184 protein-coding genes, 1 tRNA gene and 7 pseudogenes (2 of these 192 only partly in view) are annotated in these 230,686 nt (G+C 63.7%); 111 read left to right on the top strand and 81 right to left on the bottom strand.

Annotated features, from left to right (window positions below; translation table 11 throughout):
- The 7 genes from ACV22Z_RS01455 to ACV22Z_RS01425 all read left to right on the top strand — a co-directional run.
- Window positions 1–107: the final stretch of an SDR family oxidoreductase gene (locus tag ACV22Z_RS01455; protein ID WP_448074541.1), read on the top strand. The gene continues 691 nt to the left of window position 1, outside the view; only the last 107 of its 798 coding nucleotides appear in the window; its start codon lies off the left edge, out of view; the stop codon is at window positions 105–107.
- Window positions 100–1,767: a thiamine pyrophosphate-binding protein gene (locus ACV22Z_RS01450; protein WP_448074540.1), complete on the top strand. Its 1,668-nt coding sequence runs from the start codon at window positions 100–102 to the stop codon at window positions 1,765–1,767. Before ACV22Z_RS01455 ends, ACV22Z_RS01450 begins: the two co-directional genes overlap by 8 nt.
- On the top strand, window positions 1,760–2,599 hold the full coding sequence (locus ACV22Z_RS01445) for an aspartate dehydrogenase (protein WP_448074539.1): 840 nt from the start codon (window positions 1,760–1,762) through the stop codon (window positions 2,597–2,599). The genes ACV22Z_RS01450 and ACV22Z_RS01445 overlap by 8 nt, the downstream gene beginning before the upstream one ends.
- An 80-nt stretch (window positions 2,600–2,679) precedes the next feature.
- Window positions 2,680–4,170 carry an aldehyde dehydrogenase gene (locus tag ACV22Z_RS01440; protein WP_448074538.1) on the top strand — a complete coding sequence of 497 codons (1,491 nt, stop codon included), beginning with the start codon at window positions 2,680–2,682 and terminating at the stop codon, window positions 4,168–4,170.
- A gap of 18 nt (window positions 4,171–4,188) precedes the next feature.
- Entirely contained in the window at window positions 4,189–5,154 is a 966-nt protein-coding gene (locus ACV22Z_RS01435) for a VOC family protein (protein ID WP_448074537.1), read from the top strand.
- Window positions 5,147–6,391: an NAD(P)/FAD-dependent oxidoreductase gene (locus ACV22Z_RS01430; RefSeq protein WP_448074536.1), complete on the top strand. Its 1,245-nt coding sequence runs from the start codon at window positions 5,147–5,149 to the stop codon at window positions 6,389–6,391. Before ACV22Z_RS01435 ends, ACV22Z_RS01430 begins: the two co-directional genes overlap by 8 nt.
- A 34-nt stretch (window positions 6,392–6,425) precedes the next feature.
- On the top strand, window positions 6,426–7,826 hold the full coding sequence (locus tag ACV22Z_RS01425; protein WP_448074535.1) for an MFS transporter: 1,401 nt from the start codon (window positions 6,426–6,428) through the stop codon (window positions 7,824–7,826).
- Window positions 7,827–8,059: 233 nt separating this feature from the next.
- On the opposite strand, the gene ACV22Z_RS01420 is transcribed toward ACV22Z_RS01425, so the two are convergent.
- Complete coding sequence (locus ACV22Z_RS01420; RefSeq protein WP_448075137.1) at window positions 8,060–8,536, bottom strand: OsmC family protein; 477 nt, start codon at window positions 8,534–8,536, stop codon at window positions 8,060–8,062.
- Window positions 8,537–8,682: 146 nt separating this feature from the next.
- Here ACV22Z_RS01420 and ACV22Z_RS01415 point away from each other — a divergent pair, with 146 nt between their 5' ends.
- Window positions 8,683–9,324 carry a GntR family transcriptional regulator gene (locus ACV22Z_RS01415; RefSeq protein WP_448074534.1) on the top strand — a complete coding sequence of 214 codons (642 nt, stop codon included), beginning with the start codon at window positions 8,683–8,685 and terminating at the stop codon, window positions 9,322–9,324.
- 55 nt (window positions 9,325–9,379) lie between these two features.
- Here ACV22Z_RS01415 and ACV22Z_RS01410 read toward each other — a convergent pair whose 3' ends face one another.
- Window positions 9,380–9,814, bottom strand: a complete 435-nt coding sequence (locus ACV22Z_RS01410; protein WP_448074533.1) for a universal stress protein — start codon at window positions 9,812–9,814, stop codon at window positions 9,380–9,382.
- Window positions 9,815–10,208: 394 nt separating this feature from the next.
- Between ACV22Z_RS01410 and ACV22Z_RS01405 the strand changes: the two genes are divergently transcribed.
- The 5 genes from ACV22Z_RS01405 (at window position 10,209) to ACV22Z_RS01385 (ending at window position 15,275) form a co-directional block, all read left to right on the top strand.
- Entirely contained in the window at window positions 10,209–11,693 is a 1,485-nt protein-coding gene (locus tag ACV22Z_RS01405) for an amidase (protein WP_448074532.1), read from the top strand.
- Between the two features lie 272 nt (window positions 11,694–11,965).
- The gene (locus tag ACV22Z_RS01400; RefSeq protein WP_448074531.1) at window positions 11,966–12,652 is read left to right on the top strand and encodes a hypothetical protein; all 687 of its coding nucleotides are present in this window, start codon (window positions 11,966–11,968) and stop codon (window positions 12,650–12,652) included.
- A 102-nt stretch (window positions 12,653–12,754) separates the two neighbouring features.
- On the top strand, window positions 12,755–13,615 hold the full coding sequence (locus tag ACV22Z_RS01395) for an arylamine N-acetyltransferase family protein (protein ID WP_448074530.1): 861 nt from the start codon (window positions 12,755–12,757) through the stop codon (window positions 13,613–13,615).
- A gap of 246 nt (window positions 13,616–13,861) precedes the next feature.
- Window positions 13,862–13,946, top strand: a tRNA-Leu gene (locus ACV22Z_RS01390).
- Window positions 13,947–14,231: 285 nt separating this feature from the next.
- A complete protein-coding gene (locus ACV22Z_RS01385; protein ID WP_448074529.1) occupies window positions 14,232–15,275 on the top strand; it encodes a Vgb family protein in 1,044 nt (347 codons plus the stop codon).
- A 136-nt stretch (window positions 15,276–15,411) separates the two neighbouring features.
- Here ACV22Z_RS01385 and ACV22Z_RS01380 read toward each other — a convergent pair whose 3' ends face one another.
- The 5 genes from ACV22Z_RS01380 to ACV22Z_RS01360 form a co-directional block, all read right to left on the bottom strand.
- A complete protein-coding gene (locus ACV22Z_RS01380) occupies window positions 15,412–16,674 on the bottom strand; it encodes a multidrug effflux MFS transporter (RefSeq protein WP_448074528.1) in 1,263 nt (420 codons plus the stop codon).
- Between the two features lie 255 nt (window positions 16,675–16,929).
- Window positions 16,930–21,786, bottom strand: coding sequence for an NAD-glutamate dehydrogenase (locus ACV22Z_RS01375; protein ID WP_448074527.1), 4,857 nt, complete (start codon window positions 21,784–21,786; stop codon window positions 16,930–16,932).
- A 195-nt stretch (window positions 21,787–21,981) separates the two neighbouring features.
- On the bottom strand, window positions 21,982–22,170 hold the full coding sequence (locus tag ACV22Z_RS01370; RefSeq protein ID WP_448074526.1) for a 4-oxalocrotonate tautomerase: 189 nt from the start codon (window positions 22,168–22,170) through the stop codon (window positions 21,982–21,984).
- Window positions 22,171–22,208: 38 nt separating this feature from the next.
- Entirely contained in the window at window positions 22,209–22,985 is a 777-nt protein-coding gene (locus ACV22Z_RS01365) for a class II aldolase/adducin family protein (protein ID WP_448074525.1), read from the bottom strand.
- Window positions 22,960–23,865, bottom strand: coding sequence for an urea transporter (locus ACV22Z_RS01360; protein WP_448074524.1), 906 nt, complete (start codon window positions 23,863–23,865; stop codon window positions 22,960–22,962). Before ACV22Z_RS01360 ends, ACV22Z_RS01365 begins: the two co-directional genes overlap by 26 nt.
- Before the next feature lie 127 nt (window positions 23,866–23,992).
- Here ACV22Z_RS01360 and ACV22Z_RS01355 point away from each other — a divergent pair, with 127 nt between their 5' ends.
- Window positions 23,993–24,547: a putative glycolipid-binding domain-containing protein gene (locus tag ACV22Z_RS01355; protein ID WP_448074523.1), complete on the top strand. Its 555-nt coding sequence runs from the start codon at window positions 23,993–23,995 to the stop codon at window positions 24,545–24,547.
- A gap of 8 nt (window positions 24,548–24,555) precedes the next feature.
- Here the strand turns inward: ACV22Z_RS01355 and ACV22Z_RS01350 are convergent.
- The 5 genes and pseudogenes from ACV22Z_RS01350 to ACV22Z_RS01330 all read right to left on the bottom strand — a co-directional run.
- Window positions 24,556–24,795 (bottom strand): annotated as a pseudogene (locus tag ACV22Z_RS01350) (alpha/beta fold hydrolase); the annotation flags it as partial.
- A gap of 4 nt (window positions 24,796–24,799) precedes the next feature.
- Complete coding sequence (locus tag ACV22Z_RS01345; RefSeq protein ID WP_448074522.1) at window positions 24,800–25,705, bottom strand: metal-dependent hydrolase; 906 nt, start codon at window positions 25,703–25,705, stop codon at window positions 24,800–24,802.
- Window positions 25,702–26,637, bottom strand: a complete 936-nt coding sequence (locus ACV22Z_RS01340) for an SDR family NAD(P)-dependent oxidoreductase (protein WP_448074521.1) — start codon at window positions 26,635–26,637, stop codon at window positions 25,702–25,704. Before ACV22Z_RS01340 ends, ACV22Z_RS01345 begins: the two co-directional genes overlap by 4 nt.
- Before the next feature lie 23 nt (window positions 26,638–26,660).
- A complete protein-coding gene (locus ACV22Z_RS01335) occupies window positions 26,661–28,238 on the bottom strand; it encodes a flavin-containing monooxygenase (protein WP_448074520.1) in 1,578 nt (525 codons plus the stop codon).
- Window positions 28,239–28,485: 247 nt separating this feature from the next.
- Window positions 28,486–29,157: a lysoplasmalogenase gene (locus ACV22Z_RS01330; RefSeq protein WP_448075136.1), complete on the bottom strand. Its 672-nt coding sequence runs from the start codon at window positions 29,155–29,157 to the stop codon at window positions 28,486–28,488.
- A 493-nt stretch (window positions 29,158–29,650) separates the two neighbouring features.
- Between ACV22Z_RS01330 and speB the strand changes: the two genes are divergently transcribed.
- A complete protein-coding gene (gene speB, locus ACV22Z_RS01325; RefSeq protein ID WP_448074519.1) occupies window positions 29,651–30,619 on the top strand; it encodes an agmatinase in 969 nt (322 codons plus the stop codon).
- 86 nt (window positions 30,620–30,705) lie between these two features.
- On the opposite strand, the gene ACV22Z_RS01320 is transcribed toward speB, so the two are convergent.
- The 4 genes from ACV22Z_RS01320 to ACV22Z_RS01305 all read right to left on the bottom strand — a co-directional run bounded on the left by ACV22Z_RS01320 (window position 30,706) and on the right by ACV22Z_RS01305 (window position 34,331).
- Window positions 30,706–31,686, bottom strand: coding sequence for a sulfonate ABC transporter substrate-binding protein (locus ACV22Z_RS01320; RefSeq protein ID WP_448074518.1), 981 nt, complete (start codon window positions 31,684–31,686; stop codon window positions 30,706–30,708).
- Between the two features lie 124 nt (window positions 31,687–31,810).
- The gene (locus ACV22Z_RS01315; RefSeq protein ID WP_448074517.1) at window positions 31,811–32,644 is read right to left on the bottom strand and encodes a MerR family transcriptional regulator; all 834 of its coding nucleotides are present in this window, start codon (window positions 32,642–32,644) and stop codon (window positions 31,811–31,813) included.
- A gap of 9 nt (window positions 32,645–32,653) precedes the next feature.
- Complete coding sequence (locus tag ACV22Z_RS01310; RefSeq protein ID WP_448074516.1) at window positions 32,654–33,217, bottom strand: N-acetyltransferase family protein; 564 nt, start codon at window positions 33,215–33,217, stop codon at window positions 32,654–32,656.
- Between the two features lie 97 nt (window positions 33,218–33,314).
- The gene (locus ACV22Z_RS01305; RefSeq protein WP_448074515.1) at window positions 33,315–34,331 is read right to left on the bottom strand and encodes an AraC family transcriptional regulator; all 1,017 of its coding nucleotides are present in this window, start codon (window positions 34,329–34,331) and stop codon (window positions 33,315–33,317) included.
- A 475-nt stretch (window positions 34,332–34,806) separates the two neighbouring features.
- On the opposite strand from ACV22Z_RS01305, the gene ACV22Z_RS01300 reads away from it, so the two are divergent.
- Window positions 34,807–36,171: an MFS transporter gene (locus tag ACV22Z_RS01300; RefSeq protein ID WP_448074514.1), complete on the top strand. Its 1,365-nt coding sequence runs from the start codon at window positions 34,807–34,809 to the stop codon at window positions 36,169–36,171.
- A gap of 88 nt (window positions 36,172–36,259) precedes the next feature.
- Window positions 36,260–37,381 (top strand): porin, encoded by a 1,122-nt coding sequence (locus ACV22Z_RS01295; RefSeq protein ID WP_448074513.1) that lies wholly within the window; start codon window positions 36,260–36,262, stop codon window positions 37,379–37,381.
- Window positions 37,382–37,427: 46 nt separating this feature from the next.
- Here the strand turns inward: ACV22Z_RS01295 and ACV22Z_RS01290 are convergent, their stop codons facing one another.
- Window positions 37,428–38,942, bottom strand: a complete 1,515-nt coding sequence (locus tag ACV22Z_RS01290) for an MDR family MFS transporter (RefSeq protein WP_448074512.1) — start codon at window positions 38,940–38,942, stop codon at window positions 37,428–37,430.
- A 274-nt stretch (window positions 38,943–39,216) separates the two neighbouring features.
- Here ACV22Z_RS01290 and ACV22Z_RS01285 point away from each other — a divergent pair, with 274 nt between their 5' ends.
- Window positions 39,217–40,776, top strand: coding sequence for a methyl-accepting chemotaxis protein (locus ACV22Z_RS01285; protein WP_448074511.1), 1,560 nt, complete (start codon window positions 39,217–39,219; stop codon window positions 40,774–40,776).
- Window positions 40,777–40,891: 115 nt separating this feature from the next.
- Here ACV22Z_RS01285 and ACV22Z_RS01280 read toward each other — a convergent pair whose 3' ends face one another.
- Both ACV22Z_RS01280 and ACV22Z_RS01275 read right to left on the bottom strand, forming a co-directional pair.
- Window positions 40,892–42,583 (bottom strand): ATP-binding domain-containing protein, encoded by a 1,692-nt coding sequence (locus ACV22Z_RS01280; protein WP_448074510.1) that lies wholly within the window; start codon window positions 42,581–42,583, stop codon window positions 40,892–40,894.
- A 291-nt stretch (window positions 42,584–42,874) separates the two neighbouring features.
- Entirely contained in the window at window positions 42,875–43,729 is an 855-nt protein-coding gene (locus ACV22Z_RS01275; RefSeq protein WP_448074509.1) for a helix-turn-helix domain-containing protein, read from the bottom strand.
- A gap of 232 nt (window positions 43,730–43,961) precedes the next feature.
- Between ACV22Z_RS01275 and ACV22Z_RS01270 the strand changes: the two genes are divergently transcribed.
- The 3 genes from ACV22Z_RS01270 to ACV22Z_RS01260 all read left to right on the top strand — a co-directional run bounded on the left by ACV22Z_RS01270 (window position 43,962) and on the right by ACV22Z_RS01260 (window position 48,475).
- Window positions 43,962–45,290 (top strand): NAD(P)/FAD-dependent oxidoreductase, encoded by a 1,329-nt coding sequence (locus ACV22Z_RS01270; protein WP_448074508.1) that lies wholly within the window; start codon window positions 43,962–43,964, stop codon window positions 45,288–45,290.
- Window positions 45,291–45,421: 131 nt separating this feature from the next.
- Window positions 45,422–46,516: a potassium channel family protein gene (locus ACV22Z_RS01265; protein ID WP_448074507.1), complete on the top strand. Its 1,095-nt coding sequence runs from the start codon at window positions 45,422–45,424 to the stop codon at window positions 46,514–46,516.
- 261 nt (window positions 46,517–46,777) lie between these two features.
- Window positions 46,778–48,475: an adenylate/guanylate cyclase domain-containing protein gene (locus ACV22Z_RS01260; RefSeq protein WP_448074506.1), complete on the top strand. Its 1,698-nt coding sequence runs from the start codon at window positions 46,778–46,780 to the stop codon at window positions 48,473–48,475.
- Between the two features lie 89 nt (window positions 48,476–48,564).
- Here ACV22Z_RS01260 and ACV22Z_RS01255 read toward each other — a convergent pair whose 3' ends face one another.
- Together ACV22Z_RS01255 and ACV22Z_RS01250 are read right to left on the bottom strand one after the other, a co-directional pair.
- On the bottom strand, window positions 48,565–48,900 hold the full coding sequence (locus ACV22Z_RS01255; RefSeq protein WP_448074505.1) for a DUF4148 domain-containing protein: 336 nt from the start codon (window positions 48,898–48,900) through the stop codon (window positions 48,565–48,567).
- Between the two features lie 67 nt (window positions 48,901–48,967).
- Entirely contained in the window at window positions 48,968–49,309 is a 342-nt protein-coding gene (locus tag ACV22Z_RS01250; RefSeq protein ID WP_448074504.1) for a DUF4148 domain-containing protein, read from the bottom strand.
- A gap of 319 nt (window positions 49,310–49,628) precedes the next feature.
- On the opposite strand from ACV22Z_RS01250, the gene ACV22Z_RS01245 reads away from it, so the two are divergent.
- The gene (locus ACV22Z_RS01245) at window positions 49,629–50,588 is read left to right on the top strand and encodes a hypothetical protein (RefSeq protein ID WP_448074503.1); all 960 of its coding nucleotides are present in this window, start codon (window positions 49,629–49,631) and stop codon (window positions 50,586–50,588) included.
- Between the two features lie 143 nt (window positions 50,589–50,731).
- On the opposite strand, the gene ACV22Z_RS01240 is transcribed toward ACV22Z_RS01245, so the two are convergent.
- The 3 genes from ACV22Z_RS01240 to ACV22Z_RS01230 form a co-directional block, all read right to left on the bottom strand.
- Window positions 50,732–52,210 (bottom strand): aminotransferase class V-fold PLP-dependent enzyme, encoded by a 1,479-nt coding sequence (locus ACV22Z_RS01240; RefSeq protein ID WP_448074502.1) that lies wholly within the window; start codon window positions 52,208–52,210, stop codon window positions 50,732–50,734.
- 229 nt (window positions 52,211–52,439) lie between these two features.
- Complete coding sequence (locus tag ACV22Z_RS01235; RefSeq protein ID WP_448074501.1) at window positions 52,440–53,321, bottom strand: alpha/beta hydrolase; 882 nt, start codon at window positions 53,319–53,321, stop codon at window positions 52,440–52,442.
- A gap of 64 nt (window positions 53,322–53,385) precedes the next feature.
- The gene (locus ACV22Z_RS01230) at window positions 53,386–54,489 is read right to left on the bottom strand and encodes an OpgC domain-containing protein (protein ID WP_448074500.1); all 1,104 of its coding nucleotides are present in this window, start codon (window positions 54,487–54,489) and stop codon (window positions 53,386–53,388) included.
- A gap of 397 nt (window positions 54,490–54,886) precedes the next feature.
- Between ACV22Z_RS01230 and ACV22Z_RS01225 the strand changes: the two genes are divergently transcribed.
- Entirely contained in the window at window positions 54,887–56,041 is a 1,155-nt protein-coding gene (locus ACV22Z_RS01225; RefSeq protein WP_448074499.1) for a porin, read from the top strand.
- Window positions 56,042–56,302: 261 nt separating this feature from the next.
- Here ACV22Z_RS01225 and ACV22Z_RS01220 read toward each other — a convergent pair whose 3' ends face one another.
- Window positions 56,303–57,214, bottom strand: a complete 912-nt coding sequence (locus tag ACV22Z_RS01220) for a LysR substrate-binding domain-containing protein (RefSeq protein WP_448074498.1) — start codon at window positions 57,212–57,214, stop codon at window positions 56,303–56,305.
- A gap of 142 nt (window positions 57,215–57,356) precedes the next feature.
- Here ACV22Z_RS01220 and ACV22Z_RS01215 point away from each other — a divergent pair, with 142 nt between their 5' ends.
- Window positions 57,357–58,385: an aldo/keto reductase gene (locus ACV22Z_RS01215; RefSeq protein ID WP_448074497.1), complete on the top strand. Its 1,029-nt coding sequence runs from the start codon at window positions 57,357–57,359 to the stop codon at window positions 58,383–58,385.
- Window positions 58,386–58,563: 178 nt separating this feature from the next.
- Here the strand turns inward: ACV22Z_RS01215 and ACV22Z_RS01210 are convergent, their stop codons facing one another.
- The gene (locus ACV22Z_RS01210; protein ID WP_448074496.1) at window positions 58,564–59,754 is read right to left on the bottom strand and encodes a M20 aminoacylase family protein; all 1,191 of its coding nucleotides are present in this window, start codon (window positions 59,752–59,754) and stop codon (window positions 58,564–58,566) included.
- A gap of 25 nt (window positions 59,755–59,779) precedes the next feature.
- Entirely contained in the window at window positions 59,780–61,216 is a 1,437-nt protein-coding gene (locus tag ACV22Z_RS01205; protein WP_448074495.1) for a YfcC family protein, read from the bottom strand.
- Between the two features lie 169 nt (window positions 61,217–61,385).
- On the opposite strand from ACV22Z_RS01205, the gene ACV22Z_RS01200 reads away from it, so the two are divergent.
- Window positions 61,386–62,300, top strand: coding sequence for a LysR family transcriptional regulator (locus tag ACV22Z_RS01200; protein ID WP_448074494.1), 915 nt, complete (start codon window positions 61,386–61,388; stop codon window positions 62,298–62,300).
- Between the two features lie 64 nt (window positions 62,301–62,364).
- On the opposite strand, the gene ACV22Z_RS01195 is transcribed toward ACV22Z_RS01200, so the two are convergent.
- On the bottom strand, window positions 62,365–63,264 hold the full coding sequence (locus ACV22Z_RS01195; RefSeq protein ID WP_448074493.1) for a LysR family transcriptional regulator: 900 nt from the start codon (window positions 63,262–63,264) through the stop codon (window positions 62,365–62,367).
- A gap of 130 nt (window positions 63,265–63,394) precedes the next feature.
- Between ACV22Z_RS01195 and ACV22Z_RS01190 the strand changes: the two genes are divergently transcribed.
- Entirely contained in the window at window positions 63,395–64,378 is a 984-nt protein-coding gene (locus ACV22Z_RS01190) for an aldo/keto reductase (protein WP_448074492.1), read from the top strand.
- Window positions 64,379–64,567: 189 nt separating this feature from the next.
- Here the strand turns inward: ACV22Z_RS01190 and ACV22Z_RS01185 are convergent, their stop codons facing one another.
- Window positions 64,568–65,464 carry a LysR substrate-binding domain-containing protein gene (locus ACV22Z_RS01185; protein ID WP_448074491.1) on the bottom strand — a complete coding sequence of 299 codons (897 nt, stop codon included), beginning with the start codon at window positions 65,462–65,464 and terminating at the stop codon, window positions 64,568–64,570.
- Between the two features lie 552 nt (window positions 65,465–66,016).
- Here ACV22Z_RS01185 and ACV22Z_RS01180 point away from each other — a divergent pair.
- The 3 genes from ACV22Z_RS01180 to ACV22Z_RS01170 all read left to right on the top strand — a co-directional run bounded on the left by ACV22Z_RS01180 (window position 66,017) and on the right by ACV22Z_RS01170 (window position 69,048).
- Complete coding sequence (locus ACV22Z_RS01180) at window positions 66,017–66,862, top strand: peptidoglycan DD-metalloendopeptidase family protein (RefSeq protein WP_448074490.1); 846 nt, start codon at window positions 66,017–66,019, stop codon at window positions 66,860–66,862.
- Between the two features lie 218 nt (window positions 66,863–67,080).
- Window positions 67,081–67,989 (top strand): class A beta-lactamase, encoded by a 909-nt coding sequence (gene bla / locus ACV22Z_RS01175; protein WP_448074489.1) that lies wholly within the window; start codon window positions 67,081–67,083, stop codon window positions 67,987–67,989.
- A gap of 186 nt (window positions 67,990–68,175) precedes the next feature.
- A complete protein-coding gene (locus ACV22Z_RS01170) occupies window positions 68,176–69,048 on the top strand; it encodes a LysR substrate-binding domain-containing protein (protein WP_448074488.1) in 873 nt (290 codons plus the stop codon).
- Between the two features lie 58 nt (window positions 69,049–69,106).
- On the opposite strand, the gene ACV22Z_RS01165 is transcribed toward ACV22Z_RS01170, so the two are convergent.
- Window positions 69,107–69,442, bottom strand: coding sequence for a type 1 fimbrial protein (locus tag ACV22Z_RS01165; RefSeq protein WP_448074487.1), 336 nt, complete (start codon window positions 69,440–69,442; stop codon window positions 69,107–69,109).
- 92 nt (window positions 69,443–69,534) lie between these two features.
- Here ACV22Z_RS01165 and ACV22Z_RS01160 point away from each other — a divergent pair, with 92 nt between their 5' ends.
- Window positions 69,535–70,587 carry an RNA-guided endonuclease InsQ/TnpB family protein gene (locus ACV22Z_RS01160; RefSeq protein WP_448074486.1) on the top strand — a complete coding sequence of 351 codons (1,053 nt, stop codon included), beginning with the start codon at window positions 69,535–69,537 and terminating at the stop codon, window positions 70,585–70,587.
- A gap of 330 nt (window positions 70,588–70,917) precedes the next feature.
- On the opposite strand, the gene ACV22Z_RS01155 is transcribed toward ACV22Z_RS01160, so the two are convergent.
- From ACV22Z_RS01155 to ACV22Z_RS01130, 6 genes are all read right to left on the bottom strand, one after another.
- On the bottom strand, window positions 70,918–71,172 hold the full coding sequence (locus ACV22Z_RS01155; protein WP_448074485.1) for a GlsB/YeaQ/YmgE family stress response membrane protein: 255 nt from the start codon (window positions 71,170–71,172) through the stop codon (window positions 70,918–70,920).
- Between the two features lie 250 nt (window positions 71,173–71,422).
- On the bottom strand, window positions 71,423–72,199 hold the full coding sequence (locus ACV22Z_RS01150) for an ABC transporter ATP-binding protein (protein ID WP_448074484.1): 777 nt from the start codon (window positions 72,197–72,199) through the stop codon (window positions 71,423–71,425).
- Window positions 72,196–73,104, bottom strand: a complete 909-nt coding sequence (locus tag ACV22Z_RS01145; protein ID WP_448074483.1) for an ABC transporter ATP-binding protein — start codon at window positions 73,102–73,104, stop codon at window positions 72,196–72,198. Before ACV22Z_RS01145 ends, ACV22Z_RS01150 begins: the two co-directional genes overlap by 4 nt.
- Window positions 73,094–74,008 carry a nickel transporter permease gene (gene nikC / locus ACV22Z_RS01140; protein ID WP_448074482.1) on the bottom strand — a complete coding sequence of 305 codons (915 nt, stop codon included), beginning with the start codon at window positions 74,006–74,008 and terminating at the stop codon, window positions 73,094–73,096. The genes ACV22Z_RS01145 and nikC overlap by 11 nt, the downstream gene beginning before the upstream one ends.
- 84 nt (window positions 74,009–74,092) lie before the next feature.
- Window positions 74,093–75,163 carry an ABC transporter permease gene (locus ACV22Z_RS01135; protein WP_448074481.1) on the bottom strand — a complete coding sequence of 357 codons (1,071 nt, stop codon included), beginning with the start codon at window positions 75,161–75,163 and terminating at the stop codon, window positions 74,093–74,095.
- A 10-nt stretch (window positions 75,164–75,173) separates the two neighbouring features.
- Window positions 75,174–76,799, bottom strand: coding sequence for an ABC transporter substrate-binding protein (locus ACV22Z_RS01130; RefSeq protein ID WP_448074480.1), 1,626 nt, complete (start codon window positions 76,797–76,799; stop codon window positions 75,174–75,176).
- A 610-nt stretch (window positions 76,800–77,409) separates the two neighbouring features.
- Between ACV22Z_RS01130 and ACV22Z_RS01125 the strand changes: the two genes are divergently transcribed.
- Window positions 77,410–77,658, top strand: coding sequence for a helix-turn-helix domain-containing protein (locus ACV22Z_RS01125; RefSeq protein WP_448075135.1), 249 nt, complete (start codon window positions 77,410–77,412; stop codon window positions 77,656–77,658).
- Window positions 77,659–77,660: 2 nt separating this feature from the next.
- Window positions 77,661–78,998, top strand: a complete 1,338-nt coding sequence (locus ACV22Z_RS01120) for a type II toxin-antitoxin system HipA family toxin (protein WP_448074479.1) — start codon at window positions 77,661–77,663, stop codon at window positions 78,996–78,998.
- A gap of 55 nt (window positions 78,999–79,053) precedes the next feature.
- Here ACV22Z_RS01120 and ACV22Z_RS01115 read toward each other — a convergent pair whose 3' ends face one another.
- The 5 genes from ACV22Z_RS01115 to ACV22Z_RS01095 form a co-directional block, all read right to left on the bottom strand.
- Complete coding sequence (locus ACV22Z_RS01115) at window positions 79,054–80,661, bottom strand: ABC transporter substrate-binding protein (protein ID WP_448074478.1); 1,608 nt, start codon at window positions 80,659–80,661, stop codon at window positions 79,054–79,056.
- A 154-nt stretch (window positions 80,662–80,815) separates the two neighbouring features.
- On the bottom strand, window positions 80,816–81,157 hold the full coding sequence (locus ACV22Z_RS01110; protein ID WP_448074477.1) for a sugar ABC transporter ATPase: 342 nt from the start codon (window positions 81,155–81,157) through the stop codon (window positions 80,816–80,818).
- A 309-nt stretch (window positions 81,158–81,466) separates the two neighbouring features.
- Window positions 81,467–81,796, bottom strand: a complete 330-nt coding sequence (locus tag ACV22Z_RS01105; RefSeq protein ID WP_448074476.1) for a hypothetical protein — start codon at window positions 81,794–81,796, stop codon at window positions 81,467–81,469.
- A 171-nt stretch (window positions 81,797–81,967) separates the two neighbouring features.
- Window positions 81,968–82,885 (bottom strand): bestrophin family protein, encoded by a 918-nt coding sequence (locus ACV22Z_RS01100; RefSeq protein ID WP_448074475.1) that lies wholly within the window; start codon window positions 82,883–82,885, stop codon window positions 81,968–81,970.
- Between the two features lie 12 nt (window positions 82,886–82,897).
- The gene (locus ACV22Z_RS01095; protein WP_448074474.1) at window positions 82,898–85,222 is read right to left on the bottom strand and encodes an FdhF/YdeP family oxidoreductase; all 2,325 of its coding nucleotides are present in this window, start codon (window positions 85,220–85,222) and stop codon (window positions 82,898–82,900) included.
- Between the two features lie 164 nt (window positions 85,223–85,386).
- Here ACV22Z_RS01095 and ACV22Z_RS01090 point away from each other — a divergent pair, with 164 nt between their 5' ends.
- Complete coding sequence (locus tag ACV22Z_RS01090; RefSeq protein WP_448075134.1) at window positions 85,387–86,808, top strand: aminotransferase-like domain-containing protein; 1,422 nt, start codon at window positions 85,387–85,389, stop codon at window positions 86,806–86,808.
- Here ACV22Z_RS01090 and ACV22Z_RS01085 read toward each other — a convergent pair.
- The gene (locus ACV22Z_RS01085) at window positions 86,714–88,021 is read right to left on the bottom strand and encodes a mechanosensitive ion channel family protein (protein ID WP_448074473.1); all 1,308 of its coding nucleotides are present in this window, start codon (window positions 88,019–88,021) and stop codon (window positions 86,714–86,716) included. The genes ACV22Z_RS01090 and ACV22Z_RS01085 overlap by 95 nt on opposite strands.
- Window positions 88,022–88,246: 225 nt before the next feature.
- Here ACV22Z_RS01085 and ACV22Z_RS01080 point away from each other — a divergent pair, with 225 nt between their 5' ends.
- Window positions 88,247–89,965: a SulP family inorganic anion transporter gene (locus tag ACV22Z_RS01080; protein ID WP_448074472.1), complete on the top strand. Its 1,719-nt coding sequence runs from the start codon at window positions 88,247–88,249 to the stop codon at window positions 89,963–89,965.
- A gap of 52 nt (window positions 89,966–90,017) precedes the next feature.
- The gene (locus tag ACV22Z_RS01075; protein ID WP_448074471.1) at window positions 90,018–90,374 is read left to right on the top strand and encodes a hypothetical protein; all 357 of its coding nucleotides are present in this window, start codon (window positions 90,018–90,020) and stop codon (window positions 90,372–90,374) included.
- Between the two features lie 115 nt (window positions 90,375–90,489).
- On the opposite strand, the gene ACV22Z_RS01070 is transcribed toward ACV22Z_RS01075, so the two are convergent.
- The 5 genes from ACV22Z_RS01070 to ACV22Z_RS01050 form a co-directional block, all read right to left on the bottom strand.
- Entirely contained in the window at window positions 90,490–91,053 is a 564-nt protein-coding gene (locus tag ACV22Z_RS01070) for an isochorismatase family protein (RefSeq protein ID WP_448074470.1), read from the bottom strand.
- 72 nt (window positions 91,054–91,125) lie between these two features.
- A complete protein-coding gene (locus tag ACV22Z_RS01065) occupies window positions 91,126–91,569 on the bottom strand; it encodes a MarR family winged helix-turn-helix transcriptional regulator (protein ID WP_448074469.1) in 444 nt (147 codons plus the stop codon).
- A gap of 207 nt (window positions 91,570–91,776) precedes the next feature.
- Window positions 91,777–92,013: a DUF7661 family protein gene (locus ACV22Z_RS01060; RefSeq protein WP_448074468.1), complete on the bottom strand. Its 237-nt coding sequence runs from the start codon at window positions 92,011–92,013 to the stop codon at window positions 91,777–91,779.
- Window positions 92,014–92,146: 133 nt separating this feature from the next.
- Window positions 92,147–93,478: a leucine-rich repeat-containing protein kinase family protein gene (locus ACV22Z_RS01055; RefSeq protein ID WP_448074467.1), complete on the bottom strand. Its 1,332-nt coding sequence runs from the start codon at window positions 93,476–93,478 to the stop codon at window positions 92,147–92,149.
- A gap of 206 nt (window positions 93,479–93,684) precedes the next feature.
- The gene (locus ACV22Z_RS01050; RefSeq protein ID WP_448074466.1) at window positions 93,685–94,053 is read right to left on the bottom strand and encodes a DUF2784 domain-containing protein; all 369 of its coding nucleotides are present in this window, start codon (window positions 94,051–94,053) and stop codon (window positions 93,685–93,687) included.
- A gap of 237 nt (window positions 94,054–94,290) precedes the next feature.
- On the opposite strand from ACV22Z_RS01050, the gene ACV22Z_RS01045 reads away from it, so the two are divergent.
- From ACV22Z_RS01045 to ACV22Z_RS01035, 3 genes are all read left to right on the top strand, one after another.
- Window positions 94,291–95,097 carry an alpha/beta hydrolase gene (locus ACV22Z_RS01045; protein WP_448074465.1) on the top strand — a complete coding sequence of 269 codons (807 nt, stop codon included), beginning with the start codon at window positions 94,291–94,293 and terminating at the stop codon, window positions 95,095–95,097.
- A 3-nt stretch (window positions 95,098–95,100) separates the two neighbouring features.
- The gene (locus tag ACV22Z_RS01040; protein WP_448074464.1) at window positions 95,101–95,442 is read left to right on the top strand and encodes a hypothetical protein; all 342 of its coding nucleotides are present in this window, start codon (window positions 95,101–95,103) and stop codon (window positions 95,440–95,442) included.
- A 131-nt stretch (window positions 95,443–95,573) separates the two neighbouring features.
- Window positions 95,574–96,746: a 4-hydroxybenzoate 3-monooxygenase gene (locus ACV22Z_RS01035; protein ID WP_448074463.1), complete on the top strand. Its 1,173-nt coding sequence runs from the start codon at window positions 95,574–95,576 to the stop codon at window positions 96,744–96,746.
- 154 nt (window positions 96,747–96,900) lie between these two features.
- Here ACV22Z_RS01035 and ACV22Z_RS01030 read toward each other — a convergent pair whose 3' ends face one another.
- A complete protein-coding gene (locus ACV22Z_RS01030; RefSeq protein WP_448075133.1) occupies window positions 96,901–97,797 on the bottom strand; it encodes a helix-turn-helix domain-containing protein in 897 nt (298 codons plus the stop codon).
- Between the two features lie 189 nt (window positions 97,798–97,986).
- Here ACV22Z_RS01030 and ACV22Z_RS01025 point away from each other — a divergent pair, with 189 nt between their 5' ends.
- The 7 genes from ACV22Z_RS01025 to ACV22Z_RS00995 all read left to right on the top strand — a co-directional run bounded on the left by ACV22Z_RS01025 (window position 97,987) and on the right by ACV22Z_RS00995 (window position 104,336).
- Window positions 97,987–98,817 (top strand): SDR family NAD(P)-dependent oxidoreductase, encoded by an 831-nt coding sequence (locus ACV22Z_RS01025; protein WP_448074462.1) that lies wholly within the window; start codon window positions 97,987–97,989, stop codon window positions 98,815–98,817.
- A gap of 110 nt (window positions 98,818–98,927) precedes the next feature.
- Window positions 98,928–100,691 (top strand): FAD-dependent oxidoreductase, encoded by a 1,764-nt coding sequence (locus tag ACV22Z_RS01020; RefSeq protein WP_448074461.1) that lies wholly within the window; start codon window positions 98,928–98,930, stop codon window positions 100,689–100,691.
- A 13-nt stretch (window positions 100,692–100,704) separates the two neighbouring features.
- Window positions 100,705–101,046: an NIPSNAP family protein gene (locus ACV22Z_RS01015; RefSeq protein WP_448074460.1), complete on the top strand. Its 342-nt coding sequence runs from the start codon at window positions 100,705–100,707 to the stop codon at window positions 101,044–101,046.
- 27 nt (window positions 101,047–101,073) lie between these two features.
- Window positions 101,074–101,199 carry a hypothetical protein gene (locus ACV22Z_RS01010; RefSeq protein WP_448074459.1) on the top strand — a complete coding sequence of 42 codons (126 nt, stop codon included), beginning with the start codon at window positions 101,074–101,076 and terminating at the stop codon, window positions 101,197–101,199.
- Between the two features lie 99 nt (window positions 101,200–101,298).
- Entirely contained in the window at window positions 101,299–102,675 is a 1,377-nt protein-coding gene (locus tag ACV22Z_RS01005) for an MFS transporter (RefSeq protein ID WP_448074458.1), read from the top strand.
- A 53-nt stretch (window positions 102,676–102,728) separates the two neighbouring features.
- On the top strand, window positions 102,729–103,907 hold the full coding sequence (locus ACV22Z_RS01000; protein WP_448074457.1) for a porin: 1,179 nt from the start codon (window positions 102,729–102,731) through the stop codon (window positions 103,905–103,907).
- 153 nt (window positions 103,908–104,060) lie between these two features.
- Entirely contained in the window at window positions 104,061–104,336 is a 276-nt protein-coding gene (locus ACV22Z_RS00995; protein WP_448074456.1) for a transcriptional regulator, read from the top strand.
- A 52-nt stretch (window positions 104,337–104,388) separates the two neighbouring features.
- Here the strand turns inward: ACV22Z_RS00995 and ACV22Z_RS00990 are convergent, their stop codons facing one another.
- The 3 genes from ACV22Z_RS00990 to ACV22Z_RS00980 form a co-directional block, all read right to left on the bottom strand.
- Entirely contained in the window at window positions 104,389–105,132 is a 744-nt protein-coding gene (locus tag ACV22Z_RS00990) for a transporter (protein WP_448074455.1), read from the bottom strand.
- A gap of 86 nt (window positions 105,133–105,218) precedes the next feature.
- Window positions 105,219–107,999, bottom strand: a complete 2,781-nt coding sequence (gene mgtA, locus ACV22Z_RS00985; RefSeq protein ID WP_448074454.1) for a magnesium-translocating P-type ATPase — start codon at window positions 107,997–107,999, stop codon at window positions 105,219–105,221.
- A gap of 725 nt (window positions 108,000–108,724) precedes the next feature.
- Window positions 108,725–110,371, bottom strand: coding sequence for a S8 family peptidase (locus ACV22Z_RS00980; protein ID WP_448074453.1), 1,647 nt, complete (start codon window positions 110,369–110,371; stop codon window positions 108,725–108,727).
- 440 nt (window positions 110,372–110,811) lie between these two features.
- Here ACV22Z_RS00980 and ACV22Z_RS00975 point away from each other — a divergent pair, with 440 nt between their 5' ends.
- Window positions 110,812–111,708, top strand: coding sequence for a glutamate/aspartate ABC transporter substrate-binding protein (locus tag ACV22Z_RS00975; RefSeq protein ID WP_448074452.1), 897 nt, complete (start codon window positions 110,812–110,814; stop codon window positions 111,706–111,708).
- Between the two features lie 866 nt (window positions 111,709–112,574).
- On the opposite strand, the gene ACV22Z_RS00970 is transcribed toward ACV22Z_RS00975, so the two are convergent.
- Window positions 112,575–112,703, bottom strand: coding sequence for a hypothetical protein (locus ACV22Z_RS00970; protein WP_448074451.1), 129 nt, complete (start codon window positions 112,701–112,703; stop codon window positions 112,575–112,577).
- A 139-nt stretch (window positions 112,704–112,842) separates the two neighbouring features.
- Here ACV22Z_RS00970 and ACV22Z_RS00965 point away from each other — a divergent pair.
- The 6 genes and pseudogenes from ACV22Z_RS00965 to ACV22Z_RS00940 form a co-directional block, all read left to right on the top strand.
- Window positions 112,843–113,520: pseudogene (locus ACV22Z_RS00965) on the top strand (methyl-accepting chemotaxis protein); the annotation flags it as partial.
- Window positions 113,521–114,246: 726 nt separating this feature from the next.
- A complete protein-coding gene (locus ACV22Z_RS00960; protein ID WP_448074450.1) occupies window positions 114,247–115,899 on the top strand; it encodes a hypothetical protein in 1,653 nt (550 codons plus the stop codon).
- A gap of 77 nt (window positions 115,900–115,976) precedes the next feature.
- The gene (locus ACV22Z_RS00955) at window positions 115,977–116,381 is read left to right on the top strand and encodes a response regulator transcription factor (RefSeq protein ID WP_448074449.1); all 405 of its coding nucleotides are present in this window, start codon (window positions 115,977–115,979) and stop codon (window positions 116,379–116,381) included.
- Window positions 116,381–117,733 (top strand): YaiO family outer membrane beta-barrel protein, encoded by a 1,353-nt coding sequence (locus ACV22Z_RS00950; protein ID WP_448074448.1) that lies wholly within the window; start codon window positions 116,381–116,383, stop codon window positions 117,731–117,733. The genes ACV22Z_RS00955 and ACV22Z_RS00950 overlap by 1 nt, the downstream gene beginning before the upstream one ends.
- A 12-nt stretch (window positions 117,734–117,745) precedes the next feature.
- Complete coding sequence (locus ACV22Z_RS00945; protein WP_448074447.1) at window positions 117,746–118,792, top strand: HEAT repeat domain-containing protein; 1,047 nt, start codon at window positions 117,746–117,748, stop codon at window positions 118,790–118,792.
- Window positions 118,789–120,204 carry a glycosyltransferase family 2 protein gene (locus ACV22Z_RS00940; RefSeq protein WP_448074446.1) on the top strand — a complete coding sequence of 472 codons (1,416 nt, stop codon included), beginning with the start codon at window positions 118,789–118,791 and terminating at the stop codon, window positions 120,202–120,204. Before ACV22Z_RS00945 ends, ACV22Z_RS00940 begins: the two co-directional genes overlap by 4 nt.
- A gap of 86 nt (window positions 120,205–120,290) precedes the next feature.
- On the opposite strand, the gene acnB is transcribed toward ACV22Z_RS00940, so the two are convergent.
- On the bottom strand, window positions 120,291–122,876 hold the full coding sequence (gene acnB, locus ACV22Z_RS00935; protein WP_448074445.1) for a bifunctional aconitate hydratase 2/2-methylisocitrate dehydratase: 2,586 nt from the start codon (window positions 122,874–122,876) through the stop codon (window positions 120,291–120,293).
- Window positions 122,877–123,092: 216 nt separating this feature from the next.
- Here acnB and ACV22Z_RS00930 point away from each other — a divergent pair, with 216 nt between their 5' ends.
- From ACV22Z_RS00930 to ACV22Z_RS00920, 3 genes are all read left to right on the top strand, one after another.
- Window positions 123,093–123,482 (top strand): hypothetical protein, encoded by a 390-nt coding sequence (locus ACV22Z_RS00930; protein ID WP_448074444.1) that lies wholly within the window; start codon window positions 123,093–123,095, stop codon window positions 123,480–123,482.
- 143 nt (window positions 123,483–123,625) lie between these two features.
- On the top strand, window positions 123,626–125,689 hold the full coding sequence (locus ACV22Z_RS00925; RefSeq protein WP_448075132.1) for a WD40 repeat domain-containing protein: 2,064 nt from the start codon (window positions 123,626–123,628) through the stop codon (window positions 125,687–125,689).
- Window positions 125,690–125,877: 188 nt separating this feature from the next.
- Window positions 125,878–126,225 (top strand): MTH938/NDUFAF3 family protein, encoded by a 348-nt coding sequence (locus tag ACV22Z_RS00920; RefSeq protein WP_448074443.1) that lies wholly within the window; start codon window positions 125,878–125,880, stop codon window positions 126,223–126,225.
- A 494-nt stretch (window positions 126,226–126,719) separates the two neighbouring features.
- On the opposite strand, the gene ACV22Z_RS00915 is transcribed toward ACV22Z_RS00920, so the two are convergent.
- The gene (locus ACV22Z_RS00915; RefSeq protein WP_448074442.1) at window positions 126,720–126,956 is read right to left on the bottom strand and encodes a hypothetical protein; all 237 of its coding nucleotides are present in this window, start codon (window positions 126,954–126,956) and stop codon (window positions 126,720–126,722) included.
- A gap of 171 nt (window positions 126,957–127,127) precedes the next feature.
- Here ACV22Z_RS00915 and ACV22Z_RS00910 point away from each other — a divergent pair, with 171 nt between their 5' ends.
- Window positions 127,128–127,376 (top strand): adhesin, encoded by a 249-nt coding sequence (locus tag ACV22Z_RS00910; protein ID WP_448074441.1) that lies wholly within the window; start codon window positions 127,128–127,130, stop codon window positions 127,374–127,376.
- A gap of 57 nt (window positions 127,377–127,433) precedes the next feature.
- On the opposite strand, the gene ACV22Z_RS00905 is transcribed toward ACV22Z_RS00910, so the two are convergent.
- From ACV22Z_RS00905 to ACV22Z_RS00895, 3 genes are all read right to left on the bottom strand, one after another.
- A complete protein-coding gene (locus ACV22Z_RS00905; RefSeq protein WP_448074440.1) occupies window positions 127,434–127,682 on the bottom strand; it encodes a hypothetical protein in 249 nt (82 codons plus the stop codon).
- Between the two features lie 442 nt (window positions 127,683–128,124).
- On the bottom strand, window positions 128,125–130,401 hold the full coding sequence (gene pbpC, locus ACV22Z_RS00900) for a penicillin-binding protein 1C (RefSeq protein ID WP_448074439.1): 2,277 nt from the start codon (window positions 130,399–130,401) through the stop codon (window positions 128,125–128,127).
- A gap of 7 nt (window positions 130,402–130,408) precedes the next feature.
- Window positions 130,409–136,471 (bottom strand): alpha-2-macroglobulin family protein, encoded by a 6,063-nt coding sequence (locus ACV22Z_RS00895; RefSeq protein WP_448074438.1) that lies wholly within the window; start codon window positions 136,469–136,471, stop codon window positions 130,409–130,411.
- Window positions 136,472–136,776: 305 nt separating this feature from the next.
- Between ACV22Z_RS00895 and ACV22Z_RS00890 the strand changes: the two genes are divergently transcribed.
- From ACV22Z_RS00890 to ACV22Z_RS00870, 5 genes are all read left to right on the top strand, one after another.
- Window positions 136,777–137,280 carry a sugar dehydrogenase complex small subunit gene (locus ACV22Z_RS00890; RefSeq protein WP_448074437.1) on the top strand — a complete coding sequence of 168 codons (504 nt, stop codon included), beginning with the start codon at window positions 136,777–136,779 and terminating at the stop codon, window positions 137,278–137,280.
- Window positions 137,280–138,893, top strand: coding sequence for a GMC family oxidoreductase (locus ACV22Z_RS00885; protein WP_448074436.1), 1,614 nt, complete (start codon window positions 137,280–137,282; stop codon window positions 138,891–138,893). The genes ACV22Z_RS00890 and ACV22Z_RS00885 overlap by 1 nt, the downstream gene beginning before the upstream one ends.
- A gap of 2 nt (window positions 138,894–138,895) precedes the next feature.
- Window positions 138,896–140,185, top strand: a complete 1,290-nt coding sequence (locus tag ACV22Z_RS00880; protein WP_448074435.1) for a c-type cytochrome — start codon at window positions 138,896–138,898, stop codon at window positions 140,183–140,185.
- A 174-nt stretch (window positions 140,186–140,359) separates the two neighbouring features.
- Window positions 140,360–140,779, top strand: a complete 420-nt coding sequence (locus ACV22Z_RS00875) for a DoxX family protein (protein ID WP_448074434.1) — start codon at window positions 140,360–140,362, stop codon at window positions 140,777–140,779.
- 56 nt (window positions 140,780–140,835) lie between these two features.
- Window positions 140,836–141,939 (top strand): porin, encoded by a 1,104-nt coding sequence (locus ACV22Z_RS00870; protein ID WP_448074433.1) that lies wholly within the window; start codon window positions 140,836–140,838, stop codon window positions 141,937–141,939.
- Window positions 141,940–142,068: 129 nt separating this feature from the next.
- On the opposite strand, the gene ACV22Z_RS00865 is transcribed toward ACV22Z_RS00870, so the two are convergent.
- Both ACV22Z_RS00865 and ACV22Z_RS00860 read right to left on the bottom strand, forming a co-directional pair.
- Window positions 142,069–143,388 carry an MFS transporter gene (locus ACV22Z_RS00865; protein WP_448074432.1) on the bottom strand — a complete coding sequence of 440 codons (1,320 nt, stop codon included), beginning with the start codon at window positions 143,386–143,388 and terminating at the stop codon, window positions 142,069–142,071.
- A 40-nt stretch (window positions 143,389–143,428) separates the two neighbouring features.
- Window positions 143,429–144,613: a M20 aminoacylase family protein gene (locus tag ACV22Z_RS00860; RefSeq protein ID WP_448074431.1), complete on the bottom strand. Its 1,185-nt coding sequence runs from the start codon at window positions 144,611–144,613 to the stop codon at window positions 143,429–143,431.
- A gap of 181 nt (window positions 144,614–144,794) precedes the next feature.
- Here ACV22Z_RS00860 and ACV22Z_RS00855 point away from each other — a divergent pair, with 181 nt between their 5' ends.
- Window positions 144,795–145,697: a LysR substrate-binding domain-containing protein gene (locus ACV22Z_RS00855; protein WP_448074430.1), complete on the top strand. Its 903-nt coding sequence runs from the start codon at window positions 144,795–144,797 to the stop codon at window positions 145,695–145,697.
- Window positions 145,698–145,983: 286 nt separating this feature from the next.
- Entirely contained in the window at window positions 145,984–146,304 is a 321-nt protein-coding gene (gene ppnP, locus ACV22Z_RS00850; protein ID WP_448074429.1) for a pyrimidine/purine nucleoside phosphorylase, read from the top strand.
- 156 nt (window positions 146,305–146,460) lie between these two features.
- Here ppnP and ACV22Z_RS00845 read toward each other — a convergent pair whose 3' ends face one another.
- A complete protein-coding gene (locus tag ACV22Z_RS00845; protein ID WP_448075131.1) occupies window positions 146,461–146,796 on the bottom strand; it encodes a hypothetical protein in 336 nt (111 codons plus the stop codon).
- Window positions 146,797–147,289: 493 nt separating this feature from the next.
- Window positions 147,290–148,645 (bottom strand): annotated as a pseudogene (locus tag ACV22Z_RS00840) (chloride channel protein); the annotation flags it as partial.
- Window positions 148,646–149,538: 893 nt separating this feature from the next.
- On the opposite strand from ACV22Z_RS00840, the gene ACV22Z_RS00835 reads away from it, so the two are divergent.
- From ACV22Z_RS00835 to ACV22Z_RS00820, 4 genes and pseudogenes are all read left to right on the top strand, one after another.
- Window positions 149,539–152,370 carry an integrase catalytic domain-containing protein gene (locus ACV22Z_RS00835; protein WP_448074428.1) on the top strand — a complete coding sequence of 944 codons (2,832 nt, stop codon included), beginning with the start codon at window positions 149,539–149,541 and terminating at the stop codon, window positions 152,368–152,370.
- Between the two features lie 23 nt (window positions 152,371–152,393).
- Window positions 152,394–153,617 carry an AAA family ATPase gene (locus ACV22Z_RS00830; RefSeq protein ID WP_448074427.1) on the top strand — a complete coding sequence of 408 codons (1,224 nt, stop codon included), beginning with the start codon at window positions 152,394–152,396 and terminating at the stop codon, window positions 153,615–153,617.
- Window positions 153,614–154,021, top strand: a pseudogene (locus ACV22Z_RS00825) (TniQ family protein); the annotation flags it as partial. The gene ACV22Z_RS00830 and the pseudogene ACV22Z_RS00825, both read left to right, overlap by 4 nt.
- Window positions 154,022–154,171: 150 nt before the next feature.
- A complete protein-coding gene (locus ACV22Z_RS00820; protein WP_448075173.1) occupies window positions 154,172–154,918 on the top strand; it encodes a hypothetical protein in 747 nt (248 codons plus the stop codon).
- Window positions 154,919–154,920: 2 nt separating this feature from the next.
- Here the strand turns inward: ACV22Z_RS00820 and ACV22Z_RS00815 are convergent, their stop codons facing one another.
- A complete protein-coding gene (locus ACV22Z_RS00815) occupies window positions 154,921–155,697 on the bottom strand; it encodes a metallophosphoesterase (protein WP_448074426.1) in 777 nt (258 codons plus the stop codon).
- 112 nt (window positions 155,698–155,809) lie between these two features.
- On the opposite strand from ACV22Z_RS00815, the gene ACV22Z_RS00810 reads away from it, so the two are divergent.
- The 5 genes and pseudogenes from ACV22Z_RS00810 (at window position 155,810) to ACV22Z_RS00790 (ending at window position 160,994) form a co-directional block, all read left to right on the top strand.
- Window positions 155,810–157,054: a TniQ family protein gene (locus ACV22Z_RS00810; protein WP_448074425.1), complete on the top strand. Its 1,245-nt coding sequence runs from the start codon at window positions 155,810–155,812 to the stop codon at window positions 157,052–157,054.
- A gap of 746 nt (window positions 157,055–157,800) precedes the next feature.
- Window positions 157,801–158,220 (top strand): annotated as a pseudogene (locus tag ACV22Z_RS00805) (TniQ family protein); the annotation flags it as partial.
- Window positions 158,221–158,337: 117 nt separating this feature from the next.
- A complete protein-coding gene (locus ACV22Z_RS00800; protein WP_448075172.1) occupies window positions 158,338–159,072 on the top strand; it encodes a hypothetical protein in 735 nt (244 codons plus the stop codon).
- Between the two features lie 1,143 nt (window positions 159,073–160,215).
- Window positions 160,216–160,506: a hypothetical protein gene (locus ACV22Z_RS00795; protein WP_448074424.1), complete on the top strand. Its 291-nt coding sequence runs from the start codon at window positions 160,216–160,218 to the stop codon at window positions 160,504–160,506.
- Between the two features lie 284 nt (window positions 160,507–160,790).
- Window positions 160,791–160,994, top strand: a complete 204-nt coding sequence (locus tag ACV22Z_RS00790) for a BPSL0761 family protein (protein WP_448074423.1) — start codon at window positions 160,791–160,793, stop codon at window positions 160,992–160,994.
- Window positions 160,995–162,105: 1,111 nt separating this feature from the next.
- Here the strand turns inward: ACV22Z_RS00790 and ACV22Z_RS00785 are convergent.
- On the bottom strand, window positions 162,106–162,600 hold the full coding sequence (locus tag ACV22Z_RS00785; RefSeq protein ID WP_448074422.1) for a DUF4357 domain-containing protein: 495 nt from the start codon (window positions 162,598–162,600) through the stop codon (window positions 162,106–162,108).
- Between ACV22Z_RS00785 and ACV22Z_RS00780 the strand changes: the two genes are divergently transcribed.
- The 3 genes from ACV22Z_RS00780 (at window position 162,599) to ACV22Z_RS00770 (ending at window position 164,817) form a co-directional block, all read left to right on the top strand.
- Window positions 162,599–163,282, top strand: a complete 684-nt coding sequence (locus ACV22Z_RS00780; RefSeq protein WP_448074421.1) for a hypothetical protein — start codon at window positions 162,599–162,601, stop codon at window positions 163,280–163,282. The two genes, ACV22Z_RS00785 and ACV22Z_RS00780, sit on opposite strands and share 2 nt — an antisense overlap.
- A gap of 141 nt (window positions 163,283–163,423) precedes the next feature.
- A complete protein-coding gene (locus ACV22Z_RS00775) occupies window positions 163,424–163,759 on the top strand; it encodes an H-NS histone family protein (protein WP_448074420.1) in 336 nt (111 codons plus the stop codon).
- 2 nt (window positions 163,760–163,761) lie between these two features.
- Window positions 163,762–164,817 (top strand): hypothetical protein, encoded by a 1,056-nt coding sequence (locus ACV22Z_RS00770; RefSeq protein WP_448074419.1) that lies wholly within the window; start codon window positions 163,762–163,764, stop codon window positions 164,815–164,817.
- Window positions 164,818–164,928: 111 nt separating this feature from the next.
- On the opposite strand, the gene ACV22Z_RS00765 is transcribed toward ACV22Z_RS00770, so the two are convergent.
- The 5 genes from ACV22Z_RS00765 to dcm form a co-directional block, all read right to left on the bottom strand.
- A complete protein-coding gene (locus ACV22Z_RS00765) occupies window positions 164,929–165,684 on the bottom strand; it encodes a hypothetical protein (RefSeq protein WP_448074418.1) in 756 nt (251 codons plus the stop codon).
- Between the two features lie 174 nt (window positions 165,685–165,858).
- Window positions 165,859–166,446: a TIR domain-containing protein gene (locus ACV22Z_RS00760; RefSeq protein ID WP_448074417.1), complete on the bottom strand. Its 588-nt coding sequence runs from the start codon at window positions 166,444–166,446 to the stop codon at window positions 165,859–165,861.
- A 42-nt stretch (window positions 166,447–166,488) separates the two neighbouring features.
- Window positions 166,489–168,147 (bottom strand): CBASS cGAMP-activated phospholipase, encoded by a 1,659-nt coding sequence (locus ACV22Z_RS00755; RefSeq protein ID WP_448074416.1) that lies wholly within the window; start codon window positions 168,145–168,147, stop codon window positions 166,489–166,491.
- Window positions 168,148–169,127: 980 nt separating this feature from the next.
- Window positions 169,128–169,718 (bottom strand): hypothetical protein, encoded by a 591-nt coding sequence (locus ACV22Z_RS00750; RefSeq protein ID WP_448074415.1) that lies wholly within the window; start codon window positions 169,716–169,718, stop codon window positions 169,128–169,130.
- 1,004 nt (window positions 169,719–170,722) lie between these two features.
- Window positions 170,723–172,063: a DNA (cytosine-5-)-methyltransferase gene (gene dcm, locus ACV22Z_RS00745; RefSeq protein WP_448074414.1), complete on the bottom strand. Its 1,341-nt coding sequence runs from the start codon at window positions 172,061–172,063 to the stop codon at window positions 170,723–170,725.
- Window positions 172,064–172,701: 638 nt separating this feature from the next.
- Between dcm and ACV22Z_RS00740 the strand changes: the two genes are divergently transcribed.
- Window positions 172,702–173,466 carry a hypothetical protein gene (locus ACV22Z_RS00740; RefSeq protein WP_448074413.1) on the top strand — a complete coding sequence of 255 codons (765 nt, stop codon included), beginning with the start codon at window positions 172,702–172,704 and terminating at the stop codon, window positions 173,464–173,466.
- Between the two features lie 130 nt (window positions 173,467–173,596).
- Here the strand turns inward: ACV22Z_RS00740 and ACV22Z_RS00735 are convergent, their stop codons facing one another.
- Both ACV22Z_RS00735 and ACV22Z_RS00730 read right to left on the bottom strand, forming a co-directional pair.
- On the bottom strand, window positions 173,597–174,208 hold the full coding sequence (locus ACV22Z_RS00735; RefSeq protein WP_448074412.1) for a TIR domain-containing protein: 612 nt from the start codon (window positions 174,206–174,208) through the stop codon (window positions 173,597–173,599).
- A 212-nt stretch (window positions 174,209–174,420) separates the two neighbouring features.
- On the bottom strand, window positions 174,421–175,602 hold the full coding sequence (locus ACV22Z_RS00730) for a hypothetical protein (RefSeq protein WP_448074411.1): 1,182 nt from the start codon (window positions 175,600–175,602) through the stop codon (window positions 174,421–174,423).
- Between the two features lie 642 nt (window positions 175,603–176,244).
- Here ACV22Z_RS00730 and ACV22Z_RS00725 point away from each other — a divergent pair.
- The 3 genes from ACV22Z_RS00725 (at window position 176,245) to ACV22Z_RS00715 (ending at window position 179,383) form a co-directional block, all read left to right on the top strand.
- On the top strand, window positions 176,245–176,979 hold the full coding sequence (locus ACV22Z_RS00725) for a hypothetical protein (RefSeq protein ID WP_448074410.1): 735 nt from the start codon (window positions 176,245–176,247) through the stop codon (window positions 176,977–176,979).
- Between the two features lie 524 nt (window positions 176,980–177,503).
- Window positions 177,504–178,934 (top strand): SIR2 family protein, encoded by a 1,431-nt coding sequence (locus tag ACV22Z_RS00720; protein ID WP_448074409.1) that lies wholly within the window; start codon window positions 177,504–177,506, stop codon window positions 178,932–178,934.
- 20 nt (window positions 178,935–178,954) lie between these two features.
- Complete coding sequence (locus tag ACV22Z_RS00715) at window positions 178,955–179,383, top strand: TIR domain-containing protein (RefSeq protein WP_448074408.1); 429 nt, start codon at window positions 178,955–178,957, stop codon at window positions 179,381–179,383.
- A gap of 440 nt (window positions 179,384–179,823) precedes the next feature.
- On the opposite strand, the gene ACV22Z_RS00710 is transcribed toward ACV22Z_RS00715, so the two are convergent.
- Together ACV22Z_RS00710 and tnpB are read right to left on the bottom strand one after the other, a co-directional pair.
- Window positions 179,824–180,123 carry an H-NS histone family protein gene (locus ACV22Z_RS00710; RefSeq protein ID WP_448074407.1) on the bottom strand — a complete coding sequence of 100 codons (300 nt, stop codon included), beginning with the start codon at window positions 180,121–180,123 and terminating at the stop codon, window positions 179,824–179,826.
- A 93-nt stretch (window positions 180,124–180,216) separates the two neighbouring features.
- Window positions 180,217–180,444: an IS66 family insertion sequence element accessory protein TnpB gene (gene tnpB, locus ACV22Z_RS00705; RefSeq protein WP_448074406.1), complete on the bottom strand. Its 228-nt coding sequence runs from the start codon at window positions 180,442–180,444 to the stop codon at window positions 180,217–180,219.
- 436 nt (window positions 180,445–180,880) lie between these two features.
- Between tnpB and ACV22Z_RS00700 the strand changes: the two genes are divergently transcribed.
- Window positions 180,881–181,180 carry a DUF2442 domain-containing protein gene (locus tag ACV22Z_RS00700; RefSeq protein ID WP_448074405.1) on the top strand — a complete coding sequence of 100 codons (300 nt, stop codon included), beginning with the start codon at window positions 180,881–180,883 and terminating at the stop codon, window positions 181,178–181,180.
- Between the two features lie 373 nt (window positions 181,181–181,553).
- Here ACV22Z_RS00700 and ACV22Z_RS00695 read toward each other — a convergent pair whose 3' ends face one another.
- Both ACV22Z_RS00695 and ACV22Z_RS00690 read right to left on the bottom strand, forming a co-directional pair.
- Entirely contained in the window at window positions 181,554–182,450 is an 897-nt protein-coding gene (locus tag ACV22Z_RS00695) for a GIY-YIG nuclease family protein (protein ID WP_448074404.1), read from the bottom strand.
- 102 nt (window positions 182,451–182,552) lie between these two features.
- Complete coding sequence (locus ACV22Z_RS00690) at window positions 182,553–183,191, bottom strand: hypothetical protein (protein WP_448074403.1); 639 nt, start codon at window positions 183,189–183,191, stop codon at window positions 182,553–182,555.
- 362 nt (window positions 183,192–183,553) lie between these two features.
- On the opposite strand from ACV22Z_RS00690, the gene ACV22Z_RS00685 reads away from it, so the two are divergent.
- Window positions 183,554–184,732 (top strand): DNA cytosine methyltransferase, encoded by a 1,179-nt coding sequence (locus ACV22Z_RS00685; protein WP_448074402.1) that lies wholly within the window; start codon window positions 183,554–183,556, stop codon window positions 184,730–184,732.
- A 573-nt stretch (window positions 184,733–185,305) separates the two neighbouring features.
- Here ACV22Z_RS00685 and ACV22Z_RS00680 read toward each other — a convergent pair.
- The gene (locus tag ACV22Z_RS00680; RefSeq protein ID WP_448074401.1) at window positions 185,306–185,431 is read right to left on the bottom strand and encodes a helix-turn-helix domain-containing protein; all 126 of its coding nucleotides are present in this window, start codon (window positions 185,429–185,431) and stop codon (window positions 185,306–185,308) included.
- 161 nt (window positions 185,432–185,592) lie between these two features.
- Window positions 185,593–186,162 (bottom strand): hypothetical protein, encoded by a 570-nt coding sequence (locus tag ACV22Z_RS00675; protein ID WP_448074400.1) that lies wholly within the window; start codon window positions 186,160–186,162, stop codon window positions 185,593–185,595.
- Between the two features lie 695 nt (window positions 186,163–186,857).
- On the opposite strand from ACV22Z_RS00675, the gene ACV22Z_RS00670 reads away from it, so the two are divergent.
- The 8 genes from ACV22Z_RS00670 (at window position 186,858) to ACV22Z_RS00635 (ending at window position 198,845) form a co-directional block, all read left to right on the top strand.
- Window positions 186,858–188,561, top strand: coding sequence for a DUF1302 domain-containing protein (locus ACV22Z_RS00670; protein WP_448074399.1), 1,704 nt, complete (start codon window positions 186,858–186,860; stop codon window positions 188,559–188,561).
- Between the two features lie 220 nt (window positions 188,562–188,781).
- Window positions 188,782–189,633, top strand: a complete 852-nt coding sequence (locus ACV22Z_RS00665; protein ID WP_448074398.1) for a pirin family protein — start codon at window positions 188,782–188,784, stop codon at window positions 189,631–189,633.
- A 98-nt stretch (window positions 189,634–189,731) separates the two neighbouring features.
- Window positions 189,732–190,808, top strand: a complete 1,077-nt coding sequence (locus tag ACV22Z_RS00660; RefSeq protein ID WP_448074397.1) for a mandelate racemase/muconate lactonizing enzyme family protein — start codon at window positions 189,732–189,734, stop codon at window positions 190,806–190,808.
- 101 nt (window positions 190,809–190,909) lie between these two features.
- Complete coding sequence (locus tag ACV22Z_RS00655) at window positions 190,910–192,472, top strand: fatty acid--CoA ligase (RefSeq protein WP_448074396.1); 1,563 nt, start codon at window positions 190,910–190,912, stop codon at window positions 192,470–192,472.
- Between the two features lie 95 nt (window positions 192,473–192,567).
- Window positions 192,568–193,455, top strand: coding sequence for a VOC family protein (locus tag ACV22Z_RS00650; protein ID WP_448074395.1), 888 nt, complete (start codon window positions 192,568–192,570; stop codon window positions 193,453–193,455).
- A gap of 428 nt (window positions 193,456–193,883) precedes the next feature.
- Window positions 193,884–195,242: a DUF1329 domain-containing protein gene (locus ACV22Z_RS00645; RefSeq protein ID WP_448074394.1), complete on the top strand. Its 1,359-nt coding sequence runs from the start codon at window positions 193,884–193,886 to the stop codon at window positions 195,240–195,242.
- Window positions 195,243–195,316: 74 nt separating this feature from the next.
- The gene (locus ACV22Z_RS00640; RefSeq protein WP_448074393.1) at window positions 195,317–196,363 is read left to right on the top strand and encodes a YCF48-related protein; all 1,047 of its coding nucleotides are present in this window, start codon (window positions 195,317–195,319) and stop codon (window positions 196,361–196,363) included.
- Between the two features lie 10 nt (window positions 196,364–196,373).
- Entirely contained in the window at window positions 196,374–198,845 is a 2,472-nt protein-coding gene (locus ACV22Z_RS00635; protein WP_448074392.1) for an efflux RND transporter permease subunit, read from the top strand.
- A 261-nt stretch (window positions 198,846–199,106) separates the two neighbouring features.
- Here ACV22Z_RS00635 and ACV22Z_RS00630 read toward each other — a convergent pair.
- From ACV22Z_RS00630 to ACV22Z_RS00615, 4 genes and pseudogenes are all read right to left on the bottom strand, one after another.
- Window positions 199,107–200,240, bottom strand: a pseudogene (locus tag ACV22Z_RS00630) (IS3 family transposase).
- 491 nt (window positions 200,241–200,731) lie between these two features.
- Window positions 200,732–201,892, bottom strand: a complete 1,161-nt coding sequence (locus ACV22Z_RS00625; RefSeq protein ID WP_448074391.1) for an acyl-CoA dehydrogenase family protein — start codon at window positions 201,890–201,892, stop codon at window positions 200,732–200,734.
- Window positions 201,893–201,947: 55 nt separating this feature from the next.
- Window positions 201,948–203,177 carry an acyl-CoA dehydrogenase family protein gene (locus ACV22Z_RS00620; RefSeq protein ID WP_448075130.1) on the bottom strand — a complete coding sequence of 410 codons (1,230 nt, stop codon included), beginning with the start codon at window positions 203,175–203,177 and terminating at the stop codon, window positions 201,948–201,950.
- 121 nt (window positions 203,178–203,298) lie between these two features.
- Window positions 203,299–204,048 carry an SDR family NAD(P)-dependent oxidoreductase gene (locus tag ACV22Z_RS00615; protein ID WP_448074390.1) on the bottom strand — a complete coding sequence of 250 codons (750 nt, stop codon included), beginning with the start codon at window positions 204,046–204,048 and terminating at the stop codon, window positions 203,299–203,301.
- Window positions 204,049–204,369: 321 nt separating this feature from the next.
- Here ACV22Z_RS00615 and ACV22Z_RS00610 point away from each other — a divergent pair, with 321 nt between their 5' ends.
- From ACV22Z_RS00610 to ACV22Z_RS00525, 18 genes are all read left to right on the top strand, one after another.
- Window positions 204,370–206,184, top strand: a complete 1,815-nt coding sequence (locus tag ACV22Z_RS00610) for a flavin-containing monooxygenase (RefSeq protein ID WP_448074389.1) — start codon at window positions 204,370–204,372, stop codon at window positions 206,182–206,184.
- Window positions 206,185–206,199: 15 nt separating this feature from the next.
- A complete protein-coding gene (locus tag ACV22Z_RS00605) occupies window positions 206,200–206,637 on the top strand; it encodes a nuclear transport factor 2 family protein (RefSeq protein WP_448074388.1) in 438 nt (145 codons plus the stop codon).
- Window positions 206,638–206,734: 97 nt separating this feature from the next.
- Window positions 206,735–207,598: a fumarylacetoacetate hydrolase family protein gene (locus tag ACV22Z_RS00600; protein ID WP_448074387.1), complete on the top strand. Its 864-nt coding sequence runs from the start codon at window positions 206,735–206,737 to the stop codon at window positions 207,596–207,598.
- Between the two features lie 53 nt (window positions 207,599–207,651).
- Window positions 207,652–208,515: an HpcH/HpaI aldolase/citrate lyase family protein gene (locus tag ACV22Z_RS00595; RefSeq protein ID WP_448075129.1), complete on the top strand. Its 864-nt coding sequence runs from the start codon at window positions 207,652–207,654 to the stop codon at window positions 208,513–208,515.
- Between the two features lie 67 nt (window positions 208,516–208,582).
- The gene (locus tag ACV22Z_RS00590) at window positions 208,583–209,362 is read left to right on the top strand and encodes an SDR family NAD(P)-dependent oxidoreductase (RefSeq protein WP_448074386.1); all 780 of its coding nucleotides are present in this window, start codon (window positions 208,583–208,585) and stop codon (window positions 209,360–209,362) included.
- 127 nt (window positions 209,363–209,489) lie between these two features.
- On the top strand, window positions 209,490–210,650 hold the full coding sequence (locus ACV22Z_RS00585; RefSeq protein WP_448074385.1) for a serine hydrolase domain-containing protein: 1,161 nt from the start codon (window positions 209,490–209,492) through the stop codon (window positions 210,648–210,650).
- Window positions 210,651–210,684: 34 nt separating this feature from the next.
- Complete coding sequence (locus ACV22Z_RS00580; RefSeq protein ID WP_448074384.1) at window positions 210,685–211,452, top strand: enoyl-CoA hydratase/isomerase family protein; 768 nt, start codon at window positions 210,685–210,687, stop codon at window positions 211,450–211,452.
- Window positions 211,453–211,551: 99 nt separating this feature from the next.
- Entirely contained in the window at window positions 211,552–212,532 is a 981-nt protein-coding gene (locus tag ACV22Z_RS00575) for a phosphotransferase family protein (protein WP_448075128.1), read from the top strand.
- 251 nt (window positions 212,533–212,783) lie between these two features.
- Window positions 212,784–213,989 (top strand): acetyl-CoA C-acetyltransferase, encoded by a 1,206-nt coding sequence (locus ACV22Z_RS00570; RefSeq protein WP_448074383.1) that lies wholly within the window; start codon window positions 212,784–212,786, stop codon window positions 213,987–213,989.
- Between the two features lie 13 nt (window positions 213,990–214,002).
- A complete protein-coding gene (locus ACV22Z_RS00565) occupies window positions 214,003–216,174 on the top strand; it encodes a 3-hydroxyacyl-CoA dehydrogenase NAD-binding domain-containing protein (protein WP_448074382.1) in 2,172 nt (723 codons plus the stop codon).
- 2 nt (window positions 216,175–216,176) lie between these two features.
- Window positions 216,177–217,337, top strand: a complete 1,161-nt coding sequence (locus tag ACV22Z_RS00560; RefSeq protein WP_448074381.1) for an acyl-CoA dehydrogenase family protein — start codon at window positions 216,177–216,179, stop codon at window positions 217,335–217,337.
- Window positions 217,334–218,353 (top strand): NAD(P)H-dependent flavin oxidoreductase, encoded by a 1,020-nt coding sequence (locus ACV22Z_RS00555; protein WP_448074380.1) that lies wholly within the window; start codon window positions 217,334–217,336, stop codon window positions 218,351–218,353. Before ACV22Z_RS00560 ends, ACV22Z_RS00555 begins: the two co-directional genes overlap by 4 nt.
- Entirely contained in the window at window positions 218,350–219,516 is a 1,167-nt protein-coding gene (locus tag ACV22Z_RS00550; protein ID WP_448074379.1) for an acyl-CoA dehydrogenase family protein, read from the top strand. The genes ACV22Z_RS00555 and ACV22Z_RS00550 overlap by 4 nt, the downstream gene beginning before the upstream one ends.
- 19 nt (window positions 219,517–219,535) lie before the next feature.
- Window positions 219,536–221,695: a fatty acid oxidation complex subunit alpha FadB gene (gene fadB / locus ACV22Z_RS00545; protein WP_448074378.1), complete on the top strand. Its 2,160-nt coding sequence runs from the start codon at window positions 219,536–219,538 to the stop codon at window positions 221,693–221,695.
- Window positions 221,685–222,464, top strand: coding sequence for an SDR family NAD(P)-dependent oxidoreductase (locus ACV22Z_RS00540; RefSeq protein WP_448074377.1), 780 nt, complete (start codon window positions 221,685–221,687; stop codon window positions 222,462–222,464). The genes fadB and ACV22Z_RS00540 overlap by 11 nt, the downstream gene beginning before the upstream one ends.
- A 328-nt stretch (window positions 222,465–222,792) precedes the next feature.
- Window positions 222,793–223,200: a DoxX family protein gene (locus ACV22Z_RS00535; protein WP_448074376.1), complete on the top strand. Its 408-nt coding sequence runs from the start codon at window positions 222,793–222,795 to the stop codon at window positions 223,198–223,200.
- A 200-nt stretch (window positions 223,201–223,400) separates the two neighbouring features.
- Window positions 223,401–224,321, top strand: a complete 921-nt coding sequence (locus tag ACV22Z_RS00530) for a LysR family transcriptional regulator (protein ID WP_448074375.1) — start codon at window positions 223,401–223,403, stop codon at window positions 224,319–224,321.
- A 189-nt stretch (window positions 224,322–224,510) separates the two neighbouring features.
- The gene (locus ACV22Z_RS00525; RefSeq protein ID WP_448074374.1) at window positions 224,511–225,692 is read left to right on the top strand and encodes an acetyl-CoA C-acetyltransferase; all 1,182 of its coding nucleotides are present in this window, start codon (window positions 224,511–224,513) and stop codon (window positions 225,690–225,692) included.
- 99 nt (window positions 225,693–225,791) lie between these two features.
- Here ACV22Z_RS00525 and ACV22Z_RS00520 read toward each other — a convergent pair whose 3' ends face one another.
- Complete coding sequence (locus ACV22Z_RS00520; protein WP_448074373.1) at window positions 225,792–228,509, bottom strand: LuxR C-terminal-related transcriptional regulator; 2,718 nt, start codon at window positions 228,507–228,509, stop codon at window positions 225,792–225,794.
- Window positions 228,510–228,892: 383 nt separating this feature from the next.
- On the opposite strand from ACV22Z_RS00520, the gene ACV22Z_RS00515 reads away from it, so the two are divergent.
- The 4 genes and pseudogenes from ACV22Z_RS00515 to ACV22Z_RS00500 form a co-directional block, all read left to right on the top strand.
- The gene (locus ACV22Z_RS00515) at window positions 228,893–229,507 is read left to right on the top strand and encodes an FMN-dependent NADH-azoreductase (RefSeq protein ID WP_448074372.1); all 615 of its coding nucleotides are present in this window, start codon (window positions 228,893–228,895) and stop codon (window positions 229,505–229,507) included.
- 386 nt (window positions 229,508–229,893) lie between these two features.
- The gene (locus tag ACV22Z_RS00510) at window positions 229,894–230,181 is read left to right on the top strand and encodes a hypothetical protein (RefSeq protein WP_448074371.1); all 288 of its coding nucleotides are present in this window, start codon (window positions 229,894–229,896) and stop codon (window positions 230,179–230,181) included.
- Window positions 230,175–230,642, top strand: a complete 468-nt coding sequence (locus ACV22Z_RS00505; RefSeq protein ID WP_448074370.1) for a hypothetical protein — start codon at window positions 230,175–230,177, stop codon at window positions 230,640–230,642. The genes ACV22Z_RS00510 and ACV22Z_RS00505 overlap by 7 nt, the downstream gene beginning before the upstream one ends.
- Window positions 230,597–230,686, top strand: a pseudogene (locus ACV22Z_RS00500) (NAD(P)(+) transhydrogenase (Re/Si-specific) subunit beta) (its annotated part continues 471 nt past the right edge of the window); the annotation flags it as partial. The gene ACV22Z_RS00505 and the pseudogene ACV22Z_RS00500, both read left to right, overlap by 46 nt.

Raw genomic sequence — 230,686 nt, 5'->3', positions numbered from 1 at the left:
GGCCCGACGAGGCCGCCTGGGCGCTCTTTTATCTCGCAACGCATCTGTCGTCCTACACGACGGGCAGCCATATCGACGTTTCTGGAGGCTTTGCACGCCATGTCTAACAAAACCACGGTTGGCGAGCTGATTGCCGCCTTTCTCGAGCAGTGCGGCGTGAAGACCGCTTTCGGGGTCATCTCGATCCACAACATGCCGATCCTCGACGCGATCAACTCGCGCGGCAACATCCGCTACGTCGGCGCGCGCGGTGAAGCGGGTGCGGTCAACATGGCCGACGGCCTCGCCCGCGTGTCGGGCGGCCTCGGCGTCGCGTTCACGAGCACCGGCACGGCGGCAGGCAACGCGGCTGGCGCGATGGTCGAGGCGCTGACCGCCGGCACGGCGCTCTTGCACATCACCGGCCAGATCGAGACGCCGTACCTTGACCAGGATCTCGCATACATCCACGAGGCGCCGGACCAATTGACGATGCTGAATGCGATCTCGAAGGCCGCGTTTCGCGTGCGCACGGTCGAGACCGTGCTGCCGACGATCCGCGAAGCGGTACGCGTTGCGCAGACCGCGCCGTCGGGCCCCGTGTCGGTCGAGATTCCGATCGACATCCAGGCAGCGGAAATCGACTGGCCGGAAGACCTCGCGCCCGCGCACGTCGCGGTTCGCGAACACGACAGCGCGCGCATCGCGAAGCTCGCGGACGCACTCGCGAACAAGCGCCGCCCGCTGCTGTGGCTCGGCGGCGGCGCGCGTCATGCGCGGGCGGAAGTCGAACGCCTCGTGAAGCTCGGCTTCGGCGTCGTGACGAGCGTGCAGGGCCGCGGCGTGCTGCCCGAAGACCACCCGGCGACGCTCGGCGCATTCAACGTGCATGCTGCGGTGGAAGCGTTCTACAAGACCTGCGATGCGCTCGTCGTCGTCGGCTCGCGCCTGCGCGGCAACGAAACGCTGAAGTACAAGCTCGCGCTGCCGCAACCGCTGTTCCGCGTCGATGCCGACGCGCTCGCCGACAACCGCGGCTATCGCAACGAGCTGTTCATCCACGGCGATTCGAAGCGCGTGCTGGCCGAACTGGCCGACCGCCTCGAAGGGCGCCTCGCCGTCGATCCGCAGTTCGCGGCCGATCTTGCCGTCGCGCGCGAGCAGGCCGTCGCCGACGTGTCGAAGGGCCTCGGCCCGTACAAGCAGCTTGTCGACACGCTGCAGGCTGCCGTCGGCCGCGACTATAACTGGGTGCGCGACGTGACGATCTCGAACAGCACGTGGGGCAACCGCCTGCTGCAGATCTTCGAACCGCGCGCGGGCGTGCATGCGCTCGGCGGCGGCATCGGCCAGGGGATGCAGATGGGCATCGGCGCGGCGCTCGCGGGCGCGGCGGCGAAGACGGTCTGCCTCGTCGGCGACGGCGGCCTGATGGTCAACGTCGGTGAGCTCGTGACCGCCGTGCAGGAAAACGCGAACGTGATGATCGTGCTGATGAACGACCAGTGCTACGGCGTGATCCGCAACATCCAGGATGCGCACTACGGCGGCCGCCGCTGCTTCGTCGAACTGCACCAGCCCGATTTCGCGCAGTTCTGCGCGAGCTTCGGCCTCACGCACTACCGGATCACGTCGCTCGACCAGGCCGAAGGGATCGTGCGCGAAGGTCTCGCGAAGCAGGGCCCGGTGCTCGTCGAAGTCGACATGCTGTCGGTCGGCTCGTTCACGTCGGCGTTCGCGGGCCCGCCCGTCAAGAAAGAAGCGCCCGAGGAGCGCCAGTATGCTTAACACGCACAGTCAGGCGCACGCACACGCGCATGCGCCAGTCGACGTCGCAATGATCGGCTTCGGCGCGATCGGCGCGGCCGTGTACCACGCGGTCGAGCACGACGCGTCGCTGCGCGTCGCGCACGTGATCGTCCCCGAGCATCAGCGCGCCGCCGTGCAGGGTGCGCTCGGCGGCGCGGTGGAGGTCGTGTCGTCGGTCGACGCGCTGGCCCGCCGCCCCGAGTTCGCACTCGAATGTGCGGGCCACAGCGCGCTCGTCGATCACGTCGTGCCGCTGCTGAAGGCCGGCACCGACTGCGCGGTCGCGTCGATCGGCGCGCTGTCCGATCTCGCGCTGCTCGACGCGCTGTCGCAGGCCGCCGACGAGGGCCACGCGACGCTCACGCTGCTGTCCGGCGCGATCGGCGGTATCGATGCGCTGGCTTCCGCGAAGCAGGGCGGCCTCGACGAAGTGCTGTACGTCGGCCGCAAGCCGCCGCTCGGCTGGCTTGGCACGCCCGCGGAGGCATTGTGCGACCTGCGTGCGATGACCGAAGAGAAGGTGATCTTCGAAGGCACCGCGCGCGACGCGGCGCGCCTGTACCCGAAGAACGCGAACGTCGCGGCGACCGTTGCGCTCGCGGGCCTCGGGCTCGATGAAACACGCGTGCGCCTGATCGCCGATCCGGCGGTCGCGCGCAACGTGCACCGCATCACCGCGCGCGGCGCATTCGGCGAGATGTCGCTCGAGATGAGCGGCAAGCCGCTGCCCGACAACCCGAAGACCTCCGCACTGACGGCCTTCAGCGCAATCCGCGCGCTGCGCAACCGCGCGGCCCGCTGCGTGATCTGAGCGGGCGGCCGGGCCACTGAAAGACCCGCCCGCGCCGCGGCGAGGGTAGGGCGAAGAGACAGACTTGTGGAACTTGTGAAATGACTCCATTCGATTCGAGCCTCGTACCCAACGGCGACATCCTGATCGGCGGCGAGTGGCGGCGCGGCCGTGGCGCACCCTATGCGAGCCTTTACCCGGCCGACCAGTCGCTGAACATGGAAGTGTCGACCGCGAACGCGGAAGACGCGGCCGAAGCTGTCGAGGCCGCGGACGCCGCGTGGCGCCGCGCCGACTGGGCCGGGCTCAAGCCGCATCAGCGCGCGCAGGTGCTGTATCGCATCGCGGATCTGATCATGCAGCGTCACGAGGCGCTGGCGAACCTGCAGCGTCGCGACAACGGCAAGCCGATCGGCGAGACCCGCGTGCTGGTGGCGAGCGCGGCGAACACGTTCCGCTATTTCGCGGCCTGCCTCGAGACGCTCGACGAAGAACTGACACCGTCGCGTGGCGACTACCTGACGATGAGCGTGTACGAACCGATCGGCGTGATCGCGGCGATCACGCCGTGGAACTCGCCGATCGCATCCGATGCGCAGAAGCTCGCGCCGGCGCTCGCCGGCGGCAACGCGGTGGTGCTGAAGCCCGCCGAAGTCACGCCGCTCGTGTCGCTCGCGCTCGCGCGCATCTGCGAGGAAGCCGGCGTGCCGAAGGGCGTGCTGAGCGTGCTGCCGGGCAAGGGTTCCGTGATCGGCGACGTGCTGGTGCGCCATCCGCTCGTGAAGAAGGTGTCGTTTACGGGCGGCACCGAAGTGGGCCGCGGCATCGCGCGCATCGCGGCGGAGAAGCTGATGCCGGTGTCGCTCGAACTCGGCGGCAAGTCGCCGACGATCGTGTTCGACGACGCCGATCTTGATCACGCGGTGAACGGCGTGCTGTACGGCATCTTCAGCTCGTCGGGCGAGGCGTGCATCGCGGGTTCGCGCCTGTTCGTGCAGCGGTCGATCTACGACGCGTTCATGCAGCGCCTGGTGGACTGCGCGCGCAAGCTGCGCGTGGGCGACCCGACGCGGCCCGACACGCAGATGGGGCCGCTCATCACGGCGAAGCATCGCGAGTCGGTCGAACGCTACGTGGCGCTTGGCCTCGAGGAAGGCGGACGTCTGCTGTGCGGCGGCGAGCGGCCGTCGGGCGACGGGCGCGAAGGCGGTTTCTACTATCAGCCGACGATACTCGAAGGCTTGCCGAACAGCGCGCGCATCTGCCAGGAAGAAATCTTCGGTCCGGTGCTCGTCGCGATGCCGTTCGACGACGAGGCCACGCTGATCGAGCAGGCAAACGACAGCGTATTCGGTCTCGCCGCGGGCATCTGGACGCGCGACTACAAGCGCGCGTGGCGCACCGCGCGCGCGCTCGAAACGGGCACCGTGTGGATCAATACGTACAAGCTGTTCTCGATCTCCACGCCGTTTTCGGGCTGGAAGGACAGCGGGATGGGCCGCGAGAAAGGGCGCCTCGGCATCCGCGAGTACATGCAGCAGAAGAGCCTGTACTGGGGCTTGAACGACGCGCCGCTGCCGTGGGCGAACTGAGCGAAGGGGAATGACGCAATGAGCATTTTGGGTATCGAGCAGATCACGTACGGCGTCGACGACCTCGCGACGTGCCGGCGTTTCTTTGCCGACTGGGGGCTGAAGGAAGTCGCGCACGACGAGACGCGCGCGCGCTTCGAGACGATGAACGGCTGCACCGTGCTGGTCGTCAAGGCCGACGATCCGGCGTTGCCGCCCGCGTTCGAGCCAGGCCCGACGCTGCGGGAAGTGACGTGGGGCGTCGCGACGACCGCGGAACTTGACGCACTGCGCGGCAAGCTCGCGGATCAGCCCGGCTATTACACGCAGGACGATGCGGTCGGCTGCATCGATCCGAACGGGATGGCAATCCGCATCGAAGTGACGCGCAAGCGCGCGCTCGACGTGAAGGGCTCGCTGTCGAACGTGTGGGGCGAGACGCTGCGCGTCGACACGCCGAGCACGATTTATGAACGTGCGGAGCCGGTCGAAGTCGGCCACGTCGTGTTCTTCACGAACGCGCTCGACGCACAGGAAAAGTTCTACCACGTGCTGCTGGGCTTCGAGACGTCGGACCGCTATCCGGGCCGCGGCGCGTTCATGCGCTGCGCGCCGCACGGCGGGCACCACGACCTGTTCCTGCTCGCGCTGCCTACGGGCAAGCGCGGCCTGAACCACGTCGCGTTCACGGTGCGCGACATTCATGAAGTGTTCGGCGGCGGGATGCACATCGACCGCTGCGGCTGGCAGACCCAGCTCGGGCCGGGCCGGCATCCGGTGTCGTCCGCGTACTTCTGGTATTTCCAGAATCCGGCGGGCGGCCTGATCGAGTACTACGCGGACGAAGACATGCTGACGCCCGAGTGGCAGCCGCGTGAATTCGAACCAGGCCCGACCGTGTTCGCCGAATGGGCGGTCGACGGCGGCCTCGACGGCAACACGCGTCGCCAGAAGAACGCGAAGGCGCCGGAAGGCAAGTTCATGACGGAGCGCAAACATGACTGACGCCACTGTGCAGGACACCGCCGCGATCGGCACCGTCGTCGTGATCGGCGGCGGCCAGGCCGCCGGCTGGGTGCTGAAGACGCTGCGCGCGGAAGGCTTCGCGGGCCGGCTCGTGATGATCGCCGACGAACCGCATCTGCCGTACGAGCGTCCGCCGCTGTCGAAGGCGGTGCTCGCGGGCGACGCGCACATCGAGACCGTGCGCGTCGTGCATCCGGACGAGTTCGAATCGCTGAACATCGAAGCGTGGCAGCCGGAGCGTGCGGCGTCGATCGACCGCGCGCGCCGCATCGTGCGCACCGAGAGCGGCCGCGAGGTCGAATACGACCGCCTCGTGATCGCGACCGGCGGCACGTCGCGCCGTTTGCCGGATTCGCTCGTGAGGACTGCACACCTGCATTACCTGCGCACGCTCGACGAAGCGGCCGCGCTCGGCGAGAAACTGCGCGCGAGCCGGCGCGTGCTCGTGGTCGGCGGCGGCTGGATCGGCCTCGAAGTGGCGGCGACCGCGCGCAAGCTCGGCGTCGATGCGGTGGTCGTCGAAGGCGCGCCGCGCCTGTGCGGGCGTTCGGTGCCGCAGCTCGTGTCCGATTTCCTGCTCGACCTGCATCGCTCGAACGGCGTCGACGTGCGCGTTGGCGCATCGCTCGTGTCGCTCGACGCGCAGCCCGATGATGCATCGAAGGTGCGCGCGACGCTGGCGGACGGCACGACGATCGACGCCGACTTCGCGGTGGCGGGGATCGGCCTCGCGCTGAATGCGTCGCTCGCGTCCGATGCGGGGCTGGCGGTCGACGACGGTATCGTCGTCGATGAATTCGGGATGACGAGCGATCCGGCGGTGTTCGCGTGCGGCGACGTCGCGAACCACCACAACGGCTGGCTCAAGCGCCGCGTGCGGCTCGAATCGTGGGCGAACGCGCAGAACCAGGCGATTGCGGCCGCGAAGGCGGTGCTCGGCGTGCGCGCGCCGTACGCGGAGATCCCGTGGTTCTGGTCCGATCAGTACGACGTGAACCTGCAGATCCTCGGCGATTTGCCGGCCGATGCGCAGCTCGTCGTGCGCGGCGATCTCGCCGCGCGGCGCGCAACGCTGTTTTTCGTGGGCGACGGGCATGTGAGAGGTGTCATCGCCGTCAACAATGCGCGCGAACTGAAACTCGCGCGCAAGTGGATGAACCAGGGCCGGGCAGTGGACATGGACGCCCTGGCAGACACGACCAGAGCGCTTGCCTGAGCGGGCAACGAGACAGACTACGGAGACACCCCGCATGAGCACTTTCGACAACGTCATGGCCGGTCGGGCCACGACGGAAGCTGCCGCCTCCACGCCCGGCGCGATCATCGCGCGGCTCGAGCGGCTTCCCGCCAACGCGATGCAGATCCGCGCGCGCGTGCTGATCGGCACCGCGACGTTCTTCGACGGCTTCGACGTGATCACGATCGCCGCGACGCTGCCGCTGCTGATTCACAAGTGGGGCCTGTCGCCGAACCAGGTCGGCCTGCTGATTGCGTCGGGCGCGATCGGCCAGCTGGTCGGTGCATTCCTGTTTCCCGCGCTCGCGGAGAAGCATGGCCGCGTGAAGGCGATCGCATGGAGCTCGGCCGTGATCGGCATCACGAGTATCGCGTGCGGGTTCGCGCCGACGTTCGAAGTGTTCGTGCTGCTGCGCATCCTGCAGGGTCTCGGGCTCGGCGGCGAGCTGCCCGTCGCCGCGACGTACATCAACGAAATCACCCGCGCGCACGGCCGCGGCCGCTTCGTGCTGCTGTACGAGATCGTGTTCCCGATCGGCCTGCTGGTGTCGATGGCGCTCGGCGCGTGGCTCGTGCCGCGCTTCGGCTGGGAGATCATGTATTTCGTCGGGGGCCTGCCGCTGCTGCTCGCGCTCGTGCTCACGCACATCGTGCCGGAATCGCCGCGCTGGCTCGCATCGCGCGGGCGGCTGTCGGAAGCAGGGCGCGCCGTCGGCATGTTCGAGGCATCCGTGAAGGGCGAGCTGCCGCCCGCCACACGGGCGGCGGAATTCGACGACATGGTGCGCCAGCACCCGAAGCGCCGGATGTCCGACCTGTTCAGCGCCGCGTACCGCAAGCGCACGATCGCCATCGCGACGCTGTGGGCGACCTGCGGCTTCATCCAGTACGGGCTGTCGACGTGGCTGCCGACGATCTACAAGAACTTCTATCATGCGCCGCTGCAGCTCGCGCTGAACCTCGCGGTGATCGGCTCGGTGATGGGCGTGCTCGGTTCGCTCGCGTCCGCGCTGCTCGTCGACAAGCTCGGCCGCAAGCCGGTGATCGTCTGGTCGTTCGTGCTGTGCGCGCTGTCGATGGCGCTCGCGGGCGTCTATCACGCGTCGTCGGTGTACGTCGTCGCGACGTTCTGCTCGTTGTCGCTCGGGCTGATGGCTTCGGGTTTCATCACGGCTTACGTGTACACGCCGGAGCAGTATCCGACGAGCATCCGCGCGTCGGGCTGCGGCCTCGGCAGCGCGTGGCTGAAGATCGCGTCGTTCGTCGCGCCGATGGTCGTGCCGCACGCGATCGTCGGCGGCGACCTGAGCCCCGCGTTCTATCTGCTGGGCGCAGTGCCGCTGATCGCCGCCGTCACCGTGCACTTCGTCGGCATCGAGACGAAAGGGAAGGTGCTCGAGGCGCTCGAGGCATAAGCGCTGCGCTTGTGACGCGTTTGAAGGAAGCGGCCCGGACGATGTCCGGGCCGTTTTTTTTCGGGCGTCGCGAATGCGACGACGGAGCTGCGGTATGGATGCGGTTCGGCGCGATTGCCGAGTGCCGATTGCCGATTGCCGATTGCCGATTGCCGAGCTTGGCCGGCTTCCGTCATCGGCGATCCGGGCTGGGGGCGCGACGACAAGCAAGGGGGCGCTGCTTCGATCGCCTGTCAGCTGCTGGCAAATTCGATCGTCGGTTCGCAGCGGATCGGAAAGTTGACGGAGTTCGCCACGTAGCATTTTTCGTGAGCGGTGTGGTGCAGCGCTGCGGCCCGCTCACGATCGTCGCCAGCGCGAATGACGACCTTCGGACGCAGGACGATTTCCGTGAATCTGCCTTGTTCGGGGCTGTCGAGCATCGTTCCTTCCGCGTCGTCGACGTAGGACACGACGCAGATACCGGCGTCGGCGCACAGGTGCAGGTACCAGAGCTTGTGACAGGCCGATGTCGAGGCCAGCAGCAGGTCTTCCGGATTCCAGCGCGACGAGTCGCCGAGGAACGCGGCGTCGGACGAGCCCGGAATGTCCGGCTTGGCGCCCGCGCGAATCACGTGGTCGCGGCTGTAAGCGCGATATCCCGACGTGCCGGTCCCATTGTTGCCCGTCCATTCCACCGAAACCCGGTACTTGTGCTCACCGTATGCCATCGTGCTCTCCTTCGATAACGAAACGTTGAATGTCGACAGAGGGCCAGCGGAGCCGAACCTCACGCGTCGAACCGACTTGCCGGCGACATTGTCGCACCGGATCCTGGTTTGGTATACCATTATTCCAAATCATGACGGGCTCGACCATGGAAACGAAACTCGACTCCACCGCGGACGCGGTGGCCGCATCGCTGCGGGACATGATCGTCAACGGCGAACTGGCGGGGGGCGAACGGCTGGTCGAGCGCGATCTGGCCGACCGGTTCGGCATCAGCCGGATTCCGCTGCGCGAGGCGATTCAACGGCTGGAGCGCGAGGGTCTGGTGGATCTCTTCAGAAACCGCGGCGCTGTCGTGCGGATGCTGAGCGCGGCGGACGTGAAGGAGATCTACGACCTGCGGGCGCTGCTCGAAGGCGATGCAATCCAGCGGAGTGTGAAGCAGTTCGACGACGAGACGCTCGCGCGTGCGGAACTCGTTCATCGTCTGCTTGGCGATGCAGGGGCGGCGGCGAGGCAGGGGGCGCTCAACCGGGAATTCCACGAGCTGCTGTATTCGCGTTGCGGGAATGAACGTCAGCTCAAGGCAATTGCGGAACTGCGCGGCCAGGTCGAACGCTACGAGCGCTTGCAGAGTACGTTGCTCGCGGATACCCCATCGTTCCAGATCGAGCACGAGGCCATCCTGCAGGCCTGCAGGGAACGCAATGCACGGGGTGCCCGTGCGATGACGATCGCGCATCTCGATTCGGCGAGAGACATCGTGATGCGGCTCGTCGAACGCGGGTGAGCGTGACGAGCCGTTACCTGATACCCGTGCGCGACAACCTGATCATCAGCGCCGCTCACTGAACGGCCGTAACCGGAATGCTGGAGATTCGCACGAGGCGGTCGAGCACGCTGCGACGGAACAGCGACAGCAGCGAGTGGACCGGGTCGTGACGCGGCGCGACGACGACGATTTCATCGCAGCCATTCTCGGCCGCCGCGGCGGCGATCGTGTCGACAACCGGGCCGACCTTCATCACGACGCTGTAGGTGACGCCGGCGTCCTTCAGGATCCGCTCGGCCTTCGCCAGTTCGCCTTCGGAGAAGTGCTGCTCGATCTCGCGCAGCCGCGATAGCGGATGGTAGGCCTCGAGACGGGTCGATTCCAGCGGCGGCTGGACATTGATCAGGACGATTTCCGACGCGCACTGTTCCCGGAACAGAAACGTCGCATGGCGAACGGCCTGCAACGAGCGGGGCGAGTGGCCGACCGGAACCAGCAGCTTGAGCATGACGATGTCCGACGAATGTGATGCTTTCAGCGTAGCGCGCAGCCGGCCGCATTGTTCTAAAGAGATCGGGCGCCCGCATAAAAATGTTGTTAACCCGGCCGTACGGCTGCGTATCGCTTACTAGAAATATAAGAAATCTAAGTTTATGCGCATAAACGTTTTCACCCGGCGCATCCCGTTCGCCGGGCGCGCGAGCCGATCGATCACACGAATGCGGCGGCGTGTCGTCGCGATTCAGTCGAAACCGCAATGAATCCGCGCGGAAAATATCGGAAGTGGGCGGTGCCGTGTCGCGTAGAGTAGAGCGTCAACGGCGGCGCGGCGCATTCCCCACGGGCTTCGCGCGTGGTTGCTGCGATGTCCGCCATCCCATCCGCTTTCCAGGAGACCCCGCATGCCGCACGGTGCCCCGTCGCTTCTCGCACCCGCTTCCATCACCGTCGATCCGATCGTGCGCCTGTCGGCGGGCGAACTCGCGTCGGCGATCCGCCGCAAGGATGTTTCGTGCGTCGAGACGATGAACGCGTACCTCGACCACATCGAGCGCGTGAACGGCGCGGTCAACGCGATCGTCGCGCTGCGCGACCGCGATGCGCTCGTCGCCGAGGCCGCGCAGAAGGATGCCGAGCTTGCGCGCGGCGCGTATCGCGGCTGGCTGCACGGCATCCCGCAGGCGCCGAAGGATCTCGCGATGACGAACGGAATCGTGACGACATTCGGCTCGCCGATCTTCCGGCAGAACGTGCCGCAGGCCGATTCCGTCGGCGTCGCGCGGATGCGCGCCGCGGGCGCGGTCTTCATCGGCAAGACCAATACGCCGGAATTCGGCCTCGGGTCGCACACGTTCAACGAAGTCTACGGCGCGACGCGCAATCCGTACGACCTGACGAAGAGCGCCGGCGGCAGCAGCGGTGGCACGGCGGCCGCGCTCGCGTCGCGGATGCTGCCAGTTGCAGACGGCAGCGATTTCGGCGGCTCGCTGCGCAATCCGGCCGCGTTCTGCAACATCGTCGGCTTCAGGCCGTCGCAAGGCCGCGTGCCGCGCTGGCCGGGCGTCGACGTGTTTGTCCAGCAGCTCGGGATCGAAGGGCCGATGGGGCGGACTGTCGGCGACGTCGCGAACCTGCTGGCGATCCAGGCCGGCCACGATCCGCACGATCCGCTGTCGCTCGCCGAGGATCCGGCCGTGTTCGCGCAGCCACTCGACACGGACCTGCGCGGCAAGCGCATCGCGTGGGTCGGCGACTGGAACGGCTATCTGGCGACCGAGCCGGGCGTGCTTGCCCAGTGCGAGACGGGGCTCGCGACGCTGCGCGAGCTCGGCTGCGACGTCGATGCCGCGCTGCCGGCGTTCTCGCCGGAACGGATCTGGCGGATCTGGCTCGCACACCGACACTTCCTGTCCGGCGGCGGCCTGCTCGCGCACTACCGCGATCCCGCACGTCGTGCGCTGCTGAAGCCGGAGGCGATCTTCGAGGTCGAGGGCTTGCTCGCGTTGTCCGCTCAGGCGATCTTCGACGCGAGCGTCGAGCGCACCGCGTGGTACCAGACGCTGCTCGGCTTCTTCGACCGCTACGATTTCATCGCCGCGCCAACCGCGCAGGTGTTCCCGTTCGACGTCGACGCGCGGTGGCCGCAACAGATCGCGGGCCGCACGATGGACACCTATCACCGCTGGATGGAAACGGTCGTGCCGTGGACGCTTGCGGGCTGCCCGGTGATCAACGTGCCGGTCGGCTTCAACGCGGCCGGGCTGCCGATGGGGATGCAGCTGATCGGCCGGCCGCGCGCGGATCTGGCGGTGCTGCAGCTCGCGCACGGTTATGAACAGGCGGCCGACTGGGTCGGCAAGCGGCAGCCGGCGTGGATGGCCGCGTAAGCAGCCATTGTCGGGCGCGGTGTGCCGGTACGCATGTCGGCCACGCATCGGGCGGTGTGCGACACGCACCCGCAACATCGATCAGAACGTCACGTACGACAGCAGCGCAGGCAGGCGGCACAGCGGACGCGACGCGCGTCAGTCCCGCTTCACGACGGAATTTCAAGCCGGCGGCCAACGCGATTTCGTTTCGATGTGTATCAATCGTTGCGACACCGTGCGGCGCGCTTCGACAATATCCGCCTCATCATTTCCGGCACGGAGAACAGGACATGAACACGATTCGCGCGACGGGCAAGCGGCTGGCGTGGGCGGGCATCGTCTGCGGCGCGCTGCTGAGCGGTGCCGCACACGCGCAGCTCGATCTTCAATCGCTGGGCGCGTCGCTGCTCGGCGGCGGACAGCAGCCGGCGGCGCCGGTGCAGGGCGGCATGGGGCAATTGCTGCAGGCCTATGTCGGCGCGAATCAGCAGGTGCTGACGGGGCAGTCGTCGCTCGCGTCGGCGATGGGGCTCACCGGCGCGGCCGGCCAGGCCCAGCAGGCCGCGGGCCTGCTGGGCGGCGGCAATGCGCTGACGCCGGCCGCGCTGTCGCAGATGGGTGGCGCGCAGCAGTCGGTGGCGCAGGCGCTGGGGCAGGCGTTCGCGAACGGCGGCGCGTCGCACGGCCCGATCGACAAGCAGGCGTTCAGCAACGGCCTCGCGTCGCTCGGCCAGGGCCTCACGCAGTACTCGCAGCTTCAGTCGGGGCTCGGCAGCCTCGGTTCGGCGAATGCGGCGTCGCTGCTGCAATCGGGCATGAATCCGCAAAACATGCAGGCCGCGTCGTACATCGCGCAAAGCGCGCCCGGCCAGTTGCAATCGCTCGCATCGACGCTGAGCCAGGCCGTGCAGTTCGCGACGAGCCAGGGTATCTCGGTGCCGTCGGTCGCGGCGTCGGCGCTCAAGCTGCTGCCGTAACGACGACCGTCACGCGCAAGGCCGTCGCTTACGATGACCTTGCGTTGCAAGGGGATTTCGGCCGGTGCTATCGTGTGGCGTCCCCGCTACCCGTGCCGGCTCATGACTGACTCGTTCGACCTCTCCCGCTATTTCGCGCGCATCGGCTACGACGGCTCCGTCGCGCCAACCTTCGATGTGCTGCGCCGCATCCACCTGCTGCACCCGCAGGCCATTCCGTTCGAAAACCTCAACCCGCTGACCGGCGCGCGCGTCGCGCTCGACGTGCCGTCGGTCGTCGCGAAGCTCGTCGCGCGGCGGCGCGGCGGCTACTGCTTCGAGCTGAACAAGCTGTTCCATACGGCACTCACGACGATCGGCTTTCGCGTGACGCCGCTGATCGCGCGCGTGCGCTGGATGCGTGCGCCGGAAGACGTGACCGCGCAAACGCACATGCTGCTGCGCGTCGATCTCGATGACGACGTGTGGTTCGCGGACATCGGCTTCGGCACGGCAACGCTGACGGCGCCGTTGCGTTACGCGCCGGGCGAACGGCAACTGACGCCGCACGGCGCGTTCCGCGTCGTCGACGCGCCGGTGGACGGCGAGCTCGACATGCAATGCGAGACGCCGGACGGCTGGCAGACGACGTATCGCTTTTCGCTGAAGCGCGCCGAGTGGATCGATTACGAGGCCGCGAACTGGTTCACGTCGACGTATCCGGATTCGTTGTTCGTGCACGACCTGATCGCATGCCGCGTGCTGCCCGACGGCCGCGCGACGCTGTTCAATACGGCGCTGACGTTGCGCGATGCGGCGGGGGCGGGGAAGACGCGGATATTCGAAGACGCGGCCGCGTGGGGCGCATGCCTGCGCGACACGATCGGGATCGATACGACGGGATTCGATGTCGATGCGCTGTTTGCGCGGGTGGCGGAGCGGGGGACGGTGCTTGGCGCGCGGGCTCGGGCCGCGGAGCGGTGACGAAGGGGCGCCGTTGCAGAAAGTCCGGACAGCCGTGAACGGGCGCGCACATTGCGGATGGTTTGACTCGGTCCGTCGAGGGGCGATGCTTCATTGTGGTTGCGAGCGCACCGGGCAAGGACATCTCGAAACAAAAAACTAAAGTCCCGTCGTTTGCCTGTTGAACAATTCTGGAAATCAGGATAGAATTCGCTTTTTTGAGGCGACTCACGGGGAACGGCAGTAGCGACCCGGGTTGCACGCAGTGCCGACGTGGTGAAATTGGTAGACACGCTATCTTGAGGGGGTAGTGGCGAAAGCTGTGCGAGTTCGAGTCTCGCCGTCGGCACCAAAGATATTGAATGCCAGCCGCGCTTAGCGCGGCTGGCATTTTTCATTTCAGGGGCACGCTTGCGGTTGATTGACGATCGCAAGTCGATCGAAACGATTCAACTCATTCCATCCGTCGTCGCTCGATGACATCTTGACCACCGCAATGCATTTTCGCTGTCGGTCATCTTCCGTTCTCCATCACCCGAACGACCGCTGCCCACCGAGCCACGTACCGGCACCGGGATCAGTGCAACAATCAAAACGTTGTCTACTTTGAAACTCGTTCCGGAACATGGAGGCGGCCATGCTGGAAATCGCGAAAGGCAAGGTGGCCACGGCAGCGCGCGGGATGCGCGGATTCGGGCTGATTCTGGCGCTTCCGTCGCTGTTGATGAGCACCGTGCTCACGACAGGCTTTGCCTACGCACAGTCGCCGCCGTTCGACAGCTTCGCCGTCCCTGACGGCAGCGCGCCGCACGACGTCGCCCCGGCACCCGACGGCCGCGTGTGGTACACCGCGCAGGCGAAGGGCGAGGCCGGTCGGCTGGACCCGCGCAGCGGCAGGATCGATCATGTGCCGCTCGGCAACGGATCGGCGCCGCACGGCGTGATCGTCGGCCCGGACGGGGCGGCATGGATCACGGACGGCGGCCAGAACGCGATCGTGCGTGTGGATCCGAAGACGCTTGCCGTCAAGCTTTTCCCGTTGCCGAGGGAGCGGCCCGACGCCAACCTGAACACCGCGGTCTTCGACAAGCGCGGGCATTTGTGGTTTACCGGGCAAAGCGGTGTCTATGGCGAACTCGACCCGGCGAGCGCGAAGATGCGCGTGTTCGACGCGCCGCGCGGGCCGGGGGCCTACGGCATCTGCGTGACGCCTGACGGCAGCCTGTACTTCGCGTCGCTCGCCGGCAGCTATCTCGGCCGCATCGATCCCGCGAGCGGCGCCGCGCAGGTCATCGATCCGCCGACACCGAAACAGGGCGCACGCCGCGTGTGGGCCGATTCGAAAGGGCGGGTCTGGATCAGCGAGTGGAACGCCGGGAAAGTCGGCATGTTCGACCCGGCGACGCATCGGTGGCGCGAATGGCCGCTGCCCGGCCATGATCCGCATGCGTACGCGATTTTCGTCGACGACCGGGACATCGTCTGGCTCAGCGAATGGAGCGCCAACGCGCTCGTGCGCTTCGATCCGCAATCCGGGAAGTTCGACGTGCTGACGCTGCCGCGCCCGCATGCGAATGTCCGCCAGATGATGGGGCGCCAGGGAGACGTGTGGCTGTCCGAATCGGGCACCGATCATTTGCTGCGCTACCGGTCACGGGCAGCCGACGCGGGCAGCGACTGACGGTATGGGGCAGTGACGCGGTTCACCGAACTGCAACGCCACGTGCCGTCAGTAAACGGGGTGGATTTCAGCGCGTGTCGTGCCGATCGGCAAGCAATGAAATGGGGCGCGTTGTCGAATTGCCGGCGCCAGCCGTTTACGCTGCCTCGCCGCTGCCGCTCGCGACAGCCTCGGGCTGCATCTGCGCCAGATGGCGCAGCAGCTTCGTCACCATCGCGACGACGGTGAGCGCGAGGATCACGAAGAATGCCGCGAGCGGCGTCAGCACCTGCACCGACACGAAGCCCGCGAGCCCCATCATCGCCGACGACACGAGCAGCAGCGCACACCCAAGGATCGCGCTCGTCAGCCCCGCGATGTGCGGGAACAGCGAATTGCCCTTCGCCATCAGCGTCGGATACATCGCGCCCGCGCAGAATCCCATCACGAGCACGGGCGTCGCGAGCGTCCAGACCTGCAGGCCGACCGTCAGCGCGAGCACCAGCATCGCGATCGACGCGCCAGCCATCACGCGCGCGCCGATCTGCAGCCGGCGCTCGGCGCTCGGCAGGCCCGCGCCGTGCACGCGGTTCGACAGGCCGCCGAGGAAGTACATCATCCCGATCCCCAGCGCGAGGTAGCCGAAATAGGTCGGCGGCTTGTGCAGCGTGGTCTGCACCATGAACGGGCCGACGATGTTGAACACGAGCAGGATGCTGTAGCACAGCCCCTGCGCGAGGAAGCAGCTCTGGAACACGGGGCTCGACAGCACCTTGCCCGCGTTCGTCATCAGCGTGCGCGGCTGCAGGTGCACGGGCTTCGGCAACGTCTCGCGGTAGCGCCACAGCAGCGCCCACATCGCGAGCGAATAGACGAGCAGGAACACGAGGCACGCCTGCCAGCCGAACCACGTCTGCAGGTGCGCGCCGATCACCGGCGCAACGATCGGCGCGAGCCCCCACGCGATCGACATGTAGGTGAAGGCGTGCATCAGCGCCTGTCCGCGGAACGAATCAGTGACGATTGCCTTCGCGAGCAGGTTCGTCGTGGCAATGCCAAAGCCCTGCAGGCAGCGGGCCAGCACAAACGTTTCCAGATTGGACGCAGTGAGCGCCAGCACGCAGCCGATCGTGTAGATGACGAGCCCGAAGGCCAGCACGCGCTTGCGCCCGTAGGCGTCGGCGACGGGCCCGAAGACGAGCTGGCCGAACGCGTAGGCGGCCATGTAGCCGGACACGCTCGACTGGATCGCCTGCGGCGACGTCGCGAAGTAGCGCGCCATCGCGGGCAGCGCGGGCACGTAAATGTCGATCGCGAGTTGTCCGGCGGATGCGAACAGGCAGATCAGGAGCAGCAGGAAGCGCGGCGAATTCGGAGCGCGCGCGGGCGTGGCCGCGCGGTCGGAGGGCGTTTGGGTCATGACGGCAATGAGGGATCGGATTTCGGCGACGCATCGTTGCGCGGTTCGAATGTCGAACACGCGTACGGCGGCGCCATTGCCGCGTATTGTGCCTGTTGTCGCGCCGTTCGACCGGATTCCCATGGCGGGCGCGAGGTTGACTGACGATGGCGATCGCCAAACGCCAAACGCCAAACGCCAAACGCCAAACGCCAAACGCCAAACGCCAAACGCCAAACGCCGGCCGATGCAGCCGCCGCTACCGCACCGCTCCCGTCAAGCCCGCTCCAGCACCGCCATCTCCCGCGCGATCACGAGCAGCACCGACAGGCTGGCCCCACCCGTCGCGCGCAGATCCGCGAGCAGCTGCGCATAACGCTCGAGCGCCGCTTCCCGCCGCCCGCGCCACGCGTCGACGATCGCATCCGGCGCCGCCGATTCCCCGGCTTCCGCGAGCGCGCTCGTGGTCAGCGTGCGCTTGAGGCGTGCGATCTCCGCGAGCGCCGCCGCGCGCGCCATCATGTCCCAGTGCGTCGGCGTCGGCAGTGCCGCCGCGCGTTCGCTGATCCAGCCATAGTTGAGCTGCGTGCCGAGCGCGAAGTACACACCTGCGACGAGTTCGAGGCTGAGGTTGCAGGTCGCGGCCACCTCGGCGATGTCGAGCAGTGCCGCCGAGATGTCGCCGCTCGCGACGCGCGCCGCGAGCGCGCTGTCGACGCCCGCGTCGACCAGCACGCGCTGCCGCTCGGACAGCGCGTCGAGATCGGCGGCGTGCAGCAGCGACGGCAGCCGCGGCGCGAGCCGCTCTGCGGCATCGCGGCAGCGCGCGAGCAGTTCGCCGACACCGCCGTCGCCGATCGCGCCGGCCTGCAGATGCCGCAGGAACCACAGCGCCGCGCGTTCGAGCAGCCGCGCGACGTCGACGAACATGCGCGCCTGCACGTCGTCGGCGACGCGGTTGTCGAGCGCGTCGATGTCGCGCCACACCGCATCGAGGTCGAACACGTCGCGCGCCATGATGCATGCGCGCACGATGTCGCCCGGCTTCGCGTCGGTCTCTTCCATCAGCCGGTGCACGAACGCGCAGCCGACGCGGTTGACGAGCGCGTTCGTCAGGTGCGTCGCGAGAATCTCGCGGCGCAGCGGATGGCGGCGCATCGGCTCGCTGAAGCGCTGCTGCAGCGGCTTCGGAAAATAGTCGACCAGCATCCCGGCGACGAGCGGATCTTCCGGCACGTCGGATTCGAGCAGCGCGTCGTACAGCCACATCTTGCTGTACGCGAGCAGCACCGCGCGCTCCGGCGACGTGAGGCCGAGCTTCGCGGCCTGGCGCTCGGCGATCTCGTCGTCGGTCGGCAGGAACTCGATCACGCGGTTGAGGCGGCCCGCGCGTTCGAGCCAGCGCATCAGCCGCGCTTCCGCATCGAGCAGTTCGACCGTGTAGCGGCCGGCGATCGACAACGCCTGGGTCTGGTAGTAGTTGTCGCGCAGCACGAGCAGCCCGACCTCGTCCGTCATCTCCGCGAGCAGCGCGTTGCGCTGCTTCTCGGTCATCTCGCCGTCGGCCAGCACGAGCCCGAGCAGGATCTTGATGTTGACTTCGTGATCCGAACAGTCGACGCCGGCCGAGTTGTCGATCGCGTCGGTGTTGATGCGTCCGCCACGTTGCGCGAACTCGATGCGGCCGAATTGCGTGAAGCCGAGGTTGCCGCCTTCGCCGATGACCTTGCAGCGCAGGTCCGAGCCGTTCACGCGCACCGCGTCGTTCGCGCGGTCGCCGACCTGCAGGTGGGTCTCGCGGGCCGCCTTCACGTAGGTGCCGATGCCGCCGTTGTACAGCAGGTCGACGTTCGCCTGCAGGATCGCGCGGATCAGCTCGCTCGGCGTGAGCGCGGACGCATCGATGCCGAGCGCGGCCTGGACCGCGGGCGACAGCGGGATCGTCTTCGCGCTGCGCGGATAGACGCCGCCGCCCGCCGAGATCGCGGCCGTGTCGTAGTCGGCCCAGCTCGACCGTTCGAGCGCGAAGAGCCGCGCGCGCTCGGCAAAGCTCACGGCCGGATCGGGGTTCGGATCGAGGAACACGTGCCGGTGATCGAACGCCGCGACGAGCCGGATGTGCGGCGACAGCAGCATCCCGTTGCCGAACACGTCGCCCGACATGTCGCCGATGCCGACCACGGTGAAATCGGTCGTCTGCGTGTCGATGCCCATCTCGCGGAAATGCCGCTTCACCGATTCCCAAGCGCCGCGCGCGGTGATCGCCATCTTCTTGTGGTCATAGCCGACCGAGCCGCCGGACGCGAACGCGTCGTCGAGCCAGAAGCCGTATTCGTGCGAGATCCCGTTCGCGTAGTCGGAGAAGGTGGCGGTGCCCTTGTCGGCCGCGACGACGAGATACGGATCGTCGGGGTCGTGCCGCACGATGTCCGGCGGCGGCACGATCGCATTGCCGGCGAGGTTGTCGGTGAGGTCGAGCAGGCCGCGCAGGAACGTCTGGTAGCACGCGACGCCTTCGCGCATCCACGCCTCGCGGTCGCTCGGCGGCGGCGGGTTCTTCACGACGAAGCCGCCTTTCGAGCCGACCGGCACGATCACGACGTTCTTCACCATCTGCGCCTTCATCAGGCCGAGCACTTCAGTGCGGAAATCCTCGCGGCGGTCGGACCAGCGCAGGCCGCCGCGCGCGACGCGCCCGCCGCGCAGGTGCACGCCCTCGACGCGCGGCGAGTACACCCAGATCTCGAACATCGGCTTCGGCTCGGGCAGGCCGGGCACCTTCGCGGGATTGAACTTGAACGACAGGTAGGGCTTCGCGTCGCCGTTCGCGTCGTGCCGGAAATAGTTCGTGCGCTCCGTCGCGTTGATCACGCCGAGGAACTGGCGCAGGATCCGGTCCTCGTCGAGATTGGGCACCTGGTCGAGCGCGGTCTCGATCGCCTTCAGCAGCTGTTCGGCCTGCCTGTCGTGCGTACCGTCGGTGCGCGTGCCGCCGGTGCGCGGATCGAAGCGCACGACGAACAGCTCGACGAGCTGCCGCGCGATCGCCGGATTGCCGGTCAGCGCACGCTCGATGTACGCGTCGCTGAACGTCGAGCCGACCTGCCGCAGGTATTTCGCATACGCACGCAGGATCGTGACCTCGCGCGCGCTCAGATGCGCGCGCAGCACGAGCCGGTTGAAATCGTCGTTCTCGATCCGGCCGCTCCAGATCTGGTCGAACGCGTCTTCGAACAGTCCCTTCACGCGCTCGATGTCGAATTCGGTATCGTCCGCGAGTTCGAGGCCGAAGTCGTGCACCCACGCGGGCGCCGCATCCTGCGTCTGGATCCGGTACGGCCGCTCCTCGTCGACGCGCACGCCGAGATGCTCGAGCATCGGCAGGCTGCGCGACAGCGCGATCGGGTCGCCTGAGCGATACACCTTGAAGCGGAACGCGCGCGCTTCTGCCTCGATCGGCCGGTACAGGTTCATCGCGAGGCGCTCGGTGCCTTTCACTCGCTCGATCAGCTCGATGTCGCGCACCGCGGTGCGCGCTGGATAGTCGTCGCGGTAGCCGGCCGGGAACGAGTCGGCATAGCGCTGCAGCAGGCGGTTGCCTTGCTCTTCGCCGAATGCGTCGAGCAGCGCGTCGGACACGTCGTCCTGCCAGCGGCGCGTGACCTGTATGAGCCGCGTCTCGAGTTCACGGGTATCGACGTCGGGCATCGTGCCCGGATCCGCATGCACGACGAAATGAATCCGCGCGATCGCCGATTCCGACAGCAGCGGCGTGAATTCGACGTGGACGCCTTTGAATGCATCGACGAGCAGGCGCGCGACGCGCCGCCGCAGGTCGGTGTTGTACTTGTCGCGCGGCACGTACACGAGGCACGACACGAAGCGGTCGAAGCGGTCGCGCCGCACGAACAGGCGCGTGCGCTGGTGCTCCTGCAGGCGCAGCACGCCGAGCGCGATGTCGTGCAGCTGGTCTTCGTCGGCCTGGAACAGCTCGTCGCGCGGATAGGTTTCAAGCACGGTCACGAGCGACTTGCCGAGATGCCCCTTCGGCAGGAAGCCTGCGCGGCGCACGATGTTCGCGCACTTGCGGCGCACGATCGGGATTTCCGCGCAGGAAACGAAGTAGGCGGTCGACGTGTAGAGCCCGATGAAGCGCCGCTCGCCGCAGACCTTGCCGTCGGGGCCGACCAGCTTCACGCCGACGTAGTCGAGATAGCCGGGCCGGTGCACGGTCGCGCGCGAATTCGCCTTGGTCAGGAAGATTGGCCAGGTGCCGTGAATGATTTCCGCCGCGGCGGGCGGCAGTGGCGTTTCGTCCGGTGTGCCGGGCGCGCGCAGCGCTTCGCGCAGGATCCCGAACCCCGAGCCTTCGATGCCGCGCAGCGCGAAGCCGGCACCGCTCGACACGAGCGCGTAGTCGCGCTGCCCGAGGAACGTGAAGTGGTCGGCCACCATCCACTCGAGGAACGCGCGCGCCTCGATGTCTTCGGCGCTCGTCTCGCGCCCCTTCATTTCCTTGATCGTATTGCGGGCGATGTCGACGATCTTCGGCCAGTCCTCGACCGACGCGCGCACGTCGCCGAGCACGCGCGCGAGATCGTTGCGCAGCGTGTTGAGCATTGCTGCGTCGCCGCATCGATCGACTTCGAAGTGGATGAACGACGCGAGCTGCGAATGCCCGTCGTCGGGGGTGGCGCCGCCCACGTCGACCCGCTCGATGCCGCCGTTCTTGCCGCGCCAGATCCGGAACACGGGGTGCATCGCCGAGTGCATCGCGAGCCCGAGGCGGTTGACGGCCATCGACACCGAATCGACGAGGAACGGCATGTCGTCGTTGACGATCTCGATGACCGTGTGGTCCGAGTGCCAGCCGTGCTGTTCGAGGATCGGGTTGTACACGCGCAGCCGCTCGCTGCCGGGTACGAATTTCTGCGCGGTCTGCCAGTGCGCCATCGCGGCGCCGTAGAGATCGGCGATGCCGCGGCTTTGCAGGTCGTCGGCGTCGACAAAGTCGTAGTAATGGCAGAGGAAGGGTTCGACGATCCGGAATGTCGCTTCGGGCAGCCGCTCGCGCGCGAATTCGACGACATCGGAGAGCAGGTGTGCGACGACTTCTTCGTTCTTCGCTTCCATGGCACGTTCTCCTGATCGGGTGGCCATCGACTGCTTCGTCAGTGCGCCATTATGCTCCGAATGCGTGACAAAGCCATGTGCGGGCGCACATTGCGCGCAGTGCGACTCAACCGGCGCAACCTTCAGACATTACCGCGGCGCGAACGCGTACCGCCCGCGCCAGGTTCCTCCTGCGCGGGCGGAAGCCGGGTCGGCTCAGCGCTCGTCGCTCCACAGCTTGCCGGCCGTCGCCCAGTTCTCCTTCTTCACGTCGGTGAGAATGATGTCGACCGAGCCCGGCTCGCAGCCGAGCGTTTCGCACGTGACGCGCGTGATGGCTTCGACGAATTGGCGCTTCTGTTCGACGGTGCGGCCTTCAAACAGCTGGATATTGAAAGTCGGCATGCGGGTTTCTCCTGTCAGGTCAGAACAATTCAATCAACTCAATTGCGATACGACGGATCGATGCGGTCGAGGCGGCGCAGCAGTGCAGGCCATTCAAGCTCGCCTTCGATCGCGCCGCCGTCGCGCAGCTGCTCGGCTGTACGCGCGGCCACGGCTGCATCGGGCAGCACGAGCGGCCCGCCGCCCGCCTGCGCTCGCACCTGGATGTCGCACGCCTTGATCAGCGTATCCATCAGCACGTAGGCCTCGGCGACCGTGCGGCCGATCGTCAGCGTGCCGTGATTGCGCAGCAGCATCGCGGATTTTGCGCCGAGGCTCGCGGTCAGCCGCGCGCCTTCGGCGGGCGAGAACGCGAGCGCCTCGTAGTCGTGATACGCGAGATCGCCGTAGAAGCGCAGCGCATGCTGCGACGCGGGCAGCAGCCCGTCGCGCTGGATCGACACCGCGATGCCGGGCGTATTGTGCAGATGCATCACGCACACCGCATCGGGTCGCGCCGCATGCACGGCCGCGTGCAGCGCGAAGCCGGTCACGTTGACCGCATGTTCGCTATCGCCGATCCGGTTCCCGGCCAGGTCGATCTTCACGAGGTTCGACGCGCACACTTCGTCGAACGTGAGCCCGAACGGGTTGATCAGGAAATGGCCGGGCTCGCCGGGCACGGTTGCGGACAAGTGCGTGTAGATCAGGTCGTCCCAGCCGTTCAGCGCGACAAGGCGGTATGCGGCGGCGAGATCGACGCGCTGCCGGCGTTCGGCGTCCGAGATCGGGCCGCCGGGCTTGACGGCATCAGGACGGTGAGCGAATGACGACATCGGCATCTCCCAGAGTGAAGCGGCGCGTGAGCATGACGACGAGCCACGACGCGAGCACGAACGGTGCAGTGAGGACGGCGACGTCCGCGCGCATCGCGAGCCACTGCAGCAGCGCGGCGAGCACCGCGCCCGCGACGGCGGCGCGCGTGCCGCGCGGCATCAGCGCGAGCGCGGTCAGTGCGCCGTTGAAGCCGAGCAGGCCATCGGCGCATGTTGAGGCGTTCGCGCCGAGCGCGAGCAGCAACGCGGTCGACACGAGCGCACCGCCGAGCGCGAACGCGGCCGCGCGGCGCGATGCGGCAGCCAGCCCGGCGACGAGCAGCGCGCCCGCCCACGCGCCTTGCGCGAACGTGGTCTGCGCGATGCCCGCGAGCAGCGCGGGCCCGAACGCGGCGAGCGAGAGCGGCACATGCGGCGGCACCTCGGCGGCGCCCGTGCCGGCATGCTGCAACGCGACAAACGGCAGCCACAGCGCGGTGACGGCGAGGCACGGGCTCGAATACGGACACTGGCGCCATTTCTCGAGCGGCCGGCGCATCGCGCGCTGCACGAGGGCCGCGCCGATTGCGGCGAGCGGGGCGAGCGCGACGGCCGCGAACGGCTGCGGCGCGAACGTGACGGCCGCCAGCGCGGCGAGCACGCCGTTGAAGCCGTGCAACCCGAGCTCGACGTCGCGACGCACGGCACCCGTCAGCACGGCGGTCATGTTGGCGGCCGCTGCGCCGAGCAGCGCCGCGCACGCGAGGCGCACGTCGGTCACTGCGAGCGCGGCGAGCAGCAGCGTACCCGTCAGCGCGTTCGCCTGCAGCACGATCTGGCCGATGCTGCGCAGCAGGACGCGCAGGTCGATCGTGGGCGAGGCGGACGGGGTGGCAGACATGACGGCGGAGGAGCAGGGCGAGCCGCGAGCATAGGGCAGATCGGCGTGCACCGGAATAGGGAATTCTGGATACCGGGAATTTGTGCGAGGATGCGTCGCATCCGGGATCGGACGAGGAGGCGGGACGATGCGTGAAGTGCGTTGGGCGTCGCTCGAAGGCGACGGGATCGAACATCTGGCGTTCGACCGCAGCGACGGCGGCATCGTCGTGGAAAGCGCCGTGGTCGGCCAGCGGTATGGCCGTGCTTACGGGCTCGCCTACCGGCTCGTCTGCGATGCGCAGTGGCGCGCGACCTACGCGGCGCTCAAGGTAATGGGCGGCGGCACGCTCGAGCTGCACGGCGACGGCCACGGCCATTGGCGCGACGCGTCGGGGCGGGCGCTGCCGGACCTCGACGGCTGCATCGACATCGACATCGCGGCCACGCCGTTCACGAACGCGCTGCCGATCGGCCGCCTCGGGCTCGCGCGCGGCGAGCGTCAGCCGATCGACGTCGTCTATGTGTCGACGCCCGACCTGACGGCCACCGCGGTCAAGCAGGCCTACATATGCATCGAGCCGGGCCGGCGCTACCGGTACGAAGGGATCTTCCGGAACTTCACCGCCGAGATGGACATCGACGACGACGGCCTCGTGATCGACTACGAGACGCTGTTCAGGCGCTTGCCGGCGCTCCGCTGAGCGGTCCGCCGCGCGAGTGTGTAATCCGCGCGGCGGCGCGGCGCATCGGATGCGCCCGCGCCGCGCACGTCGTACGCGATCACGCGGTAGCGTTTCGCGAGCCGCGCGCGGACCGGCGCCCAGACCGTCGCCGAATCCGGGTAGCCGTGCACGAGGATCACGGGCGGCGCGCGGCGTGAGCCGCTCACATAGACGGCGAGCTTCACGTCGCCGGATTTGACGGTCAGCATCTCGTTTGCGCGCGCCATCGCGTCATGCCTGCGGGACCGGATGCAGCGGCACGCGGCGCGGCGCGGCCTGTGCGGCGTAGCGCGCGTTGGTCGCGTCGATGTTCGCGAGCAGCGTGTCGAGCCCTTGCAGGTACTGGTGGTTGTCGTGGTCCCACGGATGGAAGCCCGGCCGGAAATAGTCGAGCCATTCTCTCGCGATGCTCGGGAACACGCCATGCTTTGGGCTGTACAGGTATTTCACGAGACGCCACATGCCGCCGAATTTGCCATGACGGCGCCGGTGCGCGGACATCAGACGCAGGTGGAAGTCGAACACGATCGCCCAGAACAGCACGGTCGTCGTCAGCATCGTGCCGGTGCGCAGCAGGTAGCTGCCGAGGCCCGGCTTCATCACGGCGTTCCACACGTCGTAGGACACCGCCTTGTGCTCGGTCTCTTCCATCGCGTGCCACATCCACATCTGCTGATAGCCTTCGACCGAGCCGTCGATCCGGTGCTCGTGGCCCGACAGCAGCTGGTTCGCGAGGATCGCCGTGTAGTGCTCGAGCGCGATCGTGATCGCGAGCTGCATCGAATGCGGCAGCACCTTCTTGAACCAGCCGAGGATCGTCCACAGGCGCTTGTCGAGCTTGTGCGCCGGCAGGCCCGATGCCTGCAGCAGGTCGTTGTACTCGATATGCTCGCGCGTGTGCATCGCCTCCTGGCCGATGAAGCCCATCACCTGCTTCTTCAGCTCGGGATCCTCGATCCGGTCGCGGTAGTTCCGCACCGAATCCATGAAGAAGCGCTCGCCGGCCGGGAACAGCAGCGACAGCGCGTTCATGAAGTGCGTGACCGGCACGCCCTGCACGTGCCAGTCGCGTGCGTGTTCAGGGGGCAGCGCGAAACGGATGTCGCGCCGCACGGGCATCATCTGCGGTGTCGTCATGATTGTTCTCCTCCCTGGTTGCCTGCATGGTTGTACGTTGCATGGACCGGCGCGGGCGCGGGCGCGTTGCGCGCCGCGCGGCGGCGTGCCTTCGCGGCCTCGTGTTTCGTTGCGAGCACAACCAGCGCCTGGTAGGCGGCGGGCAGGATCCGCGCGAGCCAGTCGGCGCCGCGCGCATCGCGGCCGATCAGCACGCGGCGCTTGTTCTTGCGCACACCCGCGAGGATCGTGCGCGCGGCATCCTCGGCGGTCGTGATGAAGAACTTCTCGAACGTGTCCTTGCCTTGCTGCTCGCTCTCGACCATGAAGCCGACCATGTTCTTCGACACGCGGCTCGACTGCGCGATGTTCGTGCGGATGCCGCCCGGGTGCACGCAGGTTGCCGACACGCCGCACTTCATCATGTCGAGTTCCTGGCGCAGCGATTCGGTGAAGCCGCGCACCGCGTACTTGGTCGCGTTGTAGCCGCTCATGCCCGGCTGCGCGAAGATCCCGAAGATGCTCGACGTGTTGATCACGTGCCCGTCGCCGGACGCCTTCAGGTGCGGCAGGAACGCCTTCGTGCCGTGCACGACGCCCCAGAAGTTGATGTTCACGATCCACTCGAGATCGCTGTATTCCATCCCTTCGATCGTGCTCGACAGCGCGACGCCCGCGTTGTTGAAGATCAGGTTGACCTTGCCGTGTTCCTTCGCGGTGTCGTCGGCCCACGCGAACATCGCGTCGCGGTCGCCGACGTCCAGCACCCGCGTCGTCACGCGCACGTTCGGCGCGATCGCGCGCACGATGCGCTCGGTTTCCGCGAGGCCGACCGCGTTCTTGTCGGCGAGCGACACATGACAGCCGGCCTGCGCGAGCTGCAGCGCGAGCGAGCGGCCCATGCCCGAGCCTGCGCCGGTGATCGCGGCGACCTTGTTGGCGAAATCTCTCATGTCGGTTGGCTCCTGTTCGGGTCTCAGGCCGCTTCGGCGGAAGCGGCGGGGGAGGGCGCGGCGATCGGCCGCGCGGCCGTGTGGTGTTGCGGCGCGCGATACGCGTGATAGTCGGCCATCGAGAAACGGGCCGTCGCCTGCCGGAAGCGCCACGTGAAGCCCGGCCACAGCGTCGTGTTCTTGCCGGTGCGCGGGTCGAGATACCAGCTCTTGCAGCCGCCGGTCGACCAGATCGCCTTCTTGAGCCGGCCCTGCAAGTCGTGGTTGAACTGCGCCTCGACGAGCGGACGCACCTCGATCGCATCGGCGCGCTCGCGGTGCATCACCTGCAATGCGCCCAGGATGTATTCGATCTGCGACTCGATCATGAACACCATCGAGTTGTGGCCGAGCCCTGTGTTCGGGCCGACGATCATGAAGAAGTTCGGGTAGCCGGGCAGTGTCGTGCCGAGATACGCGTGCGCGCCGTCGCGCCATGCATCGACGATGTCGAGGCCGCCGCGGCCGATGATCGCGCCACGCGGATACGGATCGGCGACCTGGAAGCCCGTGCCGTAGATCAGGCAGTCGACTTCGTGGCGCTTGCCGTCGGACGTGACGACCGCGTTTCCGTCGATGCGCTCGATGCCGGTCGTGACCACGTCGACGTTCTTGCGCGACAGCGCCGGGTAGTAGTCGTTCGAGATCAGCACGCGCTTGCAGCCGAGCGTGTAGTTTGGCGTCACTGCCGCGCGCAGCTCCGGATCGGGAACCTGCTTGCGGATGTGGCGCAGCGCGAGCTTCTGCACGTTCTTCATCAGCGACGGATGGATCGCGAAGCCGAGCACGCGCGATTCGAGCATCCAGTAGATCCCGCTTCTCACGAGCTTCTGCGTGAACGGCAGCGCGCGGAACAGCCACTGCTCGAGCTTCGTCAGGTTGCGGTCCGGCTTCGGCATGATCCACGGCGGCGTGCGCTGGAACAGCGCGAGCTGCTTCACACGCGGCGCGATCTGCGGGACGAACTGGATCGCGCTTGCGCCGGTGCCGATCACCGCGACGCGCTTGCCGTCGAGCGGATAGTCGTGGTCCCACTGCTGCGAGTGGAACGCGCGGCCCGTGAAGGTTTCGACGCCCGGAATCGATGGCAGCGCCGCGCGCGACAACCCGCCCATCCCTGACACCAGCACGCGCGCGGCGAGCCGCTTGCCGTTCGCGAACGTCAGGCGCCAGCGCTGCGCGGCCTCGTCGTACTCGGCGCGCTGGAGTTCGTGGTTCAGGCGCAGGTGCGAGCCGATCCCGAAGCGCTGCACGCAGTCTTCCAGATACGCGCGGATTTCCGGCTGCGGCGCGAACATGCGCGTCCAGCGCGGGTTCGGCGCGAACGAGAACGAGTAGACGTGCGATTGCACGTCGCATGCGCACCCGGGGTAATGATTGTCGCGCCACGTGCCGCCGACCGACGCCGCCTTCTCGATGACGACAAAGTCGGTCACGCCGGTCTGCCGCAGGCGAATGGCCATGCCGAGGCCGGCGAAGCCGGTGCCGATGATGGCGATGTCGATCGATTCGTCCGGGCCGTCGTAACCAGGGGGGCCGAAAGGCAAGGTGCGAGCATTCATCCGGGTGTCTCCGTTATGGCTCATTTTTTAATGTTACATTGTGTGATGTAACGATAGTGGGTGAGCCGGGAAACCGCAAGAGGCTAGACGGGGGACTCTAAGGGCCGGAAGCCTTGTGGGAAATGGCGTAGAGGGGTTTGGAACGGGAGGGCGGCAGGGCGGCCGCCGGGCGGGCGAGGCCCGGCGAACGTGGGTCTGCGGGTGGTGCGGCCGACCGCCGACGCGCGGCGGTCTGTTTGAAACGGAATCAGGGGCGGATCGATCGGGCAGCCGTCTCATGGAAAACCCCGGCCACGATCGTGACCTGCGCGAGCGCGTAGAGGCCCCAGATCAGGTAGTCGATGCCCGGAAAACCGCCGAGGAACCGGCCGACGCCGATCAGCGTATCGGAGCCGACGAAGATCAGGCTGCCGACGGCCACCAGCGGGCCGTGTGTGCGGGCGGCGAGCGCGAAGCTCGCCATCGCGCACAGGACGAGCATGTAGACGGCGACCGGCGCCAGCAGCTCGCCGAGGTGCGGCAGGAAGGCCAGGTAGAACGCAGGCGCGGCGATCCACAGCCCGACCAGCGCGACGATGCGCCAGCCGTGCGGCCGTGCGCGCCAGCGCAGGAAGATCGCGCAGTAGCACAGGTGCGTGAGCAGGAACGCGCCGAGGCCGCCGACGAACGACAGCGGCCAGCCGGGCAGCGCGAGCAGCACGTCGCCGAGCACGGCGGTCATGAGCGCCGCGCACAGCCACGCGCGTTCGCGCGCCGCGCCGCACGCGCTGCCCACGGCGAGCAGCAGCACGCCCATCGAGGCTTTCGCGGCGGCCTGGCCCGGATAGGGGGCGGCGGCGAGCGACAGGCCGTACAGCAGCGCGGCGGCGACGGCGAGCGGCCAGAGCCGGCGGTAGGTGGCGGGAAGCATGGCGGGCATTGTGGCGGTCATGGCGGGCGTCTCCGGAAGATTGTTGTCGGCGGCGCGCCTGCGGGGGCGCGGCTGCCGGCCATTATCCGGAAGAACGCTGCGGCGAAAACCGGCGAATCCTTCTAGGAAATGCGGCGGTGCGCTGCGTCGCGATCGGCTCGTTCCCGTGTGCTGTACCGGCGGTCCGGAGCAACCGCGCGTTTATGCATGCATTGCTCGGATGTCGCGCAGTTGCCCGCTGACGGCGCGCCGCGTGATCCGTACCGGGTCGTCGTCTCTTTGCGCTTTGCCCCGGCTGAACCGGGGCATACGCTGAAATTCGGCTTGCTATCATCGGCGCGGGACACGTTTTCCCGCCCGGCTGCGCTACAGGATTCGCCAGCCGGCGCGACGGTCACGACCGCCGGTCGCGCCGCCCGTCCGAAATGAATCCGTGCCGTTCCGATCCGCCGATGACCGACCGCAGGCATGGCGAGACCGGCTCTCAGAAAACAGGTTCGACATGACCGAACTTCTCCACGGCGACGGTGCGATCCGTCGCACGTCCCCGTACGGCGCCTCGATCGAAAACACCTATGCAGGCGTGCTGTCGTTCATGCGGCGCAATTACACGCGCGCGCTCGACGGCGTCGATGTCGCGATCTCGGGCGTGCCGCTCGATCTCGCGACGACCTACCGTTCGGGCGCGCGGCTCGGCCCGGCGGCGATCCGCGCGGCGAGCGTGCAGCTCGCGGAGCTCAATCCGTATCCGTGGGGCTTCAATCCGTTCGACGAGCTGGCGGCGATCGACTACGGCGACTGCTGGTTCGACGCGCACAACCCGCTGACGATCAAGCCGGCGATCGTCGAGCATGCGCGCACGATCCTGCGCTCGGGCGCGAAGATGCTGACGCTCGGCGGCGATCACTACATCACGTACCCGCTGCTCGTCGCGCACGCGGAGCGCTATGGCAGGCCGCTGTCGCTGATCCATTTCGACGCGCACTGCGATACGTGGGCCGACGACGAGCCGGACAGCCTCAATCACGGCACGATGTTCTACAAGGCGGTGAAGGAAGGGCTGATCGATCCCGCGACGTCGGTGCAGGTCGGCATCCGCACGTGGAACGATGATTTTCTCGGGATCGAGCGGCTCGATGCCGCATGGGTGCACGAGCATGGCCCGCGCGCGGCGGTCGAGCGGATCGTCGACATCGTCGGCGCGCGGCCCGCGTACCTGACGTTCGATATCGATTGCCTCGATCCGGCGTTCGCACCCGGTACGGGCACACCGGTCGCGGGCGGGCTGTCGTCCGCGCAGGCGCTCGTGATCGTGCGCGCGCTCGGTGCGGTGAACTTGGTCGGCGCGGATGTCGTCGAGGTCGCGCCGGCTTACGATCATGCGGACATTACCGCGATCGCGGCCGCGCATGTTGCGTGCGATCTGCTGTGTTTGTGGCGGCAGAAGAAGGTGGCGGGGGCGTTGAAGTAGGCGGGCGCGCACGGCTACGCAACGCAACGGGCCGACAGGCGGGTGCCCGTCAGCCTTTCTCGAATGAATGCGTGCTGCGTCGCGCGTTACTTCGCCGCGAGCGCGCTCGCCACGCGCTTATCGATCCATGCGTTGTCGGCAACACTCAGCTTCTGCGGAATCAGCTTCGCCCCGTAGAACGCATCGGCGACGCCTTGCTGAACCGCGACGATCTTCTCGTCGATCGGCACCGCGCCGAACGGCACGCGCTTGATCCACGTCTCGACGAGCGGCAGCGGCAGGCCGACCTTCGGCGCGAGCAGCGCGGCAGTTTCGGCCGGATGCCCGTTGACCCACAGGCCTGTCTCGCGCGCCTGCTTCAGGATCGCGCCGACCACGTCGGCATGTTGCTCCGTGAAATCCCGCGTCGCCTCGTAGAAGTTGTTCGCGGGCGTGAGGCCCGTGTAGTCGGACAGCGTGCGGATCTTCAGCGAATTCTGCGCGGCCGCGTAGTACGGGTCCCACACGGCCCATGCGTCGACGCTGCCGCTCTCGAACGCGGCGCGCGCGTCGGCGGGCGGCAGGTACACGGGGCGGATCTCGTCGTAGCGCACGCCGGCCTTCTTCAGCGCTTCCAGCAACAAGTAGTTCGCGCTGGAGCCCTTCTGCAGCGCGACCTTCTTGCCGCGCAGGTCGGCGAGCGAGCGGATCGGCGAGTCGCCCTTCACGAACACGGCTTCGTTGTGCGGCGACGGCGGTTCCGCGCCGACGTACACGAAACGGACGCCGGCCGCCTGCGCGAACACGGGGGGCGGTGCGCCTGTATAGCCGAAGTCGATGCTGTTTGCGTTCAGCGCTTCGAGCAGTTGCGGGCCGGCCGGAAATTCGAACCACTGCACACCGTAGCCAAGCGGCTTGAGCCGCGCCTCGAGCGAGCCTTGCGCCTTGATGATCGACAGCAGGCCGGCCTTCTGGTAGCCGATGCGCACGACCTTGTCGGCGTCGCCTTGCGCGAAGGCCGACGCGGCGGACAGCGCGACGAGCGTGACGGCGGCGGTGCGGGTGATCCAGCGGGTGAAACGAATCATCGAACGGGCTCCATGCGAAACGTCTTCGGGCGAGCGGTGTTCGCCGCTCGGTTGGAAGAATCGTCGCATGGGCATGCGCGCCCGCAAACGAAGCAATGCCGATATGAATATGACGGCGCCGGGCCTATGCTTTGTCGCCGGGCGCGTCCGGCGCACCGCTCTGGCGCGCGGCTTCGTCGCTGAGTTTCTTGTCGAGGATCGTCGCGACACGGCCGCCGAGGTACGCGCTTGCCGCGGCTTCGAGTGCACGGTTCGTCTCGCCTTCGACGAACACGGCCGCGAGCGGACGCAGGCGCCAGATCGCGTCGACGAGCGCGGGCACGTCGGTCGGCGGCGGCAGCGTGCCTTCGTCGTAACGGTCGAGCCGCTTCACGACGAGGTCGACGAGCAGCCGCGCGATCGCGTCGAAGTGCGGGCGCGCGAGGCTGATCACGTCGAGCAGCTCGCGCGGCGGAATGCCTTCCTTCGTCATCGCGGCCGCCGCCTCGAGCAGCGCGGGGCTCTTCGCGACGAACGACAGGCCGCGCCGCTCGAGCAGGCCGAGCTCGGTCACGCGCGACAGCTGCGTGGCCGTCTGCGGGCCGAACATCTGCGCGAGCTGGGCGAGCGAATAGGTCTTCGGCAGTTCGTGCGACCAGCGGCCGCCGATCGCGTTTTCGAGGCCGAGGATCGAGCGCAGGTCGTGGCCTTCGTCGATCGCCTTGATCAGGTCCTGGATGTTCGACAGCGTGTAGCCGCGCGCGAGCAGGTGATTGATGAGTTTCAGGCGGGCGACGTGCGTGTCGTCGTAGATGCCGACGCGGCCGCGTTTCTCGGGCGGCGCGAGCAGCCCGCGGTCCTGGTACGCGCGGACGTTGCGCACGGTCGTGTCGGACACGCGCGCGAGCTCGTCGACCGTGTACTCATTGCGGCTGTCCGCAGCGGCCTCGTCGGGTGTGGAGTGAGTCTGTTTTGGCATGCGGCCATTCTAGCGCGACGCGGCGGGCGCGGGCGAGGCGGGGAGTGTGCGTGCGCCGTCGCCGAGCGGGCGCTGCAGCAGCGCGGTGTCGATCCAGCGGCCGTGCTTGTAGCCGACCGCTTTCAGGATGCCGATCGGCTCGAAGCCGAACGCGCGATGCAGCGACGTCGAACCGCCCGTGCCGCCGTCTGCGATCACCGCGATCATCTGCCGCCACGGGCCGGACTCGCAGCGCGCGATCAGGGCCGCGAGCAGCGCGCGGCCGGTCCCGCGCCCGCGTTGCGCGTCGTCGATATAGATCGAGTCCTCGACCGTGTGGCGGTACGCGCTGCGCGTACGGTACGGCGTCGCGTACGCGTAGCCGGCGACGCGGCCGTCGCATTCCGCGACCAGATACGGCAGCCCGTCGCGCAGCACGGCGGCGCGGCGCGCGCGCAGTTCGGCGACGTCGGGCGGCGTTTCCTCGAACGACGCGACGCTGTGGCGGACGTGATGCGCGTAGATCGCGTGGATGGCGTCGAGGTCGGCGTCGGTCGAGTCGCGGACGATGCAGGCGGCTGGCGTGGCGGACATGGTGACGGGCGCAAGGGTGGCGATTCAGGGGAACCGCTACTATGCGGGCGATTGCCGGGCCCGTAAAGCGGCGGCCGCGCGTCGGGCGTCGCGGCGTTCAGTTCGGCGGCCGTTTCTTCTGCGTGTCGCGCGGCAACTCGTTGAAGCGGGCGAAATAGTAGGCGGAAAAGCGGCCGTGGTGCCCGAAGCCGAACGTCAGCGCCGTATCGGTGATGCTGGCTCTCGGGTCGGTCAGCAATTGCACGCGGGCGGCGTCCAGCCGGATGTTGCGCAGCAGCTCCATCGGGGTCGCGCCGTGGTAGCGGCGACACAGCACGTTCAGCGTCCGAAAGCTGACGCCGGCCGCCCTGGCGAGATCTTCGAGCGAGATCGGCGCACAGAGCCGCGCGTCGATGAATTCGAGCAGCGCGTCCATCTGCCTGATGCCGCCCCGCGCGCCGGATTCCGCCGGCGCGCCGCGCGAGTCCGCCGCCGGGCCCGCCTGCGCCGCGGTGAGCGATGGGCGATGCACGAGCAGGAACAGCGCGAGGCTTCGTTCGAAATGGTCGCGCCACTCGGCCCGTATGCCGCCTTCGTCGGCAACGGCGAGGACGTTCAGCAGCGACTGCGCGATCAGATCCCATTGCGACGCCAGCGCCCCCGGCAGCAGGAATCCCGGCGCGAGGCCGGGCGCCGCGTCGTCGGGCGGCCGGCCGGAGACCAGGCGTATCAGCGAATCGGGCACCTTGACGATCAGTTGCCGGGTGCCGGGCCGCCAGCGGAGGCGGACGTGCGCCTTGGGCGCCAGCACGGCGGTGCGTCCTTCGGACACGCCCATCACGTGCCCGTCGCACTCTATTTCGGCGCCGCCCGCGAGCGACGTGTGGACGAGCGAAAAGCCGTCGAACGGGCGCGGCGTGACCTCGACTTCGGCGCCGTACTGCAATGCGTAGATGGTCAGGTGATTCAGCTGCGCCTTGAAGAGCGCCGCGTCGGGCACGCCCCGCTTCCAGCGCAGCGCATGCTCGGCCAGCTCCGCGGACACCTGCTCGTGCGCATCCATGCGCAAGCCGGATCGGAACAGGCAATTCCGATACAGCGCGGACAGCACTTCCGCATTGGGGGTGAGGGGCATGGCGTCTCCTGTGTGGCGTATCCGTGCTGCGCATCCGGCTGGCCGCGGATGTGCGTCGTGCCACATCGGTTTCTCTTGTGTCTGGATCTCCTGAACGGATGATATTGATCTTTGTCAGGCTTGTGTAAAGTATCGCAAGAACCGGATAGTCGTCGTTCCCGCCAATGCAAAATCCGGATAGCGCGCGGAAAAGCGGATCAAATTCGCGAGCCGCGTGCAAATTCCGGATAGTGAAAAACATTGTGGCTTCCTACACTGCGCCGGTATCTGGACGGAAACCGTTTGGCGACAACGCTTCGTACAACTACTAAATAAATGCGCCGAACGTTCGCTGACGCCGCACGTTGAAACGGCGCGACCGACGGGCGGTGTCACGCCGCTCGGCGGTGAGCGGCGGATGCCTGCTGCTTCGCACGGACATCGTGAGACGGTTGCCTCCGGCCCCGAACCCCATCTGAAAAAGGAAGGAACCCACATGCGTCAAATCAACCTGCAGGCGCTTTCGGACGACGCGCGGCTGGGCCCGCTGCACGGCGTCGTGCTGTTCTGGTGCGCGCTGATCATCGTGTTCGACGGCTACGACCTGGCGGTGGCCGGCATCGCGCTGCCGGCGATCATGAAGGAGATGGGCGTCAATCCCGCGCAGGCCGGCTTCATGGTCAGCTCGGCGCTGTTCGGCATGATGTTCGGCAACATCGTGTTCGGGACCGTCGCCGAGCGGATCGGGCGTCGCTGGGCCATCGCGGCCTGCCTGACGCTGTTCAGCGTGTTTACCGCGGCGGCCGGACTGGCGCCGACGCCCGCGCTGTTCGGCGCCGCCCGCTTCCTGGCGGGCATCGGCATCGGCGGCGTGATGCCGAACGTGATCGCCCAGATGACCGAGTACGCGCCGCGGCGCGTGCGCAGCACGCTGGTGACACTGATGTTCAGCGGCTATTCGGTCGGCGGCATGCTGGCGGCCGTGATGGGCAAGGGGATGATCGAGGCGTACGGATGGCAGTCCGTGTTCGTCGCCGCGGGTGCGCCGGTGCTGCTCGTCCCGCTGCTCGTGAAATGGATGCCGGAATCGCTGCCGTTCCTGATCAGGCGCGGCCGGACGGACGAACTCGCGCGCATCGCGCGCCGGCTCGATCCGGCGTACCGGCCGCAAGCGGGCGACTGTTATGTCGTCCCGCGCGAGGACAAGGCGGGCAACGCACCGGTTCGCCAGTTGTTCGACGACGGTCGCGGCTTCAGCACGGTCATGTTCTGGATCGCCTGCTTCATGTGCCTGTTCATGGTGTATGCGCTCAGCTCGTGGCTGACCCGGCTGATGGCGGGCGCGGGCTACAGCCTCGGCTCCGCGTTGACGTTCGTGCTGGTGCTGAACGCCGGTGCGATGGTCGGCGCGATCGGCGGCGGCTGGCTGGCCGACCGCTTTCCGATCAAGACGGTGCTGGTGTCGATGTATCTGCTCGCCGCGGTGTCGATCACGCTGCTCGGCTACAAGATGCCGACCGCGCTGCTGTTCGTGCTGGTCGGCCTGGCCGGCGCGTCGACCATCGGCACGCAGATCGTCAACTGCGCGTATGCGGGGCAGTTCTATCCGATGGCGATCCGTTCGACCGGCATCGGCTGGACGCTGGGCGTCGGCCGCAGCGGCGCGATCCTGGCGCCGATCGTCATCGGCGCGCTGGTGGGCATCGATCTGCCGCTGGAACAGAACTTCATGGCGATCGGGCTGCCTGCGCTGGTGGCGGCCGTTGCGGTCGGACTGATCGATCATCGGCGCTCGGCTTCGCATCACGGCCGCCAGGAGTCCGGCGGCGAGCGGCAGGTGTCGCATGCGCAACAGTCCTGAGCGGCAGATGGCGGGGCGCCGGCGCGAGGCCGGCGGCCGATCGCGCGCGGCAACGCCGCGTCGTTCGTCTCATGGGAACAAGTCAGTCATGCATATCGATTCGGGGGCGTTGAAGGCGATGGTGAAAGGGAATGCGCTTGCAATGGCGCTGATGGCGGCAGCTGGCCTCGCGCATGCGCAAGGCAGTGTGACGCTGTACGGCATCGTCGATACCGGCGTTTCGTACTACAACCATGCGGCGAAGGGCGGATCGGCGGTGGGCATGCCGCATCTGACCGGCGAAATGCCGTCGCGGTGGGGCGTGAGAGGCGCCGAAGACGTTGGCGGCGGCTACCGGGTGTTCTTCGTGCTGGAAAACGGCTTCCAGCCCGGCACGGGCGGGTTCAATTACGGCGGGCGGCTGTTCGGCCGGCAGGCGAACATGGGCCTGAGCAGCGATCACGGAACGCTCACGCTCGGCAGGCAAATGAACATGACGGCCTATGCGCTCGCCAACGCCGACGTGATCGGGCCGTCGATTCATTCGCCGAGCAACTTCGACGCGTATCTGCCGAATGCGCGCAGCGACAATGCGATCGGCTACCTGGGCAAGTTCCGGGGATTCAGGATCGGCGGCACGTACAGCTTCGGCCGCGACGCCGCCGGGCCGGCCGGGCCCTCTGCCACCGGCTGCGCGGGGCAGGTGCCGGGCAATCCGCTCGCGTGCCGGCAATATACGGTGCTGGTCGGATACGACGCGACGCGCTTCGGCGTCGCGGCGTCCTACGACGTGAAGCGCGGCGGGGCGGGCGCATCGGCGCCGCTCGACAGCAGCGCGCATACGAGCACGCACAGCGTCGTCGGCGGATACGCGGTGATGGGGCGTGCGAAACTCGGCGCGGGATGGATACGGAACAACGTCGCGGCCGCCACTCATTTGCAGACCGACATCTTCTTCGCCGGGACCACCTATACGCTGACGCCGACGGTGTCGTTCGACGCGCAAGGCACGCGCTACCTGCAACGCGGGCCGGCGCGCAACGCGGCTGCGAACGCGACCTTGCTGGTCGGGCGCGCGAACCATCTTCTGTCCAAGCGGACGCGCGTCTACACGTCGGTCGGATACATGCTGAACGGCGCGACGGCCGCCAAGGCGGTCGCTGCCGGCGGAACGGTCGACATGGGGCGGAACCAGTTCGGGATCATGGCCGGTCTGCAGCAGCGGTTCTGACCGGGCCGCGGCGCCAGAGCCTCCCGTCCGCCGCACGCCGGTGCCATCATGCGCGCTTGCGCAGCGGTGCATCCTCGACGAACCACGCGAGCACGAATGCGATCGCGATCACCGTCGCCGCGGAGAGATACACGACGTGCAGCGACCCCGCGAACGCATGCAGATATGCATCGCGCACCGCGTCCGGCAAATGGCGCACGGTGGCCGGGCCGAGCGACGGCGGCAGTTCGGTGCCGGCCGGCAGCGTGCTCGCGAGCCGCGACTGCAGCCCGTTCGAGAACAGCGCGCCGAATGCGGCGACGCCGAGCGAGCCGCCGATCGAGCGGAACAGCGTGACGCCCGATGTCGCGACGCCCATGTGGCGGAAGTCGATCGTGTTCTGCACCGCGAGCACGAGCACCGGCATCACCATCCCGAGCCCGATGCCGAGCAGCGCCATGTAGCCGTATATCGTGTTGAGCGGCGTGTCGAGCGACAACGTCGACAGCAGCGCCATCGCGATACCGCCGACCAGCGTCCCCGCGATCGGGAACAGTCGATACTTGCCGAGCCGCGAGATCAGGCGGCCGCTCACGACCGACATCACGAGCATCCCGCCCATCATCGGCAACAGCTGCATGCCGGCCTGCGATGGCGTCGAGCCCTTCACGACCTGCAGATACAGCGGAATGAACGTGACCGAGCCGAACAGCGCGATGCCGACGACGAAGCCGATCAGGCTGCACAGCACGAACGTGCGGTGGCGGAACAGGTCGAGCGGCATGATCGGCTCCGCGGCGAGCCGCTCCTCGTAGAGGAAGCCGCCGATCGCGACGAGGCCGAGCACGAGCGTCATCCAGAGCTGCGGCGACGACCACGGCAGCAGCGAGCCGCCTTCGCTCGTGAACAGGACGATGCAGGTGAGGGCGGTCGCGAGGAACGCGGCGCCCATGTAGTCGATCCGGTGCTTCACGTGCGCGGTGTGCGGCTTGAACGCGACGCCGATCACCGCGAGCGCGACGAAGCCGAGCGGCAGGTTGATGTAGAAGATCCAGTGCCACGACAGGTGCTCGACCAGGAAGCCGCCGAGCAGCGGCCCGATGATCGTCGCGAGGCCGTACACGCCGCCGAACATGCCTTGGTAGCGGCCGCGCTCGTCGGGCGGGATCAGGTCGCCGATCGCGGCCATCGTGACGACCATCAGGCCGCCGCCGCCAAGCCCCTGCAACGCACGCAGCAGGATCAGTTGGGTCATGTCCTGCGCGACGCCGCAGAGCACCGAACCGGCGAGGAACAGCACGATCGCCGCCTGCAGCACGACCTTGCGGCCGTACAGGTCGCCGAGCTTGCCGTAGAGCGGCAGCACGACGGTGGACGACAGCAGGTAGGCGGTTACGACCCATGAAAGCTGGTCGAGCCCGCCGAGCTCGCCGACGATCGTCGGCAGCGCGGTGGACACGATCGTCTGGTCGAGCGCGGACAGCAGCATCACGAGCAGCAGCGCGGCGATGATCAGCCCGACAGGGGCGTCGCGGCGTGCGGTGCCGGCGGTTGGCGGGTGCGGAAGGATCTCGGTTGACATGGCTGATATCTGCCGTGGCAGTGAATTGTTCGAGAATATAGAGCGATAAAGTTGCCTGGTCAATTTCTGCCGCACCTCAAATTGTTGCAACCGTAACAGGGCGTTGGATTCACCAGTCCGGTCGCCCGTCGTCGGACTCATCAGTCAGACGGGCCGGAAATTGACCTGCATCAGGAAAGAAAATGGCGCCGGACTCAAGTTTCCTGCAGGCAAACCGTAATCCCGGATGCCGTGTGCCGATCGCCGCGGCGTTTCTTACCGCACATGTGCCGTCATGAACCTGAATGCCCTGTTCTCCCGTTTCTCGATCCGGACCCGGATCTTTTCCACGCTCGGCCTTGTCGCGGCCCTGCTCGTCGTATCTGGGCTGATCGGCCTCGCGGGCATGCAGAGTTCGAACCGCGCGCTCGAACAGGCCTATAAGCGGCAACTGGCCGCCCAGACCGCGCTCTCCGCGACGGGGCTGAACCTGACGATCGTGCGCACGACGCTCGACCGCGCAGTGCTGCATCCCGAGTCGTCCGACGTCGCGGATGTCGTAACGAAGGCCGATGGCTACCTCGCGAAGGCGGACGCCGCGTGGCGTGTCTACGCGGCGATGCCGCACGACGGCGACGAGAGTGCACTCGCCGACCGGATGGACGCCGCGCGCCAGGCGCTGATCGGGCAGGCGCTGAAACCGATGATCGACGCCGTCCGCGCCGGCCGCCACGACGACGCCGACCGCCTGCTGATGACGGTCGCACCGCCGCTGTCGATCGCGCTCACGCAGGCGACCAATGCGCTCGATGAATTCCAGGTGGCGCGCGGCAAGGACGTCTACGACACCGCGCAGACCTATTACAGCTGGCTGCGCGTGGGCGCGGTGGCCGGCATCGCGTTCGGCCTCGCCGCGTGCCTCGGCTGCGCGATCGGCTTGCACTTCGCGATCACGCAGCCGCTCGCGCGGCTGCTCACGCATTTCCGGCGGCTGTCCGACGGCGACCTGACGTCCGAGGTACGGTGGTCGTCGCGCGACGAAATGGCCGAACTGGTCAATGGCGTGACGGGGATGCAGCGTAGCCTTGCCGACACCGTGCGCCAGGTCACGAACGGCTCGGAGGCGATCGTCACCGCGACACACCAGATCGCGGCCGGCAACACCGACCTGTCACAGCGCACCGAGGAGCAGGCGGCGGCGCTCCAGCAGACGGCCGCGAGCATGGAGCAGCTCACCGCGACGGTGAAGCAGAACGCCGATCACGCGCTCGAGGCGCAGGCCTGCGCGGACAGCGCGTCCGACATCGCGACGAAGGGGGCGACGGTCGTCGGCGAGGTGATCGGCACGATGAACGAGATCGACCAGAGTTCGCAGAAGGTCGCCGACATCATCGGCACGATCGAGGGCATCGCGTTCCAGACCAACATCCTCGCGCTGAACGCGGCGGTCGAGGCGGCGCGCGCCGGGGAGCAGGGGCGCGGCTTCGCGGTGGTCGCGGGCGAGGTGCGGACGCTGGCGCAGCGCTCGGCATCGGCGGCGAAGGAGATCCGCACGCTGATCGGCGAATCGGTCGAGCGTGTCGCGAATGGCTCGCGGCTCGTCGGTGTCGCCGGCACGACGATGCAGGACATCCAGCAGGCGATCGCGCGCGTGACGAGCATCATGACCGAGATCGCGGCGGCGTCGAACGAGCAGCGCGACGGCATCGAGCAGGTGAACCGCGCGGTGTCGCAGATGGATCAGGTGTCGCAGCAGAACGCGGCGCTCGTCGAAGAAGCGGCGGCCGCGGCCGCGTCGCTCGAGGAGCAGGCCGACGGGCTGCGCCGCGCAGTGGGCGCGTTCCGCGTCGCGTGACGCGGGCGCAGACGCAGGCCCAGACCCAGACCCAGACCCGGACCCGGACCCAGACCCAGACCCAGGAAGCGGCAAGTACCGACCGGCGCAGCCGGACCTGACCGGCCGCAGGCCGTTACGGTCGACCGGAGCCTGCGCCCGAGGCGGCCGTCAACTGCGCAGCCGCGCGCGCCGATGCGACGAGCAGCAGTTTCATCGTCGCGCGCGTCGCGCCGACGAACAGCTTGCGCGCCGCACGCGCGTCGAGCGTGTCGAAATCGATCTCGGTGAGGATCACGCACGGCGCCGACTGGCCCTTGAAGCGGTAGATCGAATCGAGCAGCACGTCGCCGTCGCGATACTCGGGATTGCCGAACAGGTCGTACTTGCCGGTGAAGCTCTTGACGCGGTGCGGGCCGAGGTGGTCGAGCGGTGCGAGCACCGAGCCTTCGCGGCCGCGATACGACAGCACCGCGATGTCCTGCTTGCGGAAGCCGAGCGACAGCGCGTGCGTGATCGCGCGCTTGGTGGCGTCGACGCACGCATCGGTCAGCGCGGCGCCCGACGCGCCATCTTCGCCGTAGGCCGACACCGCGGGATCCGACCCGTCGAACGGGCTGCCCGAGCGCAGCTCGGCGGCAAGCGGCTCGACGCGGCCGACGACGTCGCGCACGAAGTCGAGCAGGTCGCGCGGGCTGCGGTAGTTGGTGAGCGCCTTCAGCGTGACCCAGCCCGGCAGCGCGACGCTCTCGCGCATGTACAGGTTCTGCAGCGGATCCTCGAGCCACCACCACGCGCCGTCCGGCGCGAGCAGCCGTTCGAGCGCCGCGGCCCACGGCGCGTGGAAATCCTGTCCTTCGTCGACGATCAGCACGTCGAACCGCCAGCGGTCCGGCACCGGCGTTTGCGCGAAGCGCGCCTCGAGCCGTTCGAACGCATCGGGCGCATCGAAGTCCGGCAGGTAGCCGCCGTCGCGCGCCACCCAGTCGCACAGCTGGTGATAGTTCGCGATCTTCGCGCCGGGCGGCGCGATGCGCGCGATGTAGTCGGCGAGCGGCCGATTGAAGCAGACATAGAGCACGCGCCGGCCCGCGGCGATCGCGTCGCGCATCGCCTGCACCGCGAGCTGCGTCTTGCCCGAGCCCGCGGTGCCGGTGACGCGCAGCCGGAACGGCGCGAACTCGAGCTGGCGCGCCCACGTGGCGAGGCCGCCGGACAGCCGCGTGACGAGCGTGCCGGCCTGTCCGACGAGCGCGCTCGTATCGGGCGTCAGCGCGAGTTCGTCGGCGAGGAAATGATGGATCTTCGGCGCGTTCGCGGCGCGCGGCTCGTCGGCGGGCAGCAGTTGCAGGATGACCTGCGCGAGCTGCGCCTTGCGCGTCGCGTCGACGATGCGGTCGGCCGCAACGCCGGCGATCGCGGCCTGGCGGATCGTGTAGTCGGGACAGTAGAGGAGTGCGTCGACGCCGTAGACGCCCGCGCCGAGCGCGGCAGTCAGGCGCCGATGCAGCGTTTCCTGCGTGCGCGCGAGCTGGATCGACACGTTGCGCTCGGTCTGCAGGTAGACCTTCACGAGCCCCTTCGGCGTCTCGCGCAGGAAGCCGGCCTTCTGCTCGACCAGCAGGATGCGGCCGGCCGGGCTGACGACGACGAACGCGGCTTCGCCGAACACGGAGAAGCCCTGCTCGGCACGCGTCCAGTGGACGCCGTGGTAGACGGTGTAGTCGTCCGGCAGCGCATGTTCGAGCGCCGCGAGCGTTTCGCGTTCGCGTTCCGCCGCACCGGTGGCGGCGAGGCTTTTCCAGTCGTCGGGAATGAGGCGGGCCATGTCGTCTCGCGGCGGATGCCGGGTGGGCGTGAACAGGTGCGGCTATTGTATAGAGTCTGTTTTCATCTGGAACGCATGTGCGGTCCAGATGAAAACAGATCCTGTGAACCTGTTCGCGGCCATGGTGCCGCGCATGTGTCGGTCATCCGACCGATGGGGCCAATGCGGCCAATGGGGCCGATGGGGCCGATGGGGCCAATGGGGCCAATGCGGCCGATGGGGCCAATGCGGCCAATGCGGCCAATGCGGCCGATGGGGCCAACGCGACCAACGCGGCCGGCCCAACGACGTTCAGCCGCGGGCGAGGCGTTTCGCGAGATCCGCGCTGAGGATCGCCATGCGCGCGGGTTTTTCGTAGCAGACGACGTCGAACGCGCGGATCACTTCGCTGATGTCGGCTTCGCTCGCGCGGCCGGTGAGCAGGTCGCCCGTCAGCACGAAGATCGGCGCGCCCGGATTGTCGGACGTGCGCACCGCCTTGATCGCGGTGGCGGCCGTGCAGTCGTCGAACAGCCACTCGGTGACGACCGCGTCGAACGCCTGGCCCTGCAGCGCGTCGACGAACGCGGTCATGCCGTCGAAAGCCGCCGTCGAGAAGCCCTGGCGTTCCAGATAGCGGCACAGTTCGGTCGAGCTGACGCGATCGGGATCGATCACCGCGACGACCAGCTTGTCGCTCTCCGCGCGGCGCGGATAGATCTCGATCTTGTGCACGTCGTACGCGTTCTGGTACAGCACGCCCGTATGGCGCAGCACGCGCCAGCGGCCGTTCTGTTCATACGCGACGAATTCGGGCCGCGCGCCGGCCTCGAGCGGCGCGCCGATCCACACGGTGCATGGAATCTCGGCGACGCCCGCGTACAGCACGGCTTCCTGCGAATACGCGCCGACCATGCCGGGGTCGAGCGTCTGCGCGCCGAACAGTTGCGCGGCGGGCTCGCCGTACGCTTCGGCGACTTTCTTGATCTGTGCGAGCGTCCACGGGCTGCTGCCGCGCAGCTTGCGGTGGCCCTGCGAAAAACTGAGATCGAGGATTCGGCACAGCTCGGTGGTCTGCTGGCGCTTGCCGATGCCGTTGCGGGTCATCAGTTCGCGCACGCGCTCGGCGACCGCGAGGGAGTCCGTGGTGATTGCTTCAATGGTCATGCTACGGGAGCGGATCGGGTCGAATGACGTTCAGAACGACGCCTTGCGGCGTAATCGGCGGACAATCTCGATGACGTCCAGCGGCGAGCCGACCGGCCACGCGCGGAAAAGATAACTTTACCGCAAAATGGCATCGGTTCCCCGTAGTGAAACATGCGATTGTGTGAAAGGTGTTTCGCAACGTAACCATGTATCGGCGCATATTTCGCGCATTGCTGACCAATAAGAAATAATGACGACAACCTATCCTCTTCACGACACGCTGACCGATGCCGATGCGACATTTCCGGCTGAAGCCGACGTCGTGATCGCGGGCGCCGGCATCATGGGCTGCGCGGCCGCGTACTACCTGGGCCTGCGCGGCCTGAAGGCCGTCGTGCTCGACAAGTCGCGGCTCGCCGGGCAGCAGTCCACGCGCGCATGGGGCTTTGTGCGCCAGCAAGGGCGCGAGTCACCGGAAGTGCCGTTGATGATGGCCGGCATGCGGATCTGGGAAGGGTTAGAGGAAGCCCTCGGTTTTGATCTCGAATGGCGTCAGGGCGGCTGCCTCTATATTGCGGACAACGAAACGGACTGGGCGTCGTTCCAGGCGTGGCTCGATGTCGCACGTGCACACGGGCTCGACACGCGCACGCTGACGCGCGCGCAGATCGACGCGCACGTCAGCGGCCTTGCCGCGCCGGCGCTCGGCGGTCTCTATACGCCGAGCGACGGGCAGGCCGAGCCGCGGCGCGTCGCCGCCGCATTTGCGGCGCGTGCGACGGAAGCGGGCGCGCGCTTTTTCGAAGGCTGCGGCGTGACCGCGATCGAGACGGCGGGCGGCGTGGTCGTCGGCGTCGCAACCGAGCGCGGCACGATCCGGACGTCGCGCGTGATCTGCGCGGCCGGCGCGACGAGCAGCCGGCTGCTCGACGGCGTCGGCATCCGGCTGCCGCAGCAGGCCGTGCGCGGCACCTGCATGCGCACCAACGTGCTGCCGCCCGTCTCCGCGTCGACGATCTGGGGCCATGGCCTCGGGATCCGCCAGCGCAGGAGCGGCGCGATCAATCTCGCCGACGACATGCAGGCCGACATCGACCTGACGCTCGGCCATCTGCGCGGGCTGAGCCTGTTCTGGCCGGAGTTCTGGTCGCAGCGCGAGAAATTCCGGCTCCACCTGAACGGCGCCGCGTGGCGCGATGCGATTGCGCGTCTGAACGGCGGGCCCGGGCCGATCGAGCCGCGCGATCCGCAGCCGCAGGCGAATTGCGCGCACGCGCCGCGCGCGCTCGCGAAGCTGAAGGCGATCTTTCCCGCGCTGAAGGATGCGCAGATCGTCGAGGCGTGGGCGGGGCTGATCGACGTGCTGCCCGACGGCATCCCGGTGATCGACGCGCCCGGCCCGCCGTCGGGGCTCGCGATCGCGACGGGCTTCTGCGGTCACGGCTTCGCGATGGGGCCGATCGTCGGCCGGCTGCTCGCCGAATGGATCGATACCGGCGCGCCGTCGCTCGACCTGTCGGCGTTCCGGGCGGCGCGTTTTACCGACGGGACGATGGTGCGTCCGCGCAGCATGCTGTGACGTCGCGATGCGGCAGGCGCCGCATCGGCTAACGCATCCGCTGCACGTGTCCGTGCCACGGGCCTGTTACACGCGTCCGTTGCACGCGGCCATCGTAGAATCCACCCAGCATCCTTCAGGAGAATCCCCCGTTGGCCTCGCCATCCGCTCAACGCCGGTCATTGCGTTCCCGCCTGCGGCGCGTCGGCAATCCGTGGCAGGCGCCGCGCAGGCGCACGCTGTTCACGCGTCCCGCCACGTCGCCGCGGCGCACGCTGCTCGTCCGTCTGTGCCTCGTCGTGTTCCTGTGCGCGCTCGCGTTCTTCGTGCTGTATCTCGATCGCGACGGACTCCGCGATTCGACGAAGAGCACGCCGATGAACATCGCCGACCTCGTCTATTTCACGATGGTCACGGTCGCGACGGTCGGCTACGGCGACATCGTGCCCGTCACCGCGCGGGCACGCCTGATCGATGCGTTCTTCATCGTGCCGATCCGCATCGGCATCTGGTTCATTTTCCTGGGCACGGCGTATCAGTTCGTGATCCAGCGTGTTGTCGAGGAATTCCGCATGAAACGCCTGCAAAAGCAACTGACCGATCACATCGTCGTGTGCGGCTACGGCCTGTCCGGTTCGATCGCCGTGCGCGAGCTGCTCGAGAGCGGCGTCGATCCGGCGACGGTGATCGTGATCGACGCGCAGCAGCAGGCACTCGAGGCGGCGACCGCGCTCGGCGTGACGGGGCTGCTCGGCGATCCCGCGCACGAGGATCTGCTGCAGCAGGCGCAGGTGCGCGCCGCGAAGGCGGTGATCATCTCGGTGACCGACGATCCGACCGCGATCCTGCTGACGCTGTCGGTGCGCAGCATCGCGCCCGACACGAAGATCGTCGTGCGCATCCAGGAGAACCTGTATCAGCGGCAATTGCGGCAGGCGGGCGCGGACGTGATCGTGTCGTCGACGAAGATCGGCGCGTTGCTGCTCGCAGACGCGGTTCATAGCCGCTACATCGTGCCGTTCGTCAACGACATGCTGTCGACCCGCGGACGCGCGACGCTGCTCGAGCGGCCGGCGATGAAGCACGAGATCGGCTGCATGACGAACGTCGTGCCGGGCGCGATCGTCGTCGGGCTCGATCGCTGCGGCAAGATCCATTCGTTCTATGAGGATCCGCCGTGCCGGATCGAGGCCGGCGACACGCTCGTCGTGATCCAGTCGGCGCGGATTCCCGATCCGGACGCGTGAGAATCGACTCCGCGCAGGGTCATGCTATTGCGACCCCGACGCACGTGAAGAGCCGGTAAGCTTGCGACAGGGGGTTTGCGCGTACCGTGTTCATCCGCCGACAGCGATCGGTTGTTGCGTCGCGATGGATTTTGACTGAGCGCAATCGTGCCCTCAGGTCGCTGCGTTGACTGACGAAAGTGAAGTGTTCCGTCAGTCTGGCCCGCGGGCGGACAAGAACGGACAGAACGGGCGCCGATCAACACGCGTGGAGCGTCGAGCATGTCACGCTTTCCCTATCGTGAACGGTTGCGGCAGGTAGGCATTCGATCGATCCGGCTGACCACCGGCCTGGTCGTGTTCACCTACGTCGGCACGCACCTCGTGAATCACGCGCTGGGGAATGTCTCGCTCGCCTGGATGGAGCGTGATCTGCTCGTACAAAAGTTCGTCTGGCAGGGATGGCTCGGTACGACCGTGCTGTACAGCGCGCTGGTGACGCATTTCTTCCTCGGCCTGTGGGCGCTGTATGAGCGGCGCTCGTTGCACTGGACGCCGGCTGAGCTGTCGCAACTCGTGCTTGGCCTGTGCATCCCGCCGCTGCTGGCCAACCATCTTGTGAATACGCGAATCGCCTTTGCCGAGTTCGGTCTGAACAAAGGTTATGCACAGCTGCTTTACTCGTTCTCGAACGATTCGCCGTTCTTCAGCCGTGTGCAGTTGACGTTGTTGGTGGTCGCGTGGCTGCATGGATGCTACGGCGTCTGGTTCTGGCTGCGCTTGAAGCCCTGGTTCGCGGCATGGCGCAGCGTGCTGCTGAGCGCTGCCGTTCTGCTCCCGGTGCTCGCGCTGCTCGGCTTCCTGCAGGGCGGACGGGAAGTCGCCGTGCTCGCGCGAGATCCCGTCTGGCGTGCGGCGGCGACCGAACCGGCGAAGGTCGGCACCGGATCGCAGAATCGATGGCTCGCCGGGCTGCGCAACGACTTCTTGATCTTCGATGGCGGGGCGCTGTTGCTGGTGCTTGGCGCACGGCTGTCGCGCGCGATCCGCGAACGCCGCGGCGGGCGGCTTCGCATCCGGTACCCGGATGGGCGACAGGTATTTGTACCGCTCGGGTTCTCGGTGCTCGAGGCGAGCCGCATGGCTGGCGTTCCCCATGCCAGCAGTTGCGGCGGGCGCGCCCGATGTACGTTGTGCCGGGTGCGCGTACTCAGCGATCTGCCGCTGCCCGAGCCTGGCGAGGCCGAGCGCCGCGTGCTGGAACGACTCGGCGCCGACTTGCAGACCGTACGCCTCGCGTGCCAGTTGCGGCCGACCCACGATCTGTCGGTGTGGCCGCTGGTGCCGCCGGCCGCATCCGCCGCGTTCCTGCAGCGGCGGCAGCGGGACGTCATGCCGCAGGAGCGCTTCGCGGCGTTCATGTTCGTGGACATGCGGGATTCCACGAACCTTGCGGCGGCGCAGCTGCCATTCGACAGCCTGTTCGTGGTCAGCCGCTTCCTGAGTGCGGTCAGCTCCGCGGTGGTCCAGGCCGGCGGTCTGCCGAACCAGTTCGTGGGGGACGCAGTGCTCGCGATCTTCGGCCTGAACAGCGAGCCGGCCGCCGCCTGCCGCCAGGCGCTCGATGCGGTGCCGCTGGTGGCGGCCAATATCGACGCGCTGAACACCGCGCTCGAGCAGCAGCTGAAAGCGAAGATCCGGTTCGGCATCGGATTGCATTGCGGCCGCGCGGTCATGGGCGAGATCGGGTTTCGCGACCATGTCACCTTCACCGCAATCGGCGACCCGTTGAACGTGGCGTCGCGACTCGAGCAATTGACCAAGGAGGTTGCCTGCGAGGCGATCGTTTCGGACCTGGTCTTCGAGCATGCCGGCGTTTCGGCCGCCGGCCTGCCGCAGCTGGCCGCACGCGTGAGAGGCCGCGATGATCCGGTACCCGTGCGCGTGCTGTCCAGCGCGGCGCAAATGCCTCGAGACTGAGTCCGCTCGCGACGCCGTCCTGCCGGGTAGCGTCGCTGACGCGCCCGAGCCGGAAATCCATTGGCCCGCCCATCCACGGCCAGATGAACTCAATGTCCGGAATAGATCGAGCGAGCGGGCCCGCTCGCCATGGGTTTCCCGGCTTCAGACGCGCCGTGCTCCGGCGTTCCGCCCATCGAGGTGGCTGCCACTTGCGGGTCGCCGCCGGCAGCGTCTTGAGCTGCCACTTTTGCCTCTGCGGCCTGGATGTCGTCAGGATAGGTCACATCGTTGCTGGCCGCCGGATTGTAGCCGGCTCGTTCGAGCCGGATGAGATCGGCGCGTACCTGTGCCCGGGTGAGCGGCGCGGACACGGACTGCGCAAGAGTCGATGTGGAAACGGCGATGGCACCGAGCGTCAGTGCCAACAGGGCGATCTTTTTCATGGTTTGTACTCCTTTCAACAGGAAACCCGGTCTTCCGGGGAACTGCGACACACAGTGACGCGGAGGCTCAAGAGCCGGAATAGACGTTGCAGAAGCTGACCGGCCCGACGCAGGCCGTCGGATCCGACGGAGACGTTTGTCGCTTGGCGCGACCGGTATCGCTGGTGCCCGTCATGGCGGCTCCCACGCCGCTGTCGCTGCTTTTCTGCTTGAGCGTGGCGACTTGCTGCTCGAAGATCGGCGCAACGACGGGATACGATGTGTCTGTTATGAAGTTCAGGCCGTTGCGCTGAGCTTCGACCAGTTCCTGGCGCACCTGCGCCCGGGTCTTTTCCTGAGCTGGCGCGCTGATGGCAATGCCCGCTCCGGCGAACAGAATAAGGGAAGCAATCATGGTTCGCTTGTTCACTTTGGACTCCGATATAAATAACGAGAAGGTGATCATTCTGAAACGAGTGGCGCGCGGAAAACCCGACCGAACTCCATCGGATTGCACGCGTCGGCGTGAGGGAACCGAAACGCTGCAGTCGTCATCCGGCGTGCTCACACGGCGGTATACCCGGAACGGACGTCACTTATTCCCGCTGCTTCCATGAGGTTGGACAAAACAGGTGCGACGAACGTCGTCGGGCGCGAAAGTCTTGCGCAGGACGTCGCACATCGCTGGAATAAATTGGCTCGCCCTCCGGTATTTCGATCACGCGCCGTTGACGCGGGGGGAGACGCAGATGGACGACGAGGGGAAGCAGGCCGGGGAAAATCCGTGCGAATCGCAGCGAGATCTCGCGAGCAAACTCAAGGCTGGTGAGGAATCGCGGCCATCTTCGACCCGGGATGGCACCGGCATGCATTGGCTGGCGCGAAGCGGAGCACTGCGCGCCATCGGGCCCGCGAATGACCAAATTGCCGGAACACCGGCATTGGAGCGTGCCGGGATGCGACAGGCCGCACGAACGCTGCAACTCAGTTCGGGCGTCGTGCTGTGGCTATACATTTCCATTCACATGGTCAATCACGCGCTCGGCATCTGGTCGACCGATATCGCGGAGCGCGCGCTGACCCTGGCGATCGGGCTCTGGCAAAGCCTGCCCGGGACGATCGTGCTATACGGTGCGGCCGGCCTGCATTTCGCGCTGGCGATCCGCACCATATACAGCCGACGGCATTGGGCGCTGCCTCCCGCCGAATGGCTCCGCCTCTGGGCGGGACTCAGCCTGCCGATGCTGTTGATACGCCATGTCGTAGGCACGCGCGTCGCTACGTCGTTTTACGGCTTCGAACCGAATTACGAACGGGTCATCGTGTCGCTGCTCACGAGCGGCACGCAGGGCCTGCAGATCGCACTGCTCGCACCAGGGTGGGTGCATGGCAGTCTGGGGCTATGGTTTCATCTGCGCCGCCATGCGCTTCTGCGTCGCGCGAAGTTTGTGTTGCTGGCCGTGCTTGTTCTCTTGCCCGTGTTGTCGGCGGCGGGATTCGTTCAGATGGCGCGGGCGATCGTGCCGGGACATCTCGCCGTGCCGGCACCCGATGCGGTGCTGGTCGCGCACCGCACCGCGCTCGACAGTTGGCGGCATTTGCTCGTCATCGGCTACCTGTCGCTGATTGCGACTGCGTTTGCGGGAGGGCAATTGCGAAACCGGATTTTCAGGGGCGACGCGCACGATGTTCCCAGCGCGCAGCGGTGAGCTGACTCATGACCCTGAACGTGCACTCGACACGCCACCGCACGGAAATGGCCGACACTGCACGGCACACGGCCGCGTCGGCCCGAACGCTTGCTTCACGCACTCGAGCGTGTCCCGGAGCGCGTGCCCGATCAATCCGCTCGTCAGGTCGGACGCCGAGCCGCCAACCGATTCCAGAGCATTCCGGATCGATTGCCGCTTCGGCAATAGGCGAGAACAGGCTTCGGCAATGCGTCGACCAATGCGCCAAAGGCGTCGACTTCCGCGTCGCCGATATGACCGGAATCGACGGGAAGATAGCGCGCGTCGAGCCCCAATTGGCGGGCAGCGGCAGCAATCTCCTCGAAGGCCGGCTGATCTGCGCTTTCCCCATCGGGGCGGTTGCAGATCACCGAGCGGAAACCGGCGTTGTAAATGGCTTTCAGGTCATCCGGCATGATCTGGCGCGACGCGGCAAAACCGTTCGATGCGGTCGACCGGCATTGCTCGATCGCTCGTCGGAAACACGAAATCGCGAAGTCGATGTCCTGTTGCGTCGTGAAGCGTCCAACGCTGATGCGGACGGTGCGGTTGGCCGAATCCGCATCAAGACCGATTGCCGTGAGGACGTGGGACGGCGTGCCGGCGGCCGAGTTGCAGGCGGATGTCGATGACACGGCGAGCGCGTCGCCAAGCATGAACGGGAAGAAACCGGGTGCGGTCACGGTAAAGCTCAACGTATGCGGGATGCGTCGCGCCGCGTGCGCGTTCTGCATGACGTCTCCGAGCGCGAGCACCGAGTCTCGCAAACGCGCGCTGAGCGCGGCAATCCGTGCCGTGTCGGTCCCGAATTCAGCGGCTGCCAGCTCGCACGCGGTTCCCATCCCGACGATCTGATGCGTCGCGAGCGTACCCGACCGCAACCCCTGCTCGTGTCCGCCACCGTGCATTTGAGGTGCGATTCTGTGTGCGATTTCGCGACGTACGAACAGCGCGCCGATCCCCTTGGGGCCATAGACCTTGTGCGCGGACATCGACATCATGTCGATTCCCAGCGCGCGGACATCGATCGGGGTCTTGCCGAGCGCCTGCGCCGCGTCGACGTGGAGAAGTGCACCGGCGGCGTGCACGATTCGAGCGATCTCGCCGATGTCCGTGAGTGTGCCAATCTCGTTGTTCACGAGCATCAGCGACACAAGGCCGGTGTCGGGGCCAATCGCCGCCGCTACGGCGTCGGGCGTAATTTCGCCATCGCGCGTCGGCGTGAGGTACGAAACCGATAAACCGCGCTGCGACAGGCTCGCCATCGTGTCAAGGATGGCCTTATGTTCGATGCGGCTCGTAATCAGATGGCGTTTCTCGATTGCGGCATCCGCGTAGCCTTTGAGCGCCAGGTTGTTGGATTCCGTGGCGCCTGACGTCCAGACGATTTCGTCCGCATTCGCGCCGATCAGCGCCGCAACCTGTTCGCGTGCGCGTTCCACCTTGGCGCGCGCCTGCCTGCCCGCGACATGCGAGTTCGACGCCGGATTGCCGAACACGCCGTCGACACCGAGGCATGCGGCCATCGATTCAATCACCCGCGGATCTGCCGGCGTAGTCGCCGCGTAGTCGAGGTAATGCAATGTGTTGTTCTCGCTCATATCCTTTACTTGCCACTCTGCAATGCAAGAAATGATACGGCGGGCAGTCAGGAATAAGGATCCAAACTTGGCTGAGTATTGCGCCCTTTATAGAATAATTTTCTCTCGCCAGAGGCTGTCCCAGGTTCCGTCCGGGCTTGTGCCGGCGACACCGGCGACCTGAATGACATGAGCCGCGCCCCGTGGCTCGCGTTCAACGGTTTTGGTCGTCATGCCCCTGCGTTCCGGCCTACTTCACGCACTCGAGCGTGTACTTGAGCGCCTGGCCGATCAGGCCGCGCCACACGTCCCATGTATGCCCGCCGTCGACGATGCGCAGCTCGGCAGGGTTCTGCGCGCGGCGCAGCTGCGTGTACAGCACGCTCGATTCGGCCTGGATCGTCAGGTCGTCGTCGCCGGCGGCAATGAACATCGGCACGCGCCAGCTCCGCGCGAAATAGCCGCGCATCAGCGCCGGGTAGTTGAGTTCGTGCCAGACGCGCGGCTCGAACTGCTTGTCGCCGAACACGCCGACATAGCGGGCCGCCGAGTTCAGCGGCGGCTCGGTCGCGTAGATCGCGGGGCTCAGCAGCATCGCGCCGCAGAACAGGCCCGGTTCGAGCAGCGTGAAGCGCAGCGCGCCGAAACCGCCCATCGACACGCCGCCGATCGCGCGCCCCGCACGCTGGTTCGACACCGCGAAGTGCGCCTCGACGTCCGGCAGCAGGTCGTTGAGGAACGCGCTCTGCATCCGCTCCTTGCGGTCGACATACCAGTCGGTGCCGCCTTGCGGCATCACGATGACGACGGGCGGGATGTCGTGCCGCTCGATCAGCGCATCCGCGGTGGCCTGCAGGTGGCCCTGCGTGACCCAGTCGTTCGCGTTGCCCGCATTGCCGTGCAGCAGGTACAGCACCGGGTAGCGCGCGCCTTCCGGGTTGTAGCGGGGCGGCAGGTAGACCGTGTACGACCAGTCGCGCTGCAGCGACGCCGAATGGAACGTGCGCATCACGACGCTGCTGTCGTCGTTGATCGGTGCTGCCTGGACCGCCGGGGCGGGCTGGCTGGATTCGGCGGATTGGGCGAAGCCGACGGTCAGTGCGGCGGCGAGCGGGAGAATGAATCGGCGCATGGCGAGCGGGTGGAGGATAGTCGCTGCCTATCGTAGCAGCGGCGAATGACGTCCGTGCGGTGGTTTATCGTCGCGTGCGGAACGGCAGCCGGGACAGCAGCGGCGCGTACAGCTTCGCGACGAGATACAGCAGGCCCGTCGCGACGACGTCGGCGGTCAGCCCGAGCGGCACGTCGAGGTAGCCTTCGGTTGCCTGGTACAGCACCGAATCGACCGCGAGCGAGATGCAGGTGCCCGCGACGAAGCACAGCAGGCCCTGTCGTCCGATCGTGCCGACCCACGGCATCGCATGCGCGACCTTCTTCATCCAGCCGAGGTGGACGAGCTTGGCCGCGAGCCATGCGATCGCGAGGAAGTTCGCGAGCCGCAGCGCGCCGAGGTTCTGCTTGATCGACGGATCGGTCGGGAACGGCTCGATGCGCAGCCGGTAGTACGCGCCCGCGGCGACGATCGCGAGCGCCGCGGCAGTCAGCAGCCAGCCCTGCGGCTTCGGCGCGAGCGTCTGGTAGACGGGCTGGCAGCGCGAGATCACGCCGAGCACGAACAGGAACTGCCACGCGAACGGGTTGAAATCCCACGGCACGCCTTCGACGGTCGGCAGGTAGCCGGCAACACGCGGCGCCGCGAACCACAGCGACGCGCTGAACGCGAGCATCAGCCACGGCTGGCTGCGCGCAAGCGGCAGCGCAAGCGGGACGAGCAGCGCGAAGAACGCGTACATCGGCAGCACCGACGCGAGATAAGGCTGGCGCCGGAACAGCAGGATGTCGCGCAGCGCGGCGAGCGGCCTTTGGATCAGCCCGTCGAGATCGTTGGTCGGCATGTTCGGGCCGTCGATCGCGAACGCGTTCAGCACGGCGGTGATCAGCAGCATCAGGCCGGCCGTCACGAGGAACGCGCGATAGATCTCGAACGCGCGCCGGATGAAACGCTGGCGCGCGGCAGCCTCGTCGTGGCGCTCGGCGAGCGAGTTGTACGCGATTGCGGTCGCGAAGCCGCCGAGGAACACGAACACTTCGGCCGCATCGCACAGCGCGTACGCGTGCAGCGTGACGCGCGACAGGATGCTGCCGCCGATGTGGTCGACGACGATGACGAGCAGGACGAGGCCGCGGAAGAAATCGAGTTCGGCGTAGCGGCCGGAGCCGGGCTTGGCGGCGGCGGTCATCGGCCGGACTCCGGGGACGGCGCGCCGATCGCGCGGCAGGCACATGCCGCGCGGTAATCGGGGTGAAGCATGACTTCGTGAAGAAATGTGACGAACAGATGTGCATTGTGCCATCGAAGCGCCGGTTTCCGGGTTTACGCGGATGGCATGCCGGCCGCCCGCGGCCCGCAAGGCCCGCCTGTCAATCGGCACAATGGGGCCAGTTGGAAGGGCGCAACGCTTTCCGCGACGGGCTGTCGCCCGGATGGACGTTTGTTTTGCGACGTGACACCATTTTGACCATTGCGCGGCGTGCCACCCCGCGCTGCCCGCCGAGCGGGCCATGCAAAAAGACAGACAAAACACTCGCCCGGTGCACCACATGCAGCGCCCGGCATCCCGGTTCTGGAGATACGACATGAACAAGCGCGTGATTGTTGCCGCCACGCTCGCCGTCTTTGCCGCGCCGGTGTTTGCGCAAAACAGCGTGACGCTGTACGGCCTGATCGACGAAGGCTTCAACTACACGAACAACGTCAACGTGAACGGGGTCGGCAAGACCAACTACCAGCTCGCGAGCGGCTATGCGCAGGGCAGCCGCTGGGGCCTGCGCGGCGCCGAGGACCTGGGCGGCGGCCTGAAAGCGATCTTCACGCTGGAAAACGGCTTCGACGTGAACAACGGCCGGCTCGGCCAGGGCGGCCGCATGTTCGGCCGCCAGGCGTTCGTCGGCCTGACCGAATCGCGCTTCGGCACGCTGACGTTCGGCCGCCAGTACGATGCCGTCGTCGACTATCTCGCGCCGCTGACCGCGAACGGCAACTGGGGCGGCACGCTGTTCTCGCATCCGTTCGACAACGACAACACGGACAACTCGTTCCGCGTCAACAACACGGTCAAGTATGCGAGCCCGGACTGGAACGGCCTGACGCTCGGCGGCACGTACAGCTTCAGCAACAGCACGGGCTTCTCGAACAACCGCCAGTACAGCATCGGCGCGCAGTATTCGCTCGCCGGGCTGCAGGTCGCGGCAGCCTACCTGCAGGCGAACAATCCGGGCATCGGCAACGCGGGCGCGATCGCGGCCGACGACGCGAACTTCGTCGCCGACCGCCTGCGCATCTTCGGCGGCGGCATCAACTACACGTTCGGCCCGGCTACGGTCGGTTTCGTCTACACGAAGACCGACGTGAAGAACCCCGTGTCGACCGTCTACCTGCCGGCGTCGACGTTCGCGGGCCTCGGCCTGTCCGCGACGAAGTTCCAGAACTTCGAGGTCAACGGCAAGTACCAGCTCACGCCCGATTTCTATCTCGGCGCGCAGTATGTGTTCACGGACGGCAAGTTCGACGCCGCGACCGGCTCGATCAAGCCGAAGTACCACACCGTCGGCCTGATGGCCGACTACAGCCTGTCGAAACGCACCGACGTGTACCTGCAGGGCGCGTGGCAGAAGGTGGCCGGCGACAAGACCGGCACGGCCGCCGACGGCGGCTACGTGGTCGGCACCGACGGCCCGTCGTCGTCGGCGAACCAGTTCGCGGTGCGCGCGGCGATCCGCCACAAGTTCTGAGGCCCGAAGGCGGTACGCGCGACGTCGCGTGCCAGCGCCATTCCGGATACGGGGGCGATCGCGCCCGATCATCCCGCTTCGCGGTGCGCGCGGTGATCCGCCACAAGTTCTGAGGTCCGAAGGCGGCACGCGCGATGTCGCGTGCCGCACGCCAATCCGGATACGGGTTGCGATCGCGTCCGATCATCGCGCTTGCCGCTGACGACGCGCTCGGAGGCGGGTGCCGGACCGCTATCGGTGCGCAGCCCTCCGGGCTGCCGGTCAGCGGGCCCGATGCGGCCGGCCGAGCGTCTGCGCGAGCCAGTCGACGAAAATCCGCACGCGCGGCGCGAGGTGCCGGCCGTGTGGAAACACCACCGACACCGGCAGCGGCGCCGCATTCCATTCCCGCAGCACTTCGACGAGCGAGCCGTTCGCGAGCGGCTCGGCGAGGCCGTCGCGCGGCGCCTGGATCATCCCGAGCCCCGCGAGGCAGCACGCGAGGTACGCCTGCGAACTGTTGACCGACACGATGCTGCGCATCTTCAGCGCGTGCATCTCGCCCGTATCCATGTCCGCATATTCCCAGTCGAGCTCGCGGCCCGTACGCGTCGAGAAGTAGCCGACCGCGACGTGCTCGGGCAGGTCGTCCGGCGAGCGGGGCGTGCCGTGCCGCGCGAGATACGCGGGCGACGCGCAGTTGACCTGCGCGAGCTCACCGATCCGCCGTGCGACGAGCGACGTGTCGGACAGCGCGCCGACCCGCACCGCGCAGTCGATGCCGTCGGCGACGAGATCGACGAAGCGGTCGGTCGTGCTCATCACGACGCGCAGGTCCGGATACCGCGCGTGAAACGCGGGCAGCGCGGGGATCACTTCGTTCAGCGCGAAGCGCTCGGGCAAGTCGACGCGGATCATCCCGCGCGGCGACGCGCTGGCGTCTTCGAACAGCGTCTCGGCGTCGTCGAGATCCGCGAGCAGTCGCGTGCAGCGCTCGTAGTAGGCCGCGCCTTCGGCGGTCAGCGCGACGCGTCGCGTCGTACGTTGCAGCAGCCGGATCTTCAGATGTTTCTCGAGATACTGGACGGCGTTGCTGACTGTCGGGCGCGGCAGCTGCATTTGCTCGGCCGCTTTCGTGAAGCTGCCGAGATGCGCGACGCGCGCGAAGATGCGCATAGCGTGCAGATGGTCCATGCGGAGCGGAAAACCTGGCGGATTGGGACAGGCTCCATTGTTAATCAGCGTCGAATAGTTTGGTGGAGTCTTTCGCGTTTATCGCCGCATGCGTTTCTCGCCAGAATCGCGTCCATCCACTCACCACTGCGAGGGAACGGACATGAAACTGCGTCAACTGGGCCGCACGGGCCCGCAGGTCTCCGCGATCGGGCTCGGCTGCATGGGCATGTCGGACCTTTACGGGCCGGCCGACCGCGACGAAAGCATCGCGACACTGCATGCGGCGCTCGACCATGGGATCACGCTGCTCGACACCGGCGACTTCTACGGGATGGGCGACAACGAAATGCTGATCCGCGACGCGCTGCGCGGCAGGGCACGCGACCAGGTCGTGATCAGCGTGAAATTCGGTGCGTTGCGCGATCCGGCCGGGAAGTTCGTCGGCTACGACGCGCGGCCCGCGGCGATCCGGAACTTCGTCGCGTATTCGCTGAAGCGGCTCGGCACCGACTACATCGACATCTACCGGCCGGCGCGCATCGATCCGGCGGTGCCGATCGAGGAGACGGTCGGCGCGATCGCCGATCTCGTCAAGGAAGGGTACGTGCGGCATATCGGGCTGTCCGAGGTCGGCGCCGATACCGTGCGCCGCGCCGCGGCCGTCGCGCCGATCGCCGACCTGCAGATCGAGTATTCGCTGCTGTCGCGCGACATCGAGGCGCAGATCCTGCCCGCGTGCCGCGAACTCGGGATCGGCGTGACCGCGTACGGCGTGCTGTCGCGCGGGCTGCTGAGCGGACGCTGGACGGCGGAGCGGGAAGCGGGGCAAGAAACAGGACGCGATTTCCGCGCAGCGAGCCCGCGCTTCCAGGGCGAGAACCTCACGCACAACCTCACGCTCGTCGACGCGCTGCGCGCGATCGCCGACGGGAAGGGCCGCAATCCGGCGCAGGTCGCGATCGCGTGGGCGCTGTCGCGCGGCGACGACATCGTGCCACTGATCGGCGCGCGCAAGCGCACGCAATTGCAGGACGCTTTGTCGGCGCTTGATATGCAACTAACGGTCGACGATCTCACACGCATCCAAGCGGCGGTTCCCGCCGGGGCGGCGGCCGGCGATCGTTATCCGGCCGCACAGATGGAGCACCTCGACAGCGAGCAGGGGCGGGGGGATGGCCACAACAGGTGAGCGGTTGCCGGGTTCGCTGCCTCACTGACGTCGGGCGGCGCACGTGGCGGCGCTTGGGCGGCCGTTCGCTGCGCAGGCACGGTTGGCCGGGCGACCCAGCCTGCTGGTCAAGCCGGCCCCGCCGTGCGTGCCCGAGCCAGCCTCAGGCACAGCGTGCGTCAGGCGCGTCGCCGGCTGATCATCGGATAGGCAGATAGCGTTCCACCAACCGGGACCAGAAGGCCGAGCCAACGACCAGGTTCTCGTCATTGAAATCGTAGGTCGCGCTATGCAGCGTTTTACCGCCTTCGATCGATCCATTGCCGAGCCGCAGGAAGGCACCGGGGCACGCCTGCAGCATGTAGGCAAAATCCTCGCTGCCCATCAACGGCGCCATCTGCTCCGTCACCCGGTCCTCGCCGACCAGTTCCTTCGCGACCTGGATCGCAAGCTCCGTTTCGGCATCGGTGTTCGTCACCATCGGATAGCCTTCCACGTAGTCGATGACGGCAGTGAGGCCATAACTGTCGGCCTGCGCATGCACTAGCCGCGTGATTCGCTCCTTCAGCATCCGGCGGACCGCCGGGTCGAACGATCGCACGCTCAGGCTTAGCTCGACTTCCCCCGGAATCACATTGGGAGCCGATCCGCCGGCGATTTTCCCGACGGTCACGACGGCGGACTGGGTCGGATCGACGTTGCGGGACACGATGGTCTGCAACGCCATCACGATGCTGCTTGCCGCGACGATCGGGTCGCAGGCCAGATGCGGGCGGGCAGCGTGCCCGCCCTTGCCGACGATTCTCACGAACACGCGGTCGCCCGCAGCCATGAAGTTGCCCTTGCGGAACATGAACGTGCCCGCCGGCGCGCCTGGATGGTTGTGCAGCGCGAAAACCGCATCGCAGGGAAACCGCGTGAAGAGCCCTTGCTCGACCATGCGCTTCGCCCCGCTGTCGTAGCCGCGTTCCTCGGCCGGCTGGAAGATCAGATGCACGGTGCCGTCGAATCGCCGGTGGTGCGCGAGGTGTCGCGCCGCGCCGAGCAGCATCGCGGTATGCCCGTCATGGCCGCACGCATGCATTCTTCCCGGAAGGAGACTCTTGTGGCTGAACGTGTTGAGCTCGTCGATCGGCAGCCCGTCCATGTCGGCGCGGATCCCGATGCGGCGTTCGCTCGTGCCCAGTCGCAGCGTTCCGACCACACCGGTGCCGGCAATCCCCGCCTCGACCGCGTAGCCGTATTCCTTCAGGCGACCCGCCACGATCTCCGCAGTCTGCACCTCTTCGAATGCCAGCTCCGGGCAGCAGTGCAGCGTATAGCGGAGCTTGCGCATGTCGTCGGCAAACGGCTCCAGGTCGGAGATGGAACTGAGGTCAGGAAATAGCATGATCGATCCACGAAGAAGCGGCTGACTAGAAGGGGCCCCAATGCATGGCGACGCCGGTTGCAATGGCAACGATGCAGATGGCGGACCAGGCAAGCAGCAGAGGCGCCACGAAGCGCACCCACTTGAGGTAGGGAATGCCGGACGTCGCGAGGACAGCCATCAGGACGCCGGAAGTCGGGTTGAAGCAGTTGATGAAGCCTTCGCCGAGCAGCACCGCCTGGACCGTGACCTGGCGGGTCAGGTGCAGCGTATCGCCGAGCGGCGCGAAGATTGGAATGAGCACGGCCGATTCACCCGATCCGGACGAAATGCCGACGTGCATCAACGCGGCACTCAGGAATATGCAGATCGCGGCCATTGTGGAATGAAGCGGCGCAAGCATTCCGGCGAGCGCGTTGATGATCGGGTCGAGGATCTTCCCGTCACTGAGGACGATCGAGATCGCGCGTGCCGATCCCACCACGAGCGCGCCCTTGACGAGCCCGCCGCAACCTTGCAGGAAGGTGTCCGCGATGCTGCCAGGCCGAGTGCCGGTCACGATTCCCGACGCAATCGCCATGATGAGAAACATGGCGATCATCTCCGTTTCGGCCCAGTTGCGCGTCGACGAACCGTAGACATAGACCGACAGGCAGACGAGCACGATGCCGACGACCGCCATTTGCCGGACATCGAGTCGTGGTCGAGGGGCGGGCGACATCGATCCGCCATCTCCCGGCATCGCCATGGCTTGCGTTGCGGCACTCATCCGATAGGCGCGGATTCGGACGATGAAGAAAATGATGGTGACCACCACGAACGCGATGTAGATGCACATGCGGAACGTCATGCCGGAAAACATCGGCAGGCCGGCCAGGCGTTGCGACAGTCCGGTCGTCACCGGGTTGAGGATGCCTGTATTGAAGCCGGCATAGGTGCCCAGATAGATCAGGCCGGCCCCGATTTCCTTCGACAACCCCATCGACTCGGCGAGGAGCAATCCAAGCGGGACGAACGCCACGACCGAATTCGTCACCACGCCCAGTGTGCCGAGCAGCGAAAAGGTGGCGCAAAGGACAATGACGGTGATGTGCGTCCGCGCGCCGTCACCCCGTACGGCTGCGTCGAGCGCCCTGCGGACGGCACCCGTCGCTTCGAGCACGGCGAGCGCGCCGCCGGTGAAGAGAATCAGAAAGATGATGGGGGCGGATGTGATCATCCCGTCGGCGAGCGCGACAAACATCGCACCGGGCATCACGCCATGCTGGGCGACCGGTTTCAGGCTGCCCGGCACGACAAAGCTGATGCCTTTGCCGACCGTGCGGGAGAATTCGCCCGCCGGCACGATCCAGGTTGCAATCGCGGCCACCGCAAGCATCACGAAAAGCAGCACATAGGGGCTGATCGGCTCCTTGCCGCCGCCCGCGCGGGCTGGCTGGCGCTGCTGCTCCACGCGTTCAATTCGCCGGCTGGCGTCGTTCATGCTGCTCCTCCATCGATGCTTTCGCGTTGTAATTCGCGTTGTCTCCATGCGGCTTGGGAATGTCCGTATTCCCTGACCGGCTCCGGGCGGAGTATCGGTCAGAATCTGGATGGAAAGTTGCCTGCATTGCGGCGAAAATGTTGCGTTTAATGCAACACCGGAGCCCGCATTGGATACTGTCGAACGGAGCCTTTCGGAGCGCACGCTGCAATACCTGGTCGCGATCGCAACGTACGGCGGGATGCGTCAGGCGGCACTGGGCCTGGATGTAAATGTGTCGACGATCAGTCGGCAGGTCGCAATTGCCGAACGCGAGCTGCGGCTGTCGTTGGTGACACGCCGCGGCCGGAAAATGGAGCTGACCGAGGCAGGGCAGATGGCGGTCGATTACTTTCGCGACTGCGAACGCAATGCCCGCCGGTTTCGCGCACAGCTCGATGAATATCGCGGCCTCAAGCGCGGGCAGGTCACGATCGCTGCAGGCGAGGGAATCGTGACGAGTCTGGTCTCGGTTGCGCTGAAACCCTTCCTGGACAAATACCCTGGCATCGTCGTGGAGTTGCGCACCGGCTCGCTTCCCCAACTCATCTCCATGATCCGGGAGGATGTGGTCGATATCTGCGTGTCCATCGGCGCGTCGACCGATCCGACACTGAGCGCGCGCAAGTTCCAGAGCGAACCGTTGTGCGCGATATTCTCGGTCGACCATCCGATGTCGTCCCGCAAGTCGGTGAAGATGGAAGAACTCGCCGACGAGCGCGTGGTCTTCATGCCCCCGGAGTTCGGGCTGCAGGCCCATGTCAATGCGATCCTGGCCGATATCGGACGCATGTACGTGCCGGCATTCCGATGCGACCGGTTTTCGACGGCCACCGCCATCGCCGCCCAGAACCTGGCCGTTGCATTCATGACGCGCGCGGCGGCACAGGAAAGAATTGCGGCCGGTCAGGTCAAAGCCGTGCCGATCGATCACCCGATCGCACGGACATTTGATCGCTATGTGATCACGCGGGCTGGGCGGCGGCTCGGTCCGGCCGCGAACTATCTGCTGCGGGAAATCGTCCGGCTGATGTCGACTGCATAACGACGTTCCCGGTTTCTGCGGGTCATTTTTGCGGCCGGCGCGCCGGGCAGTTTGTCTTGTTGCTTCACGCCTTCCCCGCCCATTCTCGAACCGCTTCCGCAAACAGCCGCAGCGCCGTCGGCGGATGCCGGTTCGCGGGGTAGTACAGGCACAGCCCCGGAAAGCCGGGGCTCCATTCGCGCAGCAGGTGAACGAGCCGTCCGGACGCGAGATGCCCGGCGACCAGATGTTCCGGCACCCAGGCGATCCCGATTCCGCTCAGCGCGGCCTCCACCATCAGGTTCAGGTTGCCCAGCGTCAGCGGCCCGTCGACGTCGATGCTCGCGCTCTTGCCGCGATATTCGAGATCCCAGCGGTACAGCGCGCCGCTTTCGAAGCGGAACCGGATGCAGTGGTGCTGCTTCAGGTCGTGCGGCGCTTTCGGCCGCGGGCGCGTGGCCAGGTATTCGGGCGACGCGACGGCCGCGAAGCGCATGTCGGGGCCGAAACGGATCGCGATCATGTCGCGCGGCACGTCTTCCCAGACCCGGATGCCGGCATCGAAGCCATCGGCGACGATGTCGACGAGCCGGGTATCCACGACGAATTCGACGCGAATGTCGGGGTAGCGGGCGAGAAACCCCGGCAGCACCTCGCGTATCAGCGGCCTCGCCGACAATTCCGACGCGCTGATCCGGATCGAGCCCGATGGCCGGTTGCGCGCCGATGCGGCTTCGTTCATCGCGTCTTCGAGGTCGGCCATCGCGGGCCTTACACGGCGCAGCAGCTGCTCGCCGGCTTCGGTCAGCGCGACCGAACGGGTCGTGCGGTTGAACAGGCGCACGTCGAGCTTGGCCTCGAGATTGCGCATCGTGTGGCTGAGCGCCGACGGCGACACGCCGAGCACGCTGGCCGCGCGGCTGAAGCTCTGCTGTTCCGCGATCGCAATGAACGCGGTCAGCTCAGGCAGGCCGGTACGCATCATTTGTGAAAATCCCTCAATACATCATCAAGCGAATGATGGATTGTTGAGCTAGCGTCAGCAACCTAGACTTCGCAGCGTTGCCGGGACGTCGCGCGTATGTCACGCCGCGAGCCGCACGCAGGAGAAACGGATGCAAACGCGAAAACTGGGAAGGAGCGGACTCGAAGTGTCCGCATTGGGGCTGGGCTGCATGGGGCTGAGCTTCGGCTACGGCCCCGCCACGGAGAAAGCGGACGGTATCGCGCTGATCCGCACGGCATTCGAACGCGGTGTCACGTTCTTCGACACGGCCGAATGCTACGGCCCGTTCGCGAACGAGGAACTGGTCGGCGAGGCGCTTGCGCCGTTTCGGGACCAGGTCGTCATCGCCACCAAGTTCGGTTTTCGGGACGGCGACTCGAAACAGCCGCTCGACAGCCGCCCGGCACGCATCCGGGCAGTGGCCGACGCATCGCTCAAGCGCCTGAAGACCGATCGCATCGACCTGTTCTATCAGCATCGCGTGGATCCCGACGTGCCGATCGAGGATGTCGCGGGCACCGTCGCCGATCTGATCCGGGAAGGCAAGGTCGGCCATTTCGGGCTGTCCGAGGCCGGCGCGGAAACGATCCGGCGCGCGCATGCGGTGCAGCCGGTGGCGGCCGTGCAAAGCGAGTATTCGCTGTGGTGGCGCGAACCGGAAGCCACGATCCTGCCGGTACTCGCGGAGCTGGGCATCGGCTTCGTGCCGTTCAGTCCGCTCGGCAAGGGTTTCCTGACCGGCGCGATCGACGAGCACACGGCGTTCGATCCGAGCGATTTCCGCACCATCGTGCCGCGCTTTTCCGAAGCGAACCGGAAGGCGAACGGCGGGCTTGTCGACGTGCTCGGCGAGATCGCCGCCGGCAAGGGCGTCACGCGTGCCCAGATTGCGTTGGCATGGCTGCTCGCGCGGCAACCGTGGATCGTGCCGATTCCCGGGACGACGAAGCTGCATCGGCTCGCGGAAAACCTCGATGCCGCGGCGGTCGAGCTTTCCGCCGACGATCTGCGCAAGATCGCCGACGCGCTCGAATCGGTGCGGATCGAAGGCGACCGGTATCCGGCGTCGCTGCAGGCGCGTGTCGGGCGATAGCGGGCGATGGCTGGCAATGGCTGGCGATGGCGGGCGATGTGCGGCAATGTCTGGCAATGGCCGGCACTGGCGGGCTTGCGGACGATATGCAAACGAGATGCGGGCGAGATGCGGGCGAGATGCAGACGAGATGCGGGCGATATGCGGGATGCGGCCGCATGCCCCGTTTGCCGAGCCGCGCCGGCGGTGTCAGTTGCCGGCAGGCTCGCCCGCCAGGAACCCGACAAACTCCCGCGTGTACTTCGGCAGCGCGTCGAACGACCGCGCGCACAGCGTGAGCTTCCGATGGCTCCACGCATCGGACAGCTCGACCGTCTGCACCGCCATCGTCTGCATCGCGCGCAATGCCGCGTGCCGCGACACGATCCCGATGCCGACACCGCTTTCGATCACGCGGCAGATCGCATCGAAGCTCTTCAGTTGCACGCGATAGCGGATCCGCTTGCCGAGCGCGCGCGCCTGGTCCGCGAGATGCACCTGCAATGCGCTGCCGTCGGTGAGGCCGATGAAGTCCGCATCGACGATCTCGTCGAACGTCAATTTGTCGCGCGCGGCGAGCGGATGGCCGGCCGGCACGACGGCGATCAGCCAGTCCTCGCGAAACGGCTTCTGCTCGAGCCCGCCGAGACCGACCGAATCGGCGACGATGCCGACGTCGGCGGTCTTGTTGCGGATCGCGTGCACGATGTCCTGGCTCGAGCGCTCCTCGACGCTGATCGACAGCTTCGGATGATGCGGCAGGTAGTCGGCGAGCGCGTCGGGCAGGTATTCGCTGAGTGACGCGGTGTTGCACAGCAGCCGGATGTGGCCGCGCAGCCCCTGCCCATATTGCTGCAGCTCGCCGCGCATATGGTCGATCTGCTGCAGCACGGTGCGCGCATGGTGTTCGAGCGCGAGGCCGGCGTCGGTGACCCGCGTGCCCGACTTGGTCCGGTGCAGCAGCGGCACGCCGAGTTCGTCCTCCATCCCGCGGATGCGCTCGCTCGCGGCCTGCAGCGTGATGTGCGTGCGTTCGGCGCCGCCCGTGATCGTGCCCGCGTCGCAAATGTTCAGGAAAAGCCGCAGGTCGATCAGGTCGAAGCGCATGATGGGGTCGGATGTCGTTGGTTTGGGCGATAAGGTAGCAGGGAATGCGCACGAGGGCTCAGGCGCTGCCTGAGGCCCGATTCGCCGCTTCCGTATTTTCAGGGCGCGAACAATGCCGGATCATGGCCGGAATTCGAACCTGAGAGCCTGCCATGCGCATCGATCCTTCGTGGGGAGTGGCGTTCAAGATCGCCCTGCATCTGTTCTTTCTGTGTGTCGGCATCGTGCTGGCCTGCCTGGAAGTTGCCGAATGGCTGCGCTGAACGCGGCGACCCCGTGCCGCCGGCCGTCAGGCTGGAAGCGTTCACGGGCGGCGCTGCCGGACGGCCTGGCATGAACGCCATCCGTCATCTTTTCCGCAAGACGGAAATTTCTTCGCCAATCTCGCCGCCAGGCATCAAGTTTTTCCGGATCTGACCGTATTACCGGCATCGAACATGCTGCCGGCACAGGGTTCGTGATCGTTTGTCATCATTGTTTGCATCCGGTTACACGTCGGCCATCCCATTTTTGAGATGCTTGAAAGATTGTCAAATTGGAATCAGGTCGACCATGGAAAAGCGCGAGATCAATCGCATGGCGGGATGGCTGCCGGGCCTGGCCGCCGTCCTCGTGATGGCCGGCTGTGCGAGTACGCAGCAGACCCCGCCGAGCGATACGCTTGCGGGAGCGTCGGCGTCGCCGCAGAGTGCGGCTGCTGCGTCGGCGGCACAGCCTGCCGCCGCGCCGATGCCGCCGGCGCCGATCCTCGTCGCGCATCGCTATGTCGTCAAACGTGGCGACACGCTGGCGGCTATCGCGACGGCGAACGACTGCAGCGTGGCCGACCTGCGTCTGTGGAACAAGCTCAACGCACGCAGCCGGCTGCGTGCCGGGCAGGCGCTGCGGATCGTGAAGCAGGAAACGCCGCAGGCGCCCGCGTCGACGGCCGCCGCAAGCGGCGGCACGACGGCGGTGTCGGGCCAGCCGGCCGCGGAGACCACGAGCGACCGGCAGGTCGTCAAGGATACGAAGCGGCACGCGAGCGCGGTCGCGCTCGCGTGGCCCGCGCGCGGCAACGTGGTCGAACCGTTCAAGCCGGGGCAGAATCGCGGGATCCAGATCGCGGGCCGGGCGGGCGACCCGGTGCGCGCGGCCGCCGACGGCCGCGTGATGTACGCGGGCACCGGCCTGAACGACTACGGCAGCCTGATCATCGTCCAGCACAACGCGGATTTCCTGACGGCCTATGCGCACAACCGCAAGCTGCTCGTGAAGACGGGCGACGTCGTGCACAAGGGCGACGAGATCGCGGAGATGGGCGACCTCGACAACTCGCGCGTCGCGCTGCTGTTCGAGGTGCGGCGCGACGGCAAGCCGGTCAACCCGATGCCGTATCTGCCGTCGACGCAAGGCTGAACGCGGCGCGCGGCCGCCGCTGGAACAAGGGCGCCATCGCTGTTACGCTAGCTGCCAGTGCCAGTGCCAGTGCCAGTGCCAGTGCCAGTGCCGACAGTTGAGCCCGAGCGTGCGTAGCCGGTCGCGCACGCGGGTGTGCACGTGCTTCGTTTGCGATAAGCAGCGCAAATAAGCCGCCCTAGACACGCAGCCCCAGACACGCAGCCGCCTCGTCATCCATGGACTACTCTTCGTCACGCCGCTCGCTGCTGCTTGCCGCCGTTGCCGCGCCGTTCGTCGCTGCGTGCGCGCCGGCGCCTGTTGCCGATCATGAGCGCGTCCACGCCGCGCAGACCCAGCTCGACGCGCTCGAGAAAGCGTCGAACGGCCGTCTCGGCGTTGCCGCGCTCGACACCGCGACCGGCGCGCATATCACCTATCGCTCACGCGAACACTTCCCGTTGTGCGGGACGTATGCAGTCGTCGCCGTCGCCGCGATGCTTGCGCGCAGCGCACTCGACGAATCGCTGCTGCCGCGCCGGATCCTGTACCGCCGATACGACGTCGTGTCGGGCTCGCCCGTCACGGAGAGCCACGTCGACACCGGTCTGACGATCGAGCAGCTGTGCATCGCGATGCTGCAGTCCGGCGACAAGTCCGCGGGGAACCTGCTGATGGACGTGCTCGGCGGCCCGCAGGCCGTGTCCGAATTCGCGCACACGAGCGGCGACACGCTGTTCCGCCTCGACCGCTGGGAGCCCGAGCTGAACACGGCCGCACCCGGCGACGAACGCGACACGTCGACGCCGCTCGCGATGACCGAGACACTGCGCCGGCTGTTGTTCGGCGATACGCTCGGCGAACCCCAGCGCGCACTGCTGACGAAGTGGATGGTCGGCAACGCGAGCGGCGGTGCGGGCGGCGGCACCGGCATCCGCGCGGGCGTGCCTTCCGACTGGCGCGTCGCGGAGAAGGCAGGGGCGGGTGGCTATGGCACGACGACCGACATCGCGGTGCTATGGCCGCCGTCGCACGCGCCGCTCGTGATCGCGGTGTCGTTCACGCAGCCGCGCGCCGACGCGGCGCCGCGCGCGGACGTCGTGACGTCGGCGGCGCGTATTGCGGCTGCCGCACTTGCAGGCGGCTGACGGTAGCCGAAAGCTGGCGGCCAACGCTGAACGCTGAACGCTGAACGGCGAACGCCCAACGCCCAACGCCCAACGGTGGCCCGACTCCGGCTTTCACCGCCTCGCGCAAAACCGGCGTTTGCCTTATCGTGTCGGTCTGCGCGCGCCGCGTCGGGCGCGCGATCCTTCCGTTCACCTCGCTTCGCCATGCGCCGACTTCCCCCCTTGCACGCGCTGCAGATCTTCTCGACGGTGGCCCGCCATCGCAGCTTCACGCGTGCGGCCGAGCAGCTCTGCATCACGCAGGGCGCGGTGAGCCGGCAGATCCAGACGCTCGAGGCGCACTACGGTTTCCCGCTGTTCAAGCGGCATGCGAAGGGATTGACGCTGACGGCCGAGGGCGAGCAGTTGCTGCCGGTCGTCAACGAGAGCTTCGCGCGGATCGAGGACATCTCGCTGAAGCTCACGCGGCAGCGCACCGATCTCGCGCTGAAGGTGCCGACCTGCGTGATGCGCTGGATGCTGCCGCGCATCATGCGCTTCCAGGGCGAACATCCGGACCTCCACGTGCAGATCACAACCGCGTGGCAGCACGTCGTCGATTTCGCGACCGAGCCGTTCGATGCGGCGATCGTCTACGGGACGTCGCCGGGCGCGGGCGTATTCGCGCTGCCGCTGTTCGACGAACGGCTGACGCCTGTTTGCGCGCCCGAGCTGCGGCAGACATCGCCGCTCGACGACGTCGACGATCTCGCGCGCCACACGCTGCTGCATCCGACGCGCGACCATCGCGACTGGCGCGCGTGGCTCGACCATGCGGGCGCGCGCACGGTCGATCCGGAGCGCGGGCCGAGCTTCGACACGCTCGATCTCGCGACGAACGCGGCGATGCAGGGCTTCGGTGTCGCGATCGGCGACGTGACGCTCGTCGACGACGACGTCAGCGCGCGACGCCTCGAACGGCCGTTCGACATCGTGCTCGAAACGGGCGCACGCTATTTCTTCGTGTATCCCGAAACGCTCGGCAACCAGCAGAAGATCCGCGCGTTCAGCGACTGGATCGCACGCCATCGCGACTGACGAAATGGCGGACGACCGGGCTGCGCGAATTCAATGCGGCCGGCCGCTGACGCGCACGTTATTGATACGTGACGATTGCAATCATCGGTGAATGCAACTTGCCGGCGCGATTCGGTAAATCGATTGCGCGTGACAATTGCGTGAATGTCGTTGTCTTGACAGCCTGTTGGGTGGCGGCATCGACAAAAGCGATCTGGCCGGCGGCGGGGCGCGGGCACGCGGGATGCACGCTCGCGTGAGCGGCATTGGCCGCGTCGATGTCGAACGAGCACGGCGGTTCGACGATCATGCCGGTGAAGCGGATGATGCCGGAAGTCCCCTCGGCAAAGCACGAGGACGACGCCAGAAGCGAGGCAGCCAACATGAACGAGGCAGCAAGGAAGCGGTGCTTCATCAGATTTTGCTCCAAGAAACCCCGCCATTGATGGCGGGGAGGAAAGGAGCGCGCTTGACGGGCAGCTTCTTCCACGGGTTAGGATGGCCGGCATGATCCTTGTCTACCGCTACCGGGTGAAGTCGCTCAACGGACTGCTGAACCAGCAGAGCCGTGCGGTGAACTACGTGTGGAACTTCTGCAATGACACGCAGAAGCACGCGCTCAAGTGGAGCAAGAAGTGGCCGACGGGGTTCGACCTGAACGTGCTGACGACCGGCAGCAGCAAGGAGCTCGGCATCCACTCCGGCACGGTCAATGCAACGTGCGAGCAATACGCGAAGGCGCGCAGCCAGCACCGCCGCCCGTACCTGCGCTATCGCGGCAGGAAATCGCTGGGCTGGGTGCCGCTGAAGGGCCGCGACCTGAAGCGCGAGGGCGACGCATTCCGCTTCGCCGGCAACACCTTCCGCGTGTTCAGTAGCCGGCCACTTCCCGACGGCAAGATCAAGGACGGCACCAACTTCGCGCAGGATGCGCGCGGCAACTGGTTTCTCAACATCGTGATCGAGATGCCCGATGTTCCGGCCCGCCCGATCCGTTCCGGCGTCGGCATCGATCTCGGCCTGAAGCACTTCGCCACACTTTCGACCGGCGAGAAGCTGCCGAATGACCGGTTCGGTCGACACGCGGCCGACAAGCTCGCGAAAGCGCAGCGGGCCCGAAAGCACAAGCGGCATATCGCGAAGCTGCACGCCAGTGTGGCCAATGCCCGCGCCGATTTCCAGCACAAGCTCGCGCTCGAGCTGGTGCGGCGCTTCGACTACATCGCGGTCGGCAACGTGTCGGCCGTGAAGCTCGCCAGAACCAGGATGGCGAAGAGCGTCTACGACGCATCCTGGTCGTCCTTCCGGGACAAGCTCCGTTACAAGGCGATGGCGCACGGCGCGACGTTCGAGGAAGTGGACGAAAGCGGTTCTACCCAGTCCTGTTCTGCGTGCGGGTCGAAAGACAGCACAACGCGGCCGAAAGGTATCGCGGGACTGCGAATAAGAGCGTGGGCCTGCAGTGGCTGTGGTGTCGTGCATGATCGAGATACCAACGCTGCGTTGAACATTCTCCGATGCGGACGTGCATCGCCAGTAGTGGGAATCGCCCGCCTTTAGGCGGGCTAGGACGTCAAGACAGGCTCCAGGGTGGAAGCGCATCGCAGCGAGGCCGCTCGAATGGCAGTCCGTCAACGCTGCGAAGCTGAATGCGTAAACGGCAAAATCATCGAAGCTCTTGAATGGAAATTCGCAAATATTCCGAATAGTCAAATAACCTGAATATTGCTCGATTCAATATATGCCGAATCTGAGCGATCGCAAGTCAGGGTATTACCGGGCGCGCTACGATCGGCAATTGCGGCGTGAATTGGATGACGCTACCCAAAAGCAAAACGGCCGCTCGTCAAGAGCGGCCGTTGCCGTATGCGGAAGGGACGCTGCGCGGCGTCAGCCGCCGCGCTTGCGCATCGCGCCGACGATCACGAGCAGCACGATCGCGCCGATGATCGACGCGATCCAGCCAGCGCCCTGTCCGGGCGCATACCAGCCCGCCGCGCGGCCGACGTAGCCCGCGATCAACGAGCCGACGATGCCGACGACGGTGGTCATCAGCATGCCCATCTTGTCGTCGCCCGGCTTGAGCGCGCGAGCGAGAAGGCCGACGATGAACCCGACCACCAGGGTTTCGATGAATTGCAACACGAGCGCCTCCTGATCAGGGCTGGACGAATGTCGGATGGACTCACGTGACGCGCAAGGGTTCCTTGCGGCCCGCGCCGACGCTCGCCCGCCCGCACGCACCCACGCAAGCACGCAAGCACGCAAGCACGCAAGCACGCAAGCACGCAAGCACGCACGCACGCACAAGCGCTCGCGCACGCCGGGCATCGCGTGCGCACGGGTCATGCCAATGAGTCGTGCCGAGGAGTCGTGCCAAGGAACCGTGCCGAGATCACGCAGCCGATGCGTCGACTGCCGGATCGATCCGCCGATAACCTTCCGTCGCGCGCAGCAGCGTGCGCGTGTAGTCGCGCGCAACGTTCCCGGCGCGCACGTCCTCGACCCGCAACTGCTCGACGATCTCGCCGTGCTGCATCACCGCGACGCGCTGGCACAGGAAGCCGACCACCGCGAGATTGTGGCTGACGAGGATCATCGTCAGGCGCCGCTCGCGGTGCAGGCGGCGCAGCAGGTTCAGGATCTCGGCCTGCACGGACACGTCGAGCGCGGACGTCGGTTCGTCGAGCAGCAGCACGCGCGGCTCGACGATCAGCGCGCGTGCGATCGCGACGCGTTGCCGCTGGCCGCCCGACAGCTGATGCGGGTAACGGAAGCGGAACGCGGGCCCGAGGCCGACTTCACCGAGCGCGCGGGCGATCCGCGCGTCGGCGTCGCCGATCCGGTGGATCGCCAGCGGCTCGCGCAGCGTCTGGTCGACCGTGAAGCGCGGATGCAGCGACGCGTACGGATCCTGGAACACCATCTGCACGTTGCGGCGAAACGCGCGGTCGAGCTTGCCGCCGATCGGCCGGCCGTCGATCGACAGGCTGCCGGCCGCGAGCGGCACGAGCCCCGTCAGCGCGCGCAGCAGCGTCGACTTGCCGGAGCCGGACTCGCCGACGAGGCCGAACACTTCGCCGTCGCGCACCGCGAAGCTGGCGTCGCGCACCGCGTCGACATGGCCGGTGCGGGTCGGGAAACGGATCGAGACGTGGTCGATGTCGATCATCGGGCGGCCTCCTGATCCCGTGCAAAATTCAGCCAGGCCGGATCGCGTTGCAGCACCGGCAGTTCGTCGGGTGGATTCGCGAGCGGCGGGTTCGCCGCGAGCAATCCGCGCGTATAGGGATGCGTCGCGTGCCGCAGGTCGCTTGCCGCGCAGGTTTCGACGACGCGCCCTGCATACATCACCGCGACGCGGTCGCAGAACGACATCACGAGCGGCAGGTCGTGGCTGATGAACATCAGCCCGGTGCCGTGCCGCGCGATCATCGCGTCGAGCACCGCGAGCACCTGCATCGACACCGCGACGTCGAGCGCCGATGTCGGTTCGTCGGCGATCAGCAGGCGCGGGCCGGTCGACACCATCATCGCGATCATCACGCGCTGCCCCATGCCGCCCGACAGCTCGTGCGGATAGGCATCGGCAACACGCGCCGGATCCCGGATCTGCACGGCCGCGAGCGCGTCGACGATCCGTTCGCGCAGCGCGTGGCCGCGGAGCCCAGGCTCATGCAGGCGGAACGCCTCGCCCATCTGTTTCGCGACCGTCATCACCGGGTTCAGCGAATATTTCGGGTCCTGCAGGATCATCCCCATCTGGCTGCCGCACAGACGCCGGCGTTCGCGCGCGGGCATCGCAAGCAGATCGTGGCCCGCGAAGCGCAGCGTGCGTGCCGACCAGCGCGCGGCGTCGGGCAGCAGGCCGAGCAACGCGCGGCCCGTGAGCGACTTGCCGGAGCCCGATTCGCCGACGATGCCGAGGCGTTCGCCGGGCGCGAGCGTCAGCGACAGGTCGCGCACCGCATCGGTAACGGTGCCGTCGTGGCCGCGAAAGCCGATTCGCAGTCCGTCGATTTCGCACAGCGGCGCATAGGCTTGATTGGCGTGTTGGGTGGTCATGTCACGCTCCATGTCGCGGATCGAAGACGTCGCGCAGCCCGTCGCCGAGCAGGTTGAACGCGAGGCTGACGAGCAGGATCGCCGCGCCGGGCAGCGTGGCGACCCACCACGCGTCGAGCAGCACGTTGCGCCCCGACGCGACCATGAAACCCCATTCCGGGCTCGGCGGCTGCGCGCCGAGGCCGAGGAAGCCGAGGCCCGCGACGGTCAGGATCACGCCGGCCATGTCGAGCGTCGCGCGCACGATCACCGACGACATGCAGAGCGGCACGATGTAGCGCAGCAGGATGCGCGCACCGGACGCGCCCTGCAGCCGCGCGGCATGAATGTAGTCGGCCTGCGCGATGCGGATCGTCTCGGCGCGCGCGAGCCGCGCATACGCGGGCCACGCGGTGATCGAGATCGCGACGACGGCGTTGACCACGCCCGGCCCGAGCGCGGCCGCGAACGCGAGCGCGAGCACGATCTTCGGGAACGCGAGCGCGACATCGGTGATGCGCATCAGCACGCTGTCGACGAACCCGCCGCAGTAGCCGGCCGTCGTGCCGATTGCAAGCCCGATCGGCACGACGATCACGACGACGAGCAGCGCGATGCCGAGCGTCAGGCGGGACCCGCCGATCAGCCGCGACAGGATATCGCGGCCGAGCTGGTCGGTGCCGAGCCAGTGCGACGGTGAGCCGGGCGGCAGCAGCCGGTCGGCGAGCACCTGGCGCAGCGGGTCGTGCGGCATGATCAGCGGGCCGACGATCGCCACCGCGATCAGCGCGACGAGGATCGCGAGCCCGAACAGGTTCAGCGGATTCGCCGCGAAACGGCGCCAGCGGCGGTACGCGAGGCCGCACGCGGCCTGCGCGCGCGATGCGGGCGCATCGGACAGCAGCCATGCGCGCAGGGTCGATCGCTCGGCATTCATGTTCGGAGGACAGCCTTGTGCAGCGATGACGAAGAAAGACGCAATGAAACGGTCATGTCGAAACGGTCCCTATGCAGACAGACGCTAGCGCGCGCGAGGATCGAACACGCGGTACAGCGCGTCGGTCAGCAGGTTGACGGTGATGAACATCGCGCCGATCACGAGCGTCGCGCCGAGCACCGCGTTCATGTCGGCGTTCAGCAGCGCGCCCGTCAGGTACATGCCGAGCCCCGGCCACGCGAACACGATCTCGGTCAGCACCGAGCCTTCGAGCAGGTTGCTGTAGGTCAGCGCGATTACGGTCAACAGCGGCACCGCGATGTTGCCGAACGCGTGACGCCAGATCACGCGCCGCTCGGAGAGCCCCTTCGCGCGCGCGGTGACGATGTATTCCTGGCTGAGCTGGTCGAGCATGAACGAGCGCGTCATCCGGCTCAGGTACGCGACCGAGTAGTAGCCGAGGATCGCCGCCGGCAGCGCGATGTGCGACAGCGCGTTGCGGAACACGTCCCATTCGCCCGCCAGCGCCGAATCGATCAGCAGGCTGCCGGTGCGCGTGTCGACCATCCCGTCGAACACCGGGTCGATCCGGCCGGGCCCCGCGACCCAGTGCAGCCGCGCGTAGAACAGCAAGAGCCCCATCAGGCCGAGCCAGAAGACCGGCACCGAGCTGCCGATCAACCCGACGAAGCGCGCGATGTGATCGATCGGCCGGTTGTGCCTGACCGCGGCCGCGACGCCGAGCGGCACGCCGAGCGCGATGCCGATCAGCGTCGCGAGCGTCGCCAGTTCGAGCGTCGCCGGAAACACGCGCTTGATGTCGTCGAGCACGGGGTTCGACGTCAGCAGCGACATCCCGAGATTGCCGTGCAGCACGTCGCGCACGTAGATCAGGAATTGCGTCGCAAGCGGCTTGTCGAGCCCGAGTGCGATGCGCTCGGCCGCGTATGCGTCGGCCGACGCGCGATCGCCGAGGATCGCGAGCACGGGATCGATCGGCACCTTGCGGCCGATCACGAACGTCAGCGCGAGCAGCCCGGCGAACGTGACGGCGAGCGTGAGCGCCCAGCGCAGCACGCGCAGCGCCCAGCGTACGCCAGGGTGTCGCGCGGGCAGCGTGCGCAGGGTTTCGAGGGAGGAGGCGGGTGTCGACATGCAGTGAATCTCATTGCTTCTTCAGGTTACGGTACGACACGAGATCGTTGATCGGCCCGACTTCGAGGCCGCTGACGCCGGGCCGCGTCGCGACCTGCGCGACCTTCTCGAACATGATCACGAACGGCGATTGCGCGAGCATCGCCTTCTGCATCGCCTGGTAGCGCTGCGCGCGTTTCGCGGCGGACGGCTCCGCGAGCGCGGCGTCGGTGTCCTTCGTGAGCTGCGGAATGTCCCAACTGTTGCGCCAGGCCAGCATTTTATAGCTCGACTTGTCGCTGTTGTCCGGATTCCATGCGAAGCCTTGCGCATTGCTGTGCGGATCGATGTAGTCGGCCGACCATTCGCCGATATAGATGTCGTGCTGGCGCGCGCGGTATTTCGCGAGCGTCTGCTTGTTGTCGCCCGGAATCAGCTGCACGTTGACGCCGGCCTGCGCGAAGTTCGCCTGCACGGCCTGCGCGATTTCCGTATACGGATAGTCGTTGCGCACGTCCATCGTCACCGTGAACCCCTTCGGCACGCCGGCCTTCGCGAGCAGCGCCTTCGCCTTCGCGACGTCGAGCCGGTACGGGTTCGCAGCGAACGTGCCGAGGAAGCCATCCGGCAGGAAGGTCTGGTGCACCTTGTAGGTCGTCTTCACGACGTGCGCCTGGATGCCCGAATAATCGACGAGCCATTTCAGCGCTTCCTGCACCTCGGGTTTCGCGAGCGTCGGATTCTTCGTGTTCAGCCCGAGATACAGCAGTGTCGCCTGCGGCGACGGCGTCACTTTCGCCTTGCCCGATTTCACGACCGCGGCGAGATCGTCGGGGCTCAGGTCGCGGGCCGCGTCGACGTCGCCGTTTTCGAGCAGCAGGCGCTGGCTCGCCGCTTCCGGCACATGGCGCAGCACGATGCGCTTCATCGCGAGCGGCAGCCGGTAGCCGTCGAAGCGCTGCAGCATGACGCTGTCGCCGGCCGTCCACTTGACGAGCCTGTACGCGCCGGAGCCTGCTTCGTTGGTCTTCAGCCAGCCGTTGCCGAAATCGTTGCCTTGCTGGTGCGACAGCAGCAGCGTCTTGTCCAGCACCGATGCGGGCCACGAGCCGAGCACGTTCAGCACGAAGGTCGGCGCGTACTTCTGGTCGGTCGTGACGGACACCGTCTGGTCGTCGAGCTTCTTCACGTTCGCGAGCACGTTCGCCTTCGTGAGGCCGATGCCCGTCAGCACCGCGGCCGGGCCCTTGTCGAGCAGCACGGCGCGCTGGATCGACCACGCGACGTCGTCGGCCGTCAGCGGGTTGCCCGAATGGAACTTGAGGCCGGCGCGCAGCTTGAACGTGACGGTCAGCCCGTCGGGGCTCACGGTCCACGACTGCGCGACGTCACCGTTGAATTTCGACGGATCGCGCAGATCGACGCGCACGAGGCGATCGTAGGTGTTCGCGACGTATTCCTCCGGCACCAGCTCGTAGATCTCGCCGGGATCGAGCGTCGTGAATTCGTCCAGCAGCGTGGCCATCACGAACATGTCCTTCGGCGTTTCCGCGCGTGCGGAAAGCGGGGCGGCAGAGAGCACGACGAGGGCGGAGTGAGCGGCGAAGGCGGACGCGGCGGCCAGCGAGGCGGCGAGCCGTGATGTCGGAAGTTTCATGCGGGCTCCATCGGTCGGTGAACGGGAAAGAGGACGTGCATTACATCAGGTGCCACGGGCGGCTGTCGGCGCTGTCGATCTGCGGCAATGCGCGCACGGGCGGATCGGCTTGCTGGTCTGGACGCAGTCGGTTGCGTGGACGAGATCGATCTCGACGCGATGCGTGGCGGCGGGGTTTCAGCGTGGCGGGAGGCGTCAGGTCGGCGAAAAGGGCTTCGAAAAGGGCTTCGAAAAGGGCTTCGAGACGGGCTTCGAGACGGGCTTCGAGACGGGCTTCGACACGGGCTTCGAAACGGGCTTCGAAACGGGCTTCGAAACGGGCTTAGACACGGGCTTCGACGGTACGGGCGAACGCGCAGGTTCATCGATGGCTGGATCGTTGTCGTCGGGCGGCGAATGGTCATTCATCTCACGAAACCAAAATCTTTCGCGCCAGATGATAAAAACTATGGTTCGACGCAGGGCGATAGCGAATCGTCAAGCTCTGCTGGAGCGCCGGGCACTCAAGTTATTCCCAAAGAAAATACTGCACGCTTATCTGTTTCGAGAATATTTCGCATTTATGCGTGAGGGGAATATACTGCGTTTATTACCCACAGGAATCCGCGCCGTGAACCTCATCGTCAACACTCCCGCCCAGCTTGGCGAGATCCTGTCGTCCGCGCGTCAGGCCAAGGGCATGACGCAGGCCGAGGCCGCCGCCCGCATCGGCATCGGCCAGCCGCGGCTGTCGCTGCTCGAAACCACGCGAACCGCCAGCCTGTCGCTGACCCAGCTCCTCGCGCTGACTGCGCTGTACGACCTCGAACTCAGCGTCCGCACGAAGGGCGAGAGCGGCGCGTCCGACGCCGAGTGGTAAGCATGGGCCGCAAATCGCACACCCGCGCGCTGTCGATCTGGGCCAACGGCCTCAGGGTCGGCGTCTGGCGCATTCCGGCGCGCGGCGACATGGAACTGCAGTACGACGCCGGCTGGAAGCGGTCGGCCGCGGGCCGGCCGTTGTCGCTGTCACTGCCGTTCGGCATCGGCGACGCGCCGTTGCGCGGCGAGCGCGTGAACCACTATTTCGACAACCTGCTGCCCGACAGCGAGACAATTCGCCGCCGTCTCGCGACGCGCTTCGGCACGCCGACGCTCGAGCCGTTCGACCTGCTCGCCGCGCTCGGCCGCGATTGCGTCGGCGCGGTGCAATTGCTCGGCGAGGACGAGACGCCGGCCGGCTACGACCGCATCGACGGCACGCCGCTGTCGGACGACGCGGTCGCGCAGCTGCTCGACCAGGCGAGCGGCGCGGCCGCCGGCGCCTGGGACGATGACGACGACTTCCGCCTGTCGCTCGCCGGCGCGCAGGAAAAGACCGCGCTGCTGTTTCACGAAGGGAAGTGGATGCGTCCGCACGGTGCCACGCCGACCACGCACATCCTGAAGCTGCCGCTCGGCCTCGTCGGCAACAAGCGCGCGGATCTCACGACGTCGGTCGAGAACGAATGGCTGTGTCTCGCGATCCTGCGCGCGTTCGGGCTGCCGGTGCCGGACGCGGAGATTGTCACGTTCGGCGCGCACAAGGTGCTGTCGGTCGCACGCTTCGACCGCGCGCTGCATCGCGACGGCCGCTGGCTGCTGCGGCTGCCGCAGGAGGATTTCTGCCAGGCGCTCGGCGTGCCGCCGCACCTGAAATACGAGTCGCACGGCGGCCCCGGCGTGCCCGACCTCGTCGGCATCCTGCAGCGCTCGGAGACGCCCGCCGAGGATCTCGACACGCTGTTCGCCGCACTGGTCGTGTTCTGGATGCTCGCCGCGCCGGACGGCCACGCGAAGAACTTCAGCCTGCGGCTGCTGCCGGGCGGGCGCTTCCGGCTCACGCCGCTGTACGACGTGATGTCGATCTGGCCGGTCGAGGGCGACGGCGCGAACCAGTGGTCGTGGCACAAGGCGAAGCTCGCGATGGCCATGCACGGCAAGCGCAAGCATTACGCGATGCGGGACATCACGCGACGCCATTTCAGCGCGATGGCCGAGCATTGCCTGCTCGGCGATATCGCGACGCCGATCGTCGAGCGGCTGATCGCGGCGACGCCGCGCGTGATCGACACGGTGGGCGCCGCGCTGCCGCGCGGGTTCCCGGCGAAGGTAGCGGACCGCATCCTCGGCGGCTTGCGGCAGGCTGCGGAGCGGCTCGACGCGATGCCGGCCGGTTGACGCGTGCGCGCATCCGCCGGGCGGAATGCGCGCATGGCCGGCGCCGGGTTCTTCGTTACTTCTTCAACGTCCGATACGACACGAGATCGTTGATCGGCCCGATCTCCGGACCCGTCACGCCAGGCCGCGTCGCGACTTGCACCACCTTCTCGAACATGATGATGAACGGCGAATTCGCGAGCACGGCCTTCTGCAGCGCTTCATAGCGCTGCGCGCGCTTCGCCGGCGACGGCTCGACGAGCGCGGCCTCGGTGTCCTTCGTGAGCTGCGGGATGTCCCAGCTGTTGCGCCACGCGAGCATCTTGTCCTTCGACTGGTCCGAATTGTCCGGATTCCACGCGAAGCCGCGCGCGTTGCTGTTCGGGTCCATGTAGTCGGGCGACCATTCGCCGATGAAAATGTCGTGCTGGCGCGCGCGATACTTGCCGATCGCCTGCTTCGCGTCGCCCGCGATCAGCTTCACGCGGATGCCGCCCTGCGCGAAGTTCGCCTGCAGCGCCTGCGCGATCTCGAGGTACGGATAGTCGTTCGGCATGTCCATCGTCACGTCGAAGCCGTTCGGCAGGCCGGCCTTCGCGAGCAGTGCTTTCGCCTTCGCGACGTCCTGCTTGTACGGCCGCGCGTTCAGCGTGCCGAGGAAGCCTTCGGGCAGGAACGTCTGGTGCACCTTGTAGGTCGTGCTGACGATGCCGCGCTGGATCCCGTCGTAATCGACGAGCCACTTCATCGCCTGCTGCACCTCGGGCTTCGCGAGGTTCGGGTTCTTCGTGTTCAGGCTCAGATACAGCAGCGCGGAGACGGGCCACGCCGTGACCTTGATCTTGCCGGCCTTCGTGAGCGCGGCGAGGCTGTCGGGGCTCAGGTTGCGCGCGGCGTCGGCGTCGCCGTTCTCGAGCAGCAGCCGCTGCGCGGACGCTTCCGGCACGTGGCGCAGCACGACACGCTGCATCGGGTACGGCGTGCGGTACGCGTCGAAGCGCTGCAGCGAGATGCTCTCGTTCGGCGTCCACTTGACGAGCTTGTACGGGCCTGAACCGGCGTCGTTGGTGCGCAGCCAGCCGCTGCCGAAGTCGTTGCCCTGCTGGTGCGACATCAGCAGCTTCTTGTCGAACACCGATGCCGGGCAGGCGCTCAGCACGTTGAGCACGAAGCTCGGCGCGTACTTGCGGTCGGTCTCGAGCACGACGGTCTGCGGATCGATCGCGCGGACCTTCTGCGCGACGTTCGCCTTCGTGAAGCCGAGATCGGCGAGCACGCCGGCCGGGCCCTTGTCGAGCAGGATCGTGCGCTGCAGCGACCACGCGACGTCGTCGGCGGTCAGCGGATTGCCGGAATGGAACGTGAGCCCTGGGCGCAGCTTGAACGTGTACGTGACGCCGTCGGCGCCGACGGTCCACGACTGCGCGATCTGTCCGTCGAAGCGCGTCGGGTCCTTCAGGTCGACGCGCACGAGCCGTTCGTAGGTGTTCGCGACGTACTCGGACGGCACGAGCTCGTAGATCACGCTCGGGTCGAGGGTCGTGAATTCGCCGAGCTGCGTGGCGACGACGAAGATGCCGGGCGGCGTCGCGGCCTGGGCCGGCGACGCGGGCGTGAACGTTGTGAGGGCAGTGAGCGTGGTGAGCGCGGCACCGACGAACAGCCTGGACAACAGATGCTTCATGCGGGCTCCATCGGAAAGGGATCGTGGTGCGATTCTCTCATCGACGGGGGCCTGATCGAAACTATTCGAGCGTATTCGTGGCAAGCACGGGCCGCAGCACGGGCACGGCCTGTACTTGCAAGGCGCTCGGGCACGCCCGGCGCCGTGGCGCGCGTCAGATCGCGCAGCGTGCGATCGCGAAGCGCATTGCTTCTTCGGGCGGCTCGCTGCCCGAGCCGCGCTCGACCCGGATGACGGAGCCGGCGCCCGACGGCGTCAGCGTGACGAAGTAGGAGCGCGAACCGACCCTGATGTCGGTCACGCCGTTGTGCTGCGACCGGTGCACGCTCGACAGGCGGCTGCCGAGGCAGTTCGCGATCGCGCCTGCCGGGCGCTGCGACGACACGTAGATCATCGCGTTCGCGCCGGGTGAGCCGGAAGCGGCCGTGTCGGACGACGGTGCGGATCCGCAGGCGGCGAGTACGGCGGCGGGGAGGAGAAGCAGGAATCGTTTCATGATGGGTCGTCGTGTCTCTCGTGTCGAGGCTGGAACGCGGGGGCAGGCGAAACGCGAAGCTTCGCGACGACACTACTCGGAATCGCGCTGCGTGATGCAGCGGATGCGAATAGCGGCTGACGGCGGAGTATACCCGCGGGGTGCGACGCGAATTGCACGCTGAAACGATTCGATACAACAAGCGCCCGCTGCCGGCGAGGCGGCAGCGGGCGTCCGAAGTTCACCGAGGCGGAGCGCTTGTTGGTCGAATTATTGGCCGGCTTGTTGGCGGGCTTGTTGGTGGGCTTATTAGTGGACTTATAGGCCGCCTTATTGGCCGATCTTGTTGCTGACCGCGTTTTCCTGCTGGTTCAGCACGCGCTGTTCCGGCTTGGTGAGATGGCTGCGGTCCTGCGCAGCCATGTCCCGCTCTTCCTGGCGGATCTTTTGGTCGTCGCGATGCAGGCGCGCGGCCTCGGCATGCGACATCTCGCCTTCCTTCACTTCGTGATGGATGCGGCGGTTCTGGTTCGCGAGGCGCTGGTTCACCTCTTCGCGGCGCGGATGCGCTTTCTGCCACGGCGTATCGGCGAAGGCCGTGCCGGTGAGGACCGACATCAGCGTGGCGGCGATGGCGAGGTGGCGGGTGAGGGCTCGCATGGTGTTTTCTCCTGTCGTTGCGCGGAGGAATTTCCGGCGCTTGCCCCAAGAACGGGTGGCGAATCGCGTTTGTTGACGGTCGGTTTGTATCGATTGTGAGGGTTTATTACGTGCGATGCGGCGTGCGGCGCGCGGCGGCGAGCGGCGGCGAGGGCGGGCGAGGGCGGCGCGTCAGGTGAGGCGATAGTACTTGCCGGGCTTCACTTCGTCCGGCAGCGGCTCGCCGTTCAGTTCGAGCAGCGTGCGCTCGATCTGCCGCGTGATCGCATCGAGCGCAAGATGGTTCGGGCCGGTGCCGAACGGTTCGGCAATCGCATGCGCGATCGCGTCGAGCGCAATCAGCGTGTATGCGACGAACACCGTGACGAACGGCGTCGCGGCGCCGATCGAGTCGACGAGGCCGAACGGCAGCAGCATGCAGTACGCGTAGATCGTGCGGTGCAGCAGCACGTCGTAAGAGAACGGGATCGGCGTCGTCGCGATGCGCTCGCAGCCGCTGACCATCGCGACGAGCTCGTCGAGCCGCGCATCGAGCATCCACAGGCGCGTGTCAGCAAGGCGGCCGGCGTCCGCGCGCGCGGCGAACGCCGTGCGCAACGTGTGCACGATCGCAATCGGCCGGAATTTCAGCGGCGCGACGTGCGCATAGGTCTGCGTATCGAGCAGCGGGCGCAGGTCGGCGTCGGGATCGGTGCCGCGCAGCTGATGCTTGAGCGCATACACGAACGCGATCACCGTGCGCACGAACGCGTGGCGCTCGCCGTCAGTGTCGAATACGCGGTACGCGAACGCCTGCGACGTCAGCGTGCGCGTCGCGGTCAGCACGCCGCCCCACAAAGCGCGCCCTTCGCGATAGCGGTCGTAGCTCGCGTTGTTGCGAAACGCGGCGAAGATCGCGAGCGTGAGACCGATCAGCGTGAACGGCGTCGGGTTCAACGGCACCTTCTCGCCCATCACGCGCCCGCCGGTCCACAGCGCGACGATGCTGATCGCGAGCGTCAGCATGAGCTGCGGCAGGATCGCCTGCAGCACCGAGCCGTTCCACACGAACAGCATCCGCAGCCAGTGCTCGCGGGGGCGGACGATCATCGCGACTCTCCTTCAGGCGGCTTGCGACGCAGGCGCGGCGGCGCGGTGCAGCAGTACCGGCACCGACTTCGACGTCGGCGTATTGCAGACGTCGCCGACGCTGTCGAGCGGCACGAGCGGGTTCGTCTCCGGATAATACGCGCCGATGCAGCCACGCGGAATGTCGTATTCGACGAGCAGGAAGCCGTTCGCGCGCCGCTCGATGCCGTCGTGCCACACCGTTTCCATGTCGACCCAGTCGCCGGCCTTCAGGCCGAGCATCGCGAGATCGCCGGCGTTCACGAACACGACGCGCCGCTGGCCGAACACGCCGCGATAGCGGTCGTCGAGCCCGTAGACCGTCGTGTTGTACTGGTCGTGCGAGCGGGTCGTCATCAGCGTCATCAGGCGTTCGCCGTGCTGCGCGCGGGCGCGCTGGATCGGCGTGTCGGACGGCAGCGCGTGCGCGATGAAGTTCGCCTTGGCGGTCGGCGTCAGCCATTCGCGGTCGCGCGACGCGACGCGCAGGTGGAAGCCGCCCGGCTTCGCGATGCGCGCGTTGTAGTCGTAGAAGCCGTCGAGCGTCGCCTCGATCGCGTCGCGAACTTTCGAGTAGTCGTCCTTGTAGGCGAGCCAGTCGATCTTGCCGCTGCCGAACAGCGCATGCCCGATGTGCGCGACGATCGCCGTCTCCGACATCAGGTTCGGCGACGCCGGCTTGTTCATCCCGTACGACACGTGCACCATGCTCATCGAATCCTCGACGGTCACGCCTTGCGGCACGTTGTCCTGCAGGTCGATCTCGGTGCGGCCGAGCGTCGGCAGGATCAGCGCGTCGCGGCCGTGGATCAGGTGGCTGCGGTTCAGCTTCGTCGTGATCTGCACGGTCAGGTCGCAGCGGCGCAACCCTTCCCACGTGCGCGGCGTGTCGGGCGTCGCCATCGCGAAGTTGCCGCCGAGGCCGATGAACACCCGCAGATGGCCTTCGAGCATCGCCTCGATCGTCTCGACGACGTCATAGCCGTGCCGGCGCGGCGGCTCGAAATCGAACACCTTGCCGAGCTGGTCGAGGAACGCCTGCGTCGGCTTCTCCTCGATGCCGACCGTGCGGTTGCCCTGCACGTTCGAATGGCCGCGCACCGGGCACAGGCCCGCGCCGGGGCGGCCGATGTTGCCGCGCATCAGCATCAGGTTCGTCAGCATCTGCACGGTCGCGACCGAATGCTTGTGCTGCGTGAGGCCCATGCCCCACGTCGCGATCACGCGTTCGCTGCGCGCGTACAGTTGCGCGAGGCCGTCGATCTGCTCGTACGGCACGCCGCTTTCGGCCGTCAGCGCCGACCAGCTTTCGTTGCGCAGGTCGTCCGCGAACGCGTCGAAGCCGGCCGTGTGCTCGGCGATGAACGCGGTGTCGAGCACGCGCGGCGCGCCGTTCTTGCACGCTGCGTCGTCGAGTTCGAGCACGCGTTTGGCCATCCCCTTGAGCAGCGCGAAATCGCCGCCGATCGTCGGCTGGATGAACGTCGACGCGATGTTGGTGCCCGACATCATCAGCATCTCGAGCGGGCTTTGCGGATCCGCGAAGCGCTCCAGCCCGCGCTCCTTCAGCGGATTGATCGACACGATCGTCGCGCCGCGCTTCGCGCATTCGCGCAGCTCGCCCATCATCCGCGGATGGTTCGTCGCCGGGTTCTGGCCGAAGATGAACAGCGTGTCCGCGTGCTCGAAGTCGTCGAGCGTGACCGTGCCCTTGCCGACGCCGACCGACGGCGGCAGCCCGCGGCTCGTCGCCTCGTGGCACATGTTCGAGCAGTCGGGGAAGTTGTTCGTGCCGTACACGCGCACCAGCAGCTGGTACAGGAACGCCGCCTCGTTGCTCGCGCGGCCGGACGTGTAGAACGCGGCCTGGTTCGGGTCGGGCAGCGCGCGCAGGTGACGCGCGATCAGCTCGAACGCGGCGTCCCACGAAACCGGCACGTAACGGTCGGTGCGCGCGTCGTAGATCATCGGGTCGGTGAGGCGGCCGTGTTGTTCGAGCTCGTAGTCGGTCTGTTCGAGCAGCTCGGTGACAGTGTGCGCGGCGAAGAACTCGGGCGTTACGCGCTTGCTGGTCGCTTCGGCTGCGACGGCCTTCACGCCGTTCTCGCAGAACTCGAACGTCGATGCGTGCTGGCGGTCCGGCCACGCGCAGCCGGGGCAGTCGAAGCCGTCGGGCTGGTTCTGGCGGAGCAGCGTCCGGTAGTTGCCGCCTGCGACCTTCTCCTTGATCAGGTTGATCGTGACGGCTTTCAGCGCACCCCAGCCGGCGGCCGGGTGGGTGTAAGGCTCGATGCGCGCGGTGGCGGATTTCTTTTTCATGATGCAGTGGTCGGGGTCGATGTGTGGAGGGTACGCGGGACCCGGCGCCGCCTGTGTGTACACCTGTTCACTTCAAAAAAGAGTACAGTTTCGCCAATCTGCGGCAGTGCGCAACGAGACTGTGCTGGAATTGTGTTTGTGAAGGGATTTTGAAAGGTGTGAAGGTGAAGCGCTACGAGAAACTGGCCGACGATCTCCAGTTGCAGATCGATCGCGGGATGTACCGGCCGGGCGAGCGGATTCCGTCGGTGCGGCAGGCGAGCCGGCTGCACCGGCTCAGCATCACGACCGTGCTGCGCGCATACCTGGTGCTCGAAAGCCGCGGCGCGATCGAGAGCCGGCCGCAGTCCGGGTATTTCGTGCGCGCGCGCATGGAGCCGACGGGCGTGCCCGAGCTGCATCAGTCGGCGCCGGTCGCGACGTCGTCGACCGTCGACGTGAGCCGGCTCGTGCTGTCGACGTTGCGCACGATCGCGCGCGACGACGCGGTGCCGCTCGGGTCGCCGTATCCGGACGCGACGCAGTTTCCGGTGCAGCGGCTCGCGCGGCATGCGCAGTCGATCGCGCGGCGGCGCTCGCGCTGGGGCGTGATCGACGACCTGCCGCCCGGGAACCAGGAGCTGATCCGGCAGATCACGCGGCGCTATCTGGAAAGCGGCATCGCGGTCGAGCCGGACGAGATCGTCGTGACGATCGGCGCGACGGAAGCGATCAACCTGTGCCTGCAGGCCGTCGCGCGGCCCGGGGATACGATCGCCGTCGAATCGCCGACGTTCTACGCGATGCTGCACGCGATCGAGCGGATGGGGATGCGCGCGCTGGAGGTCGCGACCCATCCGGCCGACGGGATCGATCTTGCGGCACTCGAGCGGATGCTCGAGCGCGAGCGGATCGCCGCGTGCATGGTGATGCCGAATTTCCAGAACCCGCTCGGCTTCCAGATGCCCGATGCCCGCAAGCGCGCGCTCGTCGAACTGCTCGCGAAGCACGGCGTGCCGGCGATCGAGAGCGACGTCTATCACGAGCTGTATTACGGCGACGCGCGGCCGAGCGCGCTGAAGTCGTTCGACCGCAACGGGCTCGTGCTGCACTGCGCGTCGTTTTCGAAGAGCCTGTCGCCGGGCTACCGGATCGGCTGGGCGATGCCGGGGCGATATCGCGATCAGGTCGAGAAGCTGAAATTCCTGAATACGCTCGCGACGCCCGTGACCGAGCAGCTCGCGATCGCGGAGTACCTGAAGCACGACGGCTACGACCTGCACCTGAGGCGGATCCGCAAGCGCTATGCGCAGCAGGCGAACCTGATGAGCGCGATGGTGAGGCGCTTCTTTCCGGAAGGCACGCGGCTGTCGCAGCCGCAGGGCGGCTACGTGCTGTGGGTCGAGCTGCCGCCGCAGGTCGATGCGATGCGCCTGTACCAGATGGCGCTCGCGCAGCGGATCACCGTCGGGCCGGGACACATGTTCTCGGCCACGACGGATTACCGGCATTTCATCCGGCTGAACTACAGCTATCCATGGTCGGGGCAGATCGAGGCGGCGCTGAAGACGCTGGGGCGGCTGGCCGCGGAGTGTGCGCGGGGGTGACGGGCACCGCGGCCGTCATCTGCCGCATGTCGAACCCCGACGGATGCTGGTAGATGCGCAGCCCGAACTCCGGCAGCACCGCGATCAGGTGGTCGAACAGGTCGGCCTGGATCGACTCGTAGTCGACCCACGTCGTCGTGTCCGTGAAGCAGTACAGTTCGAGCGGAATGCCTTCGGCGGTGAGCGGCAGCTGCCGCGCCATGCAGGTCATGTCGCGGCGGATGCGCGGATGCCGCGCGAGATAGTTCACGACATACGCGCGGAACGTGCCGAGGTTCGTCAGCTGGCGGCGGTTCGCCGCGCATTCGCCGTCTGCGCCGAGCGCGCCGTTCCACTGCGTGAGCGTGTCGATCTTGTCCTCGAGGTAGTCCTTCAGCAGCGTCAGGCGCTCGAGCCGTTCGAGCTCGTCGGTACTCAGAAACCGCACGCTCGTCGCGTCGACGAACAGCGCGCGCTTGATGCGCCGCCCGCCGGCCTCGGTCATCCCGCGCCAGTTCTGGTAGCTCTCGGTGATCAGCTTCCAGGTCGGCACCGTGATGATCGTATGGTCGAAGTTCGCGACCTTGACGGTGTTCAGCGTGATGTCGATGACCGTGCCGTCCGCGCCGGCCGACGGCATCGTGATCCAGTCGCCGATCCGCAGCATGTCGTTCGACGACAGCTGCACGCCGGCGACGACGCCGAGCAGCGTGTCCTTGAAGATCAGCATCAGCACCGCCGACATCGCGCCGACCCCGGACAGCAGCAAGCCGATCTGCTTGCCGGTCGCATCGCCGATCACGACGAGCGCGGCGGTGCCGAACATCACGAGCTTGACGACCTGCATCGCGCCCTTCAGCGACTGGCGCGGCTGGTCGCGCCGGCTCGAGCGATACGTGTGCTCGAGCGCGGACAGCGTCGCGCTGATCGTCATCGTGACGACGAACGCGATCAGCGCGAACAGCGTCTTGTCGACAGCCTGCGCGATGGCCGCCGGCACGCCGGGCACCATCCCGAGGCCGAACTTGACCACGACGAACGGCACGGCGCGGGCGAGCCACTTGAACGCGCCGAACTCGAACAGCGCGTCGTCGACGCGCGTGGCCGACAGCCGGGCGAGTCGCGCGACCACGCGGAACAGCAGGAAGTGGACAGCCGCGCCGATCGCGCACGACGCGGCGAGCAGGATGACGGAGCCGACGAGCGGGCTAATCCAGATGTCATTCAGGGTCATGGGGTGTAGCAGGGTTCTTCGTTTCTTGTGTGTTGATCCGGCGCCGCGTCGCGGCGCGCGCCCGGGCCGAAGGGCGCATGAAAGGGACAGCGCGGCGGCGCCTGGGTTCCGGGACTCCCGAACATTCTCACCATTAGACAGGGCTCCTCTGTTTCTGCCGCGCCAGGCGTCGCGCGTGCGCGCGGGCGCGATGCACGAAAGACGTTCCGACGATACGATGTCTGCATGAGCGATTCAAACGACAAACCGCCGTCAGGCGTGCGCCTTCTGAAAGGCATTCTTCCGATCAACCGGGCCTCTGGCATCCGTGACGTGTTCGCGGGCATCTCCCTCGCGTCGATGGATATCCCGCAAGTCCTCGGCTATGCGCGCATCGCCGGCATGCCGGCCGTGACGGGCCTGTATACGGTGTTCCTGCCGCTCGTCGCATTCGCGTTGTTCGGTGCGTCGCGGCATCTCGTGGTGGCCGCCGATTCCGCCACCGCGACCATCTTCGCGAGCCGCGTGGCGTCGATGGCGCCGATCGGCAGCGCCGAGTACGTGACATTGGCCGGCATGGTCGCACTGCTGACCGCCGTGATGCTGCTGCTCGCGCGGATCTTCAAGCTCGGCTTTCTCGCCGATTTCCTGTCGCGGACCGTGCTCGTCGGCTTCCTCGCGGGCGTCGGCGTGCAGGTGTCGATCGCGATGCTCGGCGACATGCTCGGCATGGCCGTGCCGATTCCGTCATCGCGCAGCATCGCGCAGTTCACGTATGTCGTCGAACACATCGGCCACGCGCACCTGCCGACGCTGGCGCTGGCAGCGCTGGTGGTCGTCGCGATTCTCGGCGGCAAGCGCTTCCTGCCGCGCGTGCCGATGCCGATGATCGCCGTGGCGGGCAGCATCGCGGCGAGCTATGCGTTCGGTTTCGCCGCGCACGGCATCGCGGTGCTCGGGCCTGTCGCGGGCGGCCTGCCGCCGTTGCGCTTTCCGGCCGTGACCTGGCAGCAATGGCTCGATCTCGTGCCGGTCGCGGCGTCGTGTTTCGTGATGATCATCGCGCAGAGCGCGGCCGCGGCGCGCGTGTTCGCGCAGCAGTACCGCGAAGAGGTCGACACCAATGCCGACATCCTCGGGCTCGCCGCGGCGAACACGGTGGCCGCATTCAGCGGCGCGTTCGTCGTGAACGGCAGTCCGACGCAGACGGCGATGGCTGCCGGCGCCGGCGCGCGCAGCCAGATTGCGCAACTCGCGTTCGCGGCCGTCGTGGCGGTCGTGCTGCTGTTCCTGAGCCCGACGCTGCAGTATCTGCCGCATGGCGTGCTGGCGGGCATCGTGTTCACGATCGCGCTCGGCCTGATCAACGTGCGCAGTCTGATGGCGATCCGCAGCGAGAGCCCGGGCGAATTCACGCTGGCGCTGGTGACGGCCGCCGCCGTCGTGATCGCCGGCGTCGAGCATGGCATCCTGCTCGCCATCGCGTTGTCGCTGCTGCGGCACGTGCGGCACAGCTACCGTCCGCACACGATGGTGCTGGAACCCGCTGCCGAAACGGGGCGGTGGCAGCCGATACCCGCGCGGCCCGGCGCGATGACGGCGCCGGGGCTGATCGTCTACCGGTTCGGCTCGGACCTGTTTTTCGCGAATGACAATCTGTTCGCCGAGGAAGTGACCGAACTGATCGACGCGGCGCCCGAGACGCCGCTCTGGTTCGTCGTCGACGCGGGCGCGATCACCGATCTCGACTACTCGGCCGCGCGCACGGTCAGCGATCTGATCAAGACGCTGCGCGAGCGCAACATCGTCGTGCTGTTCGGCCGCGTGAACCGCTACCTGCGCTCGGACATGGACCGGCACGGGATCACGCCGATCGTCGGCCCGTCGAACATCTTCAAGACGCTGCATGAGGCGCTCGCGGCCGCGGGCGTGAATCCGGAAATGCACGAGGCGGGCACGCTGTAGCGCGGGAGCCGGGCAGGACGCCAATGAGCCGGTGCGCACGATGCGCGCGACGATGGCCGTTCGGATCGGGCGCAGCGGCCCGCCCCGTCTCGACGCACATCTGCGCAAGCCGCGGGGGTTCGTCAGCGGCGTCTGGATGCTGTGGCACAACCCGAAAGGATGGGCGATGACGCTCGGGGCTGCGGCGTCGTTTGCGGCGCTTGCACCCGGGCCGCTGCGGCTCGGCACCTTGCTCGGCACCTTGCTCGGCATCGCGTTCGGTGCGGCCGCGATGGTGTCGCTGTCGTTGTGGTGCGCGGCCGGTCTTCTGTTCGCGCGGCTGTTGCGGACCGATGCGCAATGGCGACGGCTGAATGTCGGATTGAGCCTGCTGCTCGTCATGTCGATCGCGCTGATGTGGTTGCCATAGCAACACGGTTGCGATCGCGCTCACCTTCCAGATCGACGGATCGAGCCGGTCGGCGGGGGCGGGTGCGCGGTCAGGCGCGGACCGCGCGGGTCCGCCGCTCACGTCCGCTCCGCGATCACGCATCGAGCGTATCGAGCAGTGCGACGATGTCCTGCGTCGAACCCCTCTCGCCGAGCCGCGGAAAGATCCGCGCGATGCTGTTCGCGTGCGCGTCCGCGTTCAGGTCGGTCATCGCGTCGACGGCGAGCGTCACGTTGTAGCCGAGTTCGTGCGCCTGGCGCGCGGTGGACTCGACGCCGATGCTCGTCGCGATGCCCGCGAGCACGATCTGCGTGACGCCGGCGGCCTTCAGGTGCGCGTCGAGACCGGTGCCGGTGAATGCGCCCCACGTGCGTTTCGTCACGACATGGTCGTGCGGATGCCGGTTCAGTTCGGGCACGAGATCGGTCCAGTCATCGGGCAACGGGCTGCTGAGGCCCGCGTGCTCCGTCCGGCCCGGCGCCCCGCCGGCAACGTTGACGAGCACGACCGGCAGGCCGCGCCGGCGGAAGGCGTCGGCCAGTACGGCCGCTTGCCGGATCACGTCGGCAGCCGGATGGGCGGTGGTGAGGGCGGTGATGCCTTTCTGCAGATCGATGACGATCAATGCGGAGGTCGGGTCGAGACGTGTTGCGCTCATGGTGGCTTCCTTCGGGCAGGCGGTTGGCGGCCGGAAGGCGCGTAGCATCGCGGGCCTTCCGGAGGGGGAGATTTACGATTCGCCGAGCCGCTTGATCAGCGGAATCGCGGCGATCAGTGTTCGGGTTTCGTCCGGATCGAGTCTGGCGAGCGCGGAAACGAGCCACGCGCGCTTCGCGACGTTGCGCTTGCGTCTTTCCTCGATGCCCGCTTCGGTCAGCACGAACAGGATCTGCCGCCCGTCGGTCGGGTGCGGCCGGCGCTCGACGAGGCCTTCTTCCTCCAGGCTCGCGAGGATCGTCTTCATCGATTGCGGTTTCATCGATTCCGCGCGGGCGAGGTCGGCGGTCGTCATCGGTCCGTTCTGCTCCAGCCGCGCCAATGCGCTGATCTGGGACAGGTTGAGCCCGCTCGAATCGACTTCCGACCGGATGCGGCGGATCAGTTGCCCGACGGCGAGCGTCAGGTCGGCGACGACGGTTTCGGCGGCGGGATCGGTTTGGCGTGCGGAGGTCATGGAGCGGATCGTAGAAGAAGAAAGTTTAACTTACAAGTTAAACTGTCGATTTAGTTGGGTGCACAGCGATGAGGGCCCCGGCTCGGGGGCATGCGAACGACAGCGGGGAACGGTTTGAATGGGCGGGTTTGGGAGGCGGCGCGTTTTGCGCAGCCGGTCGCTGTCCTGCGTGACGCACGACGCAGTGAGTTGACGGGGCGTACGACGCTAGTCGCGGCCGCCTGCGCCGATCGGCCGGACCTCGCCGTTGCGCGGCGTCGCGTCTTCATGCAGCAGGTCGCCGATGTATTGCGCGAGTTCGTCTGCGGCGAGCGCGGTCGGGAAATGGAGATTGGCCAGGCGCCGCTTGCCTTCGGCGCCGATGTCGAACACCACCCAGCGATCGCGGTCGCGCACGACCGCAAGCAGGCGTCCGAAAGCGTTGAAACGGTATTCGTCTTTCATCGAATCGGCTCCTCTCCTGAAGGTTGAGCGAATCCTGAGTGGCGCCTGCCGCTATTTCAACGAGCAGCAACTGATGGAGGACGCCTGAAGGACGGGGGCATCCAGTCGCTTCAGCGCATTCGCTGCGCCGGGTTCATGCCGCCGTCCACGGCAGCAAGCTGGCGGCGATCGTTTCGAACGAAGGCCTGCTCTCCACGCTCTCGCTCAGGCATGCGGCGATGAGGGCCTCGAGTTCGCCCGCGTCGCGCAGCGTACCCGGCTCGCATCGCTCGATCAGCTCGTCGAGCAGATGGCCGAATGCCCGCACCTCCAGCCGCTGCAATGCCGATCCGAGTGTGCGATTGCTGGCGGCATAGAACGACGCAGCGCCGAAATCGCCCAATAACGCGCGCCCGGCGCCGCCATGCAGGATATTGTGTGCGTACAGGTCGCCATGCATGATCCCGCGCTCATGCAGGTGACAGGCGGCCGATGCGATGGCGTATGCGATACGCAATGCCGACACCGGATCGAATCGCACGTCCTCCGCATAGACATCGCGTGTGCAGGAATCCAGGCTGGGCGGTGCGGCGAGATTCGCGAACGCCGGATCGATCAGTTCCATGACGAGGCCGTGCGTGTCCATCGGATGGTCCTTCACTTTGCCGATCACCGGAATCAGATTCGGATGCTGCCCTGCGTGAATGCAGGCGGCCATTTCGCAGTCCGGCAATCCGTCGCTCGTCACCGCGCCCTTGAACAGCTTGACCGCAACGGGCTGCGGCGCATGATCGGCAGCCGTCACGCGCGTTGCCTGATAGATGACGCCCGACGCACCTTCGCCGAGCTTCTGCTCGAGCGTCAGCGATTCCCAGCGAAGATCGGCGAGGGCCGTATCGGCCGATGCCGCCGCTTCCAGCGCCGCGCCGAGCGGATTGCCCGCGTACGCGAGCCACGCAAGGCGCGGCAAGCGCAACAGCCATTCGGGCAACGCGGTCAATCGATTGGCCGACAGCCGCACGAGTTCGAGCCGGGTGCATGCGGCCATTTCGTCAGGCAACGCGCGCAGCCGGTTGCCCGCGAGCATCAGCTTCTGCAGCCGCGAGCAGCGGCCGATTTCGGCCGGCAGCGATTCGATCTCGTTGTCGGTCAGGATCAGCCAGCGCAGCGCACGCGGCAGCGATTTCCCCGAAACCTTGCGGATGCGGTTCGCCTTGAAGCCGATCATGCTCAACTGCGGACACTCGCCCAGAACGTCGGGCAATTCGGTGAACGGATTGTTGGACGCAAAGAGGATGCGCAATCGGCTCAGTCGCGGCAGATCGTCGGGCAGCGTCGACAGCGCATTGCCGGACAGGTCGAGCGTTTCCAGCGTGTCGGCAAGATCGAATATCTCGCGCGGGAATTCGGTCAGCCCGCAAGCGAGCTTGAGGTGCCGGGCACCGGAAAGTTGTCCGGCGCGAAGTTGTTCGAGCGTGGTTGTCACAGTGGAAAGCGGGGTTCTGTTGCCGGTGAGGGTTCGGCCCGGCCGCGCCGATTCTACCGGGAACGGTTCGCGGCCACCAACGGGCCGATCCGGGCAGGGGCCGGAAGCCGATACGAAGCCGATACGTGCGGGATCGCCGGCAAGCGGCCCGGGGACTCGTCTTCAGGTGGAGGCCGGGCCGAGGTGGCTGCTTCCGACGGCGCTCATCACGATCGCGGCGGGATCAGGCGCCAGGTGATGGCCACGACCAGCAGAAACGCCACGTAGGTGACGGCAAACACCCAGCCCGGGAAATCGTAGTACATCCAGACGCTTACCCAATGCTGAATGAAACCCTGCGGGCCGGTCCTGCCGGTGCGCAGCCGGTCCTCGACGACCGTGAGCGGGCACGGCAGGTCGAGCGCAGCCAGCGCCGCGACGATGCCGATCGCGCCGAGATGCGTGATCCGGAATGCGCGATTGCGCACCCAGCTGTGCTTGAATCCGGTGCCCACCCAGATCGCGAGCAGCCCGCCGACGATGAAGATGACGAGCATCGCGTGCAGGACCAGAACCGTATTCGCGAGCCAGATCATGGTGTCGTTGCGGGGTTCGACGGAAACGCTGCGGTATCGGAATGCGCGTTGCGCGCCATCTGACCGTCAGGCGTATGCTTGTTTGTCGATATATCACCGATTGTTCCGTCCGCATGTGCGCATGCGGGAACGGGATACAGCGTAGCGGAAAAGAATGGAGCGGATTGCGAATTCGCCGGTGGACGCCCGATGCGCCGCCATAACGATGGATCCGGTGGATCGCCTGGGCGCGCCGCGATGAAGCCCGTCGGGATCGCGCTGCGTGTCGCCGTCACGTGTCTGGTTGGTGTTGTCGCGTTCGCGGGAGTCGTCATGGTGCAGGATCGCCTCATCTACTTCCCGGAGAGAATCACGGTCCGCGAGATCGTCTCCGGCGAACTGCAAGCGTGGCCGTCGACGGACGCCTTTCGGGGCCTCGTGGCCGAGCCGGCCGGCGCCGCGCGCGGGACGGCGATCGTGTTCCATGGCAATGCCGGGCATGCCGGGTACCGTTCGTACTACGCGACGGCACTCACCCGCATGGGACTGCGCGTGATCCTCGCGGAATATCCGGGTTACGGGCCGCGCGACGGAGCGCCAAGCGAAGCGAGCCTGGTGGCCGACGCGCAGCAGACGATCGCGATTGCGCATCGCCGCTACGGCATGCCGCTGCTGCTCGTCGGCGAATCGCTCGGCGCCGGCGTGGCGGCAGAGGCGGGCGCGCGCGAGCGCGACAACGTGACCGGCTTGCTGCTGATCACGCCGTGGGACACGCTCGGGCATGTCGCCGCGCATCACTATCCGTGGCTGCCCGTGACCTGGCTGCTGCGGGACCGTTACGACAGCGCTGCCCATCTTGCGTCGTTCGGCCGACCTGTCGTGGTGGCGGTCGCGGAGCACGACAGCATCGTCCCAGCGCGCTTCGGCGAGGGGCTCTACGATGCGCTCGCCGATCCGAAACGCCTGACGGTCGTGAAGTCCGCGGAGCATAACGACTGGATCGGCCTGGTCAACGATGCGTGGTGGCAGGACGCGATCGGCTTCCTGCTCGCGCCGCGCCATTGAGCGATGAAGCCCCGCTCCGGTCCGCCCGAAGGGCGACGCTTCTACATCCTCGATGCGAACGACGCACCCGTCGAAGTGTTCGACGAAGGCGCGTGGTCGCGCTGGATGTCGGAGAACGATCTCGTGTTCCGTCGCACTGTGCTGGACGAATCCGGCGTGACGATCACGACGCGCTTTCGCGGCGTATCCGATGCGAAGACCGGCGATGCCTGCCTGTTCGTCACGCGCGTCGCCGGTCTGCAGGCGCAGGACAACCCGGCCTTCGCCGCCCGTACGCTCGACGAAGCACTGGATCAGCACGAGCATTTGCTGCAGGACATTCTCCGGAAACTGACGGGGCGATGACCGCCGCCGGTCATGCGGCGCGGGTCCGGTTCTATTTGCTTTGGAGATATTGCCTATTCTCGATATCGCGTTGCGCGATACCCGGTGCGGCCGCCAAACTTGCGCAAAATCAATTCCACCAGGAGACGAACATGCGTACGCAAGTCGGCATCATCGGCGCAGGGCCCGCGGGCCTGCTGCTTTCCCATCTGCTTCATCTGCGCGGGATCGATTCGGTCGTGCTCGAGACCCGCAGCCGCGAACAGATCGAATCCACGATCCGCGCGGGCGTGCTCGAACAGGGCACGATGGACCTGCTGACCGAAGCCGGCGTCGGCGACCGGATGAAAGCGGAAGGCGCACTGCATCACGGATTCGAGCTGGCATTCGAGGGCAAGCGCCGCCGCATCGACCTCACCGGGCTGACCGGCAAGGCGATCACCGTGTACGCGCAGCACGAAGTGCTGAAGGATCTCGTCGCCGCGCGTGTCGCCGCGAATGGCGCACTGTATTTCAACGTGTCGGACACCACGATTGCCGACATCGACACCGATACGCCTTCGATCCGTTTCGTGCACGAAGGCGAGCCGCACACGCTGCACTGCGACTTCGTGATCGGCTGCGACGGCTCGCAGGGCGTGTCGCGCGCGGCGATTCCGGCCGCGCTGCGCCAGGATTACGAACGGGTCTTTCCGTTCGGCTGGTTCGGCATTCTGGTCGACGCGCCGCCTTCGTCCGACGAATTGATCTATGCACGCCACGAACGCGGTTTCGCACTCGTCAGCACGCGCTCGCCGAACGTGCAGCGCATGTATTTCCAGTGCGATCCGAAGGACTCGGTCGACAACTGGTCCGACGACCGCATCTGGGCGGAGATGCATGCGCGCGTCGATTCGGCGGACGGCCAGCACGTGGTCGAAGGAAAGATTTTCCAGAAGAATATCGTCGGGATGCGAAGTTTCGTGTCGACGACGATGCAGCACGGCCGCCTGTTCCTGGCGGGCGACGCCGCGCATATCGTGCCGCCGACGGGCGCGAAGGGGCTGAACCTGGCGGTGTCGGACGTGCGCATCCTGACGACGGCGCTCCAGGCGTTCTATCAGGAAAACCGCACCGATCTGCTCGATGCGTACAGCGAAACCGCGCTGCGGCGGATCTGGCGCGCGGAGCATTTCTCGTACTGGATGACGCGGATGATGCATCGTCTCGACGACGCGTCGCCGTTCGAGCAGCGCCTGCAGGTCGCGGAGTTGGAGCATGTGACGACGTCGCGGCCGGCGGCAACGGCGATGGCGGAAAACTACGTTGGAGCGGTGGCGGTCTGACGCTTCCCGCGCGACGCGGGTTGTACGCGTCGCGCGTCGCTTGTTTGGCTCGTCCAGACAGCGCTCCTTGCTTCTTGTACGCGCCCGAAGGAAGTCCCGTCGGGGGACAGCCGGCAACGCATGTTCGCATGCCCGTTACTGGCCCGAACAGCGCCTAGGACGCCAGCATCAAGTCCCGATGCGCCGATTCCCTGAATGCGCCGGGCGTCAGCCCGGTCTGCTTGCGGAAATAGCGGCTGAAGTATGCGCTGTCGTCGAAACCCATTTCGTGTGCGATCTGCTTGACGCTCAGGTTCGAGTAGACGAGATCCCGTTGCGCCTCGCGAATCACATGCTCGTTGACCACCGCAGTCGGCGACGTGCCCAGTTCTTCCCGGCAGATTCGCGCAAGCTGCGCGGCGGTCACGCCGAGCCGCTCCGCATAGAACTCGACCGGCCGATGTTCACGAAAATGCGCGGTGATCAGTTCGCGAAAGCGTTGCAGCAGCGCGCTGCGACGATCGGCGCCGGCATTCGACGGCACGGCGGCGAGATCGCTGAGGCGGGCGATCTGCACGAATAGCGCAACCAGCAGCGCCATCCCGGCGGCATCCCGGCCGCGCGCGCCGCCACGAAATTCCTGCTCGAGCAGGTCGAACAGCGGCATCAGCATCGACACGCTGTTATCCGGCCCCCTGACCGGAACGACGGCAGCACGCTGCAGGATCGGCAGCACGCCCGGTGCGGCCACTTTCATCAATGCTTCCAGCGCGCGTTGCGCGACCGTGATCACGAGCCCGTCGATTTCCGGCGTGAACTCGAATGCATGCACGGTCTGTGCGGGCAACAGCACGATGCACGGCGGATCGAACGCGTGCTTCCCGCTCTCGATCACGACGTGTCCGTCTCCTCCCCGGATGTACAAAATCTGCAATAGCGCGTCGTGGCGGTGCGCGGCGATATGCCAGTCGTTCGGGCGGCTGCGCTCCGGGATCCATTCGAAGTTGAACGCGTTGTACCAAGGCGGACGGGCCGACTCGCCGTACAGGTCGTAGTTAGGGATTCTCCTCATGCCGTTTGGCCTCCTGTGTACAAATTGTCCTGCCGCTTGCTGCGTTTGTCCAATTTCCGCGCGCCACGCGCTTCTATACTTTTTTTCACCGGAACAGCCTGCGTGATTCACCCACCGGGCGCTGATTTCGCGTCGCATCCAACCGTCGAAGCAACGCATCTTCGACAATCGATCAGGATACCGTAAAAAATGTCAGAGACTGAGATTCAAGCTGCGGGCTGGCTGGCGCTCGACAACCAGATATGTGTGGTAACGGGCGCGGCCGGCGGCATCGGCACCGCGATCGCGCAAGTTCTTGCCGACGCAGGCGCGCGGCTCGCGCTGCTCGACCGGGACGCCGACAGGACGATTGCGCTCGCCGAACAACTGCGCGCGCGTGGTCGTGACGCGGTCGCGATCGCTTGCGATATCGGCGACGCATCGAGCGTCGCGCACGCAGCCGAGCGTGTGCATCGCGAGCTGGGCACGGCCGACGTGCTCGTCAACAACGCAGGGTTGCTGCGTCCCGGCGGCATCGACACGCTCGACCTCGACGCGTGGAACGCGATGCTGCAGGTCAATCTGACGGGCTACATGCTGTGCTCGCAGGTATTCGGGCGCGCAATGCTTGCTCGCGGTGCCGGCGCGCTCGTGCATGTCGCGTCGATCGCGGCCCGTCACCCTCAGACGTACAGCGGCGCATACAGCGCCAGCAAGGCCGCGGTCGCGATGCTGGCGCGGCAGCTCGCGGCGGAGTGGGGGCCGCGCGGCGTGCGCAGCAACACCGTGTGCCCGGGCATGATCCGCACGCCGCTTTCCGAGTCGTTCTATACACATGGCGACATCGAGGCGCGACGCAGCGCGATGACGGCGAGCCGCCGCATCGGCCGGCCCGACGACATCGCAAACGTCGTCGCATTCCTCGCGAGCCCGCGCGCGTCGTACGTGAACGGCGCGGAGCTGGTCGTCGACGGCGGTCTCGATTCGATGCTGATGGATCTGGTTCCGCGGCCGGGCTTCGACGCCGGCACCGCCGGGTAATTCAACGACATCATTCGCGTCGCGACCGAAGGCGATCGCCGCCACGGTAGCGTGATGGCGGCACCGGCGGTGCCACGGCGCAGATGCGACTCATAGCAGGAGGGGACGCCATGAACACCCAGCAGCGTTCGAACGAGCTCATGTGCGACATGCTCGTGATCGGCTCGGGAGCGGGAGGCCTGTCGACCGCGATTACCGCGCGCAAGGCCGGGCTCGACGTGATCGTCATCGAGAAGGAAGCCTGCTTCGGCGGGACGACCGCATTTTCCGGTGGAGTCTTGTGGATTCCCGGCAACCATCATGCGTCGGCCAACGGCGTACGGGATACGCGTGAAGCCGCGCGCACCTATTTGCGCGGCGAAACGGGCGCGTTCCATGACGACGCCGCAATCGACGCGTTTCTCGAGCACGGTCCGCGGATGCTCGAATTCTTCGAGCGGGAAACCGAGGTCAGGTTCGTCCCGACGCTCTATCCGGACTATCACCCGAACGTGCCGGGCGGCGTCGACATCGGCCGGTCGGTGGTGGCGGCGCCGTACGATGCGCGCCGGCTCGGCCCGAACCTCGAGCGGCTTCTGCCGCCGTTGAAGACGATCACGTTCATCGGGATGATGTTCAATTCGTCGAATGCGGACCTCAAGCATTTCTTCAACGCGACGCGTTCGCTGAAATCGGCGTGGTACGTGACGAAGCGGCTCGCATCGCATCTGAAGGATCTCGCGCTGTATCGCCGCGGCGTGCAGGTGACGAGCGGCAACGCGCTTGCCGCACGGCTCGCGAAATCGGCGCTCGATCTCGGGATTCCGATTCTCACGCGTACCGGCGCGCGCGAACTGATCATGGATGACGGCCGCGTGACTGGCGCCGTGGTGGAGCGAGAAGGCGCGGAACAACGCATCGTTGCGCGCCGTGCAGTCGTGCTCGCATGTGGCGGCTTTTCGCACGACGTGGCGCGTATCGCACAGGCGTACCCGCATCTGCGACGCGGCGGCGAGCATGTGTCGCCGGTTCCATCGGGCAATACCGGCGACGGTGCGAAGCTTGCCGAACGCGCGGGTGGTCGTGTCGAGATCCGCTATCCGCAGCCGGCCGCGTGGATGCCCGTGTCCCGCGTGCCGGTCGGCAACGGCCGGTTCGCCGTCTTTCCGCACCTGCTCGATCGCTACAAGCCGGGCGTGATCGGCGTGACGCGGCGCGGCAAGCGCTTCACCAACGAATCGAATTCGTATCACGACGTGGGTGCCGCGATGATCGAAGCGTGCCGCGATGACGCGGACACGGCGATGTGGCTCGTCTGCGACCACACGACGATCCGCAAGTACGGCCTCGGTTTTGCGAAGCCTGCGCCGGTGCCGCTGGGGCCGTTGCTGCGCAACGGCTACCTCGTCAAGGGCCATACGCTCGCGGAACTCGCGCAGCACGCCGGCATCGACGCGGCCGCGCTGGAAGTCACGGTGCGGCGCTACAACGAAGGCGCTGCGCGTGGCGAGGATCCCGAGTTCGGCCGCGGGACGACCACGTTCAACCGCTATCTCGGCGATCCGGATCATCGACCGAATCCCTGCGTCGCGCCGATCGGTAACGGCCCGTACTACGCGCTGAAGATCCTGATGGGCGACCTCGGCACGTTCGACGGGATTCGCACCACGGTCGCCGGCCAGGTGCTGGCCGCGGACGATCGTCCGATCGCCGGGCTCTACGCGGTCGGCAACGATCGCGCGAGCATCATGGGCGGCAACTATCCGGGCGCGGGCATCACGCTCGGGCCGATCATGACGTTCGGATACCTGACGGCGCGTCACGTTGCGGGGCTGTATGAACCGGCACCCGCCGCTGTTGCGCCGAGCCCAGAACGCGTTCGCGAAACCACCTGAACCGGCACCGACCATGAATACCTCGAAAGCCTTCATCGACCATCGCATCTACACGATCCGCCCGCGCGGCATGGCGGAATTCCTCGAGATCTTCGATCGCCTCGCGATGCCGGTCCAGCTCGAGCATCTCGGCGCGCCCGTCGGTTTCTACATGAGCGACATCGGCGCGCTCAACCAGGTCGTCCATTTGTGGGGCTACGACAACATCGCCGACTACGACGCCCGACGCACCGCGCGCGATGCCGATCCGGCGTGGCCGGCCTACCTGCAGGCGTCGGGCCATCTGATCGTCGCGCAGGAGAGCCGGATCATCCGCCGCGTGGATTTTCCGAGCCTCAGGCATCTGACGTCTTGAGCGGGTCAACCGCAATCGGGAGGCGACATGAGCAACGCACGCCGGCGATCGCCTTTCCGGCATCGGACGCGGCGAGCTGACATCACCGGCACCGTGCTGAACGTCGATGGCGGCTGGCTCGCGTACGGCGGCACCGAGCCGCCGCCCGACTGACGCGCGCCACGACCGGCAAACCATTCAGAACGAAACATGGAGACATCCGTGCGCGAGCGGCGCAGGCGCGTGCTCGCCCGGACAACAAGGAGACATCAGATGCAACCCTCTACCCGTACGCTCGACGTGCAGTCGGTCATCGACACCGAGCGCTTTTCCGCTTGCCAGTGGCTGATCCTGATCCTGTGCTTTTGCGTCGTCGCGGCCGACGGCTACGACACGGCGGCGATCGGCTTCATCGCGCCGTCGCTGGTGCACGACTGGGGAATCGCGCGCAGCGCGCTCGGCCCCGTGATGAGCGCGGCGCTCGCCGGGCTCGGCATCGGCGCGCTCGCTGCCGGGCCGCTGGCGGACCGGTTCGGCCGCAAGACTGTGCTGGTGTCGTCCGTCGCGTGCTTCGGCGTCTGGAGCCTTGTATCTGCGCACGCGCAGACCATCGACGCACTGACGGCGCTGCGCTTCCTGACCGGCCTCGGGCTCGGCGCGGCAATGCCCAATGCGGTCACGCTGATGTCCGAGTATGCGCCGGCGCGCGTACGCGGGATCGTCGTCAACGCGATGTTCTGCGGCTTCTCATGCGGACTCGCGCTGGGCGGCGTCGCATCGGCATGGCTGATTCCGCATCACGGCTGGCAGAGCGTGCTGACTGCCGGCGGCATGGGGCCGATCGTGCTGGCCGCGGTTCTCGTCGTGCTGCTGCCGGAGTCGGCGCAGTTTCTCGCGGCGCGGCCCGGCACGCATGCGCGCATCGCGCGGATCCTCGCACGGATCGCGCCGCGTCAGCGCTTCGACGACTGCACGTTCGTCGCTGCCCATACGCACACCGAAGCGGATGACGGCCGCTCCGCGCTTTCGTTGGTGCTGTCGTCGAAGTTTCGCTCGCGCACGCTGATGCTGTGGCTCGCGTATTTCATGGGCTTGCTGATCTATTACCTGATGACGAACTGGATGCCGACGCTGTTTCGCGATGCCGGTTTCGGCGCCGGGCGCGGCGCGCTGATGACATCGCTGTTCCCGCTCGGCGGCGTGCTGGGCAATCTCTGCACGGGCTGGCTGATGGACCGTTTCAACCCGAACCGGACGATCGTCGTTGCGTATGTGCTCGCGGCAGGCCTGGTGCTGGTGGTTGGCCGCACGATCGGTCACACGGCATGGCTCGGCGTGCTGATCTTCCTGTGCGGCACCGTCGTCACCAGTGCCGTGACGTCGATGTCGGCCTATGCGGCGAGCCTGTATCCGACGCGCGGCCGGGCGACCGGCGTGGCCTGGATGCTCGGGATCGGGCGGATCGGCGGCGTCGCGGGCGCGTTCGTCGGCGCGGCACTGATGGGGCTGGGCTGGAATTTCAGCGACGTGTTCAGCCTGCTCGCGGTGCCGGCGCTGGCTGCCGCCGGCGCACTGCATGCGATCGTCCACTGCCGGCCCGAATACACCGAGCAGGAACGCGCAGCGGGGCCGGCCGCGCCGCAGCACTGACGCGCGAGCGCGCGAATTTCAACAATGACATTGACTGGACAGGAGATCGATTGATGAAGAAGGTTTTTGTTGCAACGGCTTCGCTGTGCCTGTGTGCATCCGCCGCGTATGCGCAAAGCAGCGTGACGCTGTATGGCGTGATCGACGAGGGCATCATGTTCAACAGCAACGTCGCGAGTGCGGCGTTGCCGGCGGGCGGGCGCAAGGTTTATCTGGATTCGCTGAACGGCTTGTATGGCAGCCGCTGGGGAATGCGGGGTGTGGAGGACCTGGGTGGCGGCACCAGGGCTGTATTCGCGCTCGAGTCGGGAATCAATCTGAATTCCGGCGCACTCGCGCAGGGCGGGCTGGAATTCGGCCGGCAAGCGTACGTCGGGTTGAGCAACGATCGTTACGGCACGCTCACGATGGGGCGTCAGTACGACTCGGTGGTGAACTATGCGCAGGCCGTGACGATACAGGGCTATCTTGGCAGCGAGGTGTTCCAGCATCCCGGCGACCTCGACAACACGGCCAACTCGCTGCGCACGAACAATGCGATCCGGTATGCGAGCCCCAGCTTCAATGGCCTGACGTTCGGCGCGGAGGTCAGCGTCGGCGGCGTGCCCGGCAACATCAGCGGCAACAGCGGATACTCGGCGGGCGTTGCCTATACCCATGGCCCGCTGTCGCTGGCGGCTGCGTACCTGTATTTCAAGAATCCGACGAGCAACACGGGCTCTTCCGGGTTTTTCACCGGCAACGCAAGCGGGACGGTGCTGACGGGTGTGCTCAACAAAGGCTACGCGTCCGCGAACGCATATCAGGTGGCGATCGGCGGCGGCACATACAGCCTCGGCCCCGTGCTCGTCGGCGCGTCGTTCGCCAACATCCAGTACAGCGGCATCAGCGCGCTGGGCGGCGCGACGGCGCGATTCAACAACGTCGACGTCGGGGTGCGGTGGACGATCACGCCGTACATCTATGTCGGCGCGGCTTACGATTACACGAAGGGTTACCGGGTCGCGGAACTGGGCGGAGTGGGGCTCGGAAACCAGCACTTCAATCAGTTCAGCCTGATCGCCGACTATGCGCTGTCGAAGCGGACGGATCTGTACGTCGAGGGTGCATACCAGAAGGCGTCGGGGATCTCGTCGACCGGCACCGCAGCAGTGGCGGATATCGGCAACGCGGGCGATTCGTCGACGAGCAACCAGACGTTGGTGCGTGTCGCGATGCGGCACAAATTCTGAGGCCAGCGTCGGATTCGTCGCCGCTTCCGTGCTTCGATGTCGCAACTGCCGGCGTTTGGTTAAAGTAGCGCCAATGTGACGGGCGACGGCGAGCATGCAATGCTTGCCTTGCCCGTCACCGCCCGTACGACGAATCCTCGACACGCCATACCGATGACCACCGAACAAAACGACGACGATCTCGATCCCGCGATTGCCGCGATCCTCGCGGCGCTGCATGAAGCGGCGCGCGACCCCGCGGGCAAACCGTGGTCGCTCCCCAAGCTCGCGAAGCGCACGCAATTGCCGATGAGCGCGTTGCGCCGCGTGTTGACGCAGCTCGACGCCGGCGGCCTGACCGCGACGACCGTGCGCGAAGACGGCACGGGCTCGGCGGCATTGACCGATGAAGGTCGCGCGTTGTGCGCACAGCTTTTCGACGCGGCGTAAAAAGGCGGGCCGCCGCAGCAGCCCGCCATCGGTCCGGTCGACGCACCGTGGCTCACCAGCGCGCCGTCACCCCCGCCATGACCGAATGATCGTAGGTCTGGTCGTTCAACCCGCGCCGGTATCCGACATCGAGATCGAGCCAGGGCTTCGGCGAATAGATCGCGCCGGCGATCACGAACGCGGGATTCGCCGACGCGCTGCGCTCGGCGTTACGTGACGTCCCGACATCGACGACCAGCTGCAGCGCATCCGTCGCGCGATAGATCGCGGCGCCGGAAACCTGCCAGATCGCAGTCAGGTCGTCCTGCCGATTCGGCTGATACGCGATTCCGGCATTGGCGAGAAACGAAAACCGCGCGACGTCGATCTGTACGAGCATCGTCGCGCCGGCGCCGACACGGCCGGTTCCGAGGCCGCGCCGATCGTTCCCGGTCGGCATCGTCACGCTCGGCTTCAGTGCGAGCGTGAACGGCCCGCGTTCGACGAAGCGCCATTTCATTCCGGCCTCGACGTCGCCGAATCCCGAGCCGTTCTCGTCGGAGCGCGTCTGCAGATGCGTATACGGCGCGCTGATGTACAGATCGACCCGCTCGCCGAACCCGCGCGTCAACGTCGAGCTCCACAGCTGCTGACGCCCGGTTTCCGGCTGTTTCGACGTCTCCTCGACGTTCAGTTCGAGCTGCCAGTTCGCATTGCCCTGCGTGCCCGTGTCGTCGCTGACGAGCGGATGGGCCGCATCGGCGCCGATCGGCGCGAAGAAAGCGCTTGCGGCGGCAAGCGGAAGCATTCTTTTCATGACACCCCCTGTGAATCGTTGCACACGGCCCGGCCCGCGCGTCGCGCGCGAGCCGGCCAGTCGTCATGCGTGGGAAGCGGAACGGATCAGAACCACTGCTTGTACCGGCGCACGTAGATCGTCTTGACGATCTGCGCGAGCAGGATGTAGCCGACCATCGTCGCGGCGAGCCACAGCCAGTAGCTGCCCGGCAGGTGCATGAAGCCGAGCGAATCCGCGAACGGCGAGAACGGCAGCCAGCAGCCGATCGCGATCGCCGTGAACGTCGACAGCAGCACCGGCAGCGCCGCGGTGCTCTGCAGGAACGGAATCTTCTGCGTGCGCAGCAGGTGCACGACGAGCGTTTGCGACACGAGGCTTTCGATGAACCAGCCGGAGTTCATCACGATCTGGCCGCTCGAACCGCCGTGCAGGTGATACATCGCGCCCGCGCCGAACATGGTCCACATCAGCACGTACGTGGTGATGTCGAACACCGACGACGTCGGCCCGACCCACAGCATGAAGCGGCTGATGTTGCCGGCTTCCCACTTGCGCGGCTTCTTCAGGAACTCGGGATCCATCTTGTCCCACGGCAGCAGCATCTGCGACGTGTCGTAGATCAGGTTCAGCACCAGCAGCTGCGTCGCGAGCATCGGCTCCCACGGCAGGAACGCGCTGGCGACGAGCACCGAGAACACGTTGCCGAAGTTCGAACTCGCGGTCATGTTCAGGTACTTGAGAATGTTGCCGAACGTCTCGCGGCCCTTGATCACGCCTTCCTCGAGCACCATCAGGCTCTTCTCGAGCAGGATGATGTCGGCCGTTTCCTTCGCGATGTCGGCGCCGCTGTCGACGGAGATGCCGACGTCGGCGTCGCGCAATGCCGGTGCATCGTTGATGCCGTCGCCGAGGAAGCCGACCGTGTGGCCGTTCGCCTGCAGCGCCTTGACGATGCGCGCCTTCTGCAGCGGCGTGAGCTTCGCGAACACGGTCGTGCGTTCGACGACCTGCGCGAGCGTCGCGTCGTCGAGCGCCTCGACCTCGGTGCCGAGGATCGGCTTGCCGGGCTCCAGGCCGACCTGGCGGCACACCTTCATCGTGACGGTCGGATTGTCGCCTGTCAGCACCTTCACGGCGACGCCGTTCTCGCGCAGCGCCGCGAGCGCGGGCGCGGCCGATTCCTTCGGCGGATCGAGAAAGGTCAGGAAGCCGCGCACGACGAGGTCGCGCTCGTCCGCGGTGCGGTATTGCTCGCGCTCGTCGCCGCGCGGGATCGCGCGCGTGGCCAGCACGAGCACGCGGAAGCCGTCCTCGTTGTACGCGTTCGCCTGTTCGAGCAGCCGCTTGCGGGCGACGAAGTCGAGCGGCCGCACGCCGTCTTCGTCCTGCACATGGGTCGACACGACGAGCATTTCCTCGACGGCGCCCTTGCAGATCAGCGTGTGCGTGCCGCGCGTGTCCTCGACGACGACCGACAGGCGGCGCCGCACGAAATCGAACGGCAGCTCGTCGATCTTCTTGTAGCCCTGCGGCTTCACGCGATCGCCGATCTCGTTCGCGCGATTGACGACCGCGATGTCGATCAGGTTCTTCTGGCCGCTCTGGTGGAAGCTGTTCAGCCAGCCGAGCTTCAGGATGTCTTCGTTCTTGTGCCCGGACAGGTCGAGATGGTGCTCGAGGATGATCTTGTCCTGCGTGAGCGTGCCGGTCTTGTCGGTGCAGAGCACGTCCATCGCGCCGAAGTTCTGCACGGAGTTCAGGCGCTTCACGACGACCTTGCGGCGCGCCATCGCGACCGCGCCGCGAGCGAGGTTCGCGCTGACGATCATCGGCAGCATTTCCGGCGTCAGGCCGACGGCCACCGCGAGCGCGAACGTGAGCGCGCTCAGCCAGTCGCCCTTGGTCAGACCGTTGATCATGAAGACGATCGGCACCATCACGAACATGAACCTGATCAGCAGCCAGCTCACGCTCGCGACGCCGCGGTCGAAGCTCGTCTCGATCCGCTTGTGGCTCACGACGTTGCGCGCGAGCGACCCGAAGTAGGTGTCCTCGCCGGTTGCGACCACGACCGCGGTGGCGGTGCCGCTGACGACGTTGGTGCCCATGAAGCAGATGTTCTCGAGATCGAGCAGTGACAGCGACGCGTCGTTCGCGGCGGCCGTGTGCGGTTTGGGCGTGTCGGGCGCATTGGCCGACTTGCCGGCAACCGCGCCGAGCGTGTCGTACTTCTCGATGGGCAGCGCTTCGCCTGTCAGCACGGCCTGGCTGATGAACAGGTCGCGCGACGCGATCAGGCGCACGTCGGCCGGAATCATGTCGCCGGCCGACAGGTGCACGATATCGCCGACGACCACTTCGCGCATCGGCACGTCGCGGCGCGACGGCTCGGCGGTGTCGGTCACCGCACGCTGCACGGTCGCGGTCGTGCGCACCATCGCCTTGAGTTTCTCGGCCGCGCGCAGCGAGCGGAATTCCTGCACGAAGCGCAGCAGCGCGCTGATCGTGACCATCGTCAGCAGGATCGTCATGCCGACGAAGTCGCGGTCGTCGGGCGCCGCGAACCAGACGTCCGTGCAGAAGCTGATCGCGGCGAGCACGAGCAGCACGTAGACGAACGGGTTGTGGAACGCGTGCAGCAGCTGGCTGGCCCAGTACGGCGGCTTGTCGTGCGCGATCTCGTTCGGGCCGTGACGCTGGAGGCGGTCGGCGGCCTGATCGTAGGTGAGGCCGCGCGTGGTGGTGCGCAGGTTGCGGAGCGTGTCTTCGAGCGGGCCGGCGGCTTCCTGCGCGGCGCGCATGATGCGCGGTTCGTTCTGCTGGCCGGCGCCGCCGGTCTTGATGAAGCCGCGCTGTTTCTTGTGCGACGGATTGCGTTGTGTCATGTGTTGCTCCATGCGCGCGAGGCGGCGGGCGGGGAGCGCACGTTATCGACGAACGAACGCTCCCTGCCGCGTCGCGTCAGGCGCGATCGGCTGTGTATCGGTGAAGGGGGGAACGCTCGCCGGCGCGCCGTGCGTCGTCATGCAGTCGGCACGCAGGGCCGCACCGGCGAGCGGTAATCGACTACTGTCGTCTGAGTTCATCTGCACTCCTGTCGTTGTCGGTCGACGGCACGGGCAATCGGCGGCGGTGCGTGCATGGCGGCACGCACGCCGGACGGCGCGCGAACGGAATACGCTCGCAGCCGGGCTGCGCGCGCGACGGACGTGCGCTACCGCGTCGGCGGTCGCACGTCGTTCAAAAAAATCGGCGGGGATTCTGGCCGGTCAGGCCGGAAGGGCGCCGCATCCTGCTTCCCGGGATGCGGCAGAAGACGAGGCTCTGCGCAGTTTCCTCAGGCGGCAGTCAAGTTGGTCAAGCACCAACTACAACTCGCATCGGTGTTCACAGAACACTCCATGTGTTTAGACGGGGGCGATGGTAAAGGGACGCAGTGCGAAGCGTCAACCCTTTTGTAAGACATTCTTTTCGAGATTGTCAGGCATCGCCGGCCGGATCGTAACGCAGCACCTTTTGGCAAAGCCGCACATGACGCGTCGCCGAAAGCAAAACGCGCCCTCGGCAGTTGCCGAAGGCGCGTGTGTGACCGCTTCGCCGCTCAAGTGCGTCAGTGCATCGACGCGGCCACGGCGGCGGCCGCATCGAGGATGCCCGAGCCCGCGGGCAGCGCCGTGCACGACGTGCCGGCCGCGAGCTTCGTCGTCCGCGCGCCGCCCTGCAGTTTCTGCTGGATCTGCGCGGGCGTCAGGTTGCCGTTGACCGCGAGCATCAGCGCGGCGACGCCCGACACCTGTGGCGTGGCGAGGCTCGTGCCGGTCGCGAGGCCGTAGCTGTCCGCGCCGGGCACGGTCGTCCCGGTGTTCGACGTCGACAGGATGTTGACGCCCGGCGCGGAGAGCGCGACGTCCGTGCCGAAGTTGCTGAACGATGCGCGCATGCCGGTGGGATCGGTTGCGGCGATGCTGATCACGCCGCGGCAGTTCGCGGGCTGGTCGAGGCCGGTCGACAGCCCGTCGTTGCCGGCCGCGACGACGACGGTCACGCCCTTGGCGGTCACGTCGTCGATCGCCTGCTGGAACGTCTGGCTGCACGTGCCGGTGCCGCCGAGGCTCAGGTTGATGATCTTCGCGGGCGTCGGATTGGCCGGCACGCCGCTGACCGAGATGCCGGCCGCCCAGCGCATCGCATCGGCGATATCGCTCGTCACGCCGCCGCACTTGCCGAGCACGCGCACCGGCAGGATCTTGCCGAGCCACGAGACGCCGGCGATGCCGATGTTGTTGTTCGCAACCGCGCCGATGATGCCCGCCACGCGCGTGCCATGCCAGCTGCTGTTGTTCGGTTCGCTCGCGCAGTGGTAGAACGGACCGTTCGTGTTGTCGATGTCCTGTTGCGTGACCCAGTCGCCCGGGTCGGTCGCGTCGGGGCCGCGCATGTTGCCGTTGTTGCTCGTGTTGACGTCGGAGATGAAGCTGTAGCCGGGCAGCAGGTTGCTGACGAGGTCGGCGTGCGGGCGGTAGCCCGTGTCGAGCACGGCGGTGACGACCGTCGCCGCGCCCTTGGTCAGCGTCCAGGCAGCGGGCAGGTCGATGCCGGCCGTCGGGTCGAAGAGGTTCCACTGCTGGCTGTAGTCCGGATCGGTCGGCGTGTCGCGCACGCTCATCCGGCTGTCCGGTTCCGCGTAGTCGACGTCCGCGTCGGCGGCGAACACCTGCGCGAGCGCGGCTGCATCGGCCGCCGCGATGTGCTGCCCGAGCATCAGCACGGCCGCGCCGTTCGACATCGTCCGCTCGACCTGCACGTTCAGCGGCGTCTGCGACGCCATGCTCGCATACGCGCGGGCGGCGCCGCCAGGCGCGCCCCATTGCGTCATCGCGCGCTGGATCACCGCGTCGATGCGCGACGTGCCGTTGGCGGCCGACATCGCATACGCGGCCGTGACGGTTTTCAGCTTCACGATCAGGTGATCGACCGGCGGCGCGTTCGCCGCGACGGTTTGCGCGGCCAACTGCGCGGCTGCCTGCTGGGTCGGGCACGCGCTGGTGGTCGACGACGGCGGGTTGGGTGTCGGCGTGGGCGAAGGGGAAGGCGACGGCGAAGGTGCCGGCGCGGCCGCGGACGGCGTCGCGCTGTTGCCGTCGCCGCCGCCTCCACAACCGGCGAGCGGCAGGAGCGCGGCGGCGGACAGCATGCCGGCCAGCGTGCGGGCGTGAGCGAACCGTGCCACAGCGGGATTGAAACGATTGGCTCTCATGGTGAAACTCGATCCTTGTCGATAGCCGTTGTGCCGGCGGTGGCAGTCGGGCCGGTCGCCGTGATCGTCGCCTGTCGTTGCATGGTCGCTTCGGCGGCTTTCGGCGGGCAGCCGGTCCTTCTCGTTGTTTTCTGGTGGCCTCAGCGACAGATGCTGCGGCGCGCCACGCTGTGGGTAACGGCCGTCGCGGCCGCTTCTTGAGTGCGTTTCAAAAGAAAACAAGGCCGGCGCGCAAACGATAGCGTTGCTGCACGCCAGCACGAACATGTGTTTCGAACGGTCGATACATCAGGCGGGCCGGCGGCGCTGCGAGATTGTGCGGCACGGCGGCGCACATGCATGGCTGGACGGCGGCCGCAGACCTTACGATTTCCCTGATGCGGTGTGTTTCTGTCGGGCGTAGGATCGCGGTTCGATCCACGATTCGTCAGGAGAAAGGCATGGACCGTCGTTACAGCTGGCTGGCCGTCGCGCTGTCGTGCGCGCTGGCGGGCGCCGCGCATGCGCAGGCGCTCACGGGTACGTTGAAGAAGATCAAGGACACGGGCGTCGTGTCGCTCGGCATCCGCGAATCGTCGGTGCCGTTCTCTTATTCCGACAACCAGCAGAAGAACATCGGCTATTCGCGGGACATCGCGTCGCGCATCATCGACCAGCTCAGGACGGACCTGAACCAGCCCGGCCTCACGGTGAAGGAGATTCCGATCACGTCGCAGAACCGGATTCCGCTGCTGCAGAACGGCACGATCGATTTCGAATGCGGATCGACGACGAACACGCTCGAGCGGCAGAAGCAGGCGGCGTTCTCGAACAGCATCTTCCTGTACGGCATTCGCTTCAGCACGCGCAAGGATTCGGGCGTGAAGGACTTCGCTGATCTCGCGGGCAAGACGGTCGCGACGACGGCCGGCACGTCGGATGAGCGCCTGCTGCGCAAGCTCAATGAAGAAAAGAGCATGAACATGACGATCATCAGCGCGAAGGACCACGCGGAGGCATTCATGAACGTGACGACCGGCCGCGCAGTCGCGTTCGTGATGGATGAGCCGCTGCTGTACGGCGAACTCGCGAAGGACCGTAATCCTGGCGCGTACACGGTGACGGGCACGCCGCTCGTCCACGAGAACTACGCGTGCATGATGCGCAGGGACGATCCGGCGTTCAAGCATGTCGTCGACGGCGTGATCGCGAAGATGCAGACGTCGGGGGAAGCCGAGAAGCTGTACAACCGCTGGTTTACGCAGCCGATTCCGCCGAAGGGGGTGAACCTGAACTATCCGCTGTCGGCCGAGATGAAGCAGCTTTTCAGGAATCCGACAGATCAGGCGCAGTATTGAGCGAGGAGCGCAGAGGGGATGCAGCCACGACGCCCGAACCGCGTGCGGCACGTGTCGGCATCTGCAAACCATGTCTGCGTTCGCCTGACGATCCATCGATGACGCTCCACGCACGCTTTGCTGTCGACACCCTTGCGGACGATGCGCACCGTGACGGTCCGCCGGGGACTGGGTGTGCTCGCCGCATCCGTGCTCGCGCAGTCTGCGTAGCGCCACGACGAGCCACTGCGTGACCGCAATTCCGGGATGAGGCAGATTCCAGAGTAGACGATTCCTGTGCCGCTCACTATTCGTTGTCGATTTTTTTTGCTACATCCAACGCGAAACGTTGCGCAAGCAACGCCGCCGAGTTGTATCGGCGGGCAGGAATTTAGCGCATGCACGTTCCACAGGAGCGTCTTGTAATTCAGCGATAGTTTCCTACCATGAATTGCATTCGACGCCGACGGCCCATTATCGCGGTTTGACCGGGAATGGAACGACAGGAACGGCGCCGCGAATATTCAATTTCGCATCTCATTCCGGGGAATCGTTGCAATGATCAAAACCATGGCCATCCCGAGTGCTTGCTCAGGAAATAATCCGGGGTAGTACGACCGGCGTTCACCTATCTTCGATGCCAGCGCGACGTTCTTGGCGCGGGGAGAGGATTTGCCGCTGACGTCTCATTGGCGCTTTAATTTCGAAGTGCAAACTATCCGGGCGGGATATATGGCATCGACGGATCATGGTCGCCCCGAATTCGGTGAACCGTCGATCCGGTATCCGCAGCCGCACAGGACGCCCGTCTCCTCCGTCGAAACCCGCCGGCACGCCAAAGCATGCCGACCCGTACGCGCGACGACCTGCATCTCGTGCGTGTGTGTTCAATCCGCCGCCCGCAACGGACGCGATGCGATCTCCCGTTTGCTGCACGACGTGTCGTATTCGGCGGCCAGGTTCATCTCGATCAGCGCGGTGACTGGCGCCCAGGAATGCAGGCCGAGAATGCGCATTCGCTGATACCCGCTATTCGCCCCAACCCCTAACGATCTGCGCTTGCGTGCCGATAACCCATGCTGGCCAAGATCCGGACGTCTGTTTGCATGCGTGTTCCGTATGCAAACAGTCCCTGGCAAATATCGAGGGTTTTCAATGCATTTCTGGCGCAAGCTATCCATTCAGAACAAGCTGATTCTCAGCATGACCAGTTGCCTGCTCGTGTTCGTCGCGATTTCGAGCGGGGTGAGCGTCCGGTTGATCGGGAACGCCGTGCGCGAGCGTGTCGTGCATGACGAACTGCCGACCGCGGTCAACAGCATTCGCGCCGACGTGCAGCGCCAGCTCGCCGGGCCGGTGGCCGCATCGCGCGTGCTGGCTCGCGACGCCTTTCTGCTGCAATGGGAAGCCGACGGCGAACCCGACGCCGGCACGCGCAACTGGATGCATCTTGCGGAGAACGTGAAGGCGGAGCAGAAGGCCGCGTCCGTTCAGTGGGTATCGCTGAAGAGCGGAAATTACTACAACGAGGCCGGTCTGCAACGGAAGGTCGGCGACAACGATCGCTGGCTGACGGCCTTGATCGCATCCGGCAAGCCGTACGCTTACCTGAGCTATGCGGGCGCAGCGGGCGCGCGTTTCATCGCGACGTCCTTCATTCCCGAGTTGGATGCCTACGTTGTCGTCGAGGTGCCGCAGGCGGAACTGCTCGGGCCCGTCACGCATGCGATCCGGAATGCCGCGCTGGTGGCTGCCGTCATTGGCCTGGGCGTCGCGTTGGTCGTCATTCTGCTGGTCGGCCGCGGGATCGCCGCGCCGATCCGGCGGGCGGCGGCGTTCAAGGTTGATGCCTGAGGGGGCGTGAGTGAACCGGGCTTGTTGTCGCCGTTGTTGCGTGGACGTCGCCTGCGTTCGGATAGTGTCGACCCGTTGCGGCCCTTTGAGGCGTCAATACGTATGACAAAATCCCCGCCAGGCGCAGAGCGGGGCCTTGCAATCGCCATTCCCGATACGTCAGCTCCTCGGCCAACTCATTGATGCGTGTCGCAAGATACCTGGAATCGTGGCTTGCATGTTGTTGAACGAGGGCAGGATCCGACGCACTCCCGGGCAGACGGATCGATCCGCGCTGAAACGCCGCTTTGACGATTTCCGCAGCCATCGTTGCCGCGTCGCCTCGATCGAAAAATTCATTCGCCGCCTCCGCTTCGTTGGCCATGGAATAAGTCGTCGCAGCGAAGCGCGGTGACGCGTGATCGGGTTTTCAGGTCGAGCGTCGGTCCGGTGGGGCGCAGCGTGAATACGTGGACAAGCATTCGGATATCGAAGAACGTGAAAATGGGGTGCAATCAGATTGTTAAATTGTGACCTGCAGTCGCCGGAAGTCTAGTCAAGAACAGGGGAATTGAGCCAAAATGCCGCGGTTTGGGCGACGAGAAGTCGACCAAAGTGGGCGGGTGGTGTCGTGCGCCCCCGGAAGCATACGCACCGCTTTCGGGCGAAAGACGAATCTCGCCACTTGGCAGTCATCGAATCGACTGAACGCGACCGGTCAGAAGAATGAAGTTTCCAATCACGCTGTGGCTTGTTGCGGTTTTGGCGGCAACGGCATCGGTATCCGCGCACGCCCAATCAAGCCGGCTGCAGTGTTTCGACGAAAAAGGGCGGGCGGTCGCGTCTTCCCCGCACTGTTTCTCACTGGATCTGCCGAACGACGCGCAACTGCAGTGGTCCGCTTGGCTGCCGTCCGCGGGGACCATTAAGGATGGTCGCATCGCCGTGTCGGGCGTCGTCGACGACAATCGATTCGTACCCGTGGCGATCGGCCCGGCCTCGCCCGACTACCCGGCCAAACCCGACATGCTGCTGTTCAACACCCCGCTTTTGTCCGGCTTCACGTTACGGCCGTTTGGACAGGAAGAGCGGGCAAGCGCACGCCGGAGTCCTGAAGGCGATGCGATTGCGATCGCCTGCCGGCCGGGCCGGCAGCCCGCCGGCGTCGTTCTGGAGCGCGCAAGCGCGCGCTGGCCGCGCACCGTGGCGGGCGACGTCGTACTGGCCGGGCGCGGGGACGACGGTTTTCAGTGGGGGATGGCTGCGAACGGGCGCGATCCCGCCGCGCTGTACCCGCTGCATCGAACGGCCGGCAATGGGCAGTTGCACGGGCGGATCGATCTGGCGACGGTCCCGGCCGGGACGGATGACAGCGCTCGGAACCTCGTGCTGCTGTGTCCGTCCGACGGTGGGCGCATCGACCTGACCGACGTTCGCCTCACACCGCGCACTGCAGCGGCAGAAGGCGGGCGTGCCGCATGGGTGTGGCAGCGCGACCGGTGGCAGGACGGCGGCGGCGACTTGCTCGCGGATGCCGCGCGGTACAAGGTAACGCGCCTCTACATCGCGTTGCCGATCGCCGACGACGAGGTGACCGGCGCCGCGGCGCTGCGGGATTTCGTGGCGCGCGCGCGCGGCGCCGGCATCGAGGTCTGGGCGGTCGAAGGCGATCCGGAAATGGTCACGGAAAAGGGGCGCGAGCAAGCGTTGGCGCGGCTGCGGGCCATCGGACAGTATCAGCGCGCGTCGACGGAGCGGGCGCGGCTGGGTGGCGTTCAGTACGACATCGAACCGTACCAGTTGCCTGCGTATCGTGACGATCCGAATGCGGTGGTGCACGCGTGGGGCACGACGGTCGCCGCGCTCGGGGAGGCGGCCGACGTGCCGCTCGACGCGGTCCTGCCATTCTGGCTGCTCGACGTGCCGGGCGGCGATGAGCTGCTGGAGCGGATCGGTCAGTCTGCGCGCTCGCTGACCATCATGGCGTATCGCACCGATGCCGAACATGTGCAGCGGGTGGCGGCGCCTTTGCTGGCGTGGGGGGCAGCCCGGAATTTCCCCGTCAGCGTCGCGCTGGAAAGCGGCCCGATGCAGGACGAGTGGACGCAGACGTACGCACCCGTGCCGCCGGGTGGCGCAGCGACCCTGTGGCTGTTGCCCGAGGACGGCCGCGTGGTCGCCATGCGCCTGGATCATGCCGCCACGGCGGAGCGCGGCGTCGGGTATGTCGAGGGGCACCGGGAACGAATCGACGCAGCCACGGTGAGTTTTCTGGGAGATGCGCAGCGTCTGCTGACCGTCTCCGCGGGCCTGCAACCCGTGTTTCGCGCATGGCCGAACTATGCCGGCATCGCGTTTCACGGGCTGCTGGATCATTGATTGGCGGTCGTCGGCCGGGGGGGCGCAATGTCTCTCCGGCCGGTCCCGCCGCGAGTAGGGCAAGTCATCCAACAGCCATGGTCCTGGAAGCGGAAATGTCGGATTTACCAAAGATTCTTGTCGCTGAAGACGACGCGCTCCTTCGCGAGCTGCTCGAGCACAAACTGTCGACCTGGGGTTACGCGGTGCTGTCGGCGTCCGACGGCGAGGCCGCGTACGAGCTCATTCGCGCGCAGCAGCCGTCGATGGCGTTGCTGGACGTGATGATGCCGCGCCTCGACGGTTTCGCGCTGCTGCGCAAGATGAATCAGGACGGCTTGCTCGAGCAAACGCCCGTCATCATGATTACCGGTCGCAAACTGGAATCCGATGTCGTCAACGCGTTTCGGTGGGGAGCCGAGGACTACCTGGCCAAGCCGTTCTCGCTGAGCGAGCTGCAGTCGCGCATCTCACGCATCATTTCCCCGCCGGAGCGCGCCTGATGGCGGATCGGATTCGATTCGCAGGCCGCTGCACGCTCGCGACCATGCTGGTCTGCGGTAGCGTGCCGACCGCCGTCGCCCAGCGCGGGCCGGGCCTTTCCGGAGCGGAAATCACCCGTCTGTACGAGTCCGGGGTGCAGGCGAGGCTGGCCGGGCGCATGGATGAAGCGCTCGATCTGTTGTCTCAAGCGGCGGCCGCCGCGCCGGACAATGTCGACGTGCTGCTCCAGGAGGGCCTGGTGCTGATGGCGAAAGGGCGCGACAACGACGCAGCCGCCCTGTTTCAGCGCGTCCTGTCGCTGGCGCCCGGTTACAAGGATGCGCGCCTCGCACTCGCCCGGATCGCCGAGCGGCGCGGCGACATCGATGCGGCCCTCGCGCAGGTCGATGCCGTGTTGCGCGACGCGCCGCTCGATACCGAAGCGCGCGAACTGCGCGCGGACTTGCTGCTGGCCAAGGGCGACGCGCGGGGCAGCGAGTCGGCGTATCGCGCGCTTGCGCGTGAGCGAACCGGCGGCGCGTCCGCGCTGATCGGTCTCGGCGACAGCTTGCGCGCGCAATGGCGCGACGCGGAGGCTCGCGCGGCCTACCGCGAGGCAGCCGCGCTGGCGCCGGAGGATACCGTCGCGCGCAAACGCGCCGAGCTGCCGGATCACCCGCGATTCCGCCTGGATGTCGGCGGCGAGTACAGCAGCCTGTCGAACGGATCGCCGGCCTGGAAGGAAGGCTCCGTCCGTTTGGCGTATTCGATCGACGATCGCAACGTGGTCGCCGTCGGCTCGGACGTCAGCCGTCGATTCGACATGACCAACGTCTATTCCGAGTTGCGGCTGGATCATCGCTATTCCGACCGGTTGAGCGTCTACCTGTATGGCGGCGGCACGCCCGACGCGTCGATTCTGCCGAGGGTGGCGATCGGCACGGGTGCGCAGTGGCGGCTCAATCCGTCGGCCGGCAAGGGGTCGACCTTCGCGACGCTCGATGCGCGTTACGCCCGCTACGAGAATGCGCGTGTCTGGTCAGGCGACATCGGCGCCATCCAGTATCTCGGCGACGACCGACTGTGGATCACGGCAAAGTGGGTGAACACGCTCGACGAGCGTAACCGCTATCTGACCGGATACGCACTGCGCGCGGACTGGCAGGCGTGGCCCCGGCTGCGCCTGCTGGTCGGGTTCGCCGATGCGCCCGAGTCGGACGAGGGCGTGACAGTCAGGACCCGCGCCGTCTATGGCGGGGCCGTGTTCGATGTCAGTGACGCGTTCGCGATCAACGTCTCGGCTGCGCGCGAGATGCGGCGGGGCCTTTACGACCGCGACGTGGTCGGGCTCGGAATGACCGTGAAATTCTGAGCGCACGCGCCCATGGTCAACGCGATCCAGATCGTCTCGCTCACGCTCAGCGCCATCTCGGTGCTGCTGCTGGCGATGCTGCTGCTGTTCCATGCCGTGCGTGGACGGCAGGCGTCGCGCGACGCGGCGCTGGCGGCAGCGCTGTCGCGCGAGCTGATCGTCTGGCTCGTCGGTCCGGAAGCGAGTGTCGCCCAGATTGAACGCGTCGCGCGCCGCAAGCCGGCGCTGGTGACGTCGCTCGTGCTGAGGCTGGCGGGCCAGCTGCGCGGCGACGAGCATGTCCGGTTGATACAGTTGGCCAGCCGGTTGGGGCTTGGGGAACGCATGGTGAGCGACTTGCGGCGCCGGCGGCAGTCGTGGATCCGGCGGCGTGCGGCGGAGTCGCTCGCGTTGTTCGACGATGAGGATTCGGCACGCGCGCTGATCGGCGCCCTCGACGACCGCAAACCCACCGTATGCCTGGCGGCCGCCTGGGCGCTGGCGCGACGGGGGCATCACGTTCCGTTGAAGCAGGTCATCGAGAAGCTGGGCGGATTGAGCGATTCGATGCTGACGCTGGAATTGTTCGAGCGTCTGGCGAGCCGACAGACGTCGGACCTGATCGCGCTCGCCGCGGACGATCAGGCGCTGCCGCGGCTTCGCGGCGTCGCGATTCGGGCGCTGGCCGCGGCAGGTGACTACGCGCTGATTCCCGTATTCGCGGACGCCACGCGATCGCGGCAGCCCGATGTGCGGGCGGCGGCGGCACGGGCGCTGGGCCAATTGCATCATCCGCTCGCCGCGTCGTCGCTGCTGGCGCTCCTGCGGGACGATGTGTGGTACGTCAGGGTCGCGGCCGCCGAAGCGGCGGGGAAGATCGACGTTGCATCGCTCGACGGCGAGATTGAGGCCCTGATGAGCGACGGCAACTGGTGGGTCCGCTTCCGGGCGGCGGAGGCGCTCGCGATGGAAGGCGACCGCGGTTACCGCATATTGAAACGCGCGGCGCAGGGCGAGCCTTCCACGGCGCGCGACGTCGCCGCATTGATGCTGCTGGAGCGCAAGGAGATTGGATCGTGACCGCGGATGGCATCCCGTCCCTGATCGTGCACGGCGTCGTGGCCGTCATCCTGACCGTCAACGTATTGCAGAACGTGCTTTACCTGTTCCAGATCGCCGCGGCGGTCGGTGTGCTGATCCGTCCTGGCGCGAACAGCGGGGGTGTCCAGCTGTGGCGTCGCTATGGCGCGAGCGCGCCGCCGATCGCGTTGCTGGCGCCGGCCTACAACGAGGAGATGGGCATCGTCGACTGCGTGAAGGCGCTGTTCGCGCTCGAGTATCCGCTGACCGAAGTGATCGTCATCAACGACGGCTCGACGGACGATACGCTGCGCGTCCTGACCGACGCGTTCGAGTTGACGCCAACCCAGCGCACGTTCGATATGGTCGTCACGCACAAGCCGATTCGCGGCATCTATGCGTCGCGCGTCCATCCGAACCTGCTCGTCATCGACAAGGAAAACGGCGGCAAGGCCGACGCGATGAATGCCGGAATCAATCTGGCGCGCGCGCCGCTGTTCTGCGCGATCGATTCCGATTCGCTGCTGGAGTCGGACGCGTTGTTGCGCATCGTGCGGCCCTTTGTCGAGCAGCCGCAACGCACGGTCGCGGTCGGCGGCGTGGTGCGGGTGGTCAACGGATGCCACGTTCAGAGCGGACGGGTCGTCGAAATGCGCGCCCCGAAGCGCTTCCTGCCGCTCGTGCAATCGATCGAATATCTGCGCGCGTTCCTGATGGCGCGTGTCGCGTGGAGCGGCGTGGGCGCGCTGACGTTGATTTCGGGGGCATTCGGCCTGTTCCGGCGCGACGTGGCAGTGCAGGTCGGTGGATTCGGCACGGATACGATCGGCGAGGATCTCGACCTGGTGATCAAGATGCACCGCCATCTGCGGGAGCAGCGCCGACCTTACAACATCGTGTTCCTGTCCGATCCGATCTGCTGGACGGAGGCGCCGGAATCGTTGCGCGTGCTGAAGGGGCAGCGGTGCCGCTGGCAGCGCGGCGCACTGGAAGTGTTCTTCAAGCAGCGTGACATGCTGTTCCGATCCCGATATGGCCGCATCGGCTGGCTGGGCATGGGGCAGATCCTGATCGTCGATATCCTCGGGCCGCTCGCCGAGCTGTTGGGCTACATCCTGTTGCCCGTGTTCTGGATGCTCGGCTGGGTCGACATCGCCTACTTCAAGGCATTCCTTTCGCTGGTTGTGCTGTTCGGCATGTTTCTCAGCGTGTCGTCGCTCGTGTTGTCCGAAGTTGCGACGCATCCGTTTCCGCGCCTCGCCGACTTGTTGCGGCTGGCGCTGGCCGCCATGATCGAGAATTTCGGTTACCGTCAGCTGAATAGCTGCTGGCGCATGCTCGGCTGGTGGCAGTTTTTGCGCAAAGACAAGTCCTGGGGCGAGATGACCCGGGTCGGGTTCAATGCGAACTAGAAAAAAATGGCGCCGCAGGTGTTCAGCCCGCGGCGCCATTCCGTGGCGCTACGACGCGAACCGCACGCCGTAGCCCGACAGCACGTTTACATCTGCACGGTGTCGGCCACTTCCTTGAAGTCTTCGATCTGGTCGAAGTTCATGTACTTGTAGATCTTGTCGCCGTTGGCGTTGATCACGCCGATGTCGGCCATGTACTCGTCCTTGGTCGGGATCTTGCCCAGACGCGAGCAGATCGCCGCCAGTTCCGCCGAGCCGAGGTACACGTTCGTGTTCTTGCCGAGACGGTTCGGGAAGTTGCGGGTCGACGTCGACATGACCGTCGCGCCTTCGCGCACCTGCGCCTGGTTGCCCATGCACAGCGAGCAGCCCGGCATTTCGGTACGCGCACCGGCCGTGCCGAACACGCCGTAGTGGCCTTCTTCGGTCAGCTGCTTCTGGTCCATCTTGGTCGGCGGGGCGACCCACAGCTTGACCGGAATGTCGCGCTTGCCTTCCAGCAGCTTCGACGCCGCACGGAAGTGGCCGATGTTGGTCATGCACGAGCCGATGAACACTTCGTCAATCTTCGCGCCGGCCACGTCGGACAGCGTCTTCACGTCGTCCGGGTCGTTCGGGCACGCGACGATCGGCTCGTGGATGTCGGCCAGGTCGATCTCGATGACGGCCGCGTAGTCGGCGTCGGCATCCGGCGACAGCAGTTGCGGGTCGGCCAGCCACTGCTCCATCGCCGTGATGCGGCGCTGCAGGCTGCGCGGGTCCTGGTAGCCCTGGGCGATCATCCACTTCAGCAGCGTGACGTTGCTGTTCAGGTATTCGATGATCGGTTCCTTGTTCAGGTGAACCGTGCAACCGGCGGCCGAGCGCTCGGCGGACGCATCCGACAGTTCGAACGCTTGTTCGACCTTCAGGTCGGGCAGGCCTTCGATCTCGAGAATGCGGCCCGAGAAGATGTTCTTCTTGCCTTGCTTGGCGACCGTCAGCATGCCTTGCTTGATCGCGTACAGCGGAATCGCGTTGACGAGGTCACGCAGCGTGACGCCCGGCTGCATCTTGCCCTTGAAGCGGACCAGCACCGATTCCGGCATGTCCAGCGGCATCGTGCCGGTGGCGGCTGCGAAGGCGACCAGGCCCGAGCCTGCCGGGAAGCTGATGCCGATCGGGAAGCGCGTGTGCGAATCGCCGCCGGTGCCGACGGTGTCGGGCAGCAGCATGCGGTTCAGCCACGAGTGGATCACGCCGTCGCCCGGGCGCAGCGCGATGCCGCCACGCGTGCTGATGAAGTTCGGCAGCGTCTGGTGCGTCTTCACGTCCACCGGCTTCGGATAAGCGGCGGTGTGGCAGAACGACTGCATCACGAGATCGGCCGAGAAGCCGAGGCACGCGAGATCCTTCAGTTCGTCGCGGGTCATCGGGCCCGTGGTGTCCTGCGAGCCGACCGAGGTCATCTTCGGTTCGCAGTACGTGCCCGGGCGGACGCCCTGGCCTTCCGGCAGACCGCATGCGCGGCCGACCATCTTCTGCGCGAGCGAGAAGCCCTTGCCACTGTTGGCCGGCTGGTGCGGCAGGCGGAACAGCGTCGACGACGCGAGGCCCAGTGCTTCGCGTGCCTTCGCGGTCAGGCCGCGGCCGATGATCAGCGGAATGCGGCCGCCGGCGCGCACTTCGTCGAACAGCACGTCGGACTTGACCTGGAATTCGGCGATCACTTCGCCGTTCTTCAGCGCCTTGCCTTCATACGGGCGCAGTTCGACCACGTCGCCCATTTCCATCTGCGACACGTCGAGTTCGATCGGCAGTGCGCCTGCGTCTTCCATCGTGTTGTAGAAGATCGGGGCGATCTTGCCGCCCAGGCACACGCCGCCGAAGCGCTTGTTCGGCACGAACGGGATGTCTTCGCCCGTGAACCACAGCACCGAGTTGGTGGCCGACTTGCGCGAGGAGCCGGTGCCGACCACGTCGCCCACGTACGCGACCAGGTGGCCCTTTTCCTTCAGCGATTCGATGAACTTGACCGGGCCGCGCTTGCCGTCTTCTTCCGGGGTGATGCCGGGACGGGCGTTCTTCAGCATCGCCAGCGCGTGCATCGGGATGTCCGGGCGGGTGGTGGCGTCCGGGGCCGGCGACAGGTCGTCGGTGTTGGTTTCGCCCGTCACCTTGAAGACGGTGATGGTCAGGCTTTGCGGCACTTCCGGACGGCTGGTGAACCATTCGGCGTCGGCCCAGCTTTGCAGCACGGCCTTCGCGTGTGCGTTGCCCTTGTCGGCGAGTTCCTTCACGTCATGGAACTGGTCGAACATCAGCAGGGTTTTCTTCAGCGCGTCGGCGGCCACGGCCGCGACTGCATCGTCGGACAGCAGTTCGATCAGCGGCTGGATGTTGTAGCCGCCCAGCATCGTGCCGAGCAGTTCGGTGGCGCGCTCACGCGAGATCAGCGGGCTGACGGTCTCGCCCTTGGCGACGGCAGCCAGGAAGCCGGCCTTCACGCGGGCGGCTTCGTCGACGCCGGCAGGCACGCGGTGGGTGATCAGGTCGAGCAGGGTCTGCTCTTCGCCGGCGGGCGGGTTCGTCAACAGTTCCACCAGTTCGGCGGTCTGCTGAGCCGTCAGCGGCAGGGGAGGAATACCGAGCGCGGCGCGAGCGGCCACGTGAGCACGAAAGTTTTCAAGCATGGGGGGACCTGCTGAAGTTGCGTTTCAGGGGAAGGCTTTTGAGGCACTCCGAGGTGTTCCAGGTACTGCTTTGATCGCGATTCTAATCGCAACGGCCTGGATCGTCAAATATCTTATATCTTATATAAGAGTTGAGACTGTAAAACCGTTGGGTATCGTGGTTGCAAGGGCGGGGTCGTACCGTTCGTGTGAAATCTGGCGGCTTACCTGAGAGCCTTGTCACACAAGGGATTTCTGGCAATTCTGACTGTCGTCAGCAGGAACGGGGACGATCTGCGGCAAGCCATTCGACCGCGATTTTTGATCGTCCTCTGGCATGAGGTAGACCGTATCGGCTCTGGATTTCGGAATGTGAAACAGGGGCGCGAGCCGTTCGAGGCCGCCGCGGACGATGGCATTCTCCAGATGAAGAAGACCCTGAGCGAGACCGCTGATGCGCTGATGGCATGCGTGCGGGAAACTGTCGTCACGCCGCGCGCGCTCGGGCGCCCGGCGCAAACCGCGAGGTCAGGGCGCTCAACCGCCAACCTGAATCACGATCGATGGCGCGTTCGCAGGCGATTTTTGGTACGTGCGCGTGCCGAACGGGCAACCGGCCGTAGCTAATGGCACGTCAGGGGCGCGGTTCAACGGGTTGGGGCTCGACATGGTCAGCCCATGCACTCGGAACGGTCCAACTGTTGCCCGGTCACAGCAAGCTCGAAAGCACGGTCCGGTACCAGGGCATCGATGTTGACGATGCGCTCGAGATGAGTGGGATGGAACGCGATATGGTCGTGCGCCGGTGTGCGAAGGTCCGGGTACTGATGGGCGTCATCGCGCTCATTCTGCTTGTGACAGGTGGGTGGATCATTCACCAGACTCGGGCGGCCGCACGCCAGACTTCCCTTGTATTGGCATCGGCCGCGATGGCGGCGAACGACGCGGGAATCCATGACCGCGGAATGCGCTTCGCCGTGCTCGCGATGGGGAAAGGCTGGTTCTCGCCGGGATCGGTCGAAGCAGAACTGGAACTCATGCGTGGCGCGCACGCATCAATGCAGATTGCGCTGCTCGGCGGGCATCAGGAGCCGGTTGATTCCGCCGTCTTCAGCCCGGACGGCAAGCGGGTGGTGACCGCGTCCTGGGATGGGACCGCGCGGGTGTGGGACGTGGCCACGGGCAAACAGATCGTGCTGCTCGGCGGGCATCAGGGGTGGGTTTATTCCGCAACCTTCAGCCCGGACGGCAAGCGGGTGGTGACCGCGTCCGCGGACAGGAGCGCGCGGGTGTGGGATGCGGCGACCGGCCAGGTCATCGCGCCACTTATCGGACATCAGGGGTGGGTTTATTCCGCCGCCTTCAGCCCGGACGGCCGGCGCGTGGTGACCGCGTCCGCGGACAGGAGCGCGCGGGTGTGGGACACGGCGACCGGCCAGGTCATCGCGCCGCTTATCGGACATCAGAGACCGGTTTTCTCCGCCGTCTTCAGTCCGGACGGCCAGCGGGTGGTGACTGCGTCCGCGGACAAGACCGCGCGGGTGTGGGATGCGGCGACCGGCCAGTTGATCGCGCTGTTCACCGGGCATCAGGGACCGGTGAGCTACGCAGTCTTCAGCCCGGACGGCCGGCGTGTGGTGACCGCATGCGATGACAAGACCGCACGGGTGTGGGATGCGGCGACCGGCCAGGTGATCGCGGAGTTCATCGGGCATCAGGGGCCGGTGAACGCCGCCGCCTTCAGCCCGGACGGCCAGCGGGTGGTCACCGCATCCGTGGATCGGACCGCGCGCGCGTGGGACGCGACGATGGGCGAACAGATCTTGCTGCTCGGCGGGCATCAGGAGCCGGTTGTGTTCGCCGCGATCAGCCCGGACGGCCGGCGGGCGGTAACTGCGTACCGTGACAGGACCGCGCGGGTGTGGGACGTGACGATGGGCAAACAGATTGCCCAGCTCAGCGGGCACCAATGGGCAGTGGTGTCCGCCGCCTTCAGCCCGGACAGTCAGCGGGTGGTGACCACGTCCGCGGATCAGGCCGCGCGGGTGTGGGATGCGGCCACGGGCAAACAGATCGTGCTGCTCAGCGGGCATCAGGGGGCAGTTTCTTCCGCCGCCATCAGCCCGGACGGCCAGCGGGTGGTGACTGCGTCCGCGGACAGGACCGCGCGGGTGTGGGACGTGGCCACGGGCAAACAGATCTTGCTGCTCAGCGGGCATCAAGCGCCGGTTGATTCCGCCGCCTACAGCCCGGACGGCCAGCGGGTGGTGACCGCGTCCGCGGATCAGACCGCGCGAGTGTGGGATGCGGCCACGGGCAAACAGGTCGTGCTGCTCAGCGGGCATCAGGGGGCAGTTTCTTCCGCCGCCTTCAGCCCGGACAGCCAGCGGGTGGTGACCGCGTCCGCGGATCAGACCGCGCGAGTGTGGGACGTGACCACGGGCAAACAGATCGCCCAGCTCAGCGGGCATCAAGCGCCGGTTGATTCCGCCGCCTTCAGCCCGGACGGCCGGCGCGTGGTGACCGCGTCCGCGGATCAGACCGCGCGGGTGTGGGACGCGGCAACCGGACAGATGATCGCGCAGCTCGGCGGGCATCAGCGGGCAGTGGGTTCCGTCGCCTTCAGCCCGGACGGCCAGCGGGTGGTGACCGCGTCCGCTGACGGAACCGCGCGGGTGTGGCCTGTCCGATGGCTCATGCAGTATCGAGGTCGGCGCCTGGCCGAAGCGGTGTGCAAGGAAAAGCTCGTGGGCACCAACCTGCTCACTGGCGATGATGAAGCAGCCCTTCCTCTCATACGCGGGCGCCAGGGCGAAAACGTGTGTGAACGGTAGCGTGAAGACCGGCGGCATGCCCACGATACGTCCCCTCCCTGATTGTCGATGTCGTCGGCGGGTTCCACTGTGCACTTGTGCTGTTCGCCGATAAATGGCGCCAACCTATACTCATTGAGTATCGGGCGCTCATTCGACGGGCCCCGACCGAGGGAATCGCTGCCAGCACGAAACCGTGGGAGGCGGGTATGCGCTTCGAAGCATTTTCGTTTGGTTCCATCCGCATTGATGGCGTCACCTACCTGCATGACGTGGTGATCGACCATGGGCAGGTTCGCAAACGCAAGAAGAAGCCCTCCAGGCAGTTCCGCGAGGCCTTTGGGCACACACCGCTGTCAGCGGCGGAAGAGATACCCTGGAAGTGCCGTTGGCTCGTGATTGGGACCGGCACCGGGGCGCTGCCGGTCATGGACGAGGTGAAGCACGAGGCCAGGCGTCGGCGAGTCGAACTGGTCATCCTGCCGACCGCGGAAGCCATCGCCAGGCTCAAGGAACGCCCGGACCAGACCAACGCGATCCTGCATGTCACGTGCTAGACCGCACGTCGGCACGGTTTTCGGGTTCGATTCCTGATGCGTCCTGGCCGGCTGGCGCGACAACGGGCGAGAAATGCGCTGCTGGGCGGTTTGTCGTGGGTCGCGATGGTCCTGGTTCGGCCAGACAGAGTCTTTCAAGATCGCGCAATAAATGACTCGAAGCGGCGCATCGGCGGACTCTGCACGAAACTGTTGGCTCAGCGGGCTTCCGGTGTCATCCGCTTCGATTGCAGACTGAGACGCTGCGGCGCCGTCGCGATCAATGAGATTCCTGGCTGAAAAGATCGTCGACGATTCTGCGCGCCGCGCTATACCCGCCAAGCAGCGCATCGGCTTCGGTAGTAAAGGGGCGGCCGCCCGTTGCGCCATACCTTAGCGGAGCGAAGGTCGCGACGATGTGACCTGCCTGAAATACCCGGACCACTGCGGCATAGCCCGGACTCAATACCGTTCGTTCGACTGGAAGCAATGTGACGTCCGACTCGACGGTCACTTCAAGCAGGATGACGGATATCGCTGACGATCGTCAGCCGTGGATTGCGACCAGCCATTCGAAGCGAACCGGCCGCTCGGGGTGCGTGCTCGTTCCCGCTGCTGTCCGCAGCCTCGGAATTCGACACCACGGTCAAATGCAGCGGTGTGATCGTCACGCTCAATGGATCTTCGTCAAGCGAAGCAGCGATGTCGACCGTGCGCAACAAGATTGAGTGCTGGCGAACGACGAGCTTCATTGTTCGGCTGAGGATTCAACAGGTCGACCTACGCGTCATTACAAGTGACCCACAGATAACCGCGGCTCAAGCAAGCTCCCAACCCCCAATTTCCGCAGACCATTACCGGGGAACCCCCAAGTGCCACACGAAAAGCCTCCGCGTTACCCTTGACTAACGAGGAGACGAACCATGAGAAGAGCCGTACACGTCGCTGTTTTTGCGCTGCTGGCGTATCTCGTTGCTGATCGCGCGCTTCTGCATGCGCAAGGTCGCGATGCCACCCCGCTTGCGTGCGCCCAAGGCTCGGAGCGGGTGAAGCATGACGCGCTCAGCCGGGGCTTCGACGATGCCGCAGCCAACAGTCAGGGCGAGGCGTTCATGTCGGCCTGCCTCGTGACGGGGAGGGGTGGGAAGGACGTGGCGATTGCGGACAATTGAATCGCAATCGCTGACCCATTACTGCCGCATGACGAGACGGGAGCCCATCCCCTGCGGCTACGTCTTCTTCCTCGCTTCAATGGCAGCAACGACACAATAGCCGGCTGCCGCAAGCCACAAGCAACCGAACAGCAGTTGCGCGTCATTCGACGACTGGAAATTCCCTTCGTTCTGGTAGCTGCACATCAATTGCGCACCAATCTGCAGGCAGCCGGTGCGGATGGCGTCGAAAAACGACCACAGTTGATACAGACCTAGCGCCAGGAAAATCACGGCAACCCGCGCAAATGTCTTGGATTTCTTCATTATGCTTCCCATTCCCCGATCGGGCCGCAGACTTCAATTAGTTTGTGCCTGACCCGATGACGCTACACGAAGGCACGGGCCGTGTAAATCCGAACAACCGGCGTCCCCGGCTCGGGTGCGTTGCATGCGAGGCGACCCATCGGGGACGGCCTCCGACAATGGCCGAAGTGAAAGTCGCATACCGACAAATGTCCCGGCACTGCGCCTACGCATCCCAATAGCCTGCCATCGGCAGAAACCCAAATCCTTTCGATTCGTCAGGTGATGGGTTGTGCTGCGGGACGTCATTAAAAATGACGAGAGCACGCGTCTGTCATGAAGGAGCGGGGCGTGGTTTCAATTCGCGGTGTCGACCGCACCGGTGATCGATTTCTCGGCGCCGGCGCAAAAGCCGAACGCGGCAGCCAGTCAGTGAGTTTCCGGCGCCGGTGCGCGGCCCCGCTCAGGGCCGCCGCGCCCCCGCCTTCGCAAACGCGCCCCGCACCTCGAAGCGGATCGTATCCGCGACATTGCCGCGCGCATCGACCAGTTCGAGCCGATGCCGGCCAGGCCACGGCAGCCACGCGACACGATCCGCGTGCCCGATCACCTTGTCGTCGAGCCGCCACGAAAACTTCGTTGCGTGTCCCGCGGTGCGCTCGAACCAGATCCGCTGATTCTTCGGCGGAATATCCGGGTCGATCGCGAAGATCGTCCCGTCGGTCGGCGCGCCGATCGTCAGCGGCGCGCGCGGCCCGTCTTTGCCAGACGCCACGGGCGCCGCCAGCCGGACCGTATCGACCGCGGTGCCCGCGACGAACCATTCGTTGCGCGACGGTTCGATGTCGCGTTCGAACGTGATGCGGCGCGCTTCGACGCCAGCGGGCGGACGCGACGCGCGGCTCGCGACATCGCGATGCAGGTAGCCGGCGACCGCCGACCAGACGGGCGCCGCGCCGGTGACCCCCGACACGTCCCACATCGGCGAGCCGTCCGCGTTGCCGACCCATACGCCGACCGTATAGCGTGACGTGTAGCCGACCGCCCAGTTGTCGCGCATGTCCTTGCTGGTGCCGGTTTTCACTGCCGAGAAGAAGCGCGTCGCGAGCGGGTTGTCGAAGCCGAACGTGCGCACGCGCGCATTGTTGTCGGCGAGGATGTCGGTGACGACGAAGGCCGCTGCCTCGCTGAACACGCGCGTACCGTCGGCGGCACGTGCGGGCATCGACGCTGAAGCCGGAGCCGGAGCCGGAGCAGCCGACGCAGCCGGCACAGTTGAAGCGGGCAAGTCGACGGTCTTGCGCGCGACGCCCCCGTTCGCCAGCGCGCGATACGCGTTGGTCAGCGACAGCAGCGTGACATCCGCGCTGCCGAGCGCGAGGCTGAAGCCGTAATAGTCGCCTTCCTGCGCGAGCGGCAGGCCGAGGGCGGTCAGCGTGCGCGCGAAGCGGTGCGGCGTGACGAGCACAAGCGTGCGCACGGCCGGCACGTTCAGCGAGCCGCCGAGCGCGCTGCGCACGCTCACCCAGCCCTTGAAGTCCTTGTCGTAGTTCTGCGGAATGTAGAGGCCGCCGCCGGCCGCGAGATTGATCGGCGCGTCGTCGAGCAGCGAGGCTGCGGTCAGCCGTTTCTCGTCGATCGCCTCTGCATACAGGAACGGCTTCAGCGTCGAGCCGGCCTGGCGTGGCGCGAGCACTGCGTCGACGTCGCGCGCGTTCGACAGCGCACCGGACGAGCCGACCCACGCGCGGATCTCGCCGGTCGCGTTGTCGATCACGACGACTGCGCCGTCCTGCACGTTGCGCCGATGCGCGGGCGCATTGAGTTCGGTCAGCGCGCGGGTCAGCGTGTCGCGCGCGAAGCGCTGCAGCGACGCGTCGAGCGTCGAGCGGACCTGTACGCCCGCGGCCGGCCTGACCTCCGCCGCGATGCGCCGCGCGAAATGCGGTGCGAGCGCCGCGCCATCGTCGCGACCGGCGCCCGCGGGGCGTGACGTGACGAGCTGCACGTACCCGTCGAGCGACGCGCACGCGTCGGCGGCCTGCATGTCGCGGAGGATCCGGCACGCGCGTTCGGCGACTTTCGCGGCGTTCGCGTTCGGCGCGCGCACGAGCGCCGCGGCAACCGCGGATTCGCGCACGTCGAGCCCGGACGGCGCCTTGCCGAACAGCGCCTGCGACATCGCATCGAGCCCGACAGTCTCGCCGCGGAACGGCACGAGGTTCAGGTAGGCCTCGAGGATCTGGTCCTTGCGCCAGCCGCGTTCGAGCAGCAGCGCGTTCACGGCCTGCGAGGCCTTCTGCGGCAACGAGCGCTGGCCCGAACGGCGCGGCGAATCGCCGAGCAGGCCCGCGAGCTGCATCGTCACGGTCGACGCGCCGCGCGTGCGCTCGTTCCACAGGTTGCCCCACGCGGCGCCCGCGATGCCGCGCCAGTCGACGCCGCTATGCGCATGGAAGCGCTTGTCTTCGGACACGACGATCGCTTCGCGGAACGCGGGCGACACGTCGGCGAGCGCGACCCAGTCGCCGCGCCGTTGGGTGAGATCGACGCGCGTGCGCTGCAGCGGCGTGCCGTCGCGCGCGAGCAGCACCCAGTCGGAGCTGCGCCATTGGTGGCGCACGTCGTCGTAGGACGGCAGCGCGTGCGCGGCGAGCGGGGCCGCGAGCACCACTGCGATGAAGAGGCGGCCGACAATACGGGCGACAGGCGCCGGCCCACGCGAAACGAAACCCTTCATCGCACGCTCACGACTTGCCCGCGTCGGCCGGCTTGACGGTCACCGGCGGATTCGGCCAGAGCCCGTACACGGACGGCGCATACAGTGCTTCGACGCGCGTCGGCGGCAGGCCGAACGTCCCGACATTGTTCAGCCGCACCGTGTATTCGACCGAGAATTTGCCCTTCGGCAGGTAGTCGTAATACGCGCGGTAGCCGTCGAAGTCGCGTTCGACGAACGCGGGCCATGCGCCGTCTGTCGTCTTCTCGCCCTGCGTTGCCGCCTCGGAATTACGGCCGAGGCCGGACCCGAGGATCGTCGCGCCGGACGGAATCGGATCGTTGACGACGACCCACGTCATGTCGCTCTGCGCATCGATGTCGAGATGGACGCGCACCACGTCGCCGCGCGTCAGCACGCCGTTGACCGCGGGCGACACCGGCGTGACGGTCTTCGTGATCCGGTAGCCGGCGGCGAACGGCGCGCGCAGCGGCACCGCGGCGAGGCTTTCGACCGTCGCCCACGGGCGGCCGGTGCCGTCCTGCACGACGCTCAGCGTGCCGGGCTGCGCGGCGCGCGGCCACGGCAGCAACACGCTGCGCGCGGCGGCGGCCCGGGTTGCCGGCGTTGCCGAGGCGGGCATGGCGGGCGCCGGTGCGGGCGCGGGCAGCGCAGCCGGCTGCGACCACGCGATCGCGCGCGTGTCGCCGCCGAGCGCGACCTTCGTCGTGCCGCTGACCGGCGTGCTCTCGTAGGTGCGCGAGAAGCGTTCGACGGCGAGCAGGCCGAGCGCGTTCGATGTCGTCGTCTGCCACGCGCCGCGCTGCTGCAGCGCGAGCAGGCCGGCCGTCACGCGCGGCATCTCGTCCTTCCATGCCGGGTCGCCCGCGAACTCGAGCGCGAGCCGCGCAGCGTTGGTCTCGTTGTTCGTCATCAGCCACCACAGATCGTCGTTGCGCGCGGTCGAGAACACGAGCTGCGTGCCCTGGTACGTGAGCCGCGCGCGCAGGATCTGCTCGACCTGCGCGCGTTTCTCGTCGCGCTGCGGGATGTCCTTCACGCGCGTCAGGATCGCGTGATAGTCGATCACGGCCGACGTCGGCCACTGGTTCGGCGCGATTTCAAGCGAGCCGAGCATCCGGCCTTGCGCGGCGCCGTAGCGCGACAGCGCCTCGATCGCCGCGAGCTTGCGCAGGTCGCGGTCCTGACGCGGCGCCCACGTGTCGCGCTCGATGCGGCCTTCGACGAAGCGCGCGAGCCCGGTCTCGAGCTGCGTGCGCACGTCCTCGGGCAGCGCGAAGCGCGCGTCGGCGCGGCTCGCTTCGTCGGACAGCACGAGCAGGTACGAAGACAGCGTCGGGCTGCCGTAATGATCGTTGTCGGACGGCGGCGGGAAGTAACTCGCGAGCCCGTCGCGGTCGAGGTAGACGGGCATGCGCGCGGTCAGCGCCTGCCATTGCGCGGGATCGCGCAGGCCGATCGCGCGCGAGGCCTGCTGTTCGAGGCAGCGGTACGGGTAGCGCTCGAACCAGCGCCGCACGCCCGGCAGGCCGTCGGCGAGCTTCGACTGCAGCGACACGGCGATGCCGCCGCGCGGCGCGCCTTGCGCGTTAGGAGCCGCGCCGGCCGGCGGCGCGACGGGCAGCGTGAGCGTGCCGTCGACCTGCGTGAGCGTCGCCTGCTGCACGGTGACGGGCAGCGCAGGCACGACCTTCTGCGCGATCGCGAGCGCGTCGGCGGCACGCGCGCCGCCTTGTTCGGCCGCTTCGATGCGCCAGTTCAGTGCGCCGGCCGCATCGAGCGCCTGCTCGGGCACGGTCACGGTCCACGCCACTTCGCTTGCGCCGTTCGGTGCGAGCGATACCGTCTGCGGCGCGACGTCGAGGCCCGTCGCGTGCGGCGTCACGACGACCTTCATCGTGCGTTCGGTCGTGTTGCGCAGCGTGACCTGCGCGCGGAACGCGTCGCCTTCGCGCACGAGCGGCGGCAGGCCGGAGATCAGCTGCAGGTCCTGCGTGCTGCGGATCGACGTGCTGCCGCTGCCGAAGCGGTCGGGGCCGACGGCCGCGATCGCGACGATCCGGAAGCGGGTCAGCGCATCGTTCAGCGGTACCTCGACGGTCGCGCTGCCGTTCGCGTCGAGCGTCACGCGCGGGTTCCACAGCAGCAGCGTGTCGAACAGCTCGCGCGTCGGCGCGGTGCCGCCGCCGCCGCCGGCCGGCACGGCCTTGCGGCCGAAGTGGCGGCGGCCGACGATTTCCATCTGCGCGGTGGCGGTCTCGACGCCGTACGCGCGCCGCCGCAGCATCGCGTCGAGCAGGTCCCAGCTCTGGTTCGGCATCAGTTCGAGCAGCGCCTCGTCGACCGCGGCGATCGCGACCTGCGTGCCGGCCGGCGCCGGCTGGCCGCCGGGCAGCGTGACCTTCACGTGCGCCTGCGCCTTGCCGCGCACGGCGTAGCGGGTCGCGTCGGTCGTCACGGTCACGCCGAGCCGGTGCGAACCCGTGCCGACCTTGATCTCGCCGAGGCCGTAGCGGAACGCGGGCTTCGACAGGTCGACGAACGCGGTCGGCGCCTCGTAGTGGCGGCCTTCGCGCCAGAACGCGCGCGCCCAGTCGAGCGGCGCCTTCCAGCCCCACGTGAAGAACGAATACCACGGCACTTCGCGGATGCGGCCGCGCAGCGCGAGCACCGACACGTAGACGTTCGGCCCCCACGATTCGCCGACCTTCAGGTCGACGGTCGGGTTCTTGCCGTTCAGTTCGACGATGTGCGTCTCCATCACGCCGCCGCGTTCGACGGCGACGAGCGCGGTCGCGTAGCGGAACGGCATCCGCACCTGGAAGCGGGCCGTTTCACCGGGTTCATACGACGTCTTCTCCGGAATCACGTCGATCCGGTCGGTGTTGTCGCCGCCGAACCACAGCTCGTCCTCGCGCGTGACCCACACCGACGACGACGCGTTCGACGTGCGCCCGTCGCCATCCTTCGCGACGGCGATCAACTGCACGTTGCCGGCCTGCTCGAGCGTCGCGTCGCACGCCATGCGGCCCTTGTCGTCGGTCTTGCCCGAGCACAGCACGCCGAGGTCGCGCGTGTCGCTCTTGTTGTCGTATGCGTAGAAGCCGCCGACCATCCGCTTGCGCGACGACGTCGTGATGTGCGCGACGCCCTTGATCTCGATCGGCACCGACGCGCGCGGCTTGCCCTGCAGGTCGAGCGCAATCGCCTGCACGGGTACGCGCTGGCCGACCGATACCCAGTGGCCGGCCTTGACGCCGGCGACGACTGCGGCCGGCCACAGCATCGTGTCGCCGCGAATCGTCTGGACTTCGCCGTTCGGATCCGCAAAGGTCGCTTCGAGCGCGAGGCGCTTCGGCGCGTCGACGGCCGGCAGGCCCTTCAGCGTGACCGAGCCGGAACCGTTGCGGTCGAGCGTCAGCGGCAGCTTGTCGGCGATCAGCTTCGTCGCGTCGGGATCGTTGTCCGCGCGCGATGCGCTGCCGCCGCTCTCGTCGTTCCCGCCGTCCTGCGCGTCGTCGGCGGCCATCCCGTCGCTCGTGTCGGGGCGGTACGGCGCAAAGCTGAAATCTTCATAGCGGTCCGCGAACGGCGGCGATGCCGATTTCATCAGCGCCGACACCTGCACCGGCAGGTTCGACGCGCCGCCGCCGGACACGTAGTCGATCTGCACCGCGAGCGGCGCTTCCTTCACCGCGACAAGCGGGCTCTTCTGCGCGTCGCGCGCGCCGATCGTGCCTTTCAGGACCGGCAGGCGGAACGCCTCGACCCGGAAGCTGCCGCTGTAGTAGCTGGACGTCGGCGCATCCTCGGGGCCGCCTTCGAGTTCGACGCTGTATTCGCCGAGCTTCGCGGCGGGCGGCAGCGTGAATTGCGTGTCCGCGCTATGGTCGGCGGTCCACGTCAGCGGCAGCCGGTAAGTCTGCCCGCTGCCGAGATGGCGGATCGTCACGCGCGTCGGATATTGCGACGGGAACGCGAGGCTCTGCAGCGTCTCGGTGCGCACGAAATGCTTCATCGATACCGTCTCGCCGGCGCGCAGCAGCGTGCGGTCGAACACGGTGTGCGCACGCACCGTCGGCGCGCTGTCCATGTCGGTCGGCACGTTGAAGCGCCACGCTTCGATGCCGCGGTTCCAGCCCGAGCTGACGAACGCCATGTCGGGGCCGGTCTTCGGATCGTCGACGCGGGCCGACACGAAGTAATCGTCGTAGCGATCCGACTTGCATGCGTGCTTCGGCTCGAACGGCCCGTCGATCTTCAGCAGGCCCTGCGCGTCGGTCTTGCCCGCCGCGATCTCGTCGCCGTTGCAGTCGGACACCCGCACCTGCGCGTTCGGCACCGGCTTGCCCTTGTCGAGCGTCGTTACCCACACGAGGCTGTTCTCGCGGCCCTGTTTCAGGTGCACGCCGAGATTGGTGACGAGCACCGCGGTGCGCACGTACATGCTCGACGGCTTCGCGAGCAACGAGCGGCCGAGCGCCGGCGACGCGAGTTCGAGCACGTAGAAACCGGGCTTGTCGATCGGCACGCCGACGATCTCGAACGGGCGCAGCGTCTTCGGGTCGGCCTGCGGCAGCGTCAGCGTCTGCACGCCGGCTTCGCCTTTCAAAAGCGACAGCGAACGCACGTCGATGCGGCGGTCCTTCGGCGCGGGCGGGCGTTCGCCTGCCTGAAGCGGCACATATACAGGGTGTTGTCCGCCGCGCCGGAGCAGGCCGGGGATCTGATCGTCGATCGACCCGGCCGTCATCGACCAGTTGTCGAAGCGCTCGACGAGCCGCATCCACTGGCGGATCGCGGTGTCGTTCTCGACCTTCAGGTTGGAGAACTGCGCGCCGCCCGCGTTGAGGCCCGCGATGTGCAGGTCGGCCTCGACATTACGCAGCGTGACGGGCACGAGCGCCGGCATGCCGGGTTCGGCGAAACGCTCGACGATGCCGAACGTGCCCGACGAGAATTTCGCGAGCGGCGGCATCGGCGCGGTGCGTGTCGCGAGCGGGAACAGGTCGGCGTTGCTGAGCGTGCGCCCGGTAACGTCGCGCAGGCCGGACGGCAGCTCGATCGTCAGCGCGGCCTGCGCGGGCAGCGGCGGGGCGAACGTGACGGTCGTCACTTCGTCGCTTTTGTCGTCTGCCGCGAAGTTCGGCGCGAGCGAGCCGTCCGGGCCGCGCAGCCGGATCGCTTCGGCGTTCTTGCGCGTGATCGGCGCGTTGAAGGAGAGCGTGAGCGGGCGCAGCGGCGTGCACGGCGCCTTCGCGTTTTCGCGCTCGCACGAGAAGCTCGCGGCGAACGGCGCGCGCACTGTGAAATCGAAGCGGCGCTCGGTGTCGTTCGCGATGCCGCTCGGGCTCGCGACGCCTTTGCCGTAGACGAGCTGCATCTTCGCGCTCGACGGCAGCGCCTGCGCGCACGACAGCGTCAGCACGCGCGCGGCGTCCTTCTTCAGGTCGAAGTGGTCGAGCAGCGTCTTGCGCGTATCCGCGTCGGCGTTCTCGACCGGGATGCGGTTGCCGATGCCGGCCGCCTCGCACCAGATGTTCGCGAGCGCCGAGCGTTCTTCGGCCGGGCCGTTCAGCTTGATCACGAACACCTGGCGTTCCTCGATCTCGCGCGAGCCGGGCCGCACCGACACCGGGAACGGGCCGCCCGTCTGGAACGTGAAGCGGCGCGGGCCGGTGGCCGCGTTGCCGGCGACCGAGCGCAGCCCGTCGTTGAGCGCGACCGCGCAGCGCACGCCCGGCGGCAGGTCGTTCTCGAAATCGTAGACCCAGGTCTTGTCGTCGAGCCAGTGCCCTTGGCCGCGCCCGGCGGCAGAGTCGGTACAGGTGACGCGTGCTGGATTCGGCGCGGACGCCGAGCCGAACGCGACCATCGGTTCGTCGAACTTGACGACGGACTGCCGCACTTCGGCGACGGTGCCTTGCGGCGACACGCTCACCGTGCGCGCCGCATCGGCCTGCAGCGATGCGGCTGCGGCGGCCCCGAGCGCTGCGACGGCGCCGATGCGCCAGAGCAGCCGTGGAAGGATTCGAAAGGGTTTGTTGTGATTCTTGTCGTGCTGCTTCATCGCTCGATTGCCCTCGGAGGGAAGCTTTCTGTTTGATTGCACGCGATTCTAACCGACCGGCATTCATGCACTTGCGGGCGGATAGCCTGGCACCGTTGTGCGACACGCGGGTGCATATCGCAGACATGTCGCGTCGACGATACAAAAATCGATCGAAAAATCGATTGTCACGGATTGCGGAACATTTAATGGACTATAAAAAGATTGTCCGATCCGAATTGTGCGCGTACATTTCAGGCCCCGCGCCAAAGTTTGAGAAATATCAAGCGTGGTTTTCCCGAATCTGGCGTCCGAGAGAAGGAAGCATGCACAACGACAACACTCCCCACTCGCGTCGCGCCGGCGATGCTGCCGCCGGCATCACGCGGCGCCAATGGCTGCAGGGCGCACTCGCGTTGACTGCCGCGGGCCTCACGGGCTCGCTCGCGCTGAAGGCGCTGGCCGATAACCCGGCCGCCGCACAGCTCGACACATTCATGACGCTGTCCGAAGCATTGACCGGCAAGAAACCGCTGAACCGCGTGATCGGCGAGCGCCTGATGCAGGCGCTGCAGAAGGGCTCGTTCAAGACGGCCGACGGCCTGTCGCAACTTGCGGGTGCGCTGTCTGCGGGCACGCTGACTCCCGACCAGGAAGGGCTCGCGCTGAAGATGCTCGAGGCGTGGTACCTCGGCGTCGTCGACAACGTCGTGATTACCTATGAAGAGGCATTAATGTACGGCGTCGTATCCGATACCCTCGTGATCCGCACGTACTGCCCGAACAAACCCGGCTTCTGGGCCGACAAACCGATCGAGAGGCAAGCCTGATGGCCGATACACAACAAGCCGACGTCGTCGTCGTCGGGTCGGGCGTCGCAGGCGCGATCGTCGCGCACCAGCTCGCGATGGCGGGCAAGTCGGTGATCCTGTTGGAAGCCGGCCCGCGCATGCCGCGCTGGGAGATCGTCGAACGCTACCGCAACCAGCCGGACAAGATGGATTTCATGGCGCCGTACCCGTCGAGCCCGTGGGCGCCGCATCCGGAATACGGTCCGCCGAACGACTACCTGATCCTGAAGGGCGAGCACAAGTTCAACTCGCAGTACATCCGCGCGGTGGGCGGCACGACGTGGCACTGGGCTGCGTCCGCGTGGCGCTTCATCCCGAACGACTTCAAGATGAAGACCGTGTACGGCGTCGGCCGCGACTGGCCGATCCAGTACGACGATCTCGAGCACTACTACCAGCGCGCGGAGGAAGAGCTCGGCGTGTGGGGCCCGGGCCCCGAGGAAGACCTGTACTCGCCGCGCAAGGAGCCGTATCCGATGCCGCCGCTGCCGCTGTCGTACAGCGAGCACACGATCAAGACCGCGCTCAACAACTACGACCCGAAGTTCCACGTCGTGACCGAGCCGGTCGCGCGCAACAGCCGCCCGTATGACGGCCGGCCGACCTGTTGCGGCAACAACAACTGCATGCCGATCTGCCCGATCGGCGCGATGTACAACGGCATCGTGCACGTCGAGAAGGCCGAGCAGGCCGGCGCGAAGCTGATCGAGAACGCGGTTGTCTACAAGCTCGAGACGGGCGCGAACAAGCGCGTCGTCGCTGCGATCTACAAGGACAAGACCGGCGCGGACCATCGCGTCGAGGGCAAGTATTTCGTGCTGGCCGCGAACGGCATCGAGACGCCGAAGATCCTGCTGATGTCGGCGAACCGCGATTTCCCGAACGGCGTCGCGAACAGCTCCGACATGGTCGGCCGCAACCTGATGGACCATCCGGGCACCGGCGTGTCGTTCTATGCGAGCGAGAAGCTGTGGCCGGGCCGCGGCCCGCAGGAAATGACGTCGCTGATCGGCTTCCGCGACGGCCCGTTCCGCGCGACCGAGGCGGCGAAGAAGATCCACCTGTCGAACATGTCGCGGATCGAGCAGGAAACGCAGAAGATCTTCAAGGCCGGCAAGCTGCTGAAGCCCGCCGAGCTGGACGCGCAGATCCGCGACCGCTCCGCGCGCTATGTGCAGTTCGACTGCTTCCACGAGATCCTGCCGCAGCCGGAGAACCGCATCGTGCCGAGCAAGACGGCCACCGACGCGGTCGGCATCCCGCGTCCGGAGATCACCTACGCGATCGACGACTACGTGAAGCGCGGTGCGGTGCACACGCGCGAAGTCTACGCGACGGCCGCGAAGGTGCTCGGCGGCACCGACGTCGTGTTCAACGACGAGTTCGCGCCGAACAACCACATCACCGGCGCGACGATCATGGGTGCGGATGCGCGCGACTCGGTCGTCGACAAGGATTGCCGCACGTTCGACCATTCGAACCTGTTCATCTCGAGCAGCGCGACGATGCCGACCGTCGGCACGGTGAACGTGACGCTGTCGATCGCGGCGCTCGCGCTGCGGATCTCGGACACGCTGAAGAAGGAAGTCTGACCGTGCTGAAACAAACTCTCACCTTCCTCGTGGCCGGCTGCCTCGCGCTGCCCGGCCTGACCCGCGCGGACGACGCGACGGGCAGCGGCGCCGACGCGGCGCTCGTGAAGCGCGGCGAATACCTGTCGGTCGCCGGCGACTGCATGGCGTGCCATACCGCGAAGGGCGGCAAGCCGTTCGCGGGGGGGCTGCCGATGCCGGTGCCGCTGCTCGGCAAGATCTACACGAGCAACATCACGCCCGATCCGGACACCGGCATCGGCAACTGGACGTTCGAAAACTTCGAGCGCGCGGTGCGGCACGGCGTGTCGAAGAACGGCGACAACCTGTATCCGGCGATGCCGTACGTGTCGTACACGAAGATCAACGACGACGACATGAAGGCGCTGTACGCGTACTTCATGCACGGCGTCGAGCCGGTCAGGCAGACGCCGCCGAAGAACGAGATCCCGGCGCTGCTCAGCATGCGCTGGCCGCTGAAGATCTGGAACTGGCTGTTCTTCAAGGAAGGCACATACGAGCCGAAGCCGTCGCAGAGCGTCGAGTGGAACCGTGGCGCATATCTGGTGCAGGGCCTCGCGCACTGCAGCACGTGCCACACGCCGCGCGGCTTCGCGATGCAGGAGAAGTCGGTCGACGAGACGGGCGGCAGCTTCCTGTCGGGTTCGCTGCTCGCGGGCTGGGACGGCTACAACATCACGTCGGATCCGAACGCGGGGATCGGCGGCTGGACGCAGGCGCAGCTCGCGCAGTACCTGCGCACCGGCAGCGTGCCGGGCGTCGCGCAGGCGGCCGGCCCGATGGCCGAGGCGGTCGAGCACAGCTTCTCGAAGATGACCGACGCGGACATCGGCGCGATCGCGACGTACATCCGCACGGTGCCGGCCGTCGCCGACAGCAGCGCCAGGCAGCCGCGCTCCACCTGGGGCACGCCCGCCGAGGACGGCCTGAAGCTGCGCGGCGTGCCGCTCGCGGCGTCGGGCATCGACCCGGCGCGGCTGTATCTCGGCAACTGCGCGACTTGCCACCAGATGCAGGGCAAGGGCACGCCGGACGGCTACTATCCGTCGCTGTTCCACAACTCGACGGTCGGCGCGTCGAACCCGACCAACCTCGTGCAGGTGATCCTGAACGGCGTGCAGCGCAAGGCGGGCAGCGAGGATGTCGGGATGCCGGCGTTCCGCCATGAGCTGTCGGATGCGCAGATCGCCGCGCTGACGAACTACCTGACCGGGCAGTTCGGCAATCCGGCCGCGAAGGTGACCGAGCAGGACGTCGCGAAGCTGCGCTGAGCGGCGCGCGACGGCGGGCAGCCAACTTTCACGAGAGGAGGCGCGCAGCACATCGGGCGGCGCCCGATGCGGTTGTTGCAGAGCGGGGCGGGCGGCGATTGCCGTCGCCCGTCCTGGTTCATTGACAAGTGGATGCGCTTCTACGTTGCGCATCGCGTTCGTTGATCGATCACCATGACACCGCGCCAATCGTTTCTCGCGTCGCAACGCGACGTACTGCTGTTGCTTGCCCGTATCCTGATCGTCATCCTGTTCATTGCGTTCGGCTGGCCGAAGCTCATGCATTTCTCCGGCACCATCGCGTTCATGGGCAAAGAGGGCGCGCCCGCGCCGATCATCTCGGCCGTGATCGCCGTCGTGATGGAACTCGTCGTCGGCATCGCGCTGCTCGTCGGGTACTACACGCGGCCGCTGGCGCTGCTGCTCGCGCTGTACACGATCGTCGCCGCGATCATCGGCCACCACTACTGGTCGATGGTGGACGGCGAACAGGCGAACAACATGATTCATTTCTACAAGAACCTCGCGATCGCCGGCGGTCTGCTCGCGCTTTGCGCGGCCGGCCCCGGACGTTTTTCGATCGATCGCGGCTGACCAGGCGCGCGCATGGGGCGCGCGTCGTGCGATCAAGACACAGAGGGGGCAATATCTTGCGATTCAAACACTTCGCATTGCTGATGGCGGCGGCGGTGCCCGCGGCCGCTTACGCGCAGACGAGCGTGACGCTGTACGGCCGGATCGACGGCGGCGTCGAATACCTGAACCACATCGCGACGCCGAACGGCAGCGCGACGCGCTGGAGCGCCGAGGGCGGCGACTGGGGTACCAGCATGTTCGGGCTGAAGGGCTTCGAGGATCTCGGCGGCGGGCTGTCGTCGGTGTTCAACCTGGAAACCGCGTTCCAGGTGATGAACGGCACGACGGGCGGCGGCCGGATGTGGTCGCGCCGCGCGTATGTCGGCCTGAAGAGCGACACGTGGGGCCAGTTGCAGGCCGGCCGTAACCTGTTCATCGACAGCGACGGCGTGTGGGAGTTCGACCCGTTCGTCCAGCAGGCGTTTTCGTCGGCGTCGCTCGTGCGCGGGCGCAACTGGCAGCAGACCAGCAACAACGTCGAATATCACAGCCCGGTGATCGGCGGCTTCGACGTGCAGGCGCAATATGCGTTCGGCAACCAGTCGCGCGGATTCAACTACGGCGCACCGGACGATTTCGGCCGCTCGGACGGGATCATGATCTCGTACCACTCGCCGATGCTCGACGCGCGCGGCATCTACGACGAGCTGCGCGACAACAACGGCAAGTTCAGCAACATCTTCACGGCGTCGCGCGAGTATTTCGTCGGTGCGAACGTGAAGGTGTCGAAGTTCAAGATCCAGGGCGCGTATACGCACTACCAGGCACCCGACAGCCCGGCGGGCGTCGCCGATCGCGCCGATCACTTCTGGCTCGGCGCGACCTACGTCGCGAATCCGCAATGGGCGGTGACGGGCGGCGGGTACTACGTGAGGGTCGGCGACGGCGGCGGCGATGCGTCGCACGATCCGTCGGGCCACGCGATGATGTACGTGCTCGGCACGACGTACAACCTGTCGAAGCGCACGTTCCTGTACGGCACCGTCGCGTATGTGCGCAACGGCGGCAACTCGAACTTCTCGCTGCTCGCGACACCGCGCGATGCGAGCCCGAACACGAGCCCGCTGGCGGGGGAGTCGCAGACGGGTGCGTATGTCGGGATGATGCATAATTTCTGATGCGCGTGCGATGTTGCCGGGGCGCCGTCCGCCGGCCGCCGTTTCGGGACATCGCGCACGACGCGGCGGCATGGCGGCCGTCGCGTCGCCTCCGCCAACGTTACTGCATCGCTCGCGACAGCCGGTCGGTCAATCGAGCGTCTTGCCCGCCTTCTCGTCCATGCACCGCAGCGCAAGCAGCGTCAGCACGCCGCAGCCGATCGCATACCACGCGGGCGCATTCGGATTGCCGGTCGCCGCGATCAGCCACGTGACGAAGAACTGCGCAAAACCCCCGAAGATCGCGACACCGACGCTGTACACGAGCGCGCCGCCCGTCGCCCGCACCGCGCGCGGGAACAGTTCGCCGAGCATCGCGCCCGTCGCGCCGATGTTGATCGCGTGCACGACGGAGAGGGCCGCGATGATCGACAGCAGCGACGCAGCGCCCGGCCAGCGGTTCAGCGCGATGAAGGCCGGGTAGATCGCGGCCATCAGCACGACGCGCGTCCACCAGACGATCCGGTTGCGCCCGTAGACGTCCGACAGGTGGCCGCCGATCGGCGTCACGAGCATCAGGATCGCACCGGCGACACAGCCGGCCATCATCGACAGCCAGGTCGGCAGGTGCAGCACCTGCACGCCGTAGATCGCCATGTAGAACACGATGATGTAGTGGATCGACGTGCCGCCGATCGTCACGCCGAGCCCCGCGAACACGGCTTTGCCGTGGTGGCGCAGCACGTCGGCGAGCGGCAGCGACGCGACCTTCTCCTGCGGTGCCGGCGCAGGCGTTGCGGCCGGCACTTCCTCGACGGTGTGACGCAGCCAGTAGCCGATCGGCACGAACAGCGTGCCGATGACGAACGGCACGCGCCAGCCCCAGCTTTCGAGCTGCGCGGCGTTCAGCGTCGACGTCAGCGCGACGCCCGTCAACGCGCCCGCGAGCGCGGCGAGCCCCTGGCTCGAGAACTGGAACGATGCATAGAAACCGCGGCGATGCTGCGGCGCCTGTTCGAGCAGCAGCGTCGTCGACGCGCCCACTTCGCCGCCCGACGCAAAGCCTTGCAGCAGGCGTGCCAGCACCAGCAGCAGCGGCGCGGCGATGCCGATCTGCGCGTAGGTCGGCGCGACCGCGATCGTGGCGGTGCCGAGCGCCATCAGCAGCAGCGTCGCGATCATCGCGCGCTTGCGGCCGACGCGGTCCGCATACATGCCGATCACGAGCCCGCCGAGCGGCCGCGTGACGAAGCCGACACCAAAGCTGGCCACTGCGAGCATCAACTGGCCGAACGACGAATGCACTGGAAAGAACAGCTTGCCGATCAGGATTGCGAAGAAACTGTAGACGGTGAAGTCGTAGAACTCGAGCGCGTTGCCGACCGCGGCAGCGGCGATCAGACGGCGCCGCTTTGCGGCGGCGCGCGTGTCGACCGGCGTGCCGGCGAAGTTGAGGGCGGACGTTTCCATGATGCTCCCGATGAACGCGAGACTGCGAGATGAAAGGCCGTCAGGCCGCGAGCCAGGCTTCCGCGACGCGGACCCAGTAGCTCGCGCCGATCGCGAGGATGTCGTCGTTGAAGTCGTAGCCAGGGTTGTGCACCATGCAGCCGCCCTTGCTGCCGGTCCCGTTGCCGATGAACGCGTAACAGCCGGGGCGCGCCTCGAGCATGAATGCGAAATCCTCGCTGCCCATCAGCGGCGCGGCATCGGCCTCGACGCGCTCCGCGCCGAGCATCTGGCGCGCGATGCCGGTCGCGAACGCGGTCGGTTCCGGATGATTGACGAGCACGGGATAGCCGTAGTCGTACTGCACGTCGGCCGTCACGCCGAAGCTCTCGGCCTGGCCTTTCGCGAGCGCCTCGATGCGGCGCGCGAGCAGCTGGCGCACGTCGGCGCTCAGCGCACGCACCGACAGCTTCATCACGACGGTCTCGGGGATGATGTTGAAGGTCTCGCCGGCCTGCACGCTGCCGACCGTGATCACGGCCGCCTGCTGTGCGTCGACTTCGCGCGCGACGATCGTCTGCAGCGCGACCATGATGCTGCCGGCTGCCGACATCGGGTCGCGCGCGAAATGCGGCATTGCGCCGTGCCCGCCAACGCCGCGCAGCGTGATCGTCACGCGGTCGGCGGACGCCATCGCGGCGCCCGTGCGGAACGCCATGTCGCCCGCCGCGCGGCCCGGCATGTTGTGGATCGCGAAGATCGCGTCGCACGGGAAACGGTCGAACAGGCCGTCGTCCATCATCGCCTTCGCGCCGCCGAAATTCTCCTCGGCGGGCTGGAAGATCAGGTTCAGCGTGCCGGAGAACCTGCGCGTCGCCGCGAGATGCCGGGCAGCGCACAGCAGCATTGCAGTGTGGCCGTCGTGGCCGCACGCATGCATCTTGTTCGCATGGCGGCTTGCATACGGCAGGCCCGTCGCTTCCGCGAGCGGCAGTGCGTCCATGTCGGCGCGCAGCCCGATCGTGCGCGTGCCTTGCCCTTCGCGCAGCACGCCGACGACGCCCGTCTTGCCGATGCCGCGGTGCACTTCATAACCCCAGCCGGTGAGCAGCTCGGCAACGAGATCGCTCGTGCGCGTCTCTTCGAACGCGAGTTCGGGATGAGCGTGGATGCGGCGGCGCACCTCGATCAGCTCGGGCGCGATCGCGGCGATGCCGGGGATGACGGGGTTCACGGCTTGCGGCATGGTGTCTCCTGTGGGGCCGGTGGGGCGTTTGACGCGCATATGACGTCGAAGCATATAAATTTCTTTCGCGCACCATAAGCTGATAAATTGCTTTGGTGCTCACCACCGGTTGCCGCTAGGGAACACCCTGACCGGGTGTCCGCGAGATGCATCCGGGTTATCCCGTATCACACGCGTTGCCATGAAATACCATCAGCTGAAAGCGTTCGTCACCGTCGCGGAGGAGGGCAGCATCCGCGCGGCCGCGCGCCGCCTGAACGTGTCGCCGGCGGCACTGACGAAGGCTGTCAAGGAACTGGAGATCGCGCTTGGCGTGTCGCTCGTCGTGCGCACCGCGCGCGGTGTGCAGCTGACCGGCTTCGGCCAGCAGCTCCAGGTGCGCGCGCGGCTGATCGTCGCCGAAATGCAGCGCGCGCGCGACGACATCGAGCAGGCGCAGGGCGCGATGACGGGTTCCGTCGCGGCGGCCATCACGCCGGCCGCCGCGGTGACGATCCTGCCCGATGCGTTCCGGGCGTTCCGGCGGCGTTTTCCGGTTGCCCGCGTGAGTCTTGTCGAGGGCTTCCCGGGCGTTGCGCTGCCGCGGCTGCACGACGGCTCGCTCGATTTCGCGGTGGCAGTCGTCGTGCCCGAACTGCTCGCGGCCGAGTTCGATCACGCGGAGCTCTATGCGAGCCGGTCGCTGATCGTCGCGCGCAAGGGGCATCCGCTCGCGAACGCGACGTCGCTCGCCGATCTCGTCGACGCCGACTGGCTGATGAACCCGTCGCCGGAAAGCTCGACGCAAGTGCTGTTCAACTGTTTCGTCGCGCACGGGCTGCCGGTGCCAGCGCGGATCGTCGAGTGCCCGAGCTTCGGGCTTGCGCACAGTCTGATGACGGGCTCCGACCTGCTCGCGTCGATGCCCGAGCAACTGCTGAACGCCGACTGGGCGCGCGACCGGTTTGCGGTGCTGCCGATCCGCGAGCGGCTGCCGGCCGTCTCCGTGCAGGTCATCACGCGCCGCGACAGCCCGCTCACGCCGGCTGCGTCGATGCTGCTCGATTGCCTGCGCGACTCCGCGCGGCGGCAAGGGCTGAGGTGAACCGGCGATTCGACGCTTCGACGCTTCGGTCTTCGACGCTTCAACGCTTCAACGCTTCAACGCTTCAACGCTTCAACGCTTCGGTCGAATTGTTAAGCTATCTTGATCATGTGACGTAGCCCGCTGCGCGCACCCGTGTTGCAGCCCGCGCTGGCGGGCCGGCGGCATCCGGGCAACACGCGGTTTCGGTGTGTCGCCCGAGAGCCGGTATCATTACGGCCGGCCGGCAGCGCCGGCCGAACTCTTACAACATCGCAAATCAGCATCCAGCATTCAGAGGCGTCACATGACCAGTGCAACCCAATTCGACAATGTGTCGGTCGTCAAGCGAGCCAACGTGTATTTCGACGGCAAGTGCGTATCGCACACCGTGCTGTTTCCGGACGGCACGCGCAAGACGCTCGGCGTGATCCTGCCGTGCGCGCTCAACTTCGGCACGGACGCGCCCGAATTGATGGAAGTGCAGGCCGGCAAGTGCCGCGTGAAGCTCGACGGCAGCAGCGAATGGCAGACCTACGGCGCAGGCGAGTCGTTCTCGGTGCCGGGCACGAGCCGCTTCGACATCGAAGTGCTGGAAACGCTCGACTACGTCTGCAGCTATCTGTGACGACGTCGGCGCGCGAGCGTTGCCGCGTCGCGCCGGTATCCGGCCGATGCAGCGCGCAGTGGAGCGCGCCGGCCGTTCAAAAGGAAAAGCCCCGCGCGATGCGGGGCTCGTGACATCGTGACATCGCGGATGGCGCAAGGCCATCCGGCGGGCACGTTACAGGCAGGCGTTGATGTCGCCTGCCGCATCGGCGCCGGTGCCGCGGAAGCCGACCCAGGTCTTCGCGCTCGCGGTCTGCGCCGGGCGGATCATGGCAGCCGCGCCGTTCGGCGGTTGCTGGCCCGGTGCGTAGACGTCGGTCGCGAGGCCGTTCGCGAGCACGTTCTGCGAGACGACCTGCTGCTGGGATTTGTCTGCCCAGGCCTTCGCGATGCACGCCGACACTTCCTGAGCAGGTTTCTGGCTTTGCCCCACGTTTTGCACGGCAGGCGACGGATCGGCCGCATGAGCAGAAATGGCGACGGTCAATGCGATGAGCGGTAAGTATTTCACGTTATCTCCCTCGGGTCGTGATTGAATGAGCCGGATGCGCAGCAGTACTGCGTAAAGTGAGAGTGCACCGTGCAAGCAGGGTTCCGGCGATTCCGAAACAAGATGTTAAGGCGCTTGCCAAACGGTGGATCCGATGCTGCGCATCGGCCATGCGATGCATTCGCATGCCGGTGTCGTGGCGCACTGCGCGTCACGTGATGGTCTCGCTGCCCGAGCTTGCGGAGGTTGCCGGCCACGGCGTGCGGCATTCGTGCGCATGCCGCGCTGCGGCTCGTTATCGTGGAACGGCTGAATGAAGGCCCCGTCGCATGATGCACACGATGACAAACTTTCGCTTGTCGATCTGTCAAGCAACTTCAAATGCGGGGCGACGGACAGGCGGCGATCGTTCGCGTCGGCGATCACGCACGATCACACACGATCACGCGCGCGAACGTGCCGAATCGATGACGCTGCCGGCGGGGCGCCGGCAGCATAGAGAGAACGGATCCGATCAACCGGCCTCGTTCGACGAACCGAGCCTGCGGCGCGTGTTGACCGGCACGATCGGCCGGAAGCGCTCGCGCTTGTGTTCTTCGTCGAAGTGCTGCAGCGCGGGCTTGATCAGGTCGCTGCGCGATACGAGGCCCGTGATGCGCAGCGATTGCGCATCGTCGACGACCGGCAGTCGTTCGAGGCCGAGCACCGCGAGACGCGTCGCGACAAGCCGGCATGTCTCGTGCGCGAGCGCGACCGCGGGCGCGCAATTCGGGAGCACGTTCGCGACCGGCGTATCGGGCGTGTACCGTGCGCGCTGCGCATCGAGCAGCGTGCGATCGACGACGCCGAGCAGGCGGCCGTTCTGCACGACCGGATACGCGCGGTGCGTCTGATTCGCGCCGAAGTAGTCCGTTTCGACGTTCGCGAGCGTCGCCGCGCCGTCGATCGTGACGATCTTGTCGGCGTGCGTCATCACCTCGGCGACGTCGTGCCGCTCGAGCGGATCGACGCCGTATTCGCGATAGATGTGATAGCCGCGGCGCGCGATCTTCTCGGTCATGATCGAGCGCTTCATCACGACGGTTGCGAAGCCGTGTGCGACGAGCGTCGCCGCGAGCAGCGGCAGCAGCGCATTCGTATCGTGCGTGAGGCCGAACGCGAACACGATCGCGGTCAGCGGTGCGCCGAGCGTCGCGCCGAGCGTCGCGGCCATGCAGACGAGCGGCCACAGCGCCGGATCGCCGCCCGGCAGCACCGGCGACAGCACGGTGCCGAGGCCCGCGCCGAGCATCAGCAGCGGGGCGAGCACGCCGCCCGACGTGCCCGAGCCGAGCGCGATCACCCACATCACGGCCTTGACGACCAGCAGCGCGAGCGCCACCTGCAACGCGATGTGCTGATGCAGCAGATCGCCGATCACGTCGTAGCCGACGCCGAGCGCGCGCGGCTGCAGCCAGCCGCCAATGCCGATCACGATCGCGCCGAGCGCCGGCCACCACATCCAGTGCACGGGCAGCTTCGCGAACGTGTCCTCGACGCGGTAGAGCGCAGCCGACAGCCCGCACGCGAGCATGCCGGACAGCAGGCCTGCGACCACGCACGACAGCAGCGCGACCGGCGACGGCGCGGCGGTCGTCAGCGGAAACAGCGGGTCGACGCCGAAGAACACCGCACGCGCGAAGCCGGCAACCGCACAGGCGAGCGCGACCGGCAGGAAGCTGCGCGGGCGCCATTCGAACAGCAGCAGTTCGACGGCGAGCAGCACGGCGGCGACGGGCGTGCCGAACACGGCGGTCATGCCGGCCGCGGCGCCCGCGACGAGCAGCGTCTTGCGCTCGGCGGCCGTGACCTTCACGCACTGGCCGCACAGACGATTAACTTTTAACTTTACAAGGAGATAAGTTTAAGAAGTGGCGCGTTGAGCGGGGCAAATTTTCAGGCCCTATTATCGATACAGGCGATTAAGTTAGCGCTCACCGGCCCTATTTCTCGGGCACATGAAAAGCCGTCTGCTTGAAGTAGCCAGCCGGGGCATTGTTCAGTCTGGGGCGCATTAAAGCCATGGAACAAACGTACTGTTCCATTTCCTCTTCAATGGCTGAGCAGCCCGACGATATCGTTTACCCCAATAGCCCGCGTTCGAATAACAAACATTTGTTCACTGTAAGAATTTGGGTGCGCCCGGCAGCTATTGTCAACGCTTTGCGTATGAATCGCAGATCGACGGCACGCCTTTGCAAGCATCGCACATAAAACTACGAAAGGGCGCCGAGTTATCAAATTGAAACATCGCGTTGATAAGTTTGCGCGGAATATCGGCTCATGTACGTTAAATTTCATTGAGCTAAATTGATTAAATAGGATAACGAATTAACAATTAAGTGAAGATTTTTTTCTGAAATTTTATCAATTAGTAAAAAGCGGAAATTTTTTCAAAAGAATGGTGGCGTTGGTGGTAAGTGGGATCCGACCTGTATGGTGCTATTTGTTGTCTGGGAATTCTCCCCTTGTCTCTCGGGGCTCTATCATCAGTTGAGGTATTCGGTGATGCTTGTAAAGTATAGTGTACTGGTGCAGGAGATGTCCCTTGCGGATGAGAAGTCGACGAGGAGAAAGGCGAGGCGGAATACCGAGAAGTGGTATGTGAATGCATGCAAAGGAATTACTGTCGGAGCGCGATTCCGGTGACAGTGGACGTTCAGTCGAAGAAAACGTAATGACGCAACGTTGCTCGATGTGTCTCGATCGCGGAGGGGGAACCAAATGTTGACGTTGGAAGAGCTTGAAGCCATCTTCCGTGTGACCGGCGTGACCGATGCGGGACGTAAGCTCGTCCTCAGTGCGCGCGTTGAGGATCCATCTGGCCCCGACAAGGATCGCGTTAAAGGGAAGATGGCAGGAGAATTCTATTTTAGAAAAACGGAACGGATGATTTATTGTCCGGACGCAGAAAAATTGTTCCCGGTGCTGATGGAGCTCGATTCTCGTGACTCCCTTTGCTGCGAGGTTTGGCAGTGGGTGAAGCCAATCGGGATCACGCATAAGGGATCCCGTGATGCTAGAAATCATCGGGCCACATTTACGCCATTCTTACTGGATATTCGGCGTGACAAAATTCAATTTGTAGACTTTATTCCGTTGGGCAAGCTCCAGGGAGCGGTAAAGCGTGGATCTGATAGGTATCAGTTCGATCCCGAGCGCAGCATCTGGACGTCGCCACCGACGGAAGCGGCCCTAGCTAGGTTCGGCTTTGGATACCGCATCTGCACCAAAGGTCAGTTCGGCGACGATTGGTACGCGAACGCCTTGTACCTCCACGAATATCTCTCCGGGAAATATGAGCTTAAAGACCGAGTCGCGGCAAACAAGCTATTGGAGGCGCTTCGCACCGGATTCCGATTCCTTCCGATAAAGGAGGTAATTCAAACAGGCCTTTTAGGTCGTAGCGATCTGAATAAACTGATTGTGGACCAAGAAGTCTGGTTTCCGGTGCAAACTTGGAGTCTCGCTGACCCTAACGCTTACATTTTCGCAGATGAAGACGCATATAAAGAATTCATGGCCCAACGTCAACGAGAGAATGCTGTCCTCGGGCGCGACGAAAATTCAGCTGCGATCGGGGTGCGATTCATCTGGCATAGGCAAAGCGGATGGGCAATTTATGGGGAAGAAGATGGATTCTGGAAGGTGCGGTGCGGGAAACAGTTGGAGAAAATCGAGAAAGCCGCATTTGTGCTGAAAGTACATAAGGGCGAAATCATCTTCGAAGGCGCCGACGTAGATCCACGTAGACGTAATACACAGGAAGCTGTCGACTTTGCGAAGTGGAAAATTGATGTTCTCGAAGGCAGGGAGCCCGCTAAGTGGAAGACTGGAGTCCGACGCGAAGGCAGGGAGATCACTGCATTGACGCTCTCGGTCTGGTCGAAGCAGTATAACGACGCAAAGCTGAAGTATCCAGAATACCCGGTGCTCGGCATGATTCCCCTGTGGAGAGATCGTGGAGGGCATAATGCATCTGATCCGGAGTTGCAGGAGATTTGGGATGACGTTTATAAGAGACGCGTACTTGGGAAGCGCTGGAACATTGTAATAATGCACGAGGAATTTTGCGTCGTCGCAGAGGAACGCGGGCTGGATCCGTGGAGCTACGAGACATCGCGCGTGCATTGGCGGGAAGCGAAGAACAGCGTGTTCCTCGAAAATATGTATGGTCGGACAGTTCGATATAAATATGCTGGGCATGTTAATCCAATAAATAGGAATAAGCTATACAGTTTCAGCAAGCCATATATCTTGGCACACGCGGACCATACTCCGCTATCAATTCGCCTCAAGAACTCTGCAACCGGTAGGCGAATTTATCAGACTCTTTGGCTTTCTTATTTGATTGATAATGCGACAGGAGAAAAGCTGGCATATGTCCTCTGCTTTTGGCCGCCTAGTGCTAGAACAATCTCCTTGCTCCTATTTGCATGTCTCGACCGGCATAAGTTCCTTCCAGCACTTATCGTAGTCGACAATGGCCCGGAGTTTCACTCGATTGTGACTCATAACATCGTCAAAGAGGCAGGGTGCAACATTGTATGGCGACCGCCGTATGAGCCGCGCTACGGCGGTGCCGTTGAGTCTGCGAATCGACAGACTGAGTTGCGAAATTTGCGGGCGCTGGTCGGTCAAACCGTAACGGTTAAAAACATTGAGATATACGAACGAGCATTTAAGAGTTCGAATCCAGAGCTTTTGACGCTGACACAGTTGATGGGGCTTCTGGATGCGGCCTTCTATGAATGGGAGTTCGAGAGCAGGTCAGCGCACTCTGGGGAACTGACGATGTCCGAGCATATCGAACATCTCCTTGAGGGGGAGGTCGACAAGGACGGCGTGCCCGCATACCGAACTCGACTGGAGATGACCGAGGACGTCCGGCGCATTTGCATGCCATACGATTCAAGGGGCACGACACGCCAGGTACAGCCGGGTGGATATATTGAATATCGCAATCTTCCCTACTATGACAACTCCCTCAAGGCGCTAGTGGGAAAATATGTTGAGTTCAAACCAGATCTTATTGACCCCGCGCGCGTGTACATCTACTGCAAGGCTAGTAAGGGCGCCCGTTGGATTACCGGACTATGTCAAAAGATGTTGGAGTTTTCTCACTATTCATGGCGCGAGCTTGATGGGATCGTTGCGGAGATGCGGCTGGACGGTACATTTCGACGTCGCTCTGATTCCCGCACCATTTATCGTAAGTTGATTGAACGTTTGCGTCACGGAAAGTTGACCGATAAGCAACTCGATGTTGACGCCGGCAAAGCAGAAACCGTCAGCAACATGCGAAGCCGCAGTGGCTTCGGATATATGGCACGCGGTGCTAACGCTGGGTCACAGGAATCGCGTGACGATGGGGTATCCGCTGCGAAGTCAGCTGTCGCGAAAGCCGACACCGCTCAAAGCGACGAGTCCAACACTTCTGGAGCACGTCCTCAAGATGAAGGCCGTCCTTCCGGGAAACAAGGGGCCAGCCCTCCGCAGTCGGGTCGCGACGATGACCGAGACGATGATGGTTGGGACGAGCTGGATTTTTTCTAATTCGCGAAGCCACGGAGACGAACGTGCCCGATTTCGAAAGTATGTACGACAAATACGTATGGGTTGCCGATGATGTCCATCGGAAGACGCGTGAACTTCGTTACGGCATCGTTGATCATGTTGTATTTCACGATGTAGTGCAACAGGTCCTCGATGCTCTCCAAAGCGAGAATGCAGATCAAATCATTGTTGTTATGGGGCCAGCACGTATCGGGAAAACCACGCTGCGCCGGAGTATAGTCGGATTGCTTGAAGCGCGCGCGAGGAGAATTGGTGAAAATCGTGGCTCCTTTAGCTTCTCAGTCCCGGAGCCAAATGGTAAGGGCCAAATGAATTGGTATCTGGGCGCGACAAGAGCTCTCAGGGACGCGAAGGAGCCTTTGATAGACGCGAAGGTCGTCTATGAAGACATCACGAAAGGCGCCGTCAAACGGAGGCGCCCTGCGTCGGTCGAATACGATGAGCGTGCCAGGCTAGGCGCGTTGGTTACGAATATGCGTGAGGAGAATGCCCCGCTTATAATCGATGAGGTTAGCGCGCTACCTTCAATATTGAGTGTTAAGCAGCAAAACAGAGCCGCGCATGGTCTCAAGGACATTAGCGAGGATAGTGGCCAACCGATAGTCATAATCGGGACGGGAGATATTCTGAATATCATGGAATTGAGTTTGCAGTTTGAGCTTCGAACTCGCTTGATACCATTCGAAGCCTACGTTAAAGAGGAAAAATCTGCGTCAGAGAACCGGCAAGATTCAGGTATTCCTGCTCGGTTGAACGGCATTCGCGGGTTCCGTTCGACACTCAGGATGACGGAGAAGATATTGGGTGAGGAATTCTGTGTTCCGGGGGCGTTGACGTCGCATACCGAGGAGATCGTCACTAGCATAGACGGAAGAAGCGGGGTGCTATTTGCGACTGTGAATATGTTGCTTGCAGACAGCTCACGGCGCGGTCCCATCACGTGGGAGATGTTTGATCTCGTTTTGGCAAAGATGGTCAGACCTAGTACCTTGGAAAGGGCGGTAGCTGAGCGCCTGGAGGTGGACGAACAAATTGCTGCGGCCAAGAAATTACTCGCAGAGGCCGAAGGACGTCATCGTCACGTAGAAGCTCAAGCGGCAACGAAGGAAAGTGCTCCCCATATCCAAAAGGACGCAGTCGATAATCCTTTAGATCAGTCGGAGAGTTCGAAGGTCAGAGATCCGTTTAAGAGAAAGATTCGGAACGACGTGCGGGAGAGCTCATGAATGCATTCAAGTCATTACCCCCCCGGGGGCTAGGTAGCGGATCACTGGAATGTCTGACCAGCCTCGTGAAGCGTACCGCCGAGCGAGCATCCGTGACGACCGGTGATTTCTTGAACGCGATTTGGACTGAGCGATGGGCTCCTTCAAATTTACAAGTCCTTGCGCGTACGGATGGATTCAATGTCCCGACTCAGGAGCTAGTGTATGCGTTCGATTCGGCGATGGACAGGAAGAATTCATCGAGCCTGACGCTGCTCCCCATCAAGGAGTTCACGAGCGAGCAACAGCTAATTTGCGGGTGTCTACGATGGTGCCCCCTCTGTTTGATCGACATGCTAAAAAACCGTGGGATATGGGAGCCGTTGGTTTGGCGAATTCAATGTTACACGGCTTGCCACGTGCACGGAGTGCGACTTCTCACGAGTTGCCCGAGCTGCCATCGAGCGACGGTTCCCCCGATCGGTGCGTATTCGCGGGTAGGATGCTGTTCTTGGTGCGGAGCCTGGCTGGGTAAAGAAAGTGAGTCGAAGCTGGAGGACGCGACCGCGACTGAGATGGCACGTGGCGAACAGATATGTAGACTCGTCATATCTTTACCGGAAATCAGTAGAACGCGGGCCAGTGCCGCCGAGATCGTCGGTCACCTGATCCGTCCGGAGGTCGTGCGGGAAAGGGATGTTGCTGTGTTGCTCGCCGTTGGTTATCGAACAATCAGGAATTGGAAATACGGGTCTAATCTTCCAAAGTTAGAGCATTACCTGCGACTGGCAGAGGTGTTCTCAAAGGACCTCGATGAAGTCGTCTTGCGCAAGGGGGAAACACTGGCCGCGCTTCGCCCAGTAACGAGACTTGTCTACCGAAAGAGGCTTTCCGACGAGGGAGCTGTAGAGAAGCGATGGCGTGCCGCTTTGAGGAAGCTGAGCGTCATCAGTATCCGAGCCGTTGCAATTGAGGCAAAGACGTCGATAACTTACGTCCGAACACATCTTCCGCATCTTTTGCTGGAGGCCCGTGAGGCGCGCGCGATCCAAGAACGAGAAAGGATAGGGAAAAGATCTGAGCGGGATCGGTCAAGGGTTCGCCTCATCTTCTGGGAACTGATCGCCGAGAATATCTACCCGTCCTACCGGAGAATTGGTGAAAGATTTGGAAGGCGGATTACAAAAGGATGGGCCACTGAGGTGATACGTGCCCAATGGGAGAAAGTTGAGTGCATGCCACGCTCTCCTTTTCGTCGTCTCGCTTTCACGTATCCTTGGCAGAGAGTGGGAAAACGCAATTCGAGAAGTCATCCCCAGTAACTTCATATTCTAAATCTAGCAGATGGATTGTACTCTGGGTTGCAGAAAATCATCCCTTCGGGGGCAGTTGATGAGTGACCCCGTACGCCTCCAGAAGGGTTTGCAAGTATCCTGCATCCAGCGATGTCATAGGAAACTCGGCAATGCACGTGTCCGTGTACCCAGATGTCTGCGCGAGAGACAAGACGTGAAAGGTCGCTGGCGTAAGATCCTGCAGCAGGGGTATTGAGATATCGCGCTGGCAACGAGAACGGATGCGGCGCGTGATGCGTCACCACAATAGTTTTCCCCGAGAACGGATCCGAAAGCTTCGACTCAAGCCAGCGTGCCGACGCTCGATGCTCCAACAATTCATCTCGCGCCGTAAAGTAGCGACCGTCCGAGCGATAGAACGTAGAGGCCCGCGAAGTTGCTTGCTCGAAATCCGATTTTCGCCTGCCGGCGAGCTTGTAGTCGGTCCACAAGCAACAGCCGAGAAAGCGGACGCCTTCATAAATCCATTCGCCTCGCTCAAGGTAGTGGACGTTCGTATCGGTGCAAGATTGTCTGAGGTCCCTCACGGCATCCTCATAGACCGAACCATGCAGGTCATGGTTGCCGTGCACGTAAACCACCTGCCCGTCCCACAGCGAGCATATATCTTTGATCTCCGAGAGCAGGTGAATATCGCCCGCTAGAATCAAGACGTCAGCGCCGATATTATTCACATGTCGCGTCAGGCCCCTCTCGACTCCCGGTCGATCCATGTGAAGATCTGATGCAAACTGAATGATCTTCATTTAGTTAGATGCGGCTAGTGAGATGCATGGGTAACTTCTACTCTGAAAAATAGAACCTCCCTCCCAGGAACATGTTATATATAGTTAGCAGTGCGGTATAGTGGAGAGTGCCATGATCAATCAACTGGGTTCGTGTGGTGGGATCGAGAGTCTGGGGAGTCTTTCGATGAGATTGGCGGATTCCATGTCAGTCGCGGTCATTGAACTGTATGCTGACATCCTCGTTCCCTTCATGTATCAGAATGCTCGCCCTCCACGGCGAGTTTACTTGCCTTGCCGCGACAAGATCGATGGAATGGGCGGAGCCGCGCAGGCATGGTCTGCCGCATTAGGTAAGTACCTTGGGTGTTCCGATTTTCGCCGTGCCACATTGTTGCCTTGGGGAGGTATCCTTTCTGCCCAGAGACTATTGAAAGCTCATCGAGCTTGGTGTCCTGATTGCTTTCGAGAAATGTCGGGACGCGGCGAACCCGTGCACGAATTATTGGCATGGCGTCTAAGAGAGATGGGAGGATGTCCTGTACATCGCGCCCCACTCGTTGGGCGTTGTCCACATTGCGGCCGGGATCGTCAGCCGTATATCTCCGAATTTGGTAAGGCCGGACGTTGCCACGAATGCGGCGGTGAACTGTGGAGATCGGGGGCCCGTCCTGAGTCTCCTCAGGTGGCTGAGGTGGTGCTGCGCCGTGCGCGTTTGATTGCCGACATTCTGCAGCTCGGTGTTCGCGGGGGATGCCCGCCGGATTGTTCCTCGGGACTATTGATCCGAAATCTAAGGGAGGCATATTTTAAAGGCTCCAAAGTGGCGATGGCTCGAATCGCGCGAACAACCGTCGACGACCTCGAACGGGCCGAGCGAAACGCAGACCGCGTTTCGCTAAGCATGCTGCTTAATATTGCAATCTCTTGTAATCTCTCCGCCCGGCAGTTGTTTGGCGTCGACGGAGATGTACCTTGCTGCGATACTGTCCTCGATACACGTAGTGGCCGGGCTACGCAGCAGGAAGATCCCGGCGCTTCGGTTCCAGACGACGCTCCCACGAGCAAGGATGCCATGTCGGATGGGTTGAAATCGCTTTCCTTCGCTCGGCGTACGTGCCGACAACAAGCAGAGCTGGTTGACAGCGACCTGGCTCAGTCAACAGCGGGAAGCCGTAATGCCTTTGAAGCCGCGCTCGAGAGGTATCTGACCGGGTGCCAAAAGGGAGGCGCTCTTCCGACAATTGCAGGAATCCAGGAAGTCTTTGGAGGCAGTTGCATCTCGGACACTTGGAGGCGTTCAATCCTTGAGCGCAAGCTCAGCATTATGTTTGGCCATCGAGTCTTGCTTTCAATCCTCTACGGAACGCAGGCGTAACAATGCTATCGTAGCTTGCCAAGGTTAGTTCTTGTCGTAACAAAACTTGCTTCAACGGTTAATCCCCTGGATCGCCCCCCCCGGCTTCTCGGGGTGTCGACGAATCTGATCATAGTCTATGTAGTCGAGGTACTCGAGGACCTCACGACCATCTGGCTCGTCTTCATCCCATTCGACTGGCTGATGACTTTGCGCAATCACCGACGCGGCCCAGATGTCTTCGTGTAGTTACGCGTCGAATCGATATCCCGAGAGTGTCAGTCTGTCGTCTAACGCCCACAGAACCAAAATGCGGCCGAAGTCGCTTGGCTGAACAATGTCGAGAGCAGGTCAACACAGCCACACTCCCTTCGCCAGAAGCAAGCATTCGAAGGCCGTTCTGTCAGCGCGACGGCGGACTTGTGTGGTGACGCCCCTATCACCAGCCAGTACCAGAACATCTGCGTTGGTTGGGTCAACGATTGATTGTGGACACTTCTTACCCCGCCTTGTCTCGAGATGCAGGTCAGATGCTATCTGGATTACCATTTCAGTCTTCATAAATTAACATAGGAATCCTATTTAGCTCACGGTGGCTAAAGTAAAAATTTTCGCGTTTGTGCACGACGGATTAAACTCTATCATTAGCGTACTATAAAACGTGATGTTGTCAAGCATCGAATTGAGCCCGTAGCTTTGACACACGTCTTGATTTCTCAAATTCATCGCATATCATGTTTTATAGTACATACGGTGGGAGGTAGGGTATGAACTTTTCTCCCCAAGGGGTGAGTGGAGGGCGAGTGGAACAACTCAGTAGCTTTGCACTTCGCTGCGCAGAGCGACACTCGGTCTGCTTCATCGACTTCTACCGATCTATGGTCGTACCTCTTTTCTTCGAGGGACAGGTATTACCACAACGCGTCACCATCAAAAAGGGATCGATCATTGACGGTACGCTCAGGGCGGCCGAGGAGTGGGCGAATGCGCTGAATCGGCTTACTCGCCGCGGCGACCTTCGTAAGTGCACGTTGCTACCTTGGCGCGACGTTCTTGCACCTCGAGGATTGGCTCGGGATTCTCGCGCGTGGTGTCCTCTATGCCTCGAGGAGATGAGGCGGCAGGAGGGAATTGTCTATGAACCGCTCGTATGGCGGTTACGCGAGGTCGATGTTTGTGCCGGTCACGGCGTACGACTCACTAGCAATTGCCCGGTGTGCGGTAGAGGTCGGCAACACACATTTTCCGCGACGGCGCGCGTTGGATGTTGCCGGTACTGTGGTGCGTGGATGGGGCGTGAGGACGTGGACGATGCCGAACGGAACGTTGGTGAGATGGAGACGTTCGCCGCCAAATTCTGTGAGCAGATGCTGACGCTTTCGTGCGCACTTGACGAGTCTCAACTCTTGCCGTCGAATCTGGCGGTGCAGGCTTTGCGAGATGTTTTCTTCGGTGGCCGCGGCAGCGTGATGGCCAAGGCGATAGGACATGGCCCGAGACAAGTGAACCGGTATTTGGAGGGGGCGGCGCCGGCTCCACTGAACCTGTTTCTTCGCGCCGCTTGCGTCACGGGCGCGACCGCCGAACAGATTTTTGCGACCGCCCAATTCGATTGTGAAACGGCTCTGGAGGAGGCCGAGTTCGACCTCTACCGGGCAAGGCATCGGCGAAGACTAGGATATGAGGAGCTTCGACGAGCGCTTGAGGCAGCCTTCGCTGAGCCTTCAGGTGCTTCCGTTCGCAGTGTAGCTGTCCGTTTGGGTGTCGACCCGGCCGTGATTTGGCGCCGCGAACCGGCGCTGGCATCGAGGCTGTCGCTAGCCTATGCGGTGCATGTGGCCGAGGAATCTCGAAAGAAAAAGGCAGCGTTTGAGCGTTCTGTTCTCGAGCTGGCTGAGCAGTTTAGGGCACTCGGAACACGACCAAGCCTAGATGAAATGAAGGAAGCACTTGGCAGCAGTGCGTGTTTTCTCAATCCGTGGAAGCGTCAAGTGGTAGCGCGTACGCTGTATGCGCTATTCGGCAACCGCGCTAACTAACCGAGAAACAGACGTCAATACCGGACTTGGTAAATGATCTTGCTGCGAACGCACGTGCTTGAGCAATGTGTGAGCCCGTGGAATTGTCGTCAAGAAAATCGATCTGAGGAACAGTGATGCCTATCTTCAGGACTAGCTCGGTCGCGGATGAACCAGAGATTTTCCTTGAGCGATGGTCTGTTCGCAAGACCGACCAAGGCGCTCTCCACCTTGTCGGGTTCGACATTGCCTCACAGCATGGTCGCGTAAGCACTGAAGTCACATGCCTTGATTCCGTGCTACGGACCGCCTTAACGGCAAGTGGACGCCGATACCAACTTATCGGAGCGGGTGGGTATGACGCTGACGCGGAATACGTATGGAATTGGGTGACGAGGGTCAGGCAAATTGCTACGTGGACGGATGTGACGGCGGAACTTGTTCCCGGCAGTCCGGGGAGAAAGTGTCTGCCTTAACGGCTTTCGCAGTCGTGCGCGTGGACTTCTGCGTCACTTCCCGGAGCCACTTCACCTCGACCTGTCAGCGTGTGCGCCAGCTAAGGTGAATTTCCAGCCACCGCAGCTCCAGCACCGCGTGATTGATAACACGATGAGCGTCCGAGCGAGACTCCGAGAGTTGCGCAGCAGTTCCGACCGGTCCTGGGTCATTTGCCGACACATCCGGCAGACGGGATCTCGCGATTGGCTCGCCATCGATGTCAGGGCACTTGGAGTTCCGCTGGAATACGAGCGCCGATTTTTGCTGACTAATCCGCAAGAGGGCTTGGGCGCAACGGAAATGCGGAGGGAGTTTGAACTATGGCTTGCAAACAACGCCGCGTGAGCGTGGCTGATCGGTCAAGGTCTCCATCGAAGCAAACTGTGGAAGCTGGACATGTGGCGCGACACGCCAATGCGAACATCAGCCCTGCTGTGGACGTGGCTCTACGCTGCATGGCACAACATATGAGCAATTTGCCACCGAGACATATTGTCGATCTCCTGACCAGCCCGAGCTGGGAAGTCGGCCACATGATTCAGTCGGCGTTTCTCGAGGCTGTATACCAAAGCAAGACTGGCTTCTTACAAGACGTGCGGAGTCAACGCGGGCGTCAGATCGAGCGGCGGAAGGATCTTGGCAAGGAGTCGTCGGGAGGGAGTGGAGATGAAGGTCGGTGAACTGATAGCGCTGCTGTCAAGCGTAGATCGGGAGGCAATCGTTCTGGTTTATCCACAGTATGCGGATTACGACGACGGTGGCGCACTCAGAGAGGTGCTCGTGCCAGAGGCACCATGGATTCATGAAGCCGGCGATTGTTGGGGCGGCGCATACGAGGCTTTTTACCCTGGCGAGGCAGAGGTGCGTGACAACTCGTACTCCTTGGTGGAGACCAGCTCGGTGTCAGTTGTGTTGCTGGGCGAAAAACTGGGAAATTTCCGTCTGGTAAGGTCATGAAGATCTCGGCCTGGTTGCGCTTGGATAGCGTGTCAAAATGACCTGGGCCAATGAATGATCCTGACGAGTTTGAAGCCAGAGCCTCGCCGTGGCGTCGTCAACTGATTCGCGATGTGATGGTAGTACGCATTTCTGCCACTTTGCTTCGATGGAAGATGGCCTAGAAGTACAGGGTCGTATGACGAGCGTGAACATGTCCGCGTACGGACTAAACAGCGCTGTATCGTGAGCCTGTCGGTTCGACGTCAACTAGCCTGTGCAAACCTCAATTATCGGACGAGAGCATGACTATTCCCATCGAACGTACTCGGGCAGTACTGCGAACACGACAGTTTCTGGAAGAGCTGACATCTGCCACCAGTTCTGCTGATTTGAGCGGCGTTCGCCTGCGAGCGGAGTCATTGCTGAGACATTATCCAACTGTCAGCGACCTATCACTATCGGCCACGGCTCTCCCCCTAATATGGGCTGACCCGCTGGCAAGGTAAATCGATAGGTAGCTTCGCGGGGCTATTCAATCTTTGGCGCAAAATCTGAAGGCCAAATGAAATCGGCTGCAATAGTGGAAAGATCGGATGTGAGCCTTGCCAAGCAGCAGCCAACTACCTACTAGTTAAGCCGAATACGAACTCGCCATGATACAGAAAAGGGGCTGAAGAATCCTGAGTGTAGGGGTTTTTAAGACGCGAGAGTTCGCCTCTATTTGAGTCCAAGGTTAGCCTCCTTTGCAGGGAGAAATGAATGCTTCGGATAACGGTAGAACTATGGCGCGAGGGGCGGGAAAGCCGCAAACGTCTTATCGCGAGCGGCGACATATGTAGGATTCGCTCGGGAGAGTTGGCGGATTACGAGGTGAGCCTGCGAGAAGAACTACTCGGCGATGTCGGTGACACAGCACACGTTTGTAGCTATCCGAGATGGTCCGCCTCGGTGTGGCACTTGGTAGCACGCTGCATCTCTGCCGCGTTAAATGACGGCAAAGAGGAACTCCCGCGCCGCCCGACGCTTCCAGATTTGCGCGTGCAAGTGCGCGATGATGGCGTGCGATATGTGCTGCTAGATGAAACACCAGAGCCTGCACGGACCTTCCTCAGGAACAACCGCGCCGGGTCCGCTATTCCCGGCCACGGCCGCGCATACGCGCATGCCTGGGCAGACTTTTTACTGGGCTAACGTTAATGCCTGATCTGGCTGAACGTCTCGAAGGACACGTAGCTTTCTAGGACGTGTGCGCCGCGGAGGTGTATTCGGCACCGTGGACTGTCGAATGCTGCCATCACGGACAAATTCGTATTCGCAATAGCGGTCGCATCAGTCCAAAAAGTGGAATTTATGCGGCCAATCTATACGAATCGATGACTTGAACCTTCGTTCACTTGAGGGCACTTGAGCCCGGCCTTGCACGGGAAACGGTCGGTGTGTCGGAATTGCCAGCTCGACTACCCGGAACTTCTGGCTGTAAGCGTCTCAACAACCTTCATTCCCGACACGAAATCCGCCGACGCCAGCGATAAAATCGTTGACGTCGACAGGGACGTCGTTATGTCGCTGCGTCACTTGGGGAGCGCACTGATATTGCTAAGCCGCCGCTCGAAGAATTCAAGAAGCGTGGTCGATTTCATTCTTACGCTTAAGTTCATGCAGGGTGATACCGTGCTGGTCCTTCCAGTCCGGCCAGCCGTTGCACGCAGTCCCACAGACAACTGCGGAGGCTCCGCTCGGCGACGTGAACAATACGTCTTGGTCAAATACCAAGACGCCATCATGGATGGAGATTTTCTGCTGCTGTAACAGTTCCTCCCGCAGCCTCGCAAACGAGTGATTTTGAAATCCTTTTCCGATTTCGGCTTTGCCGATTGAGCCGCGCAGCACCACGAATCCTTCGTCGGTGTAGTAGCCTGACGCGGCAGTGTTTGACCGCTTGCAGAACAGCACGGCCTGCGCTTTTTTGACCGACTCGCGGTTGCCGAGCCGCTCAAACAGCGGTACGCCTAACGATGCGACGAGCGTACGGCCGGTATCGAAAATCTCGAGGCAGTCGGCGGCCAGCGGAGCAGGTGCGTGTGGTCTGGTGCCTCCGTTACAGTTGGGCATGGCTGCGACAACGCGTCAGCCTGCACATGCATTTGAGAACCCACTGCTAGCCCTCGATGTAGGGGCTGAAGAAGCGCTGCGTAGCGCGATCGGTGCTGCAACCTTGCTTGGCTCTGAGCGGGTGCGGGCACTGCTCAAGCTGTCTGATGAACAGTCGGGTTACCTGTTCAAGCTCGGCATCTCTCAGGTCATTGGCCTTGCGGACAGGGTAACCTTTGAGGGCACTTCGTCAACTGCACGTGGCACAAGAAGATCCGGCCACACAAAACGACGCGGCAAGTCGGTCGCGTCCGCAGACATGTGCGTCATTGAGGCAGAGGGCCAAATTGTGTCTGAACGGCAATCTCTGGTCACTGACGGTAAATTGCTGCCCGCTGCCCAAATCTGGGCTAGTTTGGGTATGATCCGCCAAGCGCTAAGTAAGGCCGTGGCATCCGGTCGAATCTTCACGGTTGACGTTGGCGCCAGCCAGTACTATCCGGCGTTTTATCTGGTGGGTGATATTGACCGCAAGACGCTAGGAAAGGTCACACAGCGGTTGGGCAGTCTGCCGGGATGGAGCAAATGGCAATTTTTCACGAGCCCGAAGGCTTCACTGGGCAACCGCACCCCGCTGGAAGCCCTGTTGAACGGACAGGCTGAACATGTGGAGCGGGCTGCCGTGGCCTTTGCGGAGCGCTAGGGGTTGCCGTGACAGTAGTTGTTCCCACTTGCCAATTCGAGAAAGCCCGCGCAGGCTGCCGCCACTGCGTCGCTTATAGATCGCCACTGGATTCGACAAGCACGGTTATAGACATCCCATTGTTTTGATGAACTTTCCTCAATGACAAAGACTACGATTCAAGCATTGCAACAGCAGCTCGGCCACGTCAACATGCTACTGGACGATGCCAAGCGGAAAGAGAAAGCGGCCGTGCTCGCGGCGATTCGAGAGCAGGTGAAGGAATACGGGATCACCGAATTGGAGCTCTTGAAGGCTGGTGGCTTTGTTAAAGAAAGTCCAAAAAAGTTGCCTGCCAAGTATTACGATTCTTCGTCCGGAAAATCGTGGTCTGGCCGAGGCGCACTCCCGAAATGGTTAATCGGCAAGGATCTCGACGTGTACCTCATCGATAAACCGATGCAGCAAGCCAAACCTTGGTGGCCCGGAGAGTCTTGAGCATGCAGGACGTGGCTTCGCTAGGTGCCGAGTTTGTTGCCAACGTCGATGAGATAGCGACGGCGTTGATCGAGGGCTTCGCGCTGAAACGTACTGGCGCAGTTGAACATCTCAACAAGCCGCTCTTACGCTGGCTTGACTTCCGTCTCCGATTCATCGACCCACGACCTCGGCAAATTTACTTGTCGGATCGATTTCCTAAGAAACTCGATCCAGTAGCGGAGAAGGCGCTGAGCGAGATCGCTTCCAAAATTGCGACTGGCACTGACATCAATTCGCATCAAGGTGCGGGATTGATTGACTTCGACACCAGTGGGAAGAAACGGGCGACGAGAACGGATCTGCTATGGGCAGAGTGGGGTATCCATCACTTGCATCTTGAGTTGGCCTCCCATCCGAAGCGACAGTACTTTTCGAAGCGGGCGGACTATCTGCTGTTCGCTATGTTCGGTCACGGCTACGCAGCATTCATCGATGTGCTTCCCCACAAAGGGGATGATCTTTTGTTCTGCCGCGAAGAACTGATTAGGGTCGTTGCGAGGAACTGGCCGGAGCTGCTTGAGCCCTTTCGGCTGAAGGCGGTTCTTGCAAACAATGCGGAGTTCAACGACGACCAACGAAATGAGCTGCGACGGTCGGGGATCGACGCACCGCTGATCATCGACGGCAAGGTATATTTCGCACCTGGAGGCGGGGTGACAACTGCCTCAACACCCGGTCGAGTCACCGATTCGATGTTCCGATTGCGGCGGAATCTGCATGGTCTCGCGCAATGCGTGCTCGATCCGAACGGGCAGTTTCTCAAGGCCGTGCCAGAGCACGACCGAAATGAGGCTCATTTCTCACTTGCGCTCTCCCCCCAAGGGCTAATCGTACATGAGCGCGTGACGAATCGTGGATGGACGTTTCCAGACGCCAAGGGGGACCGAACTGATAGTCTATTTGCACTGGTATCGGATTGTTTGACTCCGCCGTGGGTGCGTGAAGCACTAGTAGAGAGCTATCAGACATTACCCATGCTAGATGGCGCTATGCCCACGGACTCTGGGTCGGGATAGTGCCTCGATTCGCCTACTTGGGAAGATGGTGCTCGAGACTGGATCAATGTCGGCCCCAGGGCACCATTTCAATCTCCGGCCTGAACACCCGAAGTAAGTGTCTATTGCTCTTTAAGCAACGGTGTAAAGTGTGTCAAGTGGATGTTCGCCTTCTTTGCTCGCGTTGGCCCACGCAATCAAATGATCAATTGAAATTGACGTTAAATGTCCAAGATTCAAGTCGTAGGCAACCTTCACCGAGTCGGCCTTTGCGATTACCTCCTTCATTGTTGTTGCTCGATGATCCTGCGGCGAACGCGTACGAATCAATCGAGTCATGGCAATTTCACAATATATCCATGGCGATGACGTGGTTCCGTTGCTGCCAACAACCGAATCCAGTGGCGTGATGGAATGTGGAGTGTTCAAAAAAATCACTACCTCGCATTCATCTATCATCTGTGTAAGCGCGATTGTCAGCATCATATGTACATGTGCTGTCGTCTTATTCCTTGTGTTATAGTGGTATGTGCCTGTTTTTTCGTTAAGGCAATAGCCTTTGTCTAACAAGGAAATAAGGTCGTTCCCATAGCCCCAAGCGCATGAATCTACAAAGCAAGTCAGGCCAAATGCCTTGTTTAAAAGGCCGGTCAGCGTGATTGCTAAATGCTCGTCTTCATGTGAGTGCGAAATAAAGATATCCGCTTTCAACGATGGAAACCAGTTCGCTGTCATGCGGGTCGCATTGATGGTTCCATTTGACATTACAAATGATTGCAGCTTCCTGTCAATTTGCGATTTTTGTCTGCTTAATGTGTTTTTTCCTATGACATGCCACTCGTCAAACTTAAATCTGCTGGGTAGGGCCAAATTATAGGCGCGAAACATTTTTCACCTTGAATGTGCAAAAATTGCAGACTAAAGAAATAATTTTGTCTCGCACCTCGTCATCGACGCTCGCCCGCCTGCGGCGACCATTGCAATGTCGCAGTTTGGCGAAGGGGGGCGCAACAGTCAGCCTTGGAATAGGCGGTCAGTATAATCAAATGTTAGGTAATATAGTTAGCCAACCCATTTGGCGAAATTGTTGAAGCCGTCATTTTTTACCCAGTCATACACCGTATACCACCTGCCGAGGTTAAAGCCTTTACCTCGATACTCCTTCGGAACCGCTGTGTTGTTGCGGTAAGTTGCTGATCCATCGATTTTTTCATACTCGACCCATTTGTCGTTGTTTCTCTCCCATAGGGTCGTGGACAGCCCGGAGTCGGAAAATGTCACTCCAATGTACTCGAGTGGATTCGGCCCTTTTTCCTTTGTTTTTCCTTCTTTTGATTTAATTGAATTGATGTGAACGCCGAGTATGTGGTTTCCCCGCTTAAAGCTTTTCAATAGTTCGTATCGAACCCAAGGTCGAAGATATGTTCCGCTTCCGATTAAAACGCACGTGTTCGACGTTTGTTCAAGGCCGGCGTTAATAAGGCGCTTAAGAGCTGCATCTCCCTGCTTTCGCGCAGACTCCCAAATCGATGCATCATAGTAGCCACAAATCTCTCGATCGGGCTTGGTCATCCAATGATTTCGCACGACATTCGCGCGAAAATCAATGACGTCTTTGTAGTGAAAGCTGAAAAACACACGCTTGGCCATGACAACCTCTCCTTCACGATAAACAGCAAACTGAGAATTCCGCTATGCGCCGGAGACTTTCCAGTCCAACGCTCTAACGCCATTTAGAAATCGCGACTTAACCTGGTAGAGAATAGCAGGATCGACCGCCGTCCTATTCCCGAGGGAAATCAGACTATCCACCTCTTTGGCGTTATCAAGTTTATAGAGTCCTTTGGGTGTCATTGTGTTGATACGAAGGAATCTCGGTTCTCCCACTAATTCTTGGGCGTGACGGATCGCTGAGTCAACTTGAGCATTCATTAGCAGATCAATGAGAGTCTTGTTCCATGCAATTATCCCGGAATTGGTGAGTGTCTTTACGGTAAATGGCTCATCCGTGGTTCCAATGCTTAAAATATCTATACGGTCCAGGGGGACCTTCAAATAACATGCGGCTTCGACGATACCTGCCATCACCGGACAATTTGCCCAAACTCCTCCATCAAAAAATGAAGGGTTGGCGATTATGTTCTTAACCTTAGCGGCGGAAAAATATGTCGGGGCCGCTGCTGTTGCCAGTGCCACTTCAGCAGCACTCATCTCAGCGTCGAATTTGAGAAACTCGTGGTGAGGGGTGCGGAACGTATGGCACACACCGCTAATTGCGTCGTAGGCAGGTATGACAAGACGGCAGGCGGATTCCCCCAATGTTTTCGGTTTGCCTTCGCGAAAATATGCGGTGGTGAGCTCTTTGAGCAATATCTCTTGTGTATGTTTCGGCCTGAAAAAGTGCTGTATATCCCGGCGCAGCCGTCCAAGCAATCGAGTCACCGGGAAAATGACGGAACCCCGCTTTCGATAGAACTCCAGCATCTCGAAAGGGCTTAGACCCATACCTAAGCCAATTGCAAGGATGCCTCCGGTAGAGGTTCCAGCAATCAGATCGAAGTGTTGCCCGACCGACTCTCCAATCTCCTTTTCCAGCGTGGCTAGAACCGAGGCGGTGAACGCACCTTTAATTCCACCACCATCTAAGGCCAATATCCGGAACGATACCCCCTCAGACACACGACCATGGATCAATGGCAATCGCGCCAATTGAGTGCAAACTGCGTCCGACAGTCCTGCAACGTCTGCGTTTGTGGCCATCGCCTCGTTGGTGGCTCGATCCAGACCGTTTCGCAGCGCATCGATGACGTGTGGATTGTCCCGTACGAAATCTTGTGCTGCGCCCCCCAGGCCGCCCAGCAGGAAGCAGGGGAGTCCGCGCGCCATCGCAAGTTCGGCCTCCACCGGGACACCGGCCCGTCCGGCGACTTCGTGCCACCACTGACCGCCGACAGCCACGAAGGCGTCGCAGCGCTCCGACATCCAATTGCGGAGCTTCGCCAAACTGTCATCTCGGCCTCGATTGCCAGGCACCTCCGGCGTTTCGTAAACTAGGCAGTGTTCGCGCCATTGCTGAATTGGCACCACATTGCTGTCTTTTGACCAGTACCTCGAAACCGCTAATGTCAAGCGGTCTCGGCGCCCGTCGACTTTAGCAAACTTGTCCGCTTCGGCCAGCAAGGTCGGAGTGAAACTGGAATGGCTGCCATGGAGAATATGTCCACCGCCACGGAATATCGATTCTGCGAATTGAGCAACGAACTTTAAAATGGAGGCGCGCTGTGCCTCCGTCGCTTCCTTAGGCACGGAGCCAGAAAGCCATACGCGAACACCTTCGAGTGGTGCGGACATTTGTTATCTAATTGAAATATGTTGAAGGAGAGAGCCATCGAGTGCGTGTGCGTCGCAAGCTTGGGCCATGCGGTATTCCCCGGGTTTCATGCATGCAGACGACAGGCTTCCGACGCGGAAGTGTAGTTCTGGTCTTCACTGCCGATAGGCCATTCAATTATTACATTGCCCTTGCTCGACATTACTAATTCATTCGGTACGTCAGGCATCTTGTTGACTTTCTCACCGATCATATCTCAGAAAGATGCAATGCTCGAGGCGGCGCACCGCCCCCATTGACCTTACCCCACGTGGCAAGCCGTCAACACGCAAAGTGAAGGGCTGTGCGAGGACCCAGCCCTTCACTTTGCGTGTTGATGAAGTCGGTGCAAGTGGCCGAGATGCCCGGTAGGTCTTTGATTCCCCGGGGCGTCATCTTGTTCGAGGAATGCCCTGCTAGCGCCAGGCCAGAATCTCCGGCGCCACCGCCGAAGCTACCAACGGAGTTCTGATAACCAGGATTGCGAATTTTCCCACACCAAATCAATGACATACTTACTGATCAAGAATAGCGTACTAGAAAGTACGTGATCTTTAAATCTTTAGCCCAAACTCCGACCAGATTGATGTCGCCAGTCAGTACCGGCGCGCACTGCAGGACGGTCTCTCGATTACCGCTGTCTTGATTTGAGCGCCTATGCCGAGCTCTTACGAGTGCTTTCCCGAACAGCAGCATCTGCGCAACGGATTCAAAACGGTACGATTAGCGCCTGGCTGGCACCAAACACCAGGAGAGCCCCGCTCAGCTCCGTGGGCTGGCACGGGTCGCAGCCGCCCGACAAATCATGTCCTACTTTCGGTTTTTTGCGTCGAAAGATATAAGAAAGGCGCAGATTTTGGTCTGCGCCCTTCAATCAACCTTGGTCAGCCCAGCAGTCCATCAACACGTGAAATAAAAAGGGGGCTATTGGGCGCCAGTGTTTACGGAAAATCAGTTCAATTTATTTAAATTGGCGTCTGACTCGGTCAACAGGGCCTACGGTTAGGTTTCTTGCGACAATGATAGGGTGCTCATCCAATGTGGAGCCATATTCAGCGACGAACTCTTCGTGCGATGGATGCGCGTGAAACTGTGTAGTCATATCGCAAAGCCACATCTGTTCTATGAGGTCCTCGGTGAACCGAAAATGCTCGAGGGATATGCCATTGTCACAAACATAGATAATCAGAAGTCGCTCGTCTTCGGGAAGTGGGAGCGGCCAGACTGCGTGAAGCGGCAAGCTCACCTTCTTGCCACGCAGTAAGAAGCAGGCGATTCTCCCGTGCGGTGTCGTCTCTACACATACACTGAGTATTTCCGCCTCGAATGGAATGTCCGACAACAACCATCCTGGTAACGTGACCACGACGCACGCTTCGATGCCTGTTAGTTTATTGCCTGAGAATAGCTGGCGTGGCTCAACCGAGTGCGACGACGGTTCACCACAACCGTGACAGTCTTCACGGATGAGGGCAACTAGTTCCTGATTGAGGTCATCTTCGGTTAGCGTTTCGGTGATGACCTTCGGGTGGTCTCCGACAACAAAGTCCATTTTGCTTCCTGTTCCGTGAATGAGTAAGCGACAGCGAGAACAATGAATTGCATGGCCTCGCGTTGTATAGCAATCACGTTCGCCGGAATTTCGACTGGCCGCTAACGCTATGGGCTCGCCGTACCCTGGCTAGCACCTTCGATCGTCTGGCGCGGATGGCCTGAGTTCGAACGACATGCGCCATCTCCGCAGTGGCGTCACGACAGACCTCGCCTTGGGCTGCAGCCTCCACAACTTCGAGGTGAGCCAGGGCCGCCTCACCGCACGTTCGACCGTCGCGCACCGCATATTCGTAGTTTTGCGTGTCGCCGCGTCGCTTCAGTTCGGCACAAATCCACTCCGCAGCTGTATAGGAATCCATAGGGCGACGTTCGCTCGGAAGCTGGGCGAGCATCTCCGCATTGCGTTCGTCGTGTTGTCTCATGAAGAGATGGTCGGGAATATGGTCACAAGGAGAGGTGGGCTCGAGAGAATCATCGAATGTCCCCGGACACACATGCGAGTAGGCTCGCAGAGCCTCCACAACGAGGGTGACATCAATCTTCTGCCAGAAGCCTGGCACCGGCCGATGCGCGGCGGCGATGGCGAAGACAACATAGGAAGGGGATCGTGCTCACGGGCAAGGCCGCAGTCGTGCATGTACGCGGCGACATCAGTGATGAATTGAGTGCGGTAGGGCGGGTTTGTTTCTTGCATGTTATAAAAAACAATTAAATTTCGGCGCGGTGCCGAATCAAATGAATGCTATTTTGATTTTTTAGGGGCGCAAGGAATTTTTTTGGTATATAAATTCATATGCCTTATTTTTTATTCTCAAGAATTGTCTGTGTTGATGTCGATGAGCTGATTATTAATTAAATCAATGGGCTGCGGAATTGCAGGGTGGCTGTATGAATATATATATGTTTTGATTATTCATTCGACCGATTGCCGACTGAGTTATGGGCCTGCAGCTATCCCGTAACGGCATTCACGCTGTTACGGGGCTGGATGGCGGCGGTACGCTAGGCTCGAATTGCCTCAAGATGCCGTCTGTACAGGGATTCGCCAATTCTGCGCACCACACCGACAACTAATGCGTTACCCATCAGCATTGCTCTCGTGACGTCGGAAACCCCGGGATGGACGGTGAACCCGCGAGGAAATCCGTTGAGCTCCTCGAGTTCCTCTGGAACGAGGCGGCGCAGCCGGCCACTGGATTCGCGAATGACGTGTTTAGTGCGCGATGCAGTCACGCCTCCTTCGGATGTGATGATGGTGCGTGCGGGCCGCTCGAGCGGGTCAGGAAAGGCCATCGCACCCTCCGAGTAGACATAGTCGAATTCGCCTTGGCGACGTGCGACATTTTTGGCTCCCTTCGCAGTTCGCCATCGAACTTCATCCTCGGGACGCAGGTAGAAGGTCGTTGGAACTGGGCCAGTTTTATGCACGACGTCCCCTAAGGTCAGCGGTGCAGTATGGCCGGTGAACTCGATAAAATCGGTGATTGTGGCTGGTTCTGCAATGCAGGTGTGGACCTTGCCGTCGAGCATCAGTCCGCAGTTCGCGAACCGTGTTTTGCCGTTGGCTAGCGGCCGGTAGCTAAGCTGCTCGTCGAACGGGTCGTCGCGAATGGTCAGGATAGGTTCGACACCGTCGAGGGGATTGCGTGGGACGCTAGGGAAAGCAGCGTTGAGAACAGACTTGTCGAACCACGTGAGTGTAGTAGCTGCCGCAGCCAGACTCCACATACGTTGGTATACATCTGTCGACTTGTGATACGCCACAATGAATACACGCCGCCGGCGTTGGGCATGGCCATAGTCTGCGGCGTTGACGATGCGCCATTCGACGCCGTAACCGAGGGAGTACAGGGTTGAGAGGATGACGGCGAAATCGCGACCTCGGCAAGGCGCTGGACTCGAAATCAAGCGGTCCACATTCTCGAGCATCAGATATTTGACCGGATGACCGTCGTCGTTGCGCTGCTGAAGCAATCCGACAATGGACCACCAGAGGACACCTTTCTTTCCTGCGAGGCCGTTCGACAGCGAGTGCGGTTTCGCGACCGAGTAGTCCTGACACGGGAACCCGCCGACAACTACATCGGGAGCCGCGTCGCGAATCGCTTGTCGCCCGGCGTCGGATTCGAGGAGTTCGAAAATGTCCTGATTGGTGTGGGCGCCGGTGTCCCAGCGCGCCTGATAGATGGCGCTAGCATGTTGAGCTTTCTTCGATGGTTCAAATTGGTTGCTGAACGTAATGGAGAAGGGGGAGCCATGCACAGCCTCCAGGCCGAGTCTGAATCCGCCGACGCCCGCAAACAACTCCGCCACGTTGAGAGTGGCATCATTCTGGTGAAACATCTGCTGCTTTCCTGATTCCGGTTGTGGAATCAGGTCAAGCAACGGGTTTTATTCAGCCCGAAGGAGGTGCCGAGGAAGGTGCCTGAAGAGGGAAGGGGGACGCGAGGCGGCGAATCTATCTATGTGTCACACGCGGTTTGCGTATGACACAGTTAAATTGGCTGTTGAATTGAAGTCCTACGGCCAGAGCCATTATCGGTTGCAACGCCGTTCTCGTTTACGAACCTCATTATTGAGAGAGCAGCGATCGCGAAAGCGTTCGACTACGGCTTGAACCGCCGGGAAGTGCGAGGTCGATCTTGATGACGAGCATGCGCTCATCGACAGCAAGCGACCGGAAGGACAGGCCCGTTGAGAAATTCATAGGTGAATGAGTTCACCGGGGATGGTTCGCGCGGAAGAGACGAATGTAGGTGCGCCAACGCGCTATCTCGCCATGTCAGTCAGTCCGACTGGAAAATGTCAGAGATTAACGGCTGAAAGATAACTCCGCTTGCGTATGCCGACGCATCATCGACGCGCTATAGCTAAGCAAGTGTCATATGTATACGATATTATGGATTGTGAACTGGTGCCGGGGATCGACACTGGGAAATTCAAATAAATTGATGAACACACCTATTGTTTGAGGAGATTAAATGTATAGGGGATTTAACCTTGACCTCGATGGGGCTGATTTTTCGGAATATGTTCCTCATGGGAGGCAGATTCACGAGAAAAACAAAACCCGTGTCAAAAAACAACTGGACTCATTTAAGGATCGCAATGGCGATCTACTTGCATCAAAAATAATTGCGAACTGGTTTCCGCCCGTGGAGGCTGATGTCTTTCTGTCTCATTCTCACAGAGATGCCGAATTTGTAATTGGCCTGTCCGGGTGGCTTGAGAAGGCCTTTGGTCTGACATCATTTATCGATTCTTGTATATGGGGGTATTCCGAAAACCTCTTGAAGATGATTGATAATAAATATTGCTATCAACCATCGAGTAAGACCTACAGCTACGAAAAGAGAAATAGATCCACCAGTCATGTTTACATGATGCTGTCTACAGCTTTGACGAAAATGATGCACAACTGCGAGTGCATCATGTTCGTCAATACTCCCAGATCAATCTCTCCGAGGGAACACATCGAGGGCGAGGGGGAAACGGATTCGCCGTGGATTTACTCTGAGATTGCGATGACCAGCCTCATTGAGAAGAGGCCGCCAGAGGAGCACCGCGAGCGCTCGATGGTCAAGTCATCTATTGCCATGGATTCTCTCAATGAATCGCTACTCGTAAGATATGATGTCGATTTGACGCATCTTGCGCAATTGACGACTAATGATATACGTGCCTGGTATAACAAAAATCAGAAGACCGGCCCAAAATCTCTCGATACACTCTATGGATTAAAATAAGTCGATTTTGTGAAAGGTGGCGGTATTGTCAAAGCGATGCAAAAATTTTATGCCTAGGTACAATATTGCTTTGACGTTTTACGGGCAGGCCGCAATCGCGGCCTGTTTGGATTAATCGGCTAGAATTGTGTCATCGCAGCTTCGAGATATCGAAATTTGAGATATTTTTTGATTTGCTGTATGCATTCTCGATGTATTTGCTCGGATCAAGTAGAAATTGATCTTCGTCGATGAGCGAGATGTAGGAGCCACCTAGTTGGCTAAATGTCTTGCAGTGGTTGCAGGAATATTTTTCATCTCCTGTGAAATTGTATCGATTGTTGTTGATAATCTTGTAAAGCTTTGTGTCCTTATATCGCCTTACCGTGCATCCGTCTTCGTTCTCATGTTTTTCAATGAGCCAATCGTAGGTCCCGTTGTGTTTCATAATGACGCCAACGATTCCATTTGTATGTGATGTTTCGCCATCTCGTGTTATTTCTTTTAGAGAATATTCAATTTCCCAGTCGATCCATTTGCTGTGGATAAGATTGGGCGACACGATCACGATGGTGACTGATGTGTCAAACATCATGTCCTTGAGATTGTTCTTTATGTTTTCAGCGCTTGTGTCGGTGAGGTCGGGCGATTCGGCGGTTTCGCCTTGGTAGTACGTTGCGTCGGCACCCAGGGCGTCAATAATTCCGTCCCTCAGACCCTGTGCCTCACTGTATTTATATGAGATAAAAGTTTTTCTTGCCATTTTGGTCTCCTTTGGGAGTGTGTGGTGATTGTTGTTAAGGAATCGAATGCCGTCGAGCAGAAGCTATAATTTGTTCAATTTCTTCATTATGTCATCCTCGTGACGAACGGCACTGTGGCAAGCGAAGTGCGATGTCGGAAGCCTTCAATTCACGGGGCGCACCATCCTCCGTCTGTAGCACGCATGCCCCCCGCCTTGGACGCCATGTCGGTTCAATGTGACCGCGCTAGTTCTGCTCGTCGCTTGAAAGCAGCTTCAGCAAAGCCCAGTGAGAGCTCCTGAATTTGAGTGAGGAAGGCCAGCACATTCTCGACGACTTCGCCGTATTTTTGTTTCTGTAATGTCGACATTCCTTCGGAAGCTGAATGGATGATCACACTTAGTCTGTCGAGCAAAGGCGGATGTGTTGCTGATCGAGAATTTAACACCTTTCCAGACTCGTATATTTCTGAAGCACGCCGAGCGATATCCAGTACGGTGAGCAAAATGACTGCGCCGACTCCATCTTGGCCGTACGGGTTTGGCATTCGCCGCCGAGCGCAGACGTCCCGCGAAAGCAGAAGACCTATGGAATCCGCCTCATGTTCTTGCTTAAAATTCGTTTCAGTACTTTGTCCGCCAACTTGGGCGGTGCCGTTAAGCGAGTGTGACGCTAGATGGTGGCCGTACTCATGCGCAATAGCGAAGGTCTCCATTGCATCAAGTAGGGAAATATAGGTGGGTAGTTGCTGTGGCAATAGAGGATACGATGGTGGTACGCTCGGGGATTCCTTGTTTTCAGCGTATGCGAAGAAAAGAGAAATCCAATCTCGTTGTAGTTGATTATCGGCGAAAAGGTTATTTAAAACTACGACTTTATCTAGGCTGACCACGTATCCGCCGTTCACTTCGGAGACAGGAAGCGAGCGAGCCATCAGCTTCGCCACTAGATGGCAAAATAGATGAAAGTAGGGCGTTGTCATTATGATGCTCGCGTCCGTCATCATCACGCGTTGCTGCATCGCTTCAGCCCCGCCCATGTACAGCATGCCAACAGAAACCCCGCCTTTCATATCGAAGCCGAGCCGTTCTGCTGATCTCTCGACGTTGGCGGCTGTATGCTTGATAATTGCGTGAAGTTCTGGCAAATCCAGCGCTGTCTCAATCTTCGTCTTCTCAATATTCCTTAGAACTCTTGCGACGATCTGGTCTGCGCGATATCCCGGCAACATTTTTCCGACCAGCTTCTCCAATGGGCGTATTTGCTTTCTTATAATTTGTTTTACCAGCATTCCATTAGACAGTGCGGCAATTTGAAGCGACTGCAGGGCTTTCTGTTGCTCCTCTCTGAAGTTTGTGGCTGACTTCCGCTGGGCGTGCGCACTTAGCTTTCTTTTTGCTATAAATTTTCTCATTTCGTCAAAGTCTCTTTAATGAATTTTTGTCTCGCCGTGCATGTCTTGAATAATTCGCGGCTTAGGCATCGACAATCAGTATTATTTTCCTGGGCGATTGCTGGAAATCGAATTCGTGGGCAACTGATGGACTGAAGGCCCCTAGCTGAGATTTGCGCAGCTAATCTTCGAGTCGCGATGTGTCACTCTGCAGGTAATCTTATTGCTTGTGCTTAGCACAATTTATTAGGACCCTGTCACACATTCGAACCGCCTAGCGTGTTGTTCGAGAGTGTTGGGTATCGCATGCAGTGAGAGTCACGCAGCGCGTCAAAACGATACTACGCGCTATTCTTCATGTCTATACTGAAAAGGCGCAGTATTGATGCGCCTCTGGCAGATCTGCTGGCCTTATCACTGGCTAGATCGCCGAGTTCAGAGGTCCGCATGTGGCAGTAGATCAACAGCGAGGGGGCATTGGTTCACGAAGCAGCTTGAGTTGGCCGATGATAGGTCTAAAATTGACCGTTACCACTCTCGCAATGCTATCCAACATTTTGCGATGGCAGGACGTGGCGGGAGTTGGTACGTGGGGAGCGAGCGCCAGCCTAAGCATTCCAGGGCGCCATCCCACTCGAAGCAGCAGTTGGCGAACCTGAGCGTATGCAGGCGGAATATTTCAATTTGCTTCCGGCTCAATTGAAAGACATGATCCGGGAGATCGAGCACGAGATAGGGTTTCCGATTGATGTTGCAGTGGACCCAGCGCGCGCACGCGACTTGGAGGACGGTCCAGTTCCAATGGCTTGTGAGGTAGGCCCGCGTGTAGCCCGACTTCTCATATCCGCCGCTGATCAATTCCCGCCTGGCGCAGTCTTTCATGAGCTCCAGCACATCCTCCGTTTCCTCGTCGAGGGTGTCCCGTGTTTGGTCGATTGTCAGGACTATGAGCTTTGGAACCCAGAGATGGGGACCGCACTCACCCGTCATGACAACGCCTTGGAGCACCTTGTCATCGTGCCGAGGGAGTTAGAAGTGTTCGCAGAGCGAAGAGCCCACTGGGAGGCGGTGATAGCGCGAGTCTGGGCGGGTATTGGCGCCGGCGAGGGCAGTGACGTTGCAAGGAGGCAGTTGGGTATGGCCTGCTGGGTCTTCCTTCAGTTGGTCATGCCAGAAAGTCCTAGCGTGGACAGCGCACGCAGGATATTACAGAGAAGCGGAGCAATGGAGAGTGCCGAGCGGTTTTGCCAGGCACTGCGGCCAGCCCTTGTCGACAAGTCTGCCGCCATCAGGGTTTGGTTTGAGCATCAAGGGATTCCTTTGGAAATGGCTTCGCTGAAGTATTTCGTGCCGCGTGAAGGTCGCTCGTGGGAAGTTCCGTTGGCCGAGAGGGCTTGAGCTGCCGGACGCTTGAAGGAAGACAACTCTATCCATACAGATTGATTTCAAATGCCGAACGGTGAGTGCGGGGACGCTGTTGACGTCACCATAGATAGCTCGCACTCTGGCGCCCTGAGTTGTTCCTGGAGGCAAAGCTCGCACGCCATGCCTAATGCGTTCGCCGCATGAATGTTGCGCCAGTCATCGGTAATGCGGCGCCCACGGTCGAGGAGGTATAGCCACTTCTGCGAATCGTGTGCGGCGGGAAGTGATTTGAAACGGTCGATTATTATCTCGATTCTTGCGATGTTCCATTCTGGGTCAAATTCTGTTCGCCAGTTCAAGATCACCTTCGAGACGAATTTGACCTACATCAAGTCTGCGGTGGGCGCAAAGATCGTCGTCGCGGACGTTCTTCGAATTTGAGCACTTCGAGTGTCTGCGAAGCTGGTACAGTTTGCACGAGGGACCAACATTACGTCTTACGCCGGGCTGCAAGTTCGATTGCGTAGGGACGACTATCAAATTGAGGCGGGGATAGCGTGAACAAGGAACAACTGCGACTTGTAGACGTGCTTTCGAAGGAGCTTGAAGAAGGGAATCTTGGTATCTTTGCCGGGGCTGGTTTTTCGCGTAAGGCTGGCTTTGTCGATTGGAAGACGCTGCTCAAGCCGATTGCCGACGACCTTGACCTTGATGTCGAGAAAGAGTGGGATCTCGTTACATTGGCCCAATACCATACGAACGTTAATCATGCCAATCGCGCGAAGCTCAATCAACTGCTGGTGACGGAGTTCTCTACCAATGTCGCACCGACTGAGAACCACCGGATCTTGGCGCGACTTCCGATTGGAACATATTGGACGACCAATTACGACAACCTCATCGAGTCAGCACTCGAGGAAAACGGTAAAATTGCTGACGTCAAGTACACGGTCAAGCAGCTTGCCACAACGCGATCCAATCGCGACGCAGTTGTGTACAAAATGCACGGCGATGCAAACCATGCTGCCGAGGCTGTGCTGATCCGCGATGACTACGAGCGGTATCACATCAAGATGCAGCCGTTCATCACAGCGTTGAGCGGCGACCTCGTATCCAAAACATTCTTGTTCGTAGGATTCAGCTTCACCGACCCGAACCTTGAGTACATTCTGAGCCGTGTTCGTATCCACTACGGACACGACCAGCGGCAGCACCACTGCATCTTGCGTCGGCCCGTGCAATACGAGAACGAGAGTCAGGCTGATTTCGAGTATCGTCAACGCAAAGAGGAACTCTTCGCCGGTGAGCTGTTGCGTGTCGGCATCAAGGCCACCTACGTCGATAAATTCGACGAAATCACCGAAATCTTGCAGGCCATCGAAGACAAGCACAAGAGACGCACGATTTTTATATCCGGCGCTGCGCACGACTATTCGCCATGGGGGCAGGCAGATGCTGAGCGGTTTGTCTACGAGCTGAGTCGCGAGATCAACAAAGAGAAGTTTCGTGTCATCTCGGGCTTCGGACTCGGAGTGGGTAGCGCTGTCATCAGCGGTGTCCTCGAGCAAACTATCATGGACGGAGGGCGCCTGGATAGTGAACAGCTGGTTCTCAGGCCGTTCCCGCAGAGCCAGTCCGGCGCGCGAGCGCTGCCAGAATTGTGGCGTGAGTACCGCAACACGATGCTTAGCCATGCCGGAATCGCGATTTTCGTGTTCGGAAACAAGTTGGCCGAGGGAAAGATTGTTGAGTCGAACGGGATGCGAGAGGAATTCGAGATCGCCCGTAGGAAGGGCATTTTCGTCATTCCCATTGGGATTACTGGATACATCTCACGCAAACTTTGGGAGGAAGTCTTGCATGACTTCAGCGTGGATAGTCATCCACGAGGCAAGGAAATCTTGTCGCTCCTCCAAGCTCTTGGCGACGAGAAGACAGACCTCAAAGACGCCAAGGAAGTTACGTTGAAACTTCTGAAAATGATCTGAGGGTTGATATGGTAAGGAAAGTGTTCTTCAGCTTCAAATACGACGACGTGCAGCGGGCGATGAACGTTCGTAACAGCAATGTCATCACGGGGACTGCCAAATCTGGCTTCATCGACAAGGCCGAATTTGAGAAGGTGGAGCGCGAAGGTGAGAAGGCCATCAAGGCGTGGATCGACGCTCAGCTGGAAGGCACGTCGGCCACGGTGGTTCTCGTCGGAGCGAATACCGATAAGAGCAAGTGGGTCAAGTACGAGATCGAGCAGAGCATCGCCAGAGGCAATGGCATCCTCACGATCGACATCAGCAAGATCGCTGATCTCGAGGGCGAGACTACCAGCTGCTGCAGCTTGCGGGTCAAAGGGTATAAACACTACCTGTGGAATAACGACAAGGGCCGCGAGAATCTAGGTACATGGGTGGAGGAAGCGGCTAAAGCCGCAGGCAAGTAACGCCAGAGCACGTTGCTTGGATTGCGCTCAATTGTTTCCGGTTTCTCAAGGACGATGGCGTGATCCAAGCAATCCATGAAGCCGTGCAGGTGGAGGACGCGAGAGCTAGGCGTCAGAACCTTCTGCAGTCGAACCTTTTCGGTTGTCGGCGCGTCGCGCCGGGGAAACGAAGTCCAGCATGTTATCGACCTAGAACAGGGCGTATGACACCCCTCGATCACGAAATCGTTGAGGGGGGCATCTGACCGGCCGAAGCCGCCTGCAAGCTCAGGTGAGCGCAGCGACTCGCTGCGCTCGATTTTGCTGCCTTATCGGCTATCCAGGAGAGCCAAGTCAAGGGCACACGTTCAGATTCCCTCTACTTGGTGTCAACGATAAACGTCGCAATAAGTGATTGGCTTTGCTGCTGATGAAAGAGCGGTAACGCTAGTCGGAGTGGCTCACTCTTGAATCAGGAATCTGTTCCGATTCTTGGCATCTTTGATCCATGCTGGAGCGCGGCCTCGGCCCGACCAGGTCGCGCCGGTCTTAGGGTCACGGTACTTCGCTTCCACCGGCGCCTTTGCTTGCTTCGCCGACCGGCCGCGACGCGTGCCGAAAATGTCTCTCTCGGTAATGCCGTACTCTGCGACTTTGGCGCGGATGTCGTCGACGATGGCTTGGAACTCGGCTATGCGCGCAGCCTCAGTTTTCTCAGCTAAAGCGTCCATTTGGGCTTTCAGTTCCATGTAAGTCGCCATGTTTGCCTCCTCTGGTTGTGTTGGGCATATGATAGCCGTTCTGGATGACGGCGAGATCGATGCCGTCGAGCAACTGGTGCAGTTACTCGACGCTCATCGACACTGTCTACCATCATTTGGCCAGATGAATCGGTCGACTTCAAGTTGCTTGAGGAGCAGTCGGAAGCTATTACCATCCCAGTCGATTATCTTGACGCGATCGCGGCACCGCTTGCCGAACGCGAACAAGGCCGATACCACCGGGTTCAGGCGCATCGATTGCTTGACTAGGCTCGACAGTCCATTGATGGCCACCAAATTAGGTGGACACCTTTCTCTCATCCCAACAGCCGTTGGCAGAGTGTCGCCTATAGAGCGCTTACGAACTACGCGTGGATGTGCTGCATACCTGTTTAGCTACCCGGTGAGCTCAGCTTACATTCGGAACAAGGGTGTGTGCAACGGTGACGAGAGATATACAGCACCGGGATGAACCGTCTGAAACGGGGGAGCAACGGCGCAAGCGCGTCATGCTGGAACCAGAGGTCGCGGTTGAAGCCGATTTGCCGTACATATGTGGCGCGGCGCACCGGAAAGAATGATTCCGGGTACACCGGTTTCAGTATCTCGGGGTCGTCGATTTTCGAATCCGCAATGTTCAGAGCAAGGCACCACGGTCCTTGTACGTTTCCGGCCAGGCGAGTCGGAAGGTCGTGCCGGCGAATGATGTAGCCGACGGATGGACGTGCGTCCTGCCTCATAGAATCGATTGCCGGCGATGAATTGCTCTCGAGGTATACAAGGGATTGATTGCCGGCCGCACGTGCGCGAACTGCCTGGTGAAGCAATGCTAAGACCCGGTCGGTCCATGCCGAGAGGTTTTCCACGTTGCCTGAATGCGCAGCCGTTACTGCAATCTCCGCGAGCGTGGTTTCCTCGCCTTCTGTCTGCAACGCAAGCGCAGCGTGCTGCCGTGCGCATTTCAGCTTCGGGCAATGAACTGCACTGGGAGGAGCTCGATGAAGACATGAGCGTAGCGGGGCTGCTGCTCTGCGTCGGCGATTTGTCGAAGCACTAGGCCGCCGCAGGTACTCGAGCGGTATGGGCCGCCATATACCTTCGTGCCAATGCGAGCACCTACGCCGTAGATCGCTTGCATTTCAACCGCTTAGCTGCGCTGCTCGCCGGTTATCCACAACCTTGCCAACAAAAAGTGGGGATAACTGGTGGCACCTGAACCTTCGTTTTCCGGAGGCACTCGAGCCCGGCCTTACACGGAATGCGGTCGGTCAGTCGGGATTGCCAGCTCGGCCACCCGGAATTTCTGGCTTGTAAGCGCTTGAACGACCTTCAAGTCCGACTCAAAACTCGCTGACGCCAACGAAGAAATCAACGGCGTCGAGCGAAGCACTGTCGTGTCGCCGCATCACTTCGGTAGCGCACCGATATTGCTAAGCAGCCGCTCGAAGAGTTTGGGAGGCTTGGTCGATTTCATCCTTGCGCTTTAGTTCATGTAAGGTGATGCCGCGCTGGTCCTTCCAGTCAAGCCAGCCGTTGCACGCAGTCCCGCAGACAACCGCGGAGGCACCGCTCGGCGACGTGAACAATACGTCTTGGTCAAATACCAAGACGCCATCTTGAATGGAGATTTTCTTCTGCTGTAACAACTCCTCCCGCAGCCTCGCGAACGAGTGACTTTGGAATCCCTTTCCGATTTCAGCTTTGCCAATCGAGCCGCGCAGCACCACGAATCCCTCGTCCGTATAGTAGCCTGATGCGGCAGTGTTTGAGCGCTTGCAGAACAGTAGGGACTGCGCCTTCTCGACCGACTCGCGGTTGCCGAGCCGTTCAAACAACGGTACGCCTAACGAAGCAACGAGCGTGCGGCCTGTATCGAAAATCTCGAGACAGTCGGCGGCCAGCGGGGCAGGTGCGTGTGGTCTTGTGCCTCCGTTACAGTTGTCTGTGCGATACCGGCCGGCATTCCTCGCTTCCTGAATAAGGAGATTCTCAAGGAACAGCGCGTGCGTTTGCGTAAGGCTTTCCGTTCGCGTCGACAGCACGAGCGCGCGCTGCCAGAAGTCCTTTTCGTTATTGTGTGCTGCGAGCCGCTTCCGTAGGTCACCGCTTTGTCCGATGTAGGCGAGATTGCCTGAGCCGTCATCAGCCTCTCCGACGAGAACATAAAGAGACAGGCGTTCGCTTTCGCGCATTTCGAGGAACTCGGAGATGCGGCTTCTCGGGACGTCGATGGCTTGCACGATACGAGTGGTAATTTCGGCGACGCGAATGCCGCGTGGATCGCCGCTCGGGAGAAAAATCTGAATCGTCTGCGGTCTGAAGGTCATTGTTCTAACAGTGCTCGTCTGGTTCGTCTTGGGCCCGCTCGCGCGGACTGGGGCGTTGGAAGGTTGTCGCGCGCTAGCGAAGAGCCGGCGACAGCGAAGTCGTTAATCGTCCTCAGCCTCAACTGCGTCGAAGGGCCGGTCAATGATGAATGCATGGCTGGTCACGATGGCTTCCCGCATCAACTCAGTCATGAATGGGCGACCTTTCTTTGCGGCAAGCTGCGCCTCGACCAGTTCGAGCGCTGAACCCGGCCCCATCGCTTTGTCCGCAATCAGGTCTTTAGCCCGCTCGACTTCGCCGCGAGCCACCAACTGAAGGACCAGGTACTTGAAGGGATTTTTACGTTTGGCGGGAGGCGCGGCGAGCAAAATCTCTGCGTTCAGCTCGTCCCGAAAGCGGAAATCGAGAATACGGTCAATCCGGTCGACTAGGATTTCGTAGGCGTTTTCTTCAACGAACGAAAGAGAGTTTTTGAATCCTGGTGCATAGCTCTCAAGCGCACGCAAAACGGTCGCACGATCCAATGCGCGCCAGAAGACAAGTTGTGGCTTGTACGACGCCTCGAGCGCGAGCTGCACCAGACGAGGATTGATGAAGAAGGCGGGAATTTCGCAAACCTTCAAATATGAGATTACGTCGCTGATTACAGACTGTTGAATTTTAAGCGCATGGGTATGGTTTCTGTGTTCCATATTGGCGAATATTTTAAATGGCTGGTCGGTTTTGTCGGCGTGCGACATGGCTTGATTGCGAAGATATTATGGTTATTGGCTTTGTGCAACGTATAAATCAAATTCGTATAAATGGTTATATCTTTATCGAAAATATCCATCTATTTATATTTCGAGTGTCCGCAGCAGAAGCGGAGGGCAGTGCCGGTCTGCGATTACGCCGGGCCGGACGTGAGATGTTTCCGATAGTCAATTGATTGACAGGGGCCGCTCGGCGGTCTCATGAAAGAAGCCGTCTGACTCGGCGCGCCGCATCGAGCTGAGCAGTCGAGGCATTCGTGGCCACGCGTTCTGGTTCGTCGCGCCAACGTGGCCAGATGACGGGATAAATACAGCTTCTACACGAGCTTTCGACAAGGAAGGCTCGTGTAATGTGTGTTGCCGATTCTCAAGTTTTTTTCGATTTACAAAAGGCGTCCTCTGAGGACGGAAAATCGACACTGGCGAATGTCAGTATCCCTACCTGCGGAGAATTGTTTGCTGGCTGCGGAGGAATGGCATTTGGACTTATGCAAGCTGGATTCAGACATGAGTGGATGATTGAGTTCAACCCCACCGCTTGCCAGACCCTTCGAAACTGCTTTCATGGTTCCTGGTACGAGCAGCCGCTGACAATAATGGAAAGAGACGTGCGGGCCGTCGATTGGAGTCGGATTAATGCGGTTGATATCGTCGCCGGTGGCCCGCCGTGTCAACCTTTCTCGAGGGGCGGACGAGCACATGGCGAGAGCGACCCTCGCAATATGTGGCCTGAAGCACTTCGGGCTGTCCGAGAGCTTCGTCCACGTGGGTTCTTGTTCGAGAACGTTAAGGGGCTGCTCAGACCGGCGTTTGCGGAATATCTCACAAGAATAGTCGCCGGCCTGAAGCGTGGCGGCGAGACCGGACCGGATGGTCCAGATGTGTACGAGGTGGCTGTAATTCCAGTCAACGCGGCAGACTACGGCGCCGCACAGAAGCGGGAGCGAGTGCTCATTGCTGGTGTTCGCACAGACTGCGGCGTGCTGACTCCTTTTCCAGGTCGAACCCACAGTGTCGAACGCCTGGTTTGGGAAAAATGGGTCTCCGGACAATACTGGGAGAGGCACGGTGTGCGGCGCCCGGATTGCGGCCCAACATCGCGTGTTGAGCTGGCCGTTCTTCGCGAACTGGAGCGGACGGGCCTTGAGCCGAAAGAGCTTCCCTGGCTGACCTGTCGTGATGCCTTCGTTGGGCTAGGGGACCCGTGGGTCAAAGATTTCTTTCAACACGAATTTCGTGCCGGCGCGAGGATTTATCCTGGTCATGAAGGAAGTCCCATTGATGAGCCGGCAAAAGCGCTGAAAGCCGGAAGCCACGGTGTACCGGGTGGGGAGAATATGTTAGTCGACTGTACCGGTGCGCCTCGGTACTTTACGGTGCGTGAGGCCGCTCGGTTGCAAGGCCTGCCGGACACGTTCATGCCGGATGGTTCATGGAGTCAAGCGATGCGGCAACTCGGCAATGCGGTGCCTACACAACTGGCAGAGGTTGCTGGCCGGTGGATTCGGGAATGTGCCACCAGTCAGTAGGCGTTTTCGTGGCTTCCATTACAACGCCAGTGTGATATCCGTTCGCGCGCCGGCTTTCCGGCGTCGACCATCTGGGCGGTGCCTGTATCGGCCAAAGGATCGTAAGGTGCTGATGGGACACAAGAGGCTGACGACTGTGCGGCGCTAAGCCGAGGCGCGGGGATGACTGGATCCCGCCCAGCGGTTGCGGGATAACGCTGCGATCGCTGGCGTTTTTGGTCGCTCGCCGTCCGCGCTTGCCACACACCTGCGTGTCGGCAGAGCAGTTTCGTGAACGGATCCGAAGGTGGGCGGCAGCCGACGCGCAGGGCACCGCATCGTCGGTGTCGCGTTAATCGAGCTTGATGCGACGCTGCTTGAGCTGCAGCCGTAGCCAACCGGCAAGGGTTGGGTAACGCTCGAGCAGCTGCGAAAGGGCGCCTAAAACACCCCAAAGGTCAGATCTACGTCCAACTTTTGGGGTGCAGTTCATACGGCACCATTGCCGCCGCGCTCGCCTTGCACGGTGACGGGACGCACGCGGACGTACTCCGTTACGCGGACATGTGCGATGAGCGCGCGAAACCCAAAGATTCACCCGTCGCGATGCGGTTCGAGTGCCCGTTCGAGCAAACGATAGAGCTGTCGGCGATTGACACCGGTCGCATCCTCGATGTCCTTGACGGGCTCGCCGCGTGCGTAACGCTCGATGGCCTGCATCCGAGCCCTGAAGTTCTTGCGCGCGGCCGCATCGAGCTCCGTCCACGCGACGGTTGGCCATTCGTCACATCGAACGCTTGCGGTTTAGGTTTGCGGCGATTTATGGTCGGGCCTCGGCAGCAGTAAAGCGCGTGAGCCATGACAGCGGTTCAGTGCGCAACTCAGGGGCGCTGACGCGACCGGCGTGCAACAGCGCGAATACGGCCGCGCGCGACGACAGGATCTTCCGTGGAGAATTCACGCTCGATTGCGAGCAATGATTGAGCCGTTGCCACGAAGCGTTCGACCGCATTGAGGAGCGAGGTCGACACAAGGTCGCGTGTGGCGATCAGGCAGGGCAGCATCCGCTGCCAGTTGTCGATCCAGATCCGCGAGGCAGCCAGTTCTGCGGGCTCGAGCAGGCGCAGTGTCACGGCGCTAGCATCAAGATCCGCATGAGGCTTGCCGTTATCCACGGCGACCGGATCGGGCAGGAGGAGTAGTTCGTGACGGTCGGCGTAGCAGACCTGGAAATCGGCGAGAAACCGGTGACCACCGATCTGGACATAGCCAGGGCGTTCGCAGAATGCATGCACGGTCGGATCGGACTCGAGCACGATCCATTCATCGACAGCGCCGCGTCGATCGAATGTGAGCCGCCGCTTCAGCTTCAAGCTGAAGACTTCGAAGCGGTGCGTGCCGCGCGTTCGCGCGAGCGCGATCGGCTGCGTCACGTGCGCAGAATCGTCCATAAGATCAAGCTCTTAGGAGCGGGATTCGAAGTCCAGGACGCGTATTGACAACTTTAATGCGGACTTATGCGAATTGAGGACTTTATTTCGTTTGAAGTGCAAAGAAAGTTGTCAATTCAGAGCACAGAATCCCGTCACTACAAGGATTCCGAATTGACAACTTTGTTTTCTTCTACGCCTGGTTCCGAGTCAAGCGTGCCGGAGAACCCGCTCTAGGATCGGTCCAGGGTTCCTAAAGCAGATCAGACCGAATCTCAGCGGAGGCATATCTCCTGAGCAGTGAGGCTGGTCGACGAGACGGCCACCGGTTGTTCGTCATGGAGGCGAATTCGTCTCTTCCGACGATGACAGGACGACGCGAAGTTTCGATTATTTGATGACTACATTGAAGCACCAGTTGGAGCGGCTATGCGTTGAAGATTGCAGGCGATGCTCGGTGGCCAGCGACATGTGCAATCGGACTGCCGGGCAGCGACGACGGCAGGCCTGATTTTTGCCCATCTTGAAAGAATAAACGAGCGAGCAGACGAGTCGGGTTGCATGCACGTACTACGGTTAGAGCGGCATTCCATCGAGAAATTATTCCGAGATTTAGATCCGTTGCTTTCATGAATGACCGACCTTCGTGCGGGTCGAGGCTATTGCGAGACCGTGCGACGAATTTTCATATTACGAAATGACGTGAGGAGATCAAAGTGAGACAGAAATGCAGAAAGTGTGCGACACGAATTCATACCAGTATCGGCGCGATGGCATGCGGTGGGGCGATGCTCGTCGGCCCTATGACCGCGCACGCCTTTCAGTTTTCTTTGGGGGACGATATCGCGGGGCGATGGGATAATACGATTCAATACGTTGGCGGAATGCGCGTGAATGCCATTGATTCTGGAATCGGAAATAATCCCGTATTCAATGCATCCGAATACAAATTCGATCACGCCGGAAGTATCGTGACCAATCGAATATCTGACCTCACCGAATTGACCGTCTCATACCGTCAGAATTACGGCTTTCGCGTCAGCGCATCGCTATTCAAGGATTTTGCGTACAACGATACCGTGAAATCCAATCCCGGTTTCGCGGCACCCGGGGTGCCATACTCGGCACTCGGCTCGTATGCGGGTAACCGATACACGTCATATACGCGCAGTTACTACGAGAACGGAACGCAATTGCTCGACGCATTTGCGTACGGAAGCTTCGAGTTGGGTGGACACTCGACATCGATCAAGATCGGTCGTCTGGCGACGGTCTGGGGCACCGCGTTTTTCTTCGGCGACCAGAGCATCAGCTACGCGCAGAACCCGGTGGACGGCATCAAGGGATCTGCCGCACCGGGATCCACGCTGAAGGAATTGGCTCTGCCGCGTGGCCAGATCTACATGCAGACCGATGTTACGCCGCAATTGTCGTTGGCCGGGCAGTACTTCTTCGAGTTCGAGCACAACCTGTTGCCAGAGGGTGGAACCTACCTTGGGCTTTCGGATTTTCTGTTCTACGGGCCGACCCAGTTGCTGGGCGCGATCCCGCACGGCACCGACTTCAAGCCGAAGAACGTTCACAACAACTTCGGCGTTCGGGCAACGTGGAGTCCCGATTTCATGGCGGGCGGCAATCTCAGTTTTTACTATCGCCGACTCGACGAAGCTCAACCGTGGGTGCTCTTTGGTCGGGATCCGGTCACGGGGGCGACCAATTACCACTTGTCCTACAACCAGAACGCACAGCTATTCGGCGTCAGTGCGGAAGCTGGCCTCGGCGACCTGAGCACGGGCTTCGAACTTTCGTATCGGCATAACACGGCGCTCAATTCGGCCGCCGGCCCCCTGTCTGCTGATCCGTCCGGCACAGCCGGCGCCCGTGGAGACACAATCAACCTGGTCGCCAATGCGCTTGTGCCGCTGAAGAAGACGCCGCTATACGAATCGGCGATGCTGATCGCCGAACTTGCGTTTACGCAGAGAGTGGGCTCGATCAAGAATGCAGATATCTACAACGGCACCGGCAACCGACTCGCGTGCCCGACGGGCAGCAAGTGGGATAGCTGTGCGACGAACAATTCGATCGTCGCCGCGATGCAATTCGATCCGAAATGGTTGCAGGTCTTCCCGGGCGTTGATCTCGACATGCCGACGTTCGTCATGTACGGGATCTACGGCAACACGCCGTCGTTATCCACGACCATCGCGAATCAGGGCTCGCTCATCTATACGGTTGGGCTCCACGCACTAATCTACAACAAGTACAACGTCACGCTGCAATACAACGGTTACCACAGTCACACCAGCGGCACGACGCGTTTCATGCCCGGCGGTCCGTCCTATTACGCCGGTGGGAACGGTCCGTTCATGTGGAACGACAAGCCGTGGGTGTCGCTGACGCTGCAAACGACCTTCTGACGTCTCGAACACGTTTGGCCTTGCTTCGACGCGCGTGCGGCGGTTCAGGTATTCCAGAGCCCGCCGCACGCGCGTCTACGCCGCTCAGAAGCACGCAACGCGGCACGATCATAGCGTCAATTAATGGATGAATGTAATCCGGCCGCGCGCTCTAGTCGCCGACATCGGTGCTCAATATGATGGATTTGTCACCTGAACTTCCGTGTCGAAGGAGCAAACGATGTCCTATTCCACGCCGATAGCGAAAGCAGCCGCCACGCGTCACGTCGTATTTCGCACATACGGCCATCAACACGGGCCGGTCACGCGCCTGATGAGTCCTTCGGACTTGGGCGAGATGCTGCGTCCATTCGTCTTCCTCGATCTGGTTGATGTCGAAGGCGTATCGGCGCAGGGTTTCGGTCTGCATCCACATTCGGGCATCGCGACCATCACGTGGATGCTGGAGGGCAGCGTCGGCTACGAAGACACGATGGGCCGTACTGGACAGATCTCAAAGGGTGGCCTCGAATGGATGCATGCCGGGGGTGGTGCGTGGCACGGTGGCGATTTTGGCGATGGTGGCCCAGTCCGTGCATTTCAGTTGTGGATCGCGCTCCCTCCCGAAGCGGAGCTTGGCAAAGCTGAAAGTATCTATCTCGAAGGGGACGACATCGAGCACGACGGTCCAGCAACGGTACTGCTGGGGCGCTACGGTGTGGCAAAGAGCGCGATCAATGTGCCGTCTCCGATCACCTATCTGTCGGTCTCGCTGAAGGCCGGCGAACGCTGGCGATTCCAACCTGCGAAGGGGCAGACTATCGGCTGGACAGCAATCAGCCGAGGCGCTCTCATCGCGCCGGATGCTCTGAAGGCCGGTGAGCTGGTGATCTTCGAAGAGTCGGACGACGCCATCGAATTCGAGGCTGAGGCCGACACGGAGTTCGTCGTCGGCTCGGCGGTGAAGCATCCGCACGACCTGATTCTCGGGTACTACTCCGTGCACACGAGCGTGGAAGCATTGCGGGAGGGCGAGTCGCGCATCCAGCAGATTGGCGTGCAGCTTCGCAAGGAAGGAAGACTGCGCCGCTGACCGTTTCGTTCGCCCTATGCGCCGCAGCGAGTGGCCGGCGCCTCGATTGATCCGCATGCAGATGGTCGCACACGTGCCATCGGTACGAGAGAATAGCCGTGAAGATTACACAAGTCGACGTCATTTCTACGGTCGTTCCGCAGAATTTTGGCCGTTATCAAGGTCGCCTGCCGGTGGTCGTCGCGCGGATTCGTACCGACGCTGGCGTCGACGGCATCGGCCATACCTTCAGCCTGAACCCGGAGTTTCAGCGATCGCTGTCAGCAATGGTACGCGATCTGGGCGACTTGATTGTCGGTGAGGATCCGCGGCAAATTGAGCACTTACTCGCGCGGATGATCTATCCGGCCAACTTTGTCGGCCCGGGCGGACTGCTGAATATCGCTGCAGCGGCGATCGACATCGCGTTGTGGGACTTGTGGGGCAAGGAAACGGGGCAGCCACTATGGCGCTTGCTCGGTGGACACGCGAATCACGTCAGGACCTACCAGAGCAACGCGGCAATGGGAAATCGGCCCGACGTCCTGCAGCGCCAGGCGGCGGATCTCGTCGCACAGGGCCATCGTGCAGTCAAGATACGGCCGCACACTGAGCGTGACGCGCACGTGAAGGATGTGGTGGCGCGTGTGCGGGCCGTGCGCGAAGCGATCGGCTACGACGTCGATCTGCTGTACGACGTCAACCAGACCTGGACGCCGTCTCGTGCAATCCGGGTGGGGCGCGCGCTGGAGGAGTTCGAGCTCTTCTGGCTGGAAGATCCGACCGCGATGCACGACATTGAGGGCCAGGCCGCCGTGGCTCAGGCGCTGGACATGCCGATTTGCGCCGGAGAATACCACTACGACCCGGTGTCCTTGCTGCGGCTGCTAAAGGCCCGCGCAGTGGATTACCTGATGGTCGACATGTGCCGGATGGGCGGCATCACCCAGTTTCGGAAAGCAGCGGCGCTCGCCGAGTCGTTCGGCGTTCCGGTCGCGAGTCATCTGATTCCCGAGATCTTCGCTCACTGCATCGCCGCCGTTCCGAACGGCCTCATCGCCGAATGGATGGAATGGACGTCAATTCTCTTCGACGGATTGCCGCTTCTCGTGGACGGCTCGCTGCATCTCAGCGACCGCCCCGGCCACGGGCTCACGTTACTCGAGGACGTCGTGCAGAAGTATCAGGTGAACTAGCCCGCCTGGCCGGGTCCGCGTGAGGCGAAGACCGGACGGGATTCCGTAATTCTCTGGAGGAACATGTGAACGCAACTGCGAGTCCGACCAACATTGAACTGATGACGACGCTTGCCGAGATTGCGCGGCTGCACGCACTTCTTCGGCCGGATGCGGTCGCGCTCTCGTTCGACGGCCGCGATACAACGTACGGGCAATTTCACTCCCGTTCAAATCAGATCGCCCATGCGCTGATTGCCGAAGGGGTGACGCCCGGCCAACGCATCGCATATCTGGGCAAGAACTGCGATCGCTACTTCGAGGTGTTTTTCGGCGCGGCGAAGGCTGGCGCCGTGACGACGCCAATCGGATGGCGTCTGGCTCCCGCCGAGGCGGCGGCTATCCTCGAAGACTGCGAAGCGAACGTGGTGTTCGTCGGCCCGGACGTTGCGGTCCAGGCGAATGCGGTTCTCGATCGGATCGCCGGTCGCCCGAAGGTTATCGCGATCGATGATGTTCCGGTGAAAGATGCGACATCGTTCGATGCATGGCGTGCCGACGCGATCCCGGACAGTCCCGGCGTCGCGATCAATCCGTCGGACGTAGTCCTGCAGCTCTACACGTCGGGCACGACCGGCCGGCCTAAAGGCGTAATGCTGACACACGAGAACATTCTGTCGAAGCAGCGGCATGCGTCCAGCGCTGAGATGGGCTGGTATCAGTGGACGGCCGACGACGTGAGTTTGGTGGCGATGCCGGTCGCGCATGCGGCCGGCAGCCTGTGGGGCATGCTGGGACTGTTGTTTGGCGCGAGAGGGGTCGTCGTCCCGGAGTTCGACCCGTTGAAGGTGCTGGACTTCGTCGAACGTGATCGCATCTCGAAGATGTTCATGGTGCCGTCGGCGCTTCAGATCATCGTGCATCAACCGCGTGCCCGCGATGTCGACTACGGAAGGCTGAAGTGCATCGTTTATGGCGCGTCGCCGATGCCGGTCGATCTGCTTCGCGAGTGCATGGACGTGTTCGGCTGTGGCTTTTGCCAGCAGTACGGTATGACGGAGACGAGCGGCGTGATCGTCTACCTGCCGCCGGACGATCACTATCCAGGTAGCAAACGGCTGCGCGCGGCCGGCATTCCGATGCCGGGCGTCGAAATCCGGATCGTCGACGACGCGGGCGCAAACCTGCCGCCGAATGCGGTCGGCGAAGTGCTGATTCGCTCGAGCAGCAACATGGCGGGTTACTGGCGCATGCCCGAAGCAACGAAGGCCACGGTGGATCCGGATGGCTGGCTCCGAACCGGCGACGCTGGCTACCTCGACGAGGATGGCTACCTGTACATCCACGATCGTGTAAAAGACATGATCATCTCAGGCGCAGAAAACATCTATCCGGCCGAGGTCGAGAATGCCATCTACGGCCATTCCGACGTCGAGGAAGTCGCGGTGATCGGCGTGCCCGACCCGAAATGGGGCGAGGCGGTCAAGGCCGTCGTCGTGCTCAAGCCGGGCGCACGCGCGGACGTGTCGGACCTTCTGTCGTTCGCACGCGAGCGAATTGCCGCGTTCAAGGTTCCGAAGAGCATCGACTTTGTCGAGTCTCTGCCGCGCAACGCGTCCGGCAAGGTGGTTCGTCGCACGTTGCGAGAGCCGTACTGGGCCGGATTCGAGCGACAGGTCAATTGACGTTCGTCGAAGAGGGAACGCGCAGAAATGCAATGGGCAAAGGAGCGGGTGGGATCGACTCACCCTTCACAGACGTAATTGACGGAGGAGGCGAAATGAACAAGGTTGGCGTCACCGAACTGGGCTATATCGGCTTCGATGTGAGCGACCTGGGGGCCTGGCGTGATTTTGCGACGCAGATTCTCGGCGTGGAATGCATCGCGGACGGCGCCGACGTGCGCCTCAGAATGGATTACTGGCATCAACGGGTCGTGCTACACGAAGGCGCATCGGACGATTTGCGATATACCGGTTTTCGCCTTTCCGGTCCCGAGGATTTCTGGGCGATGCAGCGGCAACTGAGCGCACTCGGCGTGCGGTTCGAAGTCGCGTCGACGGCCGAAGCCGAGGAGAGGCACGTATTGGAACTGCTTCGGCTAGAAGATCCCGCCGGCCTGCCGGTGGAGCTCTTCCACGGCCCCCAGGTGGACCGCCATGCGCCGTTTCATCCGGGGCGCGCGATGCATGGCAAGTTCGTGCTGGGCGCGACAGGGCTGGGGCACATGATCATCCGCGAGCGGGGCGTTGCAGCGTCCGAGCGTTTCTATCGCGATGCGCTCGGCATGCGAGGCAGCATCGAGGCGAGGATGGCCATGGCGGGGCAGAAGATCGCGCCGATGTTCATGCATTGCAATTCGCGTGGTCACTCCGTTGCGTTCGGCATTCCGGGCTTCACGAAGCGCATCCAACATTTCATGGTCGAAGTGGATTCGCTCGACGATGTCGGTTTGACCTATGAGCTGGCCAAGGAGCACAAGGTGCCGATCCTGATGGGGCTCGGCCGCCATCAGAACGACAACATGGTGTCGTTCTATATGCAGACGCCATCGGGCTTCTTCTGCGAATACGGCTGGGGCGGCACACCCGCGCTCGCGCAGTCTGAATACAACCCCCGAGGCGACAGTTGGGGCCATGAGCTGCTGAATCCGTCGCTGCTCGGTTGATTGCCGTTACCGCGGCACCCACTGGGCCGCAGCTGGGCATGCCGCGCGGGCACGCGCCAGCAGCGGCAATTCAACGCCCGTCTTGCCTTCGTCCCACATTTCTACAATTCATACAGCGAATTTCTCTCGGCGCATTTGCTGCGATGCGGGACGACAAGTCGCGTGCCTGTCGCGCTGTCCCGCTTCGGCCATTGTGCAGCCGCGAATTCGCGGGGCGCGCGGCCGCGTCTTCGGCACTCGCCGACCCGCTTGCGAAATCTCGTCGTTTTCGACGACGCATGCGCAGCGGACGACGCACACAATGGGTAGCACATAACAAGCAACGCTATGCACTGCAGATAGCCGAATGGTACCGAGCGTTCCGACCCCGGTCGCGGCAACGGTGGTTTAGAAGTCATGCATCTATTCGTGGAATTGGAGGAGACGGTATGAACTATTTAGCGACTTTGGCGGTGGCAGGCATCACGACGATAATCGGTGCGCATGCATTGGCAGCGCCCTCGGCAGCCGACGCGGCGCGTCTCGGCAAGGAGCTCACACCCTTGGGGGCCGAGCGGCCGGGCAACAAGGAAGGCACGATTCCCGAATGGACAGGCGGCCTGTGCAATGCACCGGCGAAATACAAGCCGCTCAACGCACAGGGCGGTACGCCGTACGCCGATCCGTTCGCAGATGAGAAGCCGTTGCATTCGATCACGGCTTCCAACGTGGGTCAGTACGCGAGCACCCTCGACGACGGGCAGAAGGAGCTGTTCAAGCGGTTTCCAAAGACCTATCGCATCGACGTGTACCCGACGCACCGCACCTCGTGCTTCCCCGACTGGGTTTATGACAATACGATCAAGCGCGTGATGTCGCCGAAACTCGTCGGAGATGGACCAGGGCTCGATGATGCGCATGCTCAGTTTCCGTTCCCGATTCCCGCGAACGGGCAGGAGGCGATGTACAACTTCTTCACGCGGTACTTCCCCGTATACTTCACTGGCAACTATGCATGGTGGCTAGTCGATTCGGCAGGCAACAAGACACTCAGCACGCACGGTAGCGCGAATTACCGTTTCGATTACTGGGATAACCACAAGACCAAGGCCGACCAGATTTCGGCAGTGTCCAACATTCACGTCGGACCTCCGTCGCAGGCCGGCGAAATGGACATGCGCGTCCAATGGCGGCGCATGGACCAGCGCGATCCGACGGCTTGGTTCTACACCCCTGGTCAGCGGCGCGTGCGGCTCGCTCCGGAGTTCACCTACGACACGGTCGTATCCGAGAATAGTGGCTTGTTCCTCTGGGATGAACTTAATGGCTTCGACGGAAAAATGGACCGCTTCGACTTCAAGCTCATCGGCAAGAAGGAGCTGCTCATTCCGTACAACGTATACAAATACCTGAACTCGTCGGTCGACCAACTGTTAGGGAAAAATCACGTCAATTCGGATGCGGTTCGCTATGAGCTTCACCGTGTCTGGGTCGTCGAGGCTGCACTCAAAAACGGAGCGCGCCACGTCGACAGCAAAAAGGTGTTTTACCTCGACGAAGACAGCTGGAATATCGTCGGATACGAGGGGTACGACCACGCCGGCAAGCTCGTTCGCTACCTGCAGTTCCCCATCTGGCAGGCTTATGATGTGCCGGCCGCCATCAACATCAATGAGATGGCCTATGACTTCGTCAAGCAGATTTGGGCATTGGGCTCCATTCCTGTCGACGGAGGATTCCACAAAGGCGGTCCGCTCCCGGCAAACTACTTCACGGCCGACGCGATGGCCGGACGAGGGGTTCAATAGTGTTTGGTGGCGCACATGAATCGCGGTGCGGCGGCGGGACTCGCGCCGCGCGTGCCGGTAGGGTCGCGAGCTGGGTGTTTTTGCTGGTGATCGCGAGTGGGTCTGCGGGCGCTCCCGCCGGGAATGTCGGAAAATTTCAGGATCCGCTGGATACGCCCGCGCAGGTCACGCGATTCGCGACCCAGACTCAACTTGGCGCCATTGCGACGGCGGGAACGAGGCTCGTCGCTATGGGCGTACGAGGCCTGATCGTGCTTTCGGACGATGCTGGCCGGACTTGGCGCCAGGTTGCGAGCCCTGTCAGCTCGGATCTCGTGTCCGTACGCTTCGTCACGGCTCGACAGGGGTGGGCGGCAGGTCATGATGGCGCGGTGCTCGCCACCACAGACGGTGGCGAGCACTGGGTCAAGCAAATCGACGGACGCATGGCGGCCGATCTGCTCAAGGCGCATCTGGGCGCGCTGGCGGCCGGTGGCGACGCTCGCGCCGCCAGGTTGCAGAAGGGCGTCACGCTCAACTACCAGGATGGCCCAGCAGTGCCGATGCTGGACCTGTGGTTCGAGAACGAGCGGATCGGCTGGGCGATCGGTTCGTTCGGCACGATCATTGGTACGCGCGACGGCGGCAAAACCTGGACGTCGTGGATGGAGAAAGTCGACGACGACCGGATGCACCACTTCAACGCGATCGCCGACGTTGGCGGCAACGTCTATCTGGCGTCCGAACAGGGTGTGCTGTTCCGACTCGACCGCACGAGCGAGCGCTTCGTGCGGATCGTGACCGGCTACAACGGAAGCTTTTTCGGCCTCGTTGGCACGGGCGCATACGTGATCGCGTATGGAATCGGCGGCTCTGCCTACCGTTCCCGCGACAACGGCGCGACCTGGCAGCGGCTGTCGACCGGTGTGCAGGGCAGCATCACCAGCGGATGCATTCTCGATGACGGGCGGCTGCTGTTCGCGACCCAGGACGGTCATCTGATCATGAGCCTCGACCAGGGCGACACGTTCCAGGCTGTCGCCATTTCTCGGCCGGACCTCTTCACCGGCATCGCACCCGCAGGACGCAACCGGGTCGCGCTGACCGGTGTAAGTGGCGTGAACAGCGCAACCTTCCAGTGAGTCACTCGTCATGAAGGTGGAAACCGACAATCGCAATGCGAGCCCGATCGTGCGCAACATCGAAGACTTCGATCGCGCAAGCGGGATGTGGCTCGAACGCTTCATTTTCAACAACCGTGCAGCGGTGCTGATGCTGTCACTCGTCGTCACGCTCTTCCTGGGCTGGCACGCGCTGCATCTGCGGGTCAATGCGAGCTTCGAGAAGATGATTCCGAGCCAGCATCCGTACGTGCAGAACTTCCTGAGCCACAAGGAAGCGCTGCGTGGCCTCGGCAACGTTGTGCGTATCGCCGTAGAGAACAAGAACGGCGACATCTTCGACAAGAATTACTTGTCGACGCTGCAGAAAGTCAACGATGCCGTCTACCTGATTCCCGGCGTCGATCGCGCGGCGATGCGCGGCTTGTGGACCACCAGTCTTCGCTGGACGCAGGTGACGGAGGAGGGCTACCGGGGCGGTCCGGTCATGCCAGACAACTTCGACGGCTCACGCGCGATGCTGGACCGGCTCAAGGTCAACATCGCGCGCGCGGGCATCGCGGGCAGCTACGTAGCCGACGACATGCGTTCGAGCATGATAGTCGTGCCACTGCTCGATACCAACCCCGAAACGCACGAGCCGCTCGACTACGCGGCATTCTCCCGGGACCTGAACGCGAAGCTCGGGCCGATGGAAAGCGCGAGCGTCAAGATCCACATCGTGGGGTTCGCGAAGATCGTCGGCGATCTGATCGACGGCCTGAGCCACGTGATGGTGTTCTTTGGCCTGTCCGCTGTGATTGCCGCCCTGTTCGTCTATGCATTCATGCGCGATCTGCGCAGCACGCTGCTGTTGGTCGGTGTGTCGGCGCTGGCGGTAGTCTGGCTGCTCGGGCTGATGCAGCTGCTCGGCTACGTGCTCAATCCCTATTCGATTCTCGTACCTTTTCTTGTCTTCGCGATTGGCCTGTCGCACGGCGCGCAGAAGATGAACGGCATCGTGCAGGACGTGGCGCGCGGTGCGCATCGTTACGTGGCGGCGCGCTACACGTTCAGACGGCTCTTTCTCACGGGGTTCGCCGCGCTGCTGACGAATGTTGTCGGGTTCGCGGTGCTAATGGTGATCGACGTGCCGGTGATCCGCGATCTGGCGTTGACGACCAGCATCGGCGTGGCCGTGCTGATCTTCACCAAGCTGCTCCTCGTTCCCGTCCTGCTGTCATACATCGGAGTCGGCAAAAAGGCGGCCGCGCGTTTCGCCGAGGCCGAGCGCTCAGGCAGCACCAACGCATGGAGCGCACGCGTTTGGGCCAGTTTGCTGCATTTCACCGACCGGCGCTGGTCGGTCGCCGCGATAGCAACGGCGCTCGTGCTCGGACTCGGCGCGTTCGAAGTCAGCCAGCAACTCAAGACCGGCGATCTTGACCCCGGTGCACCCGAACTTCGCGCTCACTCGCGCTATAACCTGGACAGCGCGTTCGTGAATGCGCATTACGCGCTGTCCAGCGACCAGTTTGTGGTGATGCTGGCGACGCCGCCAGGGCATTGCAAGGATTTCCAGACGCTGACCGAACTCGACCGGCTCGGCGCCTATCTCCGGGAGGTCGACGGCGTGAAGGCGACGGCATCGGCGGCGGACATGGTGCGTCAAAGCACGTCGGGACAGTTCGAAGGCAATCCCAAGTGGTTGACGATCCCGCGCGATACGTCCGTGCTCAACACGGCGCTCGAGCAAGTGATGACGGACCATCCCGAGCTCGCCGAGCCGAATTGCGCAGTGTCGCCGCTGATCGCCTATTTGAGCGACCACAAGGCCGACACGTTGACGCGCGTCGTCAACGCGGCGGAGTTCTTCGGACGCCACCACGATACGCCTGAGCGCCGGTTCCAGCTGGCCGCCGGCTCGGCTGGGATCGAGGCTGCGACGAACATCGTCGTCAAGGAAGCGCAGCACCGGATGCTGCTGCTGCTCTACGCCGCGGTTGTCATGCTCTGCTTCATTGCATTCCGAAGCTGGAGGGCTGTAATTGTCGCGCTGGTGCCGCTACTGATCACGTCGGTGCTCTGCGAGGCGCTGATGGTGCAGTTGGGCATCGGCGCGAAGGTGGCGACGCTTCCCGTGATCGCGCTGGGTGTGGGCGCCGGTATCGATTATGCACTGTACCTGCTCAGCATTCAGCTGACGTTTCAGCGCACCGGCGTACCGCTGCGCGAAGCGTACATGCGCTCGCTGCAGTTCACTGGGCGGGTGGTCGCACTGGTCGGCCTGACCATGTCGGCCGGCGTGATCACCTGGGCATGGTCGCCGATTAAATTCCAGGCCGACATGGGCATCCTGCTGACTTTCATGTTCCTCTGGAATATGGTTGGCGCACTCGTACTCATTCCGGCGCTGTCTCATTTCCTGCTGAAGCGGGTCGGTGACGCTCGACGCGACGCGTTCGACCGATGCGGCGGTACTGGAGAACCAGTGACCGGAAGCCCGGCTGGCAGCGTGCGCTGAGCCGGCAGCATATCAGTTATCCGGCGGGGCGATGACATTGCCGGCGCTGCGATGTGCTTGAGATCGACGACTCCGGTCCTCGGTCAAACCGCGCGCCTCAAGTGTCGCACGCTTATCCGACGCTTGCGGTGTTTACTTGAAGGAGCGGGACCAGGGCGAGTTGGAGGGGGAATGAGCGTCCGTCCGGTTGCGCGCCGGCGCGCGCTTGATGAAGCCGCGATTATGTTCGCGTCGCGGTCGAGCATTGACCGTTAACCAAAATTAGTCCCGTTCAGAAGCGGAGATTTCCAGCGTGGTTCGGTTATCAGGCGAGTCGGATTTCCTCGCCTGACGGGCGATTTCGGCTGTCATCATCCGCCGCAATGTAGAGTGGGGGGCGAACCTCGTTATAGTACGTGCGCTAGTCGTCGATTTCGCTCCGTGCGTCTGCCAATGACAAGAACAAATGAATGCGTATTCAGGCACTCCTGCGGGAAGCGTTCGTTGAAGCTTTCGACCTTAGCGTGTCAGTCGGCGCATCTGGGCGATTGCAATCCAGTTCGACATCGTTTTCGTACGCCCGGCGATCCATTGCCTTCGAGATGAACTCGCTACCGTTGTCGATCTTGATCGTCGCCGGATGCCCACGCAAAGCGGTGATGCGCATCATCGCCTCGGCAACATGCTCTCCATTCAAGCTCTGACCGATCTCGATGGCCACGCACTCTCTCGTGTAAATGTCGACGATGTGGTCAAAGTACGAGGCCGCGGTCTATCGAACATCGAATCGGCAATGAATTCCCTACTTCGATTTCGTTGATCGCGGTCATGAGATGCTTGGGCTGTCGTCGCTATCCCGATTTGTTACGCTGCGGCCGCTCGTGCCGTAACGACGGGCTTCCCGCCCGATTCAGCCAATAGACGCGCTTGCAATTGCCGCGCCAGCCTTCCCGTCGCAGAACCATGTGCACGCGCCAATATCCGTAGTGCACACGTGTGGACGTAGGTCCTTAATACGCGTGAGCAGCGCCGAAGAATCACGCGCGACCGACTGATATCGATACAGCGAGTGGGATATGCCAAAAAACGCACAGGTCTTTGTCAGACTCGTCCGATAGCGATCACGCATTTCATCCATCAACGTGCATCGGCGAGCGGGCTGAAGAGCATGTTTTGCGAGTACGTCCTGTCCAGACTCAGGTCCGCCATGAGCCGCTTTAGCTTCACGTTCTCGTCTTCGAGCAATCGCAACCGGCGCAACTTAGAAGGCCCCAAACTTCCGAATTTTTTCTTCCAGTTGTGGAACGTCGCCTCACTGATTCCGAGCTTGCAGCAGACCTCTTCGACCGCCGTGCCCCGATCCGCTTGCTTCAGTGCAAATGCGATCTGCTCTTCCGTAAACTTGCTCGTCTTCATCGCGTGGCCTTCGTGTCCGATCGGGCACATCACGCCGAACGTCTCTACTTCTGAATCGGACTTACATCTTGGGCCAGGGTCAAGGTTCTCATAGTATTTATACCGTTATCGAACTAAACGCGAGAGCGGAGGTAAGCATGTACACGGATCGCGTCGACGACCGACGTGCCACCGGGGACTTTCGGAGGCCGACTCGTCAAGCAGTTCCGAGCGAACGTTGCGGCGATCCTGACCTGGTATGCAAACCGCGGATTCCGCGTGGTCGCATCGAACGGAAATTTTGACTGGTGCGCCCGGCTCTGTCGCAACCGCAAGCGCATCGAGTCCCAACGGAAAGAGCCGGGTCCCGTTAGGCGCAGGACTCGGCCCTTGAAATGCCGGCAATTCTGACACCCGGCCCGAACGGGGAGATCCGCCGCGTTGGACTGAGCATTGTGTGCGATGACGTCGCAAATGCATGATCGCCGATTCATCGGCGATCAGACTCAATGTCAGGACGACTCGAAACTAGCGTGCCGGGCCAGATGAAAATCGACGCTGCCGAACTCGTACTCGAGCGTCGTTGCTCGCTTGAAGTAATGCGAGACCGGCAGCTCGTCTGTCATCCCCATCGCGCCGTGCAGCTGTACTGCGTTCTGGCCGATGAACCTGCAAGCCTGTGCGACCGTCACCTTCGCAGCGGACGCGGCGCGCGCGCGCTTCGGCGCCGCGTCCGCCAGTGATAGGGTCGCCAGATACATCGACGACGTCGCCATCTCGAGCTGCAGATACATGTCGACCATCCGATGCTGCAGAGCTTGGAAGCTCGCCAGCGGTTGCCCGAATTGCCGGCGCTGCCGCATATAGTCGGCGGTGTCCGCATGCATCTTCTTCAGCACGCCGACGCCTTCCGCGCAGATGGCCGCGATCGCTTCGTCGCCGACCTGCTCAAGCATCTGCAGAGCGTTGCCTTCGTGGCCTATCAGCGCATCAGGCCGTAGCTCTACATTTACGAAAGCAATATCGGACGCGCGCCGGCCGTCGATGGTCGCGTAGTCTGTCGTCGATACACCGTCAGCCGCCTTGTCAACGACGAACAGCGAGATGCCCGCCGTGTCGCCGGTGGCGCCCGACGTTCGCGCACTCACGAGCAGCTGCGACGCCCATGGCGCGGCCATCACGACCGCTTTGTGACCGTCGAGTCGCCAGCGGCCGTCCGCTTGGCGGAGTGCCTGCGTGGCGACGTTCGACAAACGATAACCGCTTCCGCCGAGGCGATGACCGGTGCCGTTCTCCAGCCACGCGCAGGCGACGACCGCTTCGCCCGCCGCGATATTGGCAATCAACGCGTCGGCCACCGATCCGCCCACGCGCGTTAATACGCCCGCGGCCATCACGCATGTCTCGAGGAACGGCTCGACGAAGAGCATCGAGCCCAGCTCCTCCATCACGATCATCGTTTCGACGGCGCCGCCGCCGAAACCCCCTGCGTGCTCGGGAAGGATCACCGACAGCAGACCAATATCGTCGGCCAGCGCACGCCAGACGTCACGGCGCCAGCCGGCATCGGACTTGATCGCTGCATGTCGTGCTTCGAATGCGTAGTGGTCGCGGAGAAAGGCCTGCAAGGTGCTTCGCAGGAGATTCTGCTCCTCGGTAAAGTCGAAATTCAAGACTCAGCTCCCTGTCTTCGTGAATGGTAGGACCCGTGCATTCCGCGCCATCGTGTCAATGGAAGCCCAATGCGGCCTTGGCCAAGATGTTGCGTTGGATCTCGTTTGAGCCTGCGTAGATCGAACCGGCGCGGTCGTTAAGATAGCGCAGCGGCGCGAGGGCGGCTGCGAGCGGCCCGGCGTGCGGCCCAAATGCGTGCCACAGCTTCACCGGGCCGCCCGGGCGTGCGCCCTGCGGCTGGAACGTGCGTCCGTATTGCCCGGCGGCTTCGAGCCACAGCTCCGTCACGTGCTGACTCAACTCGGTGCCGAGGATCTTCATGACGGACGCGTTCGCGCCGGGTGATTCTCCCGTCGACATGGCCGACATCGTTCTGAGTTCGTATACCTCGAGCGTCGAGATGCGGATGCGCGCAGCGGCCAGTTTGTTTGCAAAAACCGGATCACTGGCGAGCGATTCCGTCGTGTCGCCGGGAGCCGTTTTCGCGACCCGGTGCACCTCGTCGAGCATCGCATGCAAGTCCGGCGTATACGCGACGCCGCCGCGCTCGAATTCGAGCAGATACTTGGCGACTGTCCAGCCGGAGCCAATGGTGCCGACGACGTTGACTTTCGGCACACGCACCTCGTCGAAGAACACCTGATTCTGGATATGTTCGCCCGACGACATCACGATAGGCTGGACAGTCAGTCCGGGCGTGTTCATCTCGATCATCAGAAATGTGATGCCGAGCTGTGGCTTGTGCTCGCGTGATGTCCGCACGAGGCAGAAGATCCAGTTCGCGTCCTGCGCGTGCGTGACCCAGATTTTGGAGCCGTTGCAGACCAGATGGTCGCCGTCGTCGCGCGCGCTGAGCTGCAGCGATGCGAGGTCCGAGCCCGATTGGGGCTCCGAATACCCTTGGCACCACACGTGCTCGCCGCTCAGCATACGCGGCAGGAAGAACGCCTTCTGCGCGTCGGCTCCGAACTTGATCAACGCTGGCGCGCACATTTGGATGCCCATCGGCGACAAAGGGGGCGCGCCAGCCGCTACCCGTTCCCGCGAGAACAGGTAGCGCTGCGATGCGCTCCAGCCACACCCGCCGTATTCAACCGGCCAGGCCGGCGCTGCCCATCCTTTTGCCGCGAGGATGCGTTGCCATCGCATCGCCGCATCGTGATCCGCATAGACGCTCGTCATCAGGCGGCCGGCCGCGCGCAGTTCGTCGGTCAGATGCTCGGCGAAGAACGCCCGCACTTCGTCGCGGAACGCGCAGTCGGTGTCGCTCCATTGCAAATTCATGGTTTTCTCCGAAAACTGTTTGGATATACGCGTCTCGTTGCGTCGCGACCGATCCTTACGGCTTCGTTGTGCGAAGCGATCCGGCGCGGCGGCACACGGGACACCTCGTACGGCGTCGCGCCTAGGACAGCATGACGCCGCCGTCGGCGACGATTTCGGCGCCCGTGATGAAAGACGCATCTGACGAAAGCAGAAACGTGACGACCTTCGCGATTTCGATGGGTTGCCCCATTCGTTTCATCGCCGTCATCGCGGCTACGGTGTCGGTCTGCTCTTTCTCGCCGCGTGTGAGCGGCGTCAGAATCGGCCCCGGCGATACCGCATTAATTCGCACACCCCGCGTGCCGTATTCGATCGCCGCAGAGCGCGTCAACCCAAGGACCGCATGCTTGCTCGCGGTATACGCGTCGAATCGGCGCAACCCCAGGTTTGCATAGATGGACGCGGTGTTTACGACGGCGCCGCCTCCGGATCGTTCTATCGCAGGTAGCTGATATTTGAGGCCAAAGAACAGGCCGTCGGCATTGACGCTCATTACTTTTCGCCATTCCTCGGCGTCGAGTTCTTCGAGCGCGACGAACCTGCCGCTCACGCCGGCATTGTTGACGGCCAGATGGAGCGCGCCGTACGCGTCGAGCGCTTTGTCAACCGCGGCGCGGCACTGCGCCTCGATCGACACATCCGTGCGAAATGCGAGCGCGCCGCCGCCTTCGTCCCGAATCGCACGCGCGACCAAATCTGCATGCTCGCCATTGAGGTCGACTACGAGTACGCGCGCACCGTTGCGTGCCAATTCATGTGCGATGGCCGCGCCGATACCGCTGCCAGCTCCCGTGACGATCGCCGACTTGCCTTCGAACTTCGCGAACATAGGCGTCTCCTGTGTTGTTGGGCCGCCGATAGCGCAGGAAGCGGCCAGAGTATCAAGTGAAATGCATAGTAGGAGCACGTTCGATGGTAGACATCGTCGGTTGCGACGAATTCGCCTCATTCCTCCAGTTCCTGGACGAGTGCATTCCGATTCCGCCAGCTAGTCAGTGATGGTCACGGTGCCTAGGATTCAACACATGGTCGCTCGGGAATGTCATGTGTGAATCCGCGACCGAATGCGGCGACCGACTGAATCTGATGCGAAAACGCTGGACGTCGCGCGGTAGAACGAGCGCGTCCGATGTCTAATGAAGGAGACGAGATGAACACTGAGCTTTTGTCGGAGCGTGAGGCCGCGCTACTGGAAAAATACAAAGAGGAACGTGCGAAGCGTATTCGTGCAGATGGTCTTGCGCAATTTCGCAGAACCGAAGGGGAGTTTGCGCGTTTCCTCGACGATCCTTATTCCGACGCGCCGGCCGACCGCGCACAGATAAACGACGAAGTCGACGTGGTGATCATCGGTGGCGGTTGGTCGGGCCTACTGGCGGGGACGCGTCTGCGTCAGGCCGGCGTCGACAATTTCCGCATCATCGAGTCTGGCGGCGACTACGGTGGCGTGTGGTACTGGAATCGCTATCCTGGCGCGCGTTGCGACGTGGAATCGTACATCTACCTGCCGTTGCTCGAGGAAACCGGCTATATGCCGACCGAGAAATATGCAACGTCCGACGAAATCCGTGAGTATGCGCAGGCCGTCGCGCGGCACTTCGATCTATACCGGCATGCGGTGTTCCAGACCAAGGTGAGCGAGTTGCGTTGGGATGCCACGAAGGCTCGATGGATTGTCAGCACGAATCGGGGCGACGCGATCCAAGCGCGCTTCGTGTATGTCGGGAACGGGCCGCTGAACTATCCGAAGCTGCCGGCGATTCCCGGCATTGAGGACTTCAAGGGTCATTCGTTCCATACGTCCCGTTGGGACTATGCGTATACGGGCGGCGACGCAAACGGCAACCTGGTCGATCTGAAGGACAAGCGCGTTGCGTTGATCGGCACCGGCTGCTCCGCGATTCAGTGCATGCCGGCGCTGGGCGCATCGGCGAAGGAACTGTACGTCGTACAGCGTACGCCCGCCATTGTTGCGTATCGCGGCAACAAAGCTACCGACTACGAATGGGCAAAATCGCTTGAGCACGGCTGGCACCGTGCGCGCATGGCGAACTTCGAATCGGTCCTGGCCGGCACCGTACGTGATGAAGACCTCGTGGGGGACGAGTGGACCCGGTTTTGGGAGCCGCCGGAACAGCCCGAGGCCGATGCCGATCTGCGCGAAGTGGCTGCGGCGGCCCAGAAGATGGACATCGAGAAGATGGACGGGATTCGCGCACGGATCGATTCCATCGTCGAGGACGCGGACACCGCGGAATCTCTCAAACCATACTACAACCGCTTCTGCAAGAGGCCAACGTTCAACGACGAATACCTGCCGACCTTCAATCTGTCGAACGTGACGCTCGTCGATACGAAGGGAAGAGGGCTGACGCGCGTGACCGAAAACGCGATCGTCTTCGAGGACAAGTCCTACGAAGTTGACTGCATCATCTACGCGACCGGCTTTGAAGCTGTGACGACGTCGCACAAGACCGGCGGCTTCGAAATCATCGGGCGTGAAGGCCAAACAATCGACGAAAAGTGGGCGAAGGCGGTGCGATCGCTGCACGGGATCTACACGCACGGATTCCCGAACCTCTTCTTCGTCGCTGGCTTGCGGCAGGGCGCACCAACGCTGAACTTCCCCTACATGATGGACGAGCAGGCGATTCATGCGGCGGGCATGGTCAAGCGCATGCTCGACGACGAGGTCGCGGTGATGGAGGTCACGCAACAGGCAGAGCAACGCTGGTGCGACACCATCATTGAGAAATCGAAGGTCAATCTTGAGTATATGCGCGAGTGTACCCCGAGCATCTTGAACGCAGAAGGCCATCTGGAAGAACTGGGCAAGCAGACGTTCACTACGGCTTACGGTGGCGGTCCATTCGAATACATTGACCTGCTCCGCGACTGGCGCGAAGGCGGGTTCGAGAGCGACCTCCACATCGCGCACGATCCGAATCTCGTCAACGAAGCTTGAATGGAGAGCGTAATTATGACTTCCAGCGTATCGTCCGCTCAGAAGGTCGCGATCGTCCGCTACTACGAGCAAACGGATAGCGGTCGGTTTCCTGCGGATCTGTTCACCGAGGACTTCGAGTTCTATGTGCCCAAGTTCGGCGTCGGGCGAGGAATCAAGGAATTCGAAGTGATGGCGTCGGGTGCGAACGTGAAGCAGTTCAAGCATGCGATCGGCGAGATGTTGATGGTCGAAGAGGGGCGCAACGTCGCCGTGGAGGGGACGACCGGAGGCGTCACCGAAACCGGTGTCGAGTGGCTCGGTGGCAGTACGCCTGGAGGTCGTTTCGCCAGCATGTTCCAGTTCAACGCCGCCGGCCTGATCGAGCGGATGTACATCTATCTCGATCCCGATTTCGCTGGAAATCACGCCGCGGGCTTTCGATGGAACCGAGGCGCCGCGCAGGCTTGGTGATGCGCCCCGTGGACCGGCCCTCTGATTTCGGTGGCAACGCGACCGGTCGGGGAGGCCGAATTGACATTGATCGAGCAGCAGCATTGGAGTTTCTTGAATGAAGCTTGCCACAGTTAGCATTCGCGGCGGGTCCCCCGAAATCGTAGTCGTCGACGGAGAACGCCTCGTACGCCTCAGGTCCGCGAATCCCGATCTACCGTCGACAATGATCGAACTGATCTCCGCGTGGGATACCACGCGCGATTCGGTGCAGCGGGCCGTTGCGCGATCCGCCGACGTAGTCGCTTTGGATTGGAGCGTCCGCTTTCTCGCACCGATCGAGCGACCTGGCAAGATCATGGCGATGGGACTGAACTATGCGGACCACGTTGCCGAAGCTGGTCTCGAGGTACCAAAAAATCAGGTGTGGTTCTGCAAGCAGCCGAACACGGTCCATCCTCCTTACACGCCGATTCAGATTCCGAAGGCATCGGCGTCGATCGATTATGAGGTTGAACTCGTTTTCGTCATCGGCAAGCGCGGACGCCATATACCTAAGGACGAAGCGTCCAGCTACGTGTTCGGCTATTGCGTCGGCAACGATGTGACGGCACGCGATTGGCAGATGCGCACGCCGCAATGGGTGCTCGGTAAATCGTTCGATACGCACGGACCGTTCGGGCCGTGGATCACAACGCGCGATGAAGTGGGCGACCCACATCGCCTGGGGATTCGATCGATAGTGAATGACGAAGTTCGTCAGGAATCGAACACGCGTGAGCTGATCTTTAATGTATTTGATCAGATCGAATACCTGTCCAAGGCGATGACGCTCGAGCCCGGCGACATCGTGTTCAGCGGCACGCCCGGGGGTATCGGTGCCGCGATGAGACCGCCGGTCTTTCTCAAGGCCGGCGATCGCGTGCGTTGCGAAATTGACGAGCTCGGCGCGCTGGAAGCGGTCTTCGAGGCAGAAGCCTGAGCGTGCGTGCCCTGTCAGAGATTCCAGAACGTGTAACAAGGAGTCAACTGCTCATGATGCCATCTGCTAGGCCACGGCGTAGCGCGATCTATCTTCCTGCGAACAACGCCCGTCTGTTGGACAAGGCGCGTTCGCTGCCGTGCGACGTCGTGATCCTCGACCTCGAAGACATGGTCGGGCCGGATGCGAAGCCCGACGCCCGCACGGCGGCGGTCGATGCCGTGCGCCAAGGCGATTTCGGGCGCCGCGAAGTGGTGATTCGGGTCAACGGCCTGAATTCACGATGGGGCATGGAGGATCTGGCTGCGGCGGCACTTGCGCGACCGGACGCGGTGCTCGTCCCGAAGATCTCCGCGCCAGGCGATCTGGAGACGGCCCGCGCAACCCTGGGCGATTCGGTTCCGCTGTGGGCGATGATCGAAACCGCTATCGCGATCGTACGGCTCGACGCGATCGGGGCGGCCAGCACCGCAAACGGCGTTGGCGCATGGGTCATCGGCTCGAACGATCTCGCGAGCGACATTCGCTGTGCGCATACCGTCGAACGCCCAGGGCTGCTGACCGCGCTGTCGATGAGCGTGATGACGGCAAGAGCGTATGGATTGGCGATCTTGGATGGCGTGTTCAACGATCTGACGAACCCGGACGGCCTCACGATCCAGTGCGACCAGGCCGCCGCGCTCGGCTTCGATGGAAAGACGGTGATTCACCCGAACCAGCTCGAGACGACGAATCGCGCGTTCTCTCCGGACGACGCGGCGCTTACACGGGCGCGCGCCATCGTCGCGGCTTTCGAGGCACCTGAGAACGCGGGCCGCTCCGTGTTCAAGGTCGACGGTCATTGGGTCGAGCGCATGCATTACGACGATTCCGTGCGTCTCATGCAGGTCGCAGACGCTATTCGGACAACCGGATGATAGGTCACGTGAGCGCGCGATCCGTTCTCCGCAACGCAGTTCATTTGAAGAGAGTCAAGCGAACATCATGGGCACATCAAAACTCCGCCTGCAGTCGAAAATTGCACTAGTAACGGGCGGGACGAAAGGCATCGGCAAAGCCATTGTCCTGAAATTCCTGCAGGAAGGCGCGGCGGTTGTCTTCACCGGCTCGACGTCCGGCGATGGACCCGCGCTCGAAAAGTTGCTGACCGAGCAGGGTCACGAAGTGAAGTTCATGCAATGCGACAGTCGCGAGGAAAAGCAGATCACCGACGTAATCGAATGTGTTGTGCAAACGTACGGACGCCTCGACATTGCGGTGAACAACGTTGGCAATACTGCGCCGACGGACTCGGCGCTCGGCATGGTACATGAGACGCCGTTAGAGGCGTTCGAAGACACGCTGCACCGAAATCTCACGAGTACCTTTCTGAGCATGAAGCACGAAATCACCGCGATGCTGCGTCAAGGCGGCGGCGTGATCTGCAATACCGCATCGATGGCCGGAGTGCGCGTGTCGAGCGCAGGCTCGCCGAGCTATCACGCGGCAAAGGCGGCGGTCATCCATCTGACGCGCAAGGCCGCAATCCAGTATGCGCGCGACAACATTCGCGTCAATGTCGTGGCGCCGGGCGCGACGGTCACCGAGCGAGTACTTAGCCGATGGACGCGCGAGGAATTCGATCAGCTCGCGACCGTACATCCGTCAGGACGGGCCGTCACACCGGAGGAATGCGCCGACGCGTTCCTATTCCTCTGCTCCGACGAGGCGTCGTCGATCACCGGCCACATGGTGCCGATTGACGGTGGGTGGACCGCGAACTGAGCGGCGTGCAGCGGCTATCGTCCGCGCCTGCGACGCCGGAGCGGGGTCGGCTGCGTCGAAGCGACTTCATTGATAAAAATGCACTGCGTGCGATTGCGCGCACGGTACTAGGTAAGGAAAACTGAAAATGGGCGAGACGAGTGCTGTTAAGGTCGAAGAGGCCGTGCTTCAAGGTTATGTTGCACCGGGATACGACGGACTGCATGACGCGTTTCTGAAAAATTTCCGCGAGCTCGGAGAGATCGGCGGCAGCTTCGCGGTGATGGTCGACGGCGAGCTCGTGGCCGACCTGTGGGGTGGCTGGAAGGACTTCGAGAAAATCGCGCCGTGGGAACGGGATACGATCTCGTGCGTCTGGTCCACGTCGAAAGGGATCGGCGCCGTTTGCTTCGCGATGCTCGTTGATCGAGGCCTGGCTTCCTACGAAGACAAGGTCAGCGACTACTGGCCGGAATTCGCGGCGGAAGGGAAAGATGATGTGACGATCGGGATGCTCGTGTCGCACCAGTCCGGCATCACTGGCTTCACGACACCGGCGACGCTGGCGGACCTGTTCGCAGGCGAGGTTGCAGCGCAACGCCTCGCGGCTCAGGCGCCGCTCTGGCCTCTCGGAACGGCATCGGGCTACAGCAACGTGGTTGGTATTCTGGAGACCGCGCTTTTCAAGCGCATCGAAGGACGTTCGATCAAGCAGTTTGTGGCCGAGGAACTGAACGGCGTGTTCGGCCTTGACCTGTCGGTGGGCCTCGACGCGCGAGACAGGCCGCGCGTGGCCGATCTCCTCGGCGGCGACAAGATGGACGCGCTTAATACGATCCCGACGAGCAACGATGCGCAGCGCGCGGTGCACAATCCGCCGATGCGTGGCGACATGCCGAACAACTCGGAATTCCAGGCCGCCGACATTGTCGCGGCGAACGGATTCACGAATGCGAGAGCGCTCGCGTCGATGTACGGCATGCTGCTGCACAGGAACAAGGCGGGGCGCCGGCTCGTCGGCGACGCCGCGCTGGCGGAGGCGAGAAAGCTGCGTTTCGACGGAATCGACCTTGTTCGCGGCGTACGGCGCCCGTGGGCTGCCGGCTTTCTCCTCAACGAGGAGCACGTGTGGGGGCCGAACAACGAAGCATTCGGTCACGGCGGGTGGGGCGGCTCGTTCGGTTTTGCAGACCCGGTCGCTGGTGTCGCCGTTGGCTATGCGATGAATCTGATGAGTGATCAGATGGATCTGAATCCGCGCCGCCGCGGATTGATCGATGCCGTCTATTCGGCGCTTGCATTACGTTGATCGATCGTCGACCGAAAAAATTTCAGGATTGCCCATGAGCGAAGCACTGCTTGTCGCCCGTCACGGGAGTGTCGCGCAGATCACGATGAATCAGCCGGAAAGGCGCAATGCGTTGTCGGTGCCGCTTTATACCGCACTGGCCGAAACGCTCGCGCGTCTTCAGGATGATACGAGTGTGCGCGCGGTTGTGCTGTATGGCGGCAACCACTTCTGCGCGGGCGGTGACCTGAGTGGCCTCGACGCGTCGCCGCTAGGCATGCGGCGCGCGATGATTCACGGCCACCGGATCGTCCGCGCGCTGACGGGCGGCCCGTGGCCGGTCGTTGCTGCGGTGGAGGGGAACGCATACGGTGCGGGCCTCTCGTTGGCGCTCGCGTGCGATTTCGTGGTTGCCGACGAGAGCGCGCGCTTTTGCGCCGCATTCGGCCGCGTCGGGTTGACGCCGGACTATGGCCTGATGTGGACGCTGCCGCAGCGCGTTGGCATCGGCGTCACGCGGGAGATGCTGATGCTCTGCGAGCCGATTGGGGGCGCAGACGCGAAGCAGCTTGGATTGGTAGATCGGCTTTGCCCGCCGTCCACCGTACTCCAAAACGCGCTCGATCTGGCCGAACGCGTGGCAGGAGCGCCACCGGGCACGATCGCGACGACCAAGACTGCACTGGCGCGCTACCCGATGCAGCTCGATACGATGCTGGCTTGGGAGGCCGACACGCAATCGGTCTTGGTCCACAGCGAGGATTTTGCCGAAGGTGTCAACGCGTTCATGGATAAGCGCGCACCAAAGTTCGTGGGCCGCTGAGGAGGTGCAGTGACTGATACCCGTTCCTATCTGCGCGCACGCGCCGACACGGTCGAGCAGGATTGGCTGGCGCTTTCCGCGTATCTTGCCGCGCATGGCATGCGGATTGCGCTGGATCCGCCGCCTCGGCAGTTTTCCGGCGGGCTCGCGAATCTCAACTATCTGATCGTCGTCGATGGGCGCGAATACGTGCTGCGGCGCCCGCCGATGGGCACGTTGCCGCCAGGCGCCTACGACATGGGGCGTGAATTCCACATTCTGAGCGCCCTATCGGGCGGTTTCCCGCTTGCGCCTTTGACGCTGCACTTCTGCGCGGATCCCGTAATCATCGGCGCACCATTCCAGATCATCGAGTACCGACAGGGCATTAGCATCCGCGACACGCTTCCGGAAGCGTTGATGGAAAGCCCGGAGGCGTGCCGCCAGCTGTCGACTGTGCTCTGCGACGTGATGGTGCAGCTTCATGCGCTGGATCCCGCGTCGGTCGGGCTGGGCGACCTCGGGCGCCCGGATGGGTTTCTGCAACGCACGGTGGAAGGTTGGGTGAAGCGGGCGCTGCTCGCGACCGAGGACTCCGCGATGTCGCCGCTAATTCCGGAATTGATTGCGTGGCTGCGCCGCCATTTGATTCCCGACGGACGCGCGTGCCTGATCCATAACGACCTAAAGCTGGACAACATCCTGCTGAACGAAGCCAGCCTGAGTCCGGTGGCGGTGCTCGACTGGGACCAATGCACGCGCGGCAGTCCATTGTTCGATCTCGCGACGACGCTCAGCTACTGGACCGAGGATGGCGACCCGCCCGCGATGCAGCGACTGCGCCAGATGCCGACCGCGCAGCCGGGCTTCCTCACGCGTCAGGCGTTTGCGGAACGCTATGCGCAAGTCGCGGGCGCCGATCTTTCCGACTTTCGCTTCGTACGCGTGCTAGCCATTTTCAAGCTGGCGGTGATTTTTCTTCAACTGCACCTGCGCTATCGCTCCGGTGCGACCGCCGATCCGCGCTACGCGGCATTCGGCTCGCTTGCGGACGGCATCCTCGAGTTTGCGCATACCGTCGCGGCCGGCCACATTTTCTAACGGATGCGCGCATGACCGCTCGTCGCCGGGCTTTCCGCTAGGACGCGAAAAACGTCGATTCGGACGATTACCGCGATCGTCGCGTTGCCTACGATGAATCTCCAGTTGCGTAGCCAATAGACGCGTTCACGGTCGCGATTGATGTCGTTTTGATGAACGCATCACGCGACCGGAAACCACGCGCACACTACGTGTTTTCGATTTGGCCCACATGGGCCGACGCCATGTCGACAGTACAGATGGGACCACACATGACCGATGCCTTCATATATGACCACGTCCGGACGCCGCGCGGTCGCGGTCGCGCCGGCGGAGCGCTGCATGCCATTACGCCGGTGGAACTGGCAAGCCAGGCGCTGATCGCGTTGAAAGATCGGAACCGGCTGGATACGCGCCAGATCGACGACGTTGGTCTGGGCATCGTGATGCCTGTCGGTGAGCAGGGCGCGGACCTGACGCGTTTTGCATTGCTCAATGCGGGCTATTGCGAGCACGTTGCCGGATATCAGATCAACCGCTTCTGCACATCCTCGCTCGACGCCGTTAACCAGGCCGCGAGCTTGGTTCGGAGCGGGCTCGCGGACGCGGCCATCGGCGGTGGGGTGGAATCGATGTCGCGCGTGCCGATCGGATCGGATGGCGGCGCATGCTATGCGGACCCGAGGCTGGCGGGCCGATATCCTTACGTGCCCAATGGGGTCGCCGCCGATCTGATGGCCGCGCTCGGCGGATTCACGCGCAACGACGTCGATGCGTACGCAGTGGAGAGCCAGCGCCGCGCGGGACATGCGAGCAGCGCCGGATACTTCGACAAGTCACTGATCGTCGTGCGCGATCTGCTCGGCGATCCCGTCCTCGTGCACGATGAAGCCATCCGTCCTGGGACGACGCTTTCTGATCTCGCGAAATTGAAGCCGGCGTTCGCCGATCTCGGCGAAGCGGGTTACGACGCAATCGTCCTGCAGCGCTATCCGCACATCGAGACGATCGATCACATCCATACCGGCGGCAATTCAAGCGGGATCGTCGACGGCGCGAGCGTCGTTCTCGTCGGCAACCGCGCGTTCGGCGAGCGCAACGGTCTCGCGCCGCGCGCGCGCATTCGCGGTCATGTATCGCTAGCGTCGGAGCCGTTGCTGAGCCTCGGCGGACCGGTGCCGGCGACCGAGAAGCTGCTGGCGCGGACGGGTATGCGCGTATCGGACATCGATCTGTTCGAAATCAACGAAGCATTTTCCGTGGTGCCGATGTTCTATATGCAGGCGCTCGACATTCCTCGCGACCGCGTCAACGTCAACGGCGGCGCGATCGCGCTCGGCCATCCGCTCGGCGCGACGGGCGCGATGCTGCTCGGCACGCTGCTCGATGAACTGGAACGACGCGAACTCCGCACCGGCCTCGTGACGCTGTGCGCAGCGGCAGGGCAGTCGACCGCAACGATCATCGAACGCATCTGAAAGACCGACCAACATGAACAATATCGATTTCGAAGTCGATGCCGACGGCGTCGCGCGGGTGGCGATCAATGTACCAAAACGATCGGTCAACGTCCTGGTGCCAGATTTGTTCGCGGATCTGGCACACGTCACGGAACTGATTCGCACGAGAAGCGACATCAAGGGCGTGGTCCTGACGTCGGATAAGCCAGGCGCGTTCGTTGCCGGTGCGGATCTGAAGGATTTCGTGACGGCGTACGATCGCGGGATGAGTGCACAGGCAGCACGCGACCTGACGCTGGAGGCATCGATGATCTATCGCCGCCTCGAAACATGCGGCAAGCCCGTGGCGGTCGCGATCAACGGGCTCGCGCTCGGCGGCGGCTACGAGCTGTGCCTTGCGTGCCATTACCGCGTGCTCGTGGACGACCCGGCCGCGGTGATCGGCTTGCCCGAAGTAACGATCGGTCTGTTGCCCGGCGCCGGGGGAACCCAGCGCCTGCCACGTTTGATTGGCATCGAGCGCGCGATGCCACTGCTGCTCAGCGGGCGGAAGGTTAAGCCGACGGAGGCGCTGGCGCTCGGTATGGTCGACAGCGTTGTGCCTTCGAATCTGGTCTACGAGACCGCGCGCACGTGGGTGCTGCAACATCCGGATGCGTGCCAGCCGTGGGACTCGAAGGGGTTCGTCGTGCCGGGCGGCGCGGGTGCACTCGCGCCGCACGCGGGGAACACGTTCGGCCGTGGTGTTGCCGCAGTGCGCAAGGGGACGCAGGACAACTATCCTGCTCCCACGGCGATCCTGTCCTGCGTGTACGAGGGAACACAGTTGCCAATCGACGAGGCGCTGCGCGTGGAGGCGCGTTACTTCGGCCCGCTGCTTGCCGGGCCGGTGGCCCGCAACATGATCCGCACGCTGTTCGTCAACAAGTTGGCGGCCGAAAAGGGCGTCGGACGGCCCAGGCTGTCCGACGCGAAAGTCACGAAAATTGGCGTGCTCGGCGCAGGGATGATGGGAAGTGGCATCGCGTTCGTGTCCGCGGCGGCGGGAATCGATGTTGTGTTACTCGACACGAATCGCATGGCAGCCGAGCAGGGCAAGGCACGCTGCGCTGGGTCGCTGGAGAAGGAAGTTGTCGCCGGTCGCCGCAGCGAGCAAGGCGCCGCCGCGCTGCTCGCGCGGATCACGCCCACCGACGATTTCGGTGTGCTCGCGGAGTGTGACCTCGTCGTCGAGGCGGTCTTCGAGAATCGAGAGATCAAGGCTGACGTAATCCGGAAAGTCGAGGCGGCAGTGCCGGCATTGGCCGTCTTCGCGAGCAACACGTCAACCCTGCCGATTTCGGGACTAGCGCAGCACAGCGCGCGGCCGGCGCAGTTCATCGGTCTTCATTTTTTTTCGCCCGTCGAGCGGATGCAACTCGTCGAGATCATCGTGGGCCGCGACACGTCTGAGTCGACCGTCGCGTTCGCGCTTGCGTTCGTGAGGCAATTGCGCAAGACGCCGATTGTCGTGAACGACAGTCCCGGGTTCTATACGAGCCGCATCTTCTGCGCGTATATCGACGAAGGGATGGCGATGCTCGCGGAAGGGGTCGCGCCGAGTCTCATCGAAAACGCCGCGAAGCAGGCGGGAATGGCGACGGGGCCGCTGGCGGTTACCGACGAAGTCACGCTCGACTTGCAAAAGAAGGTGCTGGATCAGGCACGCGCCGACGATTTGCCGACCCGCTTCCAGCGGCAGCACGCGGCGCCGGTCATCGATAAGCTGAATGCGCTCGGCCGGCTCGGTCGAAAGGCTGGGAAGGGCTTCTACAGCTATCCGGCTGGCGCCCGAAAGTATCTGTGGAGCGGCTTGGCGGAACTCTATCCGCTGCAGGAGAGGCAGCCGTCTGTCGAAGACGTGAAGCGCCGGCTGCTGACCATCCAGGCGCTCGAGGCCGCTCGTTGCGTCGAGGAAGGCGTGATCACCGAGCCGGCGGACGCCGATCTCGGTGCGGTGCTGGGGCTGGGCTTTCCGACGTGGACGGGTGGAACACTGTCGCTGATCGATACGGTGGGGCTTCGGCCATTCGTCGCTGACTGCGACACTCTGGCGTCGCAATTCGGCGAGCGCTTCCGACCTTCAGCATGGCTACGCGAGCGCGCCGCCGCCGACGAGCAGTTCCATCCCGTCACGCGTGACGGGATGCACAAGGATACCTGAACATGCGACGCACTCATTATGACGCTGAGCACCTCACGTTCCGCGACACGGTCAGCCGCTTCTTTCAGGGCGAAATCGGCCCACATGCCGAACGTTGGCGGCAACAGGGCTTCGTGGATCGCGAAGCCTTTCTGAAGGCAGGCGAGCAGGGATACCTGCTGATGTGGGCGCCAGAGGAATATGGCGGACTCGGGATCACCGATCTCCGCTTCGAGCAGATTCTGTACGAGGAAAACGTCCGCCACGGCGAAATCGGCTTCTACATGAACTTGCATTCGCGCGTCGTGGCGCCATATCTCGGCGCGTTCGGCTCGCACGAGCAGAAAGCTCGCTTCCTGCCTCCTGCGATGCGCGGTGAGAAGATACTCGCGATCGCGATGACGGAATCGGGCGCGGGAAGCGATCTTGCTGGCATGAAGACGTTCGCGATCGACATGGGCGACTATTGGTCGCTCAACGGCGCGAAGACGTTTATATCGAACGGCAGTCAGGCCGACATAATCGTTGTCGCGGCGAGAACGGTGCCCGGAAGCCGCCATGGAATCGGGCTCTTCATCATCGAAGCAGACATGCCCGGATTCAAACGCGGCAACAAGCTGCGCAAGATCGGACTGCATGCGCAAGACACGGTTGAGCTGTTTTTCGACGACGTGAAAGTGCCGAAGAGTCACGTGCTGGGCGACTCGGCGAAGGGCTTCTTCTATATGTCGGAACTGCTTGCCGAGGAGCGTCTTCAGGTCGCGATCGGATCGATCGCGCATGCACAGGTCGCGTTCGACATCACTCTCGACTATGTGAAAGAGCGGATGGCGTTTGGCCGGCCGATTGGATCGTTTCAGCACGTGCGGTTCGAGATGGCTTCGATGCGCGCGCAGCTTGACGCAGTGCAGGCGTTCGTCGATCACTGCGTGATGGAAGCGAACGAGCGGAAGTTGACGGCCGTGGTGGCGTCGGAGGCGAAGCTGCTCGCGACGGACCTTGAGAGCAAGGTGATCGACGGCTGTGTGCAGCTACATGGGGGCGCCGGCTACATGGAGGAATACAGAATCGCGCGGATGTTTGTTGACGCGCGCGTATCGAGAATTTTTGCGGGTGCCAATGAAATCATGAAGGAGATCATTGGCCGCGACCTCGGGCTAGACGATAGGAAACTCAAGGCATGAAGACGCGCGTCACGGACATTCTCGGGATTCGTTATCCAATCATTCAGGGTGGCATGATGTGGGTGGGCACGGCAGAGATGGCCTCTGCAGTGTCCAACGCGGGTGGGCTCGGAACGCTCACCGCGCTTACCCAATCGACGCCGGACGCGTTGTCGGCGGAAATCGAACGCTGCCATGCGATGACGTCGCGGCCTTTTGCTGTGAATCTCACGATTCTCCCCGCGGCGAGCCCGCCGCCTTACGAGGCGTACCTGGATGCTGCGCTGGAGGCCGGGGTGCGGGTCATCGAGACCGCCGGGAACAGCCCGAGGAAATTCATCGACAAGATCAAGGCGGCCGGCGGCGTGGTCGTGCACAAGTGCACGACGGTGCGGCACGCGTTGTCTGCGCAGCGAAACGGTGTCGACATCGTGAGTATCGACGGCTTCGAATGCGCGGGGCATCCGGGTGAGGACGACGTCCCGGGGCTGATCCTGATCCCGCGCGCGGTACAAGCGCTCGACATCCCTGTCGTCGCGTCGGGCGGAATCGGTGATGGGCAGGGCATGGCCGCGGCGCTGGCGCTCGGCGCGGAGGGGATCAACATGGGTACGCGCTTTTGTGCGACCGTCGAAGCGCCGATTCATCAGCGGATCAAGGACGCGCTCGTCAACGCGACGGAGCGCGATACGCAACTTATCTTCCGCACACTGAGGAACACCGCGCGGGTATTCAAGAATTCAATCGCAGACGAGGTGGTCGCGACCGAGCGGCGTCCGGGGGGCTGTGAATTCAAGGACATTCATCCGCTCGTCGCGGGCGCGCGTGGCAAGGTCGCGCTAACGCAGGGCGATATCGACGGTGGGATCATTACGGCCGGCCAGGTCATCGGGCTAATACATGACATTCCGACGTGCGAAGTGCTCGTCGAACGTATCGTCGCTGATTGTCGCAAAAGACTGCGACTGGCACTGGCGCGGTTCGGCGAGGCCGATGGTGCCAGCCATGAGGCCACGCATCGGGGAGACGCGAATTGAATTTCAACATCCCCGACGAACTGAAAGCACTCCAGTTTCGCACCCGTAGCTTCATCGCGGAGGAAGTCATCCCGATGGAGCGCGATCCGCGTCAAACGGCGCACGGTCCGAGTGAGTCGTTGCGTCTGGACCTGATCGAGAAGGCGCGGCGCGCCGGGCTGCTGACGCCGCATGCGTCAATCGAGGCCGGCGGGCTCGGGCTGTCGCACTTCGCGAAGGCGATCGTCTTCGAGGAAGCTGGCTATTCGACTCTGGGACCGACGGCGCTCAATATTGCCGCGCCAGATGAAGGCAACATTCACCTGATGGAGGTCGTCGCCACCGCGCCGCAAAAGGCTCGCTGGTTGCAGCCGCAGATCGAAGGAAAGATCAGGTCGTGTTTTTGCATGACGGAGCCGGCACCTGGCTCAGGATCTGACCCCAGCATGTTGCAGACCACCGCCGTGCGCGATGGCGACGACTACGTAATCAACGGTAGGAAATGGTTCATTACCGGCGCACACGGGGCCGCGTACGCGATCATCATGGCGCGCACGGAGGACGGTGGTGCGACGATGTTCCTTTGCGATACGGATCGCACCGGATTCGTGTACGAGCGAACCATGGACGCGCTCGACGCATGCTTCACTGGCGGCCACGGCGTGATCCGGTTCGACAATCTGCGAGTGCCAGCAACGGACGTGCTGGGAGAGGTCGGGCAGGGATTGCGCTACGCGCAGATCCGGCTCGCTCCGGCCCGCCTCACGCACTGCATGCGATGGCTCGGACAGGCGCGCCGCGCGCATGACGTCGCCACCGACTATGCATCGCGCCGGCAGGCTTTCGGCTCGGTGCTGGGCAGCCACGAAGGCGTCGGCTTTATGCTTGCCGACAACGAGATGGATCTGCACGCTGCGCGCCTCGTGATCTGGCATTGCGCTTGGCTGCTGGATCAGGGCGAGAAGGGGCGCCACGAGTCCAGCATCGCAAAGGTGATCTGCTCAGAATCACAATGGCGCGTGGTCGATCGCTGCGTGCAGATTCTCGGCGGGCAAGGGGTCACGAGCGAAACCATCGTCGCGCAGATTTTCTCCGACATGCGCGCGTTCCGCATCTACGACGGCCCGTCGGAAGTGCATCGGTGGAGCATCGCAAAAAAAATCGTACGCCGCGCCTCGCATTAATTGGTCAAAGGACAAGCTCATGATCTGGGAAGGAACGACTTTGCGTCTGATGCACGTCGGCGACGGTGTGGTGGAATTGTGTTTCGATCGTCACGGCCAGGCGGTCAACGTGTTCGACCGCAAGGCGCTCACCGAATTTGGAACCGCGCTCGACGTGCTCGCCACGCGCGACGATGTCCAGGGGCTGCTCGTGACGAGCGGAAAGGAATCGTTCTTCGTTGGCGCTGATATCTTCGAATTGGCGAACGCTTTTCGGCTGTCCGATGCGCAACTGCGTGCATGGGACGTGACCTGCAGCGCTCTCTTTACGCGACTCGAGGATGTGCCCTATCCGACCGTGTCCGCGATCAACGGGATGGCGCTGGGCGGCGGTCTGGAGCTGGCACTGACTAGCGATTTCCGGGTGGCCGCGACGACGGCTCGGCTGGGATTGCCTGAGGTCGGGCTCGGGATCGTCCCGGGTTTCGGTGGGACGGTCCGCTTGCCGCGGATCGCCGGTGCGGCCGTCGCGCTCGACTGGATTGTCAACACGAAGCCGAGAAGCGCCGAGGCCGCGAAGGCGGCCAACGTGGTCGATGCGGTCTGCGAGTCCGACTCGCTGCGTACCACTGGTCTCGCGTGCCTGCGCGCCGCGATCCAAGAGCCGGATACCTGGATCGCGCGGCGACGCAAGCGGGTGGCACCCTTCGACGTGCAACCGAAGCTACTCGACGACGCCAGAGCGGCTGCGCGCCGTTACGGCCCGCACTTACCGGCGGCTGCCGCGGCGGTTGATCTGATTGGCGAAGCGGCGTCGCTCGGGCGTGACGAGGCACTCGCCTTCGAGGCCGATACATTTACGAAGCTGGCGAAGAGTCAGGCGGCTGCGTCGCTGGTGGGGATCTTCATCAATGAGCAGTCGCTGAAACGCAAGAGCCGCGATGCGGCGCGCATCGCGAGGCCGATACGTCAGGCAGCCGTGCTCGGCGCCGGCATCATGGGCGGCGGAATTGCCTATCAAAGCGCGTTGCGCGGTACCCCGATCGTGATGAAGGACATAGCTCAGGCGGCACTCGATATCGGCATGCACGAAGCGGCGAAACTGCTCGACAAGCAGGTCAGCGGCGGCAAGATGTCGGAGGAGAAGGCGCGTAAGGTGAAGGAAGGTATCGTGCCGACGCTTGAATTCACCGGCTTCGACCTTGCGGACATCGTCATCGAGGCCGTCGTCGAGAATCTTGGCGTCAAGCGCAGCGTGCTAGCCGACGCCGAACGGCGGATTTCGGGCGACGCGGTGCTCGCGTCCAATACTTCGTCGCTGTCGATCGCGGATTTGTCTTCCGCGCTGGCGCGTCCGGAAAACTTCGTCGGGATGCATTTCTTCAATCCAGTTCCCGTGATGCCGCTAGTTGAAGTCGTGCGCGGGCCGCGAACGTCGGCCCAAGCCGTTGCGACAGTAGTCGATTATGCACGGTCGATGGGCAAGGTGCCGGTTGTCGTCGCCGATTGCCCGGGATTCCTCGTCAATCGCATCCTGACTGCCTATATTGTCGCGTTCCTGCTGCTGGTGCAGGACGGCGTGGACTTCGTTGCGATCGACGCCGCGATGGAAGCCTTCGGCTGGCCGATGGGGCCTGCGTATCTGCAAGACGTGGTTGGAATGGATACGGCTTCGCACGTGATCGCTGTCGTCAGCGCCGGCTATGCGCCGCGCATGAACGTCAACGGGCAGCACGCGGTCGAACTGATGGCCGCGAACGGTCGCCTGGGCCAGAAGAGCGGGCTCGGGTTCTATCGTTACGCGCCGGATGCAAAAGGCCGTCCGCAGAAACTCAGGGCCGAAGACACGCATGCGCTGCTCGCGTCAGTGCAGCCGCATGGTGTCCGCGACTTGCCGGCGGACGACATTGTTCTTCGCATGATGCTGCCGATGCTCCTCGAGGCTGCGCGTTGCCTCGACGAACGAATCGCGGAATCGGCAGGTGACATCGACATGAGTCTCGTTCTCGGAATCGGCTTTCCTCGCCATCTGGGCGGCGCGCTGCGATACGCAGATGTGCTCGGCACGCGGCAGGTCGTCGCGGCGTGCGAGCGTTTCGCGTCGCTCGGGCGGCTCTACGAGCCGCCACCGGGACTGATCGCGCTCGCGGCGCGCAACGGCCGCTATTTCGACCTCGAGGACGGCGGCCATGCGAATTGACATCGAAGCGCTGTTCTCGCTAGACGGGCGGCGCGCACTTGTGACCGGCGCTTCGAGCGGCCTGGGACGCTATTTCGCACGTGCGCTCGCGCGAGCGGGCGCGACCGTCGTCGTTGCGGCGCGGCGCGTTGACCGCCTGAGCGAAGTGGTCGACGAGATAGAGCAGGCCGGCGGAGCGGCGAGCGCCGTTTCGATCGACGTCACGTCGGCCGACAGCGTTCGTGCGGCCTTCGACACGGTTGAGGCAAGTGTGGGCGTCGTCGATCTGGTCGTCAACAACGCCGGCGTCGCATCAACGCGTCCGTTGCTGGAGCATAGCGAGCAGACGTGGGATGAAGCGATCGACACGAATCTGAAGGGCGCGTATCTGGTCGCCATGGAGGCGGCGCGGCGCATGGTGGCCGCTGGCGTTGGCGGCGGGGTGGTCAATATCGCCTCGATCACGGGCCTTCGCGTCGCGGGTGGCGTCGCGCCCTACTGCGCGTCGAAGGCAGGCCTGATCCATCTGACGCGCTCGATGGCTTTGGAACTTGCGCGTCATCGAATCCGCGTCAATGCGATCGCGCCTGGCTACGTTTCGACCGAGCTCAATGCCGCGTTTCTGGCGAGCGATGCGGGGAAAAAACTGATGAGCCGGATTCCGGGGCGCGCGTTCGGCAGGCCGGAGGATCTGCTCGGTCCGTTGCTGCTGCTGGCGTCGGATGCTGGCGCGTACATGACCGGATCGATTGTAGCAGTCGACGGCGGACATCTTGTCAGCAGCATTTGAGCGAGGCACCGGCGCGCGCCGTTCGAGCGCCGGTGCCTCGAACGTTTCCCGATCCGACATAAATTCCGCCTCGGTTCACGTGGGGCGATCGAGCGCCGAATTCGCTGAGATTCTGGATGAGTGCAATCCGCGTTTCCCGTCTAGTCATCGAATTTGGCACCCCATACGATTCATTCCACGGACATCGATCAGCCTCTAAGCGGCCGTCGCATTGGGTGGCGGGTTGACGAGGGTCCGGTGTGTGAATCACGCTGTTGCCGTCCGTCGCATCGGCCATTCCTGTCGCTGCACGGTTCGTTTCCGAAACTCACCATCATCAGCATTTGCTATGAAATCAATCTCCGTCAATCATCAGGATGCACTCGCATTGTTCGGTCGAATCCTTATCGCGGCCGTTTTCCTTTTCAGCGGGGTCGGTAAGCTAGCTGCACCTGCTGCGACGATCGGATACATCACGTTCGCCGGATTCCCCGCGCCAACGACCGCCTTCGTTGCCGCGACAGCACTGGAGATTGTCGGCGGCCTGCTGCTCATCGTCGGCTGCCAGACGCGAATCGTTGCCGCGTTGCTGGCTGTGTATTCGATCGCCACGGCGCTGGTCTTTCATCATGCGTTCGCCGATCAGAACCAGGTGTTCCATTTTCTGAAGAACTTCGCGATCGCTGGTGGCCTGATCCAGGTTCTGGCATTCCGCGCGCGGGCATTCAGTCTCGACAGCCGCCGCCAGTCGGTCTAATTCGCGCCGGATATCCACTGCCACGTCGGGTGCGTTCGCCGCGCCCGACGCATCGTTTTGCATATGCGATCAAAATGGCCTCACGCAGCAGTGCTGGATTCCAAGAAAAGCAATTCTGCTCAGAACAGACGCCAAATGTCACCGCTCTTGTAGACTAGTGCGCAGATCGAACTTCACGCACCCAATCCCGGAGACATTCAATGGTGGATCTGAACGACGTGGCGCTCTTCGTCACCGTGGCGAGCGCCGGCAGCTTCGCCGAAGCGGCCCGCCGTCTTGGCTTGCAGGCCAATACAGCGAGCCGGCGCGTGCAGGAGCTCGAACGGGAACTTGGTGTGCGTTTGATGCAGCGCTCGACCCGGCGGCTCGTTCTGACTGATGCCGGTCAGCGACTCTTCGCCCAGTGTGCGGAGCATATCGAATCGGTCGAGCGTTCGACGCAAGAAATTGCCGAAGGCACTGCGAGCCCGAGCGGAAGAGTGCGCGTCGCTGTTCCGGCGGATTTCTTCCATATGATCCCGGTGGATGCGATTAGCGAATTTCTCGCGACGTACCCGCGAGTCCGCCTGGAGTTCGTTCTGAGCGATGAGCGCGCCGATTTGCTCGGCGAGAACATTGACGTCGCGTTTCGTGTTGGCAAGGCGATCGAGCCGAATCTGATCGCTCGCCAGGTCGGCTGGACGTCCGCCGCACTGGTGGCGAACCACAGCTACCTAGATATTCATGGCGAGCCGGACGCGCCGGCCGATCTGTCCGACCACGATTGCATCGCTGCGCCCGCTAATCCGACCGGATACACGATATGGCGACTCGACGGCCCGGACGGGCAGGTCGAAGTAGCGGTCAGAGGACGATTCCACGCGAACAGCATACAGGCACAGCTCGGCGCCGCGCGCAGCGGTCTCGGCGTGGCTTTGCTACCGTCTGCGATGATTGCCGATGACATTTCGAACGGCCATTTGACGGCGGTATTGCCGGAGTACGGGTTGCATCGCGTCGGTGTTTATCTCGTTTATCTGAACCGCCGGCAACTGCCGCGAGCGGTCAGCGCGTTCATCGAATACACGGCGGCGAAACTGCTGGAACTGAAGCTCGTCGAGCCGCTCGCGTCGAAAGCGTAGAGGGCGAGCCGATGCGTGCGCGACAGCACGCATTCGTGCACGTCGGCGCGTGTTGCGCCGCTGAAAGATCGTCGCATCTGACGATGACTACATCGATTCTCACTTCGTACACTGTTCACGATCGCCTCGCTGTCAGTGCATCGCGGGGCTAGACAACACCATTTCGTTTCACGCATTCGTGAGGTCAACATGGCTGAAGCTTATATCGTCGCTGGCGCACGCACCGCGGGCGGCCGTCGCAATGGTCGCCTGTCGGGCTGGCATCCGGCCGATCTTGCCGCGCAGGTGCTGGACGCGGTGATCGATCGCGCCGGCGCTGACCCGGCAATGGTCGACGACGTCATTATGGGCTGCGTTAGTCAACTCGGCGAACAATCGATGAATGTCGCGCGCACCGCGATTCTCGCGTCGAAGTTGCCTATCTCGGTTTCGGGCACCACGATCGACCGGCAGTGCGGCTCGTCGCAGCAGGCGTTGCATTTCGCCGCACAAGCGGTGATGTCCGGCACGATGGACGTCGTCATCGCTGCCGGTGTAGAAGTCATGTCGCGGGTGCCGCTCGCGTCGGCGAATACGCTGGCGATGAAGAATGGCATGGGGGGCTATATCAGTCCGCGTGTTGACGAGCGCTACGACCACGTCGAGTTTAGTCAATTCGCGGGCGCCGAAGCGATTGCGAAGAAGTATGGGCTGTCGCGAGAACAACTGGACCAGTTTGCACTCGAAAGCCACCGCCGCGCGACCGATGCGACGTCCGCCCAACGCTTTGCCGACGAGATCGTCCCGGTGGCCGTGATCGGCGCGAATGGTACTGCTGGCGACGAGATGCACGTGACGGACGAGGGCATCCGGTTCGACGCGTCACTCGATGGCATTCGTGCGGTGAAGACGCTGCAGGAGGGAGGGGTGATTTCAGCGGCGTCGTCGAGCCAGGTGTGCGATGGCGCATCGGGGATGATGGTGGTCAGCGAGCGAGGATTGAAGATGCTCGGAGCGAAGCCTCTCGCCCGCGTGCATCACATCTCAGTGCTCGGACACGATCCGGTGATCATGCTTGAAGCACCGATTCCCGCTACACAACGCGCGCTGAAGAAGGCTGGACTGACCATTCAGGATATCGATCTGTATGAGGTTAACGAAGCATTTGCGCCGATTCCGTTAGCATGGCAGATGGCACTCGACGCGGATCCGGCACGGTTGAACGTCAACGGCGGCGCGATTGCGCTCGGGCATCCGCTGGGCGCGTCAGGTACTAAGCTGATGACGACGTTGATCCATGCGCTCGCCCAGCGCGGCAAGCGCTACGGTTTGCAGACGATGTGCGAAGGCGGCGGTATGGCCAACGTGACCATCGTCGAACGACTTGCATAATTTCTTGCGCGAGGCGGTGGCGGTGCGGGCGTCGTATGGCACCCCCGCTGCCACCGCCTCGATCGCACGTGATCGCGATCCGGCGTGTTGCCGATGTGTTCAGGCCGTTAGACCGAGCTTGCGCGCGATTGCGACGGCTTGCGTGCGGCTATGTGCGTTCAGCTTGCTGTTGATGTTGCGTAGGTGCGTACGAATCGTACTGTCGGACACGAAGAGGTTCTCTGCCATCGCGGCATTGGAATAGCCTTCGGAGAGCAGCTTGAGCACGCGCAGCTCCTTGCGGGTCAGCGGCTCGAGCAGGGTGCCTTGGCCACACGGCGACGCGTGCGGGGTTTCGGCCACGGGCGTCGGCGGAAAACCTTGCAGTAGTCGCTGCAGATACTCGCCGAAAATGGGGTCTTCCCGATGCGCGGCGCTTTCGTCCGCCAGGGCGCGGCATTGTACGAGGAGCTGAGCGATCTGGGGGCCTTCGTCGAGAATTAGACGGACGAAACCCTCCTGACAAGCGTGATGCAGCACCGGCGCGGCCATCTCAACTGCGGCACGCGTTTCGCCTTTGCATTGCAGGGCGAGCGCAGTTAGTAGGTGTAGTTTCAACACCCGTGTACGGCGAGACGCCTTCTGTGCGTCGCGGAGAGCCTTTTCAAGCGAGGCCAGCGCGGCGTCGGGATCGCCAAAGGCGATCTCCCAGCGCGCCCGGCCGATTACGATGTCCTCGACGTCGTTTGCGGGCAGGCTCAGACGTGCGATGTCTCGCCACAGATCGGCGTCGTCCGCGTGGTTCAGTTCCTCGCGCGACAATGTCGCGTACCCCTGCAGCAGCAGGAGCCGTCCGCGTTCGAGGCGCGCCGTCGCGGCGACGCGCGGCAACTGGCGCTCGATGCCGAGATATTCGAGCTCGGTCAGGATCCGCTGCGATTGATCGACGTCGCCACGCTGGAATGCGATCCGTGACCGGATGCGGCAGCCGACGATGATGTGATCCGGCAGGCCAACGTCGCATGCGAGCGGCAGGTAGACGTTGAGCAGATGTTCGGCCAATTCGACATTGTCCAATTCGTAGACCGAGCCGGCATACGGCACGCCGGCCCACGCGTTGCCTTTCGTTAGGTTGTACGAGTACGCGCGCGCCGAGCCCACAGCGAGGCGGAAGCGCGCGGCGGCCCTGCGCATTCGTCCCAGTTGCATGTCGACGAGACCCTCCGTCGATTCGGTGTACATGCGAATGAAGACGCCGGCGTTATGCATGTGCCGCGCCGTGTCGAACAGCCTATTCGCTTCCTCATGATGGCCGAGTACCGATGCGATGTGCCCCATCGAATTGCACAGTACGCCGTCGGCGAACGCGCTAAGCGTCGGCAGATGATTCAGGCATTGCTTGCCGAGCGCATAGGCGTCGTCGAAGCGATCCATCATCGCGAGCAGCATCGGACGCAGCCCGTTGATGTGCGCACGCACCAGCGGATCAGCGCTGTCCGCATAGCCGGAGTGTTCCAGCAGCGCCATCGCCTGCCGCGGTCCGAAGGTGAAAGCGGTTGCCCAGATCGAAATGACCTGCAGGTACGGATGCGTGGCCAGCTCGTGCGGCTGTAACGCGTTGAACCAGCGTGCGAGCAAGCGCATGCGGCCTTGCTCGAGGAAGCGATCGGCGTGCTGCGCGAGCAGGGATAGTGCATACGGTGCATCGCCGCCTTCGAGCGCATGGTCGATCGCGGCTTCCGGGCGTTGCTGCTCTTCGTACCAAGCTGCCGCCGCCAGATGGAGGCGCAAGATTTCGTCTGGGCGTTCGACGCGCAATTGCGTGCTAAGGTAGTCGGCGAACATGCTGTGGTATCGCCATGTTGCGTTTTTTCCCTCGACCGGCGTGAGAAAGAGGTGCGTGGCGACGAGCCTGTCCAGAATGCCGTTCGCGTCGAGGCCGGGGTTTAGCGATTTGCATAGCGAAGGCTCGAGCTGTCTCAGGATGCTCGTGCGCAGTAGGAATTCGCGGATCTCAGTTGGCTCTTGCGCGAGCACGTCCTCTGCCAGATACGCAGCCACGTCGCCGTGCGCGCCCGAGAAGCGTTCGACAAAATCGCTGTGGACGTTGCGGCGGGCCATCGACAGTGCAGCCAGAGATAGCGCCGCGGCCCATCCCTCGGTTTTCCGATGTAGACGGACCACTTCGTCGGGAGGAGGAGGACTCTGAACGCGCAGGTCGAAGAGTGTCTGCGCCTCCTGCGACGTAAAACGAAGATTCATCTCGTCGATTTCGAGCAATTCGCCCTGCACGCGCAGACGCGCGATGCCGAGATCGGGCTGCGCCCGTGTGCCGATGAGGATCTGACCGTTGCGTGGCAGGTGTTCCACCGCTTCCCGAATGAGTCCGATGACGGCTGGCTCGACCAGCTTCTCGAAGTCATCGAGAAACAGCGTGAACGCCGACACGTCGTGCGACAGTGCCTGCAGGATTTCCAGCGGCGTACCCAGCGGGATCTCGTCGACGCCGGATTGCCCGATCGCCGCGCGCAGGCAGCGGATGAAGTGGGGCACGTCGTTATCCGCACGGTCGAGCGAGACCCACACAGTATGGACGTTGGCCTGATCAAGGCAGCTTCGCGCCTGCGTCATCGCGGTCGTCTTGCCGAAGCCCGCCGGCGCGTGCACGAGCACGAGCCGCGCGCGGGAATGAGCGATTCGCTGGCAGATGTCGGCGCGCTCGACCTCGCGATCGAATGGCCTGTCGAGCGCAACGGTCGAGGTTGGATCGGCCGGGGCGGGTGGTGAAGGAAGCGAGGCGAGCGCGTTCATCGATAGCACAAAAGGTTCGGATTTCACCGCTCATCCGCCGGCAAGGGATCGGCGGGACATGCATGAAATTTATGCACCAACTCGGGCTACTGACTAGATGGTGGATTTGTAGGTAACTCATCCAAAAAACGATGTAATCCGCGCGACGGAGCGCGCTAAGACATTCTCGGCGCTCACGCTTGGGTTGCCGGGCGCTGGCATCGATCCGCGATCGATTGGGCCGGAGCGTGGACGAGTGAAATCCGCGTCCGCCCGCTAATAGTCGGACGACGCGTTAGCTAGGATGCATCTACGCACCGTGCATGCCATGCCTCGCCGGGAATGCGCCGAGCGAGGCGCGCGACTGCACGGCACCGGATCCGGACGAACTAGCGTGCAACGGGTCGTTCAACCTTTCAGGGCCTTCAGTCATGACTACCATCCTTCATATCAATAGCAGCATTCGCAGCGCAGGCTCCGTATCCCGTCAGCTCTCGTCAGAATTCGTGAGCAAATGGAAAACGACCAATCCAAACGACGTCGTGATCGAACGCGATCTGGCGAACGATCCGGTGCCGCATCTGACCGAAGAGATGATGGCGGCCTTCTTCACGCCGGCTGACCAGCATTCGCCGGAGCAGTCTCGAACCATCGAGTTGGCCGACGGGCTTGTCGAAGAGCTGTTCCGCGCCGACGTTATCGTGCTTGGCGCGCCGATGTACAACTTCTCGATCAGTTCGGCGCTCAAGGCATGGATTGATCACGTGACGCGCGCCGGCCTGACGTTTAGCTACTCCGACACTGGGCCTGTCGGTCTCGTGACGGGCAAGAAGGTTTATCTGTTTACGGCGAGCGGCGGTGTCTATAGCGAAGGTCCGGCGCAGGCGATGAATTTCCAAGAGACCTATCTGCGCGCGGTGCTCGGCTTCATTGGTCTGACCGACATCACAGTGGTACGTGCTGAAGGACTGGCGATGGGAGAGCCGTCCGTCGATGCGGCATTGAAGCACGGGCGCGAGGCGATCGTCGAGCTCGTCGCCGCCTGACGTCGCCTGGCTCGACTGTCTGGCGCCTGAAGGCAACGGGCGCCGGATGCGGATGATTGTCCGGGACGTGCGTGGATATCTCACTGGTCGGCTATATCGGTCTGCGTGCGTCCGATGGAAGTTTCGAGGACACCAAGCAAATGGTGGCGTTACGCAGGGACTACCCGTCGACGAGGGGGGAGCCTGCATGACGCGGCGAGTCGCCGATTGTCGGCGCCGGCGCGGCTGCGATGTATGCAGTCGGGCATCTGCTCGAAACGTAAGGGCTTGTGGTCGGCATTGCCTTTTTCGAACGCTTGCCCAAGCCTCGGGACTTCGTTCGCGCTGGCGTCGCCCCTGATCATCCGTAAGCGAAATCGGTAGTCGACGGGCTATCCGATTTCTGCTTGATCGACCCGCGCGTGCGCTTTTTCGGCAATGTCGAAATCGGCGCCGATAACAGCCACGCGGAGCTCGCCGCGTGGTACGACGCGATCGTCCACGCGGTCGATGGGAGCAGCGATACGCGCACGGACATGCCGGGCGAGACCTTGTTGGGCCGTTGGGCGGCGCGAGAAGTTGTCGGGTTATACAACGGTAATCCAGACTATTGGCATCTCGGCTGCGGACTGTTCAGCGAACGGGTAGTGATTTGCGGCAATGGCAACTCGCGCTGGACATCGCACGCATGCTGAGGATGCCGGAGAAGGCGCTCGAACACACACACATCGCTGACCATGCGCTGGTCATACTACGTCGCAGGGGGATTCGCGAGGTGGATGTACTGGGTCGGCGCGGTCATCCGATGGGCGCATCTCGCAATCCGGAAATCGAGGGACTCGAGCATCTCGATGGCGTCGGCGTACGCGTCGAAGGCGTCTCGCTGTCCGGCGAGGGCGATGGGATTCGCGAGCATCCGGATTGGGGCGTCCGGGGCAACGTGGCGACTTGGGGGCGGCTCGCAAGCCGCCGGCCTGGCAGCTTGTCGAACAAGCGCGTCGTGCGGTGTTTCCGTGCGTCGCCCGTCGAGTTGCGCGGGAACGGAAATGTCGAGCAAATCGTGGTCGTGCGCAATCATCTGACGCGGGATGTGGGCGACTTCTGCGCTGAGCTGGGTGCGGAGCCGCGGGTAGCATGCAGCAGCTGCGCCGGGTGAAGTCGAACTCGGACGAGGATGCGTCGTTCATGCTCGGTAATGCG

The organism is Burkholderia sp. PU8-34, from assembly GCF_053427725.1.
The sequence above is the reverse complement of the archived record's forward strand: the minus strand, read 5'-3'. Positions and strand labels throughout refer to the sequence as shown.

Excerpts from the sequence above, each read along its gene's own strand:
- ACV22Z_RS01450 (WP_448074540.1), top strand. The coding sequence starts at position 100 with ATGTCTAACAAAACCACGGTTGGCGAGCTGATTGCCGCCTTTCTCGAG.
- ACV22Z_RS01445 (WP_448074539.1), top strand. The coding sequence starts at position 1,760 with ATGCTTAACACGCACAGTCAGGCGCACGCACACGCGCATGCGCCAGTC.
- ACV22Z_RS01440 (WP_448074538.1), top strand. The coding sequence starts at position 2,680 with ATGACTCCATTCGATTCGAGCCTCGTACCCAACGGCGACATCCTGATC.
- ACV22Z_RS01435 (WP_448074537.1), top strand. The coding sequence starts at position 4,189 with ATGAGCATTTTGGGTATCGAGCAGATCACGTACGGCGTCGACGACCTC.
- ACV22Z_RS01430 (WP_448074536.1), top strand. The coding sequence starts at position 5,147 with ATGACTGACGCCACTGTGCAGGACACCGCCGCGATCGGCACCGTCGTC.
- ACV22Z_RS01425 (WP_448074535.1), top strand. The coding sequence starts at position 6,426 with ATGAGCACTTTCGACAACGTCATGGCCGGTCGGGCCACGACGGAAGCT.
- ACV22Z_RS01420 (WP_448075137.1), bottom strand. The coding sequence starts at position 8,536 with ATGGCATACGGTGAGCACAAGTACCGGGTTTCGGTGGAATGGACGGGC.
- ACV22Z_RS01415 (WP_448074534.1), top strand. The coding sequence starts at position 8,683 with ATGGAAACGAAACTCGACTCCACCGCGGACGCGGTGGCCGCATCGCTG.
- ACV22Z_RS01410 (WP_448074533.1), bottom strand. The coding sequence starts at position 9,814 with ATGCTCAAGCTGCTGGTTCCGGTCGGCCACTCGCCCCGCTCGTTGCAG.
- ACV22Z_RS01405 (WP_448074532.1), top strand. The coding sequence starts at position 10,209 with ATGCCGCACGGTGCCCCGTCGCTTCTCGCACCCGCTTCCATCACCGTC.
- ACV22Z_RS01400 (WP_448074531.1), top strand. The coding sequence starts at position 11,966 with ATGAACACGATTCGCGCGACGGGCAAGCGGCTGGCGTGGGCGGGCATC.
- ACV22Z_RS01395 (WP_448074530.1), top strand. The coding sequence starts at position 12,755 with ATGACTGACTCGTTCGACCTCTCCCGCTATTTCGCGCGCATCGGCTAC.
- ACV22Z_RS01385 (WP_448074529.1), top strand. The coding sequence starts at position 14,232 with ATGCTGGAAATCGCGAAAGGCAAGGTGGCCACGGCAGCGCGCGGGATG.
- ACV22Z_RS01380 (WP_448074528.1), bottom strand. The coding sequence starts at position 16,674 with ATGACCCAAACGCCCTCCGACCGCGCGGCCACGCCCGCGCGCGCTCCG.
- ACV22Z_RS01375 (WP_448074527.1), bottom strand. The coding sequence starts at position 21,786 with ATGGAAGCGAAGAACGAAGAAGTCGTCGCACACCTGCTCTCCGATGTC.
- ACV22Z_RS01370 (WP_448074526.1), bottom strand. The coding sequence starts at position 22,170 with ATGCCGACTTTCAATATCCAGCTGTTTGAAGGCCGCACCGTCGAACAG.
- ACV22Z_RS01365 (WP_448074525.1), bottom strand. The coding sequence starts at position 22,985 with ATGTCGTCATTCGCTCACCGTCCTGATGCCGTCAAGCCCGGCGGCCCG.
- ACV22Z_RS01360 (WP_448074524.1), bottom strand. The coding sequence starts at position 23,865 with ATGTCTGCCACCCCGTCCGCCTCGCCCACGATCGACCTGCGCGTCCTG.
- ACV22Z_RS01355 (WP_448074523.1), top strand. The coding sequence starts at position 23,993 with ATGCGTGAAGTGCGTTGGGCGTCGCTCGAAGGCGACGGGATCGAACAT.
- ACV22Z_RS01345 (WP_448074522.1), bottom strand. The coding sequence starts at position 25,705 with ATGACGACACCGCAGATGATGCCCGTGCGGCGCGACATCCGTTTCGCG.
- ACV22Z_RS01340 (WP_448074521.1), bottom strand. The coding sequence starts at position 26,637 with ATGAGAGATTTCGCCAACAAGGTCGCCGCGATCACCGGCGCAGGCTCG.
- ACV22Z_RS01335 (WP_448074520.1), bottom strand. The coding sequence starts at position 28,238 with ATGAATGCTCGCACCTTGCCTTTCGGCCCCCCTGGTTACGACGGCCCG.
- ACV22Z_RS01330 (WP_448075136.1), bottom strand. The coding sequence starts at position 29,157 with ATGCCCGCCATGCTTCCCGCCACCTACCGCCGGCTCTGGCCGCTCGCC.
- speB (WP_448074519.1), top strand. The coding sequence starts at position 29,651 with ATGACCGAACTTCTCCACGGCGACGGTGCGATCCGTCGCACGTCCCCG.
- ACV22Z_RS01320 (WP_448074518.1), bottom strand. The coding sequence starts at position 31,686 with ATGATTCGTTTCACCCGCTGGATCACCCGCACCGCCGCCGTCACGCTC.
- ACV22Z_RS01315 (WP_448074517.1), bottom strand. The coding sequence starts at position 32,644 with ATGCCAAAACAGACTCACTCCACACCCGACGAGGCCGCTGCGGACAGC.
- ACV22Z_RS01310 (WP_448074516.1), bottom strand. The coding sequence starts at position 33,217 with ATGTCCGCCACGCCAGCCGCCTGCATCGTCCGCGACTCGACCGACGCC.
- ACV22Z_RS01305 (WP_448074515.1), bottom strand. The coding sequence starts at position 34,331 with ATGCCCCTCACCCCCAATGCGGAAGTGCTGTCCGCGCTGTATCGGAAT.
- ACV22Z_RS01300 (WP_448074514.1), top strand. The coding sequence starts at position 34,807 with ATGCGTCAAATCAACCTGCAGGCGCTTTCGGACGACGCGCGGCTGGGC.
- ACV22Z_RS01295 (WP_448074513.1), top strand. The coding sequence starts at position 36,260 with ATGCATATCGATTCGGGGGCGTTGAAGGCGATGGTGAAAGGGAATGCG.
- ACV22Z_RS01290 (WP_448074512.1), bottom strand. The coding sequence starts at position 38,942 with ATGTCAACCGAGATCCTTCCGCACCCGCCAACCGCCGGCACCGCACGC.
- ACV22Z_RS01285 (WP_448074511.1), top strand. The coding sequence starts at position 39,217 with ATGAACCTGAATGCCCTGTTCTCCCGTTTCTCGATCCGGACCCGGATC.
- ACV22Z_RS01280 (WP_448074510.1), bottom strand. The coding sequence starts at position 42,583 with ATGGCCCGCCTCATTCCCGACGACTGGAAAAGCCTCGCCGCCACCGGT.
- ACV22Z_RS01275 (WP_448074509.1), bottom strand. The coding sequence starts at position 43,729 with ATGACCATTGAAGCAATCACCACGGACTCCCTCGCGGTCGCCGAGCGC.
- ACV22Z_RS01270 (WP_448074508.1), top strand. The coding sequence starts at position 43,962 with ATGACGACAACCTATCCTCTTCACGACACGCTGACCGATGCCGATGCG.
- ACV22Z_RS01260 (WP_448074506.1), top strand. The coding sequence starts at position 46,778 with ATGTCACGCTTTCCCTATCGTGAACGGTTGCGGCAGGTAGGCATTCGA.
- ACV22Z_RS01255 (WP_448074505.1), bottom strand. The coding sequence starts at position 48,900 with ATGAAAAAGATCGCCCTGTTGGCACTGACGCTCGGTGCCATCGCCGTT.
- ACV22Z_RS01245 (WP_448074503.1), top strand. The coding sequence starts at position 49,629 with ATGGACGACGAGGGGAAGCAGGCCGGGGAAAATCCGTGCGAATCGCAG.
- ACV22Z_RS01240 (WP_448074502.1), bottom strand. The coding sequence starts at position 52,210 with ATGAGCGAGAACAACACATTGCATTACCTCGACTACGCGGCGACTACG.
- ACV22Z_RS01235 (WP_448074501.1), bottom strand. The coding sequence starts at position 53,321 with ATGCGCCGATTCATTCTCCCGCTCGCCGCCGCACTGACCGTCGGCTTC.
- ACV22Z_RS01230 (WP_448074500.1), bottom strand. The coding sequence starts at position 54,489 with ATGACCGCCGCCGCCAAGCCCGGCTCCGGCCGCTACGCCGAACTCGAT.
- ACV22Z_RS01225 (WP_448074499.1), top strand. The coding sequence starts at position 54,887 with ATGAACAAGCGCGTGATTGTTGCCGCCACGCTCGCCGTCTTTGCCGCG.
- ACV22Z_RS01220 (WP_448074498.1), bottom strand. The coding sequence starts at position 57,214 with ATGGACCATCTGCACGCTATGCGCATCTTCGCGCGCGTCGCGCATCTC.
- ACV22Z_RS01215 (WP_448074497.1), top strand. The coding sequence starts at position 57,357 with ATGAAACTGCGTCAACTGGGCCGCACGGGCCCGCAGGTCTCCGCGATC.
- ACV22Z_RS01210 (WP_448074496.1), bottom strand. The coding sequence starts at position 59,754 with ATGCTATTTCCTGACCTCAGTTCCATCTCCGACCTGGAGCCGTTTGCC.
- ACV22Z_RS01205 (WP_448074495.1), bottom strand. The coding sequence starts at position 61,216 with ATGAACGACGCCAGCCGGCGAATTGAACGCGTGGAGCAGCAGCGCCAG.
- ACV22Z_RS01195 (WP_448074493.1), bottom strand. The coding sequence starts at position 63,264 with ATGATGCGTACCGGCCTGCCTGAGCTGACCGCGTTCATTGCGATCGCG.
- ACV22Z_RS01190 (WP_448074492.1), top strand. The coding sequence starts at position 63,395 with ATGCAAACGCGAAAACTGGGAAGGAGCGGACTCGAAGTGTCCGCATTG.
- ACV22Z_RS01185 (WP_448074491.1), bottom strand. The coding sequence starts at position 65,464 with ATGCGCTTCGACCTGATCGACCTGCGGCTTTTCCTGAACATTTGCGAC.
- ACV22Z_RS01180 (WP_448074490.1), top strand. The coding sequence starts at position 66,017 with ATGGAAAAGCGCGAGATCAATCGCATGGCGGGATGGCTGCCGGGCCTG.
- bla (WP_448074489.1), top strand. The coding sequence starts at position 67,081 with ATGGACTACTCTTCGTCACGCCGCTCGCTGCTGCTTGCCGCCGTTGCC.
- ACV22Z_RS01170 (WP_448074488.1), top strand. The coding sequence starts at position 68,176 with ATGCGCCGACTTCCCCCCTTGCACGCGCTGCAGATCTTCTCGACGGTG.
- ACV22Z_RS01165 (WP_448074487.1), bottom strand. The coding sequence starts at position 69,442 with ATGAAGCACCGCTTCCTTGCTGCCTCGTTCATGTTGGCTGCCTCGCTT.
- ACV22Z_RS01160 (WP_448074486.1), top strand. The coding sequence starts at position 69,535 with ATGATCCTTGTCTACCGCTACCGGGTGAAGTCGCTCAACGGACTGCTG.
- ACV22Z_RS01150 (WP_448074484.1), bottom strand. The coding sequence starts at position 72,199 with ATGATCGACATCGACCACGTCTCGATCCGTTTCCCGACCCGCACCGGC.
- ACV22Z_RS01145 (WP_448074483.1), bottom strand. The coding sequence starts at position 73,104 with ATGGAGCGTGACATGACCACCCAACACGCCAATCAAGCCTATGCGCCG.
- nikC (WP_448074482.1), bottom strand. The coding sequence starts at position 74,008 with ATGAATGCCGAGCGATCGACCCTGCGCGCATGGCTGCTGTCCGATGCG.
- ACV22Z_RS01135 (WP_448074481.1), bottom strand. The coding sequence starts at position 75,163 with ATGTCGACACCCGCCTCCTCCCTCGAAACCCTGCGCACGCTGCCCGCG.
- ACV22Z_RS01130 (WP_448074480.1), bottom strand. The coding sequence starts at position 76,799 with ATGAAACTTCCGACATCACGGCTCGCCGCCTCGCTGGCCGCCGCGTCC.
- ACV22Z_RS01120 (WP_448074479.1), top strand. The coding sequence starts at position 77,661 with ATGGGCCGCAAATCGCACACCCGCGCGCTGTCGATCTGGGCCAACGGC.
- ACV22Z_RS01115 (WP_448074478.1), bottom strand. The coding sequence starts at position 80,661 with ATGAAGCATCTGTTGTCCAGGCTGTTCGTCGGTGCCGCGCTCACCACG.
- ACV22Z_RS01110 (WP_448074477.1), bottom strand. The coding sequence starts at position 81,157 with ATGAAACGATTCCTGCTTCTCCTCCCCGCCGCCGTACTCGCCGCCTGC.
- ACV22Z_RS01105 (WP_448074476.1), bottom strand. The coding sequence starts at position 81,796 with ATGCGAGCCCTCACCCGCCACCTCGCCATCGCCGCCACGCTGATGTCG.
- ACV22Z_RS01100 (WP_448074475.1), bottom strand. The coding sequence starts at position 82,885 with ATGATCGTCCGCCCCCGCGAGCACTGGCTGCGGATGCTGTTCGTGTGG.
- ACV22Z_RS01095 (WP_448074474.1), bottom strand. The coding sequence starts at position 85,222 with ATGAAAAAGAAATCCGCCACCGCGCGCATCGAGCCTTACACCCACCCG.
- ACV22Z_RS01085 (WP_448074473.1), bottom strand. The coding sequence starts at position 88,021 with ATGACCCTGAATGACATCTGGATTAGCCCGCTCGTCGGCTCCGTCATC.
- ACV22Z_RS01080 (WP_448074472.1), top strand. The coding sequence starts at position 88,247 with ATGAGCGATTCAAACGACAAACCGCCGTCAGGCGTGCGCCTTCTGAAA.
- ACV22Z_RS01075 (WP_448074471.1), top strand. The coding sequence starts at position 90,018 with ATGGCCGTTCGGATCGGGCGCAGCGGCCCGCCCCGTCTCGACGCACAT.
- ACV22Z_RS01070 (WP_448074470.1), bottom strand. The coding sequence starts at position 91,053 with ATGAGCGCAACACGTCTCGACCCGACCTCCGCATTGATCGTCATCGAT.
- ACV22Z_RS01065 (WP_448074469.1), bottom strand. The coding sequence starts at position 91,569 with ATGACCTCCGCACGCCAAACCGATCCCGCCGCCGAAACCGTCGTCGCC.
- ACV22Z_RS01060 (WP_448074468.1), bottom strand. The coding sequence starts at position 92,013 with ATGAAAGACGAATACCGTTTCAACGCTTTCGGACGCCTGCTTGCGGTC.
- ACV22Z_RS01050 (WP_448074466.1), bottom strand. The coding sequence starts at position 94,053 with ATGATCTGGCTCGCGAATACGGTTCTGGTCCTGCACGCGATGCTCGTC.
- ACV22Z_RS01045 (WP_448074465.1), top strand. The coding sequence starts at position 94,291 with ATGAAGCCCGTCGGGATCGCGCTGCGTGTCGCCGTCACGTGTCTGGTT.
- ACV22Z_RS01040 (WP_448074464.1), top strand. The coding sequence starts at position 95,101 with ATGAAGCCCCGCTCCGGTCCGCCCGAAGGGCGACGCTTCTACATCCTC.
- ACV22Z_RS01035 (WP_448074463.1), top strand. The coding sequence starts at position 95,574 with ATGCGTACGCAAGTCGGCATCATCGGCGCAGGGCCCGCGGGCCTGCTG.
- ACV22Z_RS01030 (WP_448075133.1), bottom strand. The coding sequence starts at position 97,797 with ATGAGGAGAATCCCTAACTACGACCTGTACGGCGAGTCGGCCCGTCCG.
- ACV22Z_RS01025 (WP_448074462.1), top strand. The coding sequence starts at position 97,987 with ATGTCAGAGACTGAGATTCAAGCTGCGGGCTGGCTGGCGCTCGACAAC.
- ACV22Z_RS01020 (WP_448074461.1), top strand. The coding sequence starts at position 98,928 with ATGAACACCCAGCAGCGTTCGAACGAGCTCATGTGCGACATGCTCGTG.
- ACV22Z_RS01015 (WP_448074460.1), top strand. The coding sequence starts at position 100,705 with ATGAATACCTCGAAAGCCTTCATCGACCATCGCATCTACACGATCCGC.
- ACV22Z_RS01010 (WP_448074459.1), top strand. The coding sequence starts at position 101,074 with ATGAGCAACGCACGCCGGCGATCGCCTTTCCGGCATCGGACGCGGCGA.
- ACV22Z_RS01005 (WP_448074458.1), top strand. The coding sequence starts at position 101,299 with ATGCAACCCTCTACCCGTACGCTCGACGTGCAGTCGGTCATCGACACC.
- ACV22Z_RS01000 (WP_448074457.1), top strand. The coding sequence starts at position 102,729 with ATGAAGAAGGTTTTTGTTGCAACGGCTTCGCTGTGCCTGTGTGCATCC.
- ACV22Z_RS00995 (WP_448074456.1), top strand. The coding sequence starts at position 104,061 with ATGACCACCGAACAAAACGACGACGATCTCGATCCCGCGATTGCCGCG.
- ACV22Z_RS00990 (WP_448074455.1), bottom strand. The coding sequence starts at position 105,132 with ATGAAAAGAATGCTTCCGCTTGCCGCCGCAAGCGCTTTCTTCGCGCCG.
- mgtA (WP_448074454.1), bottom strand. The coding sequence starts at position 107,999 with ATGACACAACGCAATCCGTCGCACAAGAAACAGCGCGGCTTCATCAAG.
- ACV22Z_RS00980 (WP_448074453.1), bottom strand. The coding sequence starts at position 110,371 with ATGAGAGCCAATCGTTTCAATCCCGCTGTGGCACGGTTCGCTCACGCC.
- ACV22Z_RS00975 (WP_448074452.1), top strand. The coding sequence starts at position 110,812 with ATGGACCGTCGTTACAGCTGGCTGGCCGTCGCGCTGTCGTGCGCGCTG.
- ACV22Z_RS00970 (WP_448074451.1), bottom strand. The coding sequence starts at position 112,703 with ATGCGCATTCTCGGCCTGCATTCCTGGGCGCCAGTCACCGCGCTGATC.
- ACV22Z_RS00960 (WP_448074450.1), top strand. The coding sequence starts at position 114,247 with ATGAAGTTTCCAATCACGCTGTGGCTTGTTGCGGTTTTGGCGGCAACG.
- ACV22Z_RS00955 (WP_448074449.1), top strand. The coding sequence starts at position 115,977 with ATGGTCCTGGAAGCGGAAATGTCGGATTTACCAAAGATTCTTGTCGCT.
- ACV22Z_RS00950 (WP_448074448.1), top strand. The coding sequence starts at position 116,381 with ATGGCGGATCGGATTCGATTCGCAGGCCGCTGCACGCTCGCGACCATG.
- ACV22Z_RS00945 (WP_448074447.1), top strand. The coding sequence starts at position 117,746 with ATGGTCAACGCGATCCAGATCGTCTCGCTCACGCTCAGCGCCATCTCG.
- acnB (WP_448074445.1), bottom strand. The coding sequence starts at position 122,876 with ATGCTTGAAAACTTTCGTGCTCACGTGGCCGCTCGCGCCGCGCTCGGT.
- ACV22Z_RS00925 (WP_448075132.1), top strand. The coding sequence starts at position 123,626 with ATGAGTGGGATGGAACGCGATATGGTCGTGCGCCGGTGTGCGAAGGTC.
- ACV22Z_RS00920 (WP_448074443.1), top strand. The coding sequence starts at position 125,878 with ATGCGCTTCGAAGCATTTTCGTTTGGTTCCATCCGCATTGATGGCGTC.
- ACV22Z_RS00915 (WP_448074442.1), bottom strand. The coding sequence starts at position 126,956 with ATGAAGCTCGTCGTTCGCCAGCACTCAATCTTGTTGCGCACGGTCGAC.
- ACV22Z_RS00910 (WP_448074441.1), top strand. The coding sequence starts at position 127,128 with ATGAGAAGAGCCGTACACGTCGCTGTTTTTGCGCTGCTGGCGTATCTC.
- ACV22Z_RS00905 (WP_448074440.1), bottom strand. The coding sequence starts at position 127,682 with ATGAAGAAATCCAAGACATTTGCGCGGGTTGCCGTGATTTTCCTGGCG.
- pbpC (WP_448074439.1), bottom strand. The coding sequence starts at position 130,401 with ATGAAGGGTTTCGTTTCGCGTGGGCCGGCGCCTGTCGCCCGTATTGTC.
- ACV22Z_RS00895 (WP_448074438.1), bottom strand. The coding sequence starts at position 136,471 with ATGAAGCAGCACGACAAGAATCACAACAAACCCTTTCGAATCCTTCCA.
- ACV22Z_RS00890 (WP_448074437.1), top strand. The coding sequence starts at position 136,777 with ATGCACAACGACAACACTCCCCACTCGCGTCGCGCCGGCGATGCTGCC.
- ACV22Z_RS00885 (WP_448074436.1), top strand. The coding sequence starts at position 137,280 with ATGGCCGATACACAACAAGCCGACGTCGTCGTCGTCGGGTCGGGCGTC.
- ACV22Z_RS00875 (WP_448074434.1), top strand. The coding sequence starts at position 140,360 with ATGACACCGCGCCAATCGTTTCTCGCGTCGCAACGCGACGTACTGCTG.
- ACV22Z_RS00865 (WP_448074432.1), bottom strand. The coding sequence starts at position 143,388 with ATGGAAACGTCCGCCCTCAACTTCGCCGGCACGCCGGTCGACACGCGC.
- ACV22Z_RS00860 (WP_448074431.1), bottom strand. The coding sequence starts at position 144,613 with ATGCCGCAAGCCGTGAACCCCGTCATCCCCGGCATCGCCGCGATCGCG.
- ACV22Z_RS00855 (WP_448074430.1), top strand. The coding sequence starts at position 144,795 with ATGAAATACCATCAGCTGAAAGCGTTCGTCACCGTCGCGGAGGAGGGC.
- ppnP (WP_448074429.1), top strand. The coding sequence starts at position 145,984 with ATGACCAGTGCAACCCAATTCGACAATGTGTCGGTCGTCAAGCGAGCC.
- ACV22Z_RS00835 (WP_448074428.1), top strand. The coding sequence starts at position 149,539 with ATGTTGACGTTGGAAGAGCTTGAAGCCATCTTCCGTGTGACCGGCGTG.
- ACV22Z_RS00820 (WP_448075173.1), top strand. The coding sequence starts at position 154,172 with ATGGCACGTGGCGAACAGATATGTAGACTCGTCATATCTTTACCGGAA.
- ACV22Z_RS00815 (WP_448074426.1), bottom strand. The coding sequence starts at position 155,697 with ATGAAGATCATTCAGTTTGCATCAGATCTTCACATGGATCGACCGGGA.
- ACV22Z_RS00810 (WP_448074425.1), top strand. The coding sequence starts at position 155,810 with ATGATCAATCAACTGGGTTCGTGTGGTGGGATCGAGAGTCTGGGGAGT.
- ACV22Z_RS00795 (WP_448074424.1), top strand. The coding sequence starts at position 160,216 with ATGAAGGTCGGTGAACTGATAGCGCTGCTGTCAAGCGTAGATCGGGAG.
- ACV22Z_RS00790 (WP_448074423.1), top strand. The coding sequence starts at position 160,791 with ATGACTATTCCCATCGAACGTACTCGGGCAGTACTGCGAACACGACAG.
- ACV22Z_RS00780 (WP_448074421.1), top strand. The coding sequence starts at position 162,599 with ATGGCTGCGACAACGCGTCAGCCTGCACATGCATTTGAGAACCCACTG.
- ACV22Z_RS00785 (WP_448074422.1), bottom strand. The coding sequence starts at position 162,600 with ATGCCCAACTGTAACGGAGGCACCAGACCACACGCACCTGCTCCGCTG.
- ACV22Z_RS00775 (WP_448074420.1), top strand. The coding sequence starts at position 163,424 with ATGACAAAGACTACGATTCAAGCATTGCAACAGCAGCTCGGCCACGTC.
- ACV22Z_RS00770 (WP_448074419.1), top strand. The coding sequence starts at position 163,762 with ATGCAGGACGTGGCTTCGCTAGGTGCCGAGTTTGTTGCCAACGTCGAT.
- ACV22Z_RS00765 (WP_448074418.1), bottom strand. The coding sequence starts at position 165,684 with ATGTTTCGCGCCTATAATTTGGCCCTACCCAGCAGATTTAAGTTTGAC.
- ACV22Z_RS00760 (WP_448074417.1), bottom strand. The coding sequence starts at position 166,446 with ATGGCCAAGCGTGTGTTTTTCAGCTTTCACTACAAAGACGTCATTGAT.
- ACV22Z_RS00755 (WP_448074416.1), bottom strand. The coding sequence starts at position 168,147 with ATGTCCGCACCACTCGAAGGTGTTCGCGTATGGCTTTCTGGCTCCGTG.
- ACV22Z_RS00750 (WP_448074415.1), bottom strand. The coding sequence starts at position 169,718 with ATGGACTTTGTTGTCGGAGACCACCCGAAGGTCATCACCGAAACGCTA.
- dcm (WP_448074414.1), bottom strand. The coding sequence starts at position 172,063 with ATGTTTCACCAGAATGATGCCACTCTCAACGTGGCGGAGTTGTTTGCG.
- ACV22Z_RS00740 (WP_448074413.1), top strand. The coding sequence starts at position 172,702 with ATGTATAGGGGATTTAACCTTGACCTCGATGGGGCTGATTTTTCGGAA.
- ACV22Z_RS00735 (WP_448074412.1), bottom strand. The coding sequence starts at position 174,208 with ATGGCAAGAAAAACTTTTATCTCATATAAATACAGTGAGGCACAGGGT.
- ACV22Z_RS00730 (WP_448074411.1), bottom strand. The coding sequence starts at position 175,602 with ATGAGAAAATTTATAGCAAAAAGAAAGCTAAGTGCGCACGCCCAGCGG.
- ACV22Z_RS00725 (WP_448074410.1), top strand. The coding sequence starts at position 176,245 with ATGCAGGCGGAATATTTCAATTTGCTTCCGGCTCAATTGAAAGACATG.
- ACV22Z_RS00710 (WP_448074407.1), bottom strand. The coding sequence starts at position 180,123 with ATGGCGACTTACATGGAACTGAAAGCCCAAATGGACGCTTTAGCTGAG.
- tnpB (WP_448074406.1), bottom strand. The coding sequence starts at position 180,444 with ATGAGAGAAAGGTGTCCACCTAATTTGGTGGCCATCAATGGACTGTCG.
- ACV22Z_RS00700 (WP_448074405.1), top strand. The coding sequence starts at position 180,881 with ATGAATTGCTCTCGAGGTATACAAGGGATTGATTGCCGGCCGCACGTG.
- ACV22Z_RS00695 (WP_448074404.1), bottom strand. The coding sequence starts at position 182,450 with ATGACCTTCAGACCGCAGACGATTCAGATTTTTCTCCCGAGCGGCGAT.
- ACV22Z_RS00690 (WP_448074403.1), bottom strand. The coding sequence starts at position 183,191 with ATGTCGCACGCCGACAAAACCGACCAGCCATTTAAAATATTCGCCAAT.
- ACV22Z_RS00685 (WP_448074402.1), top strand. The coding sequence starts at position 183,554 with ATGTGTGTTGCCGATTCTCAAGTTTTTTTCGATTTACAAAAGGCGTCC.
- ACV22Z_RS00680 (WP_448074401.1), bottom strand. The coding sequence starts at position 185,431 with ATGCAGGCCATCGAGCGTTACGCACGCGGCGAGCCCGTCAAGGACATC.
- ACV22Z_RS00675 (WP_448074400.1), bottom strand. The coding sequence starts at position 186,162 with ATGGACGATTCTGCGCACGTGACGCAGCCGATCGCGCTCGCGCGAACG.
- ACV22Z_RS00665 (WP_448074398.1), top strand. The coding sequence starts at position 188,782 with ATGTCCTATTCCACGCCGATAGCGAAAGCAGCCGCCACGCGTCACGTC.
- ACV22Z_RS00655 (WP_448074396.1), top strand. The coding sequence starts at position 190,910 with ATGACGACGCTTGCCGAGATTGCGCGGCTGCACGCACTTCTTCGGCCG.
- ACV22Z_RS00650 (WP_448074395.1), top strand. The coding sequence starts at position 192,568 with ATGAACAAGGTTGGCGTCACCGAACTGGGCTATATCGGCTTCGATGTG.
- ACV22Z_RS00645 (WP_448074394.1), top strand. The coding sequence starts at position 193,884 with ATGAACTATTTAGCGACTTTGGCGGTGGCAGGCATCACGACGATAATC.
- ACV22Z_RS00635 (WP_448074392.1), top strand. The coding sequence starts at position 196,374 with ATGAAGGTGGAAACCGACAATCGCAATGCGAGCCCGATCGTGCGCAAC.
- ACV22Z_RS00620 (WP_448075130.1), bottom strand. The coding sequence starts at position 203,177 with ATGAATTTGCAATGGAGCGACACCGACTGCGCGTTCCGCGACGAAGTG.
- ACV22Z_RS00615 (WP_448074390.1), bottom strand. The coding sequence starts at position 204,048 with ATGTTCGCGAAGTTCGAAGGCAAGTCGGCGATCGTCACGGGAGCTGGC.
- ACV22Z_RS00610 (WP_448074389.1), top strand. The coding sequence starts at position 204,370 with ATGAACACTGAGCTTTTGTCGGAGCGTGAGGCCGCGCTACTGGAAAAA.
- ACV22Z_RS00605 (WP_448074388.1), top strand. The coding sequence starts at position 206,200 with ATGACTTCCAGCGTATCGTCCGCTCAGAAGGTCGCGATCGTCCGCTAC.
- ACV22Z_RS00600 (WP_448074387.1), top strand. The coding sequence starts at position 206,735 with ATGAAGCTTGCCACAGTTAGCATTCGCGGCGGGTCCCCCGAAATCGTA.
- ACV22Z_RS00595 (WP_448075129.1), top strand. The coding sequence starts at position 207,652 with ATGATGCCATCTGCTAGGCCACGGCGTAGCGCGATCTATCTTCCTGCG.
- ACV22Z_RS00590 (WP_448074386.1), top strand. The coding sequence starts at position 208,583 with ATGGGCACATCAAAACTCCGCCTGCAGTCGAAAATTGCACTAGTAACG.
- ACV22Z_RS00585 (WP_448074385.1), top strand. The coding sequence starts at position 209,490 with ATGGGCGAGACGAGTGCTGTTAAGGTCGAAGAGGCCGTGCTTCAAGGT.
- ACV22Z_RS00580 (WP_448074384.1), top strand. The coding sequence starts at position 210,685 with ATGAGCGAAGCACTGCTTGTCGCCCGTCACGGGAGTGTCGCGCAGATC.
- ACV22Z_RS00575 (WP_448075128.1), top strand. The coding sequence starts at position 211,552 with ATGCGGATTGCGCTGGATCCGCCGCCTCGGCAGTTTTCCGGCGGGCTC.
- ACV22Z_RS00570 (WP_448074383.1), top strand. The coding sequence starts at position 212,784 with ATGACCGATGCCTTCATATATGACCACGTCCGGACGCCGCGCGGTCGC.
- ACV22Z_RS00565 (WP_448074382.1), top strand. The coding sequence starts at position 214,003 with ATGAACAATATCGATTTCGAAGTCGATGCCGACGGCGTCGCGCGGGTG.
- ACV22Z_RS00560 (WP_448074381.1), top strand. The coding sequence starts at position 216,177 with ATGCGACGCACTCATTATGACGCTGAGCACCTCACGTTCCGCGACACG.
- ACV22Z_RS00555 (WP_448074380.1), top strand. The coding sequence starts at position 217,334 with ATGAAGACGCGCGTCACGGACATTCTCGGGATTCGTTATCCAATCATT.
- fadB (WP_448074378.1), top strand. The coding sequence starts at position 219,536 with ATGATCTGGGAAGGAACGACTTTGCGTCTGATGCACGTCGGCGACGGT.
- ACV22Z_RS00540 (WP_448074377.1), top strand. The coding sequence starts at position 221,685 with ATGCGAATTGACATCGAAGCGCTGTTCTCGCTAGACGGGCGGCGCGCA.
- ACV22Z_RS00535 (WP_448074376.1), top strand. The coding sequence starts at position 222,793 with ATGAAATCAATCTCCGTCAATCATCAGGATGCACTCGCATTGTTCGGT.
- ACV22Z_RS00530 (WP_448074375.1), top strand. The coding sequence starts at position 223,401 with ATGGTGGATCTGAACGACGTGGCGCTCTTCGTCACCGTGGCGAGCGCC.
- ACV22Z_RS00525 (WP_448074374.1), top strand. The coding sequence starts at position 224,511 with ATGGCTGAAGCTTATATCGTCGCTGGCGCACGCACCGCGGGCGGCCGT.
- ACV22Z_RS00515 (WP_448074372.1), top strand. The coding sequence starts at position 228,893 with ATGACTACCATCCTTCATATCAATAGCAGCATTCGCAGCGCAGGCTCC.
- ACV22Z_RS00505 (WP_448074370.1), top strand. The coding sequence starts at position 230,175 with ATGCTGAGGATGCCGGAGAAGGCGCTCGAACACACACACATCGCTGAC.